Origin of the sequence: Rhodococcus sp. JVH1 (assembly GCF_000280725.2) — a bacterium.
Classification (GTDB): Bacteria; Actinomycetota; Actinomycetes; order Mycobacteriales; family Mycobacteriaceae; genus Rhodococcus_F; species Rhodococcus_F jostii_A.
This window is the reverse complement of record NZ_CP166289.1, coordinates 3,310,344-3,541,029: the sequence shown is the minus strand read 5'-3', so window position 1 is coordinate 3,541,029 and position 230,686 is coordinate 3,310,344. Positions and strand designations below refer to the sequence as shown.

Annotated in this window: 205 protein-coding genes, 5 tRNA genes, 1 other RNA gene and 1 pseudogene (2 of these 212 only partly in view); 104 read left to right on the top strand and 108 right to left on the bottom strand. The window is 68.3% G+C overall.

Features of this window, described 5'->3' with window-relative positions; all coding sequences use genetic code 11:
• The 8 genes from JVH1_RS16160 to JVH1_RS16125 all read left to right on the top strand — a co-directional run.
• A protein-coding gene (locus tag JVH1_RS16160) for an alpha/beta hydrolase family protein (RefSeq protein WP_009477137.1) crosses the window boundary here: on the top strand, positions 1–657 show its 3' portion. Its footprint begins 339 nt before the window's first position; the window shows 657 of its 996 coding nt (coding positions 340–996); its start codon lies beyond the left edge, outside the window; it ends in the stop codon at positions 655–657.
• A 131-nt stretch (positions 658–788) separates the two neighbouring features.
• Positions 789–2,675 (top strand): alpha/beta hydrolase-fold protein, encoded by a 1,887-nt coding sequence (locus tag JVH1_RS16155; RefSeq protein ID WP_009477138.1) that lies wholly within the window; start codon positions 789–791, stop codon positions 2,673–2,675.
• Between the two features lie 126 nt (positions 2,676–2,801).
• On the top strand, positions 2,802–3,377 hold the full coding sequence (locus tag JVH1_RS16150; protein WP_005260437.1) for a DUF732 domain-containing protein: 576 nt from the start codon (positions 2,802–2,804) through the stop codon (positions 3,375–3,377).
• 6 nt (positions 3,378–3,383) lie between these two features.
• Entirely contained in the window at positions 3,384–4,358 is a 975-nt protein-coding gene (locus JVH1_RS16145; RefSeq protein WP_009477139.1) for a cutinase family protein, read from the top strand.
• Between the two features lie 194 nt (positions 4,359–4,552).
• Positions 4,553–5,542, top strand: coding sequence for an LLM class F420-dependent oxidoreductase (locus JVH1_RS16140; protein WP_009477140.1), 990 nt, complete (start codon positions 4,553–4,555; stop codon positions 5,540–5,542).
• 187 nt (positions 5,543–5,729) lie between these two features.
• Positions 5,730–7,625 carry a long-chain-fatty-acid--AMP ligase FadD32 gene (gene fadD32 / locus JVH1_RS16135; RefSeq protein WP_009477141.1) on the top strand — a complete coding sequence of 632 codons (1,896 nt, stop codon included), beginning with the start codon at positions 5,730–5,732 and terminating at the stop codon, positions 7,623–7,625.
• Between the two features lie 73 nt (positions 7,626–7,698).
• Complete coding sequence (pks13, locus tag JVH1_RS16130; RefSeq protein WP_009477142.1) at positions 7,699–12,693, top strand: polyketide synthase Pks13; 4,995 nt, start codon at positions 7,699–7,701, stop codon at positions 12,691–12,693.
• A complete protein-coding gene (locus tag JVH1_RS16125) occupies positions 12,690–14,234 on the top strand; it encodes an acyl-CoA carboxylase subunit beta (protein ID WP_005565873.1) in 1,545 nt (514 codons plus the stop codon). The genes pks13 and JVH1_RS16125 overlap by 4 nt, the downstream gene beginning before the upstream one ends.
• Before the next feature lie 5 nt (positions 14,235–14,239).
• Here the strand turns inward: JVH1_RS16125 and JVH1_RS16120 are convergent, their stop codons facing one another.
• From JVH1_RS16120 to JVH1_RS16105, 4 genes are all read right to left on the bottom strand, one after another.
• A complete protein-coding gene (locus tag JVH1_RS16120; protein WP_009477143.1) occupies positions 14,240–15,214 on the bottom strand; it encodes a hypothetical protein in 975 nt (324 codons plus the stop codon).
• A 233-nt stretch (positions 15,215–15,447) separates the two neighbouring features.
• Positions 15,448–18,771 carry an arabinosyltransferase domain-containing protein gene (locus tag JVH1_RS16115; RefSeq protein WP_009477144.1) on the bottom strand — a complete coding sequence of 1,108 codons (3,324 nt, stop codon included), beginning with the start codon at positions 18,769–18,771 and terminating at the stop codon, positions 15,448–15,450.
• 66 nt (positions 18,772–18,837) lie between these two features.
• The gene (locus JVH1_RS16110) at positions 18,838–22,074 is read right to left on the bottom strand and encodes an arabinosyltransferase domain-containing protein (protein ID WP_009477145.1); all 3,237 of its coding nucleotides are present in this window, start codon (positions 22,072–22,074) and stop codon (positions 18,838–18,840) included.
• 59 nt (positions 22,075–22,133) lie between these two features.
• Positions 22,134–22,394, bottom strand: coding sequence for a helix-turn-helix domain-containing protein (locus JVH1_RS16105; protein WP_011596569.1), 261 nt, complete (start codon positions 22,392–22,394; stop codon positions 22,134–22,136).
• Between the two features lie 54 nt (positions 22,395–22,448).
• Here JVH1_RS16105 and map point away from each other — a divergent pair, with 54 nt between their 5' ends.
• On the top strand, positions 22,449–23,213 hold the full coding sequence (map, locus tag JVH1_RS16100) for a type I methionyl aminopeptidase (RefSeq protein WP_009477147.1): 765 nt from the start codon (positions 22,449–22,451) through the stop codon (positions 23,211–23,213).
• A gap of 7 nt (positions 23,214–23,220) precedes the next feature.
• Here the strand turns inward: map and JVH1_RS16095 are convergent, their stop codons facing one another.
• The gene (locus JVH1_RS16095; RefSeq protein WP_009477148.1) at positions 23,221–25,011 is read right to left on the bottom strand and encodes a glycosyl transferase; all 1,791 of its coding nucleotides are present in this window, start codon (positions 25,009–25,011) and stop codon (positions 23,221–23,223) included.
• Between the two features lie 214 nt (positions 25,012–25,225).
• Between JVH1_RS16095 and JVH1_RS16090 the strand changes: the two genes are divergently transcribed.
• Positions 25,226–25,933: an MspA family porin gene (locus JVH1_RS16090; RefSeq protein ID WP_043780527.1), complete on the top strand. Its 708-nt coding sequence runs from the start codon at positions 25,226–25,228 to the stop codon at positions 25,931–25,933.
• On the opposite strand, the gene JVH1_RS16085 is transcribed toward JVH1_RS16090, so the two are convergent.
• The 4 genes from JVH1_RS16085 to JVH1_RS16070 form a co-directional block, all read right to left on the bottom strand.
• A complete protein-coding gene (locus JVH1_RS16085; protein ID WP_009477150.1) occupies positions 25,930–26,205 on the bottom strand; it encodes a hypothetical protein in 276 nt (91 codons plus the stop codon). The two genes, JVH1_RS16090 and JVH1_RS16085, sit on opposite strands and share 4 nt — an antisense overlap.
• A gap of 112 nt (positions 26,206–26,317) precedes the next feature.
• Positions 26,318–28,210 carry a galactan 5-O-arabinofuranosyltransferase gene (locus JVH1_RS16080; RefSeq protein WP_192817856.1) on the bottom strand — a complete coding sequence of 631 codons (1,893 nt, stop codon included), beginning with the start codon at positions 28,208–28,210 and terminating at the stop codon, positions 26,318–26,320.
• 11 nt (positions 28,211–28,221) lie between these two features.
• Positions 28,222–28,983 (bottom strand): decaprenylphospho-beta-D-erythro-pentofuranosid-2-ulose 2-reductase, encoded by a 762-nt coding sequence (locus JVH1_RS16075; RefSeq protein WP_005248822.1) that lies wholly within the window; start codon positions 28,981–28,983, stop codon positions 28,222–28,224.
• On the bottom strand, positions 28,983–30,416 hold the full coding sequence (locus tag JVH1_RS16070; protein ID WP_009477152.1) for an FAD-binding oxidoreductase: 1,434 nt from the start codon (positions 30,414–30,416) through the stop codon (positions 28,983–28,985). The genes JVH1_RS16075 and JVH1_RS16070 overlap by 1 nt, the downstream gene beginning before the upstream one ends.
• Positions 30,417–30,513: 97 nt before the next feature.
• On the opposite strand from JVH1_RS16070, the gene JVH1_RS16065 reads away from it, so the two are divergent.
• From JVH1_RS16065 to JVH1_RS16055, 3 genes are all read left to right on the top strand, one after another.
• Positions 30,514–30,990, top strand: coding sequence for a GtrA family protein (locus tag JVH1_RS16065; protein ID WP_009477153.1), 477 nt, complete (start codon positions 30,514–30,516; stop codon positions 30,988–30,990).
• A 121-nt stretch (positions 30,991–31,111) separates the two neighbouring features.
• Positions 31,112–32,020, top strand: coding sequence for a PIN domain-containing protein (locus JVH1_RS16060; RefSeq protein WP_043780529.1), 909 nt, complete (start codon positions 31,112–31,114; stop codon positions 32,018–32,020).
• Positions 32,021–32,189: 169 nt separating this feature from the next.
• Complete coding sequence (locus JVH1_RS16055) at positions 32,190–33,227, top strand: alpha/beta hydrolase (RefSeq protein ID WP_009477155.1); 1,038 nt, start codon at positions 32,190–32,192, stop codon at positions 33,225–33,227.
• On the opposite strand, the gene JVH1_RS16050 is transcribed toward JVH1_RS16055, so the two are convergent.
• The 3 genes from JVH1_RS16050 to JVH1_RS16040 are packed head-to-tail and all read right to left on the bottom strand — an operon-like array spanning position 33,228 to position 35,820.
• Positions 33,228–34,304: a S1C family serine protease gene (locus JVH1_RS16050; RefSeq protein WP_009477156.1), complete on the bottom strand. Its 1,077-nt coding sequence runs from the start codon at positions 34,302–34,304 to the stop codon at positions 33,228–33,230.
• A 28-nt stretch (positions 34,305–34,332) separates the two neighbouring features.
• Positions 34,333–34,740, bottom strand: coding sequence for a TIGR03618 family F420-dependent PPOX class oxidoreductase (locus JVH1_RS16045; protein ID WP_009477157.1), 408 nt, complete (start codon positions 34,738–34,740; stop codon positions 34,333–34,335).
• A 60-nt stretch (positions 34,741–34,800) separates the two neighbouring features.
• Positions 34,801–35,820: a LacI family DNA-binding transcriptional regulator gene (locus JVH1_RS16040; protein ID WP_009477158.1), complete on the bottom strand. Its 1,020-nt coding sequence runs from the start codon at positions 35,818–35,820 to the stop codon at positions 34,801–34,803.
• Positions 35,821–36,112: 292 nt separating this feature from the next.
• On the opposite strand from JVH1_RS16040, the gene JVH1_RS16035 reads away from it, so the two are divergent.
• From JVH1_RS16035 to JVH1_RS15995, 9 genes are all read left to right on the top strand, one after another.
• Entirely contained in the window at positions 36,113–37,624 is a 1,512-nt protein-coding gene (locus JVH1_RS16035; protein ID WP_009477159.1) for a sugar ABC transporter ATP-binding protein, read from the top strand.
• Positions 37,621–38,676: an ABC transporter permease gene (locus JVH1_RS16030; RefSeq protein WP_043780531.1), complete on the top strand. Its 1,056-nt coding sequence runs from the start codon at positions 37,621–37,623 to the stop codon at positions 38,674–38,676. Before JVH1_RS16035 ends, JVH1_RS16030 begins: the two co-directional genes overlap by 4 nt.
• The gene (locus JVH1_RS16025) at positions 38,666–39,715 is read left to right on the top strand and encodes an ABC transporter permease (protein ID WP_043780533.1); all 1,050 of its coding nucleotides are present in this window, start codon (positions 38,666–38,668) and stop codon (positions 39,713–39,715) included. Before JVH1_RS16030 ends, JVH1_RS16025 begins: the two co-directional genes overlap by 11 nt.
• Before the next feature lie 70 nt (positions 39,716–39,785).
• Positions 39,786–40,862, top strand: a complete 1,077-nt coding sequence (rhaS, locus tag JVH1_RS16020) for a rhamnose ABC transporter substrate-binding protein (RefSeq protein ID WP_009477160.1) — start codon at positions 39,786–39,788, stop codon at positions 40,860–40,862.
• Between the two features lie 8 nt (positions 40,863–40,870).
• Complete coding sequence (locus JVH1_RS16015) at positions 40,871–41,233, top strand: L-rhamnose mutarotase (protein ID WP_009477161.1); 363 nt, start codon at positions 40,871–40,873, stop codon at positions 41,231–41,233.
• A gap of 6 nt (positions 41,234–41,239) precedes the next feature.
• Positions 41,240–42,421 (top strand): L-rhamnose isomerase, encoded by a 1,182-nt coding sequence (rhaI, locus tag JVH1_RS16010; protein WP_009477162.1) that lies wholly within the window; start codon positions 41,240–41,242, stop codon positions 42,419–42,421.
• Entirely contained in the window at positions 42,421–43,866 is a 1,446-nt protein-coding gene (locus tag JVH1_RS16005; protein WP_051033743.1) for an L-fucose/L-arabinose isomerase family protein, read from the top strand. Before rhaI ends, JVH1_RS16005 begins: the two co-directional genes overlap by 1 nt.
• 29 nt (positions 43,867–43,895) lie before the next feature.
• Positions 43,896–45,935: a bifunctional rhamnulose-1-phosphate aldolase/short-chain dehydrogenase gene (locus tag JVH1_RS16000; RefSeq protein ID WP_009477164.1), complete on the top strand. Its 2,040-nt coding sequence runs from the start codon at positions 43,896–43,898 to the stop codon at positions 45,933–45,935.
• Positions 45,935–47,392, top strand: a complete 1,458-nt coding sequence (locus JVH1_RS15995; RefSeq protein ID WP_009477165.1) for a rhamnulokinase family protein — start codon at positions 45,935–45,937, stop codon at positions 47,390–47,392. Before JVH1_RS16000 ends, JVH1_RS15995 begins: the two co-directional genes overlap by 1 nt.
• A 14-nt stretch (positions 47,393–47,406) precedes the next feature.
• Here JVH1_RS15995 and JVH1_RS15990 read toward each other — a convergent pair whose 3' ends face one another.
• The 4 genes from JVH1_RS15990 to rfbA are packed head-to-tail and all read right to left on the bottom strand — an operon-like array spanning position 47,407 to position 50,267.
• Positions 47,407–48,216, bottom strand: a complete 810-nt coding sequence (locus JVH1_RS15990) for an enoyl-CoA hydratase (protein WP_009477166.1) — start codon at positions 48,214–48,216, stop codon at positions 47,407–47,409.
• Positions 48,217–48,238: 22 nt separating this feature from the next.
• Entirely contained in the window at positions 48,239–48,745 is a 507-nt protein-coding gene (locus JVH1_RS15985) for a polyketide cyclase (protein WP_009477167.1), read from the bottom strand.
• A gap of 57 nt (positions 48,746–48,802) precedes the next feature.
• Positions 48,803–49,390, bottom strand: coding sequence for a dTDP-4-dehydrorhamnose 3,5-epimerase family protein (locus tag JVH1_RS15980; protein ID WP_009477168.1), 588 nt, complete (start codon positions 49,388–49,390; stop codon positions 48,803–48,805).
• Position 49,391: 1 nt separating this feature from the next.
• Positions 49,392–50,267 carry a glucose-1-phosphate thymidylyltransferase RfbA gene (gene rfbA, locus JVH1_RS15975; protein WP_009477169.1) on the bottom strand — a complete coding sequence of 292 codons (876 nt, stop codon included), beginning with the start codon at positions 50,265–50,267 and terminating at the stop codon, positions 49,392–49,394.
• A 63-nt stretch (positions 50,268–50,330) separates the two neighbouring features.
• Between rfbA and rfbB the strand changes: the two genes are divergently transcribed.
• On the top strand, positions 50,331–51,335 hold the full coding sequence (rfbB, locus tag JVH1_RS15970) for a dTDP-glucose 4,6-dehydratase (RefSeq protein WP_043780535.1): 1,005 nt from the start codon (positions 50,331–50,333) through the stop codon (positions 51,333–51,335).
• On the opposite strand, the gene JVH1_RS15965 is transcribed toward rfbB, so the two are convergent.
• From JVH1_RS15965 to JVH1_RS15955, 3 genes are all read right to left on the bottom strand, one after another.
• Positions 51,325–52,116: a class I SAM-dependent methyltransferase gene (locus tag JVH1_RS15965; protein WP_009477171.1), complete on the bottom strand. Its 792-nt coding sequence runs from the start codon at positions 52,114–52,116 to the stop codon at positions 51,325–51,327. The two genes, rfbB and JVH1_RS15965, sit on opposite strands and share 11 nt — an antisense overlap.
• A 10-nt stretch (positions 52,117–52,126) precedes the next feature.
• Complete coding sequence (locus JVH1_RS15960; RefSeq protein WP_009477172.1) at positions 52,127–53,119, bottom strand: lysylphosphatidylglycerol synthase transmembrane domain-containing protein; 993 nt, start codon at positions 53,117–53,119, stop codon at positions 52,127–52,129.
• A gap of 69 nt (positions 53,120–53,188) precedes the next feature.
• Positions 53,189–53,908 carry a DapH/DapD/GlmU-related protein gene (locus tag JVH1_RS15955; RefSeq protein WP_009477173.1) on the bottom strand — a complete coding sequence of 240 codons (720 nt, stop codon included), beginning with the start codon at positions 53,906–53,908 and terminating at the stop codon, positions 53,189–53,191.
• Between the two features lie 104 nt (positions 53,909–54,012).
• Between JVH1_RS15955 and JVH1_RS15950 the strand changes: the two genes are divergently transcribed.
• Positions 54,013–55,113 (top strand): DegT/DnrJ/EryC1/StrS aminotransferase family protein, encoded by a 1,101-nt coding sequence (locus JVH1_RS15950; protein WP_009477174.1) that lies wholly within the window; start codon positions 54,013–54,015, stop codon positions 55,111–55,113.
• A complete protein-coding gene (locus JVH1_RS15945) occupies positions 55,113–56,078 on the top strand; it encodes a Gfo/Idh/MocA family protein (RefSeq protein ID WP_009477175.1) in 966 nt (321 codons plus the stop codon). Before JVH1_RS15950 ends, JVH1_RS15945 begins: the two co-directional genes overlap by 1 nt.
• Here the strand turns inward: JVH1_RS15945 and JVH1_RS15940 are convergent.
• Complete coding sequence (locus JVH1_RS15940; protein ID WP_009477176.1) at positions 56,068–57,024, bottom strand: NAD(P)/FAD-dependent oxidoreductase; 957 nt, start codon at positions 57,022–57,024, stop codon at positions 56,068–56,070. The genes JVH1_RS15945 and JVH1_RS15940 overlap by 11 nt on opposite strands.
• Before the next feature lie 86 nt (positions 57,025–57,110).
• On the opposite strand from JVH1_RS15940, the gene JVH1_RS15935 reads away from it, so the two are divergent.
• Together JVH1_RS15935 and JVH1_RS15930 are read left to right on the top strand one after the other, a co-directional pair.
• Positions 57,111–57,734: a helix-turn-helix domain-containing protein gene (locus JVH1_RS15935; RefSeq protein ID WP_043780538.1), complete on the top strand. Its 624-nt coding sequence runs from the start codon at positions 57,111–57,113 to the stop codon at positions 57,732–57,734.
• Positions 57,735–57,795: 61 nt separating this feature from the next.
• On the top strand, positions 57,796–58,647 hold the full coding sequence (locus JVH1_RS15930; RefSeq protein WP_009477178.1) for an SGNH/GDSL hydrolase family protein: 852 nt from the start codon (positions 57,796–57,798) through the stop codon (positions 58,645–58,647).
• On the opposite strand, the gene JVH1_RS15925 is transcribed toward JVH1_RS15930, so the two are convergent.
• Positions 58,619–60,790: a membrane protein gene (locus JVH1_RS15925; RefSeq protein ID WP_043780619.1), complete on the bottom strand. Its 2,172-nt coding sequence runs from the start codon at positions 60,788–60,790 to the stop codon at positions 58,619–58,621. The two genes, JVH1_RS15930 and JVH1_RS15925, sit on opposite strands and share 29 nt — an antisense overlap.
• A gap of 94 nt (positions 60,791–60,884) precedes the next feature.
• Between JVH1_RS15925 and JVH1_RS15920 the strand changes: the two genes are divergently transcribed.
• From JVH1_RS15920 to JVH1_RS15910, 3 genes are all read left to right on the top strand, one after another.
• Positions 60,885–61,685, top strand: a complete 801-nt coding sequence (locus JVH1_RS15920) for a glycosyltransferase (protein ID WP_009477180.1) — start codon at positions 60,885–60,887, stop codon at positions 61,683–61,685.
• 81 nt (positions 61,686–61,766) lie between these two features.
• Positions 61,767–63,656, top strand: coding sequence for a glycosyltransferase (locus tag JVH1_RS15915; RefSeq protein ID WP_009477181.1), 1,890 nt, complete (start codon positions 61,767–61,769; stop codon positions 63,654–63,656).
• Positions 63,653–65,176 carry a glycosyltransferase family 39 protein gene (locus JVH1_RS15910; RefSeq protein ID WP_009477182.1) on the top strand — a complete coding sequence of 508 codons (1,524 nt, stop codon included), beginning with the start codon at positions 63,653–63,655 and terminating at the stop codon, positions 65,174–65,176. Before JVH1_RS15915 ends, JVH1_RS15910 begins: the two co-directional genes overlap by 4 nt.
• Here the strand turns inward: JVH1_RS15910 and JVH1_RS15905 are convergent.
• The 6 genes from JVH1_RS15905 to JVH1_RS15880 form a co-directional block, all read right to left on the bottom strand.
• On the bottom strand, positions 65,148–66,023 hold the full coding sequence (locus tag JVH1_RS15905; protein ID WP_029539696.1) for a class I SAM-dependent methyltransferase: 876 nt from the start codon (positions 66,021–66,023) through the stop codon (positions 65,148–65,150). The two genes, JVH1_RS15910 and JVH1_RS15905, sit on opposite strands and share 29 nt — an antisense overlap.
• Positions 66,024–66,088: 65 nt before the next feature.
• The gene (gene rsgA, locus JVH1_RS15900; protein WP_009477184.1) at positions 66,089–67,171 is read right to left on the bottom strand and encodes a ribosome small subunit-dependent GTPase A; all 1,083 of its coding nucleotides are present in this window, start codon (positions 67,169–67,171) and stop codon (positions 66,089–66,091) included.
• A 173-nt stretch (positions 67,172–67,344) separates the two neighbouring features.
• Positions 67,345–68,256, bottom strand: coding sequence for a glycosyltransferase (locus JVH1_RS15895; RefSeq protein ID WP_009477186.1), 912 nt, complete (start codon positions 68,254–68,256; stop codon positions 67,345–67,347).
• Positions 68,253–69,149 (bottom strand): ABC transporter ATP-binding protein, encoded by an 897-nt coding sequence (locus tag JVH1_RS15890; RefSeq protein WP_011596606.1) that lies wholly within the window; start codon positions 69,147–69,149, stop codon positions 68,253–68,255. The genes JVH1_RS15895 and JVH1_RS15890 overlap by 4 nt, the downstream gene beginning before the upstream one ends.
• Positions 69,150–69,161: 12 nt before the next feature.
• Complete coding sequence (locus tag JVH1_RS15885; protein ID WP_012691162.1) at positions 69,162–70,034, bottom strand: ABC transporter permease; 873 nt, start codon at positions 70,032–70,034, stop codon at positions 69,162–69,164.
• Positions 70,035–70,082: 48 nt separating this feature from the next.
• Positions 70,083–70,667, bottom strand: a complete 585-nt coding sequence (locus tag JVH1_RS15880; protein WP_043780626.1) for a bacterial proteasome activator family protein — start codon at positions 70,665–70,667, stop codon at positions 70,083–70,085.
• A gap of 133 nt (positions 70,668–70,800) precedes the next feature.
• Between JVH1_RS15880 and JVH1_RS15875 the strand changes: the two genes are divergently transcribed.
• A complete protein-coding gene (locus JVH1_RS15875; RefSeq protein ID WP_029539698.1) occupies positions 70,801–72,003 on the top strand; it encodes a cysteine desulfurase-like protein in 1,203 nt (400 codons plus the stop codon).
• Positions 72,004–72,117: 114 nt separating this feature from the next.
• Here the strand turns inward: JVH1_RS15875 and JVH1_RS15870 are convergent, their stop codons facing one another.
• The gene (locus tag JVH1_RS15870) at positions 72,118–73,113 is read right to left on the bottom strand and encodes an NAD(P)H-quinone oxidoreductase (RefSeq protein ID WP_009477190.1); all 996 of its coding nucleotides are present in this window, start codon (positions 73,111–73,113) and stop codon (positions 72,118–72,120) included.
• A gap of 122 nt (positions 73,114–73,235) precedes the next feature.
• Here JVH1_RS15870 and JVH1_RS15865 point away from each other — a divergent pair, with 122 nt between their 5' ends.
• Positions 73,236–73,718 carry a MarR family winged helix-turn-helix transcriptional regulator gene (locus tag JVH1_RS15865; RefSeq protein ID WP_009477191.1) on the top strand — a complete coding sequence of 161 codons (483 nt, stop codon included), beginning with the start codon at positions 73,236–73,238 and terminating at the stop codon, positions 73,716–73,718.
• Between the two features lie 42 nt (positions 73,719–73,760).
• Positions 73,761–73,848: transfer RNA gene (locus tag JVH1_RS15860), tRNA-Ser, on the top strand.
• Positions 73,849–73,901: 53 nt separating this feature from the next.
• On the opposite strand, the gene JVH1_RS15855 is transcribed toward JVH1_RS15860, so the two are convergent.
• Genes JVH1_RS15855 through JVH1_RS15840 form a run of 4 tightly spaced genes read right to left on the bottom strand, consistent with a single transcriptional unit; the run spans position 73,902 to position 76,334 of the window.
• Complete coding sequence (locus JVH1_RS15855) at positions 73,902–74,264, bottom strand: TfoX/Sxy family protein (protein WP_009477192.1); 363 nt, start codon at positions 74,262–74,264, stop codon at positions 73,902–73,904.
• Positions 74,265–74,267: 3 nt separating this feature from the next.
• Positions 74,268–75,059: a VOC family protein gene (locus tag JVH1_RS15850; RefSeq protein ID WP_009477193.1), complete on the bottom strand. Its 792-nt coding sequence runs from the start codon at positions 75,057–75,059 to the stop codon at positions 74,268–74,270.
• Positions 75,060–75,084: 25 nt separating this feature from the next.
• On the bottom strand, positions 75,085–76,068 hold the full coding sequence (locus tag JVH1_RS15845) for a TIGR03086 family metal-binding protein (protein ID WP_009477194.1): 984 nt from the start codon (positions 76,066–76,068) through the stop codon (positions 75,085–75,087).
• Positions 76,068–76,334 carry a helix-turn-helix transcriptional regulator gene (locus JVH1_RS15840; protein WP_009477195.1) on the bottom strand — a complete coding sequence of 89 codons (267 nt, stop codon included), beginning with the start codon at positions 76,332–76,334 and terminating at the stop codon, positions 76,068–76,070. The genes JVH1_RS15845 and JVH1_RS15840 overlap by 1 nt, the downstream gene beginning before the upstream one ends.
• 142 nt (positions 76,335–76,476) lie before the next feature.
• Here JVH1_RS15840 and JVH1_RS15835 point away from each other — a divergent pair, with 142 nt between their 5' ends.
• On the top strand, positions 76,477–77,109 hold the full coding sequence (locus JVH1_RS15835) for a maleylpyruvate isomerase family mycothiol-dependent enzyme (RefSeq protein ID WP_009477196.1): 633 nt from the start codon (positions 76,477–76,479) through the stop codon (positions 77,107–77,109).
• A 250-nt stretch (positions 77,110–77,359) separates the two neighbouring features.
• The gene (locus JVH1_RS15830) at positions 77,360–78,361 is read left to right on the top strand and encodes an alpha/beta hydrolase family protein (protein WP_009477197.1); all 1,002 of its coding nucleotides are present in this window, start codon (positions 77,360–77,362) and stop codon (positions 78,359–78,361) included.
• A 9-nt stretch (positions 78,362–78,370) separates the two neighbouring features.
• Here the strand turns inward: JVH1_RS15830 and JVH1_RS15825 are convergent, their stop codons facing one another.
• Together JVH1_RS15825 and hisC are read right to left on the bottom strand one after the other, a co-directional pair.
• Positions 78,371–80,071: a bifunctional UDP-sugar hydrolase/5'-nucleotidase gene (locus JVH1_RS15825; RefSeq protein WP_009477198.1), complete on the bottom strand. Its 1,701-nt coding sequence runs from the start codon at positions 80,069–80,071 to the stop codon at positions 78,371–78,373.
• Positions 80,072–80,160: 89 nt separating this feature from the next.
• The gene (gene hisC, locus JVH1_RS15820; RefSeq protein ID WP_009477199.1) at positions 80,161–81,237 is read right to left on the bottom strand and encodes a histidinol-phosphate transaminase; all 1,077 of its coding nucleotides are present in this window, start codon (positions 81,235–81,237) and stop codon (positions 80,161–80,163) included.
• 61 nt (positions 81,238–81,298) lie between these two features.
• Here hisC and JVH1_RS15815 point away from each other — a divergent pair, with 61 nt between their 5' ends.
• The 3 genes from JVH1_RS15815 to JVH1_RS15805 all read left to right on the top strand — a co-directional run bounded on the left by JVH1_RS15815 (position 81,299) and on the right by JVH1_RS15805 (position 82,333).
• On the top strand, positions 81,299–82,024 hold the full coding sequence (locus JVH1_RS15815) for a dienelactone hydrolase family protein (RefSeq protein ID WP_009477200.1): 726 nt from the start codon (positions 81,299–81,301) through the stop codon (positions 82,022–82,024).
• A 99-nt stretch (positions 82,025–82,123) separates the two neighbouring features.
• Positions 82,124–82,215: transfer RNA gene (locus tag JVH1_RS15810), tRNA-Ser, on the top strand.
• 45 nt (positions 82,216–82,260) lie between these two features.
• A tRNA-Arg gene (locus JVH1_RS15805) sits at positions 82,261–82,333 on the top strand.
• Positions 82,334–82,405: 72 nt separating this feature from the next.
• Here the strand turns inward: JVH1_RS15805 and JVH1_RS15800 are convergent.
• Positions 82,406–82,879 carry an ArsI/CadI family heavy metal resistance metalloenzyme gene (locus tag JVH1_RS15800; protein ID WP_009477201.1) on the bottom strand — a complete coding sequence of 158 codons (474 nt, stop codon included), beginning with the start codon at positions 82,877–82,879 and terminating at the stop codon, positions 82,406–82,408.
• A 93-nt stretch (positions 82,880–82,972) separates the two neighbouring features.
• On the opposite strand from JVH1_RS15800, the gene JVH1_RS15795 reads away from it, so the two are divergent.
• A complete protein-coding gene (locus tag JVH1_RS15795) occupies positions 82,973–83,332 on the top strand; it encodes an Rv2640c family ArsR-like transcriptional regulator (protein WP_009477202.1) in 360 nt (119 codons plus the stop codon).
• Positions 83,333–83,348: 16 nt separating this feature from the next.
• On the opposite strand, the gene JVH1_RS15790 is transcribed toward JVH1_RS15795, so the two are convergent.
• Positions 83,349–83,822 carry a hypothetical protein gene (locus JVH1_RS15790; RefSeq protein WP_011596620.1) on the bottom strand — a complete coding sequence of 158 codons (474 nt, stop codon included), beginning with the start codon at positions 83,820–83,822 and terminating at the stop codon, positions 83,349–83,351.
• A gap of 86 nt (positions 83,823–83,908) precedes the next feature.
• Entirely contained in the window at positions 83,909–84,274 is a 366-nt protein-coding gene (locus JVH1_RS15785) for a nuclear transport factor 2 family protein (protein WP_009477204.1), read from the bottom strand.
• 100 nt (positions 84,275–84,374) lie between these two features.
• Between JVH1_RS15785 and JVH1_RS15780 the strand changes: the two genes are divergently transcribed.
• Positions 84,375–85,274, top strand: a complete 900-nt coding sequence (locus tag JVH1_RS15780) for a LysR family transcriptional regulator (protein ID WP_009477205.1) — start codon at positions 84,375–84,377, stop codon at positions 85,272–85,274.
• A gap of 4 nt (positions 85,275–85,278) precedes the next feature.
• On the opposite strand, the gene JVH1_RS15775 is transcribed toward JVH1_RS15780, so the two are convergent.
• From JVH1_RS15775 to JVH1_RS15765, 3 genes are read right to left on the bottom strand one after another with little or no spacing between them, the layout of a single operon-like run.
• Positions 85,279–86,046, bottom strand: coding sequence for an SDR family oxidoreductase (locus tag JVH1_RS15775; protein WP_009477206.1), 768 nt, complete (start codon positions 86,044–86,046; stop codon positions 85,279–85,281).
• Positions 86,043–86,783 carry a fumarylacetoacetate hydrolase family protein gene (locus tag JVH1_RS15770; protein ID WP_009477207.1) on the bottom strand — a complete coding sequence of 247 codons (741 nt, stop codon included), beginning with the start codon at positions 86,781–86,783 and terminating at the stop codon, positions 86,043–86,045. The genes JVH1_RS15775 and JVH1_RS15770 overlap by 4 nt, the downstream gene beginning before the upstream one ends.
• Entirely contained in the window at positions 86,780–88,228 is a 1,449-nt protein-coding gene (locus JVH1_RS15765) for an MFS transporter (RefSeq protein ID WP_009477208.1), read from the bottom strand. The genes JVH1_RS15770 and JVH1_RS15765 overlap by 4 nt, the downstream gene beginning before the upstream one ends.
• Before the next feature lie 208 nt (positions 88,229–88,436).
• Here JVH1_RS15765 and JVH1_RS15760 point away from each other — a divergent pair, with 208 nt between their 5' ends.
• From JVH1_RS15760 to JVH1_RS15740, 5 genes are all read left to right on the top strand, one after another.
• Positions 88,437–89,510 (top strand): D-2-hydroxyacid dehydrogenase, encoded by a 1,074-nt coding sequence (locus JVH1_RS15760; RefSeq protein WP_009477209.1) that lies wholly within the window; start codon positions 88,437–88,439, stop codon positions 89,508–89,510.
• A gap of 99 nt (positions 89,511–89,609) precedes the next feature.
• Positions 89,610–90,848: a cation:proton antiporter gene (locus JVH1_RS15755; protein ID WP_009477210.1), complete on the top strand. Its 1,239-nt coding sequence runs from the start codon at positions 89,610–89,612 to the stop codon at positions 90,846–90,848.
• The gene (locus tag JVH1_RS15750; protein WP_009477211.1) at positions 90,845–92,413 is read left to right on the top strand and encodes an MFS transporter; all 1,569 of its coding nucleotides are present in this window, start codon (positions 90,845–90,847) and stop codon (positions 92,411–92,413) included. Before JVH1_RS15755 ends, JVH1_RS15750 begins: the two co-directional genes overlap by 4 nt.
• Positions 92,414–92,515: 102 nt before the next feature.
• Positions 92,516–93,829, top strand: a complete 1,314-nt coding sequence (locus JVH1_RS15745; RefSeq protein WP_009477212.1) for a serine hydrolase — start codon at positions 92,516–92,518, stop codon at positions 93,827–93,829.
• A gap of 76 nt (positions 93,830–93,905) precedes the next feature.
• Entirely contained in the window at positions 93,906–94,709 is an 804-nt protein-coding gene (locus tag JVH1_RS15740) for an NAD(P)H-binding protein (protein WP_043780545.1), read from the top strand.
• A gap of 16 nt (positions 94,710–94,725) precedes the next feature.
• On the opposite strand, the gene JVH1_RS15735 is transcribed toward JVH1_RS15740, so the two are convergent.
• From JVH1_RS15735 to JVH1_RS15715, 5 genes are all read right to left on the bottom strand, one after another.
• Positions 94,726–95,157: a nitroreductase family deazaflavin-dependent oxidoreductase gene (locus JVH1_RS15735; RefSeq protein ID WP_043780629.1), complete on the bottom strand. Its 432-nt coding sequence runs from the start codon at positions 95,155–95,157 to the stop codon at positions 94,726–94,728.
• 53 nt (positions 95,158–95,210) lie between these two features.
• Positions 95,211–95,528: a type 12 methyltransferase gene (locus JVH1_RS15730; RefSeq protein ID WP_371112989.1), complete on the bottom strand. Its 318-nt coding sequence runs from the start codon at positions 95,526–95,528 to the stop codon at positions 95,211–95,213.
• Entirely contained in the window at positions 95,498–95,767 is a 270-nt protein-coding gene (locus JVH1_RS15725) for a hypothetical protein (RefSeq protein ID WP_009477216.1), read from the bottom strand. The genes JVH1_RS15730 and JVH1_RS15725 overlap by 31 nt, the downstream gene beginning before the upstream one ends.
• 123 nt (positions 95,768–95,890) lie before the next feature.
• Positions 95,891–96,295: a very short patch repair endonuclease gene (locus JVH1_RS15720; protein ID WP_009477217.1), complete on the bottom strand. Its 405-nt coding sequence runs from the start codon at positions 96,293–96,295 to the stop codon at positions 95,891–95,893.
• A 14-nt stretch (positions 96,296–96,309) separates the two neighbouring features.
• Positions 96,310–97,455, bottom strand: a complete 1,146-nt coding sequence (locus JVH1_RS15715; RefSeq protein ID WP_043780547.1) for a DNA cytosine methyltransferase — start codon at positions 97,453–97,455, stop codon at positions 96,310–96,312.
• 180 nt (positions 97,456–97,635) lie between these two features.
• Here JVH1_RS15715 and JVH1_RS15710 point away from each other — a divergent pair, with 180 nt between their 5' ends.
• Positions 97,636–98,733 carry a hypothetical protein gene (locus JVH1_RS15710; protein WP_009477219.1) on the top strand — a complete coding sequence of 366 codons (1,098 nt, stop codon included), beginning with the start codon at positions 97,636–97,638 and terminating at the stop codon, positions 98,731–98,733.
• Positions 98,730–99,317 (top strand): putative glycolipid-binding domain-containing protein, encoded by a 588-nt coding sequence (locus tag JVH1_RS15705; RefSeq protein ID WP_011596633.1) that lies wholly within the window; start codon positions 98,730–98,732, stop codon positions 99,315–99,317. The genes JVH1_RS15710 and JVH1_RS15705 overlap by 4 nt, the downstream gene beginning before the upstream one ends.
• Positions 99,318–99,368: 51 nt before the next feature.
• Here the strand turns inward: JVH1_RS15705 and JVH1_RS15700 are convergent, their stop codons facing one another.
• Positions 99,369–100,337: a prephenate dehydrogenase gene (locus JVH1_RS15700; RefSeq protein WP_011596634.1), complete on the bottom strand. Its 969-nt coding sequence runs from the start codon at positions 100,335–100,337 to the stop codon at positions 99,369–99,371.
• Positions 100,338–100,386: 49 nt separating this feature from the next.
• On the opposite strand from JVH1_RS15700, the gene JVH1_RS15695 reads away from it, so the two are divergent.
• The 6 genes from JVH1_RS15695 (at position 100,387) to JVH1_RS15670 (ending at position 103,512) form a co-directional block, all read left to right on the top strand.
• Positions 100,387–100,926 (top strand): tRNA adenosine deaminase-associated protein, encoded by a 540-nt coding sequence (locus JVH1_RS15695; protein WP_005248749.1) that lies wholly within the window; start codon positions 100,387–100,389, stop codon positions 100,924–100,926.
• 11 nt (positions 100,927–100,937) lie between these two features.
• The gene (locus JVH1_RS15690) at positions 100,938–101,396 is read left to right on the top strand and encodes a nucleoside deaminase (protein ID WP_005561213.1); all 459 of its coding nucleotides are present in this window, start codon (positions 100,938–100,940) and stop codon (positions 101,394–101,396) included.
• 138 nt (positions 101,397–101,534) lie between these two features.
• On the top strand, positions 101,535–101,726 hold the full coding sequence (locus JVH1_RS15685) for a CsbD family protein (protein ID WP_009477222.1): 192 nt from the start codon (positions 101,535–101,537) through the stop codon (positions 101,724–101,726).
• Positions 101,727–101,781: 55 nt separating this feature from the next.
• Positions 101,782–101,872 (top strand) — tRNA-Ser (locus JVH1_RS15680).
• Between the two features lie 91 nt (positions 101,873–101,963).
• Positions 101,964–102,758: an SDR family NAD(P)-dependent oxidoreductase gene (locus tag JVH1_RS15675; protein WP_009477223.1), complete on the top strand. Its 795-nt coding sequence runs from the start codon at positions 101,964–101,966 to the stop codon at positions 102,756–102,758.
• 70 nt (positions 102,759–102,828) lie between these two features.
• Positions 102,829–103,512, top strand: coding sequence for a YceI family protein (locus JVH1_RS15670; RefSeq protein ID WP_043780553.1), 684 nt, complete (start codon positions 102,829–102,831; stop codon positions 103,510–103,512).
• On the opposite strand, the gene JVH1_RS15665 is transcribed toward JVH1_RS15670, so the two are convergent.
• Positions 103,444–104,412 carry a sterol desaturase family protein gene (locus tag JVH1_RS15665; RefSeq protein ID WP_009477224.1) on the bottom strand — a complete coding sequence of 323 codons (969 nt, stop codon included), beginning with the start codon at positions 104,410–104,412 and terminating at the stop codon, positions 103,444–103,446. The genes JVH1_RS15670 and JVH1_RS15665 overlap by 69 nt on opposite strands.
• 160 nt (positions 104,413–104,572) lie before the next feature.
• Here JVH1_RS15665 and JVH1_RS15660 point away from each other — a divergent pair, with 160 nt between their 5' ends.
• A complete protein-coding gene (locus tag JVH1_RS15660; protein WP_009477225.1) occupies positions 104,573–104,989 on the top strand; it encodes a VOC family protein in 417 nt (138 codons plus the stop codon).
• Between the two features lie 37 nt (positions 104,990–105,026).
• Entirely contained in the window at positions 105,027–105,524 is a 498-nt protein-coding gene (locus tag JVH1_RS15655; RefSeq protein ID WP_009477226.1) for an Rrf2 family transcriptional regulator, read from the top strand.
• Here the strand turns inward: JVH1_RS15655 and JVH1_RS15650 are convergent.
• The 5 genes from JVH1_RS15650 to JVH1_RS15630 all read right to left on the bottom strand — a co-directional run bounded on the left by JVH1_RS15650 (position 105,490) and on the right by JVH1_RS15630 (position 109,488).
• A complete protein-coding gene (locus JVH1_RS15650) occupies positions 105,490–106,242 on the bottom strand; it encodes an IclR family transcriptional regulator (protein WP_009477227.1) in 753 nt (250 codons plus the stop codon). The genes JVH1_RS15655 and JVH1_RS15650 overlap by 35 nt on opposite strands.
• Positions 106,243–106,257: 15 nt before the next feature.
• Complete coding sequence (locus JVH1_RS15645; RefSeq protein ID WP_009477228.1) at positions 106,258–107,217, bottom strand: PDR/VanB family oxidoreductase; 960 nt, start codon at positions 107,215–107,217, stop codon at positions 106,258–106,260.
• A 15-nt stretch (positions 107,218–107,232) separates the two neighbouring features.
• On the bottom strand, positions 107,233–107,448 hold the full coding sequence (locus JVH1_RS15640; protein WP_009477229.1) for a hypothetical protein: 216 nt from the start codon (positions 107,446–107,448) through the stop codon (positions 107,233–107,235).
• An 18-nt stretch (positions 107,449–107,466) separates the two neighbouring features.
• On the bottom strand, positions 107,467–108,537 hold the full coding sequence (locus JVH1_RS15635) for an aromatic ring-hydroxylating dioxygenase subunit alpha (RefSeq protein ID WP_009477230.1): 1,071 nt from the start codon (positions 108,535–108,537) through the stop codon (positions 107,467–107,469).
• Positions 108,538–108,672: 135 nt separating this feature from the next.
• Positions 108,673–109,488: a class I SAM-dependent methyltransferase gene (locus JVH1_RS15630; RefSeq protein ID WP_009477231.1), complete on the bottom strand. Its 816-nt coding sequence runs from the start codon at positions 109,486–109,488 to the stop codon at positions 108,673–108,675.
• Positions 109,489–109,609: 121 nt separating this feature from the next.
• Here JVH1_RS15630 and JVH1_RS15625 point away from each other — a divergent pair, with 121 nt between their 5' ends.
• The 4 genes from JVH1_RS15625 to JVH1_RS15610 all read left to right on the top strand — a co-directional run bounded on the left by JVH1_RS15625 (position 109,610) and on the right by JVH1_RS15610 (position 116,452).
• A complete protein-coding gene (locus JVH1_RS15625) occupies positions 109,610–110,212 on the top strand; it encodes a TetR/AcrR family transcriptional regulator (RefSeq protein WP_005253325.1) in 603 nt (200 codons plus the stop codon).
• A gap of 50 nt (positions 110,213–110,262) precedes the next feature.
• A complete protein-coding gene (locus JVH1_RS15620) occupies positions 110,263–112,617 on the top strand; it encodes an MMPL family transporter (RefSeq protein ID WP_009477232.1) in 2,355 nt (784 codons plus the stop codon).
• 125 nt (positions 112,618–112,742) lie between these two features.
• Positions 112,743–114,476 carry an ABC transporter ATP-binding protein gene (locus JVH1_RS15615; RefSeq protein WP_009477233.1) on the top strand — a complete coding sequence of 578 codons (1,734 nt, stop codon included), beginning with the start codon at positions 112,743–112,745 and terminating at the stop codon, positions 114,474–114,476.
• Complete coding sequence (locus tag JVH1_RS15610) at positions 114,473–116,452, top strand: ABC transporter ATP-binding protein (protein WP_009477234.1); 1,980 nt, start codon at positions 114,473–114,475, stop codon at positions 116,450–116,452. The genes JVH1_RS15615 and JVH1_RS15610 overlap by 4 nt, the downstream gene beginning before the upstream one ends.
• 42 nt (positions 116,453–116,494) lie before the next feature.
• Here JVH1_RS15610 and JVH1_RS15605 read toward each other — a convergent pair whose 3' ends face one another.
• Both JVH1_RS15605 and JVH1_RS15600 read right to left on the bottom strand, forming a co-directional pair.
• Positions 116,495–117,736 (bottom strand): hypothetical protein, encoded by a 1,242-nt coding sequence (locus tag JVH1_RS15605; RefSeq protein WP_009477235.1) that lies wholly within the window; start codon positions 117,734–117,736, stop codon positions 116,495–116,497.
• Between the two features lie 5 nt (positions 117,737–117,741).
• The gene (locus JVH1_RS15600) at positions 117,742–119,625 is read right to left on the bottom strand and encodes a sulfatase-like hydrolase/transferase (RefSeq protein ID WP_009477236.1); all 1,884 of its coding nucleotides are present in this window, start codon (positions 119,623–119,625) and stop codon (positions 117,742–117,744) included.
• 106 nt (positions 119,626–119,731) lie between these two features.
• On the opposite strand from JVH1_RS15600, the gene tgt reads away from it, so the two are divergent.
• Positions 119,732–120,976 carry a tRNA guanosine(34) transglycosylase Tgt gene (tgt, locus tag JVH1_RS15595; RefSeq protein WP_009477237.1) on the top strand — a complete coding sequence of 415 codons (1,245 nt, stop codon included), beginning with the start codon at positions 119,732–119,734 and terminating at the stop codon, positions 120,974–120,976.
• Between the two features lie 43 nt (positions 120,977–121,019).
• Here tgt and JVH1_RS15590 read toward each other — a convergent pair whose 3' ends face one another.
• The 3 genes from JVH1_RS15590 to JVH1_RS15580 form a co-directional block, all read right to left on the bottom strand.
• Positions 121,020–121,748 (bottom strand): queuosine precursor transporter, encoded by a 729-nt coding sequence (locus tag JVH1_RS15590; protein ID WP_005248717.1) that lies wholly within the window; start codon positions 121,746–121,748, stop codon positions 121,020–121,022.
• A gap of 117 nt (positions 121,749–121,865) precedes the next feature.
• The gene (locus JVH1_RS15585; protein WP_009477238.1) at positions 121,866–122,498 is read right to left on the bottom strand and encodes an RDD family protein; all 633 of its coding nucleotides are present in this window, start codon (positions 122,496–122,498) and stop codon (positions 121,866–121,868) included.
• Positions 122,499–122,657: 159 nt separating this feature from the next.
• Entirely contained in the window at positions 122,658–123,644 is a 987-nt protein-coding gene (locus JVH1_RS15580; RefSeq protein ID WP_237735234.1) for a hypothetical protein, read from the bottom strand.
• 207 nt (positions 123,645–123,851) lie between these two features.
• Between JVH1_RS15580 and JVH1_RS15575 the strand changes: the two genes are divergently transcribed.
• Positions 123,852–124,400 carry a DUF4190 domain-containing protein gene (locus JVH1_RS15575; protein ID WP_043780557.1) on the top strand — a complete coding sequence of 183 codons (549 nt, stop codon included), beginning with the start codon at positions 123,852–123,854 and terminating at the stop codon, positions 124,398–124,400.
• Here JVH1_RS15575 and gluQRS read toward each other — a convergent pair.
• The 3 genes from gluQRS to JVH1_RS15560 all read right to left on the bottom strand — a co-directional run bounded on the left by gluQRS (position 124,369) and on the right by JVH1_RS15560 (position 126,606).
• The gene (gene gluQRS / locus JVH1_RS15570) at positions 124,369–125,325 is read right to left on the bottom strand and encodes a tRNA glutamyl-Q(34) synthetase GluQRS (protein WP_043780560.1); all 957 of its coding nucleotides are present in this window, start codon (positions 125,323–125,325) and stop codon (positions 124,369–124,371) included. The genes JVH1_RS15575 and gluQRS overlap by 32 nt on opposite strands.
• Positions 125,326–125,336: 11 nt before the next feature.
• On the bottom strand, positions 125,337–125,948 hold the full coding sequence (locus JVH1_RS15565) for a TetR/AcrR family transcriptional regulator (protein WP_009477242.1): 612 nt from the start codon (positions 125,946–125,948) through the stop codon (positions 125,337–125,339).
• Positions 125,949–126,027: 79 nt separating this feature from the next.
• Entirely contained in the window at positions 126,028–126,606 is a 579-nt protein-coding gene (locus JVH1_RS15560) for a dihydrofolate reductase family protein (RefSeq protein WP_009477243.1), read from the bottom strand.
• A gap of 82 nt (positions 126,607–126,688) precedes the next feature.
• On the opposite strand from JVH1_RS15560, the gene JVH1_RS15555 reads away from it, so the two are divergent.
• Positions 126,689–127,270: a TetR/AcrR family transcriptional regulator gene (locus tag JVH1_RS15555; protein WP_009477244.1), complete on the top strand. Its 582-nt coding sequence runs from the start codon at positions 126,689–126,691 to the stop codon at positions 127,268–127,270.
• Here JVH1_RS15555 and JVH1_RS15550 read toward each other — a convergent pair.
• Positions 127,254–127,922: a 1-acyl-sn-glycerol-3-phosphate acyltransferase gene (locus JVH1_RS15550; RefSeq protein WP_009477245.1), complete on the bottom strand. Its 669-nt coding sequence runs from the start codon at positions 127,920–127,922 to the stop codon at positions 127,254–127,256. The genes JVH1_RS15555 and JVH1_RS15550 overlap by 17 nt on opposite strands.
• Positions 127,923–127,976: 54 nt before the next feature.
• Between JVH1_RS15550 and JVH1_RS15545 the strand changes: the two genes are divergently transcribed.
• A complete protein-coding gene (locus JVH1_RS15545; protein ID WP_043780563.1) occupies positions 127,977–128,564 on the top strand; it encodes a TetR/AcrR family transcriptional regulator in 588 nt (195 codons plus the stop codon).
• On the opposite strand, the gene JVH1_RS15540 is transcribed toward JVH1_RS15545, so the two are convergent.
• The 3 genes from JVH1_RS15540 to JVH1_RS15530 are packed head-to-tail and all read right to left on the bottom strand — an operon-like array spanning position 128,548 to position 131,491.
• On the bottom strand, positions 128,548–130,086 hold the full coding sequence (locus JVH1_RS15540; RefSeq protein ID WP_009477247.1) for a metallophosphoesterase: 1,539 nt from the start codon (positions 130,084–130,086) through the stop codon (positions 128,548–128,550). The genes JVH1_RS15545 and JVH1_RS15540 overlap by 17 nt on opposite strands.
• A 38-nt stretch (positions 130,087–130,124) precedes the next feature.
• Entirely contained in the window at positions 130,125–130,685 is a 561-nt protein-coding gene (locus tag JVH1_RS15535) for a TIGR03086 family metal-binding protein (RefSeq protein WP_009477248.1), read from the bottom strand.
• Positions 130,682–131,491, bottom strand: a complete 810-nt coding sequence (locus tag JVH1_RS15530; protein ID WP_029539704.1) for a helix-turn-helix domain-containing protein — start codon at positions 131,489–131,491, stop codon at positions 130,682–130,684. The genes JVH1_RS15535 and JVH1_RS15530 overlap by 4 nt, the downstream gene beginning before the upstream one ends.
• Positions 131,492–131,646: 155 nt before the next feature.
• On the opposite strand from JVH1_RS15530, the gene JVH1_RS15525 reads away from it, so the two are divergent.
• Positions 131,647–132,162, top strand: coding sequence for a hypothetical protein (locus JVH1_RS15525; RefSeq protein WP_005248698.1), 516 nt, complete (start codon positions 131,647–131,649; stop codon positions 132,160–132,162).
• Here the strand turns inward: JVH1_RS15525 and JVH1_RS15520 are convergent.
• The 4 genes from JVH1_RS15520 to JVH1_RS15505 all read right to left on the bottom strand — a co-directional run bounded on the left by JVH1_RS15520 (position 132,137) and on the right by JVH1_RS15505 (position 134,695).
• Positions 132,137–132,820 (bottom strand): YoaK family protein, encoded by a 684-nt coding sequence (locus tag JVH1_RS15520; protein ID WP_009477250.1) that lies wholly within the window; start codon positions 132,818–132,820, stop codon positions 132,137–132,139. The genes JVH1_RS15525 and JVH1_RS15520 overlap by 26 nt on opposite strands.
• A gap of 84 nt (positions 132,821–132,904) precedes the next feature.
• A complete protein-coding gene (locus JVH1_RS15515) occupies positions 132,905–133,864 on the bottom strand; it encodes an alpha/beta hydrolase family protein (RefSeq protein WP_009477251.1) in 960 nt (319 codons plus the stop codon).
• 189 nt (positions 133,865–134,053) lie between these two features.
• A tRNA-Ser gene (locus tag JVH1_RS15510) sits at positions 134,054–134,141 on the bottom strand.
• Between the two features lie 59 nt (positions 134,142–134,200).
• Positions 134,201–134,695: a DUF3558 family protein gene (locus tag JVH1_RS15505; protein WP_043780567.1), complete on the bottom strand. Its 495-nt coding sequence runs from the start codon at positions 134,693–134,695 to the stop codon at positions 134,201–134,203.
• A gap of 125 nt (positions 134,696–134,820) precedes the next feature.
• On the opposite strand from JVH1_RS15505, the gene ffs reads away from it, so the two are divergent.
• Together ffs and JVH1_RS15495 are read left to right on the top strand one after the other, a co-directional pair.
• An RNA gene (gene ffs, locus JVH1_RS15500) (signal recognition particle sRNA small type) lies at positions 134,821–134,915 on the top strand.
• Positions 134,916–134,958: 43 nt separating this feature from the next.
• The gene (locus JVH1_RS15495; protein ID WP_009477253.1) at positions 134,959–136,257 is read left to right on the top strand and encodes an aminotransferase class I/II-fold pyridoxal phosphate-dependent enzyme; all 1,299 of its coding nucleotides are present in this window, start codon (positions 134,959–134,961) and stop codon (positions 136,255–136,257) included.
• Positions 136,258–136,308: 51 nt separating this feature from the next.
• Here JVH1_RS15495 and JVH1_RS15490 read toward each other — a convergent pair whose 3' ends face one another.
• Entirely contained in the window at positions 136,309–137,145 is an 837-nt protein-coding gene (locus tag JVH1_RS15490; RefSeq protein ID WP_009477254.1) for a DUF1206 domain-containing protein, read from the bottom strand.
• A gap of 86 nt (positions 137,146–137,231) precedes the next feature.
• Positions 137,232–138,242, bottom strand: coding sequence for a Fe2+-enterobactin ABC transporter substrate-binding protein (gene fepB, locus JVH1_RS15485; RefSeq protein ID WP_009477255.1), 1,011 nt, complete (start codon positions 138,240–138,242; stop codon positions 137,232–137,234).
• A 73-nt stretch (positions 138,243–138,315) separates the two neighbouring features.
• Here fepB and fes point away from each other — a divergent pair, with 73 nt between their 5' ends.
• Positions 138,316–139,539 carry an enterochelin esterase gene (gene fes, locus JVH1_RS15480; RefSeq protein ID WP_009477256.1) on the top strand — a complete coding sequence of 408 codons (1,224 nt, stop codon included), beginning with the start codon at positions 138,316–138,318 and terminating at the stop codon, positions 139,537–139,539.
• A gap of 86 nt (positions 139,540–139,625) precedes the next feature.
• Positions 139,626–140,219 (top strand): HhH-GPD-type base excision DNA repair protein, encoded by a 594-nt coding sequence (locus JVH1_RS15475; RefSeq protein ID WP_009477257.1) that lies wholly within the window; start codon positions 139,626–139,628, stop codon positions 140,217–140,219.
• Between the two features lie 2 nt (positions 140,220–140,221).
• Here JVH1_RS15475 and JVH1_RS15470 read toward each other — a convergent pair whose 3' ends face one another.
• Positions 140,222–141,568 (bottom strand): ammonium transporter, encoded by a 1,347-nt coding sequence (locus tag JVH1_RS15470; RefSeq protein WP_009477258.1) that lies wholly within the window; start codon positions 141,566–141,568, stop codon positions 140,222–140,224.
• A gap of 210 nt (positions 141,569–141,778) precedes the next feature.
• On the opposite strand from JVH1_RS15470, the gene JVH1_RS15465 reads away from it, so the two are divergent.
• The 8 genes from JVH1_RS15465 to JVH1_RS15430 all read left to right on the top strand — a co-directional run bounded on the left by JVH1_RS15465 (position 141,779) and on the right by JVH1_RS15430 (position 152,760).
• A complete protein-coding gene (locus JVH1_RS15465) occupies positions 141,779–144,037 on the top strand; it encodes a DNA polymerase III subunit gamma and tau (protein WP_043780570.1) in 2,259 nt (752 codons plus the stop codon).
• An 85-nt stretch (positions 144,038–144,122) separates the two neighbouring features.
• Positions 144,123–144,824, top strand: a complete 702-nt coding sequence (locus JVH1_RS15460; RefSeq protein ID WP_192817857.1) for a hypothetical protein — start codon at positions 144,123–144,125, stop codon at positions 144,822–144,824.
• Positions 144,825–144,868: 44 nt separating this feature from the next.
• Positions 144,869–146,812 (top strand): sensor histidine kinase, encoded by a 1,944-nt coding sequence (locus tag JVH1_RS15455; protein WP_009477262.1) that lies wholly within the window; start codon positions 144,869–144,871, stop codon positions 146,810–146,812.
• The gene (locus JVH1_RS15450) at positions 146,809–147,480 is read left to right on the top strand and encodes a response regulator transcription factor (RefSeq protein WP_009477263.1); all 672 of its coding nucleotides are present in this window, start codon (positions 146,809–146,811) and stop codon (positions 147,478–147,480) included. Before JVH1_RS15455 ends, JVH1_RS15450 begins: the two co-directional genes overlap by 4 nt.
• Before the next feature lie 46 nt (positions 147,481–147,526).
• Entirely contained in the window at positions 147,527–147,853 is a 327-nt protein-coding gene (locus tag JVH1_RS15445; protein WP_043780575.1) for a hypothetical protein, read from the top strand.
• 323 nt (positions 147,854–148,176) lie between these two features.
• Positions 148,177–149,391, top strand: coding sequence for an acetyl-CoA C-acetyltransferase (locus tag JVH1_RS15440; RefSeq protein WP_005253367.1), 1,215 nt, complete (start codon positions 148,177–148,179; stop codon positions 149,389–149,391).
• 29 nt (positions 149,392–149,420) lie between these two features.
• On the top strand, positions 149,421–151,559 hold the full coding sequence (locus tag JVH1_RS15435; RefSeq protein ID WP_009477265.1) for a 3-hydroxyacyl-CoA dehydrogenase NAD-binding domain-containing protein: 2,139 nt from the start codon (positions 149,421–149,423) through the stop codon (positions 151,557–151,559).
• A gap of 154 nt (positions 151,560–151,713) precedes the next feature.
• On the top strand, positions 151,714–152,760 hold the full coding sequence (locus JVH1_RS15430) for a type IV toxin-antitoxin system AbiEi family antitoxin domain-containing protein (RefSeq protein WP_043780578.1): 1,047 nt from the start codon (positions 151,714–151,716) through the stop codon (positions 152,758–152,760).
• Between the two features lie 26 nt (positions 152,761–152,786).
• Here JVH1_RS15430 and JVH1_RS15425 read toward each other — a convergent pair whose 3' ends face one another.
• Together JVH1_RS15425 and JVH1_RS15420 are read right to left on the bottom strand one after the other, a co-directional pair.
• A complete protein-coding gene (locus tag JVH1_RS15425) occupies positions 152,787–154,088 on the bottom strand; it encodes a class I SAM-dependent methyltransferase (RefSeq protein ID WP_009477267.1) in 1,302 nt (433 codons plus the stop codon).
• Positions 154,085–155,536: an FAD-binding oxidoreductase gene (locus JVH1_RS15420; RefSeq protein WP_009477268.1), complete on the bottom strand. Its 1,452-nt coding sequence runs from the start codon at positions 155,534–155,536 to the stop codon at positions 154,085–154,087. Before JVH1_RS15420 ends, JVH1_RS15425 begins: the two co-directional genes overlap by 4 nt.
• 248 nt (positions 155,537–155,784) lie before the next feature.
• Here JVH1_RS15420 and JVH1_RS15415 point away from each other — a divergent pair, with 248 nt between their 5' ends.
• From JVH1_RS15415 to JVH1_RS15395, 5 genes are all read left to right on the top strand, one after another.
• The gene (locus JVH1_RS15415) at positions 155,785–156,219 is read left to right on the top strand and encodes an SRPBCC family protein (RefSeq protein WP_005248646.1); all 435 of its coding nucleotides are present in this window, start codon (positions 155,785–155,787) and stop codon (positions 156,217–156,219) included.
• Between the two features lie 117 nt (positions 156,220–156,336).
• Positions 156,337–156,678 (top strand): YbaB/EbfC family nucleoid-associated protein, encoded by a 342-nt coding sequence (locus JVH1_RS15410; RefSeq protein WP_009477269.1) that lies wholly within the window; start codon positions 156,337–156,339, stop codon positions 156,676–156,678.
• Between the two features lie 9 nt (positions 156,679–156,687).
• On the top strand, positions 156,688–157,296 hold the full coding sequence (gene recR, locus JVH1_RS15405; protein WP_005248644.1) for a recombination mediator RecR: 609 nt from the start codon (positions 156,688–156,690) through the stop codon (positions 157,294–157,296).
• The gene (locus JVH1_RS15400; RefSeq protein ID WP_005253374.1) at positions 157,293–157,865 is read left to right on the top strand and encodes a TetR family transcriptional regulator; all 573 of its coding nucleotides are present in this window, start codon (positions 157,293–157,295) and stop codon (positions 157,863–157,865) included. The genes recR and JVH1_RS15400 overlap by 4 nt, the downstream gene beginning before the upstream one ends.
• A gap of 84 nt (positions 157,866–157,949) precedes the next feature.
• A complete protein-coding gene (locus JVH1_RS15395) occupies positions 157,950–159,407 on the top strand; it encodes an MFS transporter (protein ID WP_009477270.1) in 1,458 nt (485 codons plus the stop codon).
• A gap of 125 nt (positions 159,408–159,532) precedes the next feature.
• Here JVH1_RS15395 and JVH1_RS15390 read toward each other — a convergent pair whose 3' ends face one another.
• Positions 159,533–159,865, bottom strand: coding sequence for a metalloregulator ArsR/SmtB family transcription factor (locus tag JVH1_RS15390; protein ID WP_005248640.1), 333 nt, complete (start codon positions 159,863–159,865; stop codon positions 159,533–159,535).
• Positions 159,862–160,308: an SRPBCC family protein gene (locus JVH1_RS15385; protein WP_009477271.1), complete on the bottom strand. Its 447-nt coding sequence runs from the start codon at positions 160,306–160,308 to the stop codon at positions 159,862–159,864. Before JVH1_RS15385 ends, JVH1_RS15390 begins: the two co-directional genes overlap by 4 nt.
• A 282-nt stretch (positions 160,309–160,590) precedes the next feature.
• Between JVH1_RS15385 and JVH1_RS15380 the strand changes: the two are divergent.
• A pseudogene (locus tag JVH1_RS15380) lies at positions 160,591–160,803 on the top strand (hypothetical protein); the annotation flags it as partial.
• A gap of 25 nt (positions 160,804–160,828) precedes the next feature.
• Here the strand turns inward: JVH1_RS15380 and JVH1_RS15375 are convergent.
• The 3 genes from JVH1_RS15375 to JVH1_RS15365 are packed head-to-tail and all read right to left on the bottom strand — an operon-like array spanning position 160,829 to position 163,728.
• The gene (locus tag JVH1_RS15375) at positions 160,829–161,539 is read right to left on the bottom strand and encodes a type 1 glutamine amidotransferase (RefSeq protein ID WP_009477273.1); all 711 of its coding nucleotides are present in this window, start codon (positions 161,537–161,539) and stop codon (positions 160,829–160,831) included.
• Positions 161,532–162,785 carry a MurT ligase domain-containing protein gene (locus JVH1_RS15370; RefSeq protein ID WP_005253380.1) on the bottom strand — a complete coding sequence of 418 codons (1,254 nt, stop codon included), beginning with the start codon at positions 162,783–162,785 and terminating at the stop codon, positions 161,532–161,534. Before JVH1_RS15370 ends, JVH1_RS15375 begins: the two co-directional genes overlap by 8 nt.
• A gap of 25 nt (positions 162,786–162,810) precedes the next feature.
• Positions 162,811–163,728, bottom strand: coding sequence for an EamA family transporter (locus JVH1_RS15365; RefSeq protein ID WP_009477274.1), 918 nt, complete (start codon positions 163,726–163,728; stop codon positions 162,811–162,813).
• 72 nt (positions 163,729–163,800) lie between these two features.
• Between JVH1_RS15365 and JVH1_RS15360 the strand changes: the two genes are divergently transcribed.
• Positions 163,801–164,694 (top strand): LysR family transcriptional regulator, encoded by an 894-nt coding sequence (locus JVH1_RS15360; RefSeq protein WP_009477275.1) that lies wholly within the window; start codon positions 163,801–163,803, stop codon positions 164,692–164,694.
• A 59-nt stretch (positions 164,695–164,753) separates the two neighbouring features.
• Here JVH1_RS15360 and JVH1_RS15355 read toward each other — a convergent pair whose 3' ends face one another.
• The 4 genes from JVH1_RS15355 to leuA form a co-directional block, all read right to left on the bottom strand.
• Positions 164,754–165,134 (bottom strand): SHOCT domain-containing protein, encoded by a 381-nt coding sequence (locus JVH1_RS15355; RefSeq protein WP_009477276.1) that lies wholly within the window; start codon positions 165,132–165,134, stop codon positions 164,754–164,756.
• Between the two features lie 171 nt (positions 165,135–165,305).
• Positions 165,306–170,792 (bottom strand): biotin carboxylase N-terminal domain-containing protein, encoded by a 5,487-nt coding sequence (locus JVH1_RS15350; protein WP_009477277.1) that lies wholly within the window; start codon positions 170,790–170,792, stop codon positions 165,306–165,308.
• 416 nt (positions 170,793–171,208) lie between these two features.
• A complete protein-coding gene (ctaD, locus tag JVH1_RS15345) occupies positions 171,209–172,948 on the bottom strand; it encodes a cytochrome c oxidase subunit I (RefSeq protein ID WP_009477278.1) in 1,740 nt (579 codons plus the stop codon).
• A 173-nt stretch (positions 172,949–173,121) separates the two neighbouring features.
• On the bottom strand, positions 173,122–174,930 hold the full coding sequence (leuA, locus tag JVH1_RS15340; protein ID WP_009477279.1) for a 2-isopropylmalate synthase: 1,809 nt from the start codon (positions 174,928–174,930) through the stop codon (positions 173,122–173,124).
• A gap of 203 nt (positions 174,931–175,133) precedes the next feature.
• Here leuA and JVH1_RS15335 point away from each other — a divergent pair, with 203 nt between their 5' ends.
• Both JVH1_RS15335 and JVH1_RS15330 read left to right on the top strand, forming a co-directional pair.
• The gene (locus tag JVH1_RS15335; RefSeq protein WP_009477280.1) at positions 175,134–176,165 is read left to right on the top strand and encodes a hypothetical protein; all 1,032 of its coding nucleotides are present in this window, start codon (positions 175,134–175,136) and stop codon (positions 176,163–176,165) included.
• Between the two features lies 1 nt (position 176,166).
• Positions 176,167–176,517, top strand: coding sequence for a hypothetical protein (locus tag JVH1_RS15330; protein WP_009477281.1), 351 nt, complete (start codon positions 176,167–176,169; stop codon positions 176,515–176,517).
• Between the two features lie 86 nt (positions 176,518–176,603).
• Here the strand turns inward: JVH1_RS15330 and JVH1_RS15325 are convergent, their stop codons facing one another.
• The 3 genes from JVH1_RS15325 to JVH1_RS15315 form a co-directional block, all read right to left on the bottom strand.
• Entirely contained in the window at positions 176,604–177,569 is a 966-nt protein-coding gene (locus JVH1_RS15325) for a pirin family protein (protein WP_009477282.1), read from the bottom strand.
• Positions 177,570–177,728: 159 nt separating this feature from the next.
• On the bottom strand, positions 177,729–178,139 hold the full coding sequence (locus JVH1_RS15320) for a DUF732 domain-containing protein (RefSeq protein ID WP_005248623.1): 411 nt from the start codon (positions 178,137–178,139) through the stop codon (positions 177,729–177,731).
• 93 nt (positions 178,140–178,232) lie between these two features.
• A complete protein-coding gene (locus JVH1_RS15315; protein ID WP_009477283.1) occupies positions 178,233–188,816 on the bottom strand; it encodes a type I polyketide synthase in 10,584 nt (3,527 codons plus the stop codon).
• A gap of 349 nt (positions 188,817–189,165) precedes the next feature.
• On the opposite strand from JVH1_RS15315, the gene JVH1_RS15310 reads away from it, so the two are divergent.
• Positions 189,166–189,954 (top strand): putative protein N(5)-glutamine methyltransferase, encoded by a 789-nt coding sequence (locus JVH1_RS15310; protein ID WP_009477284.1) that lies wholly within the window; start codon positions 189,166–189,168, stop codon positions 189,952–189,954.
• A gap of 27 nt (positions 189,955–189,981) precedes the next feature.
• Here JVH1_RS15310 and JVH1_RS15305 read toward each other — a convergent pair whose 3' ends face one another.
• Positions 189,982–190,668: a metalloregulator ArsR/SmtB family transcription factor gene (locus JVH1_RS15305; RefSeq protein WP_009477285.1), complete on the bottom strand. Its 687-nt coding sequence runs from the start codon at positions 190,666–190,668 to the stop codon at positions 189,982–189,984.
• An 85-nt stretch (positions 190,669–190,753) separates the two neighbouring features.
• Here JVH1_RS15305 and JVH1_RS15300 point away from each other — a divergent pair, with 85 nt between their 5' ends.
• The 3 genes from JVH1_RS15300 to ggt all read left to right on the top strand — a co-directional run bounded on the left by JVH1_RS15300 (position 190,754) and on the right by ggt (position 194,889).
• The gene (locus tag JVH1_RS15300; RefSeq protein ID WP_009477286.1) at positions 190,754–191,191 is read left to right on the top strand and encodes a DoxX family membrane protein; all 438 of its coding nucleotides are present in this window, start codon (positions 190,754–190,756) and stop codon (positions 191,189–191,191) included.
• A gap of 124 nt (positions 191,192–191,315) precedes the next feature.
• A complete protein-coding gene (locus tag JVH1_RS15295; RefSeq protein ID WP_043780632.1) occupies positions 191,316–192,881 on the top strand; it encodes an FUSC family protein in 1,566 nt (521 codons plus the stop codon).
• Positions 192,882–192,918: 37 nt separating this feature from the next.
• Positions 192,919–194,889: a gamma-glutamyltransferase gene (ggt, locus tag JVH1_RS15290; RefSeq protein WP_009477289.1), complete on the top strand. Its 1,971-nt coding sequence runs from the start codon at positions 192,919–192,921 to the stop codon at positions 194,887–194,889.
• 19 nt (positions 194,890–194,908) lie between these two features.
• Here ggt and JVH1_RS15285 read toward each other — a convergent pair whose 3' ends face one another.
• On the bottom strand, positions 194,909–195,919 hold the full coding sequence (locus JVH1_RS15285) for an LLM class flavin-dependent oxidoreductase (protein WP_009477290.1): 1,011 nt from the start codon (positions 195,917–195,919) through the stop codon (positions 194,909–194,911).
• Between the two features lie 113 nt (positions 195,920–196,032).
• Between JVH1_RS15285 and JVH1_RS15280 the strand changes: the two genes are divergently transcribed.
• Positions 196,033–196,224 (top strand): hypothetical protein, encoded by a 192-nt coding sequence (locus tag JVH1_RS15280; RefSeq protein WP_009477291.1) that lies wholly within the window; start codon positions 196,033–196,035, stop codon positions 196,222–196,224.
• Between the two features lie 20 nt (positions 196,225–196,244).
• On the top strand, positions 196,245–198,626 hold the full coding sequence (locus JVH1_RS15275; RefSeq protein ID WP_043780582.1) for a glutamate--cysteine ligase: 2,382 nt from the start codon (positions 196,245–196,247) through the stop codon (positions 198,624–198,626).
• A gap of 8 nt (positions 198,627–198,634) precedes the next feature.
• On the opposite strand, the gene JVH1_RS15270 is transcribed toward JVH1_RS15275, so the two are convergent.
• On the bottom strand, positions 198,635–199,645 hold the full coding sequence (locus JVH1_RS15270; protein ID WP_083849808.1) for an iron-siderophore ABC transporter substrate-binding protein: 1,011 nt from the start codon (positions 199,643–199,645) through the stop codon (positions 198,635–198,637).
• A 455-nt stretch (positions 199,646–200,100) separates the two neighbouring features.
• On the opposite strand from JVH1_RS15270, the gene JVH1_RS15265 reads away from it, so the two are divergent.
• Positions 200,101–200,400: a DUF4193 domain-containing protein gene (locus JVH1_RS15265; protein WP_005248611.1), complete on the top strand. Its 300-nt coding sequence runs from the start codon at positions 200,101–200,103 to the stop codon at positions 200,398–200,400.
• A gap of 9 nt (positions 200,401–200,409) precedes the next feature.
• Positions 200,410–200,844, top strand: coding sequence for an SRPBCC family protein (locus JVH1_RS15260; RefSeq protein ID WP_009477294.1), 435 nt, complete (start codon positions 200,410–200,412; stop codon positions 200,842–200,844).
• A gap of 62 nt (positions 200,845–200,906) precedes the next feature.
• Here JVH1_RS15260 and JVH1_RS15255 read toward each other — a convergent pair whose 3' ends face one another.
• The gene (locus JVH1_RS15255) at positions 200,907–201,815 is read right to left on the bottom strand and encodes a glycosyltransferase family 2 protein (protein ID WP_009477295.1); all 909 of its coding nucleotides are present in this window, start codon (positions 201,813–201,815) and stop codon (positions 200,907–200,909) included.
• A gap of 378 nt (positions 201,816–202,193) precedes the next feature.
• Here JVH1_RS15255 and JVH1_RS15250 point away from each other — a divergent pair, with 378 nt between their 5' ends.
• Positions 202,194–203,591, top strand: coding sequence for a wax ester/triacylglycerol synthase family O-acyltransferase (locus JVH1_RS15250; protein ID WP_009477296.1), 1,398 nt, complete (start codon positions 202,194–202,196; stop codon positions 203,589–203,591).
• Between the two features lie 57 nt (positions 203,592–203,648).
• Here JVH1_RS15250 and JVH1_RS15245 read toward each other — a convergent pair whose 3' ends face one another.
• A complete protein-coding gene (locus JVH1_RS15245) occupies positions 203,649–205,472 on the bottom strand; it encodes an NAD(P)/FAD-dependent oxidoreductase (RefSeq protein WP_009477297.1) in 1,824 nt (607 codons plus the stop codon).
• A 223-nt stretch (positions 205,473–205,695) separates the two neighbouring features.
• On the opposite strand from JVH1_RS15245, the gene JVH1_RS15240 reads away from it, so the two are divergent.
• The 4 genes from JVH1_RS15240 to JVH1_RS15225 are packed head-to-tail and all read left to right on the top strand — an operon-like array spanning position 205,696 to position 208,477.
• Positions 205,696–206,136, top strand: coding sequence for a YciI family protein (locus tag JVH1_RS15240; RefSeq protein WP_009477298.1), 441 nt, complete (start codon positions 205,696–205,698; stop codon positions 206,134–206,136).
• Positions 206,137–206,141: 5 nt separating this feature from the next.
• On the top strand, positions 206,142–207,401 hold the full coding sequence (locus JVH1_RS15235; protein ID WP_009477299.1) for an RNA polymerase sigma factor: 1,260 nt from the start codon (positions 206,142–206,144) through the stop codon (positions 207,399–207,401).
• A 57-nt stretch (positions 207,402–207,458) separates the two neighbouring features.
• On the top strand, positions 207,459–207,788 hold the full coding sequence (locus JVH1_RS15230) for a helix-turn-helix transcriptional regulator (protein ID WP_005248604.1): 330 nt from the start codon (positions 207,459–207,461) through the stop codon (positions 207,786–207,788).
• Positions 207,788–208,477 (top strand): cation transporter, encoded by a 690-nt coding sequence (locus JVH1_RS15225; RefSeq protein WP_009477300.1) that lies wholly within the window; start codon positions 207,788–207,790, stop codon positions 208,475–208,477. The genes JVH1_RS15230 and JVH1_RS15225 overlap by 1 nt, the downstream gene beginning before the upstream one ends.
• Here the strand turns inward: JVH1_RS15225 and JVH1_RS15220 are convergent.
• The 3 genes from JVH1_RS15220 to JVH1_RS15210 are packed head-to-tail and all read right to left on the bottom strand — an operon-like array spanning position 208,444 to position 211,717.
• Entirely contained in the window at positions 208,444–209,475 is a 1,032-nt protein-coding gene (locus JVH1_RS15220; protein WP_009477301.1) for a crotonase/enoyl-CoA hydratase family protein, read from the bottom strand. The two genes, JVH1_RS15225 and JVH1_RS15220, sit on opposite strands and share 34 nt — an antisense overlap.
• The gene (locus JVH1_RS15215) at positions 209,472–211,109 is read right to left on the bottom strand and encodes an acyl-CoA dehydrogenase family protein (RefSeq protein ID WP_009477302.1); all 1,638 of its coding nucleotides are present in this window, start codon (positions 211,107–211,109) and stop codon (positions 209,472–209,474) included. The genes JVH1_RS15220 and JVH1_RS15215 overlap by 4 nt, the downstream gene beginning before the upstream one ends.
• Positions 211,106–211,717 carry a TetR/AcrR family transcriptional regulator gene (locus JVH1_RS15210; RefSeq protein WP_009477303.1) on the bottom strand — a complete coding sequence of 204 codons (612 nt, stop codon included), beginning with the start codon at positions 211,715–211,717 and terminating at the stop codon, positions 211,106–211,108. The genes JVH1_RS15215 and JVH1_RS15210 overlap by 4 nt, the downstream gene beginning before the upstream one ends.
• Before the next feature lie 79 nt (positions 211,718–211,796).
• Here JVH1_RS15210 and JVH1_RS15205 point away from each other — a divergent pair, with 79 nt between their 5' ends.
• Positions 211,797–212,582 (top strand): crotonase/enoyl-CoA hydratase family protein, encoded by a 786-nt coding sequence (locus JVH1_RS15205; RefSeq protein WP_009477304.1) that lies wholly within the window; start codon positions 211,797–211,799, stop codon positions 212,580–212,582.
• A gap of 52 nt (positions 212,583–212,634) precedes the next feature.
• Positions 212,635–213,534, top strand: coding sequence for a phosphatase PAP2 family protein (locus JVH1_RS15200; RefSeq protein WP_009477305.1), 900 nt, complete (start codon positions 212,635–212,637; stop codon positions 213,532–213,534).
• Here the strand turns inward: JVH1_RS15200 and JVH1_RS15195 are convergent.
• Genes JVH1_RS15195 through JVH1_RS15180 form a run of 4 tightly spaced genes read right to left on the bottom strand, consistent with a single transcriptional unit; the run spans position 213,503 to position 217,660 of the window.
• Positions 213,503–214,660 carry an alpha/beta fold hydrolase gene (locus JVH1_RS15195; protein WP_009477306.1) on the bottom strand — a complete coding sequence of 386 codons (1,158 nt, stop codon included), beginning with the start codon at positions 214,658–214,660 and terminating at the stop codon, positions 213,503–213,505. The genes JVH1_RS15200 and JVH1_RS15195 overlap by 32 nt on opposite strands.
• 49 nt (positions 214,661–214,709) lie before the next feature.
• The gene (locus JVH1_RS15190; RefSeq protein WP_009477307.1) at positions 214,710–215,660 is read right to left on the bottom strand and encodes an oxidoreductase; all 951 of its coding nucleotides are present in this window, start codon (positions 215,658–215,660) and stop codon (positions 214,710–214,712) included.
• 27 nt (positions 215,661–215,687) lie between these two features.
• Positions 215,688–216,755, bottom strand: a complete 1,068-nt coding sequence (locus JVH1_RS15185; RefSeq protein WP_009477308.1) for a PDR/VanB family oxidoreductase — start codon at positions 216,753–216,755, stop codon at positions 215,688–215,690.
• A complete protein-coding gene (locus JVH1_RS15180; protein WP_009477309.1) occupies positions 216,755–217,660 on the bottom strand; it encodes a metal-dependent hydrolase in 906 nt (301 codons plus the stop codon). Before JVH1_RS15180 ends, JVH1_RS15185 begins: the two co-directional genes overlap by 1 nt.
• A gap of 219 nt (positions 217,661–217,879) precedes the next feature.
• Between JVH1_RS15180 and JVH1_RS15175 the strand changes: the two genes are divergently transcribed.
• A complete protein-coding gene (locus JVH1_RS15175) occupies positions 217,880–218,569 on the top strand; it encodes a TetR/AcrR family transcriptional regulator (RefSeq protein ID WP_009477310.1) in 690 nt (229 codons plus the stop codon).
• 7 nt (positions 218,570–218,576) lie between these two features.
• On the opposite strand, the gene JVH1_RS15170 is transcribed toward JVH1_RS15175, so the two are convergent.
• Genes JVH1_RS15170 through JVH1_RS15155 form a run of 4 tightly spaced genes read right to left on the bottom strand, consistent with a single transcriptional unit; the run spans position 218,577 to position 221,785 of the window.
• Positions 218,577–219,251 (bottom strand): DUF2064 domain-containing protein, encoded by a 675-nt coding sequence (locus JVH1_RS15170; protein WP_009477311.1) that lies wholly within the window; start codon positions 219,249–219,251, stop codon positions 218,577–218,579.
• A complete protein-coding gene (locus JVH1_RS15165) occupies positions 219,248–219,922 on the bottom strand; it encodes a glycosyltransferase family 2 protein (RefSeq protein ID WP_043780588.1) in 675 nt (224 codons plus the stop codon). Before JVH1_RS15165 ends, JVH1_RS15170 begins: the two co-directional genes overlap by 4 nt.
• Complete coding sequence (locus JVH1_RS15160) at positions 219,915–220,982, bottom strand: NAD(P)-dependent oxidoreductase (protein ID WP_009477313.1); 1,068 nt, start codon at positions 220,980–220,982, stop codon at positions 219,915–219,917. Before JVH1_RS15160 ends, JVH1_RS15165 begins: the two co-directional genes overlap by 8 nt.
• Entirely contained in the window at positions 220,979–221,785 is an 807-nt protein-coding gene (locus JVH1_RS15155) for an S-methyl-5'-thioadenosine phosphorylase (RefSeq protein WP_009477314.1), read from the bottom strand. The genes JVH1_RS15160 and JVH1_RS15155 overlap by 4 nt, the downstream gene beginning before the upstream one ends.
• A 20-nt stretch (positions 221,786–221,805) precedes the next feature.
• Here JVH1_RS15155 and JVH1_RS15150 point away from each other — a divergent pair, with 20 nt between their 5' ends.
• Entirely contained in the window at positions 221,806–223,218 is a 1,413-nt protein-coding gene (locus tag JVH1_RS15150) for a hypothetical protein (RefSeq protein WP_009477315.1), read from the top strand.
• Between the two features lie 41 nt (positions 223,219–223,259).
• On the opposite strand, the gene JVH1_RS15145 is transcribed toward JVH1_RS15150, so the two are convergent.
• From JVH1_RS15145 to JVH1_RS15120, 6 genes are all read right to left on the bottom strand, one after another.
• Positions 223,260–223,928, bottom strand: coding sequence for a hypothetical protein (locus JVH1_RS15145; protein ID WP_009477316.1), 669 nt, complete (start codon positions 223,926–223,928; stop codon positions 223,260–223,262).
• Positions 223,929–224,015: 87 nt separating this feature from the next.
• Entirely contained in the window at positions 224,016–224,675 is a 660-nt protein-coding gene (locus tag JVH1_RS15140; protein ID WP_043780590.1) for a class I SAM-dependent methyltransferase, read from the bottom strand.
• Entirely contained in the window at positions 224,672–225,184 is a 513-nt protein-coding gene (locus JVH1_RS15135; protein WP_009477318.1) for a hypothetical protein, read from the bottom strand. Before JVH1_RS15135 ends, JVH1_RS15140 begins: the two co-directional genes overlap by 4 nt.
• Before the next feature lies 1 nt (position 225,185).
• Positions 225,186–226,436 carry a molybdopterin-dependent oxidoreductase gene (locus JVH1_RS15130; RefSeq protein WP_009477319.1) on the bottom strand — a complete coding sequence of 417 codons (1,251 nt, stop codon included), beginning with the start codon at positions 226,434–226,436 and terminating at the stop codon, positions 225,186–225,188.
• 116 nt (positions 226,437–226,552) lie between these two features.
• Complete coding sequence (locus tag JVH1_RS15125; RefSeq protein ID WP_009477320.1) at positions 226,553–227,761, bottom strand: low temperature requirement protein A; 1,209 nt, start codon at positions 227,759–227,761, stop codon at positions 226,553–226,555.
• Positions 227,762–227,800: 39 nt separating this feature from the next.
• Complete coding sequence (locus JVH1_RS15120) at positions 227,801–229,447, bottom strand: MFS transporter (protein WP_009477321.1); 1,647 nt, start codon at positions 229,445–229,447, stop codon at positions 227,801–227,803.
• A gap of 263 nt (positions 229,448–229,710) precedes the next feature.
• Between JVH1_RS15120 and JVH1_RS15115 the strand changes: the two genes are divergently transcribed.
• The gene (locus JVH1_RS15115; protein ID WP_009477322.1) at positions 229,711–230,160 is read left to right on the top strand and encodes a DUF6325 family protein; all 450 of its coding nucleotides are present in this window, start codon (positions 229,711–229,713) and stop codon (positions 230,158–230,160) included.
• Between the two features lie 16 nt (positions 230,161–230,176).
• On the top strand, positions 230,177–230,506 hold the full coding sequence (locus JVH1_RS15110) for an SHOCT domain-containing protein (RefSeq protein ID WP_009477323.1): 330 nt from the start codon (positions 230,177–230,179) through the stop codon (positions 230,504–230,506).
• An 18-nt stretch (positions 230,507–230,524) separates the two neighbouring features.
• On the opposite strand, the gene JVH1_RS15105 is transcribed toward JVH1_RS15110, so the two are convergent.
• Positions 230,525–230,686, bottom strand: the 3' end of a protein-coding gene (locus tag JVH1_RS15105; RefSeq protein WP_009477324.1) for an SDR family oxidoreductase. It continues 669 nt past the right edge of the window; the window shows 162 of its 831 coding nt (coding positions 670–831); its start codon lies beyond the right edge, outside the window; its stop codon occupies positions 230,525–230,527.

The following is a 230,686-nucleotide window of genomic DNA, read 5'->3' as shown; positions in this document are numbered from 1 at the left end:
CAGTCCAGCTTCTACTCCGACTGGATTTCGAACTCGAACCTCAACGGCCAGAAGACGCCGTACAAGTGGGAGACGTTCCTCACTCAGGAACTGCGCGACGCACTGGCGAACCGCCTCGGGTTCCAGTCCACCCGTAACGGCGTCATCGGCCTGTCGATGGGTGGCAGCGCCGCCCTGACCCTCGCCGCCTACCACCCCGAGCAGTTCAACTACGCGGGCTCGCTGTCCGGTTACCTGAACATCTCGGCTCCCGGCATGCGTGAGGCGATCCGCATCGCGATGCTCGACGCCGGCCGCTACAACGTCGACGCGATGTGGGGCCCGCCGTGGAACCCGGCGTGGCTGCGCAACGACCCGTTCGTGTTCGCGAACAAGCTTCGCGACAACAACACCCGCCTTTGGGTGTCGGCGGCCAACGGCATCCCCGCCCCCGGCGGAGCCGCACCGACCGGATTCATGGACGTCTTCAACGCGAGCACCGGTGCGAGCCTCGAGGCACTGTCGCTGGCGAACACCCGTGCCTTCCAGGTCAAGATGGCGACCCTCGGCGCGAAGAACGTCACCTACAGCTTCCCGCCCCGCGGCATCCACACGTGGCGTTACTGGCAGCAGCAGATCCACGATCTGGCCGGCGACCTCGGCAACACGATCGGGTAGCTCGGAAGTAACAATTGCACCAGCTGTAACAGCGCGGCACTCCCACTCGTCTGTCGTTTGCGTGTAGAAAGAACCGGAACGCGAGGCCGTGCTCCGTGTTGGCCTCGACGCGCAGAGAGAGAGTGAACGTCATGCGAGTAGGCCTGTTCAAGGCAGAACGTCAGCGTTCGTCGGCCGGAAATGTTCGAAGGCGGACGCTGGCCTCGCTTGCCGCTGTGCTCGTGGTGCCGGTGGCGGTCGGGTTCGCCCAGACCGCCACCGTCTCGGCTGCGCCCGTCGCCGCGCAGGCTCCGGTGGCCACGCAGGCCCCGGGCGCCGCGACGATCCATCACGTCGACTGGCTCACCGACCGTCGCGTGGCGATCTGGATCAACTCTCCGTCGATGGGCGTGCCCATCCAGGTGCAGATGCTGCTTGCACGGGACTGGAACTCGAAGCCCACCGAGAAGTTCCCGTCCGTCTACATGCTCGACGGTCTCCGCGCGCAGGACAACGAGAACGGCTGGACGCTCGAGACCGATGCCGAATCGTTCTTCGCCGACAAGAACATCAACGTCGTCCTCCCGGTCGGCGGCCAGTCCAGCTTCTACTCCGACTGGGTGGCCCAGGACAACGGTCAGAACTACCAGTGGGAGACGTTCCTCACGAAGGAACTGCCCCCGATCCTCGAAAGCGACTGGCGCACCACGCAGACACGCGGCGTCATCGGACTCTCGATGGGCGGCACGTCCGCGATGTTCCTCGCGGCCCGCAACCAGGGATTCTTCAAATTCGCCGCGTCGCTGTCGGGCATGCTCACCACCACCGCGCTCGGCATGCCGCAGGCCGTTGCGTACGCGATGAGCGACGCGGGCGGATTCGACGCGGACGCGATGTGGGGTCCCCCGACCAGCGCGGCGTGGGAGGAACACGACCCCTACCTGCTGGCCGACAAGCTCAAGGGCGTCAGCCTGTACATCTCCAGCGGTAGCGGAACCACGGGCCCGTACGACCAGCCGTCCGGAATCCCCGGCGTCAGCACCAATTACGCGGGTATGGGCCTCGAGATCCTGTCGCGGCTCACGTCCCAGACCTTCGCGACCAAGCTGAACAAGCTGGGCATCCCGGCCCAGGTCAACTACCGGCCGTCCGGCACGCACTCGTGGCCGTACTGGCAGTTCGAGCTCCACCAGCTGTGGCCGCAGCTCGCCAGCGCCGTCGACGTCGAACCCGACAAGCCGGTATGCGCCACAGGCGGTTCCATCGCCGGGGTGGCCGGCGCGAACCCGTGGATCGGCGACTGCCTCACCCCCGAGTACAGCCTCGCGGGCGGCACGGTCCAGGACTTCCGCAACGGCCGGATCTTTGCCAAGTCCGACACCGGCGCGCAGCCGGTGGCCGGCGCCATCGGCGGCGTCTACCAGGCGACCGGTGGTCCGGGTGGGCCGCTCGGCTACCCGACGACGCCCGAACTGGCCACCCCCGACGGTCGCGGTCGCTTCAACCACTTCGAGCACGGGTCCGTGTACTGGTCGCCGCAGACCGGGGCACACGCCGTTCGCGGCGCGATCCGCGACGAGTGGGCACGTCAGGGCTGGGAGGGCGGACCGCTCGGATACCCGGTGGCCGAGGAAGTTCCCACGCCCGGCAAGGACGGCGCGGTGCAGGGCTTCGAGATCGGCGCCATGTACTTCAGTCCCGCGAACGGCACCCACCGCGTGCAGGGAATGATCATGGGCAAGTACGCCGAACTCGGTTACGAGGGCGGGTGGCTCGGATTCCCGAAGACCAGCGAGATCGCGGTCAAGGATGGTGGCCGGTTCAACCAGTTCGAGGGCGGCAACATCTACTGGAGCCCGCTGTCGGGTGCGTGGGCCGTGGAGAACGGACCGATCTTCGACGCCTGGAAGAGCGCCGGCTACGAGGGCGGTCGACTCGGCTTCCCGATCAGCGACAAATTCGCCATCCCCGGCGGAGTTCAGCAGAACTTCCAGACCGGTTACGTCACAGTGATCGACAACAAGGCCGAGATTCACTGATGGCCGGATCGCACTAGAAATCTCACGCGCAGCGGGCGGGGCCGGGTCCGGCGGACCAGGCTTCCGCCCGATCTGCGTCTGTACCCTGTCGAGAGACAACGACTTGGAAAGCAAGGACGGAAATAGATGCCGCAGCACTCACGTATCAGCACCACCTTCCGACGGGCGATCGCCGTAGGCGCGCTCGCCGTCGCAGCGAGCGGATTGTTGGTCGGGTGCGGCAGCGACGATTCCACGGCGACGTCGAACCCGTCCACCAGCGCCGCGACGTCGGCTGCGGCGTCCAGTTCCGCCGAGAGTTCGGCGTCCGCCGCGCCCAGCGCGAGCGCCTCGGCTTCGGCCTCCGCGCCGGTGACGAGCCCGGGTGAGGCGGCGACGGCGCCGCCGCAGCAGCCCGAGGAAGTTCCGGGTGATTTTCCCGGCCCCGCCGAGGTCCCGGTCAGCGCCGAAGGCCAGAAGTTCCTCGACGCGCTGAAGAGCAAGGGCATCGAGCCGGCCGCTGACGGCACCATGGCCGTGAGCACCGCCGACTTCATCTGCCAGGCCAAGGCCGAAGGCAAGAGCGACGCCGAAGCGATGGTGTTCGTCACAGCGATGGTCGGCACCGAGGCGTCGGCTGCGGGTCAGGAACTGACCCAGGAGCAGGCGACGGCCAACGCCCAGACCTACATGGATGTCGCCCACGCGACCTACTGCAAGTAGACGCCGATGTCGTTGACCGGAACGCGGAAGAAGAAGAGCAGCCTCCTGCGCAAGCTGATGGTGCTGATCGTGATCCTGCTGGTGATTCTCGTCGCAGTGATCGCGCTCTGGTATCTCCTCGCAGGGCGGCTGCCCAAGCCGATCCCGACCCCGCCCGGTCCCGAGCGTCCCAACGCCCAGCCGGCCAGCTGTCCCGACGTCCAGGTGGTGGTCGTCCCGGGCACGTGGGAGTCCAGCGCCGCCGACGACCCGTACAACCCGACGGCCAACCCGGCGTCGCTGATGCTCAACGTGTCGCGGCCGCTGCAGGAGCAGTTCGAGCCGTCGCGTGCCGACGTGTACACGGTTCCGTACGTCGCACAGTTCTCCAACCCGGTCGCCTTCCCGCCGGACGGGCAGCAGTCGTACAACAACAGCCGCGGCGCGGGCACGGCCGCCACCAACGACATCCTGATCCGTCGTCACGCCGAGTGCCCGCTGACCAGCTTCCTGCTCACCGGCTTCTCGCAGGGCGCGGTCATCGCCGGCGACGTCGCGTCGAGTATCGGCGCAGGTGACGGTCCTGTTCCGGCGGATCTCGTACTGGGTGTCGGGCTCATCGCCGACGGTCGCCGCGACCCGGCCGCCGCCACGAATATCGGGCAGCCGGTCGCCGGTGTCGGAGCCGAACTGTCGCTGGCCGGTCTGCAGATCCCGGGAATCACGATGACCGGTCCCCGCCCCGGCGGTTTCGGTGATCTCACCGACCGGGCGGTCGAGATCTGCGCCCCGTCGGACGGAATCTGCGACGCCCCGGCGCAGGCGTTGAAACCGAGCAACTGGATCGGAAGCGGTCTGCGTCTGCTCGAGTACAACAACAACCCCGTCCACGCGATGTACAACTCGTACGTCGTCGACGACTCCGGCACGACGGCCACGCAGTGGATCGCCGGATGGGCTGCCGAGAAGATCGAGGCCGCCCCGACCCCGGCACACAGTTGATTTTGTGGCGGATGGGTTCACCGTGGTCGGTGAGCCGTGAAACGTCCCAAACAGATAGGCGAGACGCGTACTGGCCGGTAGTGTGCGTTTCTCGGCACCGGTAGAGTGCTGCACTGTTGCGGCATCACCGGTGCCCGACCCCACCGATGTTCACGTCCTGAAACGCGGGCGTTTCACCACAGGAGAAGCTATTCATGAGTTCCGACGCCAGCTCGTTGCGTAAGTTTCGATTCGCAGCAGGCGGAGAGGGCAACGCGGACGAGGGCGGCGCGCGTCGGTTCGTCAAGCTCGCGCAGAAGGCCGAGGAACTCGGGTTCGACAGCTTCATGATCCCCGACCACCTGGGGAACCAGGTGGGACCGATCGCCGCTCTCGGTGCACTCGCGATCGCCACGGACAAGATCCGGCTCGGCACCGCTGTACTGGCCAACGGCTTCCGGCACCCGGCGATCCTCGCCAAGGACGCCGCCACCATCGACGTCCTGTCGGGTGGCCGCCTCGAACTCGGCATCGGCGCCGGCTGGATGAAGGAAGAGTTCGACAAGGGCGGCATCGACTACGAGCGCCCGGGCGTCCGGATCGCCAAGCTCGAGGAAACCCTGCAGATCCTCGACGTGCTGCTGCGCGGCCAGGAGTGCAACTTCGACGGCAAGTACTACCAGATCAAGGGCCTGACCGGCAGCCCGCGACCGCGGCAGGGCCCGCGTCCCCCGATCGCCGTCGGCGGCGGCGGCCCCAAGATGCTGGCGCTCGCGGCCAAGTACGCCGACATCATCTCCGTGGCGACGCCGACCAGCAAGGAAGGCAAGCTCCTGCTCTCGGGTGTCACGCTCGAGAAGACGATGGAGCGCGTCGACCGGATCCGGGAGGCTGCCGGTGACCGGTTCGACGACATCGAACTGAACTGGACGATCACCACCATCGTCATCACCGACGACCGTGAGCAGACCGCCGAGATGGCGCTCGCCGCACTCGATCAGGGCTTCCCGCCGAACATCGAGGTCGACACCAAACTGTCCGTCGAAGACATCCTGAGCTCGCCGTATCTCGCGATCGGAAGCTTCGAGGAGATCGCCGATCAGATACGTATGGTGCGAGAAAAGACGACAATGTCTTACGTCGGTGTGTTCCCCACACAGATGGATGCGTTCGCGCCGATCATCTCGCAACTGAAGGGCGAGTAGACGCAGCGTACCGAGGGCGGCGATGCCAATCTGTAACATATCGATGGTTTGGAATCGATGAACTTATTCGGGTGAGTGGCGTGTTACGTCGTTCCCCACGAGTTGTACAAGATCCGATTCGGCGAAGGAAGTCTGGGGCGCAGTCATGCCGGTGGCATGCCTGTGTGATCGCTTCGGAGGAGATGGAATGAACGCGAAGTTCGATGATTTTATCGACGAGAAGGGCCATATCAGGCTCGACTCGGGAAGCACGCTGGTCGACTACGTCCAGCGGCACACCCGGGAGAACTCGGACGAGCTGGCATACCGCTACATCGACTATTCGCGGGACAGAGACGGCGAAGCACAGGAGCTGACCTGGGAACAGTTCGGCCACCGCCTGCGCGCCGTCGCGGCTCGCCTCCAGCAGGTCACCAAGCCCGGCGACCGTGTCGCAGTCCTGGCGCCGCAGGGTCTCGACTACGTCATCTCCTTCTTCGCCGCCATCCACGCCGGAACGATTTCGGTGCCGCTGTTCGACCCCGACGAACCCGGCCACACCGACCGTTTGCACGCCGTCCTCGGTGACTGCACGCCTGCCGCCATCCTCACGGCCACCTCCTCCGCCGCGGGTGTTCGACAGTTCTTCCGGTCCCTCCCCGCCGCCCAGCGCCCCCGCATCATCGCCGTCGACGCCATCCCCGACAGCGTCGGCGAGTCCTGGGTGCGCCCCGAGATCGATCTCGACGACGTCGCGTACCTGCAGTACACGTCCGGTTCCACCCGTGTGCCCGCCGGTGTGGAGATCACGCACCGCGCCGTCGGCACCAACGCGCTGCAGATGGTCGACTCCATCGAGCTCAACGAGAATTCGCGCGGCGTCACGTGGCTGCCGCTGTTCCACGACATGGGTCTACTGACCGTCATCCTGCCCGCCCTGGGCGGCAAGTACATCACCATCATGAGCCCGCGCGCGTTCGTGCAGCGGCCGTACCGGTGGATCAAGGAACTGGCAGCGGTCTCCGACGGTGCGGGCACGTTCGCGGCCGCACCCAACTTCGCGTTCGAGCATGCGGCCGCCCGCGGTCTGCCGAAGAACGGTGAGAGCCTCGATCTGAGCAACGTGATCGGTCTCATCAACGGCAGCGAGCCGGTCACCACGTCGTCGATGCGCAAGTTCAACGAGGCGTTCGCGCCGTACGGCCTGCCGAAGACGGCGATCAAGCCCTCGTACGGCATGGCCGAGGCCACCCTGTTCGTGTCCTCCACCCGGCACTCGGACGAGGCCCGCGTCATCTACGTCGACCGCGACGAGCTCAACGCCGGTCGCGTCGTGAAGGTGGACCAGGACGCCGAGAACGCCATCCCGCAGGTGTCGTGCGGCTACGTCGCGCGAAGCCAGTGGGCCGCCATCGTCGACCCCGAGTCGCGGATCGAGCAGCCCGACGACCGGGTCGGAGAGATCTGGCTGCACGGCGAGAACATCGGGATCGGCTACTGGGGTCGCACCGACGAGACCGCCGAGACGTTCCACAACAAGCTGACCAACCGGCTCGCGGAGGGCAGCCACGCGGAGGGCACGCCCGAGGACGCCAACTGGATGCGGACCGGCGACTACGGCGTTTACATCGACGGCGAGCTGTTCATCACGGGCCGCGTCAAGGACCTCGTGATCGTCGACGGCCGCAACCACTACCCGCAGGACCTCGAGTACTCGGCGCAGGAGGCGAGCACCGCGCTCCGCCCCGGCTTCGTCGCCGCGTTCGCGGTCCCGGCAAACCAGCTGCCCGCCGTCGTGTTCGAGAACACACATTCGGGTCTGAACTACGACGCGGGCGACTCCTCCGAGCAGCTCGTGATCGTGGCCGAGCGTGCACCGGGTGCGGGCAAGGCCGACCCCCAGCCGATCGCCGACACGGTGCGGGCGGCGTTGTCGAGCAGGCACGGGGTCACCGCGCGCGACATCCTGCTGGTGCCCGCGGGCTCGATTCCTCGTACGTCGAGCGGCAAGATCGCCCGCCGCGCGTGCAAGGCGAGCTACATCGAAGGCACCCTGCGCGGCGGATACACGCAGACGGCCTTCCCCGATAGCGTTTCCGAATAGTCCACTTCCTGACGGGTAGCTTGGTGAGTTGATGGCTGAAAAAGATGATGACCGGACCAGCAGTACAGGTGACATGACGGTCGCGCAGCTGCGCGAGTGGCTGCGTAACTGGATTGCCGACGCAACCGGGCAACCGGTCGGTCAGATCACCGACGACCGCCCGATGGAAGAGTTCGGTCTGTCGTCTCGCGACGCCGTCGCGCTCAGCGGCGAGATCGAGGAACTGGTCGGCGTCACGCTCACCGCGACCGTCGCCTACCAGCACCCCACCATCGCGTCGCTGGCCACCCGCATCATCGAGGGCGAACCCGAGCAGCTCGACGACTCGGCCGACGCCGCGTACTACGCGTCGGCGCCGACGTCGGATGCGCACGACATCGCGATCGTGGGCCTGGCTTCCCGTTTCCCCGGTGCGGGTAAGACTCCTGCCGAGATGTGGCAGATGCTCGCGGAGGGCCGCGACGGAATCTCCGACCTGCCCGAGGGTCGCTGGGAGGAGTTCACCTCCGACCCGCAGATCAAGGCGGCCGTCGAGAAGGCCAACACGCAGGGCGGCTACCTCGACGACGTGAAGACCTTCGATGCGGAGTTCTTCGCGATGTCTCCGCTGGAGGTCGCGAACGTCGACCCGCAGCAGCGCCTTGCGATGGAACTGACGTGGGAGGCACTCGAGCACGCTCGCATCCCGGCCAGCGACCTCAAGGGTGAGCAGGTCGGTGTGTTCATCGGCAGCTCGGCCAACGACTACCAGTTGCTCGCGGTCAGCGACCCCGTCCACGCGCACCCGTATGCGCTGACCGGTACGTCGACGTCCATCGTCGCCAACCGGGTTTCGTACTTCTACGACTTCCGCGGGCCGTCCATCGCCCTCGACACGGCGTGCTCGTCGTCGCTCGTCGCGGTGCACCAGGCGGTCCGCTCGCTGCGGTCCGGTGAGTCGGATCTCGCGCTCGCCGGCGGGGTCAACATGCTGGTGGCGCCCCCCGCCACGCTGGGCTTCGACCAGCTGGGTGTGATGGCCCCCAACGGCCGCATCAAGGCGTTCTCCTCCGACGCCGACGGCATGATCCGCGCAGAGGGCGGCGGTCTCGTGGTCCTCAAGCGTCTCGAGGACGCCGAGCGTGACGGCGACGAGATCCTCGCCGTCATCGCCGGCAGCGCCGTCAACCAGGACGGCCGCTCCAACGGTCTCGCGGCCCCGAACCCGGATGCGCAGGCCGACGTCCTGCGCCACGCCTACCGGGACGCGGGCATCAACCCCGCCGGTGTCGACTACATCGAGGCGCACGGCACCGGCACCATCCTCGGCGACCCCATCGAGGCCGACGCGCTCGGACGCGTCGTCGGGCGTGGACGCGCCGACGACAAGCCCGCGTTGCTCGGCTCGGCCAAGACCAACTTCGGTCACCTCGAAGCCGCCGCGGGCGCCGCGGGCCTGATCAAGGTCGTGCTGTCGATGCAGGAAGACACCCTGCCGCCGACGCTGAACTTCGCCGGACCCAACCCGTACATCGCGTTCGACAAGGCGCACCTGCAGGTCATTCCCGAGGGTGCGGCGTGGCCGCGCTACACGGGCACGGCCGTCGCCGGTGTGTCCGGCTTCGGGTTCGGTGGCACCAACGCGCACGTCGTCGTGCGCGAGTACACCGGACCTGCCGCGGATGACGCGGCCGAGATCACCGAGCCCGCTGTTCGCGCCGAGGAATCGGTGGCCGAGGCCGTCGAGCCGACGGTCGTTCTCGCCGTGTCGGGTGCGCTGCCGTCGCGTCGTCGCCGTGCCGCCGCCGATCTGGCCGACTGGCTGGAGACCGAAGAGGGCAGCACCACTCCGCTCGCCGACGTCGCGCGCTCTCTCGCCCGCCGCAACCACGGCCGCTCGCGTGCCGTCGTCCTGGCGAAGACCCGCTCCGAGGCCGTTACCGGGCTCCGCGCCATCGCCGCCGGAAAGCCTGGGCAGGGTGTGTTCTCGGCGGATTCGCCGTCGTCGAAGGGCGCCGTCTGGGTCCTGTCGGGCTTCGGTTCGCAGCACCGCAAGATGGCCAAGCAGCTCTACCTGGAGAACCCGGTCTTCGCGGCCGCCATCGACGAGGTCGACGCGCTGATCGAGGACGAGGCCGGCTACTCCATGAAGGAGAAGTTCCTCGACGACGCGATCGACTACGACGTCGAGACCTCCCAGGTCGGCATCTTCACCATCCAGATCGGTCTGGCGGCCCTGCTGCGTCACCACGGCGCCGAGCCCGAGGCCGTGGTCGGACACTCGATGGGTGAGGCTGCCGCCGCGTACATCTCGGGTGGTCTGCCGCTCGAGGACGCGGTGCGGGTGATCTGCGCCCGGTCCCGCCTCATGGGCGAGGCCGAGGCCACGCTCGAGGGCGACGACATCCGTCTGATGGCGCTCGTCGAGTACAGCGCGTCCGAGATCGAGACCGTTCTCACCGACTTCCCGCACCTCGAGGTCTGCGTGTACGCGGCGCCGACGCACACCGTGATCGGTGGCCCCGAGCCCGAGGTCAACGCCATCGTCGCGCGCGCCGAGGGCGAGGAGAAGATGGCCCGCGTCCTCAAGACGAAGGGCGCCAGCCACACCTCCCAGGTCGATCCGCTGCTGGGCGAGCTGGCCGCGGAACTGGCGGGCATCGAGCCGACCAAGTTGAAGCTGGGCGTGTACTCGTCGGTCGACCAGGACACGTACTACCGCGCCGGCCACGAGCCGATCCACCGCGAGGAGTACTGGACCAAGGGTCTGCGCCACAGCGTGTACTTCACCAACGCCGTCCGCCTCGCCGTGGGCAGCGGGCACACCACGTTCGTGGAGCTGGCGCCCAACCCGGTAGCCCTGATGTCCGTCGCCGCCACCGCGTTCGACGCCGGTCTGCACGACATGCAGCTCATCCAGACGCTCAAGCGCAAGGAGGACGAGCCGCTCGGTGTTCTCGCAGCGCTCGCGCAGCTGTACGTGCACGGGCACGCCGTCGACCTGTCGTCGCTGCTCCCCGAGGGCGACTTCGCGTCCGTTCCGCGCACCGCGTGGATCCGCAAGCCGTACTGGGTGGAGACCCGCATCGATTCCAGCGGCAACACCCGCGTCCCCGGTGCGCACGTGTCGCTGCCCGACGGCCGCCACGTGTGGGAGGTCCAGGCAGGCGCGGTCACCGACCTGCCCGCACTGGTCACCGCCGCCGCGTCGCAGGTGCTGTCGGACGTGACGCTCGCCGCGTCCGTTCTGCACGCCCACGCTCCGGCGGAGGGCACGCTCACCACCACGCTCAACCCGCATCCGGGTGGCGCGTCGCTGCAGGTGCACGCGAAGAGCGGCCCGAGTTTCACGCTGCTGTTCGATGCCGCCGTCACGTCCGGTGCGGCGCTTCCCGAACCCGTCGTCGCGCCGCCGGTGCAGTCGACCTCCCCGGTGGAGGAGCTGCCCGAGGTCGTCGAGGACATCGGTGAGAAGTGGGACCCGAACGGTTCGCAGACCCTCGAGGATCGTCTGGCGCTGATCGTCGCCGAGTCCATGGGCTACGCCCCGGAAGACCTGCCCGCCGAGATCCCGCTCATCGAGCTGGGCCTCGACTCGCTGATGGCCGTCCGCATCAAGAACCGTGTCGAGTACGAGTTCGACATCCCGCAGCTGCAGCTGCAGGCGGTCCGGGACGCGAATCTGATGGAGGTCGGCAAGTACCTGCGCTACGCGGTCGAGAACCGCGAAGAGGTGCAGGCGCTGGCCGACAAGCAGAAGGCCGAGAAGGAAGCGGAGGAGGCGGCAGAGGCCGCGGAGGCCGACCGTGACGCGGGGGCCGACCGTGACGCAGAGGCCGCTCGTGACTCCGAAGTCGCTGCGTCCCCGCTCGACGCCGAGGACACGTCCGTGGAGGCCGAGGCCGAGGCGATCCTCGCGGCCACCCCGGTGCCGGAGACGGCCGCGGCTCCCGAGGCAGCCGCCGTGGACAGCCAGGAAGCGTTCGCCGACGCGACCGATTCCGACGTTCCGCCGCGCGACGCCGCCGAGCGCCTGACGTTCGCCACGTGGGCCGTCGTCACCGGCGAGTCCGCCAAGGGCATCTTCAACACGCTGCCGATCCTGAACGACGAGACGGCTGAGAAGCTGGCGGCGCGGTTGTCGGAACGCGCGAACGGTGAGATCACGTTCGACGACGTCCTCGACTCCACCACCATCGAGGAACTCGCCAACGTGGTGCGTGGATTCCTCGAGGATTCCGGCAAGATCGACGGGCTGGTCCGCGCGCTGCGGCCTCGCCCGGAAGGATCCGACGCCGTCCCCGTGTTCGTGTTCCACCCGGCCGGTGGTTCGACCGTCGCGTACGAGCCGCTGCTGAAGCGTCTGCCCGAGGGCACGCCGATGTACGGGTTCGAACGCACCGAGGGTCCGATCGAGGTCCGGGCGGCGGAGTACCTGCCGCTGATCCGCGAGATCCAGGGTGACGGACCGTACGTGCTCTACGGCTGGTCGCTGGGCGGTGTGCTGGCGTACGCGGTGGCGAAGCTGCTGCGTGAGTCGGGCGCGGACGTTCGCATCGTCGGCCTGATCGACACGGTCATGGCCGGTGAGAAGGTCGAGGACACACCGGACGAGATCCGTAAGCGCTGGCAGCGGTACGCCGCGTTCGCGAAGAAGACGTACAACGTGGACTACCCGCTGCCGTACGACAAGCTCGCCGCAGCGGAGAGCGACGAAGAGCAGATCAAGATCCTGACGGAACTGCTCAAACTGAGTGGCACGAAGATTCCGGGTGGAATCATCGAGCACCAGCGCACGTCGTGGCTCGACAACCGGGCCATCCAGACCGCAGAGCTCGAGCAGTACGACGGCGACGTCGTCCTGTACATGGCCGACCGCTACCACGACGACGTGATGAACCTGGAGCCCGCGTTCAAGACCCGGAAGCCGGACGGCGGCTGGGGCGACGCGGTGAAGAACCTGGAGATCATCCACGTGGGCGGCGATCACATCCAGATCGTCGACGAGCCGTACATCGCGAAGGTCGGTGCCGACCTCACCAAGAAGCTGGCGGCGATCCAGGCCGCCGGGACCGGAGCGCATCAGTGACAACCACGACCGCAGAGAAGCTTGCCGAACTGCGCGAAAAGCTCGAAACGGCAAAGGAACCCGCGGGCGAACAGGCTATCGCCAAGCGCGCGAAGAAGGGCATTCCGAGTGCGCGCGAACGCATCGACATGCTGCTCGACCCGGGAAGTTTCATCGAGGTCGGCGGCCTGATGCGCCAGCCCGGTGATCCGGGTGCCCTGTACAGCGACGGCGTCGTCACCGGCCACGGGACCGTCGAGGGACGCCCGGTCGCGGTGTTCTCGCACGATCAGACCGTGTTCGGTGGTTCCGTCGGCGAGATGTTCGGCCGCAAGGTCGCCGCGATCATGGAGTTCGCCGCCAAGATCGGCTGCCCCTGCGTCGGCATCAACGACTCCGGTGGAGCGCGTGTGCAGGACGCGGTGACGTCGCTGGCCTGGTACGCGGAGCTCGGCCGTCGGCAGGAACCGCTGTCGGGTATGTGCCCGCAGATCTCGATGATCCTCGGCAAGTGCGCGGGCGGTGCGGTGTACGCGCCGATCAACACCGACGTCCTGGTGGCCACCGAGGAGTCGTACATGTTCGTCACCGGACCCGACGTGGTCCGGAAGATCACCGGTGAGGACGTCAGCCTCGAAGAACTCGGCGGCGCCCGGAACCAGGCCCAGTACGGCAACCTGCACCATGTGGCGGCCGACGAAAAGGCTGCGTTCGAGTGGGTGCGCAAATACCTCAGCTTCCTGCCGTCGAGTTGCATGGAGAAGCCGCCGGTGGTCAACCCGGGTCTCGAACCGGAGATCACGGACTCCGACCGCGACCTCGACACGTTCATCCCGGACGCCGACAACGCCGGCTACGACATGCACGACATCCTGCTGCGGATCTTCGACGACGGTGAGTTCCATGAGATCGGTGGGCAGGTGGCGCTGAACATCATCACCGGCTTCGCCCGCGTGGACGGGCGCACGGTCGGCGTGATCGCCAACCAGCCGCTGGTCGCGGCGGGCGCGCTGGACGCCCAGGCCTCGGACAAGGCCGCGCATTTCATCCGCATCTGCGACGCCTTCGACATCCCGCTGGTATTCGCGGTCGACACGCCCGGGTTCCTCCCCGGCCTCGAACAGGAGCGGATCGGTGTCATCAAGCGTGGCGGCCGGTTCATCTTCGCGTTCGTGACGGCGACGGTCCCGAAGGTGACCGTCGTGATCCGCAAGGCGTACGGCGGCGCGTACGCCGTCATGGGCTCGAAGCAGCTGGGCGCCGACATCAACTTCGCGTGGCCGACCGCCCGCATCGCGGTGATGGGCGCGGAGGGTGCTGTCGACCTCATCGGGCGCAGGCAGATCGAGGCCGCGGGTGAGAACGCTCCCGCCGTCCGCAGGCAGCTGATCAACTTCTACAACGAGAACATCGCGACGCCGTACATCGCGGCGGAGCGTGGCTACATCGACGCCGTCATCGAGCCCGCCACCACCCGGCTCGAGATCCGCAAGGCGCTGACGATGCTGCGCGACAAGAAGGTGCAGCGCAACCCGCGCAAGCACGATCTGATGCCTCTGTAGGTGACTCATGCCGACCGCAGCTTCGGTTCGGTGTGGACGAACACCGACGGCCGGGGGCGCGACGCCGCCAGCGTGTGTGCCGCGCGGAGATCCGCGAGCACCGTCGCCGAGTCGGCCTGGATCTGCTTCGGCAGGTGCGTCACGACGATGATGCCCTCGCGCTGCATGCGCGCCCGCCGCCTCATCGTCGCCTCGTGGAGTTCTGGCGAGAAGTGGTACTTCAGCGAGTCGATCTCCCAGGCGACGGCGACGTCGTCCAGCCAGCCGTCGGGACGGGCGATCCACAGCCCGGCAGCGGACAGGACGTCCACGTTGTGCCGCATCGGCGGAAGATCGCTCGTCGCATACACCTTCTGCGCGTGGACCTCGGCGACGGAATGCGCGTCGGCGCTCAGTTCACGCAGGACCGCGCGGGGCAGGCGGCTTCCGCGGTCGCTGCCGTGCGCGAGTTCACGAACGAGTTCGTCGACGGTCACGTCGCCGCGCTGGATGCCGCCGGCGAGGAGTGCCCGGCAGCTGTCGGCCTGAAGCGTGCGGCGTCCGGCGTCCAGGAGGCTGCGCGCCGGGGGAGCGAGGCGCAGGAGCCCCCGGTGGACCGGTGTGGGCATGCGCCACGTCCGCTCGACCTTCACGTACGCCCAGTCCCGTCGGTGCCGGGTGGACGGGATGAGCAGCAGCACGTCGTTCCGGGCCGCCGACGAGGTGTAGCCGAACGCGGCGAGCGCGGCGTGACCCGACAGCAGCGCGTCCGGACCGCCGTATTCGAGCGCCGCCAGATTGCGCTGCAGCGTCGTCGGCGGCCCGTTGTGCAGCAGGACCACGCCGGGAAGGATCCGCTGCCAGGGACCGCCGTCGGCGCAGCGTGAGGAGATGGTGCCCTTCGCGACACCCAGCCGTTCCAGTGTGGCCGCGCGGACCACACCGTCGCGGCTGACGGCGGCTATCGCAGAGAGATCTTCGGCCCAGGGTCCTCGTCGCATGGGTCAGAGCATGCCGCGGGCGAATCGGACCGTCGCCGGAAAGCCCACGTCGGAAATTGCCCTGTGGATGGACGGAAGGCTGTGGACAACTCCGCGGGTGGCGGAGCTGTTTCGCCGTGTCGGACCGCCTGGCGCGGCGCCCGATGTGACATTCGTTCAGTCAGACGGAACGCGTGTGACATCGGGCGACGCAAGCAGGGCAGGCACAAGAGAGCAGGCGCAAGCGGGCAGGCCTACGGGCTGCTGTACACCCGCAGGGTGCCCGGCTTCCACAGTCCGGATCGGGTGGCGGTCTCGGTGTCGACCGTGGCCGCGGTGGCGTCCGGGTAGTACCGGTCGAAGCGCTCGAGGGAGCCCCAGTCGCGGCCCCAGTCGTCCCGCATGTAGGTGGGGATGGCCGTGGCGCTGGCGAGCAGTTCGGTGAAGCCGAGGGGGCCACCGTTTTCCGGGGACTGCCAGGTGTCGGTGGAGCTGACGGCCAGCGGGCGGTCGGGGAGGATGCGGTAGTTCGGCATCTCCGCGACACCGTACTGGTGGTCGAACGGACGCTGGCACGGGAACTGCAGTCCGACGGCCCAGTCCAGCAGCACCGGCTGTGAGCTGCCGATCGTCGAGTTGAGGGTCTCGAGCTTGGGAACCCGCGGTGGGGTGAAGGCCAGCCACTGGTCGCCGGTGAGGTTGGGATCGTTGGCGACGATCCGCACGGAGTCGGCGTCGGGGGACAGTTCGCTGATCGGGACGCGCAGGTTGCGCCACGACGGTGCGGGTCCGATGTCCTTGGGCAGGTAGGTGCCCTGGGCCTGCACGGTGCCGTCGGGCTGACGCCTGCCGTATTCGAGGAGCAGCGACTGACCGTAGGTGAGGGCGCCGGTCGAGTCGACCGACCAGATGCGTCCTGCGGCGGACATGACGATCAGCGGGGCGTCGTCGCTGCGTTCGGGGAGTGCGTACCAGCTGGACGACAGCGTCGCCGGTTCCTGCACGCCTTCCTGGTAGCTGCCCATGACGGGTGTGGTGCCGGGGTCGAGTCCGAACGGCAGCTTGGCGGTGCTGCCGTTGACGCCGACGTTGCCGGTGCCGCCGCTGGTTCCGGCGCTCGATCCGGTCTCGAAGCTGGGCCCGACGCTCTGGTTGTCGGTGTTGCCCATGCCCTGCTTGACCTCGACGTAGTCGGCGGTCAGGTCGGACGGCACCCCGTTGGGGGAGAAGCCGACGGGATCGGCTCCGCCGAGCGGGTCGGCGGGGTTCGCCAGCGGCTGCGCGGGATCGTTGATGGGCGTGAGGTTTCCGCCGTTGGTATTGCCTTCGACAAGCACGTCCTCGGCGAGTCCGCACGTCTGCCCGGTGAGGGAGTCGAAGTTCGACCGTGCCAGCGAGTATGCCGGGTACTGGGAGACGGCGCCCTTGAGGAGTGAGAGGACTTCGAACAGCACCATGATGCCGGCGATGACGGTGAGCGGGGCGGCCGCGAATTTCCTGATCCGCCTGCCCTTCTCGGTGTTGGCGCGGGCGGGTGGCGCGGCGAATCCCTCACGCAGGTACTGCCAGGCGGCCAGCGCGACGGCCAGCGCGAACAGGACGAGGAAGAACGTGTTGGACTGGCGGCCGCCGATGGAGACGGTCTTGTCGAACCACGGCACGCCGTAGCTGGAGACGTACCAGTAGCCGTTGATTCCCGCGAACGTCAGGGCCAGCATGAGGAGCAGGCCGGCGAGGAAGATCGTGCGGTTGCGGCGCGACCGCAGCGCGGACGCCGACACGGCGACGGCGGTGAGTGCGGCCAGGGAGCCGGCGATGCCCGCGTACGCCCCGAAGTGGTGGGTCCACTTGGTGGGGTTGAACATCATGAAGAAGATCGTGCCGAACACGACACCGAGCAGACGCCACGACGGTCCGGTGGCGGCGCCGGGGATCCGCTTGCGGCGCAACAGGATGAACAGCGTCGTCAGCAGGCACAGGATCATCGTCAGGAACGCGAAGCGGCGAGCCACGGAACCGTCGACGGTCGGGACGAAGAGGTAGTAGTAGCGCAGGAAGTCCTTGTACCACTCGAGGTTCGGGCCGATCAGGGTGCGGACCCGGGTGGCCTCCATCACCGCGGCGACGGTCTGGTCGGCGAACACCACCACCAGGACGATCGTGCCCGCGGCTGCGATCGGAGCCAGCAGCGGCAGCGTCCCCACCTGGCGGTGGCGCTTGACGACGATCCGGACGAGCGGACGGGCGCCGGCGAGCAGGGCGGCCACACACATCAGTCCCGTCGGGGCGGCCGCGAGCGTGAACGCGCCGATCAGGACGGCGACAGCCGCGGGGAGGAGGCGTCCGGTCGCGATGGAACGCTCGATGGAGCACCACGTGAGCAGGGCGCCGAGCGCCACGATGGGCTCGGGCCGCAGGCCGTTGTTGTAGGGCAGCCAGAACGCGAGGAAGACGAGTCCGCCGGTCCACAGCGCGACCTTGTTGCGCCGGACGGACCGGCCTAGGCGCGGAGCGACCTCCCTGCTGATCACCATCCAGCACAGGATGCCGGCGACGAGGGCGGGCAGCCGCATGAACGGGCTGGCCGTCGAGATCTTCGCCATCGCGGCCAGGACGTCGTAGTACCAGCCGAACGGCGCCTCGGGGACACCGAACCAGCGGAAGTAGTTGGCCATGTAACCGGCGTGGTCGGAGACCCGGGCCATGGTGAGGAGGTAGCCGTCGTCGGACGTGTTGGCGCCGATGAAGTGCCACAGCACCAGCGTGCCCACAACGATCGTGTCGAGTCCGGTGAACTTCCACCAGTGCGACGGAAGGAAGTTGCGGTGCCCGCGCCCGTCCGTGCCGTCGAGGCGGCCGAGGGCGACCAGGGCGACGGCCGTGGCGAGGAGGGCCACGATCATGGCGACGAGCTTGATCAGCGTGGGGCTCGACGAGAACCGGGAGTCGACGTTCATCGTGAACGACAGGCCTGCCGGCGCCGCCCCGTCGCGGAGGTCGCTGAACACGCCCACCACCTGCGGGCGGAGGTCACCGGTGAGGGAACCGGCGATCGGGTCACCGGTCGGAGTGGTCAGACCCACGAACTCGGCGGACGTCGCGTCGATGTTCGACGTGATACGGATCTCGGTGCAGGCGCCCGACTGCACCTGTTCGCGCGGCGCCGTCGCGATGGTGACGTTGCGGTCGAGCACGTCGACGGACTTGTCCGATACCCGCACGAACATCGCATTCAATGCCGCACCCTCGCCCTGTGCGGGGGCGGTGGCCAGCAGGATTCCGCCCTGCGGGGGGAGCCCGGCCACGGCGGAACACGGGATCGCCGCCGACAGATCGACCGGGACCTGCGACATCAGCGGTGCCTCGAGGTCGCCGACGACGCCGTTCTCCGGCCAGTTCACCGCTGCGGTGGTCTGCTGCACCGGCATGAACGGAGTGGCCACTGCCAGCACGAACCCGATGAGTCCGGTGACGATGGCGATCAGACGAGCGGTCCGGTACTCACTCCGCCGGTCCTGGCGAGCAGGCGGCGAAGTGGGTTCGGCGTCGGAGACGGAAGTTGTCAGAGCGTCGGGCACGGTTGTCGATGGTATGTCAGGAACCTGAGTAGGCATATTGCCGCCTACCAGAGGGTAGGGACACTTCTAGTAGTAACGCACCGGTCCGGCCGACCAGATGCCCGACCTGGTCACCTGTTCGGATTCGACCTGTGCGGGCGTCGCCGACTCGTCGAGCGGTGTGTACCGCTCGAGCGAGCCCCAGTCGCGGTCCCAGTCGTTCGACAGGTAGGTGGCCAGCGTGCTCGCCGACAACAGCTGGTCGGTCCAGCCCAGCGGGCCGCCGCCGAACTTGTCCTGCCAGGCATTGGTGGACTCGGCGCCGATGCGGTCGGGGAGGACACGCCACTGCGGGACCTCGGCGACGCCGTAGCGGTGGTCGAAGGGCCGCTGGCAGGGGAAAGCGAGCCCGACGGCCCAGTCGAGGAGCACGGGGTCGCTGGAGCCGACGACGGTCTGCAGGGTCTGCATCGTCGGCACGCGGGGCGGTGTGACCGCCAGCCACTGGCCGGGGTCGGTGTCCGGGTCGTCCGCGACCAGTCGGACCGTGTTCGCCTCGGCGGGCAGCTGGTCGAGCGGCACGCGCAGGTTGCGCCACGACGGGGACGGTCCGATGTCGATAGGGTCGACGGTGCCGAGCGCGGTGACGGAACCGTCGGGGCCGGTGACCCCGTACTCGACCTTCAGACTCTGACCGGGGGTGACGACGCCGTCCGCGTCGACCGACCGGATGCGTCCGGCGGCCGAGATGGTGAGGATCGGGGCGTCGTCGCTGCGGTCGGGCAGCCCGTACCAGCCGGTGGTGAGGGAGGCGGGTTTCTGCTCCCCGCCCGGCTGGTAGCTGCCGAGGACCGGGGTCCGGGCGGGGTCGAGGCCGAACGGCAGCGTCACGGTGCTGCCGTTGACGCCGGCGGTGGCCTCGGTGCCGCCACCGGTGCCGGAGCTGGTGCCCGTCGTCGTCTCGTCGGTCTCGGTGTCGACGGTGTTGGCGCCGCCGGTGGCGATCTTCTCGGAGTCGGCGGTGAGGTCGTCGGCGATGCCGTTGGGGGTGAAGCCCTCCGCGGACGTCGTGCCGAACGCGCCTGCGCCGTTCGGGTCGGTGACCGGGGTGAGCGGCTGGAGGAGGGCGGCGGTGGGGTCGGTCTCGACGAGGACCTCGTCGGCGAGCGCGCACGAGTTGCCGGTCACCGACTCGATGTTGGCCTTCGCGATGGAGTAACCGGGGTACTGCGCGACAGCCCCCTTCAGCAGCGACAGCACCTCGAACAGGACGACGGCACCGGCCGCGACGGTCAGCGGCGACGGCGCCAGCATCCGGGCACGTTTACCGTTGGGCTTCTTGCCGCTCTCGTACGGTTCGCGGACGTGGTACCAGGCAGCGAGGAGCAGCGTCAGGACTGTGAGGCCCAGGAACAGCGTGGAGAAGCCCTTGCCCGCGATCATCGGCGGCTTGTCCCACCACGGAACGCCGTAGCTGGACACGTACCACCAACCGTTGGAGCTGGTGAACGCGACCGCGAGGATGAACAGGACACCCGCGGCGAACAGAGTGCGGTTCCGTTTGGAGCGAATGCTCGCGGCCCCCACCCCGACCGCGGCGAGCACCGCGACGGAGCCGGCGAGACCCGCGTACACACCGAAGTGGTGCGTCCATTTGGTGGGCGTGAACATCATCAGCAGCAGGGACGCGAACACGATGCCGAGGATGCGGCGGGACGGTCCGATCGCGGTGCCGGGCACCTTCCCCTTGCGGAGGATCAGCATCACGCAGACCACGACGCACAGCAGCATCACGAACACGCCGAATCGGCGGGCCAGCGAGCCGTCCGGCGAGATCCCCATGAGCGAATCCCAGCGCAGCCGCTCGTCGAACCAGGCCACGTTGGGGCCGAGGGCGGTGCGGACGCGCGTCGACTCGAGCACCGTCGCCAATGTCTGATCTGCGAAGACGGCCACCATCACGACGGTTCCCGCGGCGAGGATCGGCAGGATCTGGGACGCGAATCCCACCCGGTGGCCCCGCGCGATGACGATCTGCAGGATCGGCCGCGCACCGGCGATCAGGGCGGCGATGCAGATCAGGCCCGACGGCCCGGCCGCGAGCGAGAACGCGGCGATGAGCACGGCGACGGCACCGGGGAGCAGTCGTCCGGTGGCGATGGCGCGCTCGATCGAACACCACGTGAGGAGGGCGCCGAGAGCGATGACCGGTTCGGGACGCAGCCCGTTGTCGTACGGCAACCAGAAGGCCAGGAAAACCAGTCCGCCGGTCCAGAGGGCAGTTCTGTTGCGCCGCACGGCCACACCGAGGCGGGGAATGACCTCCCGGCTGATCACCATCCAGCAGAGCAGGGCGGCGAGGAGCGTCGGCAGTCGCATCCACATGCTCGCGGTGCTCACCTTCGCCAGCGCCGCGAGGAGTTCGTACGACCATCCGAACGGCGCCTCGGGGACACCGAACCAGCGGAAGTAGTTGGCCATGTAGCCGGAATGCTCCGACACCCGCGCCATGCCGAGGAGGTAGCCGTCGTCGGAGGTGTTGGCGCCGACCACGTGCCACAGCAGCAGCGTCCCGATCACGACGGCGTCGACACCGGTGAACTTCCACCAGTGCGCGGGCAGGAAGCGGCGCGCGCGGCGACCGTCGATGCCGTCCACACGGTGCAATGCGTACAGCGACGTCAGCGTCGCGAGGACGCACACGATCATCGCCAGCAGTTTGAGCAGGGTGGGGCTGGACGAGAATCGGGAATCCGGGTGGACGTGCACGTTCAACCCTGCCGGCGCCGCACCCTGCAGGTCGGTGAAAAGGCCGACCATCTGCGGGCGCTGGTCGCCCTCGACGGAACCGGCGAGCGGTTCGGCGGTGCCCGTGATCTCCGCCGACGTCCGCTGGTGGTCGGACGTGACCGACAGGGCGGTGCAGCCCTGGAGATCCGCGGCGTCCGCCGAGATCAGGGAGATGCCGCGAATCGTGACGTCGACAGTGCCGCCGGCACCGCCCTTCACCACGAGGCCGTTCTGCTCGAAGTCGGGCGCGCGATTCGGGAGGGTGGAGACGACGGTGCCGCCGTCGGGTCCGAGTTGCGTGAACACCGAGCACGGCACGGTCACCTGCATGTCCAGCGGTGTGTACGAGACCAGTGGCGCCTCGACGCTGTTCAGGGTGCCGTCCTGCGGCCAGTCGATCGACGCGGCATCCTGCTTCACCGGGAGGAACGGGGTGGCCAGCGCGAGCACGAACCCGATCAGGCCGGTGACGATCGCGATGAGCCGGGAAGTGCGGATGGTCCGAAGGTCAGGCGGCGGGGGTTGGGACGGCACAGAACGATGTTAGGCGATTGCGGCTCCGCCACCCGTGAGTACTTGTCAACGCCCGGCGGTTAAGAAGTACTCACGGGACCGAAGGTCACGACCGCGGCGACGTCGTCGAGGGAGAGGTCGAGAACCCGGGCGACCGCGGCGATCGTGAAGAACGCAGGTGTGGCGATGCGACCGGTCTCGATCTTGCGCAGGGTTTCGACGGAGATGCCCGCGTCGAATGCGACCGTGACCATGCTCATGTCTCCCCGCGCGGATCGCAGCAGCTCACCCAGCCTCTGCCCGCGTTCGAGTTCCTCTGCTGTCAACGGCACACGCACCATGTGTCATAAAGTAATACCGGTATAGAAATTGGATCCCGACGTGGAGGGTGAGCCGTGGTCGAGTTGAAGTCGGCGGCCGAGGTGCAGGCGATGCGCGCGGCGGGCCGGGTGGTGGCCGACGCCCTGGCCGCCGTGCGCGAGGCGGCCGCGATCGGGGTGACACTTCAGGGCCTCGATGCGGTCGCCGCGACGGTGATCCGCGACGCGGGGGCGGAGCCCGTGTTCCTGAACTATCACCCGAACTGGGCGCCCAGCCCGTTTCCCGGGGTCATCTGTGCGAGCGTGAACGACGCGGTGGTGCACGGCATTCCCGGCGAATACCGACTCCGCGACGGTGACCTCGTCAGCATCGACTGCGGCGCCAGGCTCGCCGGCTGGTGCGGGGACGCCGCCGTGAGTTTCGTCGTGGGAACGGCCGACCCCGCCGACATCGCACTCGTCGAGGCCACCGAAGCCGCTCTCGCGCACGGCATTGCGGCCGCCCGGCCAGGAAACCGGTTGGGAGACATCGGTGCCGCCATCGGACTGTTCGCGCGCGGCGCGGGGTACGGGATGCTCGCCGACCACGGCGGGCACGGCATCGGCAGGCAGATGCACGAAGATCCGCACGTGCCCAACGAGGGTCGCGTCGGGAAGGGAATGCTGTTGCGTCCCGGGATGGTGATCGCGATCGAACCCATGCTCATCGGCGACGGCACCGACGACTACCGGCACGAGGCCGACGGCTGGACGCTCCGCACGGCGACGGGCGCCCGTGCCGCGCACAGCGAGCACACCGTCGCCATCGGTGAGGACGGACCGGAAGTGTTGACGCGGTAGGACTTTCCTACGTCAGTGCTCGCACGTCCCACACCCACACGCCGTCGACCGGCTTCGCGGGCGCCCCGACGAGCTGCTGGACCGTCTCGCGCAGAACGCGATCGTTCTGGGTGTGCGGCAGGACCAGGACGTCGGCGTTCCAGAACTTCAGGTCCGTCAGTGCCTGGGCTTTCGCCGCCTCGTCGATGACAGGCACCTGGCCGGACGACTGTGCGGACGCGAGCAGTAGTGCGGTGGGGCGGTCGTCGGGCCCGTACTTGCCCTGGTCCTCGCTGCCGGCCGGGCCGACAAAATACCCACCGGCGATGGGAAATGCGAGATCCTGCTCGGTCTGCCAGCGCAGCATCCGCGCGTTCTCCGGGGAGGGAAGCGGCACCGTGACGACGGAGCCGTCGGTGACGTACTCCCGCCACGTGCCGTCGGCGAAGAAACTCGGTGCGGTGTCACGCTGCACGACGGCGAGCGGCGTGGGCGTTAGCGGAAGCAGCGCCACCGCGAGCCAGCCGACCCACAGCAAGGTGGTGGTCCGCTGGCCCTCGCGGGCGGACGCCAGGGCGCGGTCGGTGCCCAGCGCGAGCAGCAGGGCGGCGGCGGGCAGGCAGCCCATCGCGAAGCGCGATTCGAGTACGGATTCGAGGAGCGGCAGGTGTGAGATCAGCTTCCACGGCAGGGGAATTCCGGTGTCCCAGCCGCCGATAGTCAGCGAAGTCCCGAGCGACAGGACGCCCATCACTGCGACGGTCGCGGCCGCGGCGCGAGCCAGGGGCATGCGCCACAGCCACAGGGCCGAGAGGCCGAGGAGGATCAGCAGGGGCCAGCCGAAATACGCGTTCTCCTCGGTGGCGTTCATGCTGAACTCGGCGGACCCGGGCTCGCCTGCCAGTGAGGACGTCGGAAAGCTGGTGAACGCTTCGGTGTCGTTGCCGACGGGGCCGTGTTCGATCGCCCGGTAGCTGTCGGGCCCGAAGAACTGCCACCACAGGGGAACGGCGGCGATGGCCAGCGCGACGCCGCCGGCAATCGCGAACCCCTTGATGCTGCGCGTGGCCGCCGCGAATGCCGCACGCGGACGTGACGCCGCGAAGGCGGCCCCGAAAACCGCGAACGCCAGCGCGTAGATCAGCAGCGGTTCTTCGCCGAGGAAGATCTGATAGGCGATCAGCAAGCCGAGGACGATGCCGTCGCGCACCGGGCGCACACCGCTACCCAGCCTGATCACGGCCAGCGCGATGAAGGGCAGCAGGAACAGGGCGACGAAGTTGGGGTGCCCGTTGGTGTGCGAGATCAGGGCGGGGGCGAAACCGCACAGACCGCCGCCGACGGCGGCCGCGAGCCGCGACGACACGACATGCCGCGAAAACACCCAATACCAGGCAATTGCCGTGCCCGACAGGCCAAGTGTGAGAGCGAGAGTGAAGGTGACGTTCGGTCCGAACAACAGCGTGACCGGCGCCAGCGGGATGCTGATGCCGAACATGGCCGTGTTGCCCATGAGATTGACGCCCAGCGGGTAGTTCTGCAGGTCGCTGGAGAGCGGATTGTCCAGATGGACCAGAGAGCGGGCGGCGACCGCGAAGAACCACTCCCACATCGTCTGGTCCTGGCCGCTGCGCACCAGATAGCCGGTCCCGAGGTGTTTCCACTGGCGGGCCAACACGAATGCCGCGAGGCCGCCGTAGAAGACGACCGCCGCGACATCGGCCGGGTGCGGCCGGAGACGGGAGCGGAGAGGGCGAGCAGTGGTGCTGGTGCTCGATGCCTGGCGAGTGGTCTCGACCTGGGTGAGTATCTCAGTCACGCAGCTGCGCCTCCGGTTCTCGGGTCGATGTCAATCGACCGAGGGTACCGGAGGTCGCTGAGAGCTTCCTGGGTTGCGATCGCGTGATTGTTGCGTGTATCACATCAAGTTGATTTGTGAACTTCTGATCAATACAGGGATATTCTCCTGCCCCACTGGTTACGCTCAGCATGCTTTTTCGTATCGGTTGCAGTGCACTCTGAATGGGGTCGGCATGACGGACATCAGCACATCTCGATTTGGGTACAAACGGTTTACACGCTCGGTGGCAGTCGCAGGTATCGCCGCGCTCGCCATGGTCATGGGCAACGGCACCGCGTCGGCCGGCGTGGACAATTCCAGCTCCGTGATTGATGCAAAGGGAAATCGCATCGAAGTCGTGCAGGGCGACACGGTGTATCAGACAGTTCCGCCGCTGGACGGCGTGCCCACGAGCGTGGAGTTCTTCCACAACGGTTACGCCGGGGTCGCCATCACCGGGCCGAACGCGGAGGAGTTCGAGGGAACTCAGCTCACCGTCGGTTATCAGATCGGTTACCCGGTCGCACTGGCCGGCGCGACGATCGTCCTCAACTCGCCCGGTCTCGGGTTCGCGATCGGGTCGAGCAACGGAATCGACATCGGTTTCGGCACGATGGGATTCGAAAGTCTGAATCTGAACGCGGGGACCAACGCGGAACTCGCCGGTGACATCATTCCCTCGCAGGAACTCGACATCGACCTGGAGCCCGGTGGAATCACCACCGTTCCGCTCCTCGAGGGTCAGGAGTTCGACGGATCGGCCGCTGTGGTCAGGATGCAGGGAGTTCATGGCTCCATCTCCGGTGCTATCGGGCCGGTCACCATCCGTCCGTACGCGATGGCCGTCACGGAGAACGGTGACACCGTGATGACTTACGGTGTGCCGCAGAAGCTCAACTAGGCAGCCCGCCCGACAGGGTGCCTGACAGGGGTCGCCGGACTGACGTCCGGCGACCTTTGTCGACTGACATGGACGACGACGTCGCCTGTGATCCACGCGGCGGCACCGAGCAAGGCGATCACGAAAAGCATCCAGTGCCCGACGTAGGCACCGACGATCGCTCCGATCGTCACGGCGAGTCCGGCATGCACCACCACCTCACCGCCGGCGGTGCCGAGGAGATAGTCTTCGGCACCGCTACCGGCACGTCGAGGCTCCACTGCATCCGGCATGACCGCTCCTCGCGACGACCCGACAATTCCCCTCGGGGCGCGGAAAATACCCGCCTCCCTGATTGGCTGCGGGGTTCCCGCGAGGTAGGCGAGATAAACGTGAACATACCGATCAGTTTTTTGTGACGACCACGAACGGCCCGGTCTCCGACACCGTGAATCGGGGGTCGTCGAACAGTTCTTTCGGGAACGTGACGGTGTAGCGGCGCACGTTGGGATCGTTGGGGTACACGTCCTCGGCGAGCCGCAGGGTGTACCCGTCGGGGCCCTGCCGGAACACGAACGCGTCGGGGGCGCGCCACGGCGCCGCGTCGAGTGCGGCCACCAACTGGTCGGGCGTCTCGAGTTCGCTCCAGTTCGCGATGGTCCGGGCGCGTCCGGCGAAGTCCGCCAGGGGATTCGAGTAGTGCGACGTCAGCGCCTGGAACCCGAGGTAGGGGTAGAAGCTGAGGAAACTGGTGTCGGCGGTGAGGACCACCGTGTCGTCGCGGTCGCGGGGGACCCGCGCCTGGATCAGCTGGTCGACTGCCGCGTAGTGGGCGGCGGCGCCGGGTGGGCGCTGGTCGGCGCGTTCACCGTTGCCGTCGGTGTCGGTGTAGGCGACGGCGATGTCGGAGTCGAGGAACTTGGGGATGTTCTGGACGAACGACAGCGCGCCCAGCACACCGATCACCAGGACCGCCCCCTTGACCCGCGGGTTGTCACTGGTTGCGAGCACGAGCCAGCCTGCGAATTCGACGAATCCGAAGACACCCGCCGCGCCGAGCAGGACGATCAGCACAGGCTCGAGCCGGAACGAGAGGAGGGTGCTGCCGAGCACGGTGACCGCCATCGACAGCAGCGACCACAGGTAGATGGCCACCACCCCGACGCCGAGTGCCTGCGCGCGCCGCGACGTCGACGCGCGGGCGACGAGCCAGATGGTGCCGAGCAGGCACAGTGCCCCGGTGAGGGAGAAGTGGATCATCGGCAGCGGCAGATGCGCGCCTGCCTCGGGCAGATAGTGCAGCGCTGTTCCCGACGCCGCGGGCGAACCGCCCACGACCTTCAGCAGATACGGCAGCCAGACGGTCAGTGCGAGAAGGCCGGACACTGCGGCGATCACGATCAGCCGGACCAGCGGATCGATCGCCGCCCGCCACGACTTCCGGGCGCGTATCCGCAGGGTCGCGGCGAGCAGTGCGAGCAGGGTGATCGCGAAGGCGGCGAGTCCGAGGTACAGCGTGTAGAACGTGGCGGCGAGGCCGAGGAACAGTCCGGTGCCGATCACGGCGCCCCAGCCGCCGCGCCCGTCGACGCGGTTCAGACCGCCCCAGGCGAGGACGAGTGCGGGGCCGATCAGCAGGGTGATGACGGCGCCGTACGGTTCGGGTGATCCGTAGGCCAGGACGAGTGCCGTGGTCGCGAGGGACACGACGATGGCCAGGTCGTGGCGGATCAGGTTGCTCCACAACACCAGTGCCACGACGGCTGCGACGGCGAGCGATCCGATGGCGTACGGCTTGAAGGCTTCCCAGCCGTCCGTACCGAGGAGGTTGGCGACGCGCCCGCCCACCCAGAACCAGCCGGCCGGGTAGTACGGCGGCAGGTCGGCGTACGTCATGTCGCGCAACGCCGCCGAGTCGGTCAGCCGCGTGAGGTACTCGGTGCGGAACTCCTGGTCGACGGAGACGCCGTGCAGGTAGAGCTTGGTGGCCGCGAGCGGCAGACCGAGGGTGACGGTCACGAACCCGGACAGGCTCGCCCACGACAGCAGCCGGGCGAAGCGCGGGGCCCGGTGCAGTCGCACGAGCAGCACCGACACCGCGATACCTGCGATGGCCACGACCTGGCCGACGGTGGTGACGGCCTGGGTCACGTTGGACGAGTTGAACGCCGGCCACTGCACCCGTGCGAACGCGAACAGTCCGACCGCCGCCACCACTGCGGCCACGACGGCCCCCAGCAGCATTTCGACAGCTGTCGACAGGGACCGTCGGGCCGGTGCTACGTCTGCTTCCGTCACGAGGGCGAAGCTTAGATGGGCAGCTTCTTGAAGATCGGTCGCGGGATGTGCCGCAGGATCATCATCACGTAGCGGAAGGCGCCCGGCGCCCACACGAGATCCTTGCCCTTCTCCGCCGACGTGACGGCGAGCTTGGCCACGTCTTCCTTGTTCACGGTGAGCGGGGCTTCCTTCACGTCCGCGGACATGCGGGTGCGGACCTGGCCGGGACGGATGACGAGGACGCGCGGACCGAACTCGCGCAGTGCCTCGCCGAGTCCGAGGTAGAAGCCGTCGAGTCCGGCCTTGGTGGATCCGTATACGAAGTTGGAGCGGCGCACGCGCTCACCGGCAGCGGACGACATGGCGATGATCTGCCCGAAGCCCTGCGCCTTCATCTTCTCGCCCACGAGCACGCCCACCGACACCGCGGCCGTGTAGTTGACCTCGGCGATCTGGACGGCCTTGCGCTGGTTCTGCCACAGTTCCTCGGCGTCGCCGAGCAGGCCGAACGCGACGATGGCGACGTCGACGTCGCTTTTGGCCCACGCCTCGTCGATGACCTTCGGGTGGCTTTCGGTGTCGACGGCGTCGAAGTCGATGACGTCGACGGCGTTGGCGCCGGCCGCCTTCAGCTGGGCGACGGCGGCATCGCGACCGGGATCGCCCGGCAGTGCGGCGAGGATCACCCGCATCGGCGCCTTCTTCAGGTACTCCTCGCAGATCGCGAGACCGATCTCGGAGGTGCCACCGAGCAGCAGCAGAGTCTGGGGGTTCCCGACAGCGTTGATCACTAGAGTTCCAACCTTCTGGACATATCGGAGGCGAAGACATTGGTGGGGTCGTACTTGCGGCGGGTGGCGATCCACTCGTCGATCCGCGGGTACATGGCGTGGAAGGTCTCGGCGGTGGTCCGCGAGTCCTTGGCCGTGTAGAGGCGGCCGCCGAACTTCAGGACCCGCTTGTCGAGTTCGGTGACGAACTCGTTCAGGCCGGGCTTGATGCGGAAGTCGACGCAGATGTTCCAGCCCGGGATCGGGAAGCTCAGCGGGGCCTGGTTGCCCTCGCCGAACAGCTTGAACACGTTGAGGAACGAGTAGTGCCCCGACTTCTGGATGTCGCGGATGATGGTCTTGAACTCCTCGACCGCGGTGGTCGGCACCACGAACTGGTACTGCAGGAACCCGTTGGATCCGTAGGCGCGGTTCCACTCACCGAACATGTCGAGCGGGTGGTAGAACTGCGTCAAGTTCTGAACCTTGTCGCGGTAGGTGCCGGACTTCCGGAACCACAGCTCGCCGATCATCGAGAAGTTGAACTTGTTGGCCAGGCCGTTAGGGAAGACGTCCGGGAATGTCAGCAGCTGCGGAGCGTCGAACGCGAGAGGGTTCTTCTGCAGCTTGGCCGGCAACTGGTCGAGCTTCGCGAGCGAACCGCGGGAGATCGCCGCGCGACCCAGCTTCGGCGGCGCCGCGATGGCGTCGAACCAGGCGCTCGAGTACTCGTAGTTGGATTCGCTGCCGTCGCTGTGCAGCGCGATGGTCTCGTCGAGCGTCTGGGTCACGTCACCGTCGGCGATGAAGTACGCCGTCTCGGTGGGCGTCATCTTGATGGTCGCCTTGAGGATGATGCCCGTCAGGCCCATGCCGCCGATCGTCGCCCAGAACAGTGCGCCCTTGGGGTCGTTGCGGCCGCCCTTCGGCGTCAGCGTGCGTACCTTGCCGTCGGCGGTGAGCAGGTCCAACGACACCACGTGGTTACCGAAGCTGCCGGCGCTGTGATGGTTCTTGCCGTGGATGTCGGAGCCGATGGCGCCGCCGATGGTGACCTGCCGGGTGCCCGGCAGCACCGGAACCCACAGCCCGAACGGCAGGGCCGCCTTCATCAGCTGGTCCAGGTTGACGCCGGCGTCGACCTCCACCAGGTGGGTGTCGCGGTCGATGCGGTGGATCCGGTTCAGCGCATTCATGTCGATGACCAGGCCACCGGCATTCTGCGCCGGGTCGCCGTAGGAGCGGCCGAGGCCACGGGCGATCACCCCACGCTGCAGGTGAGCGGGCTTCGACTCGTTCTGCTCCGCGACCTGGGCGACCGCTCGCGCGATCACTTCCACGTCGGGAGTGGACAGCACCTGCGCGGTGGTGGGCGCGGTGCGTCCCCAGCCGGTGAGGGTGCGGGTCTGTGTGGGGAGCGCCTGGGTGGGCGTCTCTTCTGCTGTCGTGGACATCGAGGTAGAGGGTACCCGGAGGCCGGCCCCGCGGGCCCGTGCGTACTTATCCCCGCATGCGGTCGACAAGTACTCACGGGGCGCTAGCCTCGTCGTCGTGTCAGAAACCCAGCCGAGTCACGAGCACGAACCGCACGTTCCGCTCCCCGTCGAGATCCCCGTCACCGAGAACATCGCGGACGACGCACTGGACCTGAAGACGCAGATCATCCGTTTCGTCCTGACCGGCGGATTGTCGGCGATCGTGGACTTCGGCCTGTACGTCTTGCTGTTCGAAGTTGTCGGGCTCCCCGTGAACGTGGCGAAGTCGATCAGCTTCATCGCGGGCACCACCACCGCGTACCTGATCAACCGCCGGTGGACGTTCAAGGCCGAACCGAGCCGTGCCCGCTTCGTGGCCGTCGTCATCCTCTACGCGGTCACGTTCGCCGTGCAGGTGGGCCTCAACTGGGTGATGTATCACGCTTTCCCTGACGAATGGTGGCGTCTGCCGCTCGCGTTCGTCATCGCCCAGGGCACGGCGACGGTCATCAATTTCGTCGTGCAGCGCGCTGTGATCTTCAAGATCCACTAGGGCCTGCCGGGCAACCGCACGGCAATGCCCTGGCGGGTGCTGCGATGACCCGATCCGGGTGTTTCGGTAACGACTCAGCAACTTCTCTGGCGCGGCAGGCGTGTTCGGTGAGAATCGATCAATGCTGATTGTTCTCGACACCTCGGCCGTCACACGAGACGCGCGCTTCGAGACGTTCGTCCGGGACGCCCTCGACCAGGGCAGCCGGGTACTCGTTCCCCGCCTCGTCCTCGTCGAGGTCGCGCACCGGTACCAGCGGGAGTCCGTCGCGATGATCGACGCCCTGACCGTCCAGGCGCGGATGTACGACCGGCTCGGGCTCCGGGAGGACCTGTCCGTCTTCGTCGACGCCGCCCGGGCCAAGGCCGACGGGTACGTCGACTCGCTCGCCAGGCAGTTGGAGGCGATGGGCTGCGACGTGATCGAGCCGGCACACGCCTCACACCTCGAGATCGCCCGTCGCGAGTTGCAGCGTCGTCGGCCCTATGTGGACAAGAAACGGCACGGCTACACCGCCACGGTGAACTGGCTGACGGTCCTGGACATCGCCGATCGCCGCCCGTCCGAGGACGTGGTGTGGGTCAGTGCGAACTCCCGGGCGTTCGGCAGCGGCGAACCCTCGACGTGGCACGACGAGATCTGGGCCGAGCTGCAGGACCGTGGCCTCGAGAACCGGGTGCGGTGGGTGGTCGATCTCGACGACCTCGATCTGGGGGACACGGACGTGCCTCGCCGCGAGCGGGTCTTCGAACCGGTCCTGCCGCCGCCGCCCGTGGCCGCGGTGCCGGCGCCACTCCCGCCCCGGCCTCCCCTCCCGCCCCGGGCACCCGTAGCGACTCCCGACACCGTGGAACCCCCGGCCGCGACGCTTCCTCCCGTGCACGTGGCACGACCCCGGGTGGCGCCGCAGCGGATCCTGCCCTCGGCCAACGCGGACACCGGCGGGCGCCGCGGCATCGGCAGGATGATCGGCGGACGAAAGCGCAAGGTCACCGTGGTGGACGAGCTCGACGAGCTCGATTTCGGCTGAGCCCACCCCCGATGGCCCGCTTGCCGCGCCTGCGATAACGATTCGGGCAGAGGGGATAACGACTTGGGGCCGAAGCCACCATGAGTGACACACGACCGCGGCGGGTACTCCAAGGTTGAAGTTACGTACCCGTCAACGGCGAGGGGTACCGGCGACCAGGGGAGAAGGCATGAAATCTGTGCCGAACGACCGCAAGCCGTCCGCGCAGCAGCGGAGCGGGACACCGATCGTCCAGTACCGTTCGGGGGCGAGGCTCGCGGGGCCGAGTATCGAATCCCAGGTTCTCTACCAGGCGTGCAGGTGGTTTCTCCGGCCTGTGGTGCGGATGGCCCCGATCAACGAATCGGCGATTCGCAGGGCCGCGTTGCTGGATTTGGCGGCGGGGATCCGTCCCGCGTCCGGTATTCGCCGCCAGAAGGTGCGACTGCCCGGATTCGACGCGGAGATCGTGCGCGCGCCGGGGGTGTCTCCGGATCTGGGCGACGGTGTCGTCCTCTACCTGCACGGCGGCGGGTTTCTGTGTTGCGGGCTGAACACGCATCGGCCGGTGGTCGCGACGATCGCGAAGCTGACCCGGCTGCCGGTGATGCACGTCGGCTACCGGCAACTGCCCGACACGAACATCAGCGGTTCGGTCGACGACTGCCTGACGGCGTACAAGTGGTTGCTGGAGAACGGAGCCCGCGCGGACGGGACGGTGTTCGCCGGCGACTCGGCCGGCGGGTTCCTCGTCTTCGCGACTGCGCTGAAGGCCCGCGAGGAGGGCGTCGATCTGCCCGCCGGCCTGGTCGGACTGTCGCCGCTGCTGGACCTGGACTGCGCCGACAAGCTGGTGCACGCCAATGCCGCCCGCGACGTGTTCGCGCCCGTGGAGGCGCTCGTCACCATCGGCAAGCTCGGCGGCGAGGTGGACGGCGTGCTCGACCCCGCGCTGTCGCCCGTGAACGGGACTCTCGAGGGTCTGCCGCCTGCGCTGCTGGTCGCTGCGGAAGGTGAGGTGCTGCGGTCGGATTCGGAGCTGATGGCGTCTCGGCTGAGCGCGGCGGGTGTTCCGACGACGCTGCAGATCTGGGACGGCCAGGTGCACGCGTTCCCGGCGTTGTGGCCCGGTCTGCCGGAAAGCCGTGCGGTGCTTCAGCGTATCGCGCGTTTCGTCGCGACACGTGTGCGACCGGAGGACGGCGTCGCCCGGGACAAGACCGCCTGACTACCGCGGCGGGCCTTTCTCGAGCACGATCGTCGTCGATCGCTGTTGTCCGGTCTCGTCGAACCAGCGCACCGCGACCTCGTCGCCGGGGTGCCGCCCGATCATGCGTTCGCTGAGATCATCCGAGGACCGGACGGGTGTTCCGTCGAAATCGGTGATGACATCTCCGATCTCGATGCCCGCTTCGTCGGCGGGGGTGCCGATGCTGACCCAGAGCACTTCGGCGCCCCGATCGTCGTCGGTGACACTGATCCCGAGGAGGGGGGTGTCGCCGATGTGCACGGTGGCGGACGTGGTTCCGGCGCGGACCTGATCGACGATCGTCATCGCGGTGTCGATGGGCACCGCATACGATCTCGTCTGGGAGGGAGCGGGTTTCGTGGGGTCGGAGTCGGCGTTGCCCGCGGTGTTGACGCCGATGACGGCGGCGGTGGCGTCGACGAGGGGGCCGCCGGAGTCGCCGGGACGTACGGCCGCGTCGATCTGGATCAGCCCGTTCAACCGGTTCCGGGAACCGTCGGTGGAACTGCGGGCGGTGATCGTCTGCTCGACGTCGGTCACGAACCCGCGGGCCGCCACCGGAACTCCGCCTCCCTCCGCGTTACCCACGGCGGTAACCGGGTCGCCGATGCCGATGGTGGTGTCCTTCGCGAGGGTCGCCACCGGGAGGTCGCCCGCGCCCCGGAGCCGGAGTACTGCGACGTCGCGCGAACTGTCGTAGCCGAGGACGTCCGCGACGTACGCCGCACCGTTGCCCAGGCTCACCGCGCTGATGTCGAGGGCGCCGTCGATCACGTGGTGGTTGGTGAGGACGACGCCGTCGGGGGTGAGCACGATCCCCGTTCCCGCGGTTTCGACGAGGCCCGAATCCGCGACGAGGGTGACGATCGCCGGGATCACCCTGGCCTCGACCTCCTCCGGGGCCAGGGCCACGGGCGGCGGCGGAGGAGGCGCGGCGGGCTGGGCGACCGTCGCCGCGGGCGGTCCCGGTTCGCGGACCGGTGGTGCGCTCAGCAGCAGGCTGCCGATCACCGCCGTGGCCACGGCGAGGACCGTTGCGGCGCGGGGCGTCGTCATGCCCGGTTGTCGTCGTCGCGGAGTCGGTTCAGGACTGTTTCAGGGATCCCCAGCCGTGCCAGGTGTCGATCTCGATCCAGGCGCTGACCCGTTTGCGGTCGCGGACGGGGTACGGCTTGCCGGTGTAATGCGTGGCGAGGCGGTCGATGTCGGCGAGTTCTTCGTCGACCACGAACTCGGCCACGCGGCCCTGGACGCTGACGTGGGTGATCCAGTCGTCGGGGTCCATCGCGGTGAGGCTGACGCGGGGGTCGCCGCGCAGGTAGTCCAGGCGTCGACGCTCGGCGTCCATGTTGACCAGCACCCTGCCGTCCTCGAATAGGTACCAGGTGGCCACGGACACGGGCTGGCCGTCGGGTCGGACGCAGGCGATGGTGGCGTAATTGGGCCGAGCGAACATCTCGGCGGCTTTCGGTGTCAGAGGTGGCTTCGACATGTCCGAAAGATACTCCGAAGGCCTCCGGCCCTGTGCGTGGTTGACGAGTCTCGGCGCTCGTCAACCCCGCACGGGGAAGGCGGCCGTGGACTCGCGGACGACGAGCGTCGGGGTGAACGAGAGCTGCTGGTGCCGGTGGGTGTCGGGGTTGTTGACCTGGTCGAGCAGGAGTTCGGCCGCCGCCCGTCCCAGTTCGTTCCGCGGCTGGGCGACGGAGGTCAGCGGCACGGCCGCACCGGCGGCGTAGTCGATGTCGTCGTACCCGACGATCGCGAGGTCTTCGGGCACGCGCTTGCCGTGCTGGATGAACTCCTGGAGCACTCCGAGCGCGAGCAGGTCGTTGGCGCAGAACGCCGCCGTGGGCCGCTCGTCACCCGCCATCGCGAGGATCTCGCGGGCCGCCTGGGCGCCGGCCTCGATGCTGAGGGACCGGGTGGCGACGGTGCGCATGCGGGTGCTCGCCGATTCCGCGACGGCGCTGAGCGCCCCGTCCCGGCGGTCGCGGACCTGCCTGATGGTGTCGGGCCCGCCGACGAACACGAGGTTCCGATGCCCCTGCTCCATGAGGTGGCGGGCGGCGATCCGGCCGCCGTGGACGTCGTCGACGGCGACGGAGGATCGGCCGGGTGTGCGGGACCCGCGGTCGAGCAGGACCACCGGTGTGCCCTGACGGTCGAGGTTGGCGAGCATCGGGGTGCTCTCGCCGGTCGGGCAGAGCAGGATTCCGTGGACGCGCTGTTCCATGAGCTGGCCGAGCTGCCGGTTCTCGCGTTCTTCCGATTCGCCGGTGCTGACCATGACCATCAGCAGCTCGTTCGCCTCGGCGACTTCCTCGGCGCCCGACGCGACGTCGACGAAGAAGGGGTTGCGCGCGTCGAGGACGACGACGGCGAGCATCCGCGACTGGCCGGCGCGGAGTTGGCGGGCGGCGTCGTTGCGGACGAAGCCGAGCTGTGTGATGGCCGCATGCACACGCTGGCGGGTCGCCTCGGAGACCAGCTCGGGGTGATTGAGCACGTTGCTGATCGTTCCCATCGAGACGCCCGCGAGTGCGGCGACCTCGCGCATGGACGCTGCCATTCGGTTCCCCCTTCAGCCGGCTCGTTCGACAGCGCACATTGTCGCGTCGGCCGGTGCCCGAGAACAATCCGGCGCTCTTGAATCGCTTCAGTCCCAGTATCGCCGTCCGTCGTTGCGGAATCAAGGCCGGCTGCCAGGCGAGACGATGCAGGGCGGTCAGTAATGGACCTGGCGTGCTTTTATAACGATAAGATCACGGTGGTGACCGGGTTTGCCGAACCTCTTGACTTGTGGCGCCTATCACTTCTAGCTTCATGAACGAGAAATGAACCGTTTCAATCGGAGGTGCTGAATGAGCGTCCCCCCTGCGGTGCCGTTGCTGGAAGTGCGGGACGTCACCAAGTCCTTCGGCAACGTCGCTGCTGTTCAGGGTGTGTCGTTTCCGCTCTACGGCGGCGAGGCACACGCCCTCGTCGGAGAGAACGGTGCAGGCAAGTCGACCATCGTGAAGATGCTCGCCGGCGTGCACGGCCCCGACACCGGATCGCTCCTCGTCGGCGGCGAGGAAGTGTCGCTCGGGTCACCCTCGGATGCCAAGGCCCGGGGCATCGCGGTCATCTACCAGGAGCCGACGCTGTTCCCCGACCTCACCATCGCGGAGAACATCTTCATCGGCACCCAGCCGCGGGCCCGGCTCGGAATGATCGACCGCGGCGCGATGAACACCGCCGCCCGCGCGCTGTTCGACCGTCTCGGTGTCCCGATGGACCCGGACCGGCTGGCCAGCGGACTGTCGATCGCCGACCAGCAGCTCGTCGAGATCGCGAAGGCGCTCTCCACCGACGCCAACGTCATCGTCATGGACGAGCCGACCGCGGCGCTGTCCGGCAACGAGGTGGAGCGGCTGTTCAAGGTCGCCCGGTCCCTCTGCGCGTCCGGCTCGGCGGTCATGTTCATCTCGCACCGCTTCGAGGAGATCTTCGCGTTGTGCCAGCGGGTCACCGTGATGCGCGACGGACGGCACATCTCGACCTCGGAGCTGGCGGGGCTGACGGTCGACGACCTCGTCCGCAGCATGGTCGGCCGCGACCTCGGCGCGCTGTTCCCGAAGATCGACGTGGAACCGGGCGCCGTCGTCCTCGAGATCGAGAACCTGTCGCGTGCAGGGGTCTTCTCCGACATCAGTTTCCAGGTCCGGGCCGGCGAGATCGTGGCGCTGTCCGGGCTGGTCGGGGCCGGCCGGTCCGAGGTCATGCAATCGGCGTTCGGTGTGGACCCCCGCGACAGCGGAGACGTCCGGGTGCGCGGCAAGAGCCTGCGCAAGGGCAGCCCGAAGGCCGCGATGCGTGCCGGGATGGCGCTCGTCCCGGAGGACCGTCGCCAGCAGGGTCTGATCCTGGACATGTCGATCGAGCGCAACGCCACATTGACGCGGTCGTCCGCTCTCGCGCGGTTCGGCTTCCTCTTCGGGGGACGGGAGCGTCGGTCGGCATACGAGTGGACGAAGAAACTGCAGACCAAGTACGCGCGCATCACCGACCCCGTCGGGGTGCTGTCGGGTGGCAATCAGCAGAAGGTCGTGCTCGCCAAGTGGATGGCCACCGCGCCGAGCGTCCTGATCGTGGACGAACCCACCCGCGGAATCGACGTCGGCACCAAAGCCGAAGTGCACCGGATCATCTCGACGCTCGCCAGTGAAGGCGTCGCCGTCGTGATGATCTCCTCCGAACTGCCGGAGGTGCTCGGAATGGCCGATCGCGTCCTTGTGATGAGGGAAGGACGAATCGTGTCGGAACTGAGCAGGTCCGAGGCCGACGAGGAGAAGATCATGTTCGCTGCAACGGGTTCGGAGGCTGCCGCATGAGCGCACCCACCCGCGTCGCACCTGCAGGTGCCGCGAAGCCCTCGGTGAAGTCGGACGAGGGGCCGTCCCCGATCGAGAAGGTGCTGCAGGTCCGGTCGCTCGGCATCCTCGCCGCGCTGATCGTGCTGATCGTGGTCACCACGATGCAGAACAGCAATTTCCTGTCCTCCCAGAGTATTCGCGACATCCTGCTGGCGGCATCGATCGTCGGGGTTCTGGTGGTCGGGCAGACCGTCGTCATGATCACCAAGAACATCGACCTCTCGGTCGGCTCGGTTCTCGGCCTGTCGGCGTTCGCCGCGGGCAGTGTCATGAAGGGCACCGACGGCGCACCGATCGTGGTGGGGATTCTCGCGGGCATCGCGGTCGGTGCGATCTGCGGACTCGCCAACGCGCTGCTCGTGCGGTTCGGCGGAGTTCCCGCCCTGGTCGTCACGCTCGGCACCATGTACATCTTCCGGGGCATCGCCTACCTGTGGGCGGGCGGCGAGCAGATCACCGCCGACGAGATGCCGTCGAACTTCCTGACACTCGGTACCGCAACGCTTTTCGGTGTCCCGGTGCTCGTCGTCGTCGCGGTGGTGGCGGTGGTCCTCGCCGGGGTGTATCTCCGTCGGTACCGCAGCGGCCGCGACCTCTACGCCATCGGGTCGAACGGCCATGCCGCCGAACTCGCGGGCATCGCCGTCGGCAAGCGCATCCTGCTCGCCTTCGTGTTCTCCGGGGCCATGGCCGGAATCGCCGGGGTCATGTTCGCGGCGCGTTTCGGCACCGTCGACGCCGCCGCCGGATCCGGATACGAACTCAACGTGATCGCGGCCGCCGTCGTGGGCGGTGTGGCCGTGGTCGGTGGCGTCGGCACCGTCTGGGGCGCCGCGCTCGGCGCGCTGCTCCTGACCACCATCAACAGTTCGCTGCCCGTTCTCCAGATCAACCAGTTCTGGCAGCAGGCCATCGTCGGTGCGCTGATTCTCATCGCCATCGCGGCCGATCGGCTGCTCGCGGTGCGTGCCGCACAGCAACTTCGGAAGAGGAGCGCCCATGTCGACTGACACCATCGAGCCGGCGACGACCGCACAGCCGGACACCGCAGGTCGGACGTCGACGGTCGGCCGGGCCCGCGAGGTGCTCGCCGGCTGGGACTCGGCGATCATCGCCATCACGGTCGTCGTGCTGGTGGTCGCCTCGGTCACCAACCCCGACTTCGGGAGCAGCCGCAACTTCGCGTTCCTCGTCCTCGATCTCGCGCCGATCTTCCTGATCGCACTGCCGATGACGTTCATCATCATCACCGGGGAAATCGACCTGTCGGTGGCGAGCGTCCTGGGGCTGAGCGGCGCCGCGATGGGTTGGATGTGGAACAACGGCTTCGCCATCGAGATGATCATCCCGATGTGCATCCTGCTCGGCTGCGTCCTCGGTGCCCTCAACGGGTTCCTGGTCGCCAAGCTGGGGTTGCCGTCCCTGGCCGTCACGATCGGCACCCTGGCCCTCTTCCGTGGGCTCGCGTTCGTCCTCCTCGGTGACCAGGCGGTGTCCAACTTCCCCCGCGCGTACACGTCGTGGGTGACGGGAACTGTCGGGGGCACGTCCATCCCCAATCTCGCGATTCCGCTGGTCGTGGTGGCCTTGGTGTTCGCGGTGATCCTCCAGGCCACGCCGCTCGGCCGCGACATCTACGCGACCGGCGCCAGCGACACGGCGGCACGCTTCGCCGGTATCGACGGGGCGCGGCTGAAGTTCTGGCTCTACGTGGTGTGCGGGGCGGTCGCCGCCCTCGCCGGAGTGCTGTGGAGTCTGCGGTACTCGAGCGCCCGCGCCGACAACGGATCCGGTCTCGAACTGGCCGTGGTCGCCGCGGTGCTCCTCGGCGGTGTGTCGATCTTCGGCGGCAAGGGCCGGTTGGCCGGCGTGCTCGCCGCGGTGGTGCTGCTCGCCACGCTGCAGAATGCGCTGCGGCTCGAGGACATCTCGAACGAGGCGCTCACCATCGTCACCGGCGTTCTCCTGATCGTGGCGGTACTGCTTCCGAATCTGCTGAAGACCGTGCGGACGTCCGCGCAGCGTCGAAAGCTGCAGAACGCCTCCTGAATTCTCCTGCTCCACAGCTCTTTCTCACTTCAGCGTTCGCAGTGACGCGAACACGAGGAAAGGATCCACCATGACCCGATTCCGCCGGACCTTCGTTCCCCTGGCGGGGATCGTCGCAGTCTCGATCGGACTGACGGCCTGCGGCGGCACCACCCAGGATTCGGCGTCGAACTCGGGAGGTGGCGACCGCGCCACCGGTACCGCGAACCCCGACGCGCCGATCCAGGACGGCCTGCAGGTCGCGTTCCTCCCCAAGCAGCTCAACAACCCGTACTCCGACATCGAGGTCGGGGGCGGCGAGACCGCAGTGGAGGAGTTCGGCGGCGAGTACAAGCTTGTCGGCCCCAACGATGCGAGCGCGTCCTCGCAGGTGTCCTACATCAACACGCTGATCCAGCAGGGCCAGAACGTGATCAACATCGCGGCCAACGACCCGAACGCCGTGTGCCCGTCGCTGAACCAGGCCCGCGACGCCGGCATCAAGGTCGTGACGTTCGATTCGGACGCGGCCGAGGACTGCCGCGACCTGTTCATCAACCAGGCCACCACCCAGGGGGTCGGGGAGACGCTCGCGAAGATGACGAGCGAGCAGATCGGCGGCACCGGCAAGATCGCGGTGCTGTCCGCCACCCCCAACGCCACCAATCAGAACGCCTGGATCGAGGTGCTGAAGGCCGAGCTCGCGAGCAAGCCCGAGTACCAGAACATCGAGCTGGTGGCCACGGTGTACGGCAACGACGACGACCAGAAGTCGTTCCAGGAAACGCAGGGCCTCCTGCAGACGTACCCCGACCTGAAGGCGATCGTGTCGCCCACGACGGTCGGCATCGCCGCGGCGGCGCGCTACATCTCGTCGTCGAGCTACAAGGGCAACATCGTGCTCACCGGCCTCGGCACCCCGAACCAGATGCGGGAGTACGTGAAGAACGGCACCGTCAAGGAATTCGCCCTCTGGGACCCGACCAACATCGGCTACCTCTCCGCCTACGCCGGTGCCGCGCTGGCATCCGGCCAGATCACCGGCGCCGAGGGGCAGAAGTTCACGGCAGGCAAGCTCGGCGAGTACACGATCGGCGCCGGCGGCGAGGTCGTCCTCGGCCCGCCCACCGTGTTCGACGCGAACACCATCGACCAGTACAACTTCTGAACCGTCCGATGAACAAGTACTGCTTCACCCTGCAACTCCGGCCGGACCGGATCGACGAGTACGTTCGCCGGCACGCCCAGGTCTGGCCGGAGATGCTCGAAGCCCTGAAAGCCAGCGGGTGGCACAACTATTCGCTGCACATCCGGCCGGACGGGCTGATCGTCGGCTACGTCGAGGCGGCCGATCTCGAACAGGCACAGGCGGCCATGGCGCGCACCGACGTCAATCGGCGTTGGCAACACGACATGGCGCCGTTCTTCGAACTCGAGGGTGTGGCCCCCGACGAGGGATTCACGCTCCTCACCGAGATCTTCGACCTGGACGCCCAGCTCCACACCCCTCTCGACCACACGATCTCCACCGAAGGATGATTCACCATGACGGCAACTGACACTCGGCGCGCGGCCGGCGACATCTCCGCCCTCGCCGACTTCGGAATCGAAGTGCCCAGTTGGGCATACGGGAATTCCGGCACCCGATTCAAGGTGTTCGCCACCGCCGGCGTCCCGCGCGATCCGTACGAGAAGATCGAGGACGCCGCACAGGTGCACCGGGTGACCGGAGCGGCGCCGCGGGTGTCGCTGCACATCCCGTGGGACCGTGTCGACGACTTCGGCAAGCTCGCCGCGTTCGCCGCCGATCAGGGGGTGTCGCTGGGGGCGATCAACTCCAACGTCTTCCAGGACGACGACTACAAGCTGGGGTCGCTGACCAACGCCGACCCGAAGATCCGCGCGAAGGCCGTCGCCCACCACGTCGAGTGCATCGACGTCATGCGGGCGACGGGCTCGAAGGATCTGAAGCTGTGGCTGCCCGACGGCACCAACTACGCCGGCCAGGATTCGATCCGCGCCCGGCAGGATCGGCTCGCCGATTCGCTGCAGAAGATCTACGCCGAACTCGACGACGATCACCGCCTGCTGATCGAGTACAAGTTCTTCGAGCCGTACTTCTACACCACCGACATTCCCGACTGGGGAACGTCGCTGCTGCACTGCCTGGCGCTGGGCGAGAAGGCGCAGGTGGTCCTGGACACCGGTCATCACGCGCCGGGCACGAACATCGAATTCATCGTCGCCCAGCTGATCCGGCAGGGACGGCTCGGCGCCTTCGATTTCAACTCCCGCTTCTACGCCGACGACGACCTGATCGTCGGATCCGCGGACCCGTTCCAGCTGTTCCGGATCATGCACGAGATCGTCCGGGCGGGAGCGCACCTCCCGGATTCCGGGGTGAACTTCATGCTCGACCAGTGCCACAACATCGAGCCGAAGATTCCCGGCCAGATCCGGTCGATCATGAACGTCCAGGAAGCCACGGCCAAGGCACTGCTCGTCGACGGCGACGCACTCGAGGCGGCCCAGCAGTCGGGTGACGTGCTCGGCGCCCACGCGGTATTGATGGACGGGTACAACACCGACGTCCGGCCGCTGCTGGCGGAACTGCGCGAATCGCAGGGCAGGGAAGCCGACCCGATCGGCGCATTCGCGCGCTCCGGATACCTGGAGCGGATCGAGCGCGAGCGGGTCGGCGGAAACCAGGCGAGCTGGGGCGCGTGATGACCGCGACGACGGCGGACGCCGTGCCCGCCCGCCTCGACCGCGTGCGTCCCCGGAAGACCCGGCTGGGGCTGGTGTCAGGTGGGCTCGGCGCCTACTGGCCGCAGTTCCCCGGACTCCTGGGGATCCTGCAGGAGTCCGCCCGTTACGTGACGGGCCGATTCGAGGAGCAGGACTGTCAGGTCGTCGATGCCGGGTTCGTCTCGGACCCGCAGGAGGCCGCCGTCGCGGCCGAGACGCTGCGGCAGGCCGACTGCGACCTGGTGGTGATCTTCCTGACCACCTACCTGACGTCGTCGATGGTGCTGCCGATCGCGCAGCGGACCAACGTTCCGGTGCTGCTGATCGATCTGCAGCCGACCGAGGCGATGGATCACGCGAACACCGACACGGGGACGTGGCTGGCCTACTGCGGACAGTGCCCGCTGCCGGAGGTCGCGAACGTGTTCCGGCGCAGCGGCATCGACTTCCGGTCGGTGTCGGGGTATCTGCACGACGAGAACGCCTGGCGGCGTATCGACGCCTGGGTGAGTGCCGCCTCGGCACGGGCCGCCCTGCGGCACGGCCGGCTCGGACTCATGGGTCACCTGTACCCGGGGATGCTCGACATCTCGACCGACATGACTCTGTTGTCGTCGCAGTTCGGCGCGCATGTGGAGGTGCTCGAATTCGACGACCTCCGGGTGCGGGTCGATGCGGTCACCGATCGTGAGACGGCAGACCGCGTCGCGCTCGCGAAAGAGATTTTCGCGCTCGACAGTTCGGTGAACGCGGACGATCTCGCCTGGGGAGCCAGGGTCTCCGTCGGACTCGACCGCCTCGTCGCAGACTTCGCGCTCGACGCCATGGCGTACTACCACCGCGGGCTCGGCGGTGAACTGCACGAACAGCTCGGCGCCGGAATGATTTTCGGAGCGTCCCTGCTCACCGCCCGCGGTATTCCGCTGGCCGGGGAGTACGACATTCGCACCGCGGTCGCGATGCTGGTCTCGGACCGGATGGGCGCCGGTGGATCGTTCACGGAACTGCAGGCACTGAACTTCCGCGACGGGGTCGTCGAAATGGGTCACGACGGACCTGCGCATCTGCAGATCTCGTCCGCCGAACCGCTGCTCCGCGGTCTCGGTGTCTATCACGGCAAGCGGGGGTACGGCGTCAGCGTCGAGTTCGACGTGACCCACGGGCCCGTCACGACCTTCGCGGTCGGACAGAACCGCGACGGTTCGTACACCTTCATCGCGTCCGAGGGCGAAGTGGTTCCCGGCCCGTTGCTGGCGATCGGCAACACCACGTCCCGGGTCGACTTCGGCCGGGATCCGGGGGAGTGGACGGACGAGTGGAGTGCCACCGGGACCGGTCACCACTGGGCGTTGTGCGTCGGGCACCGCGCCGGCGCGATCAAGGCCGCAGCAGAGTTGCTCGGCATCGAATTCATCCGGGTCTGAAGTCAAGAATCTCGAGGGAGAAACACGAAGTGAACGCCACGAGCACGATCGCCGAACTGATCGCACGGTCCAACAGACTGGGCGCCGACGCTCGGAACACCAACTACGCCGGCGGCAACACTTCCGCCAAGGGAACCGACGTCGACCCCGTGACCGGCGCCGAGGTGGAACTCGTCTGGGTGAAGGGTTCCGGGGGTGACCTCGGCACGCTGAAGCCCGCCGGTCTCGCCGCGCTGCGCCTCGACCGGGTCCGCGCCCTGACCGACGTCTACCCGGGCCTCGACGCCGAGGACGACATGGTCGCCGCCTTCGACTACTGCCTGCACGGCAAGGGCGGCGCCGCGCCGTCGATCGACACCGCGATGCACGGTCTGGTGAACGCGCCGCACGTCGACCATCTGCATCCCGATTCCGGCATCGCGTTCGCGACTGCCGCGGACGGTGAGGAGCTGACCCGCAAGTGCTTCGGCGACCGGGTGGTGTGGGTGCCGTGGCGCCGCCCCGGTTTCCAGTTGGGCCTCGACATCTCGGCCATCGCGGAGGCGAACCCGCAGGCGATCGGCTGCATCCTGGGCGGTCACGGCATCACCGCATGGGGGTCGACGAGCGAGGAATGCGAGCAGCGTTCGCTCGAGATCATCCGCACCGCCGAGCAGTTCATCGCCGACAACGGCCGCGAGGAGCCGTTCGGTCCCGCGATCGCGGGCTACGCTGCTCTGCCCGCCGAGGAGCGCCGCCGCCGCGCCGCCGCACTGTTCCCGCTGCTGCGTGGACTGGCGTCCACCGATCGCCCGCAGGTGGGGCACTTCACCGACAGCGACGAGGTGCTGAACTTCCTGGCGGCGCAGGAGCATCCGCGTCTCGCCGCGCTGGGCACGTCGTGCCCGGATCACTTTCTCCGCACCAAGGTCCGGCCGATGGTCCTCGACCTGCCGCCGACCGCGTCGCTCGAGGACGTCACCGCGCGACTGCGTGAGCTGCACACCGCCTACCGCGAGGACTACGCCCGGTACTACGCCGAGTACGCGGAGCCGGGCAGCCCGGCGATGCGCGGCGCCGACCCCGCCATCGTTCTGGTCCCCGGTGTCGGGATGTTCTCGTTCGGCGCGAACAAGCAGACCGCGCGGGTGGCGGGCGAGTTCTACGTCAATGCGATCAACGTGATGCGCGGTGCCGAGGCCATCTCCACGTACCAGCCGATCGACGAGCGGGAGAAGTTCCGCATCGAGTACTGGGCCCTCGAGGAGGCGAAGCTGGCGCGCATGCCGAAGCCGGCACCGCTCGCCACCCGCATCGCCCTGGTCACCGGTTCGGCGTCGGGGATCGGCAAGGCGATCGCGCAGCGCCTCGCCGCGGAGGGTGCGTGCGTCGTCATCGCCGACCTGGACCAGGCGAAGGCGGCCGAGGCCGCCGCCGAGATCGGCGGCAGCGATGTCGCCGTTGGCGTCGCAGCGGACGTGACCAGCGCCGATCAGGTCGCCGCGGCGTTCGAGGCCACGGTGCTGGCGTTCGGCGGCGTCGACCTCGTCGTCAACAATGCCGGACTGTCGATCTCCAAGCCGCTGCTCGAGACCACCGAGAAGGATTGGGACCTGCAGCACGACGTGATGGCGAAGGGCTCGTTCCTGGTGTCGCGGGAGTCGGCGCGGGTGATGACCGCCCAGGCGATGGGCGGCGACATCGTCTACATCTCGTCGAAGAACTCGGTGTTCGCCGGGCCCAACAACATCGCGTACTCGGCGACGAAGGCCGACCAGGCCCACCAGGTGCGTCTGCTCGCGGCGGAGCTGGGCGAGTACGGCATCCGCGTCAACGGCATCAACCCGGACGGTGTGGTGCGGGGTTCGGGCATCTTCGCCGGCGGCTGGGGCGCCGAGCGGGCCGCCGTGTACGGCGTCGAGGAGGAGAAGCTGGGCGAGTACTACGCGCAGCGCACCCTGCTCAAGCGGGAGGTGCTGCCCGAGCACGTCGCCAACGCGGTGTTCGCGCTCACCGGCGGCGACCTCACGCACACGACCGGACTGCACATCCCCGTGGATGCCGGTGTCGCTGCGGCGTTCCTGCGCTGATGGATGCGTTCGCCGCGATCGACCTGGGCGCGTCCAGCGGGCGGGTGATGCTGGGCCGCGTCGCCGACGGCGTGATCACCCTCGACGAGGTCGCGCGCTTCCCGAACCGCCCGGTGCGGCTGGACGGATCGCTGCACTGGGATCTGGCCGGCCTGTACCGGGGTGTGCTGGACGGACTGCGGGCCGCGGCGACGGAGGCCGAGGCCCGCGGTGATGTTCTCGTGTCGATCGGTATCGACACGTGGGCGGTGGATTACGGGCTCCTCGGCGGCGACGGCTCGCTCCTCGGGATGCCGTACCACTACCGCGATCAGCGGACGTGGGGCGTCGCGGCCGGGGTGCGATTGTCGATACCGGACCGGGAGTTGTTCGAGCGCAACGGTATCGCGCAACTGCCGTTCAACACGCTGTACCAGCTGCTGGCCGAGCGGGAGAGCGGCGCGCAGCGGCTCGACGTGGCGGAGCAGTTGCTGATGATCCCCGACCTTCTGGCGTACTGGCTCAGCGGGGTGCGCGTCGGCGAGGTGACCAATGCGTCCACTACCGGTCTGCTCGATCCGGTGAGCCGCGACTGGGATCGTGCGCTGGTTACCCGGCTCGGTCTGGATGACCGCGTGCTACCGCCGTTGGCGGAGCCCGGTTCGGCGATCGGACCCGTCCGGCCCGATGTCGCCGAAGACATCGGCGCGACGGACCGTCCCCCGATGGTGGTGGCGGTCGGCAGCCACGACACGGCGTCGGCCGTCGTCGCGGTACCCGCGGCGAGCACGCGGTTCGCGTACATCGCGTCGGGGACGTGGTCGCTGGTGGGAACGGAACTGCCCGGCCCGGTGCGCACCGAGGACGTGCGGGCGGCGGGGTTCACCAACGAGGCCGGCGTCGACGGCACCACCCGGTTGCTGCGGAACGTGATGGGCATGTGGCTGGTGCAGGAGTCGATGCGGCAGTGGCAGGCGGACGGGCTCGAAATGTCACTGCAGGAACTGTTGGAGGACGCCGCAGCGCTCACCGACCTCGGCTCCGTCGTCGACCCGGACCTGCCGGTGTTCCTGCCGCCGGGAGACATGCCCGCCCGCATCGCCGCCGAATGCGCGCGGACGGGTCAGCGCGTGCCGGAAAATCCGGCCGAGGTGATCCGATGTGTGCTCGACAGTCTCGCGGACGCGTACCGGCGGTCGGTGCAGTCGGTCGTCGAGCTCACCGGCACGCCGATCGACGTGGTGCACATCGTCGGCGGCGGATCCCAGAACGCCCTGCTGTGCCAGCTGACGGCGGACGCCACCGGGCTGCCCGTCGTCGCCGGACCCGTCGAGGGTTCCGCCCTCGGCAACGTCCTGGTGCAGGCTCGGGCGGCCGGTGTGCTGTCCGGGGGACTCGCCGAACTGCGTGCGGTCGTGTCGGATTCGTTCACCCTGCGCGAGTTCGCGCCGTCGGCCGCTGCGCTGTCCCGGGCCTGACGCCTGTCTCTGCCCTAACGCCGGTCCCGGAACCGGGGTTCGCGCTTGTCCTTCCGCGCGGCGGTGGCCTCCTCGAAGTTGTCGGTCAGCAGCCGCACCAGCAGCTGCCCGAGTCCCTCCTGGTGGATGTGGGCTTCGAGTGAGGCGGCGTCGAGCCCGGACCACAGCGTGCGCTTCGTCAGTTCCAGGCCCGGCCGGGAGAACCGCGACATGCGCTCGGCGAGGTCGAAGCATTCGTCCAGCAGGTCCTCGCCGGGCACGCACCGCGACACGAGTCCGATCCGCTCGGCCTCGTCGGCGTGCACGTCGCGACCGGACAGCATGATCTCGAACGCCCGGGACGAACCGATCGCCCGCGGCAGCAGGTAGCTCAGGCCCAGCTCGCTCGCGGTCAGGCCGTTGTTGATGCCCGCCGCCCGGAAGTAGGCGTCGTCCGCCGCAATCCGGATGTCGGAGGCGAGCGCCAGGCACAGGCCGCCCCCGATGGCGGCGCCGTTGACCGCGCTGATCACCGGCTGGTGCATCCGGCGGAGCGAGAGCACCACGTTGTCGAGCATCTCCATGGCCCGCAGGGCGACGGTCGGCGGGGTGAGGCCGTCGACGTGGGGGAGCGTGCCCGCCGACCTCTGGTCGGCGCCGGAGCAGAAGCCGCGGCCCGCGCCGGTGATCACCACCGCGCGCACCGCGTTGTCGTTGCTGATCTCCTCCAGCGCGTCGCGGAACGGGATCATCACGTCGAACGCCATCGCATTCATGCGTTCCGGACGGTTGAGCGTTACCAGGGCGATGCCCGGCCGGGGGTGGTCGACGACGACGAAGTTCACGCACTCGATACTAGAACACGTTTCAATTCTGTGGATCGATTTGGGGTCGCGGACGTCCAGGGGCGACCGTGCGCGCGAGGATGCCCAGCGTCGCGCGCAGGGCGTTCTCGGAAATCACCGGGAAGATCCCGGACTCGCGCCAGACCGGGTCGATGGACGACCAGTCGTAGAACGACGTCACCATCGTTCCCTCGTCGATCGACTCGAGCCGGTACCCGTACACGTGCCCGATCTGCGGCCGGATCTGCCCGAGAACCTTCCAGGAGATCTCCCGGTCGGGCACGAACGTCTCGATCGTCACCGTCACGTCGTAGAGACCGAGGTCGAAGTCGTTCAACGCGTCGCGGTCCATGTGCACGACGAACGTGTCGCCCGCCGCCGTGACGCGGTCCCCTTCCGCGGACATCAGCATCCCGGAACTGTCGATCGCCACGTGTCCCGCGGGATCGCAGAGAAGGCCGAAGATCGTCGCCGGGTCCGCGGCGACAGCACGCCGGACCTCCAACCGCTCGCCGGTGTCAGTTGTCATGTCCGCATCCTGCCACCCCACGTGAGTGCCATCGAGTGCTCGGGCACGCAAAAACACTCACGTGGGGAAGGTGGGCAGCACTCCGGCGTCCAGGGCCTGCTGCAGAGACGGTGCGGCCGAATCCTTCTCGGACAGCTGGAACGTCAGCGGGCTGCCGTCCCGGCCCACCGTGGGCCAGTCGATTCCCAGTTCGGGATCGAGGGGATGGAGGTCGTGGTCGAGGGCCGGGGTGTACTCGATCGAGCACAGGTACATCACGGTCGACGCGTCCTCGAGGGACAGGATCGCGTGGCCGACACCGGCCGGAAGGTAGACGGCGCGGCGGTCGGCGTCATCGATGAGCACCGAATCCCACTGCCCGAACATCGGCGACCCGACCCGCAGATCGACGATGATGTCGAGGAACGCACCCTTGACGCAGGTGACGTATTTCGCCTGTCCGGGCGGGTTGTCGGTGAAATGGATGCCGCGCAGGACCCCGGCGGCGGACACCGAGCAGTTGGCCTGCGCGAGTTCGAGGCTGTGCCCGACGGCGGCCTCGAACTCCGAGCCCTTGAACCATTCGAGGAACACGCCGCGGTCGTCGCCGAACTGCCGCGGGGTGATCTCCCAGGCGCCCGGAACCTTCAGTTCCCGATACTCCACGTCACCAGTCCTTGCCGCGTTCGAGAAGTTCGAGGAGATAGTCACCGTATCCCGACTTGCCGAGAGTTTCGGCGCGGGCGCACAATTCGGCGTCGGTGATGAACCCGTGGCGCCACGCGACCTCTTCCGGGACGCCGATCTTCAGGCCCTGCCGGTGTTCGAGCGTGCGCACGAAGTTCGCCGCCTCGAGCAGCGAATCGACGGTGCCGGTGTCGAGCCACGCGGTTCCGCGGGGAAGCACCTCGACCTGCAGCCGTCCGGCCTGGAGGTACGCCTGGTTGACGTCGGTGATCTCGTACTCGCCGCGGTCCGACGGCCTCAGGTCGCGCGCGATCGACACGACGTCGTTGTCGTAGAAATACAGCCCGGGGATCGAGAAGTTCGACTTCGGGGTGGCGGGCTTCTCCTCGATCGACATCGCCCGGCCCGTGTCGTCGAATTCGACCACACCGTAGGAACTGGGATCGGACACCCAGTAGGCGAACACGGCGCCCCCGTCGATGTTCTCGAAGCGGTTCAGCCGGGAACCGAGACCGGGGCCGTAGAAGATGTTGTCGCCGAGGACGAGGGACACGGACTCGTTGCCGATGTGATCGGCGCCGAGCACGAACGCCTGCGCCAGGCCGTTCGGTTCCTCCTGCACCTTGTACGTGAGGTTCACCCCGAACTGGGAGCCGTCGCCGAGGAGCCGGCGGAACTGCTCGGCGTCGTGCGGGGTGGTGATGACGAGGATGTCCCGGATGTTGGCCAGCATCAGGGTGGAGAGCGGGTAGTAGATCATCGGCTTGTCGTAAACCGGGACAAGTTGCTTGCTCACTCCGAGAGTGATCGGGTGCAATCGGGACCCGGTGCCCCCTGCCAGGATGATTCCGCGCATGTGCGCAGTGTTCCAGTGTTCGCGTCGGATAGAAACTCGGGTACGCCACTAGGGTGGGTGCACATGAGGCTTCTCGTGACAGGCGGCGCCGGGTTCATCGGTGCGAATTTCGTGCACCAGACGGTCGCCGAGCGCCCGGACGTGCAGGTGACGGTGCTCGACGCGCTGACGTACGCAGGCAACCGGCGGTCGCTCGACCCGGTGTCCGATCGCATCGAGTTCGTGCACGGCGATGTGGCGGATTTCGCGCTGGTAGACCGTCTGGTCGCGGACTCGGACGCGGTGGTCCACTTCGCCGCCGAATCGCACAACGACAATTCGCTGGCCGATCCGACGCCGTTCGTGCAGACGAACGTGATCGGCACGTTCTCGCTGTTGCAGGCCGTCCGCGCCCACGACGTCCGGTATCACCACATCTCCACCGACGAGGTGTACGGCGACCTCGAACTGGACGACCCCGAGCGCTTCACCGAGTCGACTCCGTACAACCCGTCGAGCCCGTACTCGGCCACCAAGGCGTCCAGCGACCTGTTGGTGCGGGCCTGGGCGCGGTCGTTCGGGGTGCGGGCCACCCTGTCGAACTGTTCCAACAACTACGGCCCGTACCAGCACGTGGAGAAGTTCATTCCGCGCCAGATCACCAACCTGATCGACGGGGTGCGCCCCCGCCTGTACGGCAGCGGGAAGAACGTGCGCGACTGGATCCACGTCGACGACCACAACGCGGCCGTCTGGACGATCCTGGAGAAGGGGAGTCTCGGTCAGACGTATCTGATCGGTGCGGACGGCGAGGTCGACAACCGGACCGTCGTCGGAACGCTGCTCGAGCTGTTCGGCCGCGACGCCGACGACCTCGACTTCGTCACCGACCGCCCGGGCCACGACCTGCGTTACGCGATCGATTCGACGCGGCTGCGCACCGAACTGGGCTGGACGCCGCAGTACAAGGATTTCCGCAGCGGCCTCGAGGCCACCGTGCGGTGGTACCGCGACAACGAGTTGTGGTGGCGGGCGCAGAAGGAATCCGCGGAGAAGGCGTACGCGGCCACGGAATCCGTCATCGGCTGACGGTTCCGCGGAACGCCCACGCTCTCGCGGTCAGTGCGATGCGGCCTGCGTCGTCGCGCCTCGAGCGGGTATCGAGCAGGTCGCGAAGCGCGTCTCGCCGCAGGGCGGGCAGGGACGTGCAGTATCCGGGCGCGGGCCCTTGACCGCCCAGAAACGGCCGCCAGAAGTCGTCGAAGTCGGCGAACACGGTGGGAACGTCGAGTGGGTGCACCTCCACGCCGGCCAGCCCCGCGGCGGACAGCGCATCGCGGAGCGGCTGCGGCCGGCAGAGCGGGAAGCGGACGCCCTCGTCGAGGTTCGCGGCCGCCTCGTCGAGTTCGCGCGCGGCGTCCCAGAACGCGCGAATGATCTGCATTCCCTCGGCGTAGTCCCACACGTACCCGGCGACCGTCCCGCCGGCACGCGTGACCCGGCGCATCTCGGCGAGCCCCTCGATCGGGCGGGGGACGAAATTGAGAACGAGCCCGGACACCACCCGGTCGAACTCGGCGTCGTCGGCGGGGATGGATTCGGCGGTGCCCGACCGGACCTCGAACCGGGGATCGTCCGTGCCGGCCCGAGCCGCCGCCGCGAAGGGCTGCGACGGTTCGACGCCGACCACCCGGGCCGGATCTGCCGTGCGGAGAACGGTGTGGGCGAGGGCGCCGGTCCCGCAACCCACGTCGCACCACATCTCGCCCGCGCCCGCGGCCAGCCACCGCAGGAACTGCGACGCGACCAGCCTGCTCCAGCGGCCGATGTAGAGCTCGTACGCGGGATCGATCTCCCAGGCGTCCGTCATCGCGGTCTCCTCAGGACGGCTGCGGCACCCGGGAATCCTCGTGGACGAGGGCGTTGCGCAGCGAACGGGAACCGGCGATCGCGGCGACGAACCCGGCGAGCACCTCGCACAGCGTGAACACCAGGCGTGACGCGAGGGCCAGCCCGAGCGCGACCCCGCTGTCCATGAACGGAGACAGCGCCGCGACGACGACGGCCTCGCGGACCCCGATGCCGGACGGCGCGACCACCACCAGCACGCCGGCGCACATGCCGAGGGCGATCGCGCCGATGCACTGCATGAGGGTGCCCGCCGCGAATCCCACCGAACTCGACGCGAGGAACCAGAGGTGCACGCCGTAGAGGACCCAGCTGACGGCGCACCAGCCGAGGGCCCGCGCGATCTTGTGCATGGTCAGCTGCCGCTGCAGCGGGGCGCGCCGCAGGATCCGCAGGGCCAGGTTCACCAGCCGGGTGAGGACCGGGGGATAGCAGCAGATGAGGGCGATCGGGACGAGAACGATCACCGCGACCGCCGCGACGGTGCTGATGTGGAACAGGGCGGGCAGCGCCAGCAGCCCGACGACCAGCGCCGACGTGATGCTCAGCCCGACGGTGACGAGGACGGCGACGAATCCGTTGGCCCGCGACACCCCGGCCCGGCGCACCAGCTCGGTCTGGAGGACGAACGCCCACACGCTGCCCGGCAGGTACTTACCGAGCTGACCGACCAGGTAGCAGCGGGCGGCGTCGAAGGCGGGGATCGGGTGTTCGAGGGCGCCGAGCGCGTGCTGCCACGCGCGCACCGCCGCGCCCATGCCGAGGAAGACGAACACCGCGGAAACGGCGAGCGCCCACCAGTCCAGCTGGGTGATCGTGTCCCTGACTTCGGCCCACTGCGATTTCACGGCGAACACGACGGCGACGACGATCGCGAGGGTGACGAGGATCCGCAGCGCGGTCATCAGGACGGCGCGACCGCCGCGGTCCGGGACGATCTCGGGATCGGCATCCACGAGAACCACCCCCTCACCGGCAGTGCGCTGCGACGGTGCAGCGTTCGTTTCCGACGATAGCAATCGGAGGGCGCCGGATCAGGAAACGAGCGGTTTCACCGCAAGCTCCCGCCACCAGGCGAAGGCGCCGGCGAGCGACTGCGGGAGTTCCGCGTCGGCGTCGAGCCGCCCCGAGGCGTACAGCGCCGCCACGGCCGCGATGTCCCGGTCGGCGATCCCGGCGCGGCTCATGCCCACCCGGTTGGTGCCGCGCAGGGCCGCGGGATTGCCGAACACCGTGGCGAACGGCGGAATGTCCTTGGCGACCACCGATCCCATTCCCACCATCGCGCGCGCACCGATCACCCGCCGCTGATGCACGACCGCGCTCATGCCGAGATTGACGCCGTCGCCGAGGGTCACGTGACCGCCGAGGGTGCTGGACGGCGAGAGGACGCAGTCTTCGCCGATCCGGACGTCGTGCTCGACGGACGTGTGGTTCATGACGAATCCGCCGCGCCCGATGGTCGTCGGCCGCTCGGCGCCCTGCTGGACGGCGCTCATCTCCCGGATCACGGTGCCCGCGCCGATCACGACACCCTGGTGCGGGCTGACCTCCGTCCACGTGCGGGGATGCGTCTTCCCGATCCACTCCGGCGGCGCCCCGAGAGTCGCGTGGGCGCCGATCCAGCAGTCGTCGCCGATGTCGAGAGGGCCGGTGAGGACGGCATACGGTCCGATGCTCACCCGGTCCCCGACGGTGACGCCGTCGCCTATCACGACGGTCGGATGGATCTCGCAGTTTTCACCGATGGTCATGAAAGTTGGCGATTCCTTCCAGGAGCCGTGCAGACCGTGGGAACCTTCAAGTGGGTGCAATCTGTGAAGACGGTGTGAACGCACGTCAATCTATCGGAGGAACCGTGATCGCGATCTCGAGTATCTCTTTCGGAGAGGACGTCGAGCGCGAGGTTCTCGACACCCTGCGATCCGGGATGGTCGCGCAGGGACCGAAGGTCGCGAGGTTCGAGGAGGGGTTCGCCGAACTCGTCGGTACCCGGCGCGCCGTGGCCGTCAACAGCGGCACCACCGCGCTGATCGCGGCGCTGCGGGTGCTGGATCTTCAACCGGGCGACGAGGTGCTCACCACCCCCTTCACGTTCGTGGCCACGCTCAACGCGATTCTCGATTCCGGCGCGACGGCCCGGTTCGCGGACATCGGGGAGGCCGATTTCGCGCTCGACCCCGACGTCGTTGCGGAGTGCGTGAACGAGCGCACCCGGGTGCTGATGCCGGTGCATCTGTACGGGCAGACCGCGGACATGGGTGCGTTGATGCCGCTGGCCGAGACCGAGGGGCTCGCCGTCGTCGAGGACGCCGCCCAGGCGCACGGTGCCACGTTCGACGGCAAGGGTGCGGGCAGCTTCGGGCTCGGTTGCTTCTCGTTCTACGCGACCAAGAATCTCACCACCGCCGAGGGCGGCATGGTCACGACGGACGACGACGCGGTGGCCGACCGGTTGCGGGTGCTGCGGAATCAGGGCATGCGACGGCGCTACGAATACGAGATGGCGGGCCAGAACTTCCGGATGACGGATCTGCAGGCCAGTCTCGGGTTGCCGCAGCTGGGTTCCTATCTGCAACAGGTGGAGTCGCGCCGCCGCAATGCGGAGGCGCTGCGGACCGGTCTGAAGGACGTCGAAGGTCTCGTTCTGCCTGCGGAACTCGCGGGCCGCGGGCACGTGTGGCACCAGTTCACCGTGATCCTCGCACCCGATGCGCCGATCGACCGCGACACCCTCGCGCAGCGTCTGAGCGAACGGGACGTCGGCAGCGGCGTCTACTACCCGAGAACCGTTTACGACTACGACTGCTACCGCGAGCATCCCCGGGTGATCGCCTCACCGACGCCGGTCGCGACCTCCGTGGCCCGCCGGTGCCTCAGCATCCCCGTCCACGCCGCACTCTCCACCGACGACGTCGACCGGATCGTCGCCGCGGTGCGCGAGGCGATGGAGGCGTGATGACGTCCACGCGACCGCGGATCGCGCTCGTCGGATCCGGCAAGATGGGTTCGCTGCACGCCCGCGTTCTCGCGCAATCCCCGCTGTGTGACCTCGCCCTGCTGGTGGAACCGCGTGAGGAACACGGGCGGGACGTCGCCGCACGGTTCGACACCGCATGGGCTGCGGATTTCGACGAACTCGACGGCATCGATGCCGCCGTCGTCGCGGCGGCGACACCCGCCCACTACGAGTTGGCGGGCCGCATCCTCGACCTCGGCAAGCCGGTGCTGGTCGAAAAGCCGCTCGCCGCAACGTACGAGGAGAGCACCGATCTGGTGAAGCGTGCGGCCGCGACCGGTGTTCCGCTGATGTGCGGCCTGCTCGAGCGCTACAACCCGGCGGTCCGGACGGCCCGCGAATTCGCCGGTGACGTGTGGCAGGTCAACGGAATCCGGCACTCGCCGTTCGTCTCCCGCATCCCCACCGGCGTCGCGACCGACCTGCTGATCCACGACGTCGACCTCGCGATCGGTTTCGTCGGATCGCCGCCCGTCGGCGTGAAGGCCGAGTTCGGGTACTTCCACGACAGTTCGCGACGCAACGAGGCCGAGGACTGCGCGGAGGCGGTGCTGCGTTTCGAATCCGGTGCGGTGGCCACCATCTCGGCCAGCCGGGTGAGTCACCGGAAGGTCCGGCAGTTGTCGCTGCTGGAGCCGGACCGCCTGATCGAGATCGACCTCCTGCGTCGCGACATCACCATCTACCGGCACATCGACGACGACCTGCCCGCCGACCGCGACGGCTACAAGCAGCAGACGGTGATCGAGATCCCCACCCTCCGCTACAGCGACGAACCCCTCGCCGCCCAGCTCGCGCATTACGTCGGGCTGATCGGCGGCGAGGGGGACGCCGACGCGGAACGCGAGTCGATCCTGCCCGCGCATCGCGTGGTCCACGAGGCGACGGTGTCGGCTACCGGCTGAGCGCTCCGGCGACTGCCAGGCGGGTGTCTTCCGCGATGAGGTCGGCGTTGAGTGCGGCCGCGGCGCTCAGGCCGGCTCCGGCGGCGACGATCACCTGCGCCTTCGGGTCTGCGACGTTGCCGGCCACCCACACGCCCGGGACCGCGGTGGCGCCGGTCGCGTCGGCGGCGACGGCGGTGCCGATCACGTGTCCGGCCATCTCCATCTCGGTCGTGTCCAGGCCCAGGCTGGTGAGGAAGTCGGCGCGGGCCCGGAACAGCGGCGGGACCACCACGGCGGTGAGGGGGAAGACCTGACCTGTGCGCAGCCGGACCCCGGTCAGCCGGTCGTCCTGCACCTCGAGTCCGGCCACACCGCCGTCGAACACGGCGATACCGCGTGCCGCGAGTTGCTCGTACTCCTCGCCGGTGGGTTCGTTTGCGTCGTTCAGGAACAACGTCACGTTGTCGGTCCACTGCCGCCACATCAGCGCCTGGTGCACCGCCGGCGGACTGCCGGCCAGGACGCCGACCGGCTGGTCCCGGACCTCCCAGCCGTGGCAGTACGGGCAGTGCAGGACGTCGCGTCCCCAGCGCTCGGCCACGCCGGGGATGTCGGGGAGCACGTCGACGAGGCCGGTGGTCACGAGCAGTCTCCGCGCACGCACGGTCGCGCCGTCGGCGAGCGTCACCCGGAACTGGCCGTCCCCGACCCTGTCGGCGGACGTGACGGTGCCGGTCACGATCTCGCCGCCGTACCCGGCGACCTCGTCGCGTCCGATGGCCAGTAGTTCGCCGGGAGGGGTGCCCTCTCGGCCGAGGTAGTTGTGAATGTGCCCGGCCGGTGCGTTGCGCGGGGCGCCGGCGTCGATCACGAGCACCGATCGGCGTGCCCGCGACAGGGCCAGTGCCCCGCCGAGTCCGGCCGCGCCCCCGCCGACGACCACTACGTCGTAACTGTCTTCCATCGCGTTCTCCTTCGTTCGTCGACCTCGTGACGTCCACTGTCCGGGGAGGCCGCAAAACTGGCAAGCAAGTTTGCTGCCGTGGCAACATGGTGGGTGTGAACGACGACGTACCCGACCTGGACGGCGTCCTCGACGCCGTGGGACCGCGGCTCAAAGCCCTCCGCCAGCAGCGCGGCGCGACCCTCGCCCAGCTCTCCGAGTCCACCGGGATCTCGGTGAGCACCCTGTCGCGGCTCGAGTCCGGCCAGCGCAAACCCACGCTCGAGCTGATGCTCCTGCTGGCCCGCGCCCATCAGCTGCCCCTGGACGAACTCGTCGACGCACCCGCCACCGGCGACCCCCGCGTCCATCTGCGGCCCCTCGAGCGGAACGGCTCGACGATCATCCCGCTGACCCGCAGGCCCGGCGGGATCCAGGCGTTCAAGCACGTGATCCCGCCGGGTGACCCGAACGGCATACCGAACCTGCAGGTCCACGAGGGCTACGAATGGCTGTACGTCCTGTCCGGCCGGCTGCGACTGCTGCTCGGCGAACACGACGTGATCCTCACGCCGGGGGAGGTCGCGGAGTTCGACACCCACGTCCCGCACTGGTTCGGCAACCCCGGACCGCAACCGGCGGAGATCCTCAGCCTGTTCGGCCCCCAGGGCGAGCGGGCGCACGTCCGCACGGTCCCGCGGGGATCGGCAGCCGAGCGGGACCGTCGGTAGAATTCGTCCGGACCGGTGACGAGCGCTCCCTCCGAGGCGCAGGACGTGATGGGGAGGCCCCGTGCGACGCTGGATTCTCGGTGTTCCCGTGGCGGTCGTGATTCCGCTCCTCGCAGCCTGTTCCACGACTGTGGCACCGCCGGTGGCGCAGCCGCAGACACAATCGCCGCCGCCGACCGCGACCCTCGTGGGCCTGGGGGACTCCATCCCGGCCGGTGACGGATGCCCCGGCTGCACGCCGTTCGTGGAACTGTTCGGTGATCAGCTGTCCGGCGACGACGCGGTGGCCGTGCAGGTGGCCGATCTGGGTGTCGGGGGCTGGACGAGCGCCGACCTGCTCGACTCACTCGAACCCGGCGAATACGACGCCGACGCCGTCCGCGACGCCGACCTCGTCACCGTCACGATCGGCGCCAACGACTTCTACGCCGAACTCGACGACTACCTGGACGGCGACTGCGGTGGCGACGACGGGCTGGGCTGCTTCGAACCCGTCCTGCCGCAGCTGCAGACCACGCTGACGTCCGTGCTCGACCGCATCGCCGAACTGCGGGCCGGTCAGCCGACCGCAGTGCTGGTCACCGGGTACTGGGACGTCTTCCCGGACGGTGACGTGGCCCGCGAGTTGTACGGGCCGCAGTTCCTCCGGGACAGCGCCGCGCTGACGCTGCGCGCCAACGACGTCATCTCGGAGGTCGCGGGCGCGGAGGGCGCCACGTACGTCGACCTGTTCAGCACGTTCAAGGGCACGTGGGGCGACGGCGACCCCACCGGGCTGCTGGCCGACGACGGCGACCACCCGAACCAGATCGGCCACCAGCTGATCGCCGACGCGTTGTCGTCCGCCGCGGTCGCGGGGTCCGGTTCCACCGAGGCGTCGGCGTTCACGTCGTCCGAGTGGTCGCCGCGCTGAGCTTCCGCCTGCGCACCACCGGATCGACGACGGACAGGATCAGCACCACGACCGTCGCGGCGCCGAACGCCGCCACGGACAGGTTCTGCCGAGGCGGGCGGAACGTCACGACCAGTTCGTGGTCACCCGGCGGAATCGGCACCGCGAGCAGACCGTGCCACCCCGCGGTCGTCTCCACCGGCTCGCCGTCGACGGCGGCCGAGTAGCCGGGCCACGCGAGGCGCGCGAACCAGACGGTGCCGCCGCTGCCTGCCACCCGCACGGTCTCCGTCGCCGCGCTCGTCTCGGACGAGAGCACCCGGACGCCGTCGGACGCGAACGACACGCGTCCGGGCAGGGGCAGCGGCCGGTCACGCTGCAACACCGTCCGGGAGTCGCTGCGTTCGGTGACGTGCCAGCCGGGTGGGGGCGGTGCCGTCGCGACCTCGGGCACGAGCCCGTGCTCCACGACGAGCGTCGACACCCGGAGGTAGTCGATCAGCGGGATCGGGATGTCCGCGTTCACCGGCTGCCACAGCGCCCCGTACACCCCGGGGCAGACGGCGCCGCGGTAGTCCATGCACAGGGCTTCCTGGAACTCGGTGAACCCGATGCCGGTGTAGGCGTTGATGCTGCCCTCGGCGGACGACGCCATGATCTCGTTGCCGAACAGGATCCGGCCGGCGCTGACGTCCTCGTGGGACGTGTCGTCCAGGTCGGCGAGTTGCAGCACGGTGCCCTGGTAGCGGTCCGTCTGAGCGGACAGCACCGACGTGCTCGACGGATCGACGCGGCTATCGCGTTCGACGTCGCGGGTGAGGGACCAGACCTGCGCTGCGGTCACCACCACGGTTCCCAGGACGAGGGCGGCGACGAGAGCATTCGGGCCCCGAGTGCGCCAGGCGGTGTACGCGAGCACGCACAGCGCCGCGACGAGCAGCGCGAACAGCGTGTGCCGCAGCGTCAGGGCGGGTGAGGACGAGAACGCCAGGTAGAAGCCCAGCGCGATCAGCACCGCCGACGCCGTCGCCCGGTGACGCACCCGGTCGTGCGCGATGCCCAGCGACAACGCGAGCGCCAGGCCGATCACCCCGCACAGGTACAGGTATTCGACGAGCCGGATCGGCCACCGGAACATTCCGACGTTCGACGGTCCGAACGTGAAGAGGAAGTAGACGACCGCGATCACGAGCAGGCTGATCAGTGGTCGCCCGTGCGCGCGACGGAACTCCGTGGACGCGAACAGCCTGCGGATCCGGCCCCACGGCAGCCACGGCAGCAGTGGCAGCACGAACCACGAGAGGTACAGCGACGGGATCACCTCGACCGGCCCGCCGAACGTCATGATGACGGGCAGATACGACGGGCTGCTCATTCCCGCGAGGCCGCCGATCTGCGGCTGCAGGAACGTGTCGTTGAAGATGCCGGTGCTGCCCGCGCGGGTGGTGACGTCGACGCTGAGGAACAGCGGCAGGTAGGTCACCAGCGCGGCGGTGCCCGCGCATGCGCCGGTGATCACCAGAACGAACAACCGGAAGAACTGCCGCTGCGCGAGCAGGCCGATCCCGATGCCGAGGAGAACGACGACGGCGCCCAGCGCGGCGTACGGGTTGCCCATGCTCACCGTCAGTACGCCGATCACGAAGGTGACCAGCGGGTTCGTGCGACCGCGGGAGAGGCGCAGCGCCGACCACCAGAACAGCGTCACCCACGCGACGGCCATCATCCCGGAGGGCCAGCCCGCCGCCTCGTAGAACAGGGTGAAACCGCTGAACGGAATGGTCAGTCCGGCGAGGATCGCCGGACCGCGGCGGGCGCCGTATTCGCGGCACAGCAGATACGCGGCGAGGGCGAACAGCGCGAGGAACTCGGCCATGATCACGAACGCCGCGACGGACAGGTTCTCGAATGTCGCGGCCAGGATGTAGTTGGCCAGGTTGACCGGGTTGTAGAGGCCGTACGCGGCCTCGCCCGCATAGTTCCCGCCGATCCAGGCGTCGGGATTGACGGTGAGCCACCGCCCGGCGAGGAGTTCGGTGCCGATCCGGTGCCAGGACGGCACGAACGATTCCAGCATGTCGCCGCCGTAGTAGAAGCGGTCGTACACGATCCGGGGAATCGTCGCGATTGCCGCGGCAGCCACCGCGACCGCCGATGCCACCATCCACTCGGGCACGCGGTGTATCGATCGGGTGAACGTCGAGGACACGGACGCGGAGGGTGCCACGGACTCCGAGCCTACGAGTTAGGCTGCGCCCGTGCGCCTTTTCGGTTGTTCCCACGACCAGAAAGGCGCACGTGCGCCGAAGGCGCTGTCGGTCGTCGTCCCCGCCTACAATTCCGCCGCCGTCATCGAGCAGACCGTCCACCGGCTGGCCGAACGCCTGGCCGGTCACGACGTCGAGATCATCGTGGTGGAGAACGGATCCACCGACGACACCGCGGACATCTGCGGCCGCCTTGCCGCCGAGTGGACGCCCGGACCCGTGTCGCTCACCGTGCTGCGGAGCGAGAAGGGCATGGGCAACGCGTTGCGGACGGGAGCGGTGGCGAGTCGCGGCGCGCACGTGCTGCTGACCGCCGACGATCTGCCGTTCGGGTTCGACGACCTCGATGGCGCCGAGACGCTCGCCGGCCACGACGGCCGGCTGCCCGAAGTCGTGATCGGTTCCAAGGCCCACCCCGACTCGCAGGTGCAACGCGGTGCGCTTCGGGGAACCCTGACGTGGGGTTTCGCGGCGCTGCGCCGCGTGGTTCTCGGGATGCGCACCGGCGACCCCCAGGGCACCGTCCTGATGGACGGCGACCTGATGCGAAGACTGGTTCCCGACCTCGTCGAGCCCGGGTTCCTGTTCACCACCGAACTCGTCTACCTCGCGGAGCGGGCGGGCATCGTGCCGGTCGAGGTCCCGGTGCGTCTGAGCGCCGATCACGACAGCCACGACACCCGCATATCCAGGGGCGATGTGCTCGCGATGGGGGTGGGGCTGTTCCGGCTGCGGGCCCGTCACCGGGACGGAGGGCGCCTCGCATGGTCGGGGAGCACGTCGCGAGGTTGATACCCTGCGAACCGAGAAGAGGATCGTGCCGTCGCCGTGGCGCGGTCCAGCCCACCTCTCGCGGGGAACAGTAGGAGCACTATGAACGAGTCTGCGTCGGTAGCACCTGTGGACGGGAGCACGGCCGCGGTACGGAGTGCTCTCACCGAGCATCGCGCACCCGACCGCCTCGTGGTGGCGCGAGGTCTCTTCACGGGACCGACCACCCGGGTCAAGGACGACCTGTACGCCAGGATCGTCAAGGGCCGCGCCCACCGCGAGCGTTACGTCGTACACCTCGAGAAGGGTGCGACGGTCGACACCGACACGTACTTCGGCCGGTTCGCTGCCAGCTACTACCAGCGCTGGACCACGGTCACCGACGTGACCGTCAGGTTCCACCACGAGGCCGGCGGTCGGGCCGTGGTGGCGCTGCGCGGCTCCGATTCGGGCGGCAACTCGCGCATCCTCGCGACGACGGAGATCGACGGCTCGGGCACGGCGACGCTGTCCGCGAAGCTCGACGCCTACCTCGACGGCGGTTCCCTGTGGGTGGAGTTCACCGCCGTCGACGGCCCCCTCGCCGTGAGCGAACTGGAGTGGACCGTCGCCGCGCCGTCGGTGATTCGGCCCGCCGCGATCGCGATCTGCACGTTCAACCGCGCCGACGACTGCGCCGAGACCGTCGCCGCCATCGCGAACGACTCGACGATGGCATCCGGCATCGACGCCGTGTACGTGGTCGACCAGGGCAGCGACCACGTGTCGGACCGGGAGAAGTTCACCGAGGTCGCCGAGATCCTGGGCGACAAGCTCGTGTACCTGCGGCAGCCGAACCTCGGCGGGGCCGGCGGATTCACCCGCGGCATGTACGAGGTGTCGGGGATCAACGAGCACGCCAACCTGATCCTGATGGACGACGACATCCTGTGCGAGCCGGAGTCGATCCTGCGGATGAATGCGTTCGCCAACGTCACCACCGAGCCGACGCTCGTCGGCGCGCAGATGCTGTACCTGATGAACCCGGAGCACCTGCACGTCAGCGCGGAGGAAGCGGACCTGTCGAAGCTGAAGGCGGGACGTTGGGCGGCCGGGTCGCGGCACGACATCAATCTGCTCAAGAAGAAGCAGCACAAGCGCGTCGACGCCGGCTACAACGCGTGGTGGTCGTGCCTGATCCCGGCCGAGGTGGTCGCGCAGATCGGGCTCCCGCTGCCGATGTTCTTCCAGTGGGACGACATCGAGTACGGCATCCGTGCCCGCGCGGCCGGGTTCGTCACCGTCACCCTGCCCAATGCCGGTGTGTGGCACGCGGACTTCCACTGGAAGGACCGCGACGACTGGGCCAAGTACTTCAGCATCCGCAACTCGCTGATCGCGGCCGCGCTGCACAGTGACTTCGACGCCAAGTCGCTGAGCAAGAGGATGACGCGGGAGATCACCCAGTACCTCGTGTCGATGCAGTACGGGTTGGCGTACACCATGATTCGCGGTATCGAGGACTTCCTCGAGGGCCCGAAGGTCCTCGAGGACGGCGGTCAGGCCGTGCTGGCGTCGATCCGTGAGGAGCGCAAGCGGTTCCCCGAAACCGTCAAGCACCCCGCGTCGAACATTCCCGGTGTCCGCAACTCCGACCTCGTCACCCGCTACGCCGGTTTCGAGCCGGACAAGAGCAAGATCGACCTCGTCCTCGCCAAGCGGGCCGCGTACCAGTGGCTCGGCCGCACCCAGCACGGTGTCGCGAGTATTCCTGTGGCCGAGGCGCACTGGTGGCACGTGTCGCTGTTCGACACCGCCGTCATCACCGACGCCTCCCAGTCCGGGGTGCGGGTGCGCCGCCGCGACAAGGAGACGGCCCGTGAGCTCACGGCCCGGACCGCGAAGCTGATGAAGCGGTTCCGCGAGGATGCGGCGTCGACGCAGCGCCAGTACCGGGATGCGTTGCCGCAGCTCACCAGCCGGGAGAACTGGGCTCGCCTCTACGGTAAGTGACGTCGGCCGCACCGTTGCAGGCCCGCGATGTGCGTGGGCTGCTCCGGGATTCGTTCCTCGTCTTCGCTGTCGGTGTGGTGCTCGGCGCGGCGTGGAGTTGGCGTCCGTCGTTCTGGTACGACGAGGTCGCGACGCTGTACTCGAGTCAGCGGTCCCGGCCCGACCTGTCGAATCTGCTCGCCCACATCGATGCCGTGCACGGGTTGTATTACGTCGGGATGCACTACTGGTTCGCGATGTTCGGTGCCTCGGAGTTCTCGGCCCGGTTCCCGAGCGCCCTGGCCGCGGGCGCGGCGGGCGCAGGGGTGGTGGTGCTCGGTGCGCTGATCTCGACCAGGCGGGTGGCGGTGCTGTCCGGGATCCTGTTCGTGATCCTGCCCAGCGTCACGTGGGCGGCCGCGGAGGCTCGCGGCTACGCGGCCACAGCTGCCGCCGCGGTCTGGCTGACCGTGATTCTCCTTGCGGCACTGAGGCTCCGGCGGTGGTGGCTGTGGGCGCTGTACGCCGCCGGCCTGGCGGTGTCGATCGTGTTGTTCGTCTACCTGATCACCCTCGTTCCCGCGCACCTGCTGACGATCCTTCTGCTGCGCGAGGTCCGGCGGTCCTGGCTCGGATGGGCGTCCGCCACGGCGGCGGGGGCAGTGGTCGCGGCGCCGTTCGTGGCGCTGGTGCGCCGGGAATCCGTCCAGGTGGCGTGGATCCCGCCGCTCGACGGGCACCTGCCGCGGGCCGTCGCCGAGTACCAGTGGTTCGTCGGCGCACCGTGGTTCGCGATGCTGTTCGCCGTCCTGGTGGTGGCCGGGGTGGTGGCGCTGGTGCGCGGTCGCCGTGTGCCCCCGGTGCTGTCCGTCGCGCTGCCGTGGATCGCCGTGCCGATGGCGGCGTTGCTCGCGTATTCGCTCCTGCGCAGCCCGGTGTATCTGCCGCGGTACTTCACGTTCACCACGCCGGCGGTGGCCCTCGTCGGCGGACTCTGCCTGGCCGCCCTGGCCCGGAAGTGGTGGCAGTCCGCGGCGGTGCTCGCGGTGTTCGTGGTGGCCGCATCGCCGAGCTACCTCGACCAGCGCGAGCAGTGGGCGAAACCCAGCGGCATGGACTTCAGCACCGTCAACAGTTTCGCCGGGGAACACCTCCGCCCCGGCGACTGCGTGCTGTTCGACAAGCCGGCCTGGAACCCCACGTCGCTGCGGCTCGTGAAGAACGTGCGGCCGTCGGCATTCGACGGCACCCGCGACATCGGGCTCGGGACCACGGCCGCGAGCCGGGGGTCGCTGTGGGACGACGAACTCGCCGTCCCGGACCTCGCGGGCCAGCTCGAGTCGTGCTCCGTGGTCTGGTTCTTCACCGACTACGAACGCGACACCGAGCGCGTCATCCGGCACACGTCCAACGAGGTGTGGACGCTGCCGCCGTACCACTTCGAGGACACCGAGGCGTTCGCGGCGCTCGCGCGGTCCGGACTGCGGATCGACGAACGCGCGACGTTCAACGTCACGCAGGCGGTGAAGCTGGTGCGGTGATCCGCACGACCACCTGCTCGTGGTTCGCGGTGTAGCTCAGGTACTCGAAGCCGACGCCGGTGCGGTCGACGAACTCCGCCCACGCCCGGTACTCGTGCTCCTGCCAGCCCGGGAAGTTGAAGAACTCGTCGAACACGATCACCGTGCCCGCGACCAGCCGGCGTTCGATCCGGTCGAGCACCGACTTCGTGGACGAGTACAGGTCGGCGTCGAGATGCACGAACGACACCGGTCCCGGATGCTTCTCCAGGAACCCCGACAGGGTGTCCTCGAACAGTCCGGGCACCAACTGGGCGCCCCGCACCTGCGGCAGATTCTCCTGCGCGAACTCCCCGGCCGGGAATCCGGTGCGCCACGTCTGCGGCAGACCGGAGAACACGTCGAACCCGAATACCTCGTGCTCGGCGTCCTTCAACTGTTCGACGATGATCCGGAGCGTGGTGCCCGACGCCACCCCGAACTCGAGGGCCAGCCCCTCGACCTCCACCTGCGACAGTCCGTAGCGCAGCGTGTCCTGCGGATTCCAGAACACGGGCGCCTTCGGCATGTGTTCGAGCACGAACGCCGCCGCCTCGTTCGTGGCCCGCACGTCCAGTGCCTGCGTGATGTCGCGGCGGGCCTGCTGCTCCAGTTCGCCGAGCCGCTGCTGGACGTCGGAGATCTCCATGCGGGCATCGGACAGCTCGGACAGCACCCGGGCGAGTTCCTGATTGGTCGCGCTCAGCTCTGCCAGGGTCTGGTCGTGCTGGTTCTCGGTGAGCTCACGGGACCGTCGATCCGACTCGGCCACCACCTCGGACATGGCACGTTGAAGCTTGAGACGGGCCTTTCTCCGAAGATCGAACATATACCCATGTTGCCAGTCCGCATCCCGGCTCACCGCTCGAACCGGGATGCGGTCGGACGCCCGTGTCAGTGACCGCGACTGCGGTACATCTGACGTTGCCAGCGGGCGATGCTCTTCCACTCGCGTTCGCGTTCGGCTCGGAGCCTCGCGTCGGTGCGTGACGCGATCCACCCGTTCTCGCGAATCAGCTTGCGGTAGCTGGCAAGCCTGCGTTCGGGCAGTTCGCCGTGCTCCACCGCGCCCTGCACCGCGCAACCGGGTTCGGCCGTGTGGGAGCAGTCCGCGAACCGGCACCGCGCCGCGAGCTCCTCGATCTCGGGAAACGTCTTGTCGATGCCGTCGGACGTGTCCCACATGCCGACACCCCGCAGTCCCGGCGTGTCGATCAGGGCACCCCCGGAAGGCAGCGGCAGGAGTTCACGGTGCGTCGTCGTGTGACGTCCCTTGTGGTCGCCCTCGCGGACACGACCGGTGGCGAGCACGTCCTCGCCGAGCAACGCGTTCGCGAGCGTCGACTTGCCCGCGCCGGACGGTCCGATGAGCGCGACCGTCCCGTCGATGACGGCGGTGAGGACGTCGATGCCGTCGCCGGTGTCGGCGCTCACCGCGAGGACCGTCGCACCCGGTGCCACCGCCGCCACCTCCGCGGTCGCGGGGGAAACATCCTGCACGGTATCGGATTTGGTCAGCGCGACCACCGGCTGGGCGCCGCTCTCCCACGCCAAGGCCAGCAGGCGTTCGATGCGTCCGAGATCGAGGGCGGTGTCGAGTGCGGCGGCGATCACCACCGTGTCGACGTTGGCCGCGAGGAGCTGGCCCTCCGACCGGCCGGACGAGGACGATCGGACGATCGCGCTGCGCCGGGGGAGCAGGTCGGCGACGGCGATGTCGTCGCCGTGACGGTGGAGTGTCACCCAGTCGCCGGTGCAGAGCGTGTGCTCGCTTGCGAGCGCGCGGACGATGCCCGCGGGCGTCGCGACGTCGCAGCGACCGCGGTCCACGCGGATCACCCGACCGGGCTCCCGACCGTCGGCCGGGTAGTTGTCGAAGGTGTCGGAAAGTGTGTCGTTCCAGCCGTAGGGCAGGAGTTGTCCAGGGTCGAACATGGTGGGTGTGATCCTCGGGTCGATGAGCGCCGACCGGACCACTGCGCGGGTTCGGTCAGGCGAGGGGGAAGGGGGAGTGGACGCACAAGGCGTCGACCGACGAGACAGTCATCGGACACTCACTCCTTCGCAGCACATCGAGATCGAAACACAGCGAGATCTTTCGACCGGAACCCCACGATGCTCCCACCCGGCGGAACCCGGGCGCAACCGAATTACGGGCGCTCGAACCGCTCCTGCCGGCCCAGCTTCCGCAACCGCATCCACTCCCGCAGACCCTGCGGATCACGCCGCGTGACGAGGAAGTACCACCCGAACCGCACCCATTCCTGCGGCAGCAGCTTCCGCATGCCCGGCTGGGACAGCAGATAACCGCGGTTGCGGTACGTGAAGAACCGCTTCGTCTCGTTGTCCGGGTACTGCGTGTGCATCCGGCCGCCGAGGATCGGCTTGAACTCCTCCGCGCCGTTCGGGTGCACGTACGCCGTCTGCAGGCAGGTGCCGAACGGCAGCCCCGACCGCACCAGCCGGCGATGCACCTCCACCTCGTCGCCGCGGACGAACAGACGCAGGTCGGGAACGCCGACCGTGTCGATCGCCGACGCGCGGAACAGGGCACCGTTGAACAGCGACGCGATGCCCGGCAGCAGGTCGGCGGAGTCGTCGCCGTCGGCGAACAGTTCGGAACGGAGCCGTCGCCACTCCACCCCGCGGCGCAGGGGGAACGCGAGTCGGTCGGGGTCGTCGATGTCGCAGACCACGGGAGAGACCTCGGCCAGCCCGTGCCGCTGCGCGCAGTCGAGCAGCGTCTCCAGGACCTTCGGTCCTTCGGGCCGTCCGTCGTCGTCGGCGAGCCACACCCAGTCGGCGCCGAGCGAGAGGGCGTACAGGATGCCCAGCGCGAAGCCGCCCGCCCCGCCCAGATTGTGCTGCGAACCGAGGTAGCTGACGGGGATCCCGGACGATTCGACGAGCTCACGCACGTCGTCCTCGGCGGCGTTGTCGACGACCACCAGATGGTCCAGCGGACGCGTCTGCGAGCCGAGGACCTTCAGCGATTCCGCCAGCAGTTCGCGGCGCTTGTGGGTGACGACGACACCGACGATCCGCTCGGCAGGAGCGCTCACGCGGACTCCGCCTCGGCTTCCGCGGCCGTACGAACGGGACGCTCGTTCGATCTGTCGCTACGGGCGTCCCGTTCGGCCGAAGCGGTGACCCCGGACTTCTCCCGGTCCAACTCGTAGATGACGTGGCGGACGTGGTCGGCGGCGTCGTCACCCTCGTACGCGCGGACGACGTCCTCGATGCCGCCCTGCTGCCGGATCCGACCGTGGTCGATCCACATGGCCGTGTCGCAGAGCTGGGCGAGGAATTCGTTGGAATGGCTGGCGAACACCAGGATGCCGGACCGCTCCACCAGCGCCTGCAGACGCACGCGCGCCTTCTTCATGAACTCCGCGTCGACGGCGCCGATGCCCTCGTCGAGCAGCAGGATCTCCGGGTCGATGCTGGTGACCACACCCATCGCGACGCGCACGCGCATACCGGTGGAGTACGTGCGCAACGGCATCGACAGGTACTCGCCCAGCTCGGTGAACTCGGCGATCTCGTCCATCTTCGCGAGCATCTGCTTGCGGGTCTGCCCGAGGAACAATCCGCGGATGATGATGTTCTCGTAGCCGGAGATCTCGGGGTCCATGCCCACACCGAGGTCGAAGACCGGGGCCACACGGCCGCGGATGCTCGCGCTGCCGCGGGTGGGTTCGTAGATGCCGGACAGCAGCCGCAGCAGCGTCGACTTGCCGGCGCCGTTGTGGCCGACCAGGCCGATCCGGTCGCCTTCCTTCAGCGACAGATTGATGTCGCGCAGGGCCTCGACCACGACGACGTCCGAGTTGTTGCGCCCGATCGACCCGCCGGCCTTGCCGAGGAACGCCTTCTTCAGAGACCGGGACTTGGCGTCGAAGATCGGGAAGTCGACGCAGGCGTCCCGCGTCTCGATACTCACATGCTCTGTCATTACTTCAGACCCCTAAACCCAGTAGGGCACACGGGCCCGGTACTTGCGAAGCGCGAGGATGGCGGCGGCCCACCCGACGACGGTGATGGCCAGCACGATGTACCAGTGGTACGCCTGCTGATCCTGACCGATCATGGGCGCGCGCACGATGTCGAGGTAGTGGAACAGCGGGTTCAGCTCGGCGAGCTTGACGCGCTCGGCGGCCTGTCCACCCTGCGCCTCGAGGCTCTGCGTCGTCCACATGATCGGTGTCAGCACGAACAGCAGCAGCGTCATGCTGCCGAGGATCGGCGCGATGTCCCGGTACCGGGTGGAGAAGATGCCGAACATGATCGACACCCACGCCGCGTTGACGACGATCAGCGCGATCGCCGGAATCGCGGCCAGCGACATCCAGGTCAGGTGCCGCCACACGCCGAACGCGAACAACATGATCACGTAGATCACCAGGTTGTGGGCGAACAGCAGCAGCTGCCGCCACACCAGCCGGTAGACGTGGACGCTCAGCGCCGACGGCAGCTGTTTGATCAGCCCCTCGTTGGCGATGAACACCTCGGATCCCTCGAGGATGCTCGCGCTGATCAGGTTCCAGACGATCAGACCCACGGTGACGTACGGCAGGAACTCGTCCAGCGGGATGTCGAGCAGGGCGGAGTACAGGATGCCCATCGCCGCGGCCTGCACGCCGGTCGCGATCGTGATCCAGAACGGGCCGATCACCGACCGGCGGTAGCGCTGCTTGATGTCCTGCCAGCCGAGGCTCAGCCACAGCTCGCGCTGAGCGAAGCCGTCCCTGAGGTCCTTGAACGCGCGACGGAAGGTCTGCGAGTCGGACGCCGGGAGCGGGCCGCCTGCGGCCTCGGTTTCGATAGCGGATGCTGACACGGGCACCGAGCCTACCGGGAGTCGAGTTCCATGCTGTTTCGCCCGTTGCTACAGGTACTGGCCGGTGCCGCTCGACTGCGACCCCGGGTCGGGATTGTGCGCCCCGTGCGGGTTGCCCATGCTGATGCCCGGAGGCAGTGCTCCCTGACGCATCTGTTCGAGCTGGGAGCGGGCCGCCATCTGCTGGGCGAACAGGGCCGTCTGGATGCCGTGGAACAGTCCTTCGAGCCACCCGACCAGCTGCGCCTGCGCGATGCGGAGTTCGGCGTCGGTGGGGACGGTGTCGTCGGTGAAGGGCAGGGTGAGGCGTTCGAGCTCGTCGCGCAGTTCGGGGGCGAGGCCCTGCTCGAGCTCGTGGATCGACGACTTGTGGATCTCCTTCAGCCGGTTGCGGCTGGCGTCGTCGAGCGGTGCGGCGCGCACTTCCTCGAGGAGCTGCTTGATCATCGTGCCGATGCGCATGACCTTGGCCGGCTGCTCCACCATGTCGGCCACCGACTCCGTGCCGTTGGCGTTCGCGTCCGCGGCGGATTCGGAGCCCTCGGGCTTGGTCGCGGCCTCGGCGACGGGGATGGCCATGGGCTGACCGTCGGGGCCGATCACAACGACGTGTTCATTCTCCGAGTTCGTCATGCCTCCATCTTGGCTGTTCCCGGTCGGCAGTGCGAAGGTGCGTCCGATTTGGGCCCATTCCACCTTTGTTGCACTCCACAACAATCGATGGCTGGCTTCGACCGTATTGACTTGGGGTCTTAGAGTGTCGGGCATGGCTTACGACGTTGCCCGCGTTCGGGGACTCATCCCCTCACTCGGCGACGGTTGGATCCATCTCGATCCGCAGGCCGGCATGCAGATTCCCGACGCGGTGTCGCGCACTGTCTCCACGGCCTTCCGGGCGTCTGCCTCTTCGTCGACCGGGCGACATGTGTCCAGTCGGCGCAGTGCGGCGGTACTCGATGCGGCCCGAGCAGCCGTCGCCGACCTGGTCGGAGGCGATCCCGCCGGGGTCGTGCTCGGACCCGACCGATCCGTTCTCCTCGCCTGGCTGGCGGAGTCGCTGAGCACGCGACTCGGCCTCGGCACCGGGCTGGTGCTCTCCCGCCTCGACGAGGAAGCGAACGTCGCGCCCTGGCTCAGAGTCGCCAGCCGCTACGGCGCCCAGGTGCGGTGGGCGGAGGTCGAGATCGAGACGTGCGAACTTCCCAGCTGGCAGTTCCAGGACCTCATCACCACCACGACGCGCCTCGTCGCACTCACCGCCGCATCCCCGATCGTCGGATCGGCGCCCGACGTCCGCGTCGCCTCGGACCGCGTCCACGAAGTCGGGGGACTGATGGTCGTCGACGCGATCGGCGCGGCCCCCTACGCGCACGTCGACATCAACGAACTCGGAGCGGACGTCGTCGCCGTCGGCGCCACCTCCTGGGGCGGGCCGCAGGTCGGGGCACTCGTCTTCCGCGACCCCACCCTCCTCGACCGCATCCCCGCCGTGTCGCTCAACCCGTATGCGCGGGGTGTCGAACGTCTCGAGGTCGGGGTGCACCAGTTCGCGCTCCTCGCCGGCCTCACCACGTCGATCGACTTCCTCGCGAACCTCGACGAATCGGCCACCGGTTCCCGGCGTCAGAAACTCGAGACGTCCATCAGCTCGCTGCAGAATTACCAGGACACCCTGTTCGACCACCTCATGTCCTCGCTGAAGCGGCTGCCGCAGGTCATGGTCATCGGGCGCTCGCCCAGCCGGGTTCCGACGCTCAGCTTCACCGTCGCCGGAGTCTCGGCCGACAAGGTCGCGTCGCACCTCGCCGACAAGCGCATCGCCACCGTCAGCGGCGTCCACGGCGGCTCCCGGCTGCTCGACGCGCTCGGCGTCAACGACGAGGGCGGCGCCGTCACCATCGGTCTCGCGCCGTACACCACCCGTCACGAGATCGACCAGCTCGTGAACGAGCTCGCCACCCTGGGCTGAGCCGGCCGCCGGCTTTGCCCGCTGCGCGCCCGCTGCCCCGCCGCGCCCAATGTGACACTCGTCCGTTGGAGTGGACGAATGTCACACCGGGCGACGACTGCAGCAGGCAGACCGTCAGTTCCGCGGGATCGTCAGGATCACCTTGCCGACGGTGTCCGCCGAGTCCAGCAGTTCGTGCCCGCGCGGAGCCTCGGTGATGGGCAGTTCCGCCGCGACGATGGGATGGACCGCGCCCTCCGCGATCAGCGGCCACAGCCGCTTGCGGACGTCGGCGACGATGTCGGCCTTGCCCTCGTGTCCCGACTCGGCCCGCCCCCGCAGTCCGGCCGCCGTCACGTGGCCGCGCTTGGACAGCAACTTGCCGAGGTCCAGTTCACCCTTGCGGCCGCCCTGCATGCCGATGACGACGAGCCGGCCGTCGGCGGCGAGCACGTCGACGTTGCGGTCGAGGTATGAGCCACCCATGTTGTCGAGGATCACATCGGCGCCGTGACCGTCGGTCGCCTTGCGGATCTCCTCGACGAAATCGGCTTCGCGGTAGTTGACGAGGATGTCGGCGCCGAGTTCGCGGCAGCGCGCCAGCTTCTCCTCGGAGCCGGCGGTGACGGCCACGCGGGCCCCCAGCGCAACGCCCACCTGGATGGCGTGGGTGCCGATGCCGCCGCCACCGCCGTGCACCAGCAGCACGTCACCGCGGGACAGTCCGGCGCCCATCACGACGTTCGACCACACCGTGCACGCGACCTCCGGCAGTGACGCGGCGACGAGCAGGTCCACCCCCTCGGGCAGCGGGAGAAGCTGCGACGCGGGGACGGCCACCTTCTCCGCATATCCGCCGCCGGCGAGCAGCGCGCACACCTGGTCGCCGACGGACCACCCCGACACTCCCTCGCCGAGTTCGGCGATCGTGCCGGAACATTCGAGCCCGAGGACGTCGCTGGCTCCAGGCGGCGGGGGATAGAACCCCTGACGCTGCAACAGGTCGGCGCGGTTGACGGCCGTCGCGGCTACGTCGAGGAGAACGTGACCGGGTGGGAGTTCCGGGTCCGGCTGCTCCGCCCACTTCATGACTTCGGGGCCGCCCGGTTGATCGATCGTGATCGCATACATGGGGACGACGCTAGCGAAATGCGTCGGCGCCCGGTGGATGTGAGCGATTACAGCGGTCCCTCGGCATTCCCGGGGACCGCACGCTACTGGAAAGTAATGTCGCACTACTAGACTGTGAACCTGTGACAGCAGAAACCTCCGACGCCGAAGCCGCGACCAACTGGTTGACCCCGGCCGAGATGCGCGCCTGGCGCGGGTACATGGACGGCAACCAGCGGCTGATGGACGTCCTCAACCGGGATCTGCAGGAGAAACACGATCTGTCCCTCGCGGATTACCGCATTCTGGTGATGCTGTCCGAGTCGCCGGACGGTTCGCTGCGCATGAGCGACCTCGCGGACGGCGTCCTGTCCTCCCGCAGCCGCCTCACCCACCAGATCCGGCGGATGGAAGCGCAGGGCATGGTCACCCGCGACACGTGCCTCGAAGATGGCCGCGGGGTGCTCGCCGTCATCACCGACGAAGGTCGCGCCCGGCTGGCCGAAGCGGCCCCCACCCATGTGGCCGGGGTGCGGAGCAACCTCGTCGATCTGCTCACCAAGTCTCAGTTGAAGGTTCTCGCCGAGGTGTTCGAACGCGTCGACAAGGCCATCGGCGACCGCTGACCGGTTGCCCGCCGACGCCTCCCTACCGATAAGATCGCCCACGGAAGCGTGGCAGAGCGGCCGAATGCACTCGCCTTGAAAGCGAGCGTCGTGAAAGCGACCGGGGGTTCAAATCCCTCCGCTTCCGCCAACGACCGGCAGCCCTGATCTGGTTTCTTCCAGGTCAGGGCTGTTGTCCTCTCTCTACCTCTTCCGGGGTTTCGGCTGCTTCGGCGGCAGTGCGCCGATCTCGGCGATCGCGCGTTCCACCCACGGTGTGGCGCGGTCCGGGGTGTCGCGCCACCGGTCCGGCAGGGCCAGGTACTCGCGCAGCGGCTTTTCTCCCGGACCGAACGGGCCGACGCCGTCGGACGACGCCAGCTCGTCCCTCGCCTGCTCGGTCAGGAATCGCATCCCGACTTTCGGTCCGAGGAGTCCGGCGAACATGTTGCCGTTGACGAACGCGCCCAGGTTGCCGAACATCGGCTTCACCTCGACGCCGGGGGTGTCGGGGATCAGCGACCGGAAGAACTGTTTGTCCTCCTCGGAGGGTCTGGGCATCTTCACGGTCTACTGATCCTGACGTTCCTCGGGCGTCATGATGCTGAAGATCGCGCCCTGCGGGTCGGTGACCGCGGCCATGCGACCGACGGTGGGGATGTCCATTGCTTCTTCGACGATCGTGCCGCCGAGTTCGACAGCCTTCGCGGCGCTGGCGTCGACGTCCTCGACGGCGAAGTACACCCGCCAGTGGTTCGGGGTGCCGGGCTTCATCGGCTCACCGCATCCACCGACCTGGTCGTCGCCCACCTCCAACAGCGTGTAGGTGTACTCCGGTCCCATCGGCATCTTCGACGACGTGATCCCGAAGACGCTGTTGTAGAACGCGAGCGCCGTGTCGACGTCGTCGGTGTTCAGTTCGTTCCACAGGCAGGCGCCCGGGTCGCCGACGAGGGTGGCGCCGATGTGCTTGTTCGCCTGCCACAATCCGACGGCCGCCCCGGTGGGGTCGGTGACGAAGGACATGCGGCCCGCTTCCCCCACGTCGAACGCGGGCATCAGAACTTGGCCGCCCGCGCCGGGGACCTTCGCGACCGTCTCGTCGACGTCGTCGACGGCGATGTAGGTGTTCCAGTTCGCCGGCGCCCCGGCCGCTGCTGCATCGGGTTGTAGTGGCGCGATGGCGGCGACGTTCTCGCCGCGCACGGTGGCCATCGAGTAGACGGGGCCTTCGGGCATCGGCCGGTCGTCGTATTCCCAGCCGAGTAGTTCCGCATAGAACCTCTTGGCGGCGTCCTGATCGCTGGTTTGGAGGTCTACCCAGTCCGGTGTTCCCTGGGCGTATTCCGACTTGATGGGCATGACTGGACCTTTCCGTGTGAGGTGTCTAGGCCGCCGGGACGGGGCGGCGACCGGTGTAGGCGATGAGCCGGGTGACCGCGTCGCTGGTGTGCGGGGCGGGTACGGGGTCGTCGAACCCGACGACCTTCCTGCCTTCGGGCGTGATGATCTTGTGTGTCAGCGACAGCACGTATTCGGCGAGAGGCTCGGATACGGCCACCTCGCCTCCGATCGCGACCGCGAAATCCCAGGCGTGGACCAGGAATTCGATCGAGAGGATGCCCACGGCGACGGTGGCGGGAGGGTGGTTCGTCCCGATCGTCACCGTGCCGTCCAGGCCGCGACTGCGCCACGCCTCCAGCGCGGGTTGGGCGAGGTCGGCGATTCTGGCCTCGACGGGTTTGCCGGGGTCGTCCTCGAACGTCGCGCCCGCCGCGCCGCCGAGGGCCGTGATCGAACCGACGAGGTGGTCGGCGAGCTGCGAGACGGTGAACTCGGCGCATGCCGTCTGCTTGGACATGTCGGCGGCCGTGACGTCGCGCAGGACACGTTGCACGACGGCCAGTGTCGCCTCGGCACTGGACAGTTCGTCGAGTGGATCGGGCACGGCCGCCCACTCGTCGGGTCCGGCGTCGCTCTTCTGCGCGGCGGCGACGAGACGGTCGAGGTAATGGTTCCAGCCCTCCGCGTGGCGGACGGCCTGTTCGTCGGTGAGTCCGTCGTGCACGAGTCGCACCTCGGTTCCACCGGCCGTGGGGGTGAGCGTCACCGTCACGGTGGACGATCCCGGTGGGAGTTCGTCGTCACCTTCCCAGCCCCATGTGTACACCACCCGCTTGCCGGGCACGACCTCGCGGAACGTGCCCGCGGCCGAATGTCCGGGAACGACGGTCCACCGGTACTCGCCACCGGCCTGCAGGTCGACGCGGGCCGCGACGGTCTGCCATCGCCGCAAGCGTTCCGGTCGGGTGACGAGGTCGAACGTGGCGTCCGGGTCGAGCGGGACGACGACGGTCTTGTCGAATGGCATCAGCTGTCTCCTTTGGAAGCTGCTTCCTCGGTGGCGTCCGCGACGAGGCGGTCGAGTTCGTCGATCCAGAAGGAGTCGAACAACGCGCGCAGTTGCGCGAGTCCCTGTGGGTCGAGCCGGTAGTACCTGAAGCGTCCGTCCTTGCGCGCAGTGACCAGCCCGGCCTCGGTGAGCACCCGGAGATGTTGCGATATCGCCGACCGGCTCGCGGGGAAGTGTGCGGCGAGATTGTTGACGGTCTGTTCGCCTGATGTCAGCAGTTGCATGAGGCGTCTCCGGGTGGGCTCAGCTGCGACTTCCAACTGATCGAGCACGACCAATACGTTAGTCGTGACTAACACGTTGTGCAATGGGTCTCGCCGCAGCAGTCGTGAGGTGGGAGAATTCATGGCGACGAGGGAGTGAGAAATGACAACGTCAAGCCCCTGGCCCACGATTCACGACGAACGCCGCGCACTGGTGGACGACCTCGAACCGCTGACCGACACACAGTGGTCGACGCCGTCGCTCTGCGAGCGGTGGACCGTGCGGGACGTGTTCGCGCACATCACGGCGACGGAGAAGATGACGCCGCCGAAGTTCGTCGGAAAACTCGTCGGGTCGGGATTCCGGATCAACACCATGTTCGAGAAGGACATCGCACACGAAGAGGAAGGAACACCGGCGGAGTCGCTCGACGAGTTCCGGGCGCACATGGGTGACTCCACGCATCCGCCCGGCCCGATCGACGCCATGCTGGGCGAGATCATCGTCCACGCCGAGGACATCCGCCGACCGCTCGGCATCGCACACGAGTACCCGATGGACGCGGTCGTCCGCGTCGCCGACTTCTACAAGGACTCGAACCTGCTGATCGGGTCGAAGTCCCGGGTCGCGGGGCTGACGCTGCGGGCGACCGACACCGACTGGTCCACCGGATCGGGGCCCGAGGTCTCCGGCCCGATGTTGGCGCTCGTGCTGGCGATGACGGGTCGCCGTGCCGCGCTCGACGAACTCAGTGGCGACGGTCTCGACCAGCTGAAGTCCGCCCTGCCCAAGTAACGGCAAGGCATCCACACGCACCCCTTCTGCGTAGCCGCACTCGTATCAGGCCCGGAAGGGGTGCGGCTGCGTGAAACGGGTGCGTCTGCCGAGGCGGATGAGCCGGGACGACCGGCGGCGGACCGTGATGACTACAACCCGATCACGCCGGAGCACACAGCTGTCACAAAACCTCTAAGCTCTTGTTGACCGGACGCATTTTGTACTGTGCAATCGGGGTCCACACAGTCCGGGGAAGAGGAATTTCTTTATGCGTCGCGAAGCATTGGCTGCCGTCGGTCTGGCAGTGTCACTGACCCTCATGGGGCCGGCGTTCACTGCTGTGGCCGATCCGGCGCCTGCTCCGGTCGCGCCTCCGGGAAGCGGCGTCGCGAGCGTCGACAAGATCGTGCCGCTCACCGACACCCGTAGTGCCGTCTTCATCAATTCCCCCGCCATGGGCCGCGTCGTGCAGGTGCAGGTGCTGCACCCCGCCGGTGGCGGGTCGAGGCCGTCGCTGTACCTGCTCGACGGGGTCAGCGCGGGCGCCGAGTCGGACTTCCGGGAAAGCACCTGGACGCAGAAGACGGACGTGGTCCAGTTCTTCGCGGACAAGAAGGTCAACGTGGTGCTCCCGGTCGGTGGCACCGCCAGCTACTACACCGACTGGCAGCAGCCAGACCCCACGCTCGGTGTCAACAAGTGGGAAACGTTCCTGGCCAACGAACTCCCGCCGATCATCGACAAGAATTTCAGCGGCAACGGCGTCAATGCCGTCGCGGGTGTGTCGATGGGCGCGATGGGCGCCGCCAACCTCGTCACCCGGCACCCGCAGCTCTACCGCGGGCTCGCCGCCTACAGCGGATGCCTCGACAACACCCAGCCCAGCTCGCGGGACTCGGTGCGGGGCACGGTGGCGTTCAAAGGCGGGAACCCGGCCAACATGTGGGGTCCCGACACCGATCCGGCCTGGACCGCACACGACCCCTCGGTGAATGCCGAAGCCCTGCGCGGCAAGCAGATCTACATCTCGACGGGCAACGGGCTTCCCGGACCGTACGAGATCAGCGGCGACATCGCGTCCACGATCGCGGTAGGCGGACCACTCGAGGCGGCGGCGAACGTCTGCACGCAGACGTTCCAGCAGCGCCTGACCCAGCTCTCGATCCCGGCGACGTTCATCTACCGCAACTTCGGCACGCATTCGTGGCCGTACTGGCAGGACGAACTCCGCACGTCGTGGCCCGTCCTGAGGGGCGCGCTCGGCGTCTGACCGGCGTCTCTAGCCGACCACGGTGATCCGGTCGGTGTTCGGCGGCGCGACCGGTGACTTCGTTCCCAGATATGCCGTGAAGGCGTCGAGGTCGCAGCCGGCGTGCACGGCCTCGGCGCGGGTGCGGAAGGCGTCGAAACCGTCGCCGCCGTCGGCGAGGAACTTGTTGACCGCCACCCGGTAGGTGCCCTCGGGAACGACGGCGTCGCCGTTCACCCGGATGTCCGAGATGCGTTCGCCGACAGTCGCCGAGCGGTTCATGGTGTACGTCAGCGAATTCGACGGGGCGAGGATCCGCTCCGTGATCGTGCCGTCTCCGCGCGGCTGGAACTGCTGCTCCAGGGCAGTTTTCAGGGTCGCGCCGGTGATTGCCAGGACCTCGAGGGTATTGCCGAAGGGCTGGGCGGCGTAGGTCTGCCCGTAGGTGACGGCACCGTCCGGGCCGCGCAGCAGATCCTCGCGGAGTCCACCCGGGTTGGTGAGTGCCACCTGGGCGCCGTGCCCGGACCCCGCAGCCAGCTGGGCGTCGGCGACGACGTTACCGAGGGTGGACTCGCCGCTGCCGGTGTCGTCGCGGGTGAGGTCGCCCGACAACGACGCCACGCGCGCCGCACCGATCTCGGAGGCCTGGGCGGCGGCGCCGTCCGCGAGCGCCTGGATGTCGGGGTCCGACGGGATGTCGTGGGTGACCACCTGATTGAACGCCGACGCGCGGTCACGCAGGACGTCGCGGGTAGTGCGGTCGATCGACACGTCGACCACCGAGACGATGCGCCCGTGCGACGCGCCCTGCATCATGACGCGCGGGTTCCCCATCGGGTCGGGAAACGAGCAGTTGTACTGCTGGTGGCTGTCGGCGGTGAAGATGACGTCGACCTTCGGGGACGCCCGCAGCGCGAGGTCGCGAGCGGGGCCGGATGTCACCTCGCACGAATTGGGACCGTTGTCGGCGACGGGTTCGGCTCCCTTGTGCATCAGCAGCACGATCGCCCGCACGCCGAAGAAGTCGAGGAGATCCGCCGTCCGGTCGACGGCCGCGAGTTCGTCCGTGAAGCGCAGCCCTCCCACCCCCTCCGGGGTCACCATCGTCGCGGTGTCGGCGGGCATGGTCGCGATGACCCCGACCGGGATTCCCTCGACGTAGTCGACGGTGAACGGCAGGGTCGCGGGCGCGCCGTCGTCGAACTCCATGTTCGCTGCGAGGAGCGGAAAGTTCGCGCCCTCGAACGTGTTTCCGAAGCGGCAGCCGTCGGTGGGATGGCAGCCGCCGGTCTGCATCCGCCGGAACTCCGTGTATCCCTCGTCGAGTTCGTGATTGCCGATCGCGGACGCGTCGACGCCCATCCTGTTGAGCAGCTGCACGGTCGGTTCGTCGTGGAACATCGCGGATTCGAGTGCCGACGACCCCCAGCTGTCACCCACGGAATACAGCAGTGAATGCGTGGCCTGGCCGCGCAGCTGATCGACGTACGCGGCAAGGTAGGCGGCACCGCCGGCCGGGACCAGTGAGCCGTCGGCGTGCTTCACCTGACTGCGGACGCCGGGCGGCGGTTCGAGGCTGCCGTGGAGGTCGTTGAAGGCGAGGAGCCGGACGGAGACCGCGGTGTCCTGCGCCTGCGCCACAGACAGCGCCGCCGTCACCGAGATCGCCAGAGCCATCGCCAGTCCGGCAGCCGGCACGGCAGTGCGGAGCGCGGCGCGGCGACGCATGTGGGGGCTCCCTTCGGCAAAACCTCACTGAGTCTGCCAACAAGGAGTCACGGGCGTTATACCCGTGGGTAACGTTTACGTCTCGAGCGTTACGCCCGGACCGCGACGTTCGCGAGCGAGCGTGCCTCGGTGCTCGTCGCGAAGGCGAGGAACGCGTCGTTCTCCGCGGGATCGCCGATCGTGATCCGTACCCCGTCGTCACCGTACGGGCGCAGCAGCACACCGGCCTCGGCGCTGGCGGCGGCGAACGCCCCGGAGTGGGCGCCCAAGGGGAGGTAGACGAAGTTGGCGGCCGATTCGGGCACCTCGTACCCGGCGGCGAGCAGAGCGTCGCGTACCCGCTTCCGCTCGGCGACGACGCCGTCCGTGCGTGCCAGCAGTTCGCCGGACGCGGCCAGCGACGCGATGGCGGCGGCCTGCGCGACGGCGTTGACCGCGAACGCGATGTGCACCTTGGTCAGCGCGGTGACGACCGCAGGATCGGCGACCGCGTACCCGACGCGGATGCCGGCGAGGCCGTAGGCCTTGGAGAACGTGCGCAGCACCACCACGTTGGGGCGTCCACGAAACAGTTCGATGCCGTCGGCGTCGGACCGGTTGTACTCGAAGTAGGCCTCGTCGAGGGCCACCAGGACGTCGTCGGGGACGGCGTCGAGGAACCGCTCGAGTTCGGCCTTCGTCAGCGCGGTGCCGGTGGGGTTGTTCGGGTTGCAGACGAAGATCAGCCGGGTGCGGTCGGTGATCGCGGCCAGCATCGCGTCGAGGTCGTGACCGTGGTCGGCGGTGAGCGGAACCTTGACGGGCGTCGCCCCGGCCACCTGCGTGACCACGGGGTACGCCTCGAACGACCGCCACGCGAAGATGACCTCGTCTCCGTCGTTGCAGGTGGCCTGCACCAACTCCTGGCACAGGCTCACCGAACCGCAACCCGCGGCGATGTTCTCGGTGGCCACCCCGAGGTGGTCGGCGAGCGCCGCGATCAGGGCGACGTGACCGTTGTCCGGGTACCGGTTGGCGTTGGCGGCGGCGTCCGCGATCGCGTCGCGCACACTCGGCAACGGGCCCAGTGTGGTCTCGTTGCTCGCCAGCTTGATCGCGCCCGGAAAGTTCTTGCCGGGGATGTAGGCCGGAATCGTCTCGAGGTCTGCCCTGGTTCGCGGAGTCACCAGGCGATTATGCGCCTCCCGATCCACTGCGCCGACGCCCCCTTCGTGCCAAGGTAGGGACATGTCGGGATTCTTCAGGGACAGTGCAGCCCTGCGGACGTCCGGAGGCGCGCCGGAAAGCCCTCAGCTGCGTGTTCCGCTCACCGCGGTGGAACCGGACGGTCCGGCGCGGGGCGGGATCGTGGTCCTGCACGAGTCGCGTATCTTCAGCGAACCTCTCCTCGATCTGATGCGCTCGCTCGCGATGGAGGGGTGGGTGACGGTCGCGCCGCACCTCTTCCACCGGGACCCGGCGCCCAGCGATGTCGAGGTGTTCGGCGACGCCCTGTTCGCCGACTTCGACGCCACGTTCGACTGGCTGATCGCGCGAGGGATCTACGCCGACTGCGTGGGCGTGCTGGGTTTCGACGACGCCGGGACCGCCGCCTTGCTCGTTGCCACGACGCGTCCGGTCGGCGCAGCCGTGAGTGTTGCCGCCCGCGGGATCGTCGAGCCGCTGTCGGAGGACGCGCCCGCGCTGGTGCACGCCGCCCCCGACCTGAAGGCCCCGTGGCTCGGTCTGTACGGGGAGGACGATCCGTCCACGCCGCCCGATCAGGTCGAGCTGCTGCGCGACGCCACCGCCAAATCCGACGTCGCGGGGCTCGTGGTGAGTTACGCCGGGCTCGCGCACCGGGCCGACGAACCGCCTCAGGTGCCCGACGGCAGGGACGACGACCCGGGTGCCCAGGCCATCGTCGACGCACAGCGGCGGATCTTCGACTGGTTCGACAGCCACCTGCGATAAAGCGGCCATCCTTACGCTCTGACCAGCCGTTTTGCCTTTGTGGTGGAAAGGTGTGTAATCTTTCGCACCGGCGGTCCGAAGGGATCGGAACCACCCCAGGGAGGCGTGCCAGAGCGGCCGAATGGGACTCACTGCTAATGAGTTGTCCCTTTTACGAGGGACCGGAGGTTCAAATCCTCTCGCCTCCGCCACACCGGGCCTAGTCGGCCGGTGCAAGCTAGACAACTGAAGAACATGCGCCCGTAGCTCAACGGATAGAGCACTTGACTACGGATCAAGAGGTTAGGGGTTCGAATCCCTTCGGGCGCACAAAGAAACCCCGTCAACTGCAGTGATGCAGGTGGCGGGGTTTCTCTTTGTCGCGATCCGGCCCGTCGCCGCCTAGCAGCAGGACGTTCCCGCGGAGGCCTTCGCCCCGTCCGCGGCGGTGCCGCAGCAGGTGGCCCCCTCGGCGTCGGGGTCGAGGTGCCGGGGGCTCGACCCGAACGTGTCGGAGTCGGCGAGCACGGTGTAGACCTCCCACTTCTCGCCGGAGGGGCCGGTGACCCACACCTTGTCCTGGGTCGCGAAGCAACAGGTGGTGCCGATCTCCTCGTCGGTGAACAGGCCTTCCCCGGTCAGCCGTGCGATCTCCTCGTGCACCCGGGCGCTCGATTCGACCTCGACGCCGAGGTGGTTGACGGTGCCGCCCTCGCCGGGGTTCTCGATCAGCACCAGCTTGAGGGGTGGCTGCGCGATGGCGAAGTTCGCGTAACCAGGCTTCAGTTTCGCCGGTTGTGTATCGAACAGTTTCGAGTAGAACGTGACTGCTTCCTCCAGATTATCGACATTGAGGGCGAGTTGGGCGCGGGACATGACAACCTCCACCTGTGTGACATATGTCGAATTACTTGCACTCATAGAATCCCACCTTTTTGACATATGTCAAGAAGCTGGGAGGATGGAGCCATGCCCAAGACGTTGCCGGTCGTAGATGTCTCCGCGCCGATCTGCTGTGCGCCCGTCTCGGCCGCCCCGATGGCCGACGAGGCCGCCCTGCACCTCGCGCTGCGCCTCAAGGCGCTGGCCGACCCGGTCCGCATCAAGCTGATGTCGATTCTGCTGACCGCGAGCGACGGCGAGGTGTGCACGTGCGATCTCGCGACCGGCGTGGGCCTGTCCGAATCGACCGTCAGTCACCATCTCGGCCAGCTGAAGAAGGCGGGAATGGTCCAGCCCGTCCGCCGCGGCATGAACGTCTTCTACAGTGCGCGGGCGGACGCCCTCGACGCGCTGCGGGTGGTCCTCGACCCCAACTGCTGCACCTGACACCGCCCGGGATCGGTCACGACGTTCGCGTGCTCGATTCGAGACCGATCGTGGTGGTAGTCGAACCGAGGCCGATCCGTGGCCAGCCTGCGGTGACCGCGATGAATCCCGACGTGGGTATCGCGTCCAGCCAGTAGTGCGGTTCGGTGCGGTACTCGGGCGGCCCGCTCCGGCACGGCTTCGCCGCCGCCGCCGGATGGTACGGATCGGCCTCGCCTTCGACGTCGTCGACGCGCGCCCGCACCGACAGATAGGACCACCGCGTCGAGGGATCGTCGGGGTCGGACAGCGGGCGGGTCTCGTACTGCGCCAGCTCCGCGGGCCTGCCCGTCGCGGTCAGGGCCATCCGGAGGTGGAGGCCGTCCGGAAACGCCACCACCTCGAACAGCTCGAGCGTGAGATGGTCTTCGGCCGTGAGGAGCAGGGGGCCGTGCACCCGGTGTCCTCCGGTGGTGGGTGGTGCTACTGCCGGCCAACGCGGTCTGCGCATGACCCCTATAGTCCCACCGATCCGAATGCAGATGCAATGGTGGACAACGAAGTTCATGCCGTGTAGGGGTCGGTGCAGCCGCGACCTCAGCGGGTGGGCGGGGCGAACTCCGGCTGGTCGAGCAGTCGGAGCCAGCTTCCGTCCGGTTGCCTGCGGACGACCTGCGCCCGCGCGCCGGATCCGTCCTTGGGTGGCGTGGACGTGAGGGCGAGGTCGTCACTGATCAGCGTGGGGAGTGGCGCCTCCGGTTCGAAGTGCGGCGCGTTCGCGAGCACCGACTCCCACAACTTCTGGATGGCTGCCCGGCCGACGGTCCGACTGCCGGGGGGATACGCCATGACGGCATTCTCCTCGTAGAGGGCGGCCACTCCGGCCGCGTCGCCGGCGTTGCTGCGCTCGACGAACAGTCGGGTGAGATCTTCGGGGTTCAGGGCCTTCTCGTAGTCGGACACGGGAATCCTTTCGTGGGTGAACAGCTGTCACATACCAGAGTGGTGTCGCCTCAACCGGAAGTCCAACAGATAGTTCTGCTTAATACTAGAATTTCTGCTTATGGAACTGAGGCAGCTGGAGTACTTCGTCGCGGTCGCCGAGGAAGCGAACTTCACCCGTGCCGCGGAACGCGTCCACATCAGCCAGTCGGGGATCAGCGCGCAGATCCGGCAACTCGAGCACGACCTCGGCGCCACGCTGATCGACCGGTCGAGCCGGACGGCGACGCTCACGTCCGCGGGAGAAGCGGCGCTCGTGCACGCCCGCGCGGCCCTCGCCTCGGCCGACGCGATGCGGCAGGCCGTGGACGACGTGAACCAGCTGATCCGGGGCCGGCTCGTCGTGGGGATGGTCACCGCCTGCACGGTGAAGCCGCTGTTCGACGCGCTGTCCGCGTTCCACGTCGCGCACCCCGGGATCGAGATCACGCTGACCGAGGACAGCTCCGACCGCCTCGTCGAACGGGTCCGCGCCGGTGCGATCGATCTCGCTCTCGTGGGCACCGCGACCGCCCCGCCGGACGGGTTGGATGCCTTCCCGATCATCAGCGAGGGGCTGGTCGCGGCCGTGCCGCCCGGGCATCCGCTGGCCGGGCGTTCCCGCGTCACCCTGGCCGAACTCGGCGACCATGCGATCGTATGCATGCCGACCGGAACGGGGATCCGAACGGTTTTCGACCAGGCGTGTGCGGCCGCCGGCCTCCGCCCCGACATCGCGTTGCAGGCGAGTGCACCCGACGCCGTCGCCGACCTCGCGATCCGCGGACTGGGGGTCGCGATCCTCAGCGAGTCGATGGCGACGGATTACCGGGGGCGGTTGACGGCGGTCACACTGGACGACGTCGACATCCCGGCCGTGCTCGCGCTGGTCTGGAAGAGTCTCGCGGGTCCGGCGCTCCGCGAACTCGTCCTGCACACCCGCCGCATTTTCGGGGAAGTGCCGGCCGCGGTCGGCCGGTGAATCCTCACACCACCGATGTCATCCCGCCGTCGATGAAGATCACCTGACCGTTGACGTACCGGGAACCGTCCGACGCCAGCCACACCGCGGGACCGACGAGATCGTCCGGGGTGCCCCACCGGCCTGCCGGCGCGCGGCCGCGGAGCCACGAGTCGAACTCGGGGTCGTCGACGAGGGCCTGCGTCATCTCGGTGTGAATGTAACCGGGCGCGAGGCCGTTGATCTGCAACCCGGACGCCGCCCATTCGGCCGTCATCGCGCGGGTCAGATTCCGCAGTCCGCCCTTCGCCGCGGTGTACGGCGCGATGGTGGGCCGGGCCAGGTCGCTCTGCACCGAGCAGACGTTTATGATCTTCCCGCTCCCGCGGGCGATCTGGCACCGTGCGACCGCGCGCCCTACGAGGAAGGCGCTGGTGAGGTCGGTGGTGAGCACCCTGTTCCAGTCGTCGAGAGTGACGTCGAGCAGCGGCTGACGGTGTTGCAGCGCAGCGTTGTTCACCAGAATCTCGATCGGCCCGACCTCCGATTCGATCCGTTCGACGGCGTCGGTCACCCGATCGGGATCCGTGACGTCGAACGCGTACGCGTGGACGCGGGTCTCGCCGAACTCCTCGCGGAGGCGCTCACGTGCCTGCGCGAGGCGCTCACCCGAAACCCCGTTGAGGACGATCGTGGCGCCCGCCTCGGCCAGGCCGCGCGCGAGTGCGTAGCCGATTCCCCGGCTCGAACCGGTGACCAGGGCGATGCGCCCGGACAGATCGAAGAGATTCACAGCGCACGCACCGGGTTGGCCAGCGTGCCGATACCGTCGAGCGTGATCTCGGCACGGTCACCCGGTTCGACCGGGGCGAGCGTGAACGGGCAACCCGTGAGCACGACGTCTCCCGGCCCGAGGGTCAGATACCGGGTGAGATGGACCAGTTGCTCGGACACGTTCCACGCGAGCTGCCGCGTGGACGCCTCCGCCACGGTCACGCCGTTGACGCGCACGGTGATCGGAACGTCCCCGGAGCCGAGATCCGTCTCGATCCACGGTCCCAGCGGGGTGAAACCGTCGCCGTGCTTCGCCTGGGTGAGCTTGTCGTCCAGCGCTATCTGCTCGACGGCGGTGACGTCGTTGCCGATCGTGTACCCGAGGATCGCGGACGGGACGTCCTCCGGGCGAAGCCTGCGGCACGTGCGGCGGATGACGACGGCCAGTTCGCCCTCCACGTTGACCTGCCCCAGCCCCTCGTCGACGACGATCGGATCCTCGGGGCCGATCACCGTGCGCGTCGACTTCATGAACGCCTGCAACGGCAGGTCACGATCTCCGGGTGCGCCGTTGTGGGCCATCCCGAGCAGGACTCGCGGTTCGGCGGGCGCGAGCAGCCGTGCGCCGTCGAGGTCGTGTGCGGGTCCGGTGAAGGTCGGTGTGTCCGCGTACGGATCCGCCACCTCGTGCCAGCGACCGTCGCGCAGGCACACCGGCCGCGGTCCCGATTCGGTGGCGATGCGGGCCAGTCTCATGCGTCGACCCGCGCCTTGGACTCGGCGGCCGCGACATCCGGTCCGTGGACCGGGTCGGCCATCGCATCCCAGGCCAGCCCGAGGTCGCGGCCACGGGTTTCGGGTGTCACGAACGTGGTGGCGAACGTGATGACACTGAGGATCAGAACGTAGATCGCGAGCGGCACCCACGAGTTGTTCAGCAGCGACAGCAGCAGTGCGCCGACGAAGGGGGCGATGCCGCCTGCGAGGATGGCGCTCGTCTCCCGGGCGACGGCGACGCCGATGTAGCGGTGGCGATTTCCGAACAGTTCGGGCAGGGCCGCGCACTGCGCGCCGAGCATCACGTTGACGCCGATCCCGTAGCTGACCGCGAGCGTCGCCACCACGAGGTACGGGTTGCCGAGTGAGAGCAACCACCACGACGGGACCGCGAGGACGAGCTGCAGCGCCGCACCGAACCGGTACACCCGCATCCGGCCGAAGCGGTCCGACAGCGCGCCCGAGAACGGGATGACGAGCATGCCGATGGCGGCGCCACAGGCGATGGCGAGCGGTCCGATCGACTTGCTGACACCCACCACCGTCGTCACGTAGCTGATGCCGAGGGTCTGGAAGATGTACGAGCCGCCGTTCTCGGCCATCCGCAGGCCGATGCCGCGGAGCACGCTGGGCATCGAGCTGTCGATCAGTTCCCGGAACGGGCTCTCACTGATCTGATCCTGCTTCTCCAGCTTGATGAACGTGGGGCTCTCCTGCATGCGGAGCCGGATGAACACGGCGACCGCGATGAGGAAGACCGACGCGAGGAACGGCACCCGCCACACCCAGGCGAGGAGGAGTTCGCGATCGATCTGGCCGAGGATCGCGAAGACCCCGGACGCCATCAGGGTGCCCACCATGATCCCGACGAACGGGAGTGCGGAGAAGAATCCGCGGCGCTCGGTGGGCGAGTACTCCGCCATCAGCGTGGTGGCACCGGCCTGTTCGGCGCCCGCGCCGAAGCCCTGCAGCAGTCGCAGCGCGACCAGCAGAATCGGGGCCCAGATGCCCACCTGCGCGCCGGTCGGCAGAACGCCGATGAGCGTGCTCGCGCCGCCCATGATCGCGATCGTGATCATCAGGACGGCCTTGCGTCCGAGGCGGTCCCCGAGGGCGCCGAAGAACAGGCCGCCGACGGGCCGGGCGAGGAAGCCGACGGCGTACGTGCCGAAACTGGCCATCAACGCGGCCGACGCACCCATGGCGGGGAAGAACAACTGGCCGAAGATCAGTGCAGACGCCAGGCCGTAGAGGGCGAAGTCGTAGTACTCGAGCGCGCTGCCGATGGAACTGGCAAGCGTCGCGCGTTTGAGGTTTGCGGCGTACTCCGGGTCGTCGGAGGCGCGCACCGGTGGGGTGGAGTGGCTGCTGCCTTCCGGCATCTTCGAGTCTGCGCCTACTTGAATCTTCGATTCTGGGGACATCTTCTGCTCCGTTGTGGGACGGGACCACGTCGAGCGCGGTCACAAACAGGTCGGTGTAGTGACCCAGGTCACTGGCGTGTCGAGGACGATATCGTGCGGACGGCTATTTGTCATACATAACTGAAAGTGTTGACTGAATCACATGATTAGTGCAGAGTTTTTGATCTGAACATATGGTCAGTAACGGCCCGTACCGGAGGAATCTGCAGTGAGCGCACACGACCCGAAGCCACTCGACGGGCGACTCCGCGTCGTCGCCGCGACCCCCGTCAGCGAAGAGCTCATCAGTCTCGTCACCCGGGCGGAACCGCGCATCGACTTCATCCGTGAGCAGGACCTGCTGCCGCCCTCCCGATTCCCGGGTGATCACTCCGGCGATCCGTCGTTCTCCCGGACCGCGGAGCAGCAGCAGGCCTTCGACGACCTGGTCGATTCGGCGCACGCCCTGTACGGCGTGCCCGACGAGAATCCCGCGGCACTGACGAGGACGGCAGGCGTCAACCCCGACCTCCGCTGGGTGCACACGATGCCCGCCGGCGGCGGGGCCCAGGTGAAGGCGGCCGGGCTCACCGACGAACAACTCGACCGCATCGCATTCAGCACCTCCGCCGGTGTGCACGCGGAACCGTTGGCCGAGTTCGCCGTATTCGGCCTGCTGGCCGGCGCCAAGACCCTCCCGCGCCTCCTCTCCCAGCAGCGTGACAAGGTGTGGAGCGGCCGCTGGGCCATGGGAACCGTGTCCGGGCAGCGCATCGTCATCGTCGGACTGGGCAGCATCGGCTGTGCGACGGCACTGAAGCTGAAGGCCCTCGGCGCCACCGTCGTGGGAACGAGCAGGCGCGACACCGCGGTCGAGGGCGTCGACGAGATCGTCCACCCCGACCGGCTGGCCGACGTGGTCGGGGACGCGGACGGCATCGTCGTGACGCTTCCCGGAACCAGCGCCACCGAAGGCCTCGTCAGCGCAAAGGTATTCGGCGCCGTCAAGCCCGGAGTCACGGTGGTGAGCGTGGGCCGGGGCACCGTCGTCGACGAGGTCGCCATGACCGCCGCGATCGAGGACGGGCGGGTCGGGTTCGCCGCGCTGGACGTGTTCGCGTCCGAGCCCCTGGCAGCGGACAGTCCGCTGTGGGCTCACCCGAACGTGCTGGTCAGCCCGCACACCGCGGCGTTGAACCCCGCGGAGGATCGCCTCATCGCGGAATTGTTCGCGCGCAACGCCACCCGGTTCCTCGACGGCGAGGAACTGATCAACCGCGTCGACACCGTCGAGTTCTACTGACGCTTCCGGCGTTCATCCCTCACGGATGATGTCTCGTCGCCCCTGCTCTGTGAGGCTCGAACGCAGTGCTGTCCGGCGGTTCGAGAGACGGGGTGATGCATGCCTTCCGTGGGAGCCTCGCTGTTCTGGATCGTGGCATGCGGCGTGATCGCACCGCTGCTCGCCGGGTTGTTTCCCCGGAAGCTGGTGCCCGAGGTCGTCCTTCTGCTCGTCGCCGGGATCGTCATCGGCCCTCACGTCTTCGACATTGCGGTCGAGGGCAGCGAGATCGAGTTGCTGCGCGACCTGGGTCTGGGTCTGCTCTTCCTGCTGGCCGGGTACGAGATCGACACGGCCGAGATCACCGGTCGCGGCGGCAGGCGGGCCCTGCTGACGTGGCTGGTCTCGCTGGCCCTGGCGTTCGCTGTGGTGTCACTGCTGAGCATCGTCCACGTGGTCGACGCCGGAACCGCGGTGGCCATTGCCATGACGTCGACAGCGCTCGGCACGCTGCTCCCGATCCTTCGTGACGCGGGCGCCCTCGACACCCGGCTGGGCCGGACGATCCTCAATCACGGCGCGTTCGGCGAACTCGGACCCGTCGTCGCCATGGCGGTTCTGCTCGGCTCCCGAGGGTCGGTGGCGTCCATCGTGGTCCTCGGACTGTTCACGGCCGCGGCGGTGCTGGTCGCGTTCATCCCCGCCCGCGTGCGGCGGGAGGGTTCCCGGATCACCGCGATCATCCGGTCGGGATCGGAGACGACGTCGCAGACGACGGTCCGGCTGACCATGCTGCTCCTCGTCGCGCTCACCGTGCTCGCGGCGTCGTTCGGGCTCGACACGATCCTCGGTGCCTTCGCGGCGGGATTCATCCTGCGGCGGGCCACACCCGAAGGCGACGAAACGCTCGAAAAGAAGCTCGACGGCCTGGCGTTCGGGTTCCTGATCCCGATCTTCTTCGTGACGTCCGGCATGGCCATCGACGTCGCCGCGGTGGCGTCCGAACTCGGCGTCCTCATCGCGTTCGTCCTGCTGATCCTGCTGGTCCGGGCAGGCCCGGTCTACGTCGCCGGGAGGTTCGACCGGGGTGCGAACGGCACGGATCCGCCCTTCACCGCCCGCGAACGCACCCAGCTGGCGCTGTACGCGGGAACCGGCCTGCCGCTGATCGTGGCCGTCACCGGAGTGGCCGTCGACTCCGGTGACATGACGTCCGCCAACGCCTCCGTGCTCGTCGCGGCCGGCGCGATCACCGTCCTCCTCTTCCCGCTCGCCGCGTCGCTGCTCGCGTCGAGCCCCGAACCGGCGGCCGATACGGCGGGTCCACGAGGAGACCAGAACCCCGGGAGCAGGCAGTGACTCGAACCGAAACGACGCAGGCGCCGGCCCGAGCGACGCTGATCCTCGCGACCCTGATCCTCGTCGCCGCCGTCGCCAACCTGAACCTGTCGGTCGCGAACGTCGCGCTCCCTGACATCGGCCGGGCCTTCGACGCGAGTCAGACGCAGCTGAACCTCGTCGCCGTGGCGTACTCACTCGGGCTCGCCGCGTCGGTCCTCTATCTGGGGGCACTCGGCGACCGCTACGGGCGTAAACAGATGCTGGTGCTCGGCATGGCGCTGTCGCTGCCGGCGTCGGCGATCGCGGGATTTGCCGGTAACTTCGAAATACTGTTCCTCGCACGTGTTCTCGGCGGTGTGTCCGCCGGCCTCGCGTTCCCCACCACGCTCGCGATCATCACCGCACTGTGGTCGGGACCGCCCCGGACCAAGGCGATCGCACTCTGGTCGGCCCTCGGTGGCGCGATCTCCTCGCTCGGGCCGATCGTGTCGGGCGCGCTGCTCGAGCATTTCCATTGGGGCTCGGTGTTCCTCGTGACCCTTCCGCTCGCCGCTCTCGCCCTCGTCGCCGCCATCCTGTGGGTGCCCGCCCACGTCAACGAGACGACCGATCCCGTCGACAATCTCGGCGGCATCATCTCCGTCGTCTTCATCGCCGCCCTCATCCTCGCGATCAATTTCGCGCCGGTGGACGGCTCCGGGGCGCTCGCCATCGGTCTCGGGTTGATCGCGCTCGCCGCGGGAGCCGCGTTCTTCCTGCAGCAACGACGGGCGGCGCACCCGCTGTTCGATCTGCACGTCGCCGCCCGCCCGACGTTCTGGGTGGCCGCCGTCGGCGGGGTGATCGTGTTCGGCGCGTTGATGGGTGCGATGTTCATCGGGCAGCAGTTCCTCCAGAACGTGCTCGGATACTCCACGCTCGCCGCCGGTTCCGCGATCATCCCGGCCGCCGTCGCGATGGTCGTCGTCGCACCCCGCTCCGCGAAACTCGTCGAATCACACGGCGCCCGGTTCACACTGCTGCTCGGCTACCTGTTCGTCGTCCTCGGACTGGTTGTCGCGCTGGTGTGGTGGGACGAGGACGCAACCTTCTGGTGGGTGGCGCTCGCGTACGCGTTCGTGGGCATCGGGGTCGGGTTCGCCGGGACCCCCGCGTCGCGGTCGCTCACCGGTTCGGTGCCGGTGTCGCGGGCGGGCATGGCGTCCGGCACGTCCGACCTGCAACGCGACCTCGGGGGCGCGATCATGCAGTCGATCCTCGGCGCGGTGCTCACCGCCGGTTACGCGAAGTCGCTGTCGGCGACTATCGCCTCGTCGCCGGACGCCAGCCAGATCACCCCGGAAACCCAAGCGGCGCTCACGAAGTCGTATTCCAGCGCCGAAGTGCTCGCGGAACGCTACCCGCAGTACGCCGAGCAGATCATCGCCGCCGCCCGCAACGCCTTCCTCGACGGCGACGATCGCGCGTACCTCGCCGCGATCGTGGTGGTGTGCGCCGGGGCCGTGGTGGTGTTCTTCTTCTACCCGCATCGCGACGAGGAGAAGCGACTGCTGGCCGAATACGCGACCGACAGAGCGCAGTAGGGCGAATGTATCGCCGGTCGCCTCAGAAGCGCCGAAAGGTACATTCGCCCGGCGGTCGCGGAGTAAGTTCCCGGGAGGGGCACCTCGACGACGGGACGCACGATGACAGCTCAGGTCGTGACCAGGACGAATCGGCGACGAGGCCTCGCGGCGGCCGCAGCGGCACTGCTGCTGGTAGTGCCCGCGGCGTGCTCCGACGACTCCTCCTCCACGGGCACCTCCGCTACCTCCACGACGACGCAGGCGGAATCACCGAACGCCGGGGCCGACGCGCAGATCGACCCCGGTGTCGCGGACCGACTCGACGAGGCGATCGAGAAGACGATGTCGATGGCGGCGATTCCCGGCGCGATCGTGGGGGTGTGGGGGCCCGACGGCAATTACGTGAAGGCGTTCGGCGTCGCCGACAAGACGACGGGCGCGCCGATGGAGACCGATTTCTTCCACCGAATCGGCAGTGTGACAAAGACGTTCACGGTCACGGGACTGTTGCAGCTGGTCGACGAAGACAAGGTTGCGCTCGACGACCCCATCTCGAAGTACGTGGAGGGTGTGCCGTTGGGTGATCAGATCACGCTGCGCGAACTTGCCCGGATGCAGAGCGGGCTGGCGAACTACTCCGCCAACGAGGACTTCCAGAAGGCGTTGCTCAGCGACCCGCAGGCCGCGTTCACCCCGCAACAACTGCTGGGTTACGCGTTCGCGCAGCCCGCGACGTTCCCGCCGGGGCAGGGATTCGAGTACTCCAACACGAACACGACCCTGCTGGGACTTGTCATCGAGAAGGTCAGCGGACTGCCGCTCCCGGACTACGTGACGCAGAAGATCGTCCAGCCACTGAAGATGGCGGACACGAGCTTCCCGACCACCAACGCGTTCCCCGAACCGCACGCGCAGGGCTACACCGAGCAGACCTTGGACGACAAGGAAGCCGTGGCCACCGACTGGAATCCGTCCTGGGGATGGGCGGCGGGCGCGATGATCTCGACCCTAGACGACCTGCACATCTGGGCGCCCGCGCTGGCCACCGGCACACTGCTGCAGCCGGCCACACAGGCGCAACGGCTCGAGACGGTCAACGCACCGGGTCTGGCATCGGACGTCGGCTACGGGTTGGGCATCTTCGACGTCGCCGGCTGGATCGGGCACAACGGCAGCCTCCCCGGGTATCAGACGGTCTGCGTCTACCTACCGGAGCAGGAGACCACTCTCGCGATCATGATCAACACCGACGTCCCCTACCAGGGCAGCGAACCGAGCACCGCGCTGGCGGGGGCCGTCACGGAGATCATCTCGCCGGAACACATCTACAAGCTCAGCGCCGGAGTGCAGAATCCGGACGCGTCGACCCCGGCCACGCCGACGCCCTCGGAGACCCCGGCGACGTCCTCGACGTCCGCCCCGCCGACGAGCTGACCCCATGTGAGTGGCAAAGCGTGCGCGAGCACACTTTGCCACTCGCATGCCCTCCCGCGGCGGTAGCGTGCAGGGCATGACGATTCTCGTGACGGGGGCAACCGGGAACATCGGCAGAATGCTCGTCGACCACCTGCTCGCGCGGGGTGCGACGGACGTCCGGGCCCTCACGAATCATCCTGACAAAGCGCAACTTCCGGACTCGGTCACCGTCGTCGAGGGATACCTCCGCAGGCTCGGCAGCCTGCCCGCGGCGTTCGAGGGCGTCGATTCCCTCTACCTCGCACCGACTCCCGACACCGCCCCGGACGCGCTCGCCCTGGCGAAGCAGGCCGGGGTCCGGCACGTCGTCGACCTGTCCGGTCCCCACGACGGCCATTGGGGTGACGTCGCACGGGCCGTCGAGGCGTCCGGCATCGAGTGGACGCACCTGTGGCCCGGCGAGTTCATGGAGAACGCGGGAATCCTGGCACCGCAGATCACCGCGGGAGACACCGTGCGTGAGCCATACCCAACGGCGGCGAACGCGCCGATCGCTATGGACGACATCGCCGAGGTCGCGGCCGTCGCCCTCCTCGAGTCCGGGCACGTCGGCGCGTCGTACGAACTCACCGGCCCCGAGACGATCACCCGCGCCGAGCTCGTCCGAGAACTCGGCGCCGCCCTCGGCCGGAACATCGAGTACCGGCAGGTGTCGCTGGACGAGGCCGTCGACGTCCTGACGCCGGCGATGGGGGAGTACGCCCGCTGGTACCTGGAAGGGATGGCGAGCCTGGTCGACGCTCCCCAGCAGGCGAACCGGCTCGTCGAGCAACTCACCGGACGCCCCGCGACCACGTTCGCGCAGTGGGCGTCGGCGCACGTCGACGAGTTCCGCTGACGTCGTACCGGCCGAGTCAGCGGTTCGGGGTGAGCGCGATGACGGGAATCGGCCGGTCCGTCTTCTTCTGATACTCGCTGTACCGGCCGTGGTTGATCGCATTCATCGTCGCCCACATCCGGTCGTACTCCGGGTCGCCCGGCACAACCTTCCGCGCCACCACGGTGATGCGGTCGCGGCCCACTTGGATCTCGCAGGTCGGCGCGGCCAGCACGTTGTGCATCCACGCGGGCGACGTAGGCGCACCACCCTTCGACGCGACGACCAGATAGCGTGCGCCGTCACGGCCGTACGTCAACGCGGACGTCCGCGGCTTCCCGGACTTGCGGCCGACACTGTGCAACAACAGGGTCGGCATCCCGAACAGCAACCGATGCCCCACCCATCCGCCGCTGCGTTCGTAGACGAGCTGATGCAGCTGAAGGGCTTTCACGAACAAGTCGGCCACGGTGTCCTCGTCTCGGCACTCGGAACAGATCGTGCCCACACAGTAGACCGTCGTCAGGCCCGGCGAACCGCGTGCAGAACGGTGTCGTGAACGGTGACGGATTGCCCCTCGGGGTCGCGCGCCTCACGCGAGGGTGCCGCCGACACCAGGATGTCCCACTCCTCGGCGTCCAGTACGGCAGCGACCTGTTCCGGTGTGAACAGCATGTCGGGAACATTGGGCCGCCCGACGGACGTCTCCGGATCGGAAGGGTGATGTCCGACGACGAGAAGCCGCCCGCCTCGTCGGACCGCTCCGGCCAGGCGACGGTGCAGGCCGGCAACCGGCAACCGGCAACCGGCTACGGGCTGGGGAATGTGTAGATGCGGCAACCGCTCATGTTCGCCGCCGACACGACCCCGTCGGCACGCGCGTAGTCGCCCTTCGATGCAAGGTTGTTGGCGAGGGCGGCCTGGTCGTCGCAGAAACTCTGGTCCGTCGGGTTGGCTGGGGGGTTGCTGATGTAGGTGTCGCCTGGGGCAGCCACGGCAAAGGTCGCCGGACCGACGAGTGGGACGGCCGCTGCTGCAAACGCAATGGAGGCCGCCGCGACGATACGGCGGATCATCATGCGCCTCCGAAGGTGGTTCGAATGTTTGCTGTGACACCATCCTGCACCGATCGGCGGCGGGCGACCATACCCCTAGGGGTGGAAAATTCAACACCTCGACCGCCGCCGCCGGCGAAGCGGGGGTCACGCGTCGCCGAGAGCTTCCTGGACCCTGTTCGCCGCGACCACCGGATTCTCGTGCTCCCAGACCCGCACCACCGTCCACCCGGCGTCGGTCAGCCTCGTGTCGGTGTCACGATCGCGGGTGACGTTCCCGGCGAGTTTCTCGGCCCACCACTGCGCGTTGTTCTTCGGGAACGTGGCGTGCTGCGGGCAGCTGTGCCAGAAGCACCCGTCCACGTACACGGCCACCTTCCGCCGCGGAAACACCAGGTCGGCGCGCCGTCGGACACCCTTCATCGGCGCCCGGTCCACGTAGTACCGGACCCCGCGCCGGTGCAGTTCCCTGCGGAGTGCGAGTTCGGGTGCGGTGTCGCGACGCCGCTGCGCCCGCATCCGGGCGCTGGTCGCGGGATCGGTGGCGGGCATCGCGGGTCCGCCCGCTACGCGGCGGCCTCGGGGAAGCCGCCCATACGGTCGAGGTGGCTCTCGACGTCGTCGATGAACCCCGGAACGAAACGCAGATTGCCCATCCGCGCCCGCTTCAGGAAACCGGCGGTCGCGCGGGCCGACAGCAGCCGGGTGTCCTCGAGGAATCCGCTGAGATCCTCGTACGGTTCCTGCACCGGCCACGTCGAGGTGTGCACCCGGAACGCCTGACGATTGCTGCCCCACGCTGCCACCGGCCACGCGTCGCCAGGCTTCATCGGCGTCTCGATACCCCGCTCGTAGTCCGCAGGCTCGAGCAGACGCCGACCGACCCACGACGCCATCCGCACACTCACCGCGTTGCCGACGAGCTTCCACCGATGACTGTTCCGCAACCCGGGGACCAGCGCGGCGGGCGCCGTCCAGTCCGGGTCGAAGCCCTGCAGGCGTTCGGCGTCCACGAGCCCGGGCGTCACGATCTCGCCCGACGGCAGTCGCACGGCGGGCGGGCTCGCGATACCGACGGACGAACCACCCTTCAGCGTCGGAACCGCGTTGACCGCCCACCCGAGGCCACGGGTGCCCTCGGTCCAGTAGAAACCGCACGGGAAGTCGGCATGGTCGTCGACGGGACGTTCCCCGGCGTCCTCACCGAACAGCACCGCCCGGGGGTCCTCGGTGCGCGAGGCGAGCATCAGGACCCGCTGACGGCGCTGAGGGAGCCCGAACGCGCGCGCATCGACCACCCGGTACGCCCACGTGTAGCCGAGGTCCTCGAGAGCGTCCGTGATGTGCCTCATAGCCGCCCCGCGACCCAGCTGCAGCATGAACGGCACGTTCTCGATCAGGAGCCAGCGCGGACCCTTCTTCCGCTTCACCAACCGGAACACCTCGTCGACGAGGCCGGAACGCGAACCCGTGATACCGGCCGTCCGGCCCGCCTGCGAGAGGTCCTGGCACGGGAAACCGGCGGCGACGAGTTCGATGTCCCGGGGGAGGGAACGCAGCTTGGTGACATCGGAATGCACAGGGACGTCCGTGAATCGGGTACGCAGAACCGCCTGGGCGCCCGGGTCGATCTCACAGAGCAGTTCGGTGTTCCAGCCGTGCTCTCTCAGACCCAACTCGAGCCCGCCGATACCGGCGAACAGGCCCACCATGCTCCCGGTTGACGTCACGGCACCCTTCCTCACGAACCAGTCACCCGAGAACGTTACTCGAGATCTGTGCCTGCTTTGACCAACGACCCGTGAGTACTTATTAACCGCGGGGGGTTAACAAGTACTCACGGGTGGCGAAGCCACATAGACTTCCTGTAGGTGGGAGCACAGGGAGGCGCCATGATCTCGGGTTTCCGGAACCGGCCGCACCTCCTGCGCGACGCCCAGGGCAGCGGCCTCGTCGAAGCGTTCGTCATCATCGGGATCGTCACGATCCTGCTCACCCGCGCCTATCTTCACCTCACCGGTTATCCACAGGTCGGGGGCTCGTCGCTGCACATCGCGCACGTCCTGTGGGGCGGACTCGGCATGGTCGTGGCGCTGGTGACCGTGTTCTCGTTCCTCGGGATGAAACCGCGCGTCCTGGGCGTCGTGATCGGCGGCATCGGGTTCGGGTTGTTCCTCGACGAGATCGGCAAGTTCGTCACCAAATCCAACGACTACTTCTACCGGCCGTCCGTCGCGATCATGTATGTGGTGATCGTCGTGTTGCTGCTGGTCAACCGGTCGCTGCACGACGTCCGGCCGCCGACCCCGACGGAGGACGTCGCCAACGCCGCCGCCATCGCGCTCGCCGGCCTGGACCGTGGTCTGGACCGCGCACGCCGGGAGCAGGCGCTGGCGCAGCTGCGCCGGGCGGCCGCCGCGGGCGCGGACGAGGCGACGCTGACCTCGGTCCGGGATCTGCTCGCCCACTGCCCGGACCGGAACGGCCGGACCGTGCCCACCGCGCGGGAGCTGGCCCGGCGCGCGACCCCCGCGTTCGCCAAGGGTCCCGGCATGCTCTGGACCGCGGCTGTGCTCCTCACCCTGTTCTCCACCCTGGGACTGCTCAGTGCCGTGATCACACTCGACGACGACCTCCGCGGCGACGAAGGAACGGACATCACGACGGTCGGCCAGCTCACCGGGTCCGCGATCGCGTTCGTCCTGTGCTGGTCGGCGATCGTGCGACTGCGGAGCGGGAAGCTGTGGCCGTTGCAGTTCCTGCGGGCCGCGGCCCTGGTCACGGTGCTGCTCACCGAGGTGTTCGACTTCGTCGCCCAGGAGTTCGGGGCACTGCTGAACGTGGCGGTCGGACTCGGCGCGCTCGTTGTCTTCTCGTCGCGCATCGCGGTCACGGAACGAGCCCGGGCACTGGCTGTCGACAACTCTGCTACAACGAAACTCGGCCCGTTGCCACCCCGGGAGCCGTCGTCGCTTACCGTAGACAGGTGAGCATCCAAGCCTCCGGTGCCTCGACCTGGCCCGCAGTACTGACGTGGCGGGCGGACAACGCACCCCGAATGGAATCGGTGCGCGTCCAGCTCAACGGCGACCGCATCAAGGCAGCAGGTCGGATCATCGGCGGCGAGTGCCCCGAGCATCCGGCGTTCAGCGCGTCCTACGACCTCGTCACCGACGAAAGCGGAATCACCCGCAGGCTGTCGCTGCGGACGTCCGTCGCGGCCGGTGAACGGCAGATGTCGATCAGCCGGGACGAAGAGGGCACGTGGATGGTGGAGCACGGCGCCAACCACCAGCGGTCCACGTTCGACGGCGCCCTCGACGTCGACATGGTGCTCAGCCCGTTCTTCAACGCCCTGCCCATCCGGCGGTACGGACTGCACCTCGGATCCGAGGACGTCGAGGTCCCCGTCGTCTACGTGAACCTCCTGGACCTGCGGGTCGAGGGCGCGATCCTCACCTACAGCAGCGGTCCGGACGGCATCCACGTGCTGTCGCCGGTGTCGAGTTCCTCGGTGACCGTCGACCGCGACGGGTTCATCATCGACTACCCGGGCCTGGCCGAACGGATATAGGCGGCGCAGCCGCCCGTGCGTGGTTGACGAGTCTCTGGACTCGTCGAGCACTCACAGGCGGCGGAGCCGTCCTCCCCGCCGACCCGCATCACGCATGTCGTCGATCCAGCCTTCGCGGCCGGGAACGATGCCGGTGATCTCCCACGTCTCCTGGTTGTCGTACGTCAGGCGTGCGGTGTGGCCGGCCTCGACGAGCGTCGCCGTCGACGACTGTTCCGCCAGTTCGGTCCGCGCGTCCTGCAGCAGTACCAATGCTTCGTCCAGGGCGATCAGCAGGGCGTCCCGGTTGCCTTCGCACATGGCCCGGACGAGTCCGGGCGCGCTGCCCGCCACGCGGGTGCCGTCGCGGAACGAGCCGGCCGCCAGGCCCAGGGCCAGCGGTCCGCCACGGGCACCGGTGATCGCGAGGGTCTCGGCCAGCAGGTGCGGCAGGTGCGAGATGCGCGCGACCGCCCGGTCGTGTTCGGCGGACTCGGCGGGCACGACGACGGAACCGCAGTCCAACGCGAGTTGCGCGACCTGTGTCCAGATGGCGGGGTCGACGCCGTCGTCGGTGCCGACCACCCACACGGCCTCCCGGAACAGGTCGGCGCTGCCGACGCTCCACCCGGACGCCGACGTTCCGGCCATGGGGTGCCCGCCCACGTAGCGGTCGGCGAGTCCCTGACGGGCTGCCGCCGCCGCGACCTCCGCCTTGACGCTGACGACGTCGGTGATCGAGCAGTTCGATGCGTACAGGGCGATCGCGGTGAGCGTGGCGGCGACCGCGGGCACGGGGACCGCGATCACGATCAGCGCCGACTCGGCCGACGCGCGCTGGAGTACCGCGACCAGATCGGTGTCGGCGTCGAAACCGTCCGCCCGGGCGGCGTCGACGGACGGCGCGGATCGGTTGTGACCCCACGCTTCGCGGCCCGCCCGGACCGCCGCACGCAGCAGTGAACCGCCGATCAAGCCCAGGCCGAGCACGCACACCGGAGGTGCGGAAGGGGTATCAGACACCCGAACAGGTTGGCACATTCGAGTGCGGACTTCATTTACCGGCACCCCGCGGGCTACCGTTGCGCTCATGGGTGCACAGCGCGCGGAAAACAACAGCGCCTCCTCGGATCGGGCAGAGGATCTGGAGGGCTTCGGTGTCGCGGTAGTACACGAGGACGGCCGGTGGAAGGTCAAGGCCCTCACTTCGGCTGCTCTGACCAGTCTCAGCGTCGCGGAGGAGGAGCTTCGGGCCCTCCGTAGCGCGGGCGCGTTCTTCGGTCTGCTGGACGTGGACGACGAATTCTTCGTCGTGCTCCGGCCTGCGCCGTCGGGAACGCGTCTGCTGCTGTCCGACGCCACCGCGGCCATCGACTACGACATCGCCGCCGACGTCCTCGAGGCGCTCAACATCGAGGTCCCGGACATCGACCCGGACGAACTCGACGACATCGAGCCGTGGGAGGAGGGTGACCTGTCGCTGCTCGCCGACCTCGGTCTGCCCGAACCCGTTCTGGCTGTCATCACGTCCGAGACGGACCTGTATCCCGACGAGCAGCTCGGGATGATCGCGCAGCGGCTCGGGTTCACCACGGAGCTGGCCGGGGTTCTCGACAAGCTTCCCCGGTAGTTCCACGCGCCGTGACTCTTCAGGACGACGAGCGGATGATCCGCGCGGCGATCGAGGCGGCCCGCGCCGCCACCGACGCCGACGTGCCCGTGGGTGCGGTGGTGTTCGACGCCGACGGTGTGGAGGTGTCGCGGGCCGTGAACTCGCGGGAGGCGATGTCGGATCCGACGGCGCACGCGGAGATCATCGCGTTGCGGGCCGCCGCGCGGGTATACGGCGACGGGTGGCGCCTCGAGGGGGCGACGCTCGCGGTGACGCTGGAGCCGTGCACGATGTGCGCGGGTGCGCTCGTGCTGGCCCGGATCTCCCGGGTGGTGTTCGGGGCGTGGGAGCCGAAGACCGGTGCCGTCGGCTCCCTGTGGGATGTGGTCCGCGACCGCCGTCTCACCCACCGACCGCAGGTCAGGGGCGGTGTTCTCGAGGACGAATGCGCCGGCATCCTCGAAGACTTCTTTCGTGAGCGGCGCTGACCGGTTTCAAACTCTTTCGTGGGGTACTCGACACAATGTGGCCGGGTCCGCATGACCCGTGCTTCGCTGGAGACAGGCGCCGACGAGGCGCCGCCGGACCCGTTCCCGGGTTCGAAATCGGATTCACGGAGGTATCTCGTGGGAATCGCAGACAAAGCTTCGAACAAGGCGGAAGACCTCAAGGGCCAGGCGAAGGAAGCCACCGGCAAAGCCACTGGCGATCCGGACCTGCGCGACGAGGGCAAGGCCGACCAGGCGTCCTCGGCGGTGAAGGATGCCGGCGAGAAGGTCAAAGACGCCGCCAAGAACCTCAAGGACAAGCTGACTTAAACGGCTTCACCTGGCGATTTCGGGCTCGGGCGTCACATCCGGTAAAGTCACCGGCGGTGGCGTGTCCGAGCGGCCTAAGGAGCACGCCTCGAAAGCGTGTGACGGGTAACCCCCGTCCGAGGGTTCAAATCCCTCCGCCACCGCCAAAGCTCCCCACCTGCACACGCAGGTGGGGAGTTTTTGTGTATCCGGGCCGGGCATGTTCGTTAGCGTGTCCTGGAGGGAAGGGGCACCGACATGCGCATCGACTCGACGGGCAGAACGGCGCTGGTCACCGGTTCGACGCAGGGCATCGGCGCCGCGATCGCAGCGGGCCTCGCCCGCTCCGGCGCGCGGGTGGCGATCAACGGCCGCACCGAGAGATCCGTGAGTTGGGCGATCGAACGACTGCGGGCCGAGGTCCCGGACGGCGAATTCGTTCCGGCGGCCGCCGACGTCACGACGGACGAGGGCGCGCGGCGGGTCCTGGAGATCGTTCCGAGCGTGGACATCCTGGTCAACAACCTCGGGATCTTCGGCTCCCAGCCGGCCCTGGAGATCGACGACGACGAGTGGCGGCGTTACTTCGAGGTGAACGTGCTGTCCGCGATCCGGCTGACCCGCCTGGTCCTGCCCGGCATGGTCGAACGGTCCTGGGGCCGGGTCCTCGACATCGCCAGTGACTCCGCGATCGTCATTCCCGCCGAGATGATCCATTACGGGATGTCGAAGACGGCGCTGCTGGCGGTCTCACGGGGATTCGCGAAAGAGGCGGCGGGGACGGGTGTCACGGTCAATTCGGTTCTGGCCGGCCCCACCCACACGGGTGGTGTGGAGGATTTCGTCTACAGCCTGGTCGACACGGACCTGCCGTGGGACGAGGCGCAGCGCGAGTTCATGAAGAAGTACCGGCCGCAGTCGTTGCTGCAGCGCCTCATCGAGCCGGAGGAGATCGCGAACATGGTCGTCTACCTCAGTTCGGCGCAGGCGTCGGCGACCACCGGTGCCGCGGTGCGGGTCGACGGCGGCTACATCGATTCCATCGTCCCGTGACCGCCGGTTCACAGCACTCTCGCAGGTCGTACCGAGTGACATCCATTGAAGCTGCAACTAGCCTGATCTCATGAAAAAGCTGTGGTGGTTGGTCGGCGCAGTTGTCATCGTCGTGATCGCGGTGCTGGTGGGACCGTGGTTCTACGGCCAATTCATCGCAGAGGACGACGCACCGGCGGCCTCGGTGTCGACCGAGGGTGCGGAGGCGGCCACAGGATCGGTCGACGGGCAGTGGACCGTCACACCGGGGCAGGGCTCCAACCAGACTGCGGCGGGGTACACCGTCCACGAGATCCTCAACGGCGCGAGCGTCACGGTGGTCGGGTCGACCGCCGACGTGACCGGCAACGCGACCGTCGAGGATGAGAAACTCACCGCGGGCGAGGTGACCGTGCAGGTGGCGACCATCGCGACCGATCAGTCCCGCCGCGACAACCAGTTCCGCGGCAACGTCATGGACACCGGGACGTTCCCGACCGCCACGTTCACCGTCGATTCCCCGGTCGATCTGTCCGGGCTGCCTGCGGACGGCTCCGTGGGAACGGTCTCAGCCCAGGGCACGCTGACGCTCAAGGGGCAGTCGCGTCCGGTGACGGTCGACATCGACGTGCTGCGTTCCGGCGACGACCTCATCGCCTCGGGCAGCATCCCGGTCACCTGGACGGACTTCGGTGTGACGCCGCCGTCACTGGGCTTCGTGACCGTGGACGGCGACGGCACGGTCGACTTCCTGGTCAGCTTCGCGCGTTCCTGACGGGGCCCAGCCGGGCGGTCCGAACACGTAGCCGAGCTTGTCGCGCCACGACGACGCCCGGCGCCAGTCGCGGACGATGGCACCGTATTCGCGGGTCTGCAGCTTCCAGATGTTGTAGGTGCCTACCGGTGTGGTGAGTCCGTAGGTGGGGCGGTGGGTTTCGGGTTGGAACGTGCCGAACATCCGGTCCCACACGATGAGGATGCCTGCGTAGTTGCGGTCGAGGTATTCGGGGTCGCAGCCGTGGTGAACGCGGTGATGCGAGGGAGTGTTGAACACGAACTCGACGGGCCGGGGCAGCTTGTCGATGCGCTCGGTGTGGACGAAGAATTGGTAGACGAGGTTCACGGAGAATCCGATGAACACCATCCACGGCGGAATGCCGATCAGCGGCAACGGAATCCACATCAGGATTTCGGCGCTGTTGTTCCACTTCTGGCGGAGCGCGGTGGAGAAGTTGAAGTACTCACTCGAATGGTGTGCCTGGTGGGTGGCCCAGATCAGGCGGATGCGGTGCGCCATCCGGTGATACGCGTAGAACAGCGCGTCGACACCGAGGATGAGGATCACCCACGTGTACCAGGCGTCCGCGGGTAGGTGCCACGGCGCGACGTACACCCAGATGGCGGAGTACCCGATCAGGGCCAGTAGCTTCCAGAACGTGGTCGTCAGGACGGACACGGCGCCCATCGACACGCTCGCCCGCGCGTCGCGGCGCTCGTAACCGCCGCGCACCGGGCGGGACCGTCCGTCGGGGTCGAACGTCGCGTCCTCGAGGTGCCGGGCCGCGAACCATTCGATGGCGAGGAACAGCACGAACGCCGGGATGGCCAGCGTCACCGGCTCGTGCAGGGGCGTCAGCAGCGCCGAATTCCACGCCGACGTCACGGTCTCCCACATGCTGCTTCCTCCACAAGACGATCGTCCAGTTCAATGTACCTCGGAGTGACACGCATCACTATCCGCCCCGATTCGAAAATAAAAGTGCTCATTGGATGCGCACTTTGCCGCGGAGAATGAATTCCGTCAGCACGAACCGGATCAGGCGAAAGGACTCATCATGTTGCGAGGACTCACCACCGTCAGCCTCTTCGCCGACGACATCCCGGCGGCCCGCGAGTGGTACAGCGCCCTGCTCGGTATCACCCCGTACTTCGAACGCCCCGACTCCGACAACCCGGCGTACATCGAGTACCGGATCGGGGATTACCAGCACGAGCTCGGCATCATCGACCGTCGATACGCCCCGCACGGAGCCGCGGACGGCCCGTCCGGCGTGGTGGTGTTCTGGCACGTCGACGACGTGACCGCCGCCGTCGAGAAGCTGCTGTCGATGGGGGCGAAAGAGCACGAGCCGCGCACCGAACGAGAGTCGGGATTCGTCACCGCCTCCGTCGTGGACCCGTTCGTCAACATCCTCGGCGTCATGTACAACCCGCACTACCTGGACGTCCTGGGTTCGCGCGGCGAAGCGTGAGTTGCCCGTTTTCATACTTGGATGGTAGGAATTCGGTGTGCACATCACCGCAAAGGTGGACTACGCCGTGCGGACGCTGATCGAACTGGCCGCTGCCGGGCCGTCCCCGTCCAAGGCCGAGTTCCTGGCACAGTCGCAGACGATTCCGCACAAGTTCCTCGAGGCCGTCCTCGCCGACCTCCGGCGCGGGGGACTGGTCAACAGCAGACGCGGACCCGACGGCGGCTACTGGCTGGCCCGGCCCGCCGAGGACATCACGATCGCCGACGTCATCCGGACCGTCGAGGGTCCGCTGGCGTCGGTGCGGGGGGAGCGCCCCGAGGACGTCGACTACTGCGGGCCGGCCGCCAAACTGCAGGACGTGTGGATCGCGGTGCGGGTGAACCTGCGCGCCGTGCTCGAAAACGTGAGCCTCGCGGACGTGGCGAACGGGCAGCTGCCGGGTTTCCTCACCACCCTGACGTCCGACCCGGGGGCCTGGGAGCGTCGCACCCGGCCGGCTACGACGGCTGACGAGGGCGCAGCGCGCGGCTGATCGTCCGGCCGGCCGCACGCACCAGCGGGACCAGCGCGTTCAGTGACGCGTTCTCCGCCGACACCACCAGCGACACAGCCGCGACCGCCGCTCCGGGACGCTCGAAGATCGGGGCCGCGACGGAGACCGCGTCCATGGTCACCTGACGATCACTGATCGCGACCTCGGATCGGCGGATCTCGGCGAGCGTCCGCCGCAGAACGACGGGGTCGGTGACGGTCCGGTCGGTGAACTTCTCGATCGGCCCGCTCAGCACCTGCTCCTGCACGTCGGCGGGCATGTACGCGAGCAGGGCGAGGCCGATGCCGGACGCCGTCAGCGGGAACCTGCCGCCGACGCGGGTCTGGACGGGCACGGCCTTCTGTCCGGCGATGCGTTCGACGAACACGACCTCGGTGCCCTCGGCGATGCCGAGCTGGACGTTCTCCCGCGTGATCTGCGACAGGTCCTCCATCACCGGCATCGCGAGTTCGCGCAGCATCGTGCCGCGCGGTGCGAGCGACGCGATCTCCCACAGCTTGAGCCCGACCGTGAAGCGGCCGCTGCTGTCACGTTCGAGGGCGCCCCATTCGATGAGGTCGCTGGTCAGCCGGTGCACGGTGCTCAGCGGGTATCCGGACTTACGCGACAGATCGCTGAGGGTCAGCCGCGGCGTGGACGGGGTGAAGAGCTCGAGGAGCCGCAAGGAGCGAATGGTCACCGATCCGGTGATCGCCATTGCTCGTTCTCCGTCTCACAGTTCCAGCGTCAGACGTGGACAGCTCGCACGCGAGACGCAGATCATCATAGTGTCGTTGGCAGCCTGCTCGTCCGCTGTGAGCAGGGAATCCCGGTGATCGACAGTACCGCCGAGCACGGCCGTCTCGCAGGTTCCGCAGGTCCCCTCCTCGCAGGACGACAGGACCTGGACGCCGGCGGCGGTGACGGCCTGCAGGATCGACTGCTCGGGTGTCACCGTCACGGTCTTGCCGCTCAGCCTCAGCTCCACCTCGAACCCCTCGGCCCGAACCGGTTCCTCGAGATCCTTCGCCGCGAAGCGCTCGATGTGCAGCGCGCCGGACGGCCAGCTGTCGCAGTGACCGGTGACGGCGTCGAGCAGCGGGGCGGGCCCGCAGCAGTAGACGAGGGTGTTCTCCCGGACGTCGCCGAGCAGCCCCGGTAGGTCGATGAGGCCGTGCTCGTCCTCGGGGTGGACCACCACCCGGTCGCCGAACCGCTCGGCGAGTGCGTCGGCGAACGCCATCGAACTGCGGCTGCGTCCGCCGTAGACGAGGGTCCAGTCGGCGCCGGCGTTCTCCGCGGCGTGCGCCATGGTGAGGATCGGCGTGATCCCGATGCCGCCCGCGACGAACACGTACCGCGGTGACGGCTCGAGCTCGAAATGGTTGCGCGGTCCCCGGACCGTGACGTGGTCGCCCTCGCTCAGCTTGTCGTGCACGAACTGCGAGCCGCCGCGGCCCATCGCCTCCCGCAGCACGGCGACGCGCCAGGTCCCGGTGTCGGCCGGGTCGCCGCACAGCGAGTACTGGCGGGTGAGCTCCGGCGTCAGCACCAGATCGATGTGCGCACCCGGCGTCCACGCGGGCAGGGCGGCGCCGGACGGGTCGCGGAACTCCAGGACGACGACGCCGTCGGCGCCGGTGGTCTTGGAGGTCAGCTCCAGCTCGAGCACGGGTTCGGGTGGGATAGGCATGGCGGTCTCTCCGGGTCAGACGGGAACGGGAGCGGATTCCGGCGCCGCGGGCAGCGGCGTGGCAGGCGCCGGCGGATCGGCGGGGTGGTGTCCCTCGGGGTGGGCGAGCAACCACTCCCAGAGGGCGGCGGGTTCTTCCGCCACGTGGCGCGCGCCGCAGTGGCACTCGCCCTCGAGCAGGTCCGACCCCGGAAGCCAGACGATGCGCATCACGTTGGCCCCGCGGAGCATCCTGGTCGGTTCCACGGCTCAGCCCACCGCCGCGGTGACGGCCTGCGGCGCGTCGACCAGCTTCTTCAGGATCCGCCGAGCGCCGAGGCCGCCGGCGTCGATGTTGATCGACAGCTCCTGGTAGCCGTCCTTCTCCGTGTCGAGCGCCTTCTGCAGAATGTTCAGCGCCACGACGTCCTGCATCACGACGGTCCGGTTGTTCTCGGCGAGGAACGTCGTAACGGCGTCGTCGCCGACTGCGAAGTCGCGGGCCACGGCCCAGAAGTCGAGGGTGGAATTCTCCGTCGACGGGGTGATCGCGTAGACGATCTCGCTGTGGAACGCGTGCGGGTCGGAGCCGTCGTCGCCGGGCAGGGGCGCGCCGATCGGGGCGATGCGGCTGTGCAGCAGGTACAGGCACGGCGGCGTGTACTCGATGTCCTGCCAGCGGGTGATGCGTCCCTCGATGCCCGTGGACTTGGAGTAGAACGGCGGGCACTCGGCGTCGTCCATGTGCCGGGACACGTAGATGACGTTCCGGTCCTCGTCGATCTCCGTGGTGATCGGGGTTTCCGCCACCTCGGGGGTGCCGATGTAGCCGCCGTGCAGGTACGTCTCGTGCGACAGGTCCATCAGGTTGTCGACGAGCAGGCCGTAGTTGCAGTCGATCGGTTCCATGCCGCTGACCACGGTGTAGTCGGGGGAATCCATCCACGGCGCGCGGGGGATGCGCGTCGGGTCGCCCTGCTGGGGGTTCTGCGGGTCGGCGATCCAGACCCACACGAACGAGTCCTGCTCGACCACCTGGTACGAGCGCAGCCGCGCGGTGCGGGGGACGCGTGCCTGGCCGGGCACGAACACGCAACCGCCGTCGCTGCCGTAGGTGAAACCGTGATAGCCGCAGACCACCTTGTCGCCGTCGAGCCGGCTCGGCGCTTCGGACAGCGGGTAGCGGCGGTGCACGCACCGGTCGCTCATCGCGACGGCCTCGCCGGCCTCGGTCCGCCAGAACAGGATCGGCTCCTCGCAGATGGTGCGGGAGAACAGTTCGCGTCCGACCTCACGGCCGTAGGCTGCGACGTACCACTGGTTGCGGGCGATCGTGGACATGGGGCCTCCGGAATATGCTGGGCTGCTGCGTTATTCGTGACGCCGGACTCGGTGGTGCGTCAGCGTCGTCTCCACCACTGTGCGGCACCGGAGGTGATCCACCACACTCGGTTTCCGAATGTCGGAAGGGTTTCGTCAGGGCTTGCGAACGAGGTAGGCGAACATCGTCACCGACATGTGGAAGTCGCCGCTGCGGGCGGCGGCGTTCAACTGGTCCAGCAGTGCGGCGCTCTGCGCGTCGGTGATTGCCCCCTCGGCGATCGCCGCCGCGGTCATCATCTGGACGAGTGGGCCGGTCACGTCGCCCGGATCCTGGATCAACGCCTCCGTGCCGATATCCTCGACGACGAGCCCGGCGGAGGTGAGCTGCCCCGGGAGCAATCGTCCGGAGTGCGGGTTCGCGGTGTGCGAGAGCATCACGTCCATGATCTTCTGCAGGACCACGGGATCGCCGGGGTGCATGATCGCGGTTCCCCAGTCGCTGTCGACGATGACGCCGCGCCCGCCCGGTCGCAGAACTCGGGCCACTTCCGCCGCCGCGCGATCCGGTTCGCTCAGGTGCTGGAAAACCCGCTCACTCCGCACGACGTCGAGGCGGTCGTCGGGGAACGGCAGCGAGTAGGCGTCGCCGATTACGAACTGCGCCGTCGAGCCCTCCTCCTCGGCCCGCTCCCGGGCGAGGAGGGCCATACCGGGATTGGGATCGAGCCCGATCGCGCGACCCGACGCGGTGACCGCGGCGGCGAGGGCCCGCGTCTCCGACCCTGTGCCCGATCCGAGGTCGAGTGCGCTCTCGCCCGGCTGCACGTGCAGGGCGGCAAGCGACCACTCGCGCAGTCGCCGGATTCCCGGGCGCGCGGCCTGCAGGTCGAGGACGGCGGCGAGTTGGTCCAGGGCGGCGCGGTCGATCTCGTCCGCCCGGAACGACAGCGGCGCCGTCGGATCGGACATGAATCCACCGTAACGCCGCGGTGACTCCCGACACAGTGCTGCGCGGACTGTGGGCAAGAACATAAAAGTTGCACTCTCGCGCAAATTTGCAGAGCCCTGCAAGTTCTGTACCGTCGGTGTAGTGATTTCGGAAATCGGACTGCGGGACCGCAAGAAGGCCGCCACGCGCGCAGCCCTCAGCGGCGCCGCCGCACGCCTGGCCCGCGCGCTGGGCATCGAATGCGTCACTGCCGACGCCATAGCGTCCGAGGCGGGGGTCTCGACTCGGACGTTCCACAACTACTTCTCCAGCAAGGAGGAGGCGGTACTCGCGCACTTCGAGCAGTCCGTCCACGACTGGGTGGACCTGCTCCGCGCCCGCCCCGAGGACGAGCCGATCTGGGATTCCCTCGAGCACGTGGTGGTCCAGATCGTCACCGATCCGGCGAAACCGCTCGAAGAGACCGCGGTGATGATGGAACTCGTCGAGACCAGCCCCGCGCTGCTCGCGAAGAAACTCGAAGTGCACCTGCGCGTCACCCGTCTGGTCGGTGAGGTGATCGCCGAACGCACGGGCACGAACATCGACACCGACCTCTACCCCAACCTGCTGCACCTGGCGGTCGGGTCGGCGTGTAAGGCGTCGCTCGACCTGTGGATGAGTGGCAAGTCCGGTGCGAGCGGACCCGAAGAACTCGTCCGCGACGCCATGCGTCAACTCCGTCAGGGAATCCCGCAGCCGTAGCCGGCTGCCCCGAATCACTCTTCGTTCCACCGACTCAGAAGGAGCCTCTCGTGGCCACCTATCTCTATCGGATCGGCAGATTCGCCTACCGGCGAAAAGGCGCGGTCCTCAGCGTCTGGTTGGTGATCCTGGTCCTCATGGGCGTCGGCGCGGCAACGCTGTCCGGGCCCACGAAGGACTCGTTCTCCATCCCGGGCACCCCCGCGCAGCAGGCGCAGGACCTGATGGCCGAACGCTTCCCCGAGGCCGCGGGCAGCGACCCGATGAACGCCGTCAGCGCGCGTTACGTGTTCGCCGCTCCCGAGGGGCAGACCCTCGAGAGCGAGCAGAGTCAGCAGGCGATGGACGCGGTGCTCGCCAAGGTGCGCGGCATCGAACAGGTCCAGGACGCCGCCAAGGTCGATCCCGCCACCGCCTCGGGCGCCGACGCCGCGAAGGCACTGGTCAACCCCGTCACCGCGAACGAGCAGCTCGTCGAGATGGCGAAGTCCACCGCGGCCGACAAGGGAATCAGTGAGGACGCCGCCCTCGCGAACGCGCAGGCGCTGTCTCCGCTCAACGCCGACAAGACCGTCGGCTACGTCGAGGTGCCGTTCAAGGGCGGCATGGGCGACGTCGACCAGGCTCTGCGCGACCAGATCTCGGCCGCGGCCGACGCCGGCCGCAACGCCGGACTGACCGTCGAGATCAGTGGTTCCGCCGCCAACGAAGCCGAGCCGCCCGGCGGCGCCACCGAACTCGTCGGTATCGGCGTGGCCGCTGTCGTGCTCGCGCTCACGTTCGGTTCGCTGGTCGCCGCGGGTCTGCCGTTGATCACCGCGATCATCGGCATCATGATCGGCAGCCTCGGAATCACCGTCGCCACCGGATTCACCGACCTCAGCTCGATGACACCCACGCTGGCCATCATGATCGGCCTGGCCGTCGCCATCGACTACTCGCTGTTCATCGTGTCCCGTTTCCGACACGAGCTTTCGCTCACCGACGACCGCTCGGAAGCGGCCGGACGTGCCGTCGGCACCGCCGGTTCCGCCGTGGTGTTCGCCGGTCTCACGGTGATCATCGCCCTGATCGCGCTGCGCGTCGTCGGCATCCCGTTCCTCTCCGACATGGGTGCGGCCGCCGCGTTCACGGTGTTCATCGCCGTCTCGATCGCGTTGACGCTCCTGCCCGCGATCCTCGGACTGTTCGGGAAGAAGGCGTTCGCAGGCAAGATCCCGTTCCTCAGCAGTCGTGACCTCGAGGACGACGAGGGCAAGCCGAGCCTCGCCCTGCGGTACATCAGCGCCGTGGTCCGCAGGCCCGCGATTCCGCTGATCGCCGGAGTCGTGGTGCTCGGGGCGCTCGCCATCCCCGCGACCGGCCTGAGCCTGGCCCTGCCCAGTGAGGGCACCGGCGACCCCGCCACCAGCTCCCGGCAGGCCTACGACCTCGTGAGCGAAGGCTTCGGACCCGGCAAGAACGGTCCGCTGCTCGTCGTCGTCGACGCCAAGGACGTCACCACCGGCACGCCGTCGGAGGCGTTCGGTGAGGTCGTGAAGACCATCACCGCGCAGGACGACGTGTCCAACGCGCAGGTCGTCGGCGTGAACAAGGCCGGTGACACCGCGCAGATCCTGGTGACGCCGAGCAGCGCCCCCAGCGATCCGGCGACGATGGATCTGGTGAACAACATCCGCGGTGCGGAGGCGGACCTGCACGACTCGATCGGCGTCGACTACGGCGTCACCGGGCAGACCGCGCTCGAAGGCGACGTGTCCGAGACGCTGCAGGACGCGCTGATCCCGTACCTCGCGGTGGTCGTGGGCCTCGCCTTCCTCCTGCTGCTGCTGGTGTTCCGCTCGGTGCTCGTGCCGCTGACGGCCACCCTCGGCTTCCTGCTCAGCGTCGCGGCCACGTTCGGTGCCACCGTCGCGGTGTTCCAGGAGGGCTGGGGCGGCATCATCTCCAACCCGCAGCCGATCGTCAGCTTCATGCCGATCTTCCTGATCGGCGTCGTGTTCGGTCTCGCGATGGACTACCAGGTGTTCCTGGTGACCCGGATGCGGGAGGAATACGTCCACGGCGCAACCGCGAAGCAGGCCGTCACCGTCGGTTTCAACCACGGTGCCCGGGTGGTCAGCGCCGCCGCGGTCATCATGATCTCGGTGTTCGCGGCCTTCATCGCCGAGCCGAACTCGTTCATCAAGTCGATCGGTTTCGCCCTGGCGGCGGCCGTGTTCTTCGACGCCTTCGTCGTGCGCATGGTGATCATCCCGTCCGTGATGGCACTGCTCGGCGACAAGGCCTGGTGGCTGCCGAAGTGGCTGGACAAGATCCTGCCCAACGTCGACATCGAGGGCGAGAAACTGAAGAAGGTCCTGCACGACGCGGACGAATCGCTAGTAGGCGCTTCGCGCCCGTGAGTGGTTGAGGAGTCTCTGGACTCGTCAACCACTCACGGGGCCGCAGGCCCCGAAAATCCGCGGGCCTGCGGTCGTTTCTGTTGGTAACCTTCGGACATAATGATGACCCGCCAGGATCGCTGCCCATGTTGAATGCCCTGCTCACCACGTACCTCCGCCCGTACAAGCGGGAGCTCACGGCGGTCGTCCTGTTCCAGCTCGTCGCGACCGCGGCAGCCCTGTACCTGCCCAGTCTGAACGCCGATCTCATCGACAACGGCGTCACCAAGGGCGACACCGGGTACATCCTGTCCACGGGCGTCACGATGCTGCTCGTCACCGTCGTGCAGATCATCTGCTCGATCGGTTCGGTGTTCTTCGGCGCCCGCGCCGCAATGGGTTTCGGGCGCGATGTGCGCCGCGCCGTGATGCATCAGGTCGGGAGCTTCTCATCCCGCGAATTCGGGCGCTTCGGTGCGCCGTCCCTGATCACCCGCAACACCAACGACGTGCAGCAGGTGCAGATGCTCGTCGTGATGAGCTGCACGATTCTGGTGATGGCGCCGATCATGTGCGTCGGTGGTGTCGTGATGTCGATCCGCGAGGACGCCGGGCTCGCCTGGATCCTGGCGGTCACCGTGCCGGTGCTCGCGCTGTCCATGGGGTTCGTGATTTCGCGGATGGTGCCTGCGTTCCGGGAGATGCAGACCCGGATCGACGGGGTCAACCGGGTGCTGCGTGAGCAGATCACCGGTATCCGCGTGGTGCGGGCGTTCGTCCGTGAGCGCTCCGAGGTGGCGCGGTTCGGCGACGCGAACGAGCAACTCACCCAGACCGCCCTGCGGGTCGGCAGGCTGACGGCGGTGATGTTCCCCCTCGTGATGGTCATCGCGAACATCACCAGTGTCGCCGTCATCTGGTTCGGCGGCCACGAGATCAACAGCGGCACCATGCAGGTCGGCTCGCTGACCGCGATGCTCAGCTACATCATGCAGATCCTGATGTCGGTGATGATGGCGTCGTTCATCGCGATGATGGCCCCCCGCGCCACCGTCTGCGCCGAACGCATCGGCGAGGTGCTCGACACGGATTCCACCGTGGTCCCGCCGGTCGACGCCGTCACCGTGCTGGAGAACCCCGGTGTGGTGGAACTGCGCGACGCCCAGTTCAAGTTCCCCGGTGCCGACGCACCGGTGTTGCGCGACATCAGCTTCCGCGCCGAACCGGGCAAGACCACCGCGATCATCGGCGGCACCGGTTCCGGTAAGACGACGCTGCTGTCGCTGATCCCGCGCCTCATCGACGCCACGTCGGGTTCGGTCACCGTGTCCGACACGGATGTGCGCCGCATCGACCTGGACGTCCTGCGGTCCGGCATCGGACTCGTTCCGCAGCGGCCGTACCTGTTCTCGGGCACCGTCGCCACCAACCTCCGGTACGGCAAACCCGATGCCACCGACGACGAACTGTGGCGGGCTCTGGAGATCGCGCAGGCCGCGGATTTCGTCCGCGCGATGCCCGAGGGTCTCGACACCCCGATCGCGCAGGGCGGCACGACCGTCTCCGGTGGTCAGCGGCAGCGACTCGCGATTGCGCGGGCACTGGTCCGTCGTCCGTCGATCTACCTGTTCGACGACTCCTTCTCCGCCCTCGACCTCACCACCGACGCCCGGCTGCGTGCGGCGCTCAAACCCGAGACCTCGGATGCGTGCGTCATCGTCGTCGCCCAACGTGTCTCGACGATCGTGGAGGCCGAGCAGATCGTGGTCCTCGAGGACGGCGCGGTGGTCGGAATCGGCACGCACGACCAACTGCTCGAGACGTGTCCGTGTTACGTCGAGATCGTCGAATCCCAACGATCGGTCCAGGAAGCACTATGAGCGATCGCGCAACCACCACCACTGCCGAAAGGCCCGCCGGCCCGCGTATTCCAGGACCGGTCGCTCCGGGTGCCCCGGGGTCCAAGCCGAACGACCTGTGGCCGTCCACCAAGCGGCTGCTGAGGCGGCTGCGTCCCCACCGGATCGCCGTCGGCGTCGTTCTCCTGGTCGCTGCCGTGTCGGTGGTGCTCACCTCGATCGCGCCGCGCATGCTCGGTCAGGGCACGAACCTGATCTTCGACGGCATCATCGGCGCACAGTTGCCCGCCGGGATGTCGAAGGATCAGGCCGTCGCCGCACTGCGGGCCGACGGGCAGAACACGTTCGCCGACATGGTGTCCGGCATGGCCGTCGTGCCCGGTGTCGGTATCGACTTCAGTGCGCTCGGCCGGGTGCTGGCGACCGTGCTGGCCCTGTACCTGGGGTCGTCGGTGTTCATGTGGCTGTCGGGTTTCCTGCTGAACATCATCGTGCAGGGTGTCGTGAAGAATCTGCGCGCCGAGGTCGAACGGAAGATCCACCGACTTCCGCTGCGCTACTTCGACTCCCACTCCCGCGGCGACCTGCTGAGCCGGGTCACCAACGACATCGACAACGTCTCGCAGTCGTTGCAGCAGACGATGAGTCAGCTGATCGTGTCGGCGATGACGGTGATCGGCATCCTCGTGATGATGATCGTCATCTCGCCGCTGCTCGCGTTGATCGCGGTGCTGACGGTGCCGCTGTCGATCCTGGTGACGGCGCAGATCGCGAAACGGTCCAAGACCCATTTCGTGTCGCAGTGGAAGTCGACGGGAGCGCTCAACTCTCACGTGGAGGAGGCGTACACGGGCCACGAACTGGTCACCGTGTTCGGCCGCAGCCGCGAGGTGGAGGCCCGGTTCGAGGAGCAGAACGAGGCGCTCTACCAGGCCAGTTACCGGGCCCAGTTCATCTCGGGCCTGATCATGCCGGCGATCATGTTCCTCGGAAACCTCAACTTCGTGGCCATCGCCGTGCTCGGTGGCATGCGGGTGGCGTCCGGCACGATGAGCCTCGGCGACGTGCAGGCGTTCATCCAGTACTCGCGCCAGTTCACCCAGCCCCTCACCCAGATCGGGGCCATGGTCAACCTCATGCAGTCGGGTGTGGCGTCCGCCGAGCGGGTGTTCGCCATCCTCGACGAGGACGAGGAGGAACCCGACCTCGCCGAAGCGCCCACGCCGGCCGAGCCCCGTGATGCGGGTCGCGTCCATACGTTCGGCCGGGTGGAGTTCTCGGACGTGTCGTTCAGCTACTCGCCGGAGAAGCCGCTGATCGAGAACCTGTCGCTGGTGGCGGAACCCGGTCAGATGGTCGCCATCGTCGGACCCACCGGCGCCGGCAAGACCACACTCGTCAACCTGATCCTGCGGTTCTACGAACTCGACGGCGGCAAGATCCTCCTCGACGGCGTCGACATCGCCGAGATGTCGCGCGACGACCTGCGGTCCCGCATCGGCATGGTGCTGCAGGACGCCTGGTTGTTCGGCGGCACCATCCGCGACAACATCGCGTACGGACGTCCCGACGCCACCGAGGACGAGATCCAGGCGGCCGCACGAATCAGCTACGTCGACCGGTTCGTCCACTCGCTGCCCGACGGCTACGACACCGTCATCGACGAAGAGGGCAGCAACATCAGCGCCGGTGAGAAGCAGCTGATCACCATCGCCCGCGCGTTCATCTCGCAGCCGTCGATCCTGATCCTCGACGAGGCAACCAGTTCCGTCGACACCCGCACCGAGTTGCTCGTGCAGCACGCCACGGCGGTCCTGCGCAGCGATCGCACGAGTTTCGTGATCGCACACCGCTTGTCGACCATCCGCGACGCCGACCTCATCGTCGTCATGGAGGACGGTCGCATCGTCGAGCAGGGCAGCCACGACGACCTGCTCCTCACCCGCGGCGCGTACTACCGCCTCTACAACAGCCAGTTCGTCGGCGCCGAAGTCTGACCACCCGTGAGTACTTCTCAACCACGGGCGGTTGAGAAGTACTCACAGGCACGCAGTGCTTCCCCCGGCTTCGAAGGTGGCGGTGTCGCAGTAGGCGGCGCGTGGGTAGTACGGACCCATCGTGGCGGCCGGGTCGGTGTGATTGTTCTGCGAGGCCTGCACCGACTGTGGGTAGAAGGCGTCGGACGGCAGCATGTACCGCAGGAACAGGACCTTTTTCGCGACGTCGGTGGAGCCCCAGGGGATGACGGTGACGGCCGGGTCGGACGCGGCGCGGGCGGGGACGTCCTGCGGTGCGGCGACGACGTACGTGTAGTCGCCGTCGCCGTCGGTGCGTGTCTGGAAGTCGGCGGCGCATGCGACGACGGGGTACGGCGTCGCCTGATCGTTCTGGCACATCGACCAGTACCGCACCTGGCGGCCGGGTGCCGTGACGGGCTGGCCGGCACGGGTGTCGGGGAATGTCGGTGCCCGGCCCTGTACGACGACGATGCGTCCGGGCCGGTACGTCAGGCCTGCTCCGACATATTTGTTGTCGCCGTTGGGGAACAGGCCCGACGTGCTCGCGGGGTTCACGAACGTCGCCTCGGGCACGTTGCCGGGGAACGCACCGGACGCGGCGCCGGCGATGATCTGGTCGAATGCGGCCTCCGCGACCTGTCCGAGTGGGCCGTCGTCGTAGGCGGAGGGATCGAATTCGGCTCCGCAGGTCGGCACCGGCGACGTTCGGGCCCCGAACGTCAGCGTCACGTCGGGAAGCGGAACACTACCGGTCGGCGATGCCGGGTCGTCGGGGACGTACACCCGGATGATGAGGAAGCCGACGGGTACCGACTGCGTGTCGGCCCCGGCGGGCAGGGCCTGAATCTGGTTGCGGGAGCGGTCGGCCGGACCGGTCACGACGGTCGCGTGCCAGCGCTTCTGCGTGGCGGGCAGGGCGCCGGCGGTAGCGTCGGCGAACGGGTTTCCGCTGCCGGGGTCGGGTCCGATCTGGTTGTCGCGCAATGTGTCGACGGTGTCGAAGTTCGTGCCGTACGTGTTGAGCGAGAAGTAGCGGGCGGCCGGGTAGGTGCCGCTCAGTTCGATGGTGTCACCCGGGGCCAACGCGTAGGGCAGGACCCAGTATGTCGCGTTGGCGTCAGGGAAGGCGACGTTGAGTACGGTCGAGTCGGACATGAACTGCCACGCGCACTGCGCGGTCGGAGGGGGCGCCGCGGACGCGAGCGGGGACCCGCCCGACCACAGCAGCAGAACCAGCGCGGCGGCAACGACTTTCCCGGTCATGTCCGTCAGAACACCTCCCCGAACGCGGTCAGTTTGTCGATGCCCTCGCGGTCGATCTCGCCGGGTGTGTACCGGTTGATCAGCTGGATGTAGGCGAGGTACCGGGCCATCGCGTCGGCGCCCTGCTGAGCGAACGCCGGGGGGAGCGGCGCGGCGAGCTGAGTCGGCAGGTACTGGGTCATCAGCTGGGCGGCCATGGCCGGACCGCGCGGGTCGTGATCGAAGGTGTTGTCGAGTTCCGCCCGACCGCGTTCGGTGGCGTAGTCGTAGAACTCGTACTGGAACGACGCCGGGTCGACGTAGGCGGTGGGCCCCAACCACTTCGAATACACCGCGACCTTCGCCTCGGGGGTGCGGAGCACGTAGATGTGGGTGGGGGAGTTGTTCCAGTTGACCCCCTGCGGTGCGTGTTCGTTGGTGGCGAGGACGACGTGGTCGCGACCGGCCGCGGTGTTGCTCCGCAGCAGCGGCATGAGGTCGGCGCGTTCGGCGTACGTGGCGAACAGGTCCCCGGACATCCAGTTCCGGTTGCCGTGCCCGAGCGTCGCGAGCAGCGGCGCAACGTCGACGCTCGACGTGAGTTGGCCGCGCGGGGTGTCGGTGTCGCCGGTGAATCGTCCGGTCGAGTCGGCGACGATCAGCGGGATGTGGAACGCCTCGTCGTAGGCGGTGGACAGTTTGCCTGCGACGAAGCCGTGCGCGCCGGCGTATTCGCCGTGATCGGACGTCATGACGAAGACGGTGTTCGCCGCGACATCCTCCGGCAGTGAGTTGATCACCGTGCCGATGTGGTGGTCGACCATCGACAGCACGTTGGTGTAACTGTCGAGGGCCCGCTCCCAGTAGGTGTACGGCGCGAACGCGATGTGCCGGTCGGGATCGGTGCCCTGACCGTAGGGCTGGAGGTAGTAGTTCGACAGATTCTGGATGTCGTCGGTGACGCCGCCCCACACCAGGGCCTGGAACTCCCGAGCGAACACCTGGGTGCTCGGTTTCGACTGCAGTGCCTTCTCGGGTTCCCAGTTGGGCGGCACCGAGGGATAACCCAGCCGCGGAGGGTCGCTCTCGCCGGTGGTCACCGACCAGGCCCGGGCGGGGCTGAGTGGGGGAACGTTGTTCGCGTACAGCGACTGATACCGTTCCGCTTCCGTTCCGGCCCAGAAGAACTGCTGGTCATGGGGATTGACGAAGCTCGCCGTGAGGCAGAACGGGCCGTCCCCGGGTTTTCGCGTCGACAACCACGCCGCGGCCTGGTCGGCGATGTGCCCGTCGAATTCGAATCCCTCACCGTTCATTCCGATGATGTCGGGCATGGTCAGTCCGTCGAACCCGTACTCCTCGAGGTAGCCGGGCGCGAGCCCCGAGTCCTCGTCAGGGGACGGCGACAGATGCCACTTACCGACGTACGGCGTGACGTAGCCCGCCTGCCGCAGCAGCTTGCCGTACGTCGGAAAGTCCCGTCCCATCGCGGGCGACGGGACGGGGGAGGCCCGATTACCGGTCCGCGTCTGCAACATCCAGTTCTGCAGCGGATACAGCCCGGTGACGAAACACGCACGGCCGGGGCTGCACGCCACCCCGGCCGTGTAGTGCTGCGTGAACTTCACCCCGGACGCCCACAGCGTGTAGAGGTTGGGCATGAACCGCTGCAGAAACTGGTCCGGAGTAGTGATCCCCGCGGGAAAAACCTGGGGAAACCGCATCTCGTCGACGACGATGAACACGATGTTGGGCTGTACGTAATTGCTGGGCTGACGGTGTAGCGGCTTCTCCGACGCGTCCGCCCGACGGTCGAAGAGGCCCGACATCACGGTCACCCCGCCGGCGACCGCTGCACCCGAGAGAAACGTTCGCCTGTCGATCCGATGGCCGGCCTGCTCGTCGCTCATGGCGGTTCCTCCGGTCGAAGGGGTGGGATCGTCACACTCTCTGTACCCACTTTCGAACGAAGTAGTGATGTGTCGCCGGAAATGTCGCCCGTGATTGGATACACCCGTGAATGCCGTAGTCCCGACCCCGCCCGATCCGTTCTTCACCGTCGGTACCCGACTCGACGGGCAGCTGGGTCGTACCGGAACCATTCACACCCCACACGGCGACATCGCGACGCCGTCGTTCGTCGCCGTCGGCACCAAGGCCACCGTCAAGGCGGTGCTGCCGGAGAGCATGAAGGAGCTGGGCGCGCAGTCGCTGCTCGCCAACGCCTACCACCTGTACCTGCAGCCCGGGCCGGACATCGTCGACGAGGCCGGCGGTCTGGGCAAGTTCATGAACTGGGACGGCCCGACGTTCACCGACAGCGGCGGATTCCAGGTCATGTCGCTGGGCGTCGGGTTCAAGAAGGTCCTCGCGATGGAAGCCGTCGGGGTGCGCTCCGACGACGTCATCGCGAAGGGCAAGGAACGCCTCGCGACCGTCGACGACGACGGCGTCACGTTCAAATCGCACCTGGACGGGTCGCGGCACCGGTTCACCCCCGAGGTGTCGATGCAGATCCAGCACCAGCTCGGCGCCGACATCATGTTCGCGTTCGACGAGCTCACCACGCTGCTGAACACCCGCGGGTACCAGGAGCAGTCGGTGGAGCGGACGCAGGCGTGGGCGGTGCGCTGCATCGCCGAGCACGAGAAGCTCACCGCCGAGCGCGCCCATCGCCCGTACCAGGCGCTGTTCGGGGTTGTGCAGGGCGCGCAGTACGAGGACCTGCGGAGGCAGGCCTGCAGGGGGCTGGAGTCGATCACGGGGGAGAGCGGCCGCGGGTTCGACGGATACGGCATCGGCGGTGCGCTCGAGAAGCAGAACCTCGGCACCATCGTCCGCTGGTGCAACGAGGAGCTTCCCGAGCACAAGCCGCGGCACATGCTCGGCATCAGCGAGCCGGACGACTTCTTCGTGGCCATCGAGAACGGCGCGGACACGTTCGACTGCGTGAATCCGTCACGGGTCGCGCGCAACGCCGCGATCTACCACCCGGACGGCCGGTTCAACATCAACACCAGCCGCTTCCGTCGTGACTTCACGCCCATCGACGAGAACTGCGATTGCTACACCTGCGCGAATTACACCAGCGCCTACATTCACCATTTGTTCAAGGCGAAGGAAATGCTGGCGTCCACGTTGTGCACCATCCACAACGAACGCTTCACCGTGCGGTTGGTCGATCAGATACGCGCCAGCATCGAGGGCGGCTACTTCGACGAGTTCAAAGCCGAAACCCTGGGCCGCTTCTACCGCACGTGAGTGGGAAAGCGTCCTCGGGCACACTTTCCCACTCACGTGGGGGTCAGAGCTGGTAGGTGGGTTCGCGCTTCTTCACGTACGCGATGACGCGGTACGTGATCGGCATGACCAGTACCTCGACGAGGGTCTTCCACAGGAATCCGACGATCACGTAGTTGACGAAATCGCTCCACGTGCTGATGCCGATCGCGCCTGCGGCGATGGAGCAGAAGATCAGGGTGTCGGCGAACTCACCGACGATGGTGGACCCGATGAGCCGCGCCCACAGGTGCTTCTCCTTGGTGCGCTCCTTGATCAGGACCAGCGTCACCGAGTTCAGCATCTGCCCGACGAGGTAACCGGCCAGCCCGGCGAGCAGCAGTCGCGGGTAGACGCCGACGACGGACCGCAGCGCTTCCTGGTTTTCGTAGAAGTCGGCGGACGGCAGCTCGATGAGGAGCCAGAAGCAGAACGCGGCCAGGATCAGGGCGCCGAAGCCCAGGTAGATCGCTCGACGCGTCGACTTGAACCCGTACACCTCGCTGAGGACGTCGCCGAGAATGTAGGCGAGCGGGAACAGGAAGAAGCCGCCGTCGGTGATGACGGGCAGGATCTGCAGCGGCCCGATGGTCAGCGACGAATCGGCGAAGAACGCGACGCCCTTCGTCGCGCAGATATTCGAGATCAGCAGCGTCGCGGTGAAGAGGGCGACGAACGTGGGGTAGTACCCCCGGCTGACGTGCGCGAACGTCGCGTGGTCGTCTGGCTTGGTCTGCTGATCTGAGGCTGTCACGCCGCAATCCAAGCACCTGCAGGTGGACGTGCGCGAATCAGGAACGGGTGAACGTACCTTTTGTCCGATCTGACGCGACGAAAGGTACGTTCACCCGCACGGTAGGACGGGTTCGGGCTAGCCCTGGACGACGCGCGTGCCGCCGGCCAGTTCGTCGTGCTTGCCCTGCTTGGTGGGGCTGCCGTTGATCGTCACCCCGATGATGATCGCGGCGACGACGCCGAGCACACCGAACAGGAACCCGAGGAGAGGGAACCCGCCGAGCGCGGACAGAACGTAGAAGCCGTTCCTGGTCAGCGACTGCTGCTGGGTGGGGAACCCGCCGTTCGGGCCCTCGACGCGCAGACCCAGGATCTGCTTGCCCAGGGTCTGCCCCCTCGTCGTCTCGAGGAAGACGAAGTAGCCGACGGCGGCGGCCGCGGTGAGGATCGCGCCGAGGACGCTGCCCAGGAAGTTGCCCAGCACCAGCGCGAGGACGGTGCCGACCACGGCCATCGGGATGCCGACGACCAGGCCGTCGATCACCCGTGCGCCGAGGCGGGGAAGAAGTTCACCGGGACGGGACGCGTCGAACCCGAAGTCCGGCTGCGCGAACGGCTGGGTGCCGAACTGCTGCGCCGAATCGAACTGCGGCGGTGCGCCGAACTGCTGTCCGTAGTGCTGCCCCGCCCCGTTGTAGTGCGGTTGCCCGTACTGCTGCCCGCCGAACGGCTGTTGTCCCTGGTCTGGATCGAATCCACCGGTAGTCATGTGTTCCCCCTCGAATCTCGAGTCCTGAATGTCTCGGATGACGCCTGAGCACCTTACGCACGGGGTGGGAGTGACTCGAGTGACGGGAGTAGCAAAACGGGTGAGCGTACTTTCCGTCCTCGAAGGACAGGAAGCACACTCACCCGTGGGAGCGAGCGGTCAGGCCGCGACGTAACGGCCGGTGAGCACGCGGTACGCGTAGGTCGACGCGATGATAGTGATCGGGATCGAGACGAGAAGTCCGACGCCGCAGAGGAGTGCACCGACGATGTTGATGCCGACGAGAGCGAGGGCCAGCAGCAGCACCGGGCCGACGTTCTGCGAGATCACGCGGAAGCTCGACTTGATGCCGGTGATCGCGTCCTCGTTCTGATCGATGACGAACTGCAGCGTCCACCAGGTCAGGAAGATGACGATGAGGCCCGGGATGATGAGCAGGACGAAACCGATGGTGGCGGCCACACCGATGATCACGCTGGCGATGATGATCGCCGCGACGTTGGTGAACTGGAAGAACGAACCGAACGCCGGCTTGTTCCCGTCCACCTCGTGCAGCGCGCCCCGCACGAGAGCCGCATTGATCAGGTAGCCGACGATGGTCGTGACGATCGTGCCGATGATGCGCCACACCGAGAACGCCGCGCTCATGTCGGACGACGTGCTGAAGCCGCCGAAGACGAGGTTCAGCACCACCTGGATGATGGCGGCGATCAGCAGGATGCCGATCCAGATGAGCGCGTTGTCCTTGAATTTGTTCCAGCCGTAGCCGATCGCGTTGCCCACGGAGAACTGCCCCGGCGTCTGCCCGGGCGTGCCGTAATCCGACATCGGCGGGGGCGGCGGATATCCGCCGGGCGGCGGTCCCTGGGGCGGCGGCGGGTAATTGCCCTGCGGCGGCGGGTAATTACCGGGGGGCGGCGGATAGTTTCCGCCGGGGGGCGGGTAGTTACCGCCGGGGGGCGGGTAGTTTCCGCCGGGCGGCGGTGGCGGATATCCGCCGGGCGGCGGTCCCTGCGGCGGCGGAGGGTAATTCCCCGGGGGCGGCGGATAACCACCGGGCGGCGGTGGAGGATTGCCCCGCGGGGGGTATCCGCCCTGGTCACCACCTTCAGGTTTGTCGTTAGGGTCGTATCCACCAGTCGTCATGTGATCCCCTCAGCAAGAGTTGAATGCTCGCGCGTGACAGTGCGAATAAACACTACGTGGACAATCCTTTACTCGCCTCCCTTTGGTCTGCTTCTTCTCCTGCGGTTTTGATGCTTTACGCTGGTTATCGTGACTAATTCTGGGGGATCGGACGATTCGAATCCGTACAACGGGCAAACACCACCCACTTACGGTGAGGTTCCCGGCTTGCCGCGCGACGGATACGGGGTCGACGAATCCGGTTATCCCACCTATTCGGCGCCCACCGAGAAGTACCCCGACTATCAGCAGCCGGGCGCGTACGGGACTTCTCCGAATCCGTATGCCGCGCCGAATCAGAATCAGTACGGCGGCGACCAGTACGGGGCGCCGAACCAGCAGTACGGGACGCCCAACCCGTACGCCGCCCCGAATCAGTACAGCGCCCCCAACCAGTACGGGGCTCCGGGCCAATACGGCGGTCCCGCCCCGCACAACGGCGCACCGAACCCGTACGGCGCGCCCTACCAGCGGCCGCTGGGGACGAACGGTCTCGCGATCGCGTCGCTGATCACGTCGATCGTCGGCGGATGCTTCTACGGCCTCGGCTCCATCGTCGGCATCATCCTCGGCATCATTGCGCTGGGCCAGATCAAGCAGTCCGGGCAGGAGGGCCGCGGACTCGCGATCGCAGGAATCGCCATCGGCGGCGCCTACGTCATCGGCTGGATCCTGTTCTTCCTGATCATGGTGATTGCGGCGGCGTCGGGAGCCTGACCACCCACGGTTCGCGGTGCAGGCGGGCCGGGTCGAACCGGTCGAGGAGTATCCCGAGATCCACGACCTCGTCCGGTTCCGCGAGCCCAAGTGACGTCGCCAGCACTCCGAGGACGTCGCTCGCGGTGCGTCCCAACGCTTTCTGGTCGGCGAGGGTGACGGCGCCGTCGCGCTTCGCGAGCCGTTTGCCGTCCTCGTTGAGCGCGAGGGCGACGTGCGCGTAGGTGGGGGCGGTCAACCCGAGCAGCCCCGCGAGGTAGGCCTGGCGGGGCGCGGACGAGAGCAGGTCGTCGCCGCGCACCACCTGATCGATTCCCTGGGCAGCGTCGTCGACGACCACCGCGAGGTTGTAGGCGGGTGTCCCGTCGCCGCGACGCAGCACGAGATCGTCCACCATGCCGGAATAGCTGCCGTGCAGGACGTCGTCGATGGTGAACGACGTGACGCCGGCGCGCAGTCGCAGCGCGGGTGGTCGTCCGCCGGCGAGCCGGTCTGCGCGTTCGTCCGGTCTCAGGTTGCGGCAGGTCCCCGGGTACGCGCCCTGCGGCGCGTGCGGCGCCGACGCGGCTTTCAGGATTTCTCTTCTCGTGCAGAAGCACTCGTACGTGAGGCCGGCGGCGTGGAGTTCGGCGATGGCAGCGTCGTACCGCGACAGTCGCTGCGACTGCGACACGACGTCGCCGTCCCAGTCGAGGCCGAGGTCGGCGAGGTCGGCCAATTGCCGGTCCCGGGCGCCCTCGCGGACGCGGTCGAGGTCTTCGACGCGCAGGAGGAACCGCCGGCCGGTGGACCGGGCGAACAGCCACGCCAGCACGGCCGTCCGCAGGTTGCCGAGGTGCAGGTCGCCGGACGGGCTGGGCGCGAACCGTCCCGCGCCCCCCGCCCGATGTGACAGCGGTTCACTCTGACGAGACGGATGTGACATCGGCCGAGGGGTCAGCTGGCCAGTTCGATCGACGACGACGGCACGACGTCGGCGCCCTGCAGAATCATGCCGATCTGAATGTCGAGGGCGTGCTCGAGGTACTCGGGCGGGTACAGCGCCGGACTGCCGATCGCATCGAGCGCGAGGCCGTCGACGGTGGCGAGGAGAAGCGCCGCACGGGTTTCCGCCTCGGGGGTGCCGATCCCGATGAGCACGGCGGACAGTCCGGTGCGGATGGTGAACAGGGTCTTGCGCCGGATCTCGGCGAGCGAGGGGGAGGTCGCGGCCCGGACGGCGAATGCCGCCATGACGTGCGCCTCCCGCGACCGCGCCTCGTCGAGTGGCAGCAACTGGGACATCGCGGCGAACAGGGCCCGGGCGGGATCCCCGCCGCGCTCGACCGCCGACAGTCGGGCGAGGAGTTTGTCGACGAGGGTCCGCAGGGCGAACGCGAACATCTCGTCCTTCGTGGAGAAGTGGTGCTGCACGGCTCCGATGGACACACCCGCCCTCTTGGCGACCTCGCGCACGCTGGCGCCCTCGAGACCCGACTCGGCCGCGACGTCGAACAGGGCCGCGGCCAGGCGTTCGGGGCTGGTGGACGAGTATCGGCGTTCGCGCATGCCTCGAACATTACTGACGTATTGAATCAATACATGCGTCAGGTGCCCGTGTTGCCGCGAGTGGCGGGTGTGACTTCGGTTATCGGCGGACGTACGTCAGGAAAATCATCCCGCTCTCGAAGGCGCGGCTCGCGGCCAGCCGGAACCGCTGAGGGCCGAATTCGCCGTCGAACAGCGGAATGCCGGTGCCGATCGCCACGGGATTGAGCTTGATCCGGAGCTCGTCGATCTCGGGCTGCACTGCGGCGGCGAGCTTGCCGCCGCCGCACAGCCAGATGTCCTTGCCGTCCTCCCGCTTGAGTTCGCGCACCTTCTCGATCGGATCGCCCGAGACGATCTCGACGTCCGGGTCGGGCGACTCGGTGATCGTGGTCGAGAAGACGTACTGCCGCAGGTGCGCGTACGGGCTGGTCACGCCGAGGTCGAGGCCGGGCTGGTAACTGGCGCGGCCCATGAGCAGTGTGTCGAAATGTTTGTTGGGGGCATCGATTCCCAGCGGTGCCCGCATGTGGGTGGGGACCGTCTCGGGGTACTCGGCGATCATCACGGGCATGTGATCGCCGTCGATCTCGAAGATGGTGCCGGTGGGGTCCGAGCCGTCGGCGCCGGCGATGAATCCGTCGATGGTGGCGGCGACGTAGTAGACGAGCTTTCGCATGTGAGTCCTCCCGTGATCGGTAACCACTCCATTTGTAGTACTATGGCTGCAGTGGTTGCAAGTCCTTTGCCGAGGAGTGTCGATGGCGCAGAATCCGGAACGACGTGCGGCTCTCGTGAACGCCGCGATCGAAGTGCTTGCGCGCGAGGGTGCGCGCGGCCTCACCTTCCGCGCCGTCGACGTCGAGGCGAACGTCCCCAAGGGGACCGCGTCCAACTACTTCGCCAGCCGCGACGACCTGTTCGACCAGGTCGGCAAGCGGATTCACGAGCGGATGGGCCCCGACCCCTCGGTCGTCGAAGAAAGCGGGCGCAAGCCGCAGAATCTCGAGCTCGCGATCGAGTACATGCAGGGGTTGTTCGGCAGGATCACCCGTGACCGCACGGGCTATCTCGCGTTGCAGGAATTGCGTCTCGAAGCGGTCCGGCGTCCCGAGTTGCGGACCACGCTGACGCGCACGATCTCCGAGAATCTGAAGCGCGACATCGGTTTTCACCTCGACTCGGGACTGCCCGGTGATCGCAGCACCGTGCTGATGCTCTACCTCGCGATGAATGCGCTCATCGTCGAGCACCTGACGCTACCCGGCGTGCTCGAGGGGGTCGACACGGAGCGACTCGTCGCCGATCTCGTGACGCGCGCCGTCGCTACGCCGGACGCCTGAGCGCGTAGTCGTCCACGTACTCCTGGCCCGACAGTGTCATGAGGGCGTGCATCAGCTCGTCCGTCGCGGCCCGGACGATGTGCCGGTTGTCGCGTAGCTCGGCGAATCGGGTGAAATCGAGCGGTTCGCCGACGGTCACCGTCACCTTGCCGAACCGCCATATCCGCGATCCGACGGGGTTGACCTGCCGGGTGCCGTGCATGGCGACAGGCACGACCGGGGCGCCCGTCGCGAGCGCGACCCGGGCGATTCCGGTCTTGCCCTTGTGGAGTCGGCCGTCGGGCGACCGGGTGCCCTCGGGGTAGATTCCCCAGACCTTGTCGTCGTCCAGGATCTTCCGCGCGGTGTTCAGCGCGGATTCCGCCGCGGAGGCCCCGGACCGGTCGATCGGCACCTGGCCGGCCGCGGTGAAGAACCAGCGTTTCGCTCGGCCCTTCGCGCCGCCTTCGGTGAAGTACTCGCTCTTCGCCACGAACGTGATGCGCCTGCGCACCATCAGGACGAGGAAGAACGAGTCGACGACGGTGAGGTGATTGCTCGCCAGAATCACCGGACCCGACGCCGGGATGTGGTGTGCACCGTCGATCGTGGGGCGCCCGAAGATGCGTAGCACCGGTCCGATCAGCAGGTATTTGAAGATCCAGTACCACACGGTGAACTCCTCACTCGGGCGACGAAGTGTGAGTAGACATTGTCTACTCACGTCATGATAGACACTGTCTACATGAGTGGAGAAGTGCAATCCCTGCGCGTGCGGCTGATCGACAGTGGCCGCGAATTGCTGGACCAGGGTGGCATCGACGCCGTCGGGCTACGCGCCGTCGCCCGGCACGCGGGTGTCTCACACGGCGCGCCGCGGCGGTACTTTCCCACTCACAAAGCGTTGCTCGCCGCGATCGCCGCATCAGGATTCGCCGAGCTGTCCGACGAGCTCCGGTCGGCGACCGCGTCCGAGTCGGACCCCCTCGCACGAGTGCGGCGGACGGCACGGCAGTACCTCTCCTTCGCCGACACCCACCGCACCCTGTTCGAGTTGATGTTCCGGCACGACCTGCTCGAAGGGTCGGGAGAGGACCTGCGGCAACAGTCGAAACCCCTGTTCGAGACGGTCGTCGCATTCGTCGCGGACACCGGCTCCGCGGACCCGCACGTGGTCGCGTTGAACCTGTGGACCCAGCTGCACGGGGTGGCGACCCTCCGCGCCACCCGCAGCATCGAGGTGATCGTCGGCGACTTCGACGTGGACAGTTTCGTCGCGCAGCTGATCGACCTACATCTCAGGGCGCGGGCATGACGGCGCGCGGCATATCGGCCCGCAACTCCACATCGGTGACGAAGTCCCCGTCACCGGGCTGGTAGCGACGCTGCGGATCGAAGTCCTCCACCCGGAAGCTGTCCAGCGTGGGGGAGTGCGTCGTGACGGCGAGCGTTCCGCCGTCGAGATCGAACTGCAGGAGTCGCTGGAACCCGGTCTCGCGGCGGCTGTCCACCGTGAAGTACTGGTAGTCGGCGAGCAACTCCACAACCTTCCGATCCGTGTCGCCCACCTTCCGGTCGGTGACCGTCGTCTGCCCGTCGACGTGTCCCGCGAGGACCAGGAACACCGTGTCGAACGGAACGACGAGCCGGTTCCAGATCTGCTGTCCCGCACTGCTACCGATGTCGCCGAACCCACTCATCCGCAGCGAGCCGTCCTCGTCCAGGTAGTAGTGGCTGCCGATCATCACGTTGCGGTCCGGGTGGTCGGCGAGCACGTCCTCGGCCCACTGCAGTACGTGTTCGGGCGGGTTGTAGCCGATGTAGAGCATCAGGAATTTCGCGCCGGCGATGTCGAGCAGGTCGTAGTGCGCCGAATTGTCCGTGTCCGTGACGGATTCGCCCCAGTAGGGCCGGTCGCGGTACCGCCACGGCCCGAAGAACTCGTTGTAGAGGGCGTGGTTCTTCTCGTGTTCGCCGGGAATGAGCCGTCCGCCGACGTTCCACAGGTTGTCGTGGTTGCCGGGCAGGACGCCGTAGGGAATGCCTGCCTCTTCGAGCGCCGCCATCGCCTTGTCGGCCACCTCGAACTCGGGCCGGGCGCGGGACTCGGGTGCACCCGGACGTATCCAACTCTGGACGAGGTCGCCGGTGTGCATGGAATAGGCGATCTTGCGTTCGGCGGCGTTCTCGGCGGTCCAGCGGGTCATGTCGAAGTACACCTCCGGCCGGTCCCGCGACACGTACTGGGTGTCGGAGATGTGCTGCAGCGCGAAGTCGTACGCGTTCGGGTCGGCGAACTGCTGATCGGCTGTCGCGTTGGCTTCGCGGAAACTCCGGTCCCGTCGCGGACCGTCGATGACGAGGATCTGCGCGGTGTCCTCGCCCTCGATCCGGGTGGTCAGGGTGACCGGACCGCCCGGATCGGACGGCTGGGCCGTCGCGACCGGCTCACCCCAGCTCTGCTCCTCCTCGTCCCACACGTGCATCGCGAGGTCGTCGAGATTCACCGAACGTCCGTGCCAGGTCACGTCCGTTCCTGCGGGCTCCGGACCGAACCGGACCTCGTACCGCATGTACGGGTACTCGCCGAAGCGATGGCTGGTGGCCGACTGCCCGTCCGACTCCTCACCCGGAACCCGCTGTGAGGGAGCGGCGTTGCTGGTGGTCCCGGCGAACATGACCGCGGACGCGATCGGCGCCGAGGTGACGAGGCCACGCGCAGGCAGACCGGACGCGCCCCGGGGTTCGGGATCGGCCACCGCGACCACGTCACCACCGAGCAGCGCCGCGGCCAGTGACACCGCCGTCAGCGCGGCAATCCTGCCCGGCACGCTCATGACCCGAGGTTACAAGCGCGACCGGGCAGGCGCTCGGGTCAGGCCTTGCGGCCGAGGAAGGCCAGGACCCTGGTCTGCTCGTCGGCGCCCGCGGGGACGTCCACGGCGGGGCCGCACACCCCGGCCGTGCGGATGTTGTCGCCCAGTTGCTCCGCGACGCCACCCACCCAGGTCAGGTCGTCGGCCGGGATGGTCTCGTCGAGGCCGGTGGCCCGGGCGAGGTCCCAGCCGTGGACCACCAGGTCGAAGCAGTAGAAGCTGTCGATGGTCTTGCCGAGGTCGGTGCGGCCGAAGTGCCCGTCGTACTCGCGGCTCACCCGGGCCGGGTCGTCCAGGATCTCCTGCATGCCGTCGCGCGTGGCCGCCCAGGCGGCTACCGGGTCTTCGTCGACGGACGGCGGCACCGGCAGTTCCAGATCGACGACGGTGACGATGTAGCGCTGCGTGTCGATCACGTGCCTCACGACGTCGCGGGCCGTCCAGCCGTCACACGGGGACGCGTCGTCCCAGCGTTCCGTGGGCACGGATTCGACGCGCTTCGTGAATTTCGCGGCAAGGTCGCGGTAATGGGCTGCGGGGGTTTCGGTTGTCGAGGTCATGCGGCCGATTCTTCTCCCGTCCGGGGCCCGATGGCTTGAACATTTCCGACATCGACGACGGATTCCGTCCCGTGCCAGTCGGGGGCCTCGCTGGCGAGGAGGTCGGACGGGGTGAGCGAGGAGATCCGCCGGCATTCCCGCGACAGGTGCGCCTGGTCGCTGTAGCCGGCGGTGGCGGCGAGGTCGGCGAGCCCGGCCCGCGTCCCCGACTGCGCCAGCGCCATGAACCGCTGCAGCCGCAGGATGCCGCGGAGGGTGGCGGGCCCGTATCCGAACGCGTCGTTGCATCGCCGCTGCAGTTGCCGCTCCGTGACGGAGGCGGCGTCGGCGAGCGCGCCCACGTTCCACGAGTGCCGGGACAGCGCCTGCCGGACGGTGCCGATCAGCGGGTCGGCGTCCGGTCCACGGTTTCGCCACGCGCGCACGGCGTTCTCGAACAGGGCGATTCGTTCCGCGTAACCGGGCGCATTGTCGAGCCGGTCGGTCAGTGTCCGTTCCCATGTGGACCCGACCACGTCCCCGAGACCGACCCGGATGTTGCGGACCTCGGCCGCCGACGTCCGCAGCAGATGCGAGGCGGCGCCGGGACGGAAACGGACGCCGACGGATTCGGTGCCCGGCGGCAGCGTGAACGACCACGCCGTGGTCTCGGGACCGCACACGCGGATTCCCACCCCCCGGATCCACAGGATGTCCATGCACGCGTCCGGCACCAGCAGATGCTCGCCCTGCGTGCGCGCGGACCACCCGCACACCAGGGTGTCGGTGAGGTCGGGCGACGGTGAGGTCGGCGTGTACCAGCCCATGCACAGGAGCCTAATCACGCAGACCGACACGTGCGGGCCGGTCACATCGCCCGAAGTGCCCGCACCGGCACGCAACTCGAGGTGAACTGTATGCACGGGTCCGCAGAGGTTCCCCGGAGGCCCGCCACTTCGCCGTCACAGAGAACGAGGACTCCATGAGACGAACATGGGCGCTGGCAGCGATCGCCGCCGTCAGCCTGACCTTCTCGAGTTGCGCCTACGACAGCACCGATTCCGGCGACACGGGTGGCAACGCCCCGGTGTCGCCGACGCCGACGTCCCCGCCCGCCGCGCCCGGAACACCAGTCCTGAAGATGGGACCGACGACGCTCGGCGAGGTGATGGTCGACGACGGCGGCATGACGGTCTACGTGTACGACAACGACGAGGTCGGCTCCGGCGCCAGTTCGTGCCGCGACACCTGCCTGCAATCGTGGCCGCCGGTCACCTCCGTCACCGAGAACCCGACGGTCCAGGGGCTGCAGGAAGTCGTCATCGACACCATCCCGGCGCCGGACGGCACCCATCAGCTCACCGTCAACGGCCGCCCCGTGTACCGCTACAAGGACGACAACGAACCCGGTGACGCATTCGGACAGGCAGTCGGCAGCGTGTGGTGGACCCTCGACTCCGCAGGCAACCCGGTCACGACAACTGCGGGCGGCGAGTAGCGCGGTCGATCCTCAAGTGGACGGTGACGGTCAGCGCTGCCGACAGGACGGCAGCGAACCACAGGGCGTCCAGCCCGATCCAGTGGTGCGCGAGGGCGCCCGTCACCGCTCCCACCACCAGACCGGCCCACAACGCGAAGTGCCGTAGCCACGCCCACCGCGGTCCGCCGAACAGTGCCCCGGCCAGCCGATGTCCCATCTTCACGAGCGCGCCCGTCATGTAGGTGAGACCGATGGTGACCTCGCCGTCGCGCTGGAAGATGGAGTTCTCGGCGCCCATCGCGAGCAGCATCGCGCCGACGGCCACCGTGCTCGCCCCGACAGTCGCGGCCACCGCGCCGACGATCAGCAGTCCCGACACGACCGCGAGCACCGTCGTCCGGACGGGCAGGCGCCGACGATCGGACAGGTGCACGACCACTGCGCCCAGGGCGCAGCCGAGAACGAACATGCCGATCACCGCGGCAGCCGTCGCCGCGTGCGCCCACGCGGCGTCCGCGAACCCGACACTGAACCGGGTGAGGTTGCCGCTCATGAACGCGACGAAGAACCCGCCGAGCGTGATGAATCCCAGCGCGTCGACGTAACCGGCCAGCGTGGACAGCACCACCGCCAGCGCGAGCATCTGCCTGCTGTCGTCGATCGGCACACTCCACATCAAACACCGCAGCCGACGACAGTGGCCCCCGATCCGGAGATCGGGGGCCACTGTGGCGTAGGTCAGGCGCTCACGACGCCTCGCTCAGGAGGTTCCGAGGGCGGGCGCCAGCGTGTTGGCCCAGGACTCGTGCAAGCGGTCCTGCCAGTAGTTCCACGTGTGGAGGCCGTCGTCGGTGATGTGGGTCTGCAGGTTGGCGCCTGCGCGCTGTGCCGCGGGCACGAACACCTTGCTGCTCAGACCGGAGGCGGTCTCGAGGGGGACCGTCTGCGAGAACTTCACCGGGTCGAACGAGGCGCTGTCCGGGTCGACGGTCGGATCGCTGGCCGTCGAGCCTGCGCCCGACGAAATGTAGACGGACTTGCCGCGCAGCGCGCCGACGTTGAGCAGCGGGTCGTTGCGAAGCCACGCACCCGACGGCCAGAAGCCCCACATGTTCAGCGCGTTGCCACCCATCTGGGCGACGGACACCTGGATGCCCTGCGCGAAGCCGGGCGAGCTGGCCGTCGGGTAACCGCTGTACGACGCGACCGCCTTGTAGAAGTCGGGGCGGTGAGTGGCGAGGTTCAACGCGGAGGTGCCGCTCATCGACAGACCCGCGACCGCGTTGTTCACCCCGTCGCTGCCGAACTGGGAAGCCATCACCGGGGGCAGCTCATTGGTCAGGAACGTCTCCCACTTGACGCGGCCGAGCTTCGGGTCGTCGCGCTGCCAGTCGGAGTAGAAGGTTCCGCCGCCGCCGAACGGGATGACCACGTTGACGTGCTTGCCGGCGAAGAAACTCTCCACGTCGGTCTCGATCAGCCAGCCGTTGTTGTCGTCGGGTGCCCGCAGACCGTCGAGCAGGTACAGGGTCGGCGCGGGGCCGCCGCCCGCGGCCTTGAGCACCTTGACGGGAATGTCCTTGTCCATCGACGGTGAATACACCGAGATCAGGGCCGAGTCGGCGTGGGCGACGCCGGTTCCGGCCAATACGGACACGAGGCCCGATGCCAACACTGCGACCAAACCCACGATCAGTGCGCGGGTGCGACGAATCGCCATACGAATGTCCTTTTATCTCGAATCGACACACAGCACAGCGAACGCTGCACCGCCGACGATAACAGGAAGATAACGGGTTGCGCCCGTTGTGGCCAGGACTTTCGGCTCCGGCAGCCGGTCGGTCGTCGCTCTGAGGACCGAAAAAGGAACCCCTGCGAACCGCTTCTCAGCAGTTCACAGGGGTTCCTGTGGCGGAGGATAGGGGATTTGAACCCCTGAGGGCGTTAACCCAACCCGCGTTCCAGGCGAGCGCCATAGGCCACTAGGCGAATCCTCCGTGGAGGAGCATACCCAACGACGGCGGCTCACCGTTAAACGACCAGGTAGCCGCCCGTTCTAGGCCCACTTCAGCTGGGTGAGGGCGTGCTCGGCGAGGGGGACGGACCGGTCGCAGGACGTGTCCGGGTTCGCGGTGGCGTCGAGACCGAATTTCGTCTCGATCGACAGGGTGCCCGCATCGGTGGTGACCTCGAGGATGCACTGGTACTTGCTCTCGGCGAGTGCGCGCCCCTCGAGTCCGCCGACGTCGATCGTGCGCAGCGGGTCGACCGGTTCCGGCGCGCTCGTAGTGGTGATCGTCACGGTGTTCAGTGCCTCGGGCTGGCCCCACGTGCAGGCGCGACGTTCGGGACTGTCGGTGGCGGTGCCCTCGCCGGCGCCTGCCGTGAGAAGCGGTGCGAGCGTCGCATCGTCGGCGAGCGTGCACGGCTCGGCCGCGTCCCAGCTCACCGCGTCCGACGTGGCTGCGTCGTCGCTGCCTCCGCCGCACGCCGACAGTGCTGCCACGACGGCGGCGAGTGTCACCGCGTGTGCTGTCCTTCTGAGTTTCATCCCGATCCTTTGCCGAAGGTGGCCGAATGCGGGGGCGACGGTAGCACTGGCCGTGGTCAGAGGTGCGGCGTCGGGCCCGGGCCGGGGTGGATCCCGACCACGTGTCGGGGCCGTCTACACTCTGTGGTGGATCCCGCGCGGCGCGCATCCTGTGAACTCCCCCAGGGCCGGAAGGCAGCAAGGGTCAACGGGCTCTGCCGGGTGCGCGGGGTCCCCTATCTTTCGCATACCCGACCCACGACGTCGGTGAGAGGCCGCTCCTGATGACCAACCAGACCCAGATCGGGTTGATGAGCCATGAGGAACTACTTTCGGAGCACGAGCGCCAGACTGCGAGTTACGCGCAGCTGAAGACGGAGAAGCTCACGCTCGACCTCACTCGCGGCAAGCCCTCGCCCGAGCAGCTGGATCTGTCTGCGGCGCTGCTGACACTGCCCGGTGACGGCGACTTCCGCGACGGCAACGGCACCGACACCCGCAACTACGGTGGGCTGACCGGTCTGCCGGAGCTGCGCGCCATCTTCGGTGAACTGCTCGGCATCCCCGTCGAGAACCTGCTCGCCGGCAACAACGCCAGCCTCGAGATCATGCACGACAACGTCGTGTTCGCCCTGCTGCACGGCACCCCCGACTCCCCGCGCCCGTGGTCGCAGGAGGAGAAGGTCAAGTTCCTGTGCCCGGCACCCGGTTACGACCGCCACTTCGGGATCACCGAGACCTACGGCATCGAGATGATCCCGGTGCCGATGCGCCCGGACGGCCCCGACGTGGGCGTCATCTCCGAGCTGGTGGCGAACGATCCGCAGATCAAGGGTCTGTGGGCCGTCCCCAACTACTCCAATCCCACGGGCGCGGTGTACTCGGAAGAGGTCACGCGGACGTTGGCGTCGATGCCGACCGCCGCCCCCGACTTCCGGCTGTTCTGGGACAACGCCTATGCCGTCCACCCGCTCGTCGGCGAGACGGCGCCGTCGCTGGACATCCTCGGGATGGCCGCGGAGGCGGGTAACCCGAACCGGCCGCTCGTGTTCGCGTCGACGTCGAAGATCACGTTCGCCGGTGCCGGCGTCAGCTTCTTCGGTTCCTCGACCGCGAACCTGGCCTGGTACCAGAAGTACCTCGGTAAGAAGAGCATCGGTCCCGACAAGCTGAACCAGCTGCGGCACCTGCGGTTCTTCGGTGACGCCGATGGCGTGCGCGCCCACATGGAGAAGCACCGCGAGATCCTGGCGCCGAAGTTCGCGCTCGTCCTGAAGATTCTCGAGGATCGTCTCGGGGCGTCGAAGGTGGCGTCGTGGACGGAGCCGAAGGGCGGATATTTCATCAGCCTGGACGTCGTCGAGGGCACCGCGAAGCGCGTCATCGCTCTGGCGAAGGACGCGGGGATCGCGCTCACCGCCGCCGGATCGGCGTTCCCGTACGGTGTCGACCCCGAGGACAAGAACATCCGGCTCGCGCCGAGCTTCCCCTCGATGGAGGATCTGGACAAGTCGATGAACGGTGTCGCGACGTGCGTGCTGCTCGCGGCCACCGAATCACGCCTGGACCTGCCGAAGTCCTAGTAGACGCCGTCCGGCCGCTCACCCTTGGCGGGTGAGCGGCCGGACGTGTCTCTACATCCTGGCGTAGCGCGCCATCACGAAGCTGTACAGCCCGTACGCGGCGATGCCCAGTCCGGCGAGGACGAGGAGGAACTGCCCGAACGGCGCCGAACCCAGGGTCTTGACCGCGCCGTCGAGGCCCGTGGCCTTGGACGGGTCGGCGTTGAAGACCGCCACGATCACCAGCACGCCCGCGCCCGCGATGACGAGGCCCTTGGCTACGTAGCCGACCACTCCGAGGGGCTCGACGAGCTTCGACGGGGTGCCCTTCAGGTCGTCCAGGAAGTTCTTCGACGCCCCCTTGTAGATGTGGTAGCCGCCGATCGCGATTGCGCCGAGACCCACCACCACGAGAAGGATCTTGCCTCCCCCGGACTCCATGAGGCGTGCACTCATTCCGGCGTTCTGCTGACCGCTCGATTTCCCGCCGCCGCTCGCGAACTGGTAAGCCGAGAAGGCGAACGCGAAGTAGACGACGGCCAGGCCGAACGCCTTCGCGCGGTCCAGCAGGGACGTCTCGTCGCCGTCGCCCCCGGAATTCTCGGTGGCATGGGGTCCGAGAACGGTCTCGGCGAGCCGCCACAGCGCCATCGCGATGAACGCGACCATCGCCACCCACAGCACGAACCGGCCACCGGGTTTGGCGGCCAGGGCGCCGAGGGCCCCGGACTGATCGGCGTTGCCGCCGGTGCCGAACGCCAGCTGGACGATGATGTACGCGATCAGCAGGTGGACGAAACCGCTCATCACGTGGCCGGCGCGCGCGACCCGTTCGAAAGTGTTGCTGTCGGTTGCCCTGTCGACGGCGCGGCTCATCCCGTTGGCTCGGTTCGTTTCGTTCTGGGCCATCGGGTGTCCTTCGGGTTGTGCGAACGGACCGGAGTCCCTTTCACGTAGAGGTACCCGGTATGGGCCGCGCCGACACGGGGTGAGCGTTATCGCACTGTGTTCGTGACCCGGTCGATCAGGTTGGACGCGCTGTAGTAGTCGAGGCGGAAGCTGTCCTTCCCGAGTCCGATCACCTGCTTCTTCTCCACGGACGGCGTCTCCCGCAGCGTCGGATCGGCGAGGAACCTGTCGGCGTCCGCTGCTTCACCGATCACGATGAACGTGGTGTTGCCGGGCACCGCACGCGGCAGGTTCTCCTGCCCGGCAGGCACGACGTCCTGGCGGCCGGCCATGATGCCCTTGTCGGCGGCGGTGAGGTCGGACGGCAGCTCGGCAAGCGAGAATCCGAGGCGTTCCAGCAGGATGCCCTGCGCCGATTCGGCGGTGAAGATCCGCGACTCCTCCGGCGAGTTGTATGCGAGCACATTCACCGGGTTCGCCGCAGCGACCCTGTCGCCCAGCGCCGACTTGGCGTCGTCGAGTTGCTGGTCGAACTTCGCGACGACGGCGTCGGCCTGCTCCTCGGCCCCGGTGGCCGCGGCGATCTGTCCGCTGAGGGCCTGCCACGACTTGTCGTCGTATCGCAGCACCACGACGGGCGCGATCTGCTTCAACGTGTCCACCTGATCGAGCGCCGAGTCGCCGCCGGTGGCGGACACGAAGATGAGGTCCGGATCGGCGGCGGTGATCTTCTCGACGTTGGGTTCGCCCTGGTACAGCGTCTCGACGCCGCGCTCGGCGGCGATGTCCGCCCACTGCGTGAACAGACCGTTCTCGTCGGTGACGTCGCTGGCTCTCTGCGCGCCGGTACCGATCAGGGGGGCGTCGAGGGCGAGTAGTGAGCCGGTGAGGGTGACGCTGGTGGACACGATCCGCTCGGGCTTCTGTTCGATCGTGACGCTGCCGGTCTCGTCGGTGACGGTGCGCGGCCAGTTCTGGTCGGACGCGGCGGTGGTGCCGGTGGTCGCGGCGTCGGAATCGGGATCGGACGAGCACGCGGCAGCGCCGATCCCGACGGCGAGGACAGCGACGGCTGCCAGTGAGCGACGAAGTTTCACGGTAAGACTCTCTTTCGCACGGGTAAGGAAGCTGATTTAGGCTAGCGTTACCTACATTCGATTGGGGAGTTGGATGCTGCAACGAGTGCCGGGACCCGAGCGTCGCGTCGTGCGCGCACGGTCGATCGACGACCTGACGCGTGACGGCGTCCCCGCGTTCTGGGACCGTCTCACCGCCGTGGGCAGTCCCCTCATCGAGCGGGATGGGGGCGACCCCGGCTGTGTGATCGCGACGTTCTGCTGGCGGGATCCGGACGGCGACGAGCGCACGTCACGCACGCGGCACGTCTACCTCGACGCCAACGGAATCACTGACCGCTCCCGCCTGGAACAGGCCGCGCTGTCGCGGCTACCCGGCACCGACCTGTGGTCGCTCTCGATCGAGGTCCCCGAGAAGTGGCGGGGCGCTTACCGTTTCATTCCCCGGACGGAACCACTGACAGTTCCCGGCGACACCCCGGGCTGGCAGTGGTGGCGGAGCGTGCTCGCCGACGCGCAACCCGACCCGTTCAACCCACTGCCGACGCGGGTGGTGCAGACCGGCGACAGCTCCGAGGCGGTGATGCCGGCAGCGCCCGCGCAGCACTGGTGGACGGACCGGCCGGGCCGCGGCGCGCTTCACGAGACGACGTTCACGCTGTCGGGCACGCGACGGTCGGTGTGGGTCTGCGAACCGCCCGGACTCGCTGCTCGGAATCGTCCGGTCGTGGTGTTGCTGGACGGCCGGACGTGGGCGGTCGACCTGCCGATCGCGGGCGCCGTCGACGCACTCGGACGTGCCGGGCACCGGGTTCCGCTCGCCGTGATGGTCGACAGTGTCGGACCCGAACTGCGATCCCGAGAGCTCGGCTGCAGTCCCGCGTTCGGCGCCGGTCTCGCCGGCGAACTGCTTCCCTGGCTGCGGCGGGAATGGGGTGCCACCGACGACCCCGCGTCGACGATCGTGGCCGGCTGCAGCCTGGGCGGACTGACGGCGTGCCACCTCGCGCTGACGGCCTCGCACGTGTTCGGCTGCGCCGTCAGCCTGTCCGGATCGTTCTGGTGGCCCGGCTCGGGACCTGGAGTCCCGTTCCAGGACCGCGTCCGCGCCGCGGCCCCGTCGACCAGTCGGTTCAGTGTGGAGGTCGGGACCCTCGAATGGATGCTCGTCGAACCCAACCGCGAGGTGCGCGACCTGTTGGCCGGCGCCGGCCACGACGTGCGGTACCGCGAGTTCTGCGGGGGCCACGACGTCCTGCACTGGCGCGACGGTCTGATCGCCGGCGTGGCCGCGATGCTGGAGCGTACCGACCGGTAATGCAGTGATGTGGATAACTCTGTGAATAAACCGCGCGTCGAGGTGAAGGGCGCACCCGCCCGATCGTGGGATGGCAGGATCGGACCATGGCACGCACGCTGAATCTGGCAGGGGATCCGGACGCCGACGCACTCCTGGCGAGTGATCCGCTGGCGTTGCTCATCGGGATGTTGCTCGATCAGCAGGTGCCGATGGAGACGGCGTTCGCGGGTCCGAAGAAGCTGGACGACCGGCTCGGCGGCCTCGAGGTGCATCGCATCGCGGAGATGGATCCGGAGGAGTTCGCGGCCGTCTGCTCGCAGACCCCGGCGGTCCACCGGTTTCCCGGATCGATGGCCACCCGCATCCAGTCGCTGTGCGCGTTCCTCGTCGAGAACTACGACGGCAGCGTCGAGGCGTTGTGGACAAGCGGCGACCCCGACGGCAAAGAGGTCCTGAAGCGGCTGAAGGCGCTGCCGGGGTACGGCGATCAGAAAGCCCGCATCTTCCTGGCGCTGCTCGGCAAGCAGATCGGTGTGGAGCCGAAGGGCTGGCGGGAGGCCGCAGGGGACTACGGCACCGAGGGATCCCGGCGTTCGATCGCGGACGTCGTGGACGACACGAGTCTCCACGAGGTCCGCGAGTTCAAGAAGGCCGCGAAGGCCGAGGCGAAGAAGGCTGCGGCGGCGAAGAAGAAGTAGCCCTACTCGGAATCGGAGGGGTTCTGCTTCCGTTCGGCGTCCAGGTGCCGCCGGCGTTCGGCCTCGTGCATCCACGGGAAGACACTGTTGCCCTGACCGCCGCCGCCCGGACCGTGCCCGAGCACACCGTGTTCGTACGCCGATTCGGCGTGCAAGGCGAGGTCGATGCCGGACGACTCGTCCTCCGCGCTCACCCGGAATCCGAAGATCCGGTCGATCAGTTTCCCCAGCGCGTACGTCACACCGAACGCGTACAGGGCGACGACCACCACCGCGAGCACCTGCTTACCGAGTTGCGCGAACCCGCCCCCGTAGAAGAGGCCTTCCGGTCCGCCCGTCATGACCTCGGTGGCCAGCAGTCCGATCAGGAGGGTGCCGACGATGCCGCCCATCAGGTGGACTCCCACGACGTCGAGCGAGTCGTCGTACCCGAGACGGAACTTCCAGCCGACGGCGAACGAGCAGACCACACCGGCGACGGCGCCGACGACGAGTGCCCCGACCATGCTCACGGTGCCGCAGGACGGGGTGATCGCGACCAGGCCGGCGACGACGCCGGACGCCGCACCGAACGTGGTGGGGTGACCGTCCCGCTTCTGTTCGACGAGCAGCCAGCCGAGCAGACCGGTGCACCCGGCGACGAGGGTGTTCAGGAAGATCGCGGCGGCGGTGCCGTCGGCGGCGAGCGCGGAGCCGGCGTTGAAACCGAACCAGCCGAACCACAGCAGGCCGACGCCCAGCAACACCAGCGGAAGGTTGTGGGGACGCATCGACTCGGACCGGAAACCGAGACGCGGGCCCAGGACCAGCGCCAACGCCAGGCCCGACGCTCCGGACACGATCTCGACGACCAGTCCGCCCGCGTAGTCGAGGGCACCGAACTGCGCGATCCAGCCCTGCGGGTTCCACACCCAGTGCGCGACGGGTGCGTAGACGACGAGGGCCCAGACGGGCACGAAGATCATCCAGGCCGAGAACTTGGCCCGATCGGCGATCGCACCGCTGATCAGTGCGGCGGTGATGATCGCGAACGTCAGCTGGAACGTGGCGAACAGGATCTCGGGCACCTGCCCGTGGACGGTGGTGGGGTCGATGCCCACCATCCCCAGGTGCTCCAGCCCGCCGATCAGTCCGCCGCCGATGTCGTCACCGAAGATGAGGGAGTACCCGGCCACCAGCCACGCGACCGTGACCAGCGCGATCGACACGAAGCTCATCATGATCATGTTCAGTACGCCGGTGGAACGGACCATTCCGCCATAGAACAGGGCGAGCCCCGGCGTCATCAGAAGGACCAGCGCGGTACTGATCAGAAGCCAGGCGGTTGCTCCGGCGTCGATTGCAGGCACGACATTCTCCTCACACCCCGGGACGAAACCCGGCGCGGAAAGTCACGATGACCGCGAGCGGTTTCGACTGTGCTGCCGCTGCGTTGCGAACGTGTTACGCAATGCGGTCAGGTTCGGACTTGCGCCTGTGAGTAGCGCCCCGAGCGGGTGCCGAGCGGGCGCTTCGACCACCCGGCCCGGACTGTCGGGGACCGCCGGTAGTCTTTCCGCGTGGCCCTGTACCGGAAGTACCGACCCGCATCCTTCTCTGAGGTGGTGGGGCAGGAGCACGTCACCGAACCACTGAGCACCGCTCTCGACGCCGGACGGATCAACCACGCGTATCTGTTCTCCGGTCCCCGCGGCTGTGGCAAGACGTCGTCTGCCCGCATCCTGGCCCGATCGCTGAACTGCGTCGAGGGTCCCACCTCGACACCGTGCGGCCAGTGTCCCTCGTGCGTGGCGCTCGGCCCCGGCGGTTCGGGCAACCTCGACGTCACCGAACTCGACGCGGCCAGCCACGGTGGTGTCGACGACACCCGTGAGCTGCGCGACCGCGCGTTCTACGCCCCCGCCGAATCCCGGTACCGGGTGTTCATCGTGGACGAGGCCCACATGGTCACCACGGCCGGTTTCAACGCGCTCCTCAAGATCGTCGAGGAGCCGCCGGAGCACCTCATCTTCATCTTCGCCACCACCGAACCCGAGAAGGTGCTGCCGACCATCCGTTCGCGCACCCATCACTACCCGTTCCGGTTGCTCGCACCGGCGACGATGCGCGGGTTGCTGGAGAAGATCTGCCAGCAGGAGAGTGTGCCGGTCGCGGACCCGGTGTATCCGCTGGTCATCCGTGCGGGTGGCGGTTCGCCGCGTGACTCGCTGAGCATCCTCGATCAGCTGCTCGCCGGAGCGGGCGACGAGGGCGTCACCTACCCGCGCGCGCTCGCGCTGCTCGGCGTCACCGACGTCGCGCTCATCGACGATGCCGTCGATGCGCTCGCCACCGGCGACGGTGCAGCGCTGTTCGGAACGGTCGACCGCGTGATGGACGCCGGACACGATCCGCGCCGGTTCGCCGTCGACCTGCTCGAGCGTCTGCGCGACCTCATCCTGATGCAGGCGGTGCCCGACGCCGCCGAACGTGGCCTGGTCGACGCGCCCGGCGACGTGCTCGAGCACATGCGCGCCCAGGTCCAGCGGATCGGTCCCGCCACGCTCACCCGCTACGCCGAGGTGATGCACGCAGGTCTCGGTGAGATGCGCGGCGCCACCGCCCCCCGCCTCCTGCTCGAAGTGATGTGCGCCCGGATGCTGCTGCCCTCGGCGTCCGATGCGGAGTCCGCCGTGCTGCAGCGACTCGAACGCGTCGAACGCGGACTTCCGCCCGCCGGGTCGGCGCCGGCCGTCGACGCGGCCGAGCGGCCCGCGGCGGCTCCTGCGCGTGCGCCACAACAACCCGCCGAGCCGGAGCCGGAACCGAAGTTCCAGCGACCGTCGATGCGCCAGGCCGCGGCGGCCACCGTCCCCCCGCCGCCCGAGCCGGAACCCGAACCGATGCCGCGGCCGGTTCCGGAGCCCGCGCCGACACCTGTTCCCGAACCGACGCCCGCGCCCGAGCCGGCCCCTGTCCCCGAACCGACGCCCGCGCCCGAGCCGGCCCCTGTTCCCGCGCCCGAGCCCGAGCCGACTCCCGCACCGGCGCCCGCTCCGGTCCCGGAACCCGAGCCGACCCCTGCATCGGAGCCGACTCCTGCACCGGAGCCGACTCCCGAACCCGAGCCGGAGCCGCCGATCGCCCCCGAGGTGGAGGCGGAGCCCGCCGCATCCGCCGGCCCGGATGCTGCCGCGCTGCGGGAAGCCTGGAATTCGCTGCGCGAAAAGGTGAGTCAGCGGAACAAGATCCTGCCTGCCATGTTGTCGGCCGCGACGGTGCACGACGTTCAGGGCTACCGCCTGATCCTGGCGCACCCCGTTCCCAACCTGGGCGCTCGCATCGCGTCGCCGCACAACGCCCAGGTGATCACCGAGGTGCTCGCCGAGATGTTCGGCGGCACCTGGGAAGTGGAGTACCAGGCCGGTGCTCCGACAGCGCCGCCGCCGGTCGCGAAGGCCGCCGCAGCGCCGACGAAACCGGCAGGCGCACCACGGTTCTCCCGGCCCAGCCAGGAGCGGACCGCACAGCGCCCGCCGCAGCAGCAGTCCGACACGCAGCGCTCCGATTCGGCGGGTCCAGCTGCGGGACAGGCACGTCCGTCGCCCGAACCGGACGACGACATTCCGCCGCCGGAGGCACCCGACTACCCGGATGATCCCGGGCCGATCGACTACGAGGCTTCGGCGACCACGCCGCCCGTCTCCACACCCGAGGACGAGGAAGAGATGTTCGCGGAGGCGGCGGAACCCGTCGATCCCACGACGCGCCGCGACCCGGAAGACGTGGCGTTCGAACTGCTCAAGGACATGCTCGGGGCCAAGAAGCTCGAGGGCTGATCCGACGGGGCCGTCGTCGGCGGTCCCGCCACATCGGGACATCCGCCCCTGGTGCCCGGGACGCCGGGTGGCCGATTCTCGTCCCATGAGCACAGTGAATGTTCCAGACGGCGTGCAGAACGAGGTCCCGGCGACGGCACGACCGCGAAGTGGCAGCCGATCGTGGGCCTACGTCGGCGTCCTCGCCGGCGTGGCCGGAATCGTGGGCATCCAGGCGAGCATGTCGATCGACGCCGTCTACGCGGAGGCGTCGGCCGGCGATGCGGTCGCCATCATGAACGGCCTCGCCGGACAGCGCACCGGGATCCTCGTCATGCACGTGTCGATCATGACCGCGGCGCTGCTGATCCTCGTCTTCGCCGCCGGGCTGTCCCAGCGGCTGCGGGCAGCGTTGCCCGCCGACAGCATCCTGCCGTCGGTCGCGGCGTTCGGTCTGGTCCTGACGTCGGCGGCGTGCCTGCTGGGAACCGGACTGACCACCGAGTTGGTGTTCGGTCTCGGTGACACGGACCAGTTGGTGCCGGAGTTCGCGGTGGTCGGCGGCCACTGGATGGGCACCATCCCGTGGCTGTGGGCGGGCGCCGGGGTCAGTGCGCTGGCGGTGGCCGTCGCACTGCTGCGCGGACAGGCGGGCCCGCGGTGGATCGGCTGGGTCAGCCTGGTCCTGGGCTTGGTGACGGCCGTCATCGGCGTCTCGCCGCTGCAGTACCTCGCCGGGTTCACCGGACCGCTGTGGGTGCTGGTGAGCGCGATCGGATTCGCTTTCGCCGACACCGTGCGCGAGTAGGGGAGATACTCGTTCGCATCATGGTGACGCAGAAGGACACTCGAATGACCGAGGGGTCGGCAGGTACGGGCGGTGCGCCCGTACCTGCTGCTGTCATGGCGGTGTCCGCGTGGATTCTGGTCGTCCTGTCCGTGGTGGCGTTCGTCCGGGCCGATCCGGGCATCGATTCGAATCAGCTGTTCTTCCTGGTGGACGTCGTCGGGGCGGCGGTCTACGGGACCGTGGCGGGGGTCGTCCTCGCGCGGCGGGTGCACCCGGTGCCGATCATCATGGGGCTCACCGCGATCGGCGTGGGTGTCGCCGCGCTGGGCTACAGCTATTCGCAACTCGCGCTCGTGCGTCCGGGGTTGCCGTGGGTCGACGTGCTGTCGCCGCTGCAGAACACCGCGTGGATTCCGGGGACGCTCAGCCTGTTCCTGATCGTGCCGTGGCTGATCCGCGACCACCCGCTCGGCGTCGGCGCGAAACTCGGCGTCCTCGCGGGCATCGCGGCGACGTCCTGGTACTTCTGGTCCCGTACGTTCACGGAGATCCCCGCGGTGTGGGTGATCGCGCCCGTTCTCGTCGTCGGCTCCGCGGCGGCGGCGGACTGCGGGTGGCGGTGGCGGCACGGCCCACCCGACGAGCGTGTCGGGCTCGGATGGATGTGCCTCGGCACGGCGCTGATGACGGCCGCATACGTTCCGTTGGCGCTGCCCGCGTCGCTGCCGGGACTGTGGGTGCTCAACCCGTTGGTGCACTTGGCTGTTCAGGCGTTCTATCCGGTCGCGATCCTGGTGTGCATCCTGCGCCAGCGCATGTGGGGGCTGAACCTCGCCGTCAGCCGCGCGACGGTGGCCGGCACCCTCACCGTCCTGCTGCTGGTGCTCTACGTGGTGGTGGCCACGGCCGTGGCGGCGCTGCTGCCCGAAGGCGATTCGGTGGGGGCGCAGGTGGTTGCGGCGGGTGTCGTCGCCGTCGCGGTGCAGCCGGTCCGGTTGTGGCTGCAGCGGCGGGTGCACCACCTCGTCTACGGCGAGGGCGCGGATCCGGCGCGGGCCGTCCGGACCCTGGGCCGGCAGTTCGGCAGTGCCGAGACCCCGGAACAACTCCTGGAGGGTCTCGCTGCCGGGGTGGGCGTCGCATTGCGGCTCGAATCCGTATCCGTGCGGCGCACCAGCGGGGTTGCCGCGGTGTGGGGTTCGGCGACGGGGCACGCCGAGTCGGTGGAGTTGGTCCACCGCGGTGCGGTGCTGGGGACGATGGTCGTGACGGCGCCGCCGGGGGAGTCGCTGGGGGCGCGCACCCGCCGGTCGCTCACCGAACTGTCGGCGGTGGTGACGGCCGGTCTCGTCGTGCTGCAGTCGGCGGAGAACCTGCAGGAGGCGCGACGCCGGCTGGCGTCCGTGCGACTGGAGGAGCGGCAGATGATTCGCCGCGAACTGCACGACGGACTGGGTCCGTCGCTGGCGGGTATCCGACTCGGCCTGCAGGGCGCCCGGAACCTGCTCGGGTCGGATCCGGTCGCTGCCGCGGAACTCATCGACGCACTGCAGGAGCAACTCGACCATCAGGTGGAGGGCGTCCGGCAGCTGTCCCGCAGCATGTTCCCGCCGGTGCTCGACGAGCTCGGCTTGATCCCGGCCCTGCACGAACTGGCCGCCAATCAGTTGCGCAGCGGATTCCAGCTGAGGGTGCAGGCCGATCCGCCGCCGAGGCTGGGCGCGGAGATCAGCGCCGCGGCGTACGGGATCGTCGTCGAGGCCGTCACCAATGCGCGCAGGCACAGTGGCGCCGACGGCTGCCGGGTCGACGCCACGTTCGCGCGGGAGATGCTCACCGTCGTCATCCACGACGACGGGTGCGGGTTCGATCCTGCCGGGGGCGGCGGCGTCGGGACCCGGTCGATGCGCGAGCGGGCCCACGAACTCGGCGGCACGCTCCACATCGAATCCGGCCGTCCGACAGGCACGGTGGTCACGGCCCGGTTACCGTTGACCGCATCATGAGCGCCGCCGCGAATTCCACCACCTCGTCCATCCGGGTCGCCGTCGTCGACGACCACCCGGTGTTCCGGCTGGGCATGGTCGCGTTGCTGTCGACCCTGGACGGCATGGAGGTGGCCGCCCAGGCCAGCTCCGTCGCGGAGGCGCTCGACGTCGTCGACGGTGACGTCGACGTGGTGCTGATGGACCTCGAACTCGGGGACGGTTCGGGGGTGGACGCCACCCGGCGGCTCGTCGAGCGGCACCCCGCACTGCGGGTGCTCGTGGTGACCATGCACGAGGACGACGAATCGCTGGTCGCGTCGGTGCGTGCCGGGGCTCGCGGCTACCTGGTGAAGGGGGCCGACCCGGGGGAGGTGGAACGGGCGGTCCGGGCGGTCGCCAACGGTGAGGTGATCCTCGGCGCCGCGGTCGCGGCCCGCGCGATGAGCTTCATGGCCGCCTCGCGCAGGGTGGGTCCCACGGTGTTTCCCGAGCTGACCGACCGGGAGCGTGAGGTCCTCGACCTCGTTGCCCGCGGCTATGACAACGCGAGCATCTCGCGCCGACTCGTGCTGAGCCCGAAGACCGTGCGCAACCACGTGTCCAACGTGCTGGCCAAACTCGGTGTGCCCGACCGTCCCGCCGCGATCGTTCGGGCACGGGACGCGGGTCTCGGCCTCGACGCCTGACCTCGCGGCATCCAGCCGGTGCTCGGCGAACATCCGGTTGTAAGTCGTGCTGGAAGCGCAGCCGTGCGCGTTCGAGAGCGAAGTAGTCCGCGACAGGCAGGGCAAGGCTCGCCATCGCCGCGGTGGCGGCGAGCGCAGACTCCGGGCCGTATGCCGGGAGCCGGTCCGCGAACTGCCGGTGATACGAGCCGAACTCGGCATAGTCGCCGCTCAGCAACCCCTTCGGGACGTCGGGCTCGGTCACGTCGACGATGTCGCCGCCCAGTGCGCGGACGAGGTCGAGGAAGCCGGCGAACGAGGTCCCTATCGGGCCGGGCAGGTCGTCGGCGACACCCAGCGGCAACCCGATGCGCATGCCGGACAGCGGGCGTGACCCACCCGCGGCGGCCAGCGGACGGTCACCGCACCCGCGGTCGCGGCGCCGAACAGTTGCCGGCGGGACAGTCGGGTGGTCACAGCGTGTTCTCCTCCGCTCGGGTCGGGTCGGGTCGAGCGCCGCGTCATTACAGCACGAAAAGGCGGGCCGGGCAGGGCGCAGACAGGCCGATCGTGATCGCCTGGGTCACGATCCAGGATCGCTTCGGTCCTTCCTTCCGTTTTGCAACACGTTCTAAGGTGGACGTGCCGGGGTATGCCCCGTGCAGAGCGCCGTGTGCACGGTCGGCGTCGACGCAGATAAGGAAGGAACACTCCACAGTGACCACAGAGGCATTCATTTATGAAGCCATCCGCACCCCGCGCGGCCGCGGAAAGAAGACCGGTTCGCTGCACTCGGTCAAGCCGATCTCGCTGGTCACCGGCCTGATCGACGAGCTCCGCGCCCGCTTCCCCGACCTCGACGAGGATCGCATCTCGGACCTGATCCTCGGCGTCGTCACCCCCGTCGGCGACCAGGGCATGGACATCGCCCGCGTCGCGGTCAACGACGCCGGACTGCCCGACACCGTCGGCGGCGTCCAGCTGAACCGGTTCTGCGCGTCCGGCCTCGAGGCCGTCAACACCGCCGCGCAGAAGGTGCGCTCCGGCTGGGACGAACTGGTCATCGCCGGCGGCGTCGAGTCGATGTCCCGCGTGCCGATGGGCTCCGACGGTGGACCGTGGGCGCTCGACCCGGCCACCAACTACGACAACTACTTCGTTCCCCAGGGTGTGGGGGCCGACCTGATCGCGACGATCGAGGGCTTCTCCCGCGAGGACGTCGACGCGTACGCCGTCCGCTCGCAGGACCTCGCCGCGAAGGCGTGGACCGGCGGCTACTTCGCCAAGTCCGTCGTCCCGGTCAAGGACATCAACGGTCTCACCGTCCTCGATCAGGACGAGCACATGCGTCCCGGCACCACCCTCGAGAACCTCGCGGGCCTCAACCCGTCGTTCGCCGGCGTCGGTGAGATGGGCGGCTTCGACGCCGTGTCGCTGCAGAAGTACCACTGGGTCGAGAAGATCAACCACGTCCACCACGGCGGCAACAGCTCCGGCATCGTCGACGGCGCCGCACTGGTCCTCGTCGGATCCGAGCAGGCGGGCAAGGACATGAGCCTGACCCCGCGCGCCCGCGTCGTCGCGACGGCCACCAGCGGTGCCGACTCCACGATCATGCTCACCGGCCCGACCCCGGCCTCGAAGAAGGTCCTCGCCGCCGCCGGTCTGACCGTCGACGACATCGACCTGTTCGAGATCAACGAGGCGTTCGCGTCCGTGGTGCTCAAGTTCCAGAAGGACCTGAACATCCCGGACGAGAAGCTCAACGTCAACGGCGGTGCCATCGCGATGGGACACCCGCTCGGAGCGACCGGCGCCATGATCACCGGCACCATGATCGACGAGCTCGAGCGCCGTAACGCCCGGTACGCCCTCATCACCCTGTGCATCGGCGGCGGTATGGGCGTCGCCACCATCATCGAGCGCGTCTGACCGCCCGGACCATCAGGAGACTTGAAGCAGTGAGCGAGCAGAACATCATCAACTGGGAGCAGGACGCCGACGGCATCGTCGTGCTCACCATCGACGATCCCAACCAGGGCGCGAACACCATGAACGACGCCTACATCTCCTCGATGAAGGCGACCGTCGACCGCCTCGTCGACGAGAAGGACTCCATCACCGGTGTCGTCATCACGTCCGGCAAGAAGACGTTCTTCGCCGGCGGCGACCTGAAGAACATGATCAAGGTCGGACCGGAGAACGCCGACGAGATCTACAGCCACAGCGTCGCGATCAAGTCGGACCTGCGCCGCCTCGAGACGCTCGGCAAGCCCGTCGTTGCCGCCATCAACGGTGCCGCGCTCGGTGGCGGACTCGAGATCGCCCTGGCCACGCATCACCGCGTCGCCGCGGACGTGAAGGGCGTCAAGATCGGCCTGCCCGAGGTCACCCTCGGCCTGCTGCCCGGTGGCGGCGGCGTCGTGCGCACCGTCCGCATGCTCGGCCTGCAGAACGCGCTCATGCAGGTGCTGCTCCAGGGTCAGCAGCGTGGACCGGTGCAGGCCAAGGAGGTCGGACTGATCGACGAGGTCGTGTCCTCGGTCGAGGAGCTGGTTCCCGCCGCGAAGGCGTGGATCAAGGCCAACCCCGAGGGCGGCGTCCAGCCGTGGGACAAGAAGGGCTACCGGATCCCCGGCGGCACCCCGTCCACCCCGGCATTCGCAGCCAACCTGCCCGCGTTCCCCGCGAACCTGCGCAAGCAGCTCAAGGGTGCTCCCATGCCGGCACCGCGGGCCATCATGGCCGCCGCCGTCGAAGGTTCGCAGGTCGATATCGACAACGCGCTCCTCATCGAGGCCCGCTACTTCACGTCGCTGGTCACCGGCCAGGTCGCGAAGAACATGATCCAGGCGTTCTTCTTCGACCTGCAGGCCATCAACTCCGGGGCCTCCCGCCCCGAGGGCATCGAGAAGACACCGATCACCAAGGTCGGTGTGCTCGGTGCCGGAATGATGGGCGCGGGCATCGCCTACGTGTCCGCGAAGGCCGGCTTCGACGTCGTCCTCAAGGACGTCACCATCGACGCAGCCAACAAGGGCAAGGCGTACTCCGAGGGCATCGAGGCCAAGGCGCTCTCGCGTGGCAAGACCACCGAGGAGAAGTCGAAGACGCTGCTCGACCGCATCACGCCGACCGCCGACCCCGCCGACTTCGCCGGTGTCGACTTCGTCATCGAGGCCGTGTTCGAGTCGCAGGACCTGAAGCACAAGGTGTTCCAGGAGATCGAGGACATCGTCGAGCCGACGGCCCTGCTCGGCTCGAACACGTCGACCCTGCCGATCACCGGGCTGGCGACGGGTGTGAAGCGTCAAGAGGACTTCATCGGAATCCACTTCTTCTCGCCCGTCGACAAGATGCCGCTCGTCGAGATCATCCGCGGCGAGAAGACGTCCGACGAAGCCCTCGCGCGCGTCTTCGACTACGTGCAGGCCATCCGCAAGACACCGATCGTCGTCAACGACTCGCGCGGCTTCTTCACCTCCCGCGTCATCGGCACCTTCATCAACGAGGCCATCGCCATGCTGGCGGAGGGCATCGAGCCCGCCACCATCGAGCAGGCAGGCATGCAGGCCGGCTACCCGGCGGCACCGCTGCAGCTGTCCGACGAACTGAACCTCACGCTGATGCAGAAGATCCGCAAGGAAACCGCGGAAGCTGCGAAGGCCGAAGGCAAGGAACTGCCCGCCGATCCGGCAGGCGACGTCATCAACACGATGGTCGACAAGTTCGACCGCAAGGGCAAACTCGGCGGCGCCGGTTTCTACGACTACGCCGACGGCAAGCGCACCGGCCTGTGGCCCGGGCTGCGGGAGAACTTCGGTTCCAAGGAACTCGAGGTCCCGTTCCAGGACCTCATCGAGCGCATGCTGTTCATCGAGGCCATCGAAACGCAGAAATGCTTCGACGAAGGCGTGCTCCTCACCACCGCCGACGCCAACATCGGCTCCATCATGGGTATCGGCTACCCCGCCTGGACCGGCGGTGTGTCGCAGTACATCCAGGGCTACGAAGGCGGCCAGGCCGGCTTCGTCAAGCGCGCTGAAGAACTCGCCGCCAAGTACGGTGAGCGCTTCACCCCGCCGGCCTCGCTGAAGTAGGCGGCTCCGCCGCCCGTGCGTGGTTAAGGAGTCTCTGGACTCGTTAACCACGCACGGGCTGAGTTATCCCCAACCTGTGGGTTATCCACAGGGCAATTCATTTCCCCAGGTGCGACACCGAGAGCCGTCGGGGGTCTCGGTGACCGTGCCCGGTATGACCTCTACGCAATTCGCCGCCCTGAAAGACGTCGCCGACGCGCAGTTCGGCCTGATCAGCCACACGCAACTCCACGCCCTCGGGTTTCCCCGCAGCAGGGTCCGGCACCGCGTCGAATCCGGTCGGTGGCAAGCAGTGCTCCACGGTGTCTATTCGGTGAGCAACGGACCGATCACACGCGAGATGTCGCTGGAAGCCGCGCTGCTTTTCGGGGGCAAGGGCGCAGTCCTCAGCCACCACACGGCCGCCGAGGAATGGCAGATGATTCGCGTCGATCCCGCACGCCCCGTGCACATCACCGTTCCTTATGGACGATCGGCCATCACCCAGCCTCCGACCGTTGTCGGTGCGGGCCTCGCTTCGGTCAGTCTGTGCCACCGGGAAGGAACTGTCGTGCATCCGGGAGTTGTCGTGCACCGGTCGAGGGCCCACGATTACATTGCCGTCGACACGGACCAACCCCGGACGGCAAGGGCGGATACGGCTCTGGATGTAGCTGTCGCCGAGCCCACGGTCCGGGACGCGTACACCCGGCTCGTCCTCGTGACCAATGCCCGGATCCCGCTGCGCGACATCCGGCGACGCATGGAGGAGCGACGACCACGTCGGTACGGCAAGGCGCTCGTGGATGCGGTACGACTGCTCGCCGACGGCGTCCAATCGGTGCTCGAGTACCGCTACGCCACCGACGTCGAGGACGCGCACGGGCTTCCGCGGGCGCGGCGGCAGTCACCCGTGGTCGTGGACGGGCGCACCCTCTTCGAGGACTGCGACTACTCCGACCACGGTGTGCCGCTCATCGTGCGACTCGACGGACGCCGCGCGCACGCCATGGCGGAGGTCGCGTTCCGGGACCGACGACGCGACAATGCCGCGGAACTGCAGGGGCGGCCTCGACTGGTCTACGGATTCGACGAGGTGACGAAGAACCCGTGTGTGGTGGCCCGCGAAGTGGAGACCGTCCTGGTGCGGGAGGGGTGGGTGAGACCCGGCGACAACCCCTGCCGGGCCTGTGAGTGGTTAAGGAGTGCAGAGACTCCTTAACCACTCACGGGCGGCGGAGCCGCGTATTACTTCCACCACGGACGCAGCGGGACGTGCGCCTCGCCCTTGGGGCCGAGCTTGACGGCGAGGACCTGGTGCAGCTGAACGACGTTGCGTTCGAAGCCCAGCCGCGACCCGGCCATGTAGAGGCCCCAGACGCGTGCGGTGCCTTCGCCGACTTCGGCGACGCAGGCGTCCCAGTTGTCGACGAGGTTCTGGCACCATCCGGCGAGGGTGAGTGCGTAGTGTTCGCGCAGGTTCTCCTCGTGACGCACCTCGAGTCCAACGTTCTGGATCTCGGTGATGATGCGTCCGGAGCCGGTGAGTTCGCCGTCGGGGAAGACGTACCGGTCGATGAATCCGCCTGCGCGCGCCTGACTCTGGTTGTCGGGTCGGGTGATGCAGTGGTTCAGCAGCCGGCCGCCCTCGCGGAGTTTGCTCTGCAGCAGTCCGAAGTAGGCGGGGTAGTTACCGACACCGATGTGCTCGGTCAGGCCGATCGACGAGATGGCGTCGAATCCGGTCTCGGGGACGTCGCGGTAGTCGGAGAACCGGACCTCGGCGAGGTCGGACAGTCCTTCTTCGGCGATGGCCTTCTGCGCCCATTCGGCTTGTTCGCGGGACAGGGTGGCGCCGATGACCTTGACGCCGCGGCGGGCGGCGTACCGGACCATCGATCCCCAGCCGCAACCGATGTCGAGCAGTCGGTCGCCGGGCTGGAGACCGAGCTTCTCGAAGACGAGGCGGTACTTGTTCTCCTGTGCTTCTTCGAGGGTCTGCTCGGTGTTCTCGTAGCACGCACACGTGTAGGTCATGGACGGGCCGAGGACGTACTCGTAGAAGGTGTTCGAGACGTCGTAGTGGTGGTGAATGACCTCGGCGTCGCGGGACTTGGAGTGCCGCAACCCTTCCGCGACTCGACGCCACCGCGGGAGATGCTCCTGCGGGGGAGGGGCGATGGGGCGCAGCAGATCCCAGCCGAGCGAGCGCGTGATCGCGGCGAGCGTGAGCGCGGACGGGCGACGGAAGTGCAGCTCGTCGCCCATGACACGGAGGATCTCGTAGGGGTCACCGGGGTGGACGCCGCGGGCCTCGAGGTCGCCGGACACGTAGGCCCGGGCCATGCCGAGGTCGCCGGGGGCGGTCGCCAGGTAGGTGGTGCCCCGGGTCGTCTTGAGGTGGAGACCGTACGGGGCGTCCTCCGGGCCGGCGGCGCTGCCGTCGTAGGCGGAGAACCGTAGGGGGAGCATACCGTCGGACAGAGTTTCGAGTATCTCTGCGATGGTCAGCTTGTGATCTTGGGAGCGTGAAGCTTTCAGAGTTGTCATCGACGTTGCACCGCCTTGGAGAAAAGGTCCAGTAATCGTGATTTCGGGTCGTAGCGTTTTTTCAGTTCCGTGTATCGATCGCCGCCGTAGTAGAGGCGTTCGAAGTCTTCCCGTGAATAGTACGAATCGGAGTAGAGGGACTTGTGTCCGTCGAAGTCGCTGACCTTGTCTTCGATCAGCCGATTCGCCGCCCCCTCGGGTCGGCCCGGAACGATGGGCACCGACGACCAGAATCCGATGTTCACGTATGTGCGTTTCGGTTCGAGGGGGTACAGGGGCCAGGGGCGTTGCGAGGACGCGCCGGCGGGGGCGGGTTCCCGCAACCGCAACGGGCACAGCCACAGCGGTTCGATCGGGATCTCGTCGAGGAACCATCGGACGAAGTCCGCGGTGCGGTCGATGGGCACTTCGACGTCCTGCACGACGCGTTCGCGCGGCGGGTTGCCCTTGCGCTTCTCGAGTCGGTCGCCGATGTCGTACTTGTGGTCGAGGGCGATGAGCTTCCAGTAGAAGCTGCTGCGGAGGAGGCTCTTCGGCCACAGCCGGCGGATGGTGGGGTTCTGGGCGCCGAAGGCGCGCGAGCACCAGAACCAGTCGGTGTCCCAGCGCCACAGGTAGTCTCGGATGGTGAGTTTGTCCGTTTTGGGGTGGTTCACGGAACTGTGCTGAATGGACCGGTAGAAGATGTTCTGCCCGGTGTAGTCACTGACGGGGCCGCCCTCGTCGGTCTGATGGCCCAGCGTCAGGTAACTCTCGGATGCGGTGAACACGACGCCGTCCAGGTAGTCGACGGGGATGCCGTCGTGGATGCGCTCGGTGACGATGCGATCCATCGCCGACTGCAGTTCGTCCAGGGAATCGAAACGCAGATGCCGCAGTGCCACATACCGTTTGATGGGCTCGAGTTGGATGCGCAGCCGTGTGGAGTAGCCGAGGGTTCCGTAGGAGTTGGGGAATCCCCAGAACAGGTCGGAGTTCTCGCCTTCCGGTGTCGCGGTGACGATGTCGCCGTTGCCGGTCAGGACGTCGATCTCGAGGACCGATTCGTGGGGGAGCCCGCTGCGGAACGACGTCGACTCGATGCCGAGGCCGGTGACCGCGCCGCCGAGTGTGATGGTCTTGAGTTGCGGAACCACCAGCGGCGCCAGCCCGTACGGCAGGGTGGCGTCCACCAGGTCTTCGTATGTGCACATTCCGGCGACATCCGCGGTGCGGGCCTGCTCGTCCACCGAGATGACTCCGCCGAGACCGGAGACGTCGAGGCCGGGCGCGCTGGTGTGGGCCCGTGCCCGGAACAGGTTGGACGTCTTCTTCGCGAGTCGCACGGTGGCGTCCGTGGGAATCGCGCGGTAGGACGCGAGAAGCCGTTCGACGCCGGCGCGGTGAGCGTCGATCCCGGTGACGGGCAGAGTGCGATGCGCACGGAAGGGGCGTCCACCCTCCCGCATGCTTTTCAGTAGTTCAACCGAAGAGGCAGCCACACCTTGACGCTATCCCTCTCCGCGGGTTCAGGCCACGCATATCGGTGCGGTCGAGCGAAGATTCACACAAATGTCTCATCAACGTGCGGGTCGTGACCACGTCGAAGTGAGCTACCTCACAATAGATTGTCACGTCATCGCCCGGACTCGCCGACGGAAGGCAGGATGAGAGGAGGAAGCAGTTTCGTACAAATCGTACAAGAGGAGTCAGAACAGTGGGCCAGGTCAGCGCGAGCAGTTCGATCACCGTCGCAGCCACACCGGAGAAGGCGCTCGCGGCTTTGACGGACTACGAGACGGTGCGTCCGCGCATCCTCTCGGAGCAGTACCTGGACTACCGCGTCCTCGAGGGTGGGCAGGGCGGCGGCACCGTCGCGCAGTGGACGTTGAAGGCCACCGAGAAGCGGTCCCGCGACATCAAGGCCACGGTCACCGTGGCGGGCAACACGATCACGGAGACGGACGCGAACTCGTCGCTCGTCACCACCTGGGTCGTCGCCCCGAGCGGCAGCGGTTCCACGGTCACCACGACCACCGAGTGGAAGGGCGCGGGCGGGATCGGGGGCTTCTTCGAGAAGACGTTCGCGCCGCTGGGTCTGAAGAAGATTCAGGGGCAGGTGCTGGCGAACCTCGAGCGCGAACTCGCCTGACGCGACGCAGGTTCGCTCCGGCGCCGTCGGCGTGAGTCCCACGACGGCGTCGGTGCCGGACCGCACTGACGGTCACGGTCTACTCTGGCAGGGGAAACAGCAGAAAGGACCACGTCAGTGCAACCAGGTGGACAACCCGACATGTCGGCGCTCCTCGCGCAGGCACAGCAGATGCAGCAGCAGCTGATGGCCGCCCAGCAGGAGATGGCCGAGGCCGAGGTCACCGGGCAGGCCGGTGGCGGACTCGTGACCGCGACGGTCAAGGGGACAGGTGAAGTGGTCGGTCTGAAGATCGATCCGAAGGTCGTCGATCCCGACGACGTGGAGACTCTGCAGGACCTCGTGATCGGTGCGATCGAGGACGCGTCGAACAAGGCGCAGGAGATCGCGGCGCAGAAGCTCGGTCCGCTCGCGGGTGGATTCGGTGGGGGAGGCCTGCCCGGTCTCCCCGGTTTCTAGAGGCGCGGCGTGTACGAAGGTCCGGTTCAGGATCTGATCGACGAGCTCGGCAAGCTGCCCGGCGTCGGGCCGAAGAGCGCACAGCGCATCGCGTTCCACCTGCTCAGCGTCGAGCCGCCGGAGATCGACCGGCTCAAGAATGCGCTGCAGCGGGTGCGCGACGGCGTCCAGTTCTGCGTGGTGTGCGGCACGGTCTCCGACAAGGAGCACTGCCGCATCTGCGCCGATCCGCGCCGTGACCGCACGGTGATCTGTGTGGTCGAGGAGCCGAAGGACGTCCAGGCCGTCGAGCGCACGCGCGAGTTCAAGGGTCGCTATCACGTTCTGGGCGGCGCGCTGGATCCGCTGTCCGGGGTGGGCCCCGATCAGCTCCGTATCCGGGAGTTGCTCGCGCGCATCGGCAATCAGGAGGACGGCGTCGACGTCTCCGAGGTGATCATCGCGACCGACCCCAACACCGAGGGGGAGGCCACCGCGACGTATCTGGTGCGGATGCTGCGGGACTTCCCCGGGCTGACGGTCAGCCGGCTCGCGTCGGGTCTGCCGATGGGCGGCGACCTCGAGTTCGCCGACGAGCTCACGCTGGGCAGGGCGTTGTCGGGGAGACGCACGCTGTGACGTCGGATCCGGGCACTGCCGCGCCGGTGAAGCGGACGGCCGAGCAGTCGCGGTCGCTGATCGTCGACGCGGCGGGGCGGGCGTTCGCGACGCGTCCGTACCGGGAGATCACGCTCAAGGACATCGCCGAGGACGCCGGGGTCAGCGCACCGCTGATCATCAAGTACTTCGGGTCGAAGGAGCAGCTGTTCGACGCGCTCGTCGATTTCCGCGCGGCCGCGGAGATCGTGTTCAGCGGTCCGCTGGACGGTCTCGGTGAGCGGATGGTGTCGATGTTCGCGCGGCCGCTCGAACCGTACAAGCCGCTGTCGTTGAACATTCTGTTCATGAGCGGGCCGAGCGAGGAGAGCAGCCGCAAGCTCCGCGCCAACTATTCGGCGCAGATGATCGACGCGCTGGCCGAACGACTGCCCGGGCCGAATGCCCGGCTGCGCGCCGAACTGGTGATGTCGATGCTGACGGGTCTCGCCGTCATGCGTCGCAAGATGATGCAGGAGCACGCGACGGGCACCCCGGAAGAGGTGGTGGCGCACTACGCCCCGCTGGTGCAGGAGTTGCTCGACGGCTGAGGGCGGATTGTCCGGCTTGCGGGGTAAATGGTTGTTCACCTAATCTGGTGAACAATTATTTACCAGCTGTGCAAGGGGTGACGCTTGACGATCTCGTTGCCGCGCCCACTGTCGGCGCTTGCGGATCAGCCGGTCGCACCGCCGGACTCTGCCGGCCGATCGCGTTACCTCTTCCCGATTCTCGCATTCGCGGGCGTGTTCCAGGCCGTCCTGCAGACGGTCATGGTGCCCCTCCTGCCCAGCATGCCGACGTTCACCGGCGCGAGTCAGACGTCCGTGTCCTGGCTGATCACCACCACCCTCCTGGTCGGCGCGGTCGTCACCCCCATCTTCGGCAGGCTCGCCGACATGTTCGGCAAGAAGCGGATGCTTCTCGTCGCCTTCGTCTTCATGACGCTCGGAGCGTTGATCTGCGCCGTGACGTCCGACATCGCGTTCCTGATCTTCGCGCGGGGACTGCAGGGGGCAGGTGCCGCCGTCATCCCGGTCGGAATCTCGATCCTCCGCGACGAATTGCCGCGGGAGAAGGTCAACGGCGCCATCGCCATGATGAGCTCGACCCTCGGGATCGGCACCGCGCTCGGATTGCCGTTCGCGGCCTCTGTCGCCGAGTACTCCAACTGGCACGTCCTCTTCTGGGTCATCGCGGGAATCGGACTCGCCGTCACCACGGCCGCGGTGCTGTTCATCCGCGAGTCCGAGGTGCGGTCGGGTGGGCGGTTCGACGGCGTCGGCGCCGTCGGTCTCACCGCGGCCCTCGTCTGCCTGCTCGTCCCGATCACCCAGGGCAGCTCGTGGGGCTGGGGCAGTCCCGCGGTGCTGGGCATGTTCGCGTCCGCGGTGTTCCTGTTCGCGCTGTGGGGGCATCAGCAGCTGCGCAACCGGAACCCGCTCGTGGACCTGCGGGTGTCGGCGCGACGGTCGGTGCTGCTGCCGCATGTCACGGCGCTGCTCGTCGGGTTCGCGTTCTACGGAAACGCCCTCATCACCACCCAGCTGCTTCAGGCGCCCCGCGGGGACTCCGGCTACGGCATGACGATTCTCCAGGCCGCGGTGTGTCAGCTGCCGACGAGTCTGTCGATGATCGTCTTCGCGCAGGTCGGGGCCCGGGTGTCCGAACGCTACGGGTCGAAGGTGACGATCCTGTCGGGCGCGATCTGTCTCGTCCTCGGCTACGCGCTGCACACGGTGCCACACAAGGAGTTGTGGATGGTGATCGCCGCGCTCGGGGTCGCGGCCGTCGGAACCGCGCTGGTGTACAGCACGCTGCCGATGCTGATCGTGCGGGCCGTGCCGTCCACGCAGATGGCCGCGGCCAACGGCGTCAACGTGCTGCTGCGGACGATGGGGACCACCATGTGCAGCGCGGTGGTGGCGACGGTCCTGGCGGCGAGCATGGTGGGCGGTGTCGCCTCGGCCGCCGGATTCTCGATCGCCTACGGGGTATGCGCGGTGCTGGCGGTGCTGGTGTTCGCAGTTTCCCTGGCCCTGCCGGGGCACGATCGGATGAAGAAAAGTCCGATCGAGCCTCTTGTGACGTAGATCACTCGCGTGTATCGTCAGTGATGCGGATCGAGGAAATGTACCTGTGAGCAGAGAAAACTCGAGAAGCAGAGATCCGGCCGAGAATGCAGAAGCATTCCCGGCCGAACCCCTGTCTGGGGTCTTTACTCCTCCATCGATTCCGCGATCTGCTTGATGGCGGCCAGCCGGCGGTCCCACTCGGCGCCGATCCGTTCCAGCGTCCGCGCCGTCTTGTTGAGTTCCGCGCCCAGCGCGCGGTAGCGGATCTCGCGGCCCACCTTCACCGACTCCACCAGTCCGCAGGCCTGCAGCGCATTCAGATGCTTCGCGATGGCCTGCCGCGACACCGGAAGCCGGGTGGCGAGCGACGACGCCGACTGGTCGGCCCGCCCGAGTTCGGTGAGGATCTCCCAGCGGGTCTCGTCGGACAGCGCCGCGAACACCGAGGCCAGTTCGGCGTACGTGCCCACCGTCATGCCTTCACGCCGTGCAGGTACGCGACCAGTTCGTCGAGTTCGGCGTGCCAGCCCTGGACGTTGCCCTCGCGGGCCCGCTTCTGGTCGGCCACGTCACGGTCGAGGGTGTCGAATCCGGTCTCGACGACGGTCAGTTCGGTGCCGGACGCGTGCTCGGACAGCGTGAACCGCACCAGGGTGGAGTTGCCGATCACCGGGTCGGCGTCGATGTCGGCGGCCCAGCGGAAGCCGAAGGTGTTCGGCTCGTCGACCTCCGTGACGACGGCGCGGGCGGTGCCGTGCTCGTCCCAGGTGAAGGCGGCCTTGCCGCCGACGCTGAGGTCGAGCGACGTGCGCTGCCCGAACCACTGGCTGATCTTGTCGGGATCCGTGATCGCCGCCCACACCGCCGATCTCGGGGCGTTCACGACGACGGTCCGGGTGATGCTGCTCGATGCGTCCATGGTGGTTCACCTTTTCGACGACGGTTGATGTGCAACTTCATGGTTGCACTCTTTTTGTCTTTCTGCAACCCTCTGGTTGCGCTCGGCGCGTGAGTGCCGATGTGTACCCGGATGCGCATCGGCACTCACAGGGGTTATCCACAGGCTGTGGAAAAATGGTGGGAAGGGGCGGTTCCTGTCGGGGCGGGCCGACACCGTTCCGGGCATGGAACACGACTCATGGCAGGCCCTTCTCGACGCCCAGGACGGCGTCGTCACCGCGGCACAGCTCCGGGCGCACGGCGTCAGTGCGGGCTGCCGGGCGGGAAACGTCAGATGCCGCACGTCGTGGACGGCCGGATTCTGTACGAGGACGTCGATTACAGCCCCACGGGTGTGCCGCTGATCGTCCGGCTCGACGGGCAGCAGTATCACAGCGCGCAACAGTCCCGCTTCCGTGACCGTCGCCGCGACAACTCGGCGGAGCTGGCCGACCGTCCACGGCTGGTCTACGGGTGACGACGCTTTGCCGCTCACGTGCCTAGACGCGCAGGCGCTCCCGGCGCAACTGCGCGACCTCCGGCAGATCGAGCGGCGCGAGTTCGTCGACGCCCAGCGCCCGCTTCAGGAGCAGGTCGGCGAGTTCGGGGTTGCGGGCGAGCGCGGGTCCGTGCATGTACGTGCCGATCACGGAACCCTGGACGACGCCTTCGAGTCCGTCCCCGACGCCGTTGCCGACGCCGTGCGTGACCCGGGCGAGACCGCGGGCGTCGGCGCCGAGTGTGGTACCGCCGCGGTGGTTTTCGAACCCCGTGAGCGGCTGCGTCAACCCGTCCATCCGTGGTGTCGTGATCACTTCACCGATGGAACGGGTCGCCTGCGGGGACGTGGTGACGTCGAGCATCGAGACACCCTCCACGCGTTCGCCGCTCGACGTCTCGTACCAGTTGCCGAGCACCTGGATCGCGGCGCAGATCGCCAGGACGGGGGCGCCGCGTTCGGCGGCCTTCTGCAGTCCGGGGTACTTGGCGAGGTGCCGGGTGGCGAGGCGCTGCGCCGAGTCCTCGGCCCCGCCGAGCGTGTACACGTCGAGGGACTCCGGGACCGGGTCGTTCAGCGTGATCTCGACGATCTCCGCGTCGTATCCGCGCATGCGCAGTCGCTGCCGGAGGATCAGGGCGTTGCCGCCGTCGCCGTAGGTGCCCATCACGTCGGGCAGCACCAGGCCGATGCGTACGGTCGAGTCAGGCATTGCGCGCCTCCTTCGCGATGGCGGTGTTCAGGTCGCGGAAAGCGGTGTAGTTGGCGAGCACCTCGACGCGCCCGGGTGGGCAGGACGCGATGGCCCGCAACGGGTTCGGGTCGAGCGTGTGCTCGACGCCGGCGTACGTGAGGCGGACGGCGAGGTCGGTGCCGCGTTCGCCGGCGGCCACCACCTTGACGCCCTCGAAGTGCTCGAACCGCACGTCCCACAGCCAGGACAGGTCCTCGCCGTCGGGAACCTGCCCGTTGACGGCGATCACGAGTCCGTCGACGGTGGGGTCGATCATCGACAGCGCCTCCTGCCAGCCGGCGGGGTTCTTGGCGAGCAGCATGTGCACGGAGTGCGACCCGACCTCGACGGTGCTGTAGCGGCCCGCGACCTCCTGGACGGTGGCTGCCGCGGCGACGGCGTCCTCCGCCTTCGCGCCCATCGCGACCGCCGCGGCGACGGCCTGCGCGGCGTTGCCGCGGTTGGCCCGCCCGGGCAGGGCGAGGGTCATCGGGATCTTCAGACCGTCGGGCCCGTAAAGGTTTTCGTCGTCCAGCCACCAGTCGGGGGTCGGGCGTGCGAAGTCGGAACCGGTGCTGCGCCAGTGCGAGCCCTCCCAGACGATGGGTTCGCCGGTGCGCGGACAGCTGGCGGCGTCGCTGGCCCATCCGCCGCCTGCGGCGACCCAGACGACGTTCTTCGCGTCGTAGGCCACCGAGGTGACGAGGACGTCGTCGCAGTTGGCGATCACGACGGCCTCCGGGTGTGCGGCGACGCAGGCGCGGAGTTTGCGTTCGATCATGTTGATCTCGCCGACCCGGTCGAGCTGGTCGCGGCTGAGGTTGAGCAGCACCAGGGCTTCGGGGTTGACGGCGTCGGAGACGTGCGGGACGTGGAGTTCGTCGACCTCGAGGGCGGCGAGGGGCGCGTGGACGCGGGTGCTGAGCGCCGCGACGATGCCGGCGTCCATGTTGGCGCCGTCCGCCTGCGTCGCGACCTCACCGAGGGTGGAGAGCGCCGCCGCGGTCATCCGGGTGGTGGTGGACTTGCCGTTGGTGCCGGTGATCACCGCGGTGCGCCGGCCTGCGCCGAGCTGCTCCATCAGTGTCGGGTCGATCTTCAGGGCGATCAGTCCGCCGATCATCGAGCCCTTGCCCCGGCCCGCCTTCTGTGACGCCCACGAGGCCGCTGCCGCTGCGCGCAGGGCGAGCTTGCCCCGCGTCGTGATCCCAGTTCCAGTACTCACTCCGCGAGTTTTGCACAGGGTCCGGTCAGACGCCGACTCGCGCGGGAGCAGGTGAGTGCGAAAGTGTGCTCGGACGCACTCTGCCACTCACCTGGGTGGCGGCGGCACCGGCGATGACGACGACCCCGCCCATCAGCGACAGCATGCTCGGCTCCTCGTGCAGCACCAGCCAGGACGCCCCGATCCCGACGATCGGAACCAGCAGGGAGAACGGTGCGACCATCCCGGCGGGGTAGCGGCTGAGCAGCGCTGTCCACAGACCCGAGCCCGCGACCGTGCCGAGAATCACGATGTAGGCGAGGCCCGCGAGCGCGAGCGGGCCGGTGCCCTCCAGCGACGACGTCAGGGAGTTCCAGCCCGCGGACGGGCCCTCCACGCCGAACGACAGCGCCAGCATCGGCAGCGGCGGAATGACGCACATCCACAGCATCAGGCGCATCGGCTGGTCCGACGCGGCCTTGCGGTTGCCGATGTTGCCCACCGCCCACGACAGTCCCGCGAGCAGCGTCAGGGCCACCGGCAGCAGCGCGGCGTGCTGGGCGCGGTCCCAGCCGATGAGGGCCATTCCGGCCATCGCCACCAGCAGTCCGCACACCTGTGCCGGCCGCAGGCGCTCCCGCAGCAGGACCGCGCCGAGGACCACGGTGAACGGTGCGGACGACTGCAGGACCAGCGACGCCAGCCCGGTGGGCATGCCGACGTGCATGGCCCAGAACAGGAAGGCGAACTGGCCGACGCCGAACCCGAGGCCGTACACCAGCAGCCACTTCAGCGGGACCTGGGGCCGGGGAACGAACAGGATCACCGGGATCGCGATGACGAAGAATCGCAGCGCGGCGAAGAAGAACGGCGGGAAGTGATCGAGGCCCGCGCGAATGGCGAGGAAGTTGAGCCCCCACAGGACGACGACGGTGAGTCCGAGGAGCCGGTCGCGGGAGGTCATGCATTCCATCGTGAGGTCCGGAAATGATCAGGACAAGCGCATTAAAGTGCATCATCGATGTAGTTTTGCTACATGGATGCGACCCGGTTGCGCGTGCTGCGCGAACTGGCGGACCGTGGGACGGTGGCGGCGACCGCGCAGGCGTTGTCGATGACGCCGTCGGCGGTGTCGCAGCAGCTCAAGATCCTCTCGCGGGAGGCCGGGGTGACCCTGCTCGAACCCGCCGGACGCCGGCTGCGGCTCACGGATGCCGGTCAGGCACTCGTCGTCCGCGCCGACGACGTCGTGGCCGCCCTGGACCGTGCGACAGCGGAGATGAGCGCCTACCGTGGTTCGCCGCGCGGGCGGGTGCGGGTGGCGCTGTTCCCGTCCGGTGCCGCGCTGCTGCTGCCCGGACTGCTGGACGCGCTCGCGGGCAGTGGGGTGGATCTGCAGGCGCGCGACGAGGACCTGCCCGCCGCCGCGGTGCCCACCCTGCTCGCCGATTACGACGTGGTCCTCACCCATCGCGACGAGCGGGCCCCGGACACGTCCTCGCCGCGGGTGACGGCGGAACCGCTGATGCGCGAACCCATCGACCTCATCCTGCCGCCGGGCCATCCGCTCGCCGGCCAGGATGCGGTCCGCCCGGACCAGTTGGCGGACGAGCGGTGGATCAGTGTGCGCGGCGGGTTCCCCGTCGACGACGTGCTGATGTCGGTGGCCGCCGCGACCGGTGTGCAGCCGCATGTGGTGATGCGCATCAACCACTTCCGTGTCATCGAGGAACTCGTCGCCGGTGGTCACGGCGTTGCCCTGCTGGCACGCCATGCGGTGACGAACCGCTCGGTGGTCCAGTTGCCGCTCGCGGGGGTGCGGGCGGCCCGCATCTACGAGCTGGCCAGGCGGCCGGCCGCCGACGACGTTCCCGCGGTGGCGACGGTGCTGCAGGCGTTCCGGGACGTCGCGGCGCGGATCGCGGACTGAACGGGCCGGAAACGGACGAAGGCCCGCCGGGTGGGCGGGCCTTCCTGTGGATCGGGAACTCAGCTGCTCAGCGCCTTCGCCTTCAGCGTCTCGTACTCCTGCTGAGTGATGGTGCCTGCATCGAGTAGGGCCTTCGCGTCCGCGATCTGCTCGGCCGAGGACTTGCCTGCCACGGAACGGATGTAGCTGTCCTGGGCCTGCTTCACCTCCTGCGCGGCCGCCATCGACCGCTGGGCCATGCCGTCGCTCTTGACGATGAGGTACACCAGCGCGGTCAACAGGGGGACGAAGAACAGGAAGATGATCCAGATGGCCTTCGCCCAGCCCGACGTCTTATGGTCGCGGAACAGGTCGGTGATGATGGAGAACAACAGGATCAGGTAGGCCACGAAGCCGAAGGTGACGATGATCACCCAGAGAAAGTCCCAGAAAGAGTCCATTGCAGCGCTCCATTCACAGTCGAATTCACTCTGCGCTGACTATCGCACCGGGCCGGGGCACCCGCGTCATCCGAAACAGGTGAAATGCGGCCGGTGCAGACTCCCCACCCGCGGTGGCGGAAACGCCGAACGGCCGCGACACCGGTAGGTGCCGCGGCCGTTCGGGTGGGACTACTTGCCTGCTTCGACAGCCCGGCGCATGCCGCGCTCGACCGCGCCGATGATGTACGGACGCAGCTCGACGGCCGGGATGACGGCGTCGACGGAGCCGACTCGCTGTGCCCGCTGGATGTTGTGCACGGCCTCGAACTCGGCCGCGACCTCACCGAGCTTCTCGTTGCGCACCGCAGCCTGCTGGGCCGCCAGCTCCACCCGCAGGTGAGCCTGCTGGGCGTCGTTCTGGGCGCCCGCCAGGTTGGCCTCGAGCTCCCGGATCGACGGGTCGGCGGCCACGCGCGAGTTGACCTCGCGGGTGAACACCACGGCCGCGGCGGGGGCACCACCGAGGACCGACGCGAACGAACCCTCGACCGCCAGCACCTCCATGTTGTCGTTCAGTGCTCCGGAGAACACCACGAACGCGCCACCGTGGTAGCGGGAGACGACGCAGAACACGATCGGGCCGTCGAAGTTGACGATGGCGCGGCCGATCTCGGCGCCGTACTCGAGCTGGATGTGCCGCAGCGAGTCCGGGGAACCGTCGAAGCCGGACAGGTTGGCCAGCACCACGAGCGGACGGCTGCCGCTGGCGGCGTTGATCGCCCGGGCCGTCTTCTTCGACGACTGCGGGAACAGTGTTCCCGCGGTCCACTGGTCGGGACCGTTGGCCGGCGACCATCCCTTACGGGCGATGGCCCGCGACTCGATGCCGATGACGCTCACCGGGTAACCGCCGAGGTGCGCGTCGAACACGACGGACGTGTCGGCGTCCGCCATGTCGGCCCACCGCTCCAGCACCGCGTGGTCCTGGTCGACGAGCGAACGCATCACCGTGCGAATGTCGAACGGCTTCTTGCGTTCCGGGTTCGTCTCCGCGGAGAAGATGTCGCCGACCGTGGTGAAGTCGCTGGACGGGTGGATGTGCGGGAAGGACCGCACGTCGCGCCCGATCGGGTCGCTGGTCTGCGCCCGGCGCGGGAAGCGTTCTCCGGCAACGACGTACGCGTGGTCGTAGTGCGCGAACAGGATCTCGCACGCGGCGGGCAGATTCGGCGCCCAGTACTGCGCCTCACCGTTCGGCCCCATCACGCGGTCGTAACCACCGATGCCGAAGTTGTCCTCGGCCGAGACGCCACCCGAGTAGTCGAGCGAGTTCTTACCGGTGAGCACCATGGCGCTGTCCGGCGTCATGACAAGGATGCCCTTGGTGTGCATCAGCATCGTGGCTTCGGCGTTCCAGTACGGCTGCGCACCGACGTTGATGCCGGCCACGATCACGTTGACCTCGCCACCGTTCTGCGTGAACGTGATGAGGCGACGCAGGCCGCGGGACACCCAGTCCATGTTCTCGGTGCCGCTATCCATGGAGATCGTCGCGCCGGACGACAGCGCGAACCACTCGACCGGGACACCCAGCTTTTCGGCCAGATCCACACCGGCGACGAGGCGGGCGCACTCGGCTTCCGCGACGGTGCCGAGGGCCTTCGTCGGGTCACCGAAGAGCGCGACACGGGTCATTCCCTCGGGATGCCGGTCGGTGCGGGCGGTGACCAGACCGACCACGAGGCCGGCCTTGTTCTGACCGTACGGACGCTCGACGGGAACCAACTGGCCCGACTCGTCCAGGTCGTGCTCGACGAAGCTGCCGTCTCGGCCGGTGAGCAGTGGGATCAGCTCGTACGGGTAGACGGTGCCGCGGGCACGTGAGCTGCGGACCTTCTGCGTGTACGCGTCGAGCGGCTGCAGCGGCTCGGTCGGCGGTTCGGTGACCTTGACGACCACGCCTGCACCGGTGCGGTAGGAGAAGCGCAGAGCCTTCTCCCGCGACTCCGTGCCGGGCTCGCCCTGGAGCCGGGCGATCACGGTGATCTCCTCGAGTCCGGCGCCCGCGGTGAGCGGTGCCGCGACCCGGGCGAACGCCTCGAGGTCCTCGACCGGAACGTCGATCTTCGGCCACACGTACAGCACGACGCGGTTGGCGTCGAGCTTGCGCTTGCTGCCGCGCGTGGCCTGCGCCCGGCGGATGCCGTCGAGGCACGACTGCAGGACGCGTTCCGCGGCGGGAACGCCGATGACCTGGCCGTCCTCGTTGCGGACCGGCGTGATGTCGCGGATCTCGGCGAGCGCGATGAGGCGTTCGTCGGTCGGGTTGTCGCGCGAGACCAGGTTGAACAGGAACGTGTCGGCGACCGCGGGGAGGCGGGTGCCGTCGAAGTTCTTCAGGCGCCACAGGTCGAGTCGCTGGCCGGTGAGCGGGTGCATGTCCCGGATCAGCTTCTCTTCCGCGAGGACACCTGCGTCCGGGCGGTACGTGAACTTGCGGACGTCCACGTCGGTTCCGCCGAAGACGGACACCGTGACCCGGCGGCAGGTCGCGGCCAGCGGCAGCGCCGCCAGCGCCTTCCGCAGATCCTCGGACATGGTGTTCGGGTCGGCGGGCGGTGCGGTCCACGACAGGTAGAGGTCGAGGACGAGGTTCTCGGGGTTCTCCGAGGCGACGGCACCGATCTCGTCGAGCGCACCGGGCAGTTCGGCGTACTCGGCGACGGCCGACACCAGGTTGAGGCGCTCGCCGAGCAGATCGAAGTTGCCGGTGACGAAACGCCGTCCGTTGCGGTCGAAGGACGTGACGTCCTCGAGCGTGCGGATGTCGTAGTAGCGACGGGTGACGACCTCGAGCAGCGGCCCGACGGTCGTGCTCTTGCGTGCGATCCGCTGCCCGAGGAGCTCGGTCAGCGACTGCGGGGTGGCGACCAGGGCCTCGAGACGTTCCTGGTAGTCGACGGCGTCGGGACGCTCGGCGAGGTACTCGAGGCTGCCGCGGACACCGTCGTAGACCTGCTCGCGGGCCTTGCGGATCTGCGGCTCGTCGAAGAACCGGAACCGCACGTTGCGGGCGACGTTGCCGATCACCGGGTAACGGACCTGGGTGGCGATGATCAGCCGGTCCAGGACCTCACCGAGTCCGCTGGGTGCGCGGCCGGGAGCGTTCTTTTCGTTCAGCCACCGATCGAGCAGGGCGGCGATGACGGGAACCTGGTTGTCCATGCGCTGCTGCGCGAGGAACAGGCGGTAGACCGCCTCCTCCAGCTCGGCGGTGCGCTCGAGGTCGGTGACGTCGTAGTGACGCAGTGCCCGCGACAGCCGGGTCGTGAACGACTCGGGCAGGCCTTCGAGCTCGACGTCGAGGGTGTGGAGGTAGGTGTGGAAGTGCTCGCGCGGGCTGTGGACGCGCTCGTCACCGTCCTCCTCGTCGGCGGTCGGACGGTTACGTCCGATCTCGCAGATGTCCGCGAACGTGTTCAGCAGGGCGAGCTCCGCCTGCACGAGATCCGGGTCGCCCGCGATCTCGGCGCGCAGCTTCTCGTACTCGGCGAGGAGCACTCCGGCCCGCTTCGCGCTGACGTCGTAACCGGTGAGCAGTGCGGCGAGTGCGTCGATCTGCTCGAGGGCGTCGGCCCGGGTGTTCCCGTGCGAAGCGGGAGCACCGAGATCGAACTCGACGCGCGGCGACTTCGGAGCGGTGGACTCCTCGGAGCTCTCCTCGACGCGCAGCAGTGCCGTTCCGGCGTCGACCTGGGAGTTGACCATGGCGAGAACTTCCCGCACCCGGCCTGCGACGGGGGCGCGGACCGCGGTCTCCATCTTCATGCTCTCAAGGACGACCAGCGTGGCGCCGACCTCGACCTCGTCGCCGACGGACACGGGCACCGCGACCACGACTGCGGGAGCCGGTGCGCGGACGACGCCGGCCTCGTCCTGGCTGATCTGGTGGCTGATGCCGTCGACCTCGACGAGGTACTGGGCGCGGCCTGCGACCGAGACGACGTGGTGGCGGCGGTCGCCGATCACCAGGCGGCTCTCGAACTCGCTGAGGCGGTCGACCTCGACCTCGGTCTCGGGGGCGTCCCCGTCGACGCGGTAGCTGTGGGCGCCGACCTGCGTGACGGTGAGTCCGTAGGCCTGGCCCTGGTAGCTGAGCTCCACCTTGCGGCCGATGGCGTGGCCGGCGCGGGGGCGTCCACCGCGAGCGGACGACAGGAACGCCTCACGCTCGAGCTTCTCCTCGGCGTCGTAGACGTCGATGGCGGCGGCGATCAGGGCGACGTCCGCGGTCCGGGACGGGACGTTGGAGGTGCCTGCGTCGGTGCGGTCCAGCCAGCCGGTGTCCGCGGACGCCGAGATGACCTCTTCGCGGTCCAACAGGTCCAGCAGGAACGACTTGGTGGTGGTGCCGCCCTGCAGCACGACCGTGGTCTCGCGGAGAGCGGTGCGCAGACGCGCCAGCGCCTCGGAGCGGTCGCGACCCCAGGCGATGACCTTGGCGACCATCGAGTCGTAGTCGGGCGGGATGACGTCGCCCTGGGCGATGCCGGTGTCGACGCGGAGACCGCTGCCGAGCGGGAACTTGAGCAGCTGCACGGCGCCGGGCGCGGGAGCGAAGCCGTTGGCGGCGTCCTCCGCGTTGAGGCGGGCCTCGACGGCGTGACCGAACTCGGGCGGGCAGTCGCCGACCAGCGGCTCACCGCTGGCGACGAGGATCTGCAGCTTCACCAGGTCGATGCCCGTGGTGGCCTCGGTGATGGGGTGCTCGACCTGCAGGCGGGTGTTGACCTCGAGGAACGTGAACGTCTTCTGCTCGGGCTGGTACAGGTACTCGACCGTGCCGGCGCCGCGGTAGCCGGCGGCGCGCACGAGCTCGGCGGAGACGGTGCGCAGATGGTTCGCCTGCTCGGTGGTGAGGAGCGGCGAGCTGGACTCCTCGATGACCTTCTGGTTCTTGCGCTGGATGGAGCAGTCGCGCACACCGGGAGCCCAGACGTTGCCGAAGTTGTCGGCAATCACCTGTACCTCGACGTGGCGTGCGTCGGTAACCAGTCGTTCGATGAACACGACGGGGTCGCCGAAGGACCGCTGGGCCTCACCCTGGGTGCGCTCGAGCGCGAGTTCGAGTTCGTCCTCCGACCACACCTTGCGGATACCGCGGCCACCGCCACCGGAGCGGGCCTTGATGATGAGCGGGTAGCCGATGGCCTGGGCGTGACGGCGGGCGTCGGCGCGGGTGGCGACGGGGCCGCCGCTCCACGGTGCGACCGGGACCTCCACCTTCTCGGCGAGGAGCTTGGCCTCCACCTTGTCGCCCAGCAGGCGCATCGATTCGGCGGGCGGGCCGATGAACGTGATGCCGAGCTGCTCGCAGACCTCCACGAACGCGGGATCCTCGGCGACGAAGCCCCAGCCGACCCACACGGCGTCGGCCTTGCTCTCGCGCAGCGCGCGGGCCAGTTCGGCGTGATCGAGGTAGGCGGTGCCGGTCTTGACTGTGCGCAAGCACACACCCTCGTCGGCCTGCCGAACGAACATCGCGCGGCGTTCCGCCTCGGTGTGCAGTGCGATCGTGCGGATGCCGTAATTGTGCTCGGCGTTCAGTTCGCGCACCGCACGAATCAGGCGGACTGCCGCCTCGCCGCGGTTGACTATCGCTATTCGCTTGAACATCTGTTATCGCTCCGTTTCCGTAAAACTCATTGATCCGCAGAGTGTTTCGATGGCCAAGGCCATGTCCGCCGAGGACTGGGTGCCGCCTTCGCGGACACGTGCACCCCTGCACAACCCACTTGACTACCTCCAGGGGCGCCCCGAACGCGATCGTCGGACCTGCGCCATTGCGGGACCGATGCTCGGGGAATGCGAGCATAACGTCGAAAATATGTACCCGCGCGTAACTTCTGTGAGGCCCCGATCTGCTTGTCAAGCGTTCAATGACTTGCGTGTCGACCCTACGGCGGAGTAATGAGGCCGGAATTCCGGCGAACTGGGCGTCCTCCGGACGTGTATCTGCAACCCGTTGTCACAGAGTCGTTTTCGTCCGGTTCCTCGAGAAGCTCTCGGGGAAGGGAACTTTCACGCGGAAGTTACTGGCGGTTCACCTTCGGGTCGGCGCCTGCGGGTTCGGTCGCGTGCGCCACCGCGCCCCGCACGCCGACATGTGCCTCGCGGTGCATCCGGTCGACCATGTGCGGATAGTGCAGCTCGAACGCAGGACGCTCGGAGCGGATGCGCGGCAGTTCGGTGAAGTTGTGCCGCGGCGGCGGGCACGTCGTCGCCCACTCCAGGGAGTTGCCGAACCCCCACGGATCGTCCACCGTGACCACCTCGCCGTACCGGTAGCTCTTGAAGACGTTCCAGACGAACGGCACGGTCGACGCGCCCAGGACGAACGCGAACACCGTGGAGACCGAGTTGAGGACGGTGAAGCCGTCCGAGGGCAGGTAGTCGGCGTAGCGGCGCGGCATCCCCTCGGCGCCGAGCCAGTGCTGGACGAGGAACGTGCCGTGGAAACCGGTGAACGTGGTCCAGAAATGCCATTTGCCGAGACGCTCGTCGAGCATGCGTCCGGTCATCTTCGGGAACCAGAAGTAGATGCCGGCGTACGTGGCGAACACGATCGTCCCGAACAGCACGTAGTGGAAGTGGGCGATCACGAAGTAGCTGTCGGTGACGTGGAAGTCCAGCGGCGGGCTCGCGAGGATGACGCCGGTGAGACCGCCGAAGATGAACGTGATGAGGAAGCCGAGCGAGAACAGCATGGGGGTCTCGAACGTCAGCTGCCCTTTCCACATGGTGCCGATCCAGTTGAAGATCTTCACCCCCGTGGGCACCGCGATGAGGAACGTCATGAACGAGAAGAACGGCAACAGCACCGCGCCCGTCGCGTACATATGGTGCGCCCACACGGCGATCGACAGGGCCGCGATGGCGATCGTCGCGTAGACGAGCCCGCTGTACCCGAAGAGCGGCTTGCGGCTGAAGACCGGGAAGATCTCCGACACGATGCCGAAGAACGGCAGCGCGACGATGTACACCTCCGGATGGCCGAAGAACCAGAACAGGTGCTGCCACAGCAGCACGCCGCCGGTGGCCGGGTCGTACAGATTGCCGCCCAGGTGGCGGTCGACGAACAGCCCCATCAGCGCTGCGGTGAGGATCGGGAACGCCACCAGGATCAGGATGCTGGTGATGAAGATGTTCCACGTGAAGATCGGCATCCGGAACATGATCATGCCCGGGGCGCGCAGGCAGATGACGGTGGTGATCATGTTGACCCCGCCGAGGATGGTGCCGAGACCGGACAACGCAAGCCCCATGATCCACAGATCGGCGCCGACACCCGGCGCATGCAGCGCGCTCGTCAGCGGCGAGTACGCCGTCCAGCCGAAGTCCGCGGCACCGCCGGGGGTGATGAAACCCGCGATCGCGATGGTGCCGCCGAACAGGAACGCCCAGTAACTGAACGCGTTGAGACGGGGAAACGCGACGTCGGGGGCGCCGATCTGCAGCGGCAGGATGTAGTTGGCGAACCCGAACACGATCGGCGTCGCGTACAGCAGCAGCATGATCGTGCCGTGCATCGTGAACAGCTGGTTGTACTGCTCGTTCGACAGGAACTGCAGACCCGGGACGGCGAGCTCGCCGCGGATCAGCAGGGCCATCAGACCGCCGGCCATGAAGAAGACGAACGACGTGATCAGGTACAGAATCCCCAGGTCCTTGGGATCCGTCGTCGTGATCATCTTGTAGAAGAAGCTGCCCTTGGGGCGGCGCCGGGCCGGAAACGGACGGACCGGAAGATGCTGTTGAAATGCCAGATTCACGACGCCCCCCGAAGGGTCCGAGGCGGTTCGGGTCCGGTGTGGACTCCGTTACCAGGGTAGTCACCCGACGGCCGGAGGGAGTCGCTTTCCGTGGCTGGAAACGGCGTGGCCGGAAACGACGCTGCCGCAGGTGCGCGTGGTGCGCGCCTGCGGCAGCGAGGGTCGGGAAGCGGTCAGTGCGCGCGGTTGACCGCCGACACGACGGCGCGCAGCGACGCGGTGGTGATCGACGTCGCGATGCCGACACCCCAGACCACGGTGTTCCGTCCGTCGGGAGCGGTCACCGCGCACTCGACGTACGCGGCCGCCTGGGCGTCGTCACCGGCCGACATGGCGTGCTCGGAGTAGTCGAGAACCCGCACGTCGAAGTCGATCGTGGCGAGCGCGTCAACGAACGCGGCGAGCGGGCCGTTGCCCGAACCCGAGATCTCGTGCTCCTTGCCGTCGACCTTCACGGTCGCGGTGATGGAGTCGGTGCCGCCGTCCTCCTCGGACGCCGTGACCTTCTGCTTCATCCGCTCGAGCGGCGTGATCGGAGCCAGGTACTCCTCGTGGAAGACGTCCCACATCTCCTTTGGCGACACCTCGCCGCCCTCGCCGTCGGTGATCCGCTGGACGGCCTGCGAGAACTCGATCTGCAGGCGACGCGGCAACACCAGACCGTGATCGGCCTTCATGATGTACGCGACGCCGCCCTTGCCGGACTGCGAGTTGACGCGGATCACGGCCTCGTAGGTGCGGCCCACGTCCTTGGGGTCGATCGGCAGGTAGGGAACCGCCCACAGGATGTCGTCGACGTCCGCGTCCTGTGAGTCGGCGTCGAACTTCATGGCGTCGAGACCCTTGTTGATCGCGTCCTGGTGGCTGCCGGAGAACGCGGTGTACACGAGGTCGCCGCCGTACGGGTGACGCTCGTGGACGGGCAGCTGGTTGCAGTACTCGACGGTGCGGCGGATCTCGTCGATGTTCGAGAAGTCGATCTGCGGGTCGACGCCCCTGGTGAACATGTTGAGTCCGAGCGTGACCAGGCAGACGTTGCCGGTGCGCTCACCGTTGCCGAACAGGCAGCCCTCGATGCGGTCGGCGCCGGCCTGGTAGCCCAGCTCGGCGGCGGCCACGCCGGTGCCGCGGTCGTTGTGGGGGTGCAGCGACAGGATCACCGAGTCGCGGCGGGCCAGGTTGCGGTGCATCCACTCGATGGAGTCGGCGTACACGTTGGGCGTCGCCATCTCGACGGTGGCGGGCAGGTTCAGGATCACCGGGTTCTCCGGCGTCGGCTGCAGCACCTCGGTGACGGCGTCGCACACCTCCTTGGCGTACTCGAGTTCCGTGCCGGTGTACGACTCGGGGGAGTACTCCCAGCGCCACTGCGTGTCGGGGTACTGCTTCGCCTCTTCGAGGGCCAGGGTCGCCGCGTCGGTCGCGATCTTCTTGATCACGTCACGCTCGGCCTTGAACACCACCCGGCGCTGCAGGATGGACGTCGAGTTGTAGAAGTGGACGATCACCTTGTTCGCGCCCTCACAGGCCTCGAACGTGCGCTTGATCAGTTCCGGCCGGGACTGCGTGAGTACCTGGATGGTGACGTCGTCCGGAATCGCGCCGTCTTCGATGATCTCGCGGACGAAGTCGAAGTCCGTCTGGCTCGCCGACGGGAAGCCGACCTCGATCTCCTTGTAGCCCATCCGCACCAGCAGTTCGAACATGCGGCGCTTGCGGGCGGGGCTCATCGGGTCGATCAGCGCCTGGTTGCCGTCACGGAGGTCGACCGCGCACCACTGCGGCGCGCGGTCGATGACCTTGTCGGGCCACGAGCGGTCCGGCAGCGACACCGGCTCCACTTCCTCGGAGAAGGAGCGGTAGCGGAACGTCGGCATCGACGAATTCTTCTGCGTGTTCCACTCCGGCTGATCGGAGGGAGCAGGCTTGGAAGGCGGCGTGATGGTGCGCGTTCCGGAGGTAAAGGCGTCAGCGGGGGACATGGGATTGATCTCCAGATTCGATGTGGACTTTCTGAGTCCAACGGCTGTGTCGACCGGCGCACGAGAAACCCCGCGACGGGAAGCCAGTCTGGATCAGACCCCGTCGCGGCAACCAAGGAGGAGTGCGCGCTGCATACTCAGCACTGTACTCCGGGCACCATCGTTCGCGTGCCGGGGTTCGAAGTCCGAGTGAGGAGACAGCGGTGGGCCGCAGCACGACGGTGGTATCACCGCTGGTGGCCGCACTTTTTGCGGTACTGCTCGCGTCGTGTGCCGGGGTAGTCGAGGGGGCGCCGAGCGTGGCGGGGGTCGGCGAGCCGATCTACGGCCTGCCGGTCAGCGACCACAGCCGCGTCGAGTTGGCCGCCGCCGCCGCGGCCCGCGACATCGCCCCGTGCTCACTGCTCGACGAAAATCTGGTCGCCTCGCTCGGGCAAGTCACCGCGTTCGGTCCCGTCGGCGATCTCTCGACGTGCCACGCCGAGTTGGTGCCTCCCCGCGGCACGCCCGCCAACCCCGTCTGGGTCGAGGTGACGGTGGGCGAGCGCGAACCCACTGAAGAAACCGGTGCGGGCGAGGCGACGGCGGGAATCGAGGTGCGTCCCGCGGTCGGAGCACTCCCGGGCACGTGCACCCTCTACTTCTCGCTGCCCCCGGTTGCGGGAGTGCCGGCGGACGACGCCACCGCTCCGGGGCGATGGGGGCACGTCTCGTACCTCGATGGGGCGGGCGGAACGGGTGACTCCGCCGCCGGCGACGACTGCGCGGAGGCCCGTACCGTGCTCGGATCGATCGCCGGCAGGCTGCGCACCCCGGTGCTGTTGCGCTCGGAAATCCCTCTCGCGCAGCAGGATCCGTGCCGGGTGGTCGAGAAGATGTCCGGACGGGGCGTCGAGACGTTCACCCCGGGCAGCCGTCCCTACGAGTGTCTCCTCACTCTCCGCGGCGGCGACGCGGCGTCCGTGCAACTGGCCCTGTCGCCCGAACCGTCGCAGACCGGCGGCCCCGAAGCGGTCGAACTCGACGGCAAGACGTTCACGTACTTCCGGGACACACGCGAATGCCACTACTACTTCTACCCGGGTGCGGTGTTCGACACGAACCTGCCGTCGAGTCCGGTGAGCGAACGGGACAAACGCACCAATCGGCTGACGGCGTCCGTGGCGGCGTCCGCGCCTAGCTGCGACGACGCGGAAACGCTGGTGCTCGCCGCGGCCGAAATGTTCGACTACTGACATGAACACACAGGTCGATGTCGCCCGGGCCTACCTGGACGCGTTGCTCAGCCACGACGGCAACTCGGTGCCGATCGAGCCGCGCGCCGTGCGCTACGAGGTGGGGCTGAAGACGGCGTTCTCCGGAAATCACCTGCGCCGAAGCCTGTCCGGCGGCCCTCAGTACCGCGTGATCCGGGCGATCCGCGACTGTGTGTGGACGGTCGACGGCGACGACGTCACCGTCGACTACCTCCTCGACGCCGGACTGTTCGGCCGCACCCTCGTGACGGTCCGGGTGGTCGAGACGTTCCGGATCCCGCAGGACGACCTGCGTATCCACCGCATCGACGCGAAGATCCGGCGCCCCTGAGTGGGACGCCGGACCGTCTGTCGCGCACTGTCTTCCGCACGTGAGTGGCATTGTGTGCCCGGGCACGCTTTGCCACTCACGTGGGGTCAGTCGAGCGTTTCGTGCGCCGCGGGAACGGAACCCAGGCGGCCGGCCTGGAAGTCCTCGAACGCCTGCAGCACCTCGGCCTTGGTGTTCATGACGAACGGTCCGGCCATCGCGACCGGCTCGCGGATCGGCTTGCCGCCGAGGAGGAACACCTCGAACGCCTTGGTCCGCGAATCCTGCGTGTCGGCCGCGGCGATCGTCAGCGTGTCACCGCGTCCGTAGACAGCCGTCTGCCCCATCTGGATCGGACGACGCTCCGAACCGACGAGCCCCTCACCCGCGAGGACGTAGGCGAGCGCGTTGAACTCGGGGTTCCACGGCAGCGTCAGGCTCGCGCCCGGTGCGATCGTCGCGTGGACGAGACTGATCGGCGTGTACGTGGAACCGGGACCGTGGTGTCCGTCCACGTCACCGGCGATCACGCGAACGAGCGCGCCGCCGTCCGGCGAGGACAGCAGGGCCACCTTCTGGCCGGTGATGTCCTGGTATCGGGGTGCGGCCATCTTGTTGTCGCGCGGCAGGTTCACCCACAACTGGACGCCGTGGAACAGGCCACCGCTCATCACCAGGTGCTCGGGCGGGGTCTCGATGTGCAGGATGCCGCCACCCGCGGTCATCCACTGGGTGTCGCCGCCGCCGATGGTCCCGCCGCCGCCGTTGGAATCCTGGTGCTCCATGATGCCGTCGATCATGTAGGTGACGGTCTCGAAGCCGCGGTGCGGATGCCACGGTGTGCCCTTGGGTTCACCGGGTGCGTAGTCGACCTCACCCATCTGGTCCATGTGGATGAACGGGTCGAGGGCGGGCAGGTCGATGCCCGCGAACGCGCGGCGCACCGGGAAGCCTTCGCCCTCGTATCCGACGGGTGCGGTGGTGAGCGAGCGGACCGGGCGGTCGACGGCGCCGGGAACGGGTGCGTCGATACGCGGCAGGGCAAGGATGTTGTCGACCGTCACGGCAGGCATGGGGTGTCTCCTCGTACTCAGGTAATTGATTGTTCAACTACTTCATGGTGTGTAACACCGGCTGCGTCCAGGTATTCCCCAGGCAGCGGCTCCGCCGCCCGTGCGCGGTTGACGAGTGCAGAGACTCGTTAACTGCGCACGGGCGCGAAGCGCCTACTACTAGTTGAGGACGTTCTCGTGATCGGGGCAGTACCGCGTGATCGCACCGATGATGTACGGGTAGACGCCGTCGTTGGTGAGCATCGGCGTCCACTCCTCACGCACCTGATCGAGGGGCTTGCCCGCGTCGAGGGCGGTGCAGATCTCACCGGCCTGATGGACCGCCAGGTCGTCGTCGGTGACGGTCTGGTTGTTCGCGCGCAGGTAGGCCAGGTAGTCCGCGGCCGTCTGCGGGTCGTCGGCGACCGAGAACACGCGGCTGCCAGGGGCGGTGGCGGCGGTCGTCCTCGCCGCCACGGAAGCCGAGGCGGACGTCGTCTCGGAGGCGGCGGTGTCGCTGTCGCCACCGCAGGCGGTGAGGATTGCCGCGGAGCAGACGGTGAGGGCGGTCAGAGCAAGGGTGCGGCGCATGGGGCGTGGATTCCTTTCGAGGCCTGTGACGGCGACGATCGTATCGCCTGCGGGGCCGGTGTTCCCGGCGGCGATCACCCGCACTGTTTCGGGTCAGAGTCCGCGATCGATGAGATCGAGGATCTCCTCACTCGTCGCGGCGTGAATCTTGTCGACCGCGGCCGCATGCGCATCGTCGGACGTGCCGACCTCGGCCAACAGGCTTCCGAGACGCTGCGCGATGGCGGACCGCGCCTCGCTGTCCTCGCCGAGTTCGGCGATGGTCGCACGAAGCCGATCGACGTCGGCCAGAGCGACGGACATCGGGTCCGGGACGAGTTCGGAGCGCAGGAACTCGGCGACGGCACGCGGACTCGGGTGGTCGAACACCATGGTCGGCGGCAACCGCAGACCCGTGGCGGCGCCGAGATGATTGCGGAGCGCAACGGCCGCCAGCGAATCGAAGCCGAGTTCCTTGAACGCCTGGTCGGGGTCAACCGAGTCCGACGCGTCGTAGCCGAGCACCGTGGCCGCCCCGCCGCGCACCAGATCGAGCATCAGGTGCCGCTGTTCGGGGATCGACCGGTCGGCGAGGCGCTGCGCCCAATCCGACGGCCCGGACCCGCTCGCTCCGGTCACGACCGCGTCCGACCCCGCGGCGTGCGGGCGCGATTCCCGGATCAGGCCGCGCAGCGGGGCGGGAACGTACGGTGCGGCCGAACCGGAGTGGTCGAACCGTGCGGCCGCGACCGTGGGTGCACCGGCGGCCAGCGCGCTGTCGAAGAGGGCCAGGCCGTCGGCCGCGGGCATGGGAATCATTCCGCTGAGGCGGGCGCGGGCGAGGTCGATCGCGCCGAGGTTGTCGGTCATGGCGCTCGGTGTCGCCCACATGCCCCACGCGATCGAGAGCCCGGGCAGCTCGAGGGCGTGGCGGTGATGGGCGAGGGCGTCGAGGAACATGTTCGCGGCCGCGTAGTTCGCCTGCCCGGGGGCCCCGAGGATGCCGGCGAGCGACGAGAACATGACGAACGCCCGCACGTCGCTGTTCGCGGTCAGCCGGTGCAGGTTCCAGGCCGCGTCGACCTTCGGGCGTAGGACCGCGTCGAGCCGCTCGGGGGTGAGTGACGCGAGGGTGCCGTCGTCGATCACGCCGGCCGCGTGGATCACCGCCGTGAGTGGGTGTTCGGGCGGTATCCCGGCCAGCAGCGCGGCGACCGCCGACGCGTCCGACGTATCGCAGGCAACGATGCTCACCTCGGCGCCCAGACCGCTCAGTTCGCTGCGCAGCCGGTCGCTGCCCTCGGCGTCGGGTCCGCGCCGGCTGGTCAGCAGCACGTGCCGTGCTCCGTGCTCGGTCACGAGGTGCCGGGCTACGAGAGATCCCACCGTGCCGGTGCCGCCGGTGACGAGGACGGTGCCGTCCGGATCGAACGGTGTCGGTTCGTCGACGGCGGGCATGCGCCGCAACCGCGGTGCGCGCAAGGTGCCGTTCCGGACCGCCAATTGCGGTTCCCCGCTCGCCAGCGCCGACGTGACCGCGGTCTCGGCGTCGGATTCGTCGTCGAGGTCGATCAGCACGAACCGGTCCGGGTTCTCGTTCTGTGCGGAACCGACGAGACCCCACACGGCCGCGGCCGCGAGGTCGGGACGGGCGTCGTGGTCCTGCCCGTCGTCGGTGACCATGGCGTTGCGCGTCACGATCACGAGCGGGCTGTCGGCGACGGCCTCGTCGTCGAGCCACTCCTGGAGCAGCCGCAGTACCCGAGCGCACAGGTCGTGGGCCGCGTCCGGACCGTGGTCGCCCTCGGTTGCACAGCCGACCAGCACCGTCCACGGACGCAGATCGTCGTCGTCCGGCCGGGACTGCATCGCGGTCCGCAACGTCTCGAGGTCGGGGTAACCCGGGAACGTCGAACCGACCCCCGGGTCGCCGAACCCCTCGGCGTCGAGGACGACCGCCGGTCCGAGGGGCCGTTCGGACGAGGCCACCTCCACCGGGATCCAGGCCGCCCGGTGCAGTCGCAGGGACGGCGACCGGCCTGCGTCCTGCCCGTCGACCGCCCTCTGCGCCACCCGCAGCGCATCGACGGTCAGCACCGGCTCACCCGCGGGGTCGACGGCGGCAACGCGGTACCGCCCGTCCGGGCCGGGGGTGAACCGGGCGGTCATCGCCTCCGCGCCGACGGTGTGCAGACGGATCCCCGACCAGGTCACCGGCCAGCCGTCCCACCCGAGGAGGGGCTCGATCGCCGCCTGCAGCAGTTCCGGATGAATGCCGAATCCAGTCGTGTCGGTGCCGTCGTCGAGACGCACCTCGGTCTCGGTGTCGCCCGGGTCCTGCTGCGGCACAGCGGCGACGGGGCCGACGACGTCGTCGATCGTCGCCGAAGCGTTCCGAACCCAGCTGTCCGGGCCGTCGAGGTCACCCGACTTCGACGAGATCGTGACGGTGCGAGCGCCGTCGGTGCCGGGCGGCGACACCAGTACTCGAATCGAGGCCAGTCCCGACGGCGGGAGGACGAGCGGATGGTCCAGCGTCAGTTCGTCGATGTGGTCGAGACCGACGTGGTGGGCCGCGTGCAGGGCGAGTTCGACCGGCACCGCCGGCAGCAGCGTCTTCGCTGCGCCGGTCGCCGGCTGGTCGCCGTCGTCGATCGTCGGTGGCACGAGCCATGGATCCCGGTGCAGCGACAGCTGTCCGGTGAACAGGGTCGCGTCGTCGTCGAGGGTCACCGCGGCACCGAGCAGCGGATGGTCGGCCGGGGTCAGACCCAGCTCGGTCGGATCGCCGGTGTGGCGGGTGGCCGCCGTCGGCCAGTAGGAACGGCGCTGGAATGCATAGGTGGGCAAGGCCACGCGGCGGCGACCGGGCAGTACCCGATCCCAGTCGATCGTTGCGCCCTGCACGTAGGCGGCGGCGACCGCCTCGATGATCCCGTGTGTTTCGTCTCCGCGCCCGGGCAGCGTGGCGATCGTGTTCGGGACGACCTCGGCGGCCAGTGCCGCCAGCGCCGCGCCCGGGCCGACTTCGACGAGGCGGGTGACGCCGAGTTCGTCGAGGGCGCAGACGCCGTCGTGGAAACGCACCGCGTGCCGGATGTGCCGGGTCCAGTACTCCGGGGACATGAGTTCGTCGGCGGTGGCGACGCGTCCGGTGACATTGGAGACGACCGGAATCTTCGGCGGCTGCGCCGTCAGCCTCGCCACCACGGCGGCGAACTGGTCGAGGATGGGGTCCATCAGGGTCGAATGGAAGGCCCGCTCGACCCGCAGGCTCGTGGTCTTCAGTCCGGCGGCGGACAGTTCGGACGCGACGGCGTGCACGTCGCGTTCGCTGCCGGCGAGGACGACGGATTCGGCGCCGTTGACGGCCGCGAGATCGACGCGGCCGTCGATCCGCGGCAGGATGTCCTCCTCGCGTGCCCGTACGGCGATCATCAGCCCCGGTTTGGTCGACTGCATCAACCGTCCACGGTCACCCACCAGGGCGGCGGCATCGGGCAGGCTGAACACCCCCGCGACGTGGGCCGCGGTGATCTCGCCGATCGAATGGCCGATCAGGTAGTCGGGGGTGATGCCCCAGTCCCGCAGCAGCCGATAGAGCGCGACCTCGACGGCGAACAGTGCCGGCTGGGTGTACTCGGTGCTGTCGAGCGTCGCGCCGCCACCGTCGGACTCGTCCCAGATGACCTGCCGTACCGGGGTTTCCACGTGTTCGTCGAGTGCGGAGCAGACCTCGTCCAGTGCCCGTGCGAACACCGGGTAGGCCTCGTAGAGGCCGCGGCCCATCCCGATGCGCTGCGCACCCTGGCCGGTGAACATGAAGGCCGTCTTGCCTCGGGCGCTCGTCCCGGTGACGACGTTGCCGCCGGGGCGCCCCGTGACGATGCGGGCGAGGCCGTCGCGCAGGTCGGCGAATGTTTCTCCGATCACCGCGGCGCGGTGGGTGAAACCGGATCGGGTGGTGGCCAGCGAGTAGGCGAGGTCGGCCGGATCCGGGAGTTCGGACTCGTTCGTGTCGAGGAACTCCGCCAGCCGGGTGGCCTGCGCCCGCAGCGCGTCCCCGGTCTTTCCGGAGATCACCCAGACCAGCGGCGACGTCGACGGAGAGACCTCCGGCGCCGCGTCCTCCGGCGGTTGTTCGAGGATCATGTGCGAGTTGGTGCCGCTGATACCGAACGACGAGACGGCCGCCCGCCGGGGCCGTCCGGTCTCCGGCCAGGCAACCGATTCGGCGAGCAGTGAGACCTCGCCCGCGGTCCAGTCGACGTGCCGGGTGGGGACGTCGCCGTGCAGGCTCGGGGGCAGGATCCCGTGCCGCATCGCCATCACCATCTTGATCACGCCTGCGACGCCCGCCGCTGCCTGGGAGTGGCCGATGTTCGACTTGACGGAACCGAGCCACAGCGGCCGGCCGTCCCGGCCCTGCCCGTACGCCGCCAGCAGTGCCTGCGCCTCGATCGGGTCGCCGAGCGTGGTGCCGGTGCCGTGCGCCTCCACGGCGTCGATGTCTGTGGGGCCGAGCGAGGCGTCGGCCAGCGCCTGGCGGATGACCCGTTCCTGGGACGGCCCGTTCGGGGCGGTCAGTCCGTTGGAGGCCCCGTCCTGGTTGACCGCCGATCCGCGGATGATCGCGAGCACCCGGTGGCCGTTGCGCCGGGCGTCGCTGAGCCGCTCCAGCACCACCATTCCCGCGCCCTCGCTGAGCCCGGTGCCGTCGGCCCGGTCGGAGAACGGCTTGCAGCGTCCGTCCGAGGCGAGGCCTCGCTGGCGGCTGAACTCGATCAGCACACCGGGTGTGGCCATCACCGTCGCCCCGCCGGCCAGCGCCAGCGCGCATTCCCCGTCGCGGAGAGCCCGCGCCGCCAGATGCATGGCCACCAGCGACGACGAGCAGGCCGTGTCCACGGTGACCGCGGGACCGGTGAAGCCGAGGGAGTAGGAGATGCGGCCGGACGCCACACTGTTGCTCGTCCCGGTCATCAGATAGCCCTCGGCGTCGACGTTGCGCTGAGTCATCAGGTGGAAGCCGTAGTCGCCGCCCATCAGCCCGACGTACACGCCGGTGTCGGTGAGGCCGGGCGCGGTCGGCCGGATTCCGGCCTGTTCCAAGGCTTCCCAGGCGCTCTCGAGGAGCAGCCGGTGCTGCGGGTCCATCGCGATCGCCTCGCGCGGGCTGATCCCGAAGAAGGCGGCATCGAATTCGTCTGCGTCGTAGAGGAACCCGCCCTCCTTCATGTACGTGGTGCCGGCCCGGTTCGGGTCGGGGTCGTACACCTCGTCGAGATTCCAGCCCCGGTTGTGGGGGTACGCGCCCACGGCGTTGCGGCCGTCGTGGACGAGCCGCCACAGGTCCTCCGGGCAGTACACCTTGCCCGGGTAACGGCAGGCCATTCCCACGATCACGATCGGGTCGTCGTCCCTGCGGGCACGTGTCGGCCCGGCCGGCTGCGGAGCCGCATCGTCCCCGAGCAGGCGCGCCACCAGCTCCTGGGTCAGCGCGTCCGCGGTGGGGTGGTCGAACACCACCGTCGCGGCCAGTCGCACGCCGGTGGCGGTCGCCAGCTGATTGCGCAGTTGCACGGCGGTCAGCGAGTCGAAACCGAGTTGTTTGAAGGCACGTTCCGGGTCGATCGCCTCCTTGCCTTCGTGACCCAGCACAGCCGCCACGTGGGTGGTGACGATGTCGAGCACTCGACTGTGCCGCTCCCCGGGGTCCAGCGCCCGCAACTCCTCGGCCAGGCCGGTCGGGGAATCGGCCGCCGCGGCACGGCGACGACGGACGCCGAGCACCCGGCGCAGGATCGGCGGCAGCGACTCGCCCTCGGATCGAGAGGCCCTCGTCGAGAGCCGTATCGGCACGATCAACGGACGGTTCACGGCGAGAGCAGCGTCGAACAGGGCCAGACCCGACTCCGGGCTGATGGTGTCGATGCCGCTGCGCTGCAACCGATCGAGGTCGGCCGCATTCAGATGGGACGTCATGCCGCTGGGCCGGTCCCACAGTCCCCAGGCCATCGACGTCGCGGGCAGCCCGCGGGCACGGCGGTGCTGCGCGAGTGCGTCGAGGAAGACGTTCGCCGCCGCATAGTTCGCCTGGCCTGCGCCGCCGAGCACCCCCGCCGCCGAGGAGAACAGCACGAACGCCGACACGTCGCGGTCCCGGGTGAGTTCGTGCAGATGCCAGGCACCGTCCACCTTGGGACGAAGGACGGCGTGCAACTGGTCCTCGGTCAGGGTGGCGGCGGTAGCGTCCTCGAGCACCCCGGCGGCGTGGATCACGCCGGACAGGTCGGGAATGCCGGCGAGGAGAGCGGCGACCGCGGCGCGGTCGGCCACGTCGCAGGCGACAGCGCTGACCTCCGCCTCCGACTCGGCGAACTCGGCACGCAGTTCGGCCGCACTCTCGGCATCGAGTGCGTGCCGGCCGGTCAGCAACAGACGGCGCACCCCGTGCCGCGCGACGAGGTGGCGGGCGATCAGTCTGCCGATGGTTCCCGTGCCGCCGGTGATCAGGACCGTGCCGTCCGGGCCGAAGCGTGCCGGTCCCGGTTCGGGTGCCGATGCGGCGGGCGTCACCGCGGCGAGCATGGGCGCCAGCAGTACACCGTCCCGGATGGCCAGCTGAGGCTCGTTGCAGGCCAGGGCCATGGCGATCAGCGAAGGGTCACCGGGGTGTACGTCCAGGTCCACCAGCGTGATGCGGTCCGGGTGCTCGTTCTGCACCGCGCCGATCAGTCCCCACGCGGGGGCGGCAGACACGTCGTCGACCGGATCGTCGTCGCGGACCGCCACCGCGAGCCTCGTCGTGACCAGTAACCGGGTCTCGGCCAGGCGATCCTCGCGGAGCCAGGACTGGACCGCCCGCAACGTCGCCTCCGCGGCGGCGTGCGCGCGAGCCGGCGTGTCCGGTTCGTCGCCCGGTTCGCGGTCGAGCCACAGCACGCGACCTTCCGGATCACCGCCGGCAAACGCCTCCTCGAGCGGCATCAGCTCTGCTGGAGCCGTGCTGGACGCACCCACCGGCATCCATTCCACGCGGTAGAGGCTGTCTCGGACCCCGGCGGCGGGCACGCCCGCTGCCCCGAGCGGCCGCAGTGCCAGCGAATCGGCGGTCAGCACCGGTCCGCCTGCCGCGTCGTACGCGGAGACCCGGTAGCGCTCGGGTCCGATAGTGGTGACGTGCACGCGCAGGGCGGTGGCGCCCACGGCGTGCAGCTGCACCTTGTCCCAGGCGAACGGCAGCCGGACACCGGTGTCGGCGGCCCCGAGCGCAATCACGTGCAGCGCCGCGTCGAGCACCGCCGGATGGATTCCGTATCCCGCGACCGCCGCAGCCGGGTCCTCTCCGCTCAGCCGCACCTCGCCGTACAGGTCGTCGCCGCGCCGCCACGCCGCGCGGAGACCACGGAAGGCCGGGCCGTACTCGTAGCCGGCCTCGTCGAGTACGTCGTACAGACCTCGGACGTCGATCGGCGTCGAATCGGCGGGCGGCCATTGCTGTTCGGGGGAGTCTGCGGTGTCCACGGCCGCCGTGAGCGTGCCGGTGGCGTGCCGGGTCCACGGGGTGTCCTGCGCGGCATCGGCAGGCCGGGAGTGCACCGACACCGTGGATCGGCCCGATTCGCCGTCGGCCAGCACGCTCACCTGCAGTGCCGCCTCACCCTCGGCGGGAATCACCAGGGGTGCTTCGATGGCGAGTTCTTCGAGCCGGCCGCACCCCACGCGGTTCCCCGCGTGCAGGGCGAGTTCCACGAAAGCTGTGCCCGGCAGAATGACCGTGCCGCTGACGCCGTGGTCGCTCAGCCACGGAAGGCGTTGTGGCGACAGCAGACCCGTGAACACCGCGCCCCGGCCGTCACCGAGCTCCACCGACGCGGCGAGCATCGGATGCCCACCGGTTTCCATGCCCGTCGACGCGAAGTCGCCCTGCGGCACCGGGCTTTCCAGCCAGTAGCGGCGGTGCTGGAAGGCGTACGTGGGGAGGTCCACCCACTGCTGCCGATCGTCGTGCCGAGCCCAGCTCACCCGGTCCCACTCGACGTGTAGTCCGTACACCTGCGCCTCGGCGAGTGCGGCGGTGAACTGGCGCAGGCCCGCACGGTCGCGCCGGATGGTGCCGACGGCTCGGCCTGCGACGCCCGCAGCGTCGAGGGTTTCCTGCAACGGCACGGTCAGGACGGGGTGGCTGCACGACTCGACGAACAGTCGGTACCCGTCCGCGGCCAGCGATCTCGTCGCCTGCTCGAAGCGGACCGTCCGTCGCAGATTGCGGTACCAGTAGTCCGCGTCGAGTGCGGTGCCGTCCAGCACACCACCGGTCACCGACGAGTAGAACGGAATTCGCGACCGGCGGGGAGTGATCGACGCGAGGACGTCGAGAATGGGTTCCCGCAGGACGGAGACGTCCGCGCAGTGCGACGCGTATTCCACGGCAATCCGCCTGGCCTGGACGCCGTCGCCCTGCAACTGCCCGATCAGGGCGTCGAGGGCGTCGACGGGGCCCGAGATCACCGTCGCGGACGGCCCGTTCATTGCCGCGACCTCGACGGCGCCGGCCCAGGGCTGAATCTTCTCCCGCACGGTGTCCGCCGGCAGTGCCACCGAGGCCATCCCGCCGCCCCGCCGGGCCGACGCGCCGATCACCCTGCTGCGCGCGGCCACGACGAGCGCTGCGTCCGAAAGGCTCAGCGCGCCCGCGACATAGGCGGCCGCGATCTCGCCCTGCGAATGTCCGACGACGGCCGCCGGTTCGACGCCGTGGGAACGCCACAGTTCCGCGAGACCGACCATCATCGCGAACAGCGCCGGTTGCACCACGTCGACCCGGTCCAGCGCCGCGGGATCGCGGTCGCGCAGCACGTCCAGCAGCGAGAAGTTGGTGTACGGGGCCAGCGCGTCGGCGCACTCCCGCACGGTGTCGGCGAACACCGGCGACGTGTCCAGGAGTTCGGTGGCCATGCCCACCCACTGCGAACCCTGGCCGGGGAAGACGAACACCGGCCGGTCGCCCGCTTCCAACGCCACGCCGGTGACGACGTCGGCGCTGGGCGCGCCTCGGCTGAGTGCGTCGAGGCCGTTCAGCAGGCCCTGAGGCCGCGCGCCGATCACGGCGGCGCGGTGGTCGAACGTGGCACGCGACCCCAGCAGTGCGCCTGCCACGGCGGCGGGCGTCAGGCCTGGGTGCTCGGTGACGTAGTCGCGCAACCGCTCGGCCTGGGCGCGCAGCGCCGGCTCGGTGTGGGCCGACACGAACCAGGCCACGACTTCGTTCGGGGGAGAGTCTGATTCAGACGCCGGCGGCTCGACCGGTGGGGACTCCTCCAGGACGACGTGGGCGTTGGTGCCGCTGATGCCGAACGACGAGACCGCCGCCCGCCGGGGCCGATCGGATGCCGGCCACTCCCGGTTCTCGGTGAGCAACGACACCGAACCGGCGGACCAGTCGACGTGCGGGGTCGGCCGGTCGACGTGCAGAGTCTGGGGCAGGACGCCGTGCCGCATCGCCATGATCATCTTGATGACCCCGGCGACGCCGGCGGCCGCCTGGGTGTGCCCGAGGTTCGACTTCACCGAGCCGAGCCACAGCGGCCGGTCGGCGGGGCGGTCGCGGCCGTAACCGGCCAGCAGAGCGGACGCCTCGATCGGATCGCCCAGTTTCGTGCCGGTGCCGTGCGCCTCGACCACGTCGACGTCGCCCGGGCCGAGTCCCGCATTGGCCAGCGCCTGCGCGATCACCCGCTCCTGAGCCTGCCGGTTAGGGGCGGTCAGACCGTTGCTGGCGCCGTCCTGGTTCACGGCGCTGCCGCGGATGACGGCCAGTATCCGGCGACCCTTGCGCTCTGCGTCGGACAGGCGTTCCAACGCGACCATCCCCGCGCCCTCGCCCCACGCCGTGCCGTCCGCGGCGGCGGAGAATGCCTTGCACCGGCCGTCCCGGGCCAGCCCGCGTTGGCGGCTGAACTCCACGAACACCGCGGGGGTCGCCATGACGGTCGCCCCGCCCGCCAGCGCCAGCTCGCACTCGCCGCTGCGCAGCGCCTGCATGGCGAGGTGGATCGAGACCAGCGACGACGAACACGCGGTGTCCACCGTGATCGCGGGACCGTTCAGGCCGAAGCTGTAGGCCACACGGCCGGACGCGACGCTCATGGCGTTGCCGGTGATGAAGTACCCCTCGAGGTCTTCGGGCGGCATGCCGCCCGCCCGCGCCGCGTAGTCGATGCCGGACAGCCCGGTGAACACGCCCACCTGGCGGCCGTGCACCGACCGCGGATCGATGCCGGCGTGCTCGAACGTCTCCCAGCTCGTCTCCAGCAGGAGTCGCTGCTGCGGGTCCATCGCCAGCGCCTCGCGCGGCGAGATGCCGAAGACCTCGGGGTCGAACCCCGCCGGGTCGTCGAGGAAGCTGCCCTGCACCGTGTATGTCTTGCCGGCCTGCTCGGCCGTCGGATCGTAGAGGTCCGCCAGGCCCCAGCCCCGGTCCTCGGGGAACCCCGCGACGGTGTCGGTGCCGGACTCCACCAGGCGCCACAGGTCCTGCGGCGATCGCACCCCGCCGGGGAACCGGCAGCCCATCCCGATGACGGCGATCGGTTCGCGGCTCACACCCTCGACCTCGCGCAGCTTTTCCCGCGCTTGGTAGAGCTCCGCGGTGACTCGCTTCAGATAGTCGAGGAGCTTCGCCTGATCGGCCATATCGGGGTCCTATCCGAGATCCGCCATTAGTTGCGCGGAAACCTCGATTGTATCCGCCACCACCATGCGGAGGCAGCGGTCCGAGCATCACCTTCGATCGATCTGCCTGGTCAATTCGGGCAGGTCACATGGGATACCCGCCGCTGCTCCGGTCCACACCACTTCCGGTTGTTCGGATGCCCGGCGACCGCGGATGGAGGTAATGTGGCGACTCCGAGCAGGATCCGTATCGAGGAGGTGAGACCTGTGTCCGTTCGTTCAGTTCGGGTGCTCTCACTCCGCGACCGCGCGGTCGTACCGACGTAAGGTGACCGGGAGAGCGCCCATCGGCATTCCGGAAGGCTCTCCCATGTCAGTGTCTCTCTCACCGTCCCTCGAATTCGTTCTCGTCACGAGGCTTCGCGCCGCCGGCTGTGTGTTCGCCGAGGACGAGGCCAGTTTGATCGTCTCCGCGGCCCGCACGTCCGACGAACTCGCGTCGATGCTGGACCGCCGCGTCGCAGGCGTCCCCCTCGAACACGTCCTCGGCTGGGCCGAGTTCTGCGGGCTCAGGATCGCGGTCGATCCGCGGGTGTTCGTGCCACGTCGTCGTACCGCGTTCCTCGTCGAGCAGGCCGCCGCCCTCGCGGGCCCGCGTGCTGTCGTAGCCGACCTGTGCTGTGGTTCGGGCGCGGTAGGTGCGGCGCTCGCCGAGACGGGCGACGGCATCGAGTTGTATGCGGTGGACATCGACCCCGCCGCCGTCCGCTGCGCGCGACGCAACGTCCCGGACCCCGGCCGGGTATTCGAGGGCGACCTGTACGAGCCGTTGCCCACCGCGCTGAGGGGAGGCATCGACGTCCTGGTGGCCAACGCCCCGTACGTGCCCACCGACGCGATCCGGTTGATGCCGCCGGAGGCCCGGTTCCACGAGCCGCGGGTCTCGCTCGACGGCGGCGCGGACGGGCTCGACATCCAGCGGCGAATGACCCTCGGGGCGCGCGACTGGCTCGCACCGGGCGGTCATCTCCTGATCGAGACCAGTGCGGGTCAGGCCCCGCTCACCGCGGAGGCGTTCGCGGACGCCGGGTTGATCACCCGAGTCGAGACGTCGGACGAGATGGACGCCACCGTCGTCGTCGGCGCCAACCCCAGGTGAGTGCGAAGCGTCCCGGGACACGCTATGTCACTCACGTGCGGGTGGCTGCTCACTTTCGATCCGCACGCAGCAGTACCCGTCGGCGGGTGCCAGTGTGGCGCGGCGATCCTCGCATCCCGCGCCGTCGAGCAGTCCGGACAGCAGCGCGAGGTTCATTCCGCACACCATGTCCGTGTGCTGCCGGGCGAGCGCGTGGAACGGGCAGTTGACCAGGACGAGGGTGCCGTCGCTACGGCGCGGCTCGTAACCGCACGTCGCGAGCGCCGCGAGCAGGTCGTCGTCCGTGCAGCCCGTGTCGGCGCCGAGGCCGCGCCCGAAGTCGTGGGCACGCGCGGAGAGGGCCGCCCGCGGTGATGCGCCGGTGGCGTCCGCGTCCTCGATAGCCTGGGCGAACAACTCGCCGGCGAGCGCGTACGCACGCTCGGGCAGGTGTACCGAGAACTCACGGTCGGACCGTCGGTAGAGCTTGGCGGGCCGCCCCGCGCCCGGACCCGAGCGCCCCCCACGCCGAGCGAACTCGACCGCCAGCAGCCCCTCGTCGGCCAGCTTCTCGAGATGGAACGCGGACGTCGAGCGGGCGAGTCCCAGCGCCTCGGCGACGTCGTCGCGGCTGACCGGCGTCGCCTGCGCGCGCACGTGGTCGTACACCCGCCTGCGCACCGGCTCGTCGAGGGAGGAGACGGCCGAGACGTCCGAGCGTGGAGTGTCGTCCATGGACCCATTGTAAAACCGGGAGTCGTTGACTTAATTGTGTCGAGAATTCTATAGTCAAGATATATAGTTTTTAGAAGGAGTCGTCATGGCTACCAACACACCCCACGAGGTCAGCCACGGTTCGCACACCCTGGCCGACCCCGGCTATCAGGCCTTCCTCGTGCTGCGCACAGTCTTCACCGTGGCGCCCATCCTGTTCGGCCTGGACAAGTTCACGAACTGGCTCACCGACTGGCCGACCTACCTGGCGCCGTGGATCGACGGCATCCTGCCGGGAACCGCGCAGCAGGGCATGTACGCCGTCGGCGTGATCGAAGTGGTCGCAGGAATCCTCGTCGCCGTCGCGCCGCGGATCGGCGCCTGGGTCGTCGCGGCCTGGCTGGCCGGAATCATCGTCAACCTGGTCACGCTGTCCGGGTACTACGACGTCGCACTGCGCGACTTCGGGTTGCTCGCCGGTGCCGTCGCTCTCGGCCTGCTCGCCGCGGAGTACGGGCGCCCGCTCCGTCACCCGCACGGCTGATCGGTACCGCGGCCCCACGTGAGATGCACCTCATCGACTGTTTCGGGCGACTCGACCGCTCGTAGTCTGTGTGGTCGTGTCGCCAGGAGCGCAGGATCAGGGAACCGGATCGCGGGATCACGGTGTGCCGATCCCTGCGCCGGCCCCGGCACGCTCGTTGCTTCTGGGGGTGCCGGGGCAGGGTCGGCGCTGGCCGGGAGTGGTCCGCGCCGGCGTGGCGGCGTGTCTGCCCGCGCTGGCGGGGGTCGCGCTCGGACACTCTGCGGTTGCCGCGACGGCGACTGTGGGAGCCTTCGCCGTCGTCTACGGCGAGGGCAGGGCGTACCGGGTGCGGTGGCGGGTGGTCTCGATCGCCGCCGCCGTGATGGTGCTCCTCGCCGGTGTCGGCGCCGCGGTCGGCGCGCTCGTTCACGACGCGACCGCGGCGGGCGGTTCCCCGCTGTGGGGGATGGCGCTCGTCCTCGCGATGACCGTCGTGGTTGCCGTCTGCGCCTTCGTCGTCGACGGGTTGCGGCTCGGGGCGCCCGGTGCCTTCCTTCCACTGCTCACGGTGGAGATCTCGTCCGCGCTGCCCGCCCTCGGTGTCTCCGTTTCGGAGGTGACGTCCTGGGCGGCGGCCGGTGCGGCGTCGGCGTTGCTCGTGTCGATGTCGGGGCTGCTCGCGCGTCCACGAACCCCCGAGCGGGCCGCGGTCGCGACCGCGGTCGCCGCGGTGGACGCCGCACTCGCCGACTCGCCCGCACCGAATGCCCGCCGGGACGCGGTGCGGTCGCTGCACGCCGCCTGGCAGTGCCTCCACGACGCCGCCCTCGTCGGCCGCGATCATCCGCTCACCCGCACGTTGCGTGCGGCTCACCTGCGGTGCGCCGCCGTGGTCGACGGCCACGACGCGAACCACGCCTCCGACGAAGACGACCTGCGGCCGCAGGTCCCGCTGCCCAGGCCGTCGATCCGCTACCGGCTCGCGCGGGCGGCCCATCTCCGGGGCCGGTCCTGGACGATCGTCGCGCGACTGCTGGTCGCGTGCCCCGCTGCCGGTCTCCTGGCGCTGGGTCTCGGTGTCGCCCGCCCCGACTGGGCGGTGATCACCGCGGCGATGATCCTGCACCAGGGCCCGGACCGGGTGCTGGGGACGTACCGCGGGCTGCACCGGTTCTTCGGAACGGTGCTCGGACTCGCCCTGTTCGCAGCGCTGGCGACGCTCGACCTGTCGCCGGCCGCGCTGGTACTCGTCGTGGCGCTCCTGATGGCGGAGACGGAAGCCTTCCTCGTCCGCAATTACGGCCTGGCGATGGTGTTCATCACCCCGCTCGCGTTGGTTCTCGGCGGTCTCGGAACGCACGTGGACCTCGTCGCGGTCACCCGGGACCGGCTTCTCGAGACCGTTCTCGGCGTGGCGGTGGCGCTCCTCGTGCTGTGGACCGTGCTTCCGGGTTCGTACCGGCGGATCCTGCGCGACGCGGACGTCCAGGTGGCCGGGACGATCGGGCGGCTCGGCGATGCGCGGGAACCGGCCGCCGTCGCGGAACTCTGCCGGGATCTCGAGTTCGATCTGCACAGTTCCACCACCGCCGCGATCACCGCCGCCCACACCGACCCGGCGTGGACCCGCGACCGGTGGCCCGAGCACCACCACCTCCACGAGCTCGGCTACCGAATTCTCGCCCGGCACTTCGGACCTCGTCTTTAGCCGGTCGGCACCGGATCCCCGCTGTTAGGGTTCGGTGATGGGTCCTGTGACGGGAATCGGAACGGCAATTCGGGCCTCGTTGGCCGCGGCTCTCTGCGTCGGCATGCTGGCCGCGTGCGCGTCGGACGAGGAACCGCAGAGCGATCCGGCGGCCACGTGTGCGGACGTTCCCAACGGCACCCCGATCGCCAAGGCGCCGCCGCCCCCGGGCCCGGCGCCGACCACCCAGAACCTCGCGACCAACCCCGAGATCGCCACGGTGTACCGCTCCGGGATGGTGCCGGTGAACACGGCGTCGTACGCGGTCTCCACCGCCAATCCCGTGTCGACGCAGGCCGCCTGCGAGGTGTTGCGGGACGGGGGCACGGCCGCCGACGCGCTGATCGTGGCCCAGACCGTTCTCGGGCTCGTCGAACCGCAGTCCTCCGGAATCGGGGGCGGGGCGTTCCTGCTCTACTACGACGCCGGGCAGAAGAGCGTCGAGGCGTACGACGGCCGCGAGGTCGCGCCGATGGCGGCGACGGAGAATTACCTGCGCTGGATCAGCGACACCGACCGCACCGAGCCCAAGCCCGACGCCCGGGCGAGCGGGCGGTCCATCGGCGTTCCCGGGGTGGTGCGGATGCTCGAGCTGGCGCACCGCGAACACGGCCGGGACGAGTGGCGGGAACTGTTCGACCCGGCCATCTCGCTCGCGGACCAGGGACTCGAGATCAGCCCACGGATGGCCGGACAGATCGCCGAGTCCGCACCCGATCTGGCGCTCGACGAGCCGTCGAAGGCGTATTTCCTCAACCCGGACGGCAGCCCCAAGCCGGCGGGCACGAAGCTGACGAACCCGGCCATGGCCAAGACGCTCGGTGCGATCGCGGCGGGCGGTGCCGACGCCTTCTACACCGGGGCCATCGCCCAGGGCATCGTCGATGCGACGGCGACGGCGTCGGGCGGGCGCACCCCCGGACAGATGACGCTCGACGACCTCGCGAACTACCAGGCGAAGAAGCGGACGGCGCTGTGCACGCCGTATCGGGACCACGAGATCTGCGGCATGCCCAACCCGTCGTCCGGCGGGACGGCGGTCGCGGCGACGCTCGGCATCCTGGAGAACTTCGACCTGTCGGAGTACGGGCCCACGAACCTCGACGACAACGGCGGGAAGCCGACGGCGGAGGCCGTGCATCTCATCTCCGAGGCGGAGCGACTGGCGTACGCCGACCGGGACAAGTACGTCGCGGACTCCGATTTCGTTCCGCTGCCGGGCAATTCCCTCGACACTCTGCTGAACGAGGACTACCTGAAGCAGCGGGCCGACCTCATCGACCCCGGCAAGAGCATGGGCACCGCGCAACCCGGAAACTTCGGTCCGGTCCCGCTCGGTGTGCAGCCGCAGGACAAGGAACACGGCACCAGCCACATCTCGATCGCCGACCAGTACGGCAACGTCGCGTCGATGACGACGACGGTGGAATCGGCGTTCGGCTCGTTCCACATGACGGACGGCTTCGTCCTCAACAATCAGCTCACCGACTTCTCGGCCCAGCCCGTCGGGCCGGACGGGACGCCGCTCGCCAACCGCGTCGAACCGGGTAAGCGGCCCCGCAGTTCGATGGCGCCGACGCTCGTCTTCGACCGCAGCAGCGACGGGTCGCTGGGGGACGTCCAGTACGTGACGGGGTCGCCGGGCGGTTCGGTGATCATCCAGTTCGTCGTGAAAACGCTCGTGGGAATGCTGGATTGGGGTCTGAACCCGCAGCAGGCGGTGTCGGCGGTCGACTTCGGGGCCGCCAACACCCCGGTCACCGGCGTCGGCGGGGAGCATCCGAACATCAACGCGGTCAACGACGGCGCCGACGACCCGTTGATCGTGCAGTTGCGGGCGATGGGTCACCAGGTGTCGGTCGCACCGCAGTCCAGTGGGCTCAGTGCGCTGCAGCGTCAGGACTCGGGGTGGGTCGGCGGCGCGGACCCACGACGGGAGGGCGCGGTGATGGGTGACGGTACGGGTTAACGCACCGCCACCGCAGGAATTACGCCTGTTCGACGAGCGGGGCCACCTTGGTGCCGAGCAGTTCGATCGCGCGCATCACCTTGTCGTGGGGCAGCGGCCCGACGCTGGGGTGCAGCATGAACCGTTCGATGCCCAGGGTGTCGCGCATGCCGACGATCTTCTCGGCCACCTGTTCGGGGTTGCCGAGCACGAGCGAACCGCCGGGTCCGCGCAGACCGTCGAATGCCTGCGGGTTCATCGGTGCCCACCCGCGTTCGCGTCCGAGGCCGGTCATGGCCGCGGCGTACGACGGGTAGAACTCCGATACCGCTCGGTCCTCGGTGTCCGCGACGTAACCGTGCGCGTGGACGGCGATGGGCTGCGGTTCGTGCCCACCCTCCGACACCGCACGGCGGTGCAGGTCGGCCAGCGGTGCGAATCGGGCGGGTTGTCCGCCGATGATCGCGAGCGCCATCGGCAGGCCGAGCAGTCCGGTGCGAGCCACCGACTCGGGATTGCCACCCACCCCGACCCATATGGGAAGGGGACGTTCGGGCCGTGGGTAGACGGACTGGTCCGTCAGCGCCGCCCGGTGCCGTCCCGACCAGTTCACGGTCTCCGAGTCGCGGAGGGCGAGTAGCAGGCCGAGTTTCTCGACGAACAACTCGTCGTAGTCGGCCAGGTCGTAACCGAAGAGCGGGAACGATTCGGTGAACGAGCCGCGACCGGCCATCACCTCGGCGCGCCCGTCGGAGATCAGGTCGAGGGTGGCGAATTCCTCGAACACCCGTACCGGGTCGTCGGAGCTCAGGACGGTGACCGCACTGGTCAATGCGATGCGGGACGTCCGGGCGGCAGCGGCCGACAGCACGACGGCGGGTGCCGACGCGGCGAAGTCCGCGCGGTGGTGCTCACCGACGCCGTACACGTCGAGGCCGACCTGCTCGGCCAGGACGACCTCTTCGAGCAGATCCTTCAGACGCTGCCGCGGCGACACCACCCCGGACCCGCCGGAACCGACCTCCGCGAACGTCGTCAACCCGAGTTCCATCGCACACCCTCGCTCTAGATAGTTGAATCATCAATTAGGCGGTGTAACTGCGTGGGTGGACGGGATATTCCGTCCGATGATTCAGACCCGGGTGGGCGGGGAACCCGACGACCATGGCGAAATACCGAGTGATCGATCCCCAGGGCAGTGTCGTCGAAACGAAGGAGATTCCGAGCGCCGGTGACGCGCACGCGTGGTTCGTAGACGTTCGCGCGGACAATTCCGAACTCGGATGGCGGATGGAAGTCGACGAGGACGGCACCTGGGCGTTCTTCGACGACACCGAGGGTGCCACGGAGAAATAGAATAGAAATAGAGGCACATCGTGCTCGCCAGCGACCCACGGAAAGTGGGCGTCGAGGAGGAATTCCACCTCATCGATCTGAAGACCCGGCGCCTGACCACCCGCGCGCCGGAGTTGCTGGCACGACTTCCCGACGACGTGTACGTCGACGAACTCCAGCAGTGCGTCGTCGAGGTCAACAGTGGTGTGTATGCCGACCTCGACGGCCTGCGGAACGATCTGGAGCGACACCGCAGGCTGCTCGTCGACGCGGCCGAAGATCTCGGCATCGGCGTGGCGGCCGCGGGCTCGGTGCCGCTGGCGTTGCCCGCCGAGATGCACGTGACGGGAACGCAGCGCTACGGGCGCATGCTCGCCGACTATCAGGTGCTCGCCCGCGAGCAGCTGATCTGCGGCACGCAGGTTCACGTCGACCTGCCCGATCGTGACGAGGCCGTGCAGGTCGCGCACCGCGTTGCTCCGCACATGCCCGTCCTCCTCGCGCTCAGCGCGAGTTCCCCGTTCCGGTCCGACGGCGCGGACACCGGCTATGCCAGCGCGCGCACACTACTGTGGCTGCGCTGGCCCAGCACGGGTCCGGCCGCACCCGTCTCCTCGGCAGCCGAATACGGCGCCCTGATCGACGACCTGGTCGCCAGCGGGGTGATCAGCGATCCCGGCATGGCGTATTTCGACGTCCGGCCGTCGGTGAAGCTTCCGACCCTGGAGTTGCGGGTGTGCGACAGCTGCCCGCGACTGGACACGGTCCTGCTCGTCGCCGCCCTGTTCCGTGCGCTCGTGGAACGCGAGGTGGAGGGATTGCGCGCCGGGAGGAAGGGCGTCGAGGTACTCCCGACCCTGACGAGGGCGGCGCTGTGGCGGGCGGCCCGGTCGGGGTTGGAGGAGGAACTCGTCGACGTGACGGTTCCGCAGGCACGTCCTGCGTCGGAACTCGTCGGCGACTTCGTGAATTCGCTGCGCCCCCAGCTCGAGGAGACCGGTGACTGGGACCGCGTGGTGGAGTTGTCCGCCGAGGCGACCGCCCACGGGAGCTCCGCCGCCCGGCAACGTCAGGCGCTCGGTCGCCGAGGCCGGCTCACCGACGTGGTGGATCTGCTGCTGGCGGAGACGGCGGGCCGCACCGAGCATCTCCCCGACGTGGAAGTGCCGCCGCCGCGCGAACCCGGCCCGAAGTCGACCGGGGCGGGCCGGACCCGGAGATATTGGAGCGCGAGGTTCTGGGACCGCGGCGACACCGCCGACATGACCTGGACGGAGTCGACGGAGCTCGACGAGAAGAAGCTCGTCGAGTGGCGCCGCGACCTGCACGCGCATCCGGAACTGTCGTTCGAGGAACGCCGGACCACCGGAGTGGTGCGCGATCATCTCGTCGGTCTCGGGCTCGAACCCGTCCTGATGCCCGGCGGAACCGGCCTGTGGTGCGACGTCGGTCCGGAGACGGGCGAGTGCATCGCGCTGCGGGCCGACCTCGACGCGCTGCCGGTCGCCGAGACAACCGGCCTCCCGTTCGAGTCGAGGGTGCCCGGAGTGTCACACGCGTGCGGTCACGACGCCCACACGACGATGCTGATGGGCGCGGCATCCGTCCTGACGAAATACCCGCCGCCGACCCGCGTCCGTCTCGTCTTCCAGCCGGCGGAGGAGACCACCCCCGGCGGCGCGGTCGACACGATCGCCGCGGGCGCACTCGACGGGGTGTCGAAAATCTTTGCACTGCACTGCGACCCGCACCTCGAGGTCGGCAAACTGTCCACCCGGACGGGGCCGATCACGTCGTCCAACGACTCCGTCACGGTGCGGTTGTGGTCGGCGGGCGGCCACACCGCCCGACCTCACCTGACCGGCGATCTGATCCACGCGACCGCTGTCCTGGTGACCGGACTGGCGTCCGTACTCGACCGCCGGATCGACGCCCGCACCGCGACCGTCCTCACCTGGGGGAAGGTGGCCGCCGGGCAGGTCGCGAACTCCGTGCCCGAGTCGGGTGAACTGGTGGGCACCCTGCGCAGCGCGTCCCGCGAGACGTGGGCGTCGCTCGAACCGCTGGTTACGGACGCGATCTGCCACCTGCTCGCACCGTACAACGTGCGGTACGAACTCTCCTACCTGCGGGGCGTCCCGCCCGTCGTCAACGATCCCGACTGCACCGCCGACCTACGGGAGGCGATCGAATCGGTCGTCGGCTTCGACCACCTGGCCGAGGCCCATCAGTCCAGCGGCGGCGAGGATTTCGCGTGGTATCTGGAGAAGGTTCCGGGCGCGATGGCCAGACTCGGGGTGTGGGACGGGACCGGCACCCGGCAGGAGCTTCACCAGCCGGGTTTCAACCTCGACGAGCGCGCGATGATTCACGGGGTCCGAACGCTGGTGGCGCTCACCCGGCTCGAAGACCAGTCCGGGTGAGCGCGGCGTCAAGCCGATTTGGCGGCGGCCTCGGCCAGTTTCGGTACGAGTGCCTCGACGGCGTACGGGAGGCTGAGGACGGTGCCCCAGGTGAGCGCGCCGGAGACGGTGGGGTCGTCGACGAACACGGCCGCCTTCGCCACCGGTAGCGACTGATAGACGGGGTCGGCGGTGATCTGCGCTTCGGCGCCGGGACTGCTGCCCACGTTCCAGACGAGGACGTCGACGTCGACGATGTCGAACTGCTCCTTGCTGATGGTGAACGCATCCTGATCGCCGGCGAGTTGCGCGATCCGCTCCGGGACGACGAACCCGAGCGACGTCATCAGCCGTGAACGCGGGTCGTTCGGGGAGCGGACGTAGAACGTGCCTGCGTCGCCCAGTTCGGCGACCGCGACCGTCTTGCCCTCGAATTCGGGGTGAGCGGCGCGCTGCTGCGCCACCAAGTCGTCCACACCGGCGACGAGGTGGTTCGCCTTCCCGTCCTCACCGAGGGTGGTGCCGACGATCCGGACTGCGTCCTGCCACGGCATGCCGAAATCGGGGTAGTCCGGCGACGTCGTCACGGTGGGCGCGATGGCCGAGAGCCGTTGATATGCGTCGTCGTCGACGTCGATGTACAGCGCGAGGATCAGGTCGGGATCGAGTTTCGCGATGGCCTCGTACGCGAAATTGGCCTCGCCGGTGAACTGTCCGCGGTTGAAGACCTCGGGGTGCGTCCCGCTCAGCGCGTCCTGGGCCCAGGGCCACGTGGCGTCCGGGTAGTCGCCGTACCAGTCGGTGACGCCGACCGGCTGACGTCCGAACGCGAGGAGCGTGTCCTGGTCGGAGTAGCCGACCGTGACGATGCGCCGGGGGTTGTCCGGGACATCGGTCGTTCCCTTCTTGTGCGTCACCGCCCGGGTGCCGCCTTCGGTGTCTGCCGCGGTTCCCGAGGAACATGCTGCGGCGACGACGGCCAGGCCGACCACGGCGCTCACGGTCAGGAACTTGCGACGGTCGAGCGTTCGCATCCACATACCTCCCTGTAGGTGAGGCTAACCTACGGGGAGTGGCCCCGGCCGTGCATCTGCGGCGGAAACGGGGGAGTCGGCTCGGGAATCGGGGGCTGCGGAGGTCCCGGATCCGGCGGCCCCGGTTGCGGCCCGGGCTCGGGAGGTGCAGGTTCCGGCCCCGGCTCGGGCGGAAACGGGTGAGGCGGCGTCGGCGTCGGCGGGACGGGCGGAGGGCTCGGATCCGGCGGCACCGGCTCCGGGTCCGGCACGGGACTGCCGAGCTCGTCGTGGGCACTCGTCATCCACTGACCACCTTCCGATCGGCTGATTGAGTGGTACCCGGAACGGGCATCCCGCAACCACGGGGTGAGCTGTGGCCGCCCGGGAACAAAACGCGGGATCGGTGCGTTGTCTAGCAACCGTGCCCCGCAAGTGTGGAATTTCACGACACGGGGAACATGAGCCAAAGGGAGGAAGTCATGGCAACCGACTACGACGCACCACGGGTTACCGTCGACGACGAACTCGCCGCGGACTCGCTCGAAGAATTGAAGACACGGAGGAACGACTCACAGTCGTCCGTCGTCGACGTCGAGGAGACCGACACGGCGGAGTCCTTCGAACTGCCCGGCGCCGACCTGTCCGGTGAGGAACTCACGGTCCGCGTCGTTCCGAAGAGGGCCGACGAATTCACTTGCAGCAGTTGCTTCCTGGTCCATCATCGGTCGCGTCTCGCGTCCGAAGAGGGCGGACAGCTGATTTGCCGCGACTGCGCATAGGAGGCCCGAGTGGCCGAGGTCAGTAGAACGTTCACCGTCGCCGCACCGCTCGAGAAAGTCGTCGCGTACCTGCGCGACTTCGCGAACACCGAGGCCTGGGATCCCGGGACCGACACGTGCGAGCAGGCCACCACCGGTCCGGTGGCGGTGGGCACGGAATGGCACAACGTGTCGTCGTTCTTCGGCCGCACCACCGCACTCACCTACCGCATGACCCGCGACGACCCCGATCACGTCGTCTTCGAGGGTCGCAACGGCACCGCAGCCACGTCGGACGATCTGGCGTTCGAGAAGGTGGACGACGCCTCGACGTCGATCACCTACCGCGCCCGTCTCGAATTCACCGGCCTGGCGCGATTCGCCGACCCCGTCGCCCGCCTCGCATTCGAGGTGCTCGCGGCCAAAACCGTCACACAGATGACCGGGGTCCTCGAAGCGAGGTAAGCGGTATCACGTTTCAACAGCGCCCTCACTCGTCGAGTGAGGGCGCTTCGTCGTGTCGTGGATCAGGGAATGATGCGGTCTTCGTGATCCGAAAAGATGCGCCGCACACTGTGTTTGCGGGAGACCGGGTCGAAGCTGCGGGTGGGTATCCAGACGGCGAAGTACATCGCCCGGACCAGCCACACTCCGATCCACGAGACGCGTGCCTGCTTCGTCAACCCGTGGGCGCGCAGCGTGCGGGGGAGTGATGCCGTGTACTCGAAGTATGACTTGCGAGACGAGAGCATCCGTCGCCCGGACACCTGCACCTTCATGCCGGGCAACATGGCAATCTTGATTCCCGCACCGTGGAGGGACAGCGAGATGTCGGAGTCTTCCCAGATGCCGCGCCCCTCGTGCAGTGCCGGAAGGATGGTTTCCCACGCCGTCTTGCGGACCGCCATGTTCGCCCCGTACACGCCGCGAGCTTCCTGAACGCCGGCGTCCTTCTTCGTGTCCGATGCCACGCGCACCATGAAGCGCTGGAGCCCCTGTAGAGGCATGTCGTACTGCTCGAACGGTCCGAGTGCTGCCCCGAACTCCGGGTCGGCGGTGGCGAAGAACTCGCGGATCGACTGCGCCCAACCCGGCTGCACGACAGTATCGGCGTCGATGCGCGCGACGATCGGCGTCTTCGCTGCCGCGATACCTGCGTTGCGGGCGGGGATCAGGCCGGGCTCTTCCTCGGTGATGATGCGAAGTCTGCCTGCGGCTTCGTGTGCCTGGGCCACGGCGACGGTGCCGTCGGTGCAGTTGTTGTCGACGATGATGATCTCGTCGATTTGGTCGCCCTGCGCAACGAGCGCGTCGAGCGCTCGACCGATGGTGGTCTCTTCGTTGTAGGCCGGTATGACGACGGTCAGTGTTGGTGCAGGTCCAGGTGCGGTTGGCTGGCGGTCGGGCTGCTGCCCGGGGGTGGGGGGCTGCGTCATCGCACGATCCTTTGGTGGAGGGTAGTCGAACCGCACTCTACATACTTAGAGGTTTGTTGTGGTAAGGGTGGGAACAAGGACCCAACAATACGACCGCCGGGTCGAGAGCGAAGGACGTCGCCGATCCCACGTGAGTAGACCGCGATATGTTTCGCGGTTCGAGTAGTCCCCAGCCGGAGTCACCCGGTCGGTTCGAGCCTCCTGGCAATCGATAAGCTACCGCCGAGAGTGCTCGATTTTCGTCAAGCACTTCCCTCGGCGGGTTGGCGAAACGACCGTCGGGGGAGTCGCACTGCGTGCGGCTCGCGCGCTACTGCTCGTAGGGAGCGCGGAGCGCGATTCGATCGATCGTCGTCCACGCAAAAGGAGCGCGAAGAAGTGAAGTTGGCACCACGCGACGCCGCATGGGTGTACCTGGAGCGTGCGAACACCCCGTTACTCAGCATCGCGATGTACGTCTTCGACACGTCGACGGATCCGCGAGGTTCGATGACCCCGGACGAGGTCAGGGCGTTCGTTGCCGAGCGGGTGCAGACGGTGGACGTGTTCACGCGTCGACTGCAGCGGGTGCCCCTCGATCTCGACCATCCGAGCTGGGTGGAGGACCACGATTTCGACATCGACAACCACCTCGAGGTCACCGATGCGCGAGGTGGAGGGTGGGTCGAGTTCCGCCGCATTGCCTCGGAGTTCGTTGGCCGCGGGTTGGATCTGCAGCGTCCGCCTTGGGAGATGCAAGTCGTCACCGGGTTGACGGACATCGACGGTGTCGCGCACGCGTCGGCCGTGTTGCTGAAGTTCCACCACTCGGTGGGCGATGGCACGGCCACCCTGGAGATGACCCGACGACTCTTCGCCGCTCATGTGGACCGTCAGCCGGTAACGGGGCCGCATACGCCCGTCGGATCGAGATCGGTCAGGCAGGCGCTTCCGACGATCTCACGGCAGTTGCGCGCGTTCGTGCGAGGCATCCGGCACGTCTCCGCCGCGGGCAAGGAAGTGAAGGCCGCGATCGACAGCGGAGACATGCAGATGCCACCGAGGATGCGACCGGCCACCAGGTTCAACCGGAGCGTGGGCCCGGAGCGGTCGTTCGACGCCGCGTCGTTCCTGCTGGACGACGTCCGGGCCATCCGGGCCGCAGGGGACGCGACGGTCAACGACGTGGCATTGACGGTGGTGTCGGGCGCCCTCCGCGACTACCTGCGGGAAGTCGGCGAGGAAACCGAAGAGTCGTTGGGGGCGAATGTTCCCATGTCGCTCCGGTCGCTCGGACACTTGGAGTCGGCAAACCAGATCACAGTCCTGCAGGTTGATCTTCACACCGATATCGATGATCCCCTCGAGCGGCTTCGCGCGATCCACACCTCCACCGCGGCGGAGCGGGACCGCAAACAGCGCGCCGAGGTATTGCGTTCCGAGTCGCTGGTCGACGTGACTCCGGGTTTCGTCGTGCGGGCGATCAACTGGATCGCATCACGGTTGCCGTCCTCTTCCTCGTCGGTTCCATACTTCAACGTCGTGACGACCAACGTCGCACGCGGTGGCGTAGATCTGTGGCTGCGGGACGCGCAGGCCGTGTCGACGTACGGTGCCGCGGCGCTGACGGACCGGCAGGGTCTGACACATGCGATCCACTCGCTCGGCAACACACTGACCATCTCGGTGCTCACGAATCCGAATATGATGGACGACCCCGAGCGCTACGTGGCGCTGATCTACGCACAGTTCGACTCGCTGGCGGCGGCAGTGGGGGTATCGACCTCGACCGTGTGACCGCTGCGCGCTTCGGCGCCCCGCACGGTGCGGGGCGCCGCTGCGTATCAGGGCCGATCAGCTGAGGTGATGCACCTCCTGCAGCCCATACACCGGTGTCGGGATCTCCTCGTGCCGGGCCTTGAGCTGCAGAGCGAGGTACAGCGAGTAGTGCCGCGACTGGTGCAGGTTGCCGCCGTGGAACCACAGCGCTTCCTGCTGCGTCGGCTTCCACATGTTGCGCTGCTCGCCCTCCCACGGTCCGGGGTCCTTGGTGGTGTCGGAGCCGAGGCCCCAGCACTTTCCGACCTTGTCGGCCACTTCCTGACCCATGAGGTCGGCGGCCCACCCGTTCATGGACCCGTAGCCGGTGGCGTAGACGACGAGGTCGGCCGGCAATTCCGTCCCGTCGGTGAGAACCACGGCGTCCTCGGTGAGGTGGTCGACCTGCCCGGACACGAGGTGGATGCTGCCGTCGGCGACGAGTTCGGACGCGCCGACGTCGATGTAGTAGCCGGATCCGCGGCGCAGGTACTTCATGAACAGACCGGAGCCGTCGTCACCGAAATCGAGCTTGAATCCGGCCTTTTCCAGTCGGTCGTAGAAGTCCCCGTCCCGTTCGGCGATCTTCTGATAGATCGGGATCTGGAACTCGTGCATGATCTTGTACGGCAACGACGCGAACGTCAGGTCGGCCTTCTCCGTCGTCATGCCCGCCGCGACCGCGCGCTCCGAGTAGAGGTCGCCGAGGCCGAGGTCCATCAGCGAGTCCGACTTCACGATGTGGGTGGACGACCGTTGCAGCATCGTCACGTCGGCGCCGTTCTCGAACAGCGCCTTGCAGATGTCGTGAGCCGAGTTGTTGGCACCCACGACGACGACGCGCTTGCCCACGTAGGCGTCCGGACCGGGGTGCCGGCTCGAATGATGCTGCTCGCCCCGGAAGACGTCCTGGCCCGGGAACGACGGAACGTTCGGCTTGCCCGACATGCCGGTGGCGAGCACCAGCTGCTTCGGGTGGAGCACCACGTCCTCGCCGTCGCGGTCGAGGACGACGGTCCACTCCTTGGTCTCGTCGTCGAACGTCGCGGACGTGCAGGTGGTGGACGACCAGTACGGAATCTCCATCACCTTGGTGTACATCTCCAGCCAGTCGCCGATCTTGTCCTTCGGCGCGAAGACCGGCCAGTTGTCCGGGAACGGCATGTAGGGCAGGTGGTCGTACCAGACCGGGTCGTGCAGGCACAGCGACTTGTACCGGTTTCGCCACTGGTCGCCGGGGCGTTCGTTCTTGTCGACGACGATGGCCGGGACCCCGAGTTGGCGCAGCCGCGCGCCTAGTGCGATGCCGCCCTGGCCGCCGCCGATCACGAGAACGTACGGCTGGCGGGTGTAGCCGAGTTCCCGCTCCTCGATCTCCCGCTTCTCCGCCCAGCTCAGGGTGTCGCCGCCGGAGCCGTGGACGGCACCCTTGACGCGGTTCCGTCCGCGGCGTTCCTCGTGGCCCTTCAACTCCTGCATGGTGGTGAGGAAGGTCCACGCCTCGTCGCCTTTCAGGCGCAGGTGTCCCTTGCCCCGGCCCGTCGCGGTTTCGAACTCGATCCATGCCGAGGTGACGCCGTCGGCCTCGTCCGGTGTCTCGGTGGTGCGGAAGTTGACGGGGTCGGTGTCGTCCAGGCGTGCGTGCAGCATCGCGGCGACGGCGTCGCGTCCCTCGACCGTCTTGAGGTTCCAGGTGAACGCCACCAGATCGCGCCAGAAGCTGTCGACTGCGAACATGCCCGCGGCGCGGTCGACGTCGCGCGCGGCGAGAGCGGATTCGAAGCTCGCCAACCACAGGTCGACTCGTTCCTGAGGTGTCAGGGACGTCTGCACCGCAGCCGGCTGGACCGTCTGTGTCATGTACCTCTCCTTCGCTTGGTATGTGACATACAGCACACTCCGGAGTAGGGCGGGCGGCAAGCGTTGCATCGTGTTGCAGTCCCCGCCCGTGAGTACTTACTAACGTCCCGCGGTTAATAAGTACTCACGGGGCGCGAATGTCGAAATTGGAGGTAGCCCGTTCGACGTACTGTGTGAGTCCACGGCACGAAGGCCGGGACCGACCACAATCGAGGAGAAAATCATGCGAGTCATGGTGATGATCGAGGGTGCAGGTGCCGACGAAGACAAGATCGCCCCGACCGAGGAAATGCTGGCGGCGATGGGTGCGTACAACGAGGAACTGGTGAACGCGGGCATCATGCTCGACGGTCAGGGTCTCAAGCCGACCAGTGCGGGGGCGCGACTGGTGTTCGAGGGCGGGACGACGTCGGTGGTCGACGGTCCGTTCACCGAATCGAAGGAGATCATCGCCGGGTTCTGGCTGTGGGAGGTCAGCTCGCTCGAGGAGGCCGTCGAGTGGGCGAAGAAGTGCCCCGTCGATCCGGACGGCGGATTGCGTCAGGTGCTCGAACTGCGGCCGATCTTCGAGGCCGAGGATTTCGGGGACGAGTTCACGCCGGAACTGCGGGAGAAGGAAGCCGCTCTGGCGGAGCGGATCCGTGAGCAGCACCCGAACGGCTGAGTCCGGTGGACGTCCAGCGGACGGTCGAGGCGGTGTGGCGCATGGAGTCACCGCGCCTCATCGCGTCGCTCACCCGCGTCGTCCGTGACGTCGGGATCGCCGAGGAGATCGCTCAGGATGCGTTCGTGCTCGCGCTCGAACAGTGGCCGGAGCAGGGCGTTCCCAACAAACCGGGTGCGTGGCTGACGGCCACGGCCAAGCACAAGGCGATCGACCGCATTCGCCGTGACCGGTCGCGGCAGTCGAAGTACACGGAGATCGCCGTCGACCCGTCCGCGCAACCGCCGAGCGCCATGCCCGCGCCGGACGCCGTCGACGGCGTGGACGACGACCTGCTGGCTCTGGTCTTCGTGGCGTGTCATCCCGTGCTTCCCCGGGAATCGCGGGTGGCGTTGACCCTTCGCCTGGTCGGGGGTCTGCGCACCGACGAGATCGCGCGGGCGTTCCTCGTCCCCTCGGCGACGATGGGGCAGCGGATCAGCAGGGCCAAGCGGACGCTGTCGGAGGCGAAGGTGCCGTTCGAAGTGCCTGCACGCGAGGAACTTCCGGCGCGGTTGGCGGCGGTGCTCGAGGTGGTCTATCTGGTGTTCAACGAGGGGTACTCCGCCACGTCGGGTGAGGACTGGATTCGGCGTGACCTCGCGTCGGAGGCGATGCGGCTCGCCCGTGTCCTCGCCGGCCTGCTGCCCCGGGAACCGGAGGTGCACGGACTGGTGGCGCTCACCGAGTTGCAGGCTTCCCGGTTCGCCGCCCGGGTGGGCGTCGACGGTGAGCCGATACTGCTGCAGGATCAGGACCGGTCTCGTTGGGACCGAACCCTTCTGACGCACGGCACTGCCGCGCTGGAGCGGGCTGTCGGGCTCGGCCGCCCGCTGGGCCCCTATTCGTTGCAGGCCGCGATCGCCGGGTGTCATGCCAGGGCGCCACGTTTCGAGGACACCGATTGGGAGGCGATCGTCGCCCTGTACGACGCGCTGGCGCAGGTGGCGCCGTCGCCGGTGGTGGAACTCAATCGTGCGGTGGCGTTGCTGCATTCGGACGGGCCCGAGGCCGCGCTCGCTGCGCTCGATGCCGTGCGGGACGACCCTCGGCTGGCGCGCCTGCACCTCTACGGCGCCGTGCGGGGCGAAGTCCTCGAACGCCTCGGCCGCTACGGCGAGGCGGCCCGGACCCTCGAGGACGCCGCGGCGACCGCACCGACGCGCCGTGAACGGAACCTCCTCATGGCCCGCGCCGCCGCCGCGTCGGAGCAGACCGAACCGTGAGTCTCCACAGTTGGTTCACGATTTCCTGAATACAGAAATCGCTGTACAGTAGAAATCATGGAGACACTGGTCCACCGGGACGCCCTCGCGCGTTTCGGGTACGCGCTGTCGGACACCACCCGCACGCAGATTCTGCTGAGCCTGCGGTCCGGGCCCGGGTATCCATCGGAGTTGGCCGAGAAGATCGGGGTATCCCGGCAGATCCTGTCGAATCATCTGTCGTGCCTGCGTGGGTGCGGTCTGGTCGTCGCGGTGCCGGAGGGTCGGCGGAGCCGGTACGAACTCGCCGACCCGCGGATCGCACGTGCCCTCGACGACCTGCTCGGCCTGGTGCTCGCGGTCGATCCGTCCTGCTGCCCGGACGCGGAGACCGAAGGCTGCTGCTGATGGCGTCCGAACTCGGCATGCCCACCAGCCCGTCCGGCGAACGCAGGCAGGTCCTGTCCCGCCGGATCAGGTTCTTCGTGGCCGCGACGATCTCCTACAACGTGATCGAAGCGATCGTGGCACTCACCGAGGGTGCGCGGGTGTCGTCGACGGCATTGATCGGGTTCGGCTTGGATTCGGTGATCGAGGTGTCGTCGGCGGCCGCGGTCGCGTGGCAGTTCGCGGGACGCGATCCCGAGTCGCGGGAGAAGGTCGCGCTCCGACTCATCGCGTTCTCGTTCTTCGGGCTCGCCGCGTACGTGAGCGTCGACGCGGTGCGGTCACTGCTGGGAGTCGGCGAAGCGCAGCATTCGACGGTCGGAATCGCGCTGGCCGCAGCAAGTCTGGCCGTGATGCCGGTCCTGTCCTGGGCGCAGCGCCGGGCCGGTCGTGAACTCGGTTCCCTGTCGGCAGTCGCCGATTCCAAGCAGACACTGCTGTGCACCTACCTGTCCGCGGTGCTGCTGATCGGGTTGCTGCTCAACAGCACCCTCGGCTGGTCGTGGGCCGATCCGATCGCCGCCCTGGTGATCGCGGTCATCGCCGTCAGGGAAGGCGTCGACGCGTGGAAGGGCGACACCTGCTGCCCTGCGCCGGTCGGTGGTCGCGCGGCCGATCAGGATCCCGGCTGCGACTGCTGCGACTTGTGATCGCCGAACGGCTCGTCGCGTTCGCGGACGGCCTCACGGAATCCGGCCGTGGCCGAGCGTAATTGGAACGCGTACCCCTCGCGGGTGTGCCGGGACATGCCGTCGAAGACGGTGCTCACCATCGTCGAGTTGGCGACGCCCTGCGCCAGCAGTGCGCTGTTCAGTGCGAGTTTCACCATCATCAGCTGATTGACGGGCATCCTCGCGATCCGCTCGACGAGGTCCTCGGTGCGACTGTCGAGTTCCTCCGCGGGCGCCGACTCCACCGCCAGACCCCACTCGGCCGCCTGCCGCCCCGTGATGCAGTCGCCGGTGAGGAGGAGTCGTTTCGCCCGCTGGTCGCCGAGGCGGTGCGCCCACATTCCCGCAGCAGGCACACCCCACACCCGGGTCGGCGGATAGCCGATCTTCGTGTCGTCCGCGGCGACGATCTGGTCGCAGTACAGCGCGATGTCGGTGCCGCCGGCCACGCAGAATCCGTGGATCTTCGCGACCGTCGGCTTGTTCGCGTGGAGCAGGCTCGCGAAGCCGCGGTTGAACCGGCTCATCATCGCGTAGTCGGCCATCGGATCCCAGTTGCCGAACGGATCGTGGTTGCGCGCCTGAACGATCGGATCGAGCACAGTGCCCGTCGTGCGGTCCGGTCCCTCGTCGGCGTGGCCGCCGTGCTCGGCGAAGATGCCCAGGTCGTATCCGCCGCAGAATCCCTTCCCGCGCCCCGACAGCAGGATCACGTGGACGCGAGGATCGAGGTCGGCGCGTTCCACGGTGGCGGCGAGTTCGACAGGAGTGTCGGCGGTGATCGCGTTGCCGTGGTCGGGACGGTTGAACGTGATCCGGGCGATCCGCCCGGTCACCTCGTAGGTGAGGGTTCGATACTCCGCCGCGTCGTCTGCCCGGTCCGGTTCACGACCCGCGAACAGGGAGTCGCCGCCCTCGTCCCAGCCGTCGCGCCAGGCCGCCGGACGGGTGCCGGCGTGGTCGTCGCGGCCGGTCACGACCCCACCTTGGGAGTGGCGCGGTCGATGATGGCGGCGGTGTCGACGCCGGTCGGCAGCGTCCCGAACACGGTGCCCCAGTCGCCGGACAGCCGGCTGACGCAGAATGCGTCGGCCACCGCCGGGTGTCCGTGGCGGATCAGCAGCGACCCCTGGAGGGCGAGCGCCATGTCGCCGACGACCCGCCTGGCCCGGTGCTCGAGCGTGTCGCGATCGCTGAAACTCGCCTTCAGATCCGCGACGGCGGCGTCGAGTCGCGCGTCGGCTCCCGCGGTGGAATCGAGTTCGTCGAAGAAGACCTGAAGCGTCTCCGGCTGTTTCGCCATCGCACGCAGAGTGTCGAGGGCGGCGACGTTGCCGGATCCTTCCCACACCGACAGTAGGGGAGCCTCCCGGTACAGCCGCGGCATCCGCGATTCCTCCACGTACCCGTTGCCGCCCAGGCATTCCAGGGCCTCGGCGGCGTGGATCGGGCCGCGCTTGCAGACGAAGTACTTGCTGACCGCCAGCGAGATGCGACGCAGGGTGTTCGCGTGCTCGTCGCCGGCGGTCGCCCGGTCGGTGAGCGCGGCCAGCCACAGGGCGACGGTCGTGGCCGCCTCCGACTCGACGGCGAGGTCGGCGAGCACGTTCCGCATCAGCGGCTGATCCACCAGGTGGGCGCCGAATGCGCTGCGGTGCACGGCGTGGTGCGCGGCCTGCGCGGTGCCGACACGCATGCCGGTGGCGGTGCCGATGGTGCAGTCGAGTCGGGTCATGTTGACCATCTCGATGATCGTCGGAACGCCGCGGCCTTCCTCGCCGACCAGCCAGGCCACCGCCTCGTCGTACTCGACCTCGCTGCTGGCGTTGGAATGGTTGCCGAGCTTGTCCTTGAGGCGCTGCAGGTGCATCCGGTTGCGGGTGCCGTCCGGCAGCACCCGGGGGAGGAAGAAACACGACAGTCCGCCGGGGGCCTGCGCCAGCACGAGGAACACGTCGGACATCGGCGCCGACGTGAACCACTTGTGGCCGGTCAGGAGGTAGCTGCCGTCGGACTGCGGCACCGCGCGGGTGGTGCCTGCGCGGACGTCGGAGCCGCCCTGCTTCTCCGTCATCGACATCCCGGCGATCAGTCCGGCCTTGGTCAGCGGAGGGTGCAGCGCCGGATCGTAGACCCGGGCGGTGAGGGGCGGTTCGTACTGTTGCGCCAGCTCACGGTTGTGGCGCAGGGCGGGGACGACGGCGTACGTCATGGAGATCGGGCAGCCGTGTCCGGCGTCGACCTGGCCCCACACGGCCATCTTCGCGGCCCGGACCAGGTGGGCGCGCGGGTGCGGGTCGGCCCAGGGTGCGCCGTGCAGGCCCATCTCGACGGCGGTGGTCATCAGCCGGTGATATGCGGGGTCGTACTCGACCTCGTCGATGCGGTTGCCGTAACGATCGTGGGTGCGCAGGACGGGAGGGTGCGCCTCGGCGAGATCACCCCAGCGCTGCGCGTCCTCGCTTCCGGCGAGGCGTCCGACGTCGTGCAGTTCCTCGAGCACGTCGTGGGCGCCCTCGCGTTGTAGCGCTTCGAGGATCGGTGGGTAATCGGCCGCGTCGAAGTTGACCAGTGGCGGCACCTGGTTGACGACCTCGTGTGTGGCACTCATGTCGGGCTCCCGAGGGATCGAAGGGTGAAGGTGAGCAGGGCGGGGATGATCGCGCCGTCGGCGGCACCGCGGGCGAGTGGCAGAATCAGCGCTTCGCCGATGGCGCCGACGATGCAGGCAGCGGTCACCGACGCGTCCTGTTCCGGGATCTCCCCGGCCTCGACGGCGGCGGCGATCGCGACCGCGAGGGCGTCGCGGAAGGACTCGCGGAACAGGAGGCGCTCGGTATCGACCTGCGGGTCGACGGGTTCGACGAGCAGCGCGTACGCCAGGGTGGGTGCGCGCAGCGCGCGTTCGGCGAACGTGCCGACGGAGGCGGATACCGCGGCGACGCACCGACCTTCGGCGCCGCGGGCGGCGTTGCCGGATTCGACGGCGGCGCTCACCTCGCGGCTGCAGACGATGCGGAAGACTTCCGCGAACAGTTCGCCCTTGTTCGCGAAGTGCCGGTAGACGGTGCCGGTGCCGACGCCCGCCTCGGCCGCGACCGCGGAGATCGAGCACCCCGCGTACCCGTGGCGGGCGATCAGCCCGATCGCGGAATCGATGAGGGTGGTGCGGAGAGCGTCCAGGCGTTCCTGGACGGCGGGTGTGCGCCGGTAGGCCATATTCAAGGAGTGAACACCCGTTCCGTTCTTCCGTCAAGGGTGCTAGCGTCGGCTACACCAGCGAGGAAAGGCGCACTCGATGACTTCCGACGTGGTACTCGTTCGCAAGGACGGCCCGGTCACGACGATCAGCCTGAACCGGCCCGAAGTCCGCAATGCCGTCGACCGGCCCACCGCCGAGGCGCTCGCCGACGCCTTCCGCGCATTCGACGCGGACGAGGACGCGTCGGTCGCGGTACTCCACGGCGAGGGCGGAACATTTTGCGCCGGAGCAGATCTCAAGGCGATCAGTTCAGGGACCGGGAACCGGGTGGCGCCGGACGGTGACGCACCCATGGGCATCTCCCGGATGCGGTTGTCCAAACCGGTGATCGCCGCGATCGACGGGCACGCGGTGGCAGGCGGGCTCGAACTGGCGCTGTGGACCGATCTGCGGGTAGCCGGTGCGGACGCCGTCCTCGGAGTGTTCTGCCGACGCTGGGGCGTGCCACTCATCGACGGCGGAACCGTCCGCCTGCCGCGGCTCATCGGGGAAAGTCGCGCGATGGATCTCGTCCTCACAGGGCGGCCCGTCGACGCCGACGAAGCCCTGAGTATCGGGCTGATCAACCGGAAGGTCGCGGCGGGGGAGGCCCTCACCGCGGCCCGCCGGCTGGCCGCCGAGATCGCCGGCCTGCCCCCGGTGTGCCTGCGGCAGGATCGGTTGTCGCTGCTCGAGCAGGCGGGACTCACCGAGGATCAGGCCATGCTGAACGAATTCCGGCACGGCGCAATCTCTCTGGCCAACGGAACGGTGGAGGGTGCCGCACGCTTCGCCGCCGGGGCAGGCAGGCATGGGGATGCTGCGCCCGTGAGTACTTATTAACGGCGGGCGGTTAATAAGTACTCACGGGCGGCGGCAGCACTTCCGGTGGGCGGTGTGGTGTGCGTACCTGCTCGCGCTGGCCGTCACGATCTACACGCTGGGGTTCCCCACCGACCGCATCTACCAGGCGACGTGGATCGTCGCCGGCCTCGTCGCCTTCACGATCGATCGGCCGTGGCAGGACCATGTGCGCGTGGTGCGGGACTGGTTGCCACTCATCGCCGCTCTCGTGGTGTACGACCTCAGCCGGGGCGTCGCCCACGAACTCGGGATGCCGGTGCGGGCTGAGGAACTGGTGACCGTGGAGAGCTGGCTCTTCGGCGGCGCGATCCCCACGGTCTGGTTGCAGGAAACCCTCCTACCCCCGACGGGCGAGCTGCCGTGGTGGACTCTGCTCACGGGAATCGTCTACACCAGCCACTTCATCGTTCCGTGGGTGGTCGCCGCCGTCTTCTACGTGTACTCGCGCGACCTGTGGTCGGGGTACATGCGGCGGGTGCTGTTGCTGTCGTATCTCGGTCTGGTCACCTACATCCTGCTGCCGTCCGTCCCGCCGTGGCTGGCCGCCGAGGGGGACGTGATCTCCGGCAGCGTGGGCCGCGTCGCCGGTTTCGGTTTCGGTGTGGTCCCCACGGATGTCAGTACGCGGTGGCTGGAGGCGCAGAGCAACCCCGTCGCCGCGCTGCCGTCCCTGCACGCGGCGTTCGCCCTGCTCGTGGCCGTCGCTCTCTGGCCGTTCGCGAAGAACGTGTGGTTGCGGACGCTGCTGGTCGTCTACCCGCTCGCCATGGCGTTCGTGTTGGTCTACGGCGGTGAGCATTACGTCGTGGACGTGTTCGCGGGGTGGGCGTACGTGGGCCTGGCGATCCTGCTGGCACGGGCGTGGGAGTCCCGCACGACGGCGTGGCCCGGCCGGACCGTCACCGCCGGCCGCCCGCTACGTCGCTGGTGACCGACACCTCGTCGAGAATGGGCTGGAGGAAGGGCAGGATGCGACCGACGATCGCCTCGTTGTACGCGACCGGTTGCTGGTTCGGATTCGCGTGACCGGTCCCGTCGAGCTTCGCCACCAGCAGCGTGCCGTCGGTCCCGCCGGACTGCTCGACGAGGATCTTCTGCGTGTAGTCGACGTCGACCACCGCGTCCTTCCACCCCGCTCGGGGACGCACGAAGACGATCCCGGGCCGCGGCTTGTCCTCCGTCTCCACCGCCACCGACTTCAGGTTGTCGATCGCACCGGACGCGACGATGGTCTTGAACTGCGATTCGATCAGCCCGTTGCTCGCCACGTCCTCCGACAGGACCTTCTCGGTGAGGACCTCGTCGACGACGTCGCGGAACTCGTCGACGTCGACATGCGGATACCAGTCCGACTTCGTGTCGAGGAACCTGCTCTGCCGGGCCGCGGTCTCCACGAGCAGGCGCATGGTCCGGCTCTCCCGCGCGCCGGGGAGCCAGCCGATCCACCGCAGCATGTCCTCGCCGCTGTCGCGGCTCCCGGCCCGGACGGCGTGCAGGTCCACCGGGGTGCAGTCGAGCACCACCCCGATGAGGTTGGCGTCCGTGTCCTCGTAGATGTGCTGCGCGACCTCCAGCGCGACGACGCCGCCCATGCTGTGCCCGGACAGGACGATGTTGTCGATGCCCTCGTCGGCCGCGCGGGTGGCGATCAGTTCGCTGATCACCCTGGTGTCGATACCGCCGTTGTCGTATTGGACCGCCCATACGCGCCCGATCCGGTCGTACGAGGACAGGGTGCGGGCGGTGTCGGTGGCATCCTTGTTGCCCAGTCCGACCAGGTCGACGACGGCGGTGTCGTGGTCGGCGGGCGACTGCGCGTCGTACACCTCGTGGATCTGTGGCTGGGTCAGCGCGAGGCGCTCGCGTTCGGGTTGCACGTCGTGAACCCAGTACTGTCCGCCGGCCAGGAGCAGGGGGACTGTCCCGAGCGCGACCGCGGCGAGGAAGCGCCGGGTGCGACCGAATTTCTGCCATTGGTGACCGAGCCGTGTCGCGTGCAGACGCGCCTTGCGGCGATCGTTGCTCCAGTCGGCCACGGTGGACGGATGGCGTGTCATTCTGTCCGACATCCACTCCGAGGGTACGCGCGGGAGCAGAGGGGCCCTGCTACGCGCGAACGAGCTGGGTGTACTCCACCCCGGTCAGCTCGACGGACTTCTCCCACAGGGCCGCCGCGAGTTTCGTGTTCCGCGCCCCACCGGTGCGCGGCGAGCGCGCCACCGGTCCCCGAACCCCGAACAGTTCGTTCGGGCCCAGGTAGTCGTCCGTGCGGACGTCGGGCATCGTCGCCGCGTACAGCTGTCCGAGCGCGCCGTCCTTCTCGTCGTTGCCGACCACCCGCAATCCGAGGTGGGTCACGGCGAGAGCCCCCGGGATCGGCGGGACCATCGAGTCGAAGAGATTGGTGGCGGCGATGCCGGGGTGCGTCGCCACCGAGAGAAGTGGAAGACCCGCGGCTGCACTGCGCCTGGCCAATTCGCCACTGAACAGAAGGTTGGCGAGCTTCGACTGGTTGTACGCGCCCATCCGGGTGTACTTGCGGCGGTCGAAGTTCAGGTCGTCGAGCACGATCCGGCCGCGGCGGTGCGCGATGCTGGCGAGAGTCACGACACGCGGTGCGGGAGCGCCGAGGAGTGCCGGGAGGAGCTGTCCGGTGAGCGCGAAATGGCCGAAATGGTTTGTGCCGATCTGCAGTTCGAAACCGTCCGCCGTGCGGCCGAAGGGAACGGCCATCAGTCCCGCGTTGTTGATCAGCACGTCGATTCGCGGTGCGACCCCGCAGGCGTGCTGCGCTGCGTCACGGACCGAGGCCAGGTCGGTGAGATCCAGAGGAATCAGGTGGTGCTCGGCGTCGCTGCCCGCCTTGCGTATCCGGGTGAGCGCGGCGGCGCCGGTCTGCGGATTGCGGCACGCGAGCAGGACCGTCGCGCCCGCACCGGCGAGCGCCGTCGCGGCGTGGAGCCCGAGTCCGTTGTTCGCGCCGGTGACGAGGACAGTCCTGCCCCACTGGTCGGGGATGTCGCCGAACCCGAAGTGCCTGTTGTCGAGTGCTGTCATGAAGGAACCGTCTCCTCGGAGGTGCTGTCAGATGTCCAGGACGACGCGCTCGCCCTGGGTTCGTTCGACGCAGAGCAGCATCTGGCCGGAGGTCCGGCCCTCGTGCTCCACGCGGACGGCGCAGGTGCCGCAGAACCCCTGCCGACAGGAGAAGGCGAGCCCGGGACGCACGTCGGAGATCGCGTCGAGCGCAGTCCGGTCGGCGGGAACGACGACCACCTCGCCGGTGCGGGCGAGTTCGGCCTCGAACGGCCGGCCGTCGACGATCGGTGGGGGCGAGAACCGCTCGTAGTGGAATTCGGCACCAGGCGGCAGGGCGTCGTCGATCGCCTCGATCATCGGGATCGGTCCGCAGCAGTACACCGCGGACGTATCGGTCACCACGCCGAGAAGCTCTGCTGCGGTGGGGATTCCGCCGTCGTCGTCGGTGTGCACCGTCACCCGGTCGCCGAACTCCGCGAGCTGGTCCAGGAAGGGTAGCGACTCGCGGTTACGGCCGGTGTAGGCCATCGACCAGTCGAGGTCGAGGCGATGGGCAAGGCGCACCATCGGAAGGATGGGGGTGATCCCGATTCCGCCGGCGACGAAATGCAGACCATCGGCAGTCGATCCGTGTCCGGGCAATGCCAGGGGGAACGCGTTGTACGGGCCGCGGACCTTCACCGAGGCTCCGGGGTGCAGGGTGTCGTGGACCTCGAGTGAGCCCCCGCTGCCGTCGGGAATGCGCCGCACCGCAATGGTGTACGCGCGACCGTCTGCGGGGTCGCCGCACAGGGAGTACTGACGCCGCCGCCCGGACGGCAGCTCGAGGTCGAGATGCGCGCCCGGCCGCCACCGGTCGAGTTCGCCGCCGTTGGGCGCGGCCAGCGTGAGGCTCACGACGTTCTCGTCGTGCGCCACCACTCTGCGCTCACACACCAGCATTCGCCGGCTACCGTCGCTGACCGGTGGGGTGAGGTCGGTGCGGTAGAGGAGGCGCAACGACCGCATGTACGCGGTGGTGACACCGGCGACGGCACGCAGCAGCGGGTCGCGTTGCCGCTTCCCCCACAGATCACCCGGTACGGAGGTCGGTGCCGGATACGTCGGAGTCACTACGCCGCCGCCCTCGCGGCAGGCGACTTGGCCAGGTAGGCGATCGCCTGCGCCGTGTCACCCTCGGCCTGCGGCGAGTACCGGGGGTTCAGGTATCGGAGCGCGCCCCGGAACAGGCTCGACAGCCCGGGCAGGGAACCGCGGCGCATCGCCGCGAACAGCCCGATCCACAGCGAGAAGTAGCCGCGGTCGCGCATGGTCGGGTCGGCGTGCACGATGAACTTCAGCCCGCGCGTCATCACCACGAGAAACGCGAGATACGACACCAGCATCGCGAGGTTGCGGCGGAAGTACCCCACCCCGAAGTACATGGCGACGTCGTGAGCGACGTTGCGATGCTCGACCTCCTCCGCGCCGTGCCAGCGGTACAGGTCGGTCATGCTCGGGTCGGCGTCGAAGTCCTCGAGGCGCGCGTTCAGGATCCAGTCACCCAGGAATGCCGTCATGTGCTCGATCGCACCGATGAACGCGAGCCGTTCGACGAGTTGCTGACGCTGCGCGCGGGCGCTGCCCATCTCCCTGCGGCCCAGCACCTTCCGCATGAGGAATTCCGACTGCAGCACGAACGGCCGCGGATCCACGTCGTGTGCGTCCAGGAACTCGTACAGCACCACGTTGTGGGTCTCGGCGTGCATCGCTTCCTGCCCGATGAACCCGCGGACGTCGGCGCGGAGCCGGTCGTCGTTGATCAGGGGGAGCGCCTCGGTGAACGTGGCGCAGAACCACCGCTCCCCCTCGGGGAGGATCAGGTTGATCGCGCTGAGCGTGTGGGAGGCGATCGGTTCGCCGGGAATCCAGTGCAGCGGGGTCCGGGACCAGTCGAACTTCACGTTGCGTGCCTGCAGGGTCACGTCACCGGGGTCGACGTCGATCGCGTCGACCTTCTTTCCGTTCCGCAGTGCCATCAGTGATCTCCTCGAAGTCGGCTTCGGGCGAGGGACGCCGTTCGGCCGCGTGGCCGCTGGTACCGCGAGACACGATGAGCGTTACCCGCGGTTACGTTTGTGCGAGTCGAGTGTCACACCGGCGAACTTCGGTGTCAACCACTACTGCCGTTGTCGGAACACGGTCCCGTACCCTGGGTATCGGCACGCGGTCCAACGAGTATTCGGAGTCCAGGCGAAGTGGCAGAAACAGACACCCCGCGGTCGTGGGACCGGCGGGCACGCGCCCGTGAAGAGTTCATCGACGCCGCCTACCGGGTGATCGACACGCACGGCCCACGCCCGAGCATGAACGACATCGCCAAGGAAGCGGGGGCCACGAAGCCCCGGCTGTACCGGCACTTCGCAGACAAGGCCGACCTCTACAAGGCGATCGCCGACCGCACCACCCACGACGTCTACAAGCTGGTGGCGCCCAAGTTCAACTTCCTGCTCACCACACCGCACGAGGCGCTGAACCATGCCATCACCGGCTACGCCGAAGTGGTCGCCGAGCACCCGAACGTCTTCCGCTTCCTGGCGGACGGGGAGCTGAAACAGGACGGCGCGGGATCCGCCCTGTCCCTCGACGTCGAGCGCGACCTCACCGACCGGCTGGCCGGCGTCGCGTCGACGATCTTCGAGTCCGTGTCCGCCGAAGTCTCCGACGTCCGGTTCACCGCCCGCGCCGCAGTCGGGATCATGGTCTCGACCACCGACCTCTGGCTCGAGTCGTCGAAGGGTTCCGCGAAACCGGACACCGAGTACTTCGTCGGCCAGGTGGCGCCCCTCGTGTGGGGCGTGCTCGACGCGTTCCTCCGTCGACACGGGATCGAACTCGACCCCACCGAACCGCTCTACCTCGCGCTCGCCCGCATCAACGCCCCGTGAGTACTCGTCAACCGCGGGTGGGTGACAAGTACTCACGGCGGAAGCGGCTGGACTCCGGGCAGAGGGCGGCGACCGGTGCGACGTCGGTCGCGTAGTCGACGTCGCGGAGCGTCGGCAGCGACAGCACCTCGGCGCCCGCCGCGAGGAGGGCCTCCCGGGTGAGGCGTCCGGTGTCCGGACTCGACGTGGGAACCGATCCGATCGCCTCCGTCGCCACGGCGTCGGGCACTCCGAGGATCCACCACCCGCCGTCCTCCGCGAGTCCGAGGACGCATCGGCCCTTCCGCTCGGTGAGCAGGTCCGCCGATTCCGCGAGCAGGCCCGCGGTCACCTGCGGTGTGTCCATCCCGATCTGGAGTATCGGCAGGCCGAACGTGTCGAACGTGTCGGCGTGGGCGTTCACCAATCGCTCCGCGAAATTCTCACCCCGCTGCGGAAGCACCGTGAAACAGTCCAGCGCCGAGGCGATGTCGGTGCCCCGGACCGCCCGGCCGAGGTCACCGGTCATCGCCACCACCCGCTGCGCGACGCGGGCACCGGTGACGGCGTCCAGGGTGTCCAGCAGCGAGGCGGCAGCGAGGTCGGCGGCCCGGGCGTCGCCGACGTCCCGCGCGAGCCGGGTCTTCGCGAACCCGGGCACCGGCGCCTTCGCGACCACGAGTACTGCGACGTCGAGGCTCACCCGATCACCTTCCAGAAGTCGTGGACGGCGACGACGGTGCCTTTCAGCGAACCCGACACCTTCGACGTGCCGGCGGTGCGCGGCCGATACGTGATGTCGCGCTCCACGACCCGCCAGTGGGCGCGGCCGGCGAGCACGAGAAGCTGCAGCGGATAGCCCGACCTGCGGTCGTCGACACCCAAGTCGAGGAGGTCCTGTCTGCGTACGGCTCGCATCGCCCCGAGATCGTGGATCGGCAGCCCGTACCGGCCCCGGAGCCGTGCGGCGACGACGGCGTTGCCGATCCTGCTGTGCAACGGCCACGTTCCACGCCGATCGGCCCGCCGCCGCCCCACGGCGAGGTCGGCGCCCGAGTCCAGCGCAGCGACGAGTCGCGGCAGTTCACCCGGATCCATCGAGCCGTCGCCGTCCAGCACACAGACCACCGGAGTCTGCGCCGCCAGCACCCCGGCGTGCACGGCCGAACCGTATCCCGGGACGTGCTCCCACACCACCGACGCACCGTGCGCCCCCGCGACCGCGGCGGTGTCGTCGGTGGAATTGTTGTCCACCACCACCGTCCGGTAGCCGGGTGGCACCGCGGCCAGCACTCCGGGCAGGGAACCGGCCTCGTTCATGCACGGGATCACGACGGTGACGTCCCGCGCAGAGATCGGCACGCGCTCAGACACGGGGAGGTCCCGCCGGCACCGCGTCCCTCAGGGGTGCGTGCGCGAACGCCGCGATCCCGTCGGCGGGCCTGATCTGCGCCCGGAATCCCAGCCGCTCCCGGGCCAGCCAGGGGTCGGCGACGATGTGCCGCACGTCGCCGGGGCGGTACTCGCCGGTCACGACGGGTTCGGGCCCGCCGTGCGAACGCGCAAGGGTCGCGGCCACCTCGCCGATCGTGATCGGGTGCCCCGAGCACACATTGAACGCCGCGAATCCGGGCAGCGCCGCCTCGACCGCGGCCACGTTCGCCGCCGCGACATCGTGGACGTGCACGAAATCCCGCGTCTGCCTGCCGTCCTCGAACACGTGCGGAGGATCGCCGTTCTCGAGGGCGGAACGGAACATCGCGGCCACCCCGGAATACGGGGTGTTACGCGGCATGCGATCGCCGTACACGTTGTGATAGCGCAGAGCCGTCACGGAACCACCGGTGGCCAGTGCCCAGGCGAGCGCGTAGTTCTCCTGGGCGACCTTGCCTGCGGCGTAGAGACTCCGCGGCCGCAGCGGCGAGTGTTCCTCCACGAGTGCCCACTCGAGGGGCTCTCCCGTGTCGGGATCCGTCTCGTCGAAGAACCCCGCCGCCAGGTCCTCGGCCCGGCGGGCGGCCGGTTCCACGAACTCGCCCCGCCCGTTGCGGTACCGGCCTTCTCCGTAGACGACCATCGACGACGCGAGTATCAGCGTCTCGCAACCCGACTCGTGCATCGCGGCGAGCAGCGTCGCCGTACCGAGATCGTTGTGGCTGGCGTAGGCCGGCGCATCACGCACATCCACACCGGCGCCGACGACGGCGGCCTGATGACACACGACGTCCACCCCCCTCAACAGTTCGATCAGAGCGGGACGGTCGCGGACGTCGGCTCGTCGCACACCGTCCGGCGGTTCGGGGTCGGCACCGTGCGCGGACGGGAGCAGGGCATCCACGGCCACGACGTCGTGACCGGCTTCGATCAGCGCGGCGTGGACGTGGCCGCCGATGAATCCGGCTGCACCCGTGAGCAGTACACGTGTTCCCGTCATGGCAACTCGATCGGCAGTGTCACACCCTCGTGGACGCGACAGGCTTCACAGGGGCCCTCGGGGGCGGCGGCGATCGCGGACCGCACCAGCGTCTTCAAGGACCCGAGATTGCGCTGGAACTCGGCGAACACGTCCACTGCGCGTACCCCGTCGCCGGCCTCGATTCCCGCATCGAGGTCGGTGACCAAAGCGATGGTGGCGTAGCACATCTCGAGTTCCCGGGCGAGGACCGCCTCGGGGTGGCCCGTCATGTTGACGAGAGTCCAGCCCTGCCGGGCGAACCACAGACTCTCCGCCCTGGTCGAGAAGCGCGGTCCCTCGACCACCACCAGCACCCCGCCCTCCACGGTGCCCGGTCGGGCGGCGGCCTTGCGCAGGTCCGAGCAGTACGGGTCGGCGAACTGGACGTGCACGCCGCCTCCGTCGAAGTAGGTCTGCGTGCGGCCGCTGGTGCGGTCGACCAACTGATCCGGCACGACCATCGAGCCCGGTCCCAGGTCGGGGGTGAGCCTCCCGGCGGCGCAGGGTGCGAACACCTGCCGCACGCCCAGCGTGCGCAGCGCCCACAGGTTCGCGCGGTACGGGATGGTGTGGGGCGCGAATTCGTGCCGGACGCCGTGGCGGGGGAGGAACGCCACCCGCCTGCCCTCCACGTCGCCGACGGTGATCGCGGCGCTGGGGCTGCCGTACGGAGTGTCGATCGTGACTTCCGCGGCGTCCTCGTCGAAGAACGAGTAGAAGCCGCTCCCGCCGATCACGGCGACGTCCGCGCGGCCCGGTTCGCGTGCACTCATTGCGGTCATGCAGTCAATCCTCCGTCGTTATGCTGGGCGCGAGTGCGACTTTCGCCGAAGGAGATGACGTCATCGGATCCCCGCAGCGCGCCGAGGAGCGGAATTTCCGGTACTGCGACGTCGTGGGCACCGCACTCGCCCTGATCCTGGTGGTGGTCGCGTTCGTCGTCCCGCGCCTGGGAAACGAGACGATCACACCCATCGTCCACCGCACCGCGGAGAGCGTGCGGGACTTCGCGGACGCCGCGCCGCTGTTCGGATTCCGCGACGTGCACTTCGGGTGGGGGACGCCCGTCGCCGTCGCCGTCGCGGTCGCGGTCGTGTCGTGGGGGCCGGGCCTGGCGCAGAGGCTGGCGTGGCGTCGTCTCACCGTGGGAGTGTGGCTCGCGTCCGCCCTGTGGGCGATGGCGCTCGCGCTGGTCGACGGCTGGCAGCGTGGGTTCGCTCGGCGCCTGACCTCGACCGACGAGTATCTCCACGAGGTTCCTCGTGTCACGGACATCCCCGCGACGCTGCGCGGTTTTGCGGGACGAATCCTGGACCTGCAGCCCGATTCGTGGACCACGCACGTGTCCGGACATCCGCCCGGTGCGCTCCTGACGTTCGTCTGGCTCGACCGGATCGGACTCGACGGCGGCGCCTGGGCGTCCGCGCTGTGCGTCGCGGTCGGATCCAGCGCCGGTGCCGCCGTGATCGTCGCCGTCCGTGCGCTCGGTGACGAGGCCATGGCTCGTCGCGCGGCCCCGTTCCTCGTCCTCGCACCCGCCGCGATCTGGGTGGCGGTGTCGGCGGACGCACTGTTCGCCGGCGTGGTGGCGTGGGGGATCGCCCTGCTGGCCCTCTCGGCGACTCGTACCGTCCCGGTCCTCGCGCTCGTCGCGGTGGCGGCGGGTGTGCTGCTCGGATTCGGTGTCTACCTCAGCTACGGCCTCACGCTGATGGCGATCCCGGCGGTCGCCGTTCTGATGATCGGGCGCACGGCCCGCCCGCTGGTCGGCGCCCTGGCCGGTGCACTCGCGGTGGCGGCCGTGTTCACGCTGTACGGATTCTGGTGGTTCGACGGCTACCAGCTGGTGCAGGAACGGTACTACCAGGGCATCGCATCGGATCGTCCCTTCGCCTACTGGGGCTGGGCCAACTTCGCGTCGCTCGTCTGCGCGGTGGGGTTGGCCGTGCCCGCCGCACTGCCCCGGGCGTTCGCCTGGACGCAGGTGCGGGCACTGTCGCCGGTTCCCGTCCTCGTGCTCTCCGCGCTGGCGGCGGTGGTGATCGCCGATCTGAGCGCGTTGAGCAAGGCGGAGACCGAGCGGATCTGGTTGCCGTTCGAAGTGTGGCTTCTCGCCGCCCCCGCACTCCTGCCGCGCGGAAGCCATCGGTTCTGGCTCGCAGTGCAGGCCGCCGGTGCGCTGGCCGTCAACCATCTGCTGTTCACGAACTGGTGACGGCCGGCGCATCCGAGGTGCCGTTCGGGGGGGGCAGACGGTCACTTGGTCGCGATCGTGATGGTGGCGATTCCGACCAGCAACCCCGGCTTCACGGCGTCGGTCTTGAACGTCTCGTTCAGCAGTCCGGCCGCGTCCTCCGAGATCTTGACCTCGGTACCCTGCAGGATCGCGGTGTCGTTCGGCCCTGTCTGCAGCGGCTTCAACGTGCGGCCGTTGAGATCGAACAACACCGCATCGGTGGCCGCGGACGCACCGTTGACGCTCACGTCGCCGGTGAGGAGCGACGTGCCCGGGTCGATCGCGAAATCGGTGAGTTCGACGACGGTGCCGGGCGCCGCCAGCGACAATCCGCTGCCGTCGTGCATGATCTCGCCCTGTACGTAGGGGTCGACCGTGCCCGGCTCCCAGTACTTCACGTTGCCGCCGGTGATCGGGAAGCTGACCGATCCGTCGGCGAGGGCCGCCGTACCCACCACTCCGGGTGTGAGGCCGAGCGTCGTCAGGGCCCCGGTGAAGCCGGAATCCAGTGCGACGGCGGTACTCACCCCGGTCAGGTTGTCGACCTGGGCGACGGGTGCGGGTTGCGTGGATGCTGCTGCGCTCACATTCGACGACGCATTCGAGTCGTTGCTCGAACACGCCGCCAGCGGGGTCAGGGCCAGGGTGCCGATGGCCGCCGCTACGAGTGCTTTTCGATAGTTCGACATGATGATCAAACAACCTTTCCGGGAGGAAGGGGATGGGTGGATGTTCACTAGGTATTCGGTGCGACCTCGCCGGCGGATTGGAGCTCTTTACACCCATTCCATCCGCACGAAGTACCGATTCGCGTGCTGCAGAACATCGATCACGCTCAGCCCGGCGGCGCGTGCGACCCCGGACACCGCCGCGACACCCACACTCGCCCAGGCGAACCATTCGCCGGCGAGATGCTCGGTCTCCCAGCGCAGTAGTTCGTGACGAACTCCTGTCGTGGTCGGTGGATCCACCTCGGCGATCACAATTCCGTGTGGTTGCAACAGTTCTCGCGCGCGGCGCAGGATCCGCACCGGGTCTCCGCCGATGCCGATGTTGCCGTCGGCGAGCAGCACCCGGTCCCAGTGTCCGGACCGTGGAAGCGGCGCGAACAGGTTCCGGTGCAGCGCGAGGCCGCCGCGGCGGATCGTGAGTTGGACTGCCGTGAACGACGAGTCGACGCCCAGCGCCGAGACGCCGGCCGAGACGAGCGCCGCGGTGAGGCGGCCCGGTCCGCATCCGAGGTCCACGGTGGCGCCGTGGCACCCGGTGAGCATCACGCGGTCCGCGACCCGATCGGAGAGGGTGGATGCGTCCCCGCCCATCCACCGGCCCACCGGCAGGGGGCGACGCATCCCCCGTGCGTCGCGCACCCAGCACGGGAGACCCGCCGACGCGCGCCGCATCAGGAGGTCCGTGGAGACGTCGGTTCTCCTCATGAGCCGCGTACCGTGTCACCAGTCTTGCGGGACAACGCGAGTCGCATGGCGTAGGCGACGGCGGACACCGCGAAGAACACGGCGGTGAGCAGCAGCCAGCGTTCGAGGAACGGTTCCTGCGTCAGCCCCGTCGCAGCGAGATACGCGTCGGCGCCCTGCTCGATGATTCCCGGCAGGAACAGCAGCAGCGTAAGACCGGATGCGAGCGCCGGCACGCGAATGTAGTTGAGCGCCGAGACCGACCGCGGTCGTGGAATTCGTCTGCCCCGCATCGCATTCAGCCCGGACGTCAGGGACCGGTCCGCGAGCGCGTACAGAGGGAACAACACCAGGTCGTGCGCGATCACCGCGCCGAGGAACCACACGGCGATGGACTTCCACCACACGTCCTGATTCCACAGATTCTGCGGACCCACCACCGCCACCGCATATCCGACGAGGGCGAACGTGAACAGCACCGCCAGCAGATGCAGCGGGTCGGCGCCGTAGAAGCGGGCGAATCGGCGCATCTCACGCCTCCCGGAATTCGATGGCCTGCACCCACTTGGTGTTGTGGACACCGGGCAGGGCGGGAACGATGATCCGGGCGGGGTAGCCGTGGTCGAGGGACAGGTCCGCGCCGTTGACCTCCAGCGCGAGCAGGGCATCGGCGTCGCGCACCTGATCGGACGTGAGCACCGCCTGATTGAACGCCCCGGACCGTTCCAGCGACGTCACCTTCGCCGAGGCGAAATCCGTCACCCCGGCAGCGTCCGCGAGGTCACGCAGTCGCACGCCCGTCCATGTCTCGGTGGTGGACCATCCCTCGACGCACGCGATCGGAAGAGTCGCGGTGTGCGACGGCATTGCGCGCAGCTGACTTCGGCTCAGCTGCACGGGTTCCGCGCCACCCGTCACCGAGAGCCGCCAGGTGTCGCCGATCTGCTCCAGGGTGACCTGCGCGGCCGCGGCGGTGCGGTTGATCTGAAAGTCGTTGGGACCGTCGCCGTACGAGCGACCCCGGGGGAGGAGCAGTGCGGCATTGCGCAGGAACCCGCCGGTGGTCTGCCCGACCGACAGGACGGCGACCAGCGCGGCGCCGCCCCCGACCAGGGCGAGGGCGCCGCGGCGGCTGATCGTGGGCGAGGTGGGGTCTTCGGCCACGAGGCCGTTCTCGTCCGGCGGTTCGGGGCGCGTGTCCGCGCGGGAGGTGCGCAGCATTCGACGGAAAGACCGGGAACGCAGCGACCTCACCATCACCGGCACCTTCAGGGTCGTGTGCGTCACGAACCCGGCGATGAAGACCCACGCGCCCCAGTAGTGGGCCGTGTAGAAGTCGAAGCCGAAGATGTAGTCGTACTGGATGTTCAGGACCCCGGTGATGATCTCGAACAGCGCACCGCCGACCAGGGCGATCAGCGACAGACGTTCGAGCGCCTGCGCCGGCGACCGCACCGGCGGAAACACGAACAGTTTCGGGATCACCGACCACAGCTTGGCGAGGACGACCGGCACCAGGATCAGTCCGAGCCCGACATGCAACCCCTGCGTGAGCCGGTACAACCACGACGGCCGGGTGGGCCACGCGAAGTACGGAAGGTGCAGCCACCCGACGTCGCCGGGACGGGCCTGCCCGAACTGCGGACCGTACGCGATGTAGGAGAGCAGTCCCGTGACGATGACAACCGGAAGTCCGATCAGCAGGACGAGGCCGAATACGGAGGTCAGCCACGATCCGCGCAGTGGACTGCGTAATCGTGGGCCGCGAGAGTGGTCGGTCATGGTGTATCAATCCCTCCGGCTCGATCATCTCGAGCCTCAGAGGTAATTCGGTGCCGCCGCCGTCCAGGACTGCTCCGCCCGTGAGTACTTGTTAACCGCGGGAGGTTAACAAGTACTCACGGGTGCGCGCCGTGCCGGATCTCGTCGCGGGGCTGGTCGTACCGGACCATTTCGTATCCGATCATCGCGAGCAGGACCGCGGTGAGCACACCCAGTGTGGCGAGGGCCGGGATGTGCCAGACGACGGGGAGGAGCGCGATCAGGACGACCGCCGTCACGACGCGCGGCACGGTGACCGACCTCGTCGCGTACGCCTTGAACGCGACCAGCGCGAGAACGTACAGCGCCGCGCCACCGAACAGTGCGATCAGCGGCCAGCCGTACAGCGGGTCGGTGAGCCGGTGATGGTTGCCGTCGCCGACGTACGACAGGATCTTCTTCAGGCCGAGCGACAGCATCACGATCCCGATCACCATCGGCAGGTGCAGGAAGCTGTAGCAGTTGCGGGCGATCTTGATCTGACGCGCACCGGTGGCCTCCTCGAAGGCGTGCTCGACGGCCAGCGACGTGACGTCGAAGTACGACCACCACAGCAGCCCCGACACCGCGAGTCCCAGCAACGAGGCGACGATGATCGCCCAGGAGATCGGCAGGCTCGCGACGCCGATGCCGATCGAGACGATCGACTCGCCGAGCGCGACGATGATGATGAGGCCGTGTCGTTCGGCGAAGTGGCTGATCGACCGCAGCCGCCAGTCGGTGCCGCCGATCAGGGTGCCGATGTAGTCGCCGGCGAGGGCGAGGATCCACATCACGGTCTGCGCCGTGCCGGTGAGCTGCGATGCGATGAGCAGGAACACGGTGCCGGTCACCATGCTCGGCGCGAACCGCAGCACCTGACCGCGCAGCTGGGGGTCGGTGCGGCTGATGACCCAGAACATCACCAGGTGCAGCAGGCGGACGACGAAGTAGCCGAGGGCGAAGATGACGGGGCCGTCGAGTCCGCCGGGCAGATCGTCGAACGCCTCGGGGATCGTCAGGGCGGTGACGAACATGGCGCCCATCGCGCCGAACATCACCACCCGCACGATGCCCTCGTCGGCGCGCACGAGGTTGCAGAGCCAGGCGTACCCCACCCAGCTCCACCACAGGACGGCCATCACCAGTGCGCCGCGCAGCAGGTTCACCCCGGTGGGGTCCTCGGCCATCAGATCGGTGACGCGGGTGAGGGCGAACACGAAGACGAGGTCGAAGAACAGTTCGAGCGGCGACACCGACGCTCGTTCTTCGACGAGACGGGGACGCAAACGATGGGCAAAGGTCACGGGGAGAATGCTGCCACCGGACGGCGACGCGGGAAAGTCCTACGAACTGCGACGATCCGTGGGGTCGGGCTCAGCCTTTCGTTCGGGGGTGCCGACGGGGGTGCGGGGGATCCGCCCGGTGAAGAACAACGCCGCGATGGCGAGCAGCGCGGTGACGGCGTACGCCACCTGGAGTGCCTCGAGTCGCGCGTCGGAATTGATGTCGAGGATGTCCTGGGCGGTGGCGTCGGGTACCGACGCCTCCTCCAGGGCCGCCGCCAGTTGAGTGTCGGAGAGGAACGGGACACCGCTCGCCAGTTCGGTGGTCGCCCGCTCTTGGACCGACTGCGGAACGTCGGGATCGGCTTGGATCCCCGCGACGATCGAGGTGCTCAGGGTCGCGATGAGCACCGATCCGATGAGCGCCGTCCCCAGGGACGCGCCGAGGTTGGTGGCGGTGTTCTGCAGCCCGCCGACCTCGGCGCTCTGCGAGTCGGGGACGGCCGAGACCGTGACCGCGCCGAGTTGGGAGGCCAGTGCACCGAGCCCGAGACCCATCAGCAGCATCGGAACGGCCACGACGCCGGCGTTGGCCCCGGGGTCCATCCCGGCCACGAGGAACAGGATGCCGACGATCATGGACGCCAGACCGAACCGGACCACCCTGCGCGGGTTGGCCTCGGGCCGGACTTTGGGGATACCGGCAGCAGCCAGCAGCAGTGCGACAGACAGCGGGATGAGCCGGATCCCGGTCTGGAGCGCGTCGAGTTCGAGCACAACGGACAGGAAAAGGGGGACGGTGAAGAACACGCCCGCTTGGACGGTGAACTGGGCGAAGAACATGCTGAGCCCGCCGGCGAGCTGCCGGTTCCGCAGCAGCCGGGGGTCGATCAGCGGCTCGCCGCCGGTGTCGGCGAGATGGGCTTCCCACCGCAGGAACCCGTAGAGCACCAGGAGACCACCGAGCACCAGCCACACGACCGGCGACAGTCCCGCGATCGCAGTTCCACCGGGCTTGGCCTGCACCCAGCCCCACTCGCTCGAGCGGAGGACGCCGAACACGATCATCCCGAGGCTCACCACCGACAGCGCCGATCCGACCAGGTCGAGGCGCACCTTCGCCGGTGGAACGTCGTTAATGCGTCGGAGCACCAGCAGGATGAGGAGGACGATCACCACCTCGCCGGCGAAGACATACCGCCACGACGCGAACGTGGTCACCGCACCGCCGATGAGGGGTCCGGCGGCAACCGCCATCGCACCGGCCGCGGCCACCAGACCGTAGGCGGCGGGACGCCTTTCGGGCGCGAAGTTCGCCGCGACGAGGGCGACGATCGCGGGCATGATCAGCGCGGCGCCGATCCCTTCCAACAGGGACCATCCGATCAGCAGCACCGCCAGGTTGGGAGACAGCGCCGTGGTGAGCGAGCCCGCGCCGTAGACGATCAGGCCGAGAGCGAACGCCTTGCGACGACCGAGGATGGTGCCGATCTTGCCGCCGGTGATCATCAGCGTCGCCATGACGAGCGTGTACAACGTGATGGCCGTCTGGATGCCGGTGATCGTGGTGCCCAGATCCGACGCGACCGTCGCCATGGACACGTTCATCACGGAGCTGTCCAATGTCATCAGAAACTGGCTGGACGCCAGCACCGTGAGCACCAGACCGGACCCGGCGACCGCGACCGACTCTTTGCCTGGACTCACGACGGCCTTTCCTGGGGCATCTCGAGACTCGTTTCGGTGAACACTTCCGTGGGCTGTCGCTGGGGAAGGTCGTCCTCAGCGTCGCATGGAGGCAGACCACGAAAATCATCCGAACAGGGTGAAAGCTCGTGAGACGGTCTCGAACCGGATTATGCTCGGAGAATGGCCGGAATTCTCGTGGGGGATCCCGGATTATTGTGACCAAGCCCTGATCCGGGGTGACATCCGCGGATCCCTCGGCATGCACGAAGAGAGGTTTTCCGGTGAACGATATCGACCCGGAGGATAGCGGACCCATCGATTATCTCGTGGTGGAGTTCCCTGCCGACCGAAGACCGGATGGATCAGCGTTGGCGATCCTCCGCGAACTCGTCGAGCAGGGCACCGTGCGAGTGCTCGACCTGGTCTTCCTACGCAAGGAAGCGGACGGCTCCGTCGTGGCGATCGACGTCGTCGATGTCGGACTCGAGGGCGATATCGATGTGTCGCTCTTCGCCGAGGCCTCGACCGGCCTGCTCGACCTGACGGACATCGCCGACGCCGGATCCGTGCTCGAGCCGGGTGCCTCGGCCGCGGTACTGGTCTACGAGAACAGTTGGGCCGCACCGCTCGCAACCGCCCTGCGTCGCAGCGGAGCGCAACTCGTGGCGTCGGGCCGCATCCCCGTGCAGGGCATCCTGGCGTCACTCGACGCGCTCGAAGCCAGAAACTGAAACCGAGGACAACATCATGCCCGGACTCCTCCGCGGGATCGCCCGCACCGCCGTCATCGCCGGAACCGCCACCTCCGTGTCGAATCGAGTGTCTCGACGTCAAGGCCAGCGGTGGGCGGCGAAAGAGCAACCGCAACAGCAACCACAGCAGCAACCGCAAGCCCCGCAGAACGAGGCCCCGGCCTACGCCCAGGCACCCCCGCCGCAGGCCGCCCCCACCCCCTCCGCGGGAGGAGGGAGCGTCGACCGGATCGCCGCTCTGAAGGATCTCGGAGAACTCAGAGCGCAAGGTGTGCTCACCGAAGCCGAATTCAACGCCGAGAAGGCAAAGATCCTGGCGTCCTAGGACGACCCCGGCAGTCGCCTACTTCATCCACGGCATGAAGGTCGCGAAGCCGGTGGCGACCACCCGCTGATACGACGACCCGATGACGCGGGCCAGTACGTCGAGGGCCTTCGCCTCCCAGCCGATGATCACCCGGGCTTTCCCCTTGCGGACTCCGTCGAGGATCGTCTTCGCGGCCAT

Coding starts and splice junctions, on each gene's coding strand:
- JVH1_RS16155 (WP_009477138.1), top strand. CDS start 789: ATGCGAGTAGGCCTGTTCAAGGCAGAACGTCAGCGTTCGTCGGCCGGA.
- JVH1_RS16150 (WP_005260437.1), top strand. CDS start 2,802: ATGCCGCAGCACTCACGTATCAGCACCACCTTCCGACGGGCGATCGCC.
- JVH1_RS16145 (WP_009477139.1), top strand. CDS start 3,384: ATGTCGTTGACCGGAACGCGGAAGAAGAAGAGCAGCCTCCTGCGCAAG.
- JVH1_RS16140 (WP_009477140.1), top strand. CDS start 4,553: ATGAGTTCCGACGCCAGCTCGTTGCGTAAGTTTCGATTCGCAGCAGGC.
- fadD32 (WP_009477141.1), top strand. CDS start 5,730: ATGAACGCGAAGTTCGATGATTTTATCGACGAGAAGGGCCATATCAGG.
- pks13 (WP_009477142.1), top strand. CDS start 7,699: ATGACGGTCGCGCAGCTGCGCGAGTGGCTGCGTAACTGGATTGCCGAC.
- JVH1_RS16120 (WP_009477143.1), bottom strand. CDS start 15,214: ATGCGACGAGGACCCTGGGCCGAAGATCTCTCTGCGATAGCCGCCGTC.
- JVH1_RS16105 (WP_011596569.1), bottom strand. CDS start 22,394: ATGGTGCGTGTGCCGTTGACAGCAGAGGAACTCGAACGCGGGCAGAGG.
- JVH1_RS16090 (WP_043780527.1), top strand. CDS start 25,226: ATGACGGACATCAGCACATCTCGATTTGGGTACAAACGGTTTACACGC.
- JVH1_RS16085 (WP_009477150.1), bottom strand. CDS start 26,205: ATGCCGGATGCAGTGGAGCCTCGACGTGCCGGTAGCGGTGCCGAAGAC.
- JVH1_RS16070 (WP_009477152.1), bottom strand. CDS start 30,416: ATGTCCACGACAGCAGAAGAGACGCCCACCCAGGCGCTCCCCACACAG.
- JVH1_RS16060 (WP_043780529.1), top strand. CDS start 31,112: ATGCTGATTGTTCTCGACACCTCGGCCGTCACACGAGACGCGCGCTTC.
- JVH1_RS16055 (WP_009477155.1), top strand. CDS start 32,190: ATGAAATCTGTGCCGAACGACCGCAAGCCGTCCGCGCAGCAGCGGAGC.
- JVH1_RS16050 (WP_009477156.1), bottom strand. CDS start 34,304: ATGACGACGCCCCGCGCCGCAACGGTCCTCGCCGTGGCCACGGCGGTG.
- JVH1_RS16045 (WP_009477157.1), bottom strand. CDS start 34,740: ATGTCGAAGCCACCTCTGACACCGAAAGCCGCCGAGATGTTCGCTCGG.
- JVH1_RS16040 (WP_009477158.1), bottom strand. CDS start 35,820: ATGGCAGCGTCCATGCGCGAGGTCGCCGCACTCGCGGGCGTCTCGATG.
- JVH1_RS16035 (WP_009477159.1), top strand. CDS start 36,113: ATGAGCGTCCCCCCTGCGGTGCCGTTGCTGGAAGTGCGGGACGTCACC.
- JVH1_RS16030 (WP_043780531.1), top strand. CDS start 37,621: ATGAGCGCACCCACCCGCGTCGCACCTGCAGGTGCCGCGAAGCCCTCG.
- JVH1_RS16025 (WP_043780533.1), top strand. CDS start 38,666: ATGTCGACTGACACCATCGAGCCGGCGACGACCGCACAGCCGGACACC.
- rhaS (WP_009477160.1), top strand. CDS start 39,786: ATGACCCGATTCCGCCGGACCTTCGTTCCCCTGGCGGGGATCGTCGCA.
- JVH1_RS16015 (WP_009477161.1), top strand. CDS start 40,871: ATGAACAAGTACTGCTTCACCCTGCAACTCCGGCCGGACCGGATCGAC.
- rhaI (WP_009477162.1), top strand. CDS start 41,240: ATGACGGCAACTGACACTCGGCGCGCGGCCGGCGACATCTCCGCCCTC.
- JVH1_RS16005 (WP_051033743.1), top strand. CDS start 42,421: ATGACCGCGACGACGGCGGACGCCGTGCCCGCCCGCCTCGACCGCGTG.
- JVH1_RS15995 (WP_009477165.1), top strand. CDS start 45,935: ATGGATGCGTTCGCCGCGATCGACCTGGGCGCGTCCAGCGGGCGGGTG.
- JVH1_RS15985 (WP_009477167.1), bottom strand. CDS start 48,745: ATGACAACTGACACCGGCGAGCGGTTGGAGGTCCGGCGTGCTGTCGCC.
- rfbA (WP_009477169.1), bottom strand. CDS start 50,267: ATGCGCGGAATCATCCTGGCAGGGGGCACCGGGTCCCGATTGCACCCG.
- rfbB (WP_043780535.1), top strand. CDS start 50,331: ATGAGGCTTCTCGTGACAGGCGGCGCCGGGTTCATCGGTGCGAATTTC.
- JVH1_RS15965 (WP_009477171.1), bottom strand. CDS start 52,116: ATGACGGACGCCTGGGAGATCGATCCCGCGTACGAGCTCTACATCGGC.
- JVH1_RS15955 (WP_009477173.1), bottom strand. CDS start 53,908: ATGACCATCGGTGAAAACTGCGAGATCCATCCGACCGTCGTGATAGGC.
- JVH1_RS15945 (WP_009477175.1), top strand. CDS start 55,113: ATGACGTCCACGCGACCGCGGATCGCGCTCGTCGGATCCGGCAAGATG.
- JVH1_RS15940 (WP_009477176.1), bottom strand. CDS start 57,024: ATGGAAGACAGTTACGACGTAGTGGTCGTCGGCGGGGGCGCGGCCGGA.
- JVH1_RS15935 (WP_043780538.1), top strand. CDS start 57,111: ATGGTGGGTGTGAACGACGACGTACCCGACCTGGACGGCGTCCTCGAC.
- JVH1_RS15925 (WP_043780619.1), bottom strand. CDS start 60,790: ATGGTGGCATCGGCGGTCGCGGTGGCTGCCGCGGCAATCGCGACGATT.
- JVH1_RS15915 (WP_009477181.1), top strand. CDS start 61,767: ATGAACGAGTCTGCGTCGGTAGCACCTGTGGACGGGAGCACGGCCGCG.
- JVH1_RS15905 (WP_029539696.1), bottom strand. CDS start 66,023: ATGTTCGATCTTCGGAGAAAGGCCCGTCTCAAGCTTCAACGTGCCATG.
- JVH1_RS15890 (WP_011596606.1), bottom strand. CDS start 69,149: ATGACAGAGCATGTGAGTATCGAGACGCGGGACGCCTGCGTCGACTTC.
- JVH1_RS15880 (WP_043780626.1), bottom strand. CDS start 70,667: ATGACGAACTCGGAGAATGAACACGTCGTTGTGATCGGCCCCGACGGT.
- JVH1_RS15875 (WP_029539698.1), top strand. CDS start 70,801: ATGGCTTACGACGTTGCCCGCGTTCGGGGACTCATCCCCTCACTCGGC.
- JVH1_RS15870 (WP_009477190.1), bottom strand. CDS start 73,113: ATGTATGCGATCACGATCGATCAACCGGGCGGCCCCGAAGTCATGAAG.
- JVH1_RS15850 (WP_009477193.1), bottom strand. CDS start 75,059: ATGCCCATCAAGTCGGAATACGCCCAGGGAACACCGGACTGGGTAGAC.
- JVH1_RS15845 (WP_009477194.1), bottom strand. CDS start 76,068: ATGCCATTCGACAAGACCGTCGTCGTCCCGCTCGACCCGGACGCCACG.
- JVH1_RS15840 (WP_009477195.1), bottom strand. CDS start 76,334: ATGCAACTGCTGACATCAGGCGAACAGACCGTCAACAATCTCGCCGCA.
- JVH1_RS15835 (WP_009477196.1), top strand. CDS start 76,477: ATGACAACGTCAAGCCCCTGGCCCACGATTCACGACGAACGCCGCGCA.
- JVH1_RS15830 (WP_009477197.1), top strand. CDS start 77,360: ATGCGTCGCGAAGCATTGGCTGCCGTCGGTCTGGCAGTGTCACTGACC.
- JVH1_RS15825 (WP_009477198.1), bottom strand. CDS start 80,071: ATGCGTCGCCGCGCCGCGCTCCGCACTGCCGTGCCGGCTGCCGGACTG.
- JVH1_RS15815 (WP_009477200.1), top strand. CDS start 81,299: ATGTCGGGATTCTTCAGGGACAGTGCAGCCCTGCGGACGTCCGGAGGC.
- JVH1_RS15800 (WP_009477201.1), bottom strand. CDS start 82,879: ATGTCCCGCGCCCAACTCGCCCTCAATGTCGATAATCTGGAGGAAGCA.
- JVH1_RS15795 (WP_009477202.1), top strand. CDS start 82,973: ATGCCCAAGACGTTGCCGGTCGTAGATGTCTCCGCGCCGATCTGCTGT.
- JVH1_RS15790 (WP_011596620.1), bottom strand. CDS start 83,822: ATGCGCAGACCGCGTTGGCCGGCAGTAGCACCACCCACCACCGGAGGA.
- JVH1_RS15780 (WP_009477205.1), top strand. CDS start 84,375: ATGGAACTGAGGCAGCTGGAGTACTTCGTCGCGGTCGCCGAGGAAGCG.
- JVH1_RS15770 (WP_009477207.1), bottom strand. CDS start 86,783: ATGAGACTGGCCCGCATCGCCACCGAATCGGGACCGCGGCCGGTGTGC.
- JVH1_RS15765 (WP_009477208.1), bottom strand. CDS start 88,228: ATGTCCCCAGAATCGAAGATTCAAGTAGGCGCAGACTCGAAGATGCCG.
- JVH1_RS15755 (WP_009477210.1), top strand. CDS start 89,610: ATGCCTTCCGTGGGAGCCTCGCTGTTCTGGATCGTGGCATGCGGCGTG.
- JVH1_RS15745 (WP_009477212.1), top strand. CDS start 92,516: ATGACAGCTCAGGTCGTGACCAGGACGAATCGGCGACGAGGCCTCGCG.
- JVH1_RS15740 (WP_043780545.1), top strand. CDS start 93,906: ATGACGATTCTCGTGACGGGGGCAACCGGGAACATCGGCAGAATGCTC.
- JVH1_RS15725 (WP_009477216.1), bottom strand. CDS start 95,767: ATGATGATCCGCCGTATCGTCGCGGCGGCCTCCATTGCGTTTGCAGCA.
- JVH1_RS15720 (WP_009477217.1), bottom strand. CDS start 96,295: ATGCCCGCCACCGATCCCGCGACCAGCGCCCGGATGCGGGCGCAGCGG.
- JVH1_RS15715 (WP_043780547.1), bottom strand. CDS start 97,455: ATGGTGGGCCTGTTCGCCGGTATCGGCGGGCTCGAGTTGGGTCTGAGA.
- JVH1_RS15710 (WP_009477219.1), top strand. CDS start 97,636: ATGATCTCGGGTTTCCGGAACCGGCCGCACCTCCTGCGCGACGCCCAG.
- JVH1_RS15700 (WP_011596634.1), bottom strand. CDS start 100,337: ATGTGCCAACCTGTTCGGGTGTCTGATACCCCTTCCGCACCTCCGGTG.
- JVH1_RS15695 (WP_005248749.1), top strand. CDS start 100,387: ATGGGTGCACAGCGCGCGGAAAACAACAGCGCCTCCTCGGATCGGGCA.
- JVH1_RS15675 (WP_009477223.1), top strand. CDS start 101,964: ATGCGCATCGACTCGACGGGCAGAACGGCGCTGGTCACCGGTTCGACG.
- JVH1_RS15670 (WP_043780553.1), top strand. CDS start 102,829: ATGAAAAAGCTGTGGTGGTTGGTCGGCGCAGTTGTCATCGTCGTGATC.
- JVH1_RS15665 (WP_009477224.1), bottom strand. CDS start 104,412: ATGTGGGAGACCGTGACGTCGGCGTGGAATTCGGCGCTGCTGACGCCC.
- JVH1_RS15660 (WP_009477225.1), top strand. CDS start 104,573: ATGTTGCGAGGACTCACCACCGTCAGCCTCTTCGCCGACGACATCCCG.
- JVH1_RS15650 (WP_009477227.1), bottom strand. CDS start 106,242: ATGGCGATCACCGGATCGGTGACCATTCGCTCCTTGCGGCTCCTCGAG.
- JVH1_RS15645 (WP_009477228.1), bottom strand. CDS start 107,217: ATGCCTATCCCACCCGAACCCGTGCTCGAGCTGGAGCTGACCTCCAAG.
- JVH1_RS15640 (WP_009477229.1), bottom strand. CDS start 107,448: ATGCTCCGCGGGGCCAACGTGATGCGCATCGTCTGGCTTCCGGGGTCG.
- JVH1_RS15635 (WP_009477230.1), bottom strand. CDS start 108,537: ATGTCCACGATCGCCCGCAACCAGTGGTACGTCGCAGCCTACGGCCGT.
- JVH1_RS15630 (WP_009477231.1), bottom strand. CDS start 109,488: ATGTCCGATCCGACGGCGCCGCTGTCGTTCCGGGCGGACGAGATCGAC.
- JVH1_RS15615 (WP_009477233.1), top strand. CDS start 112,743: ATGTTGAATGCCCTGCTCACCACGTACCTCCGCCCGTACAAGCGGGAG.
- JVH1_RS15610 (WP_009477234.1), top strand. CDS start 114,473: ATGAGCGATCGCGCAACCACCACCACTGCCGAAAGGCCCGCCGGCCCG.
- JVH1_RS15605 (WP_009477235.1), bottom strand. CDS start 117,736: ATGACCGGGAAAGTCGTTGCCGCCGCGCTGGTTCTGCTGCTGTGGTCG.
- JVH1_RS15600 (WP_009477236.1), bottom strand. CDS start 119,625: ATGAGCGACGAGCAGGCCGGCCATCGGATCGACAGGCGAACGTTTCTC.
- JVH1_RS15585 (WP_009477238.1), bottom strand. CDS start 122,498: ATGACTACCGGTGGATTCGATCCAGACCAGGGACAACAGCCGTTCGGC.
- JVH1_RS15580 (WP_237735234.1), bottom strand. CDS start 123,644: ATGACGACTGGTGGATACGACCCTAACGACAAACCTGAAGGTGGTGAC.
- gluQRS (WP_043780560.1), bottom strand. CDS start 125,325: ATGTCACATCCGTCTCGTCAGAGTGAACCGCTGTCACATCGGGCGGGG.
- JVH1_RS15565 (WP_009477242.1), bottom strand. CDS start 125,948: ATGCGCGAACGCCGATACTCGTCCACCAGCCCCGAACGCCTGGCCGCG.
- JVH1_RS15560 (WP_009477243.1), bottom strand. CDS start 126,606: ATGCGAAAGCTCGTCTACTACGTCGCCGCCACCATCGACGGATTCATC.
- JVH1_RS15555 (WP_009477244.1), top strand. CDS start 126,689: ATGGCGCAGAATCCGGAACGACGTGCGGCTCTCGTGAACGCCGCGATC.
- JVH1_RS15545 (WP_043780563.1), top strand. CDS start 127,977: ATGATAGACACTGTCTACATGAGTGGAGAAGTGCAATCCCTGCGCGTG.
- JVH1_RS15540 (WP_009477247.1), bottom strand. CDS start 130,086: ATGAGCGTGCCGGGCAGGATTGCCGCGCTGACGGCGGTGTCACTGGCC.
- JVH1_RS15535 (WP_009477248.1), bottom strand. CDS start 130,685: ATGACCTCGACAACCGAAACCCCCGCAGCCCATTACCGCGACCTTGCC.
- JVH1_RS15530 (WP_029539704.1), bottom strand. CDS start 131,491: ATGGGCTGGTACACGCCGACCTCACCGTCGCCCGACCTCACCGACACC.
- JVH1_RS15525 (WP_005248698.1), top strand. CDS start 131,647: ATGAGACGAACATGGGCGCTGGCAGCGATCGCCGCCGTCAGCCTGACC.
- JVH1_RS15520 (WP_009477250.1), bottom strand. CDS start 132,820: ATGTGGAGTGTGCCGATCGACGACAGCAGGCAGATGCTCGCGCTGGCG.
- JVH1_RS15515 (WP_009477251.1), bottom strand. CDS start 133,864: ATGGCGATTCGTCGCACCCGCGCACTGATCGTGGGTTTGGTCGCAGTG.
- JVH1_RS15505 (WP_043780567.1), bottom strand. CDS start 134,695: ATGAAACTCAGAAGGACAGCACACGCGGTGACACTCGCCGCCGTCGTG.
- JVH1_RS15495 (WP_009477253.1), top strand. CDS start 134,959: ATGACCAACCAGACCCAGATCGGGTTGATGAGCCATGAGGAACTACTT.
- JVH1_RS15490 (WP_009477254.1), bottom strand. CDS start 137,145: ATGGCCCAGAACGAAACGAACCGAGCCAACGGGATGAGCCGCGCCGTC.
- fes (WP_009477256.1), top strand. CDS start 138,316: ATGCTGCAACGAGTGCCGGGACCCGAGCGTCGCGTCGTGCGCGCACGG.
- JVH1_RS15475 (WP_009477257.1), top strand. CDS start 139,626: ATGGCACGCACGCTGAATCTGGCAGGGGATCCGGACGCCGACGCACTC.
- JVH1_RS15460 (WP_192817857.1), top strand. CDS start 144,123: ATGAGCACAGTGAATGTTCCAGACGGCGTGCAGAACGAGGTCCCGGCG.
- JVH1_RS15455 (WP_009477262.1), top strand. CDS start 144,869: ATGACCGAGGGGTCGGCAGGTACGGGCGGTGCGCCCGTACCTGCTGCT.
- JVH1_RS15450 (WP_009477263.1), top strand. CDS start 146,809: ATGAGCGCCGCCGCGAATTCCACCACCTCGTCCATCCGGGTCGCCGTC.
- JVH1_RS15430 (WP_043780578.1), top strand. CDS start 151,714: ATGACCTCTACGCAATTCGCCGCCCTGAAAGACGTCGCCGACGCGCAG.
- JVH1_RS15425 (WP_009477267.1), bottom strand. CDS start 154,088: ATGACAACTCTGAAAGCTTCACGCTCCCAAGATCACAAGCTGACCATC.
- JVH1_RS15420 (WP_009477268.1), bottom strand. CDS start 155,536: ATGCGGGAGGGTGGACGCCCCTTCCGTGCGCATCGCACTCTGCCCGTC.
- JVH1_RS15390 (WP_005248640.1), bottom strand. CDS start 159,865: ATGACGGTGGGCACGTACGCCGAACTGGCCTCGGTGTTCGCGGCGCTG.
- JVH1_RS15385 (WP_009477271.1), bottom strand. CDS start 160,308: ATGGACGCATCGAGCAGCATCACCCGGACCGTCGTCGTGAACGCCCCG.
- JVH1_RS15375 (WP_009477273.1), bottom strand. CDS start 161,539: ATGCCTGACTCGACCGTACGCATCGGCCTGGTGCTGCCCGACGTGATG.
- JVH1_RS15365 (WP_009477274.1), bottom strand. CDS start 163,728: ATGACCTCCCGCGACCGGCTCCTCGGACTCACCGTCGTCGTCCTGTGG.
- JVH1_RS15360 (WP_009477275.1), top strand. CDS start 163,801: ATGGATGCGACCCGGTTGCGCGTGCTGCGCGAACTGGCGGACCGTGGG.
- JVH1_RS15355 (WP_009477276.1), bottom strand. CDS start 165,134: ATGGACTCTTTCTGGGACTTTCTCTGGGTGATCATCGTCACCTTCGGC.
- JVH1_RS15350 (WP_009477277.1), bottom strand. CDS start 170,792: ATGTTCAAGCGAATAGCGATAGTCAACCGCGGCGAGGCGGCAGTCCGC.
- leuA (WP_009477279.1), bottom strand. CDS start 174,930: ATGTCCCCCGCTGACGCCTTTACCTCCGGAACGCGCACCATCACGCCG.
- JVH1_RS15330 (WP_009477281.1), top strand. CDS start 176,167: ATGAACACACAGGTCGATGTCGCCCGGGCCTACCTGGACGCGTTGCTC.
- JVH1_RS15325 (WP_009477282.1), bottom strand. CDS start 177,569: ATGCCTGCCGTGACGGTCGACAACATCCTTGCCCTGCCGCGTATCGAC.
- JVH1_RS15320 (WP_005248623.1), bottom strand. CDS start 178,139: ATGCGCCGCACCCTTGCTCTGACCGCCCTCACCGTCTGCTCCGCGGCA.
- JVH1_RS15315 (WP_009477283.1), bottom strand. CDS start 188,816: ATGGCCGATCAGGCGAAGCTCCTCGACTATCTGAAGCGAGTCACCGCG.
- JVH1_RS15310 (WP_009477284.1), top strand. CDS start 189,166: ATGTCAGTGTCTCTCTCACCGTCCCTCGAATTCGTTCTCGTCACGAGG.
- JVH1_RS15305 (WP_009477285.1), bottom strand. CDS start 190,668: ATGGACGACACTCCACGCTCGGACGTCTCGGCCGTCTCCTCCCTCGAC.
- JVH1_RS15300 (WP_009477286.1), top strand. CDS start 190,754: ATGGCTACCAACACACCCCACGAGGTCAGCCACGGTTCGCACACCCTG.
- ggt (WP_009477289.1), top strand. CDS start 192,919: ATGGGTCCTGTGACGGGAATCGGAACGGCAATTCGGGCCTCGTTGGCC.
- JVH1_RS15285 (WP_009477290.1), bottom strand. CDS start 195,919: ATGGAACTCGGGTTGACGACGTTCGCGGAGGTCGGTTCCGGCGGGTCC.
- JVH1_RS15280 (WP_009477291.1), top strand. CDS start 196,033: ATGGCGAAATACCGAGTGATCGATCCCCAGGGCAGTGTCGTCGAAACG.
- JVH1_RS15270 (WP_083849808.1), bottom strand. CDS start 199,645: ATGTGGATGCGAACGCTCGACCGTCGCAAGTTCCTGACCGTGAGCGCC.
- JVH1_RS15265 (WP_005248611.1), top strand. CDS start 200,101: ATGGCAACCGACTACGACGCACCACGGGTTACCGTCGACGACGAACTC.
- JVH1_RS15255 (WP_009477295.1), bottom strand. CDS start 201,815: ATGACGCAGCCCCCCACCCCCGGGCAGCAGCCCGACCGCCAGCCAACC.
- JVH1_RS15245 (WP_009477297.1), bottom strand. CDS start 205,472: ATGACACAGACGGTCCAGCCGGCTGCGGTGCAGACGTCCCTGACACCT.
- JVH1_RS15240 (WP_009477298.1), top strand. CDS start 205,696: ATGCGAGTCATGGTGATGATCGAGGGTGCAGGTGCCGACGAAGACAAG.
- JVH1_RS15230 (WP_005248604.1), top strand. CDS start 207,459: ATGGAGACACTGGTCCACCGGGACGCCCTCGCGCGTTTCGGGTACGCG.
- JVH1_RS15225 (WP_009477300.1), top strand. CDS start 207,788: ATGGCGTCCGAACTCGGCATGCCCACCAGCCCGTCCGGCGAACGCAGG.
- JVH1_RS15215 (WP_009477302.1), bottom strand. CDS start 211,109: ATGAGTGCCACACACGAGGTCGTCAACCAGGTGCCGCCACTGGTCAAC.
- JVH1_RS15210 (WP_009477303.1), bottom strand. CDS start 211,717: ATGGCCTACCGGCGCACACCCGCCGTCCAGGAACGCCTGGACGCTCTC.
- JVH1_RS15205 (WP_009477304.1), top strand. CDS start 211,797: ATGACTTCCGACGTGGTACTCGTTCGCAAGGACGGCCCGGTCACGACG.
- JVH1_RS15195 (WP_009477306.1), bottom strand. CDS start 214,660: ATGACACGCCATCCGTCCACCGTGGCCGACTGGAGCAACGATCGCCGC.
- JVH1_RS15190 (WP_009477307.1), bottom strand. CDS start 215,660: ATGACAGCACTCGACAACAGGCACTTCGGGTTCGGCGACATCCCCGAC.
- JVH1_RS15180 (WP_009477309.1), bottom strand. CDS start 217,660: ATGGCACTGCGGAACGGAAAGAAGGTCGACGCGATCGACGTCGACCCC.
- JVH1_RS15160 (WP_009477313.1), bottom strand. CDS start 220,982: ATGACGGGAACACGTGTACTGCTCACGGGTGCAGCCGGATTCATCGGC.
- JVH1_RS15155 (WP_009477314.1), bottom strand. CDS start 221,785: ATGACCGCAATGAGTGCACGCGAACCGGGCCGCGCGGACGTCGCCGTG.
- JVH1_RS15150 (WP_009477315.1), top strand. CDS start 221,806: ATGCTGGGCGCGAGTGCGACTTTCGCCGAAGGAGATGACGTCATCGGA.
- JVH1_RS15145 (WP_009477316.1), bottom strand. CDS start 223,928: ATGTCGAACTATCGAAAAGCACTCGTAGCGGCGGCCATCGGCACCCTG.
- JVH1_RS15140 (WP_043780590.1), bottom strand. CDS start 224,675: ATGAGGAGAACCGACGTCTCCACGGACCTCCTGATGCGGCGCGCGTCG.
- JVH1_RS15135 (WP_009477318.1), bottom strand. CDS start 225,184: ATGCGCCGATTCGCCCGCTTCTACGGCGCCGACCCGCTGCATCTGCTG.
- JVH1_RS15130 (WP_009477319.1), bottom strand. CDS start 226,436: ATGACCGACCACTCTCGCGGCCCACGATTACGCAGTCCACTGCGCGGA.
- JVH1_RS15110 (WP_009477323.1), top strand. CDS start 230,177: ATGCCCGGACTCCTCCGCGGGATCGCCCGCACCGCCGTCATCGCCGGA.